This window comes from Aquimarina algicola, from assembly GCF_006443095.1.
Classification (GTDB): domain Bacteria; phylum Bacteroidota; class Bacteroidia; order Flavobacteriales; family Flavobacteriaceae; genus Aquimarina; species Aquimarina algicola.
Window position 1 is genome coordinate 461,372 of record NZ_VFWZ01000002.1, and the last position, 230,686, is coordinate 692,057.

General features: G+C 33.9%; 224 protein-coding genes and 3 tRNA genes (2 of these 227 cut by a window edge). 95 read left to right on the plus strand and 132 right to left on the minus strand.

Annotated features, from left to right (window positions below; all coding sequences use genetic code 11):
* The 26 genes from FHK87_RS05855 to FHK87_RS26105 all read right to left on the minus strand — a co-directional run.
* Positions 1–32, minus strand: partial view of a D-Ala-D-Ala carboxypeptidase family metallohydrolase gene (locus FHK87_RS05855; RefSeq protein ID WP_317133535.1) — the start only. 466 nt of this gene lie to the left of the window's left edge; 32 of the gene's 498 nt are visible here — the first part of the coding sequence; its start codon is at positions 30–32; its stop codon lies off the left edge, out of view.
* Positions 19–165, minus strand: coding sequence for a hypothetical protein (locus FHK87_RS26100; protein WP_226294112.1), 147 nt, complete (start codon positions 163–165; stop codon positions 19–21). The genes FHK87_RS05855 and FHK87_RS26100 overlap by 14 nt, the downstream gene beginning before the upstream one ends.
* Entirely contained in the window at positions 162–479 is a 318-nt protein-coding gene (locus FHK87_RS05860; RefSeq protein ID WP_140591316.1) for a hypothetical protein, read from the minus strand. The genes FHK87_RS26100 and FHK87_RS05860 overlap by 4 nt, the downstream gene beginning before the upstream one ends.
* A gap of 7 nt (positions 480–486) precedes the next feature.
* Positions 487–1,119 carry a glycoside hydrolase family 73 protein gene (locus tag FHK87_RS05865; protein WP_140591319.1) on the minus strand — a complete coding sequence of 211 codons (633 nt, stop codon included), beginning with the start codon at positions 1,117–1,119 and terminating at the stop codon, positions 487–489.
* Positions 1,120–1,130: 11 nt separating this feature from the next.
* Positions 1,131–1,916: a hypothetical protein gene (locus FHK87_RS05870; RefSeq protein ID WP_140591322.1), complete on the minus strand. Its 786-nt coding sequence runs from the start codon at positions 1,914–1,916 to the stop codon at positions 1,131–1,133.
* Positions 1,917–1,923: 7 nt separating this feature from the next.
* Positions 1,924–2,280: a hypothetical protein gene (locus FHK87_RS05875; RefSeq protein WP_226294113.1), complete on the minus strand. Its 357-nt coding sequence runs from the start codon at positions 2,278–2,280 to the stop codon at positions 1,924–1,926.
* Entirely contained in the window at positions 2,255–2,608 is a 354-nt protein-coding gene (locus FHK87_RS05880; RefSeq protein ID WP_140591331.1) for a hypothetical protein, read from the minus strand. Before FHK87_RS05880 ends, FHK87_RS05875 begins: the two co-directional genes overlap by 26 nt.
* Positions 2,605–2,949, minus strand: coding sequence for a hypothetical protein (locus tag FHK87_RS05885; RefSeq protein WP_140591334.1), 345 nt, complete (start codon positions 2,947–2,949; stop codon positions 2,605–2,607). Before FHK87_RS05885 ends, FHK87_RS05880 begins: the two co-directional genes overlap by 4 nt.
* A gap of 12 nt (positions 2,950–2,961) precedes the next feature.
* Complete coding sequence (locus FHK87_RS05890; protein ID WP_140591338.1) at positions 2,962–3,198, minus strand: hypothetical protein; 237 nt, start codon at positions 3,196–3,198, stop codon at positions 2,962–2,964.
* Positions 3,199–3,203: 5 nt separating this feature from the next.
* Positions 3,204–3,632 carry a hypothetical protein gene (locus FHK87_RS05895; protein ID WP_140591342.1) on the minus strand — a complete coding sequence of 143 codons (429 nt, stop codon included), beginning with the start codon at positions 3,630–3,632 and terminating at the stop codon, positions 3,204–3,206.
* Positions 3,629–4,150, minus strand: coding sequence for a peptidoglycan-binding domain-containing protein (locus FHK87_RS05900; RefSeq protein ID WP_140591346.1), 522 nt, complete (start codon positions 4,148–4,150; stop codon positions 3,629–3,631). The genes FHK87_RS05895 and FHK87_RS05900 overlap by 4 nt, the downstream gene beginning before the upstream one ends.
* A 41-nt stretch (positions 4,151–4,191) precedes the next feature.
* On the minus strand, positions 4,192–4,707 hold the full coding sequence (locus FHK87_RS05905) for a hypothetical protein (RefSeq protein ID WP_226294114.1): 516 nt from the start codon (positions 4,705–4,707) through the stop codon (positions 4,192–4,194).
* A gap of 16 nt (positions 4,708–4,723) precedes the next feature.
* Complete coding sequence (locus tag FHK87_RS05910; RefSeq protein ID WP_140591352.1) at positions 4,724–5,218, minus strand: hypothetical protein; 495 nt, start codon at positions 5,216–5,218, stop codon at positions 4,724–4,726.
* Complete coding sequence (locus FHK87_RS05915; protein ID WP_140591355.1) at positions 5,215–5,673, minus strand: hypothetical protein; 459 nt, start codon at positions 5,671–5,673, stop codon at positions 5,215–5,217. Before FHK87_RS05915 ends, FHK87_RS05910 begins: the two co-directional genes overlap by 4 nt.
* A 10-nt stretch (positions 5,674–5,683) precedes the next feature.
* Positions 5,684–5,872, minus strand: coding sequence for a hypothetical protein (locus tag FHK87_RS05920; RefSeq protein WP_140591358.1), 189 nt, complete (start codon positions 5,870–5,872; stop codon positions 5,684–5,686).
* A gap of 2 nt (positions 5,873–5,874) precedes the next feature.
* Positions 5,875–6,378 carry an N-acetylmuramoyl-L-alanine amidase gene (locus tag FHK87_RS05925; protein ID WP_140591361.1) on the minus strand — a complete coding sequence of 168 codons (504 nt, stop codon included), beginning with the start codon at positions 6,376–6,378 and terminating at the stop codon, positions 5,875–5,877.
* 38 nt (positions 6,379–6,416) lie between these two features.
* Positions 6,417–6,872, minus strand: a complete 456-nt coding sequence (locus FHK87_RS05930) for a TIGR02594 family protein (protein ID WP_140591364.1) — start codon at positions 6,870–6,872, stop codon at positions 6,417–6,419.
* Positions 6,869–8,599, minus strand: a complete 1,731-nt coding sequence (locus FHK87_RS05935) for a YncE family protein (protein WP_140591368.1) — start codon at positions 8,597–8,599, stop codon at positions 6,869–6,871. The genes FHK87_RS05930 and FHK87_RS05935 overlap by 4 nt, the downstream gene beginning before the upstream one ends.
* The gene (locus FHK87_RS05940; protein WP_140591372.1) at positions 8,596–9,351 is read right to left on the minus strand and encodes a hypothetical protein; all 756 of its coding nucleotides are present in this window, start codon (positions 9,349–9,351) and stop codon (positions 8,596–8,598) included. The genes FHK87_RS05935 and FHK87_RS05940 overlap by 4 nt, the downstream gene beginning before the upstream one ends.
* A gap of 5 nt (positions 9,352–9,356) precedes the next feature.
* Positions 9,357–9,845 carry a hypothetical protein gene (locus tag FHK87_RS05945; protein ID WP_140591376.1) on the minus strand — a complete coding sequence of 163 codons (489 nt, stop codon included), beginning with the start codon at positions 9,843–9,845 and terminating at the stop codon, positions 9,357–9,359.
* Positions 9,846–9,870: 25 nt separating this feature from the next.
* On the minus strand, positions 9,871–10,098 hold the full coding sequence (locus FHK87_RS05950; protein WP_140591381.1) for a hypothetical protein: 228 nt from the start codon (positions 10,096–10,098) through the stop codon (positions 9,871–9,873).
* Entirely contained in the window at positions 10,082–10,864 is a 783-nt protein-coding gene (locus tag FHK87_RS05955; protein ID WP_140591384.1) for a hypothetical protein, read from the minus strand. Before FHK87_RS05955 ends, FHK87_RS05950 begins: the two co-directional genes overlap by 17 nt.
* A gap of 25 nt (positions 10,865–10,889) precedes the next feature.
* Complete coding sequence (locus FHK87_RS05960) at positions 10,890–11,636, minus strand: hypothetical protein (RefSeq protein ID WP_140591388.1); 747 nt, start codon at positions 11,634–11,636, stop codon at positions 10,890–10,892.
* A gap of 19 nt (positions 11,637–11,655) precedes the next feature.
* Positions 11,656–12,297: a hypothetical protein gene (locus FHK87_RS05965; RefSeq protein WP_140591392.1), complete on the minus strand. Its 642-nt coding sequence runs from the start codon at positions 12,295–12,297 to the stop codon at positions 11,656–11,658.
* A gap of 97 nt (positions 12,298–12,394) precedes the next feature.
* Positions 12,395–13,297 (minus strand): hypothetical protein, encoded by a 903-nt coding sequence (locus tag FHK87_RS05970; RefSeq protein WP_140591394.1) that lies wholly within the window; start codon positions 13,295–13,297, stop codon positions 12,395–12,397.
* A gap of 104 nt (positions 13,298–13,401) precedes the next feature.
* Positions 13,402–13,572: a hypothetical protein gene (locus FHK87_RS26105; protein ID WP_226294115.1), complete on the minus strand. Its 171-nt coding sequence runs from the start codon at positions 13,570–13,572 to the stop codon at positions 13,402–13,404.
* A 303-nt stretch (positions 13,573–13,875) separates the two neighbouring features.
* Between FHK87_RS26105 and FHK87_RS05975 the strand changes: the two genes are divergently transcribed.
* From FHK87_RS05975 to FHK87_RS05985, 3 genes are all read left to right on the plus strand, one after another.
* A complete protein-coding gene (locus FHK87_RS05975) occupies positions 13,876–14,196 on the plus strand; it encodes a hypothetical protein (RefSeq protein WP_140591397.1) in 321 nt (106 codons plus the stop codon).
* 84 nt (positions 14,197–14,280) lie between these two features.
* Positions 14,281–15,099, plus strand: coding sequence for a hypothetical protein (locus FHK87_RS05980; protein WP_140591399.1), 819 nt, complete (start codon positions 14,281–14,283; stop codon positions 15,097–15,099).
* Between the two features lie 3 nt (positions 15,100–15,102).
* The gene (locus FHK87_RS05985; protein WP_140591402.1) at positions 15,103–16,257 is read left to right on the plus strand and encodes a methylamine utilization protein MauJ; all 1,155 of its coding nucleotides are present in this window, start codon (positions 15,103–15,105) and stop codon (positions 16,255–16,257) included.
* Between the two features lie 67 nt (positions 16,258–16,324).
* Here FHK87_RS05985 and FHK87_RS05990 read toward each other — a convergent pair whose 3' ends face one another.
* The 3 genes from FHK87_RS05990 to FHK87_RS06000 form a co-directional block, all read right to left on the minus strand.
* On the minus strand, positions 16,325–16,951 hold the full coding sequence (locus FHK87_RS05990; protein ID WP_140591404.1) for a hypothetical protein: 627 nt from the start codon (positions 16,949–16,951) through the stop codon (positions 16,325–16,327).
* Entirely contained in the window at positions 16,951–17,850 is a 900-nt protein-coding gene (locus FHK87_RS05995; protein WP_140591408.1) for a DNA-processing protein DprA, read from the minus strand. The genes FHK87_RS05990 and FHK87_RS05995 overlap by 1 nt, the downstream gene beginning before the upstream one ends.
* Before the next feature lie 64 nt (positions 17,851–17,914).
* Positions 17,915–18,160: a hypothetical protein gene (locus FHK87_RS06000; RefSeq protein WP_140591411.1), complete on the minus strand. Its 246-nt coding sequence runs from the start codon at positions 18,158–18,160 to the stop codon at positions 17,915–17,917.
* Between the two features lie 194 nt (positions 18,161–18,354).
* Here FHK87_RS06000 and FHK87_RS06005 point away from each other — a divergent pair, with 194 nt between their 5' ends.
* Positions 18,355–20,499 carry a UvrD-helicase domain-containing protein gene (locus tag FHK87_RS06005; RefSeq protein WP_226294116.1) on the plus strand — a complete coding sequence of 715 codons (2,145 nt, stop codon included), beginning with the start codon at positions 18,355–18,357 and terminating at the stop codon, positions 20,497–20,499.
* A gap of 15 nt (positions 20,500–20,514) precedes the next feature.
* Here FHK87_RS06005 and FHK87_RS06010 read toward each other — a convergent pair whose 3' ends face one another.
* From FHK87_RS06010 to FHK87_RS06105, 20 genes are all read right to left on the minus strand, one after another.
* Positions 20,515–20,730 carry a hypothetical protein gene (locus tag FHK87_RS06010; RefSeq protein ID WP_140591414.1) on the minus strand — a complete coding sequence of 72 codons (216 nt, stop codon included), beginning with the start codon at positions 20,728–20,730 and terminating at the stop codon, positions 20,515–20,517.
* Between the two features lie 125 nt (positions 20,731–20,855).
* Complete coding sequence (locus FHK87_RS06015) at positions 20,856–22,589, minus strand: WG repeat-containing protein (RefSeq protein WP_140591417.1); 1,734 nt, start codon at positions 22,587–22,589, stop codon at positions 20,856–20,858.
* A gap of 51 nt (positions 22,590–22,640) precedes the next feature.
* Positions 22,641–23,804, minus strand: coding sequence for a hypothetical protein (locus FHK87_RS06020; RefSeq protein WP_140591420.1), 1,164 nt, complete (start codon positions 23,802–23,804; stop codon positions 22,641–22,643).
* A gap of 308 nt (positions 23,805–24,112) precedes the next feature.
* Positions 24,113–24,931 carry an adenine nucleotide alpha hydrolase family protein gene (locus tag FHK87_RS06025; protein WP_140591423.1) on the minus strand — a complete coding sequence of 273 codons (819 nt, stop codon included), beginning with the start codon at positions 24,929–24,931 and terminating at the stop codon, positions 24,113–24,115.
* A gap of 5 nt (positions 24,932–24,936) precedes the next feature.
* A complete protein-coding gene (locus FHK87_RS06030; RefSeq protein ID WP_226294117.1) occupies positions 24,937–25,953 on the minus strand; it encodes a zonular occludens toxin domain-containing protein in 1,017 nt (338 codons plus the stop codon).
* A complete protein-coding gene (locus FHK87_RS06035; protein ID WP_140591426.1) occupies positions 25,898–26,854 on the minus strand; it encodes a hypothetical protein in 957 nt (318 codons plus the stop codon). The genes FHK87_RS06030 and FHK87_RS06035 overlap by 56 nt, the downstream gene beginning before the upstream one ends.
* 6 nt (positions 26,855–26,860) lie before the next feature.
* On the minus strand, positions 26,861–27,316 hold the full coding sequence (locus FHK87_RS06040; RefSeq protein WP_140591429.1) for a hypothetical protein: 456 nt from the start codon (positions 27,314–27,316) through the stop codon (positions 26,861–26,863).
* Between the two features lie 21 nt (positions 27,317–27,337).
* Positions 27,338–27,826: an ECF-type sigma factor family protein gene (locus FHK87_RS06045; protein ID WP_140591432.1), complete on the minus strand. Its 489-nt coding sequence runs from the start codon at positions 27,824–27,826 to the stop codon at positions 27,338–27,340.
* 27 nt (positions 27,827–27,853) lie between these two features.
* The gene (locus FHK87_RS06050; RefSeq protein ID WP_317133536.1) at positions 27,854–28,084 is read right to left on the minus strand and encodes a hypothetical protein; all 231 of its coding nucleotides are present in this window, start codon (positions 28,082–28,084) and stop codon (positions 27,854–27,856) included.
* Positions 28,085–28,127: 43 nt separating this feature from the next.
* Positions 28,128–28,781 (minus strand): hypothetical protein, encoded by a 654-nt coding sequence (locus tag FHK87_RS06055; RefSeq protein ID WP_140591436.1) that lies wholly within the window; start codon positions 28,779–28,781, stop codon positions 28,128–28,130.
* A gap of 19 nt (positions 28,782–28,800) precedes the next feature.
* A complete protein-coding gene (locus FHK87_RS06060; RefSeq protein ID WP_140591440.1) occupies positions 28,801–29,160 on the minus strand; it encodes a hypothetical protein in 360 nt (119 codons plus the stop codon).
* A 3-nt stretch (positions 29,161–29,163) separates the two neighbouring features.
* The gene (locus tag FHK87_RS06065; protein WP_140591443.1) at positions 29,164–29,508 is read right to left on the minus strand and encodes a hypothetical protein; all 345 of its coding nucleotides are present in this window, start codon (positions 29,506–29,508) and stop codon (positions 29,164–29,166) included.
* Entirely contained in the window at positions 29,505–30,524 is a 1,020-nt protein-coding gene (locus FHK87_RS06070; protein WP_140591446.1) for a DUF7192 family protein, read from the minus strand. The genes FHK87_RS06065 and FHK87_RS06070 overlap by 4 nt, the downstream gene beginning before the upstream one ends.
* Before the next feature lie 9 nt (positions 30,525–30,533).
* Entirely contained in the window at positions 30,534–31,490 is a 957-nt protein-coding gene (locus FHK87_RS06075; RefSeq protein WP_140591449.1) for an AAA family ATPase, read from the minus strand.
* A 40-nt stretch (positions 31,491–31,530) separates the two neighbouring features.
* Positions 31,531–35,811: a strawberry notch C-terminal domain-containing protein gene (locus FHK87_RS06080; RefSeq protein ID WP_140591452.1), complete on the minus strand. Its 4,281-nt coding sequence runs from the start codon at positions 35,809–35,811 to the stop codon at positions 31,531–31,533.
* A 97-nt stretch (positions 35,812–35,908) separates the two neighbouring features.
* Positions 35,909–36,331, minus strand: coding sequence for a hypothetical protein (locus FHK87_RS06085; protein ID WP_140591455.1), 423 nt, complete (start codon positions 36,329–36,331; stop codon positions 35,909–35,911).
* Complete coding sequence (locus FHK87_RS06090) at positions 36,328–40,800, minus strand: Eco57I restriction-modification methylase domain-containing protein (protein WP_140591458.1); 4,473 nt, start codon at positions 40,798–40,800, stop codon at positions 36,328–36,330. Before FHK87_RS06090 ends, FHK87_RS06085 begins: the two co-directional genes overlap by 4 nt.
* 925 nt (positions 40,801–41,725) lie before the next feature.
* Positions 41,726–41,938, minus strand: a complete 213-nt coding sequence (locus FHK87_RS06095; protein WP_140591462.1) for a hypothetical protein — start codon at positions 41,936–41,938, stop codon at positions 41,726–41,728.
* A 100-nt stretch (positions 41,939–42,038) separates the two neighbouring features.
* Complete coding sequence (locus tag FHK87_RS06100) at positions 42,039–42,335, minus strand: hypothetical protein (RefSeq protein ID WP_140591465.1); 297 nt, start codon at positions 42,333–42,335, stop codon at positions 42,039–42,041.
* Positions 42,336–42,417: 82 nt separating this feature from the next.
* The gene (locus tag FHK87_RS06105) at positions 42,418–42,999 is read right to left on the minus strand and encodes a C2H2-type zinc finger protein (RefSeq protein WP_140591468.1); all 582 of its coding nucleotides are present in this window, start codon (positions 42,997–42,999) and stop codon (positions 42,418–42,420) included.
* 384 nt (positions 43,000–43,383) lie between these two features.
* On the opposite strand from FHK87_RS06105, the gene FHK87_RS06110 reads away from it, so the two are divergent.
* Together FHK87_RS06110 and FHK87_RS06115 are read left to right on the plus strand one after the other, a co-directional pair.
* Entirely contained in the window at positions 43,384–43,947 is a 564-nt protein-coding gene (locus FHK87_RS06110; protein ID WP_140591472.1) for a GNAT family N-acetyltransferase, read from the plus strand.
* A 4-nt stretch (positions 43,948–43,951) separates the two neighbouring features.
* Positions 43,952–45,040 (plus strand): helix-turn-helix domain-containing protein, encoded by a 1,089-nt coding sequence (locus FHK87_RS06115; protein ID WP_140591476.1) that lies wholly within the window; start codon positions 43,952–43,954, stop codon positions 45,038–45,040.
* Positions 45,041–45,089: 49 nt separating this feature from the next.
* Here FHK87_RS06115 and FHK87_RS06120 read toward each other — a convergent pair whose 3' ends face one another.
* The 5 genes from FHK87_RS06120 to FHK87_RS06140 all read right to left on the minus strand — a co-directional run bounded on the left by FHK87_RS06120 (position 45,090) and on the right by FHK87_RS06140 (position 49,006).
* Positions 45,090–46,247: a glycosyltransferase gene (locus FHK87_RS06120; RefSeq protein ID WP_140591480.1), complete on the minus strand. Its 1,158-nt coding sequence runs from the start codon at positions 46,245–46,247 to the stop codon at positions 45,090–45,092.
* Between the two features lie 38 nt (positions 46,248–46,285).
* Positions 46,286–46,585 (minus strand): hypothetical protein, encoded by a 300-nt coding sequence (locus FHK87_RS06125; RefSeq protein ID WP_140591485.1) that lies wholly within the window; start codon positions 46,583–46,585, stop codon positions 46,286–46,288.
* On the minus strand, positions 46,582–47,073 hold the full coding sequence (locus FHK87_RS06130) for a hypothetical protein (RefSeq protein ID WP_140591488.1): 492 nt from the start codon (positions 47,071–47,073) through the stop codon (positions 46,582–46,584). Before FHK87_RS06130 ends, FHK87_RS06125 begins: the two co-directional genes overlap by 4 nt.
* Positions 47,074–47,093: 20 nt before the next feature.
* Positions 47,094–48,530, minus strand: a complete 1,437-nt coding sequence (locus tag FHK87_RS06135) for a hypothetical protein (RefSeq protein ID WP_140591492.1) — start codon at positions 48,528–48,530, stop codon at positions 47,094–47,096.
* A 176-nt stretch (positions 48,531–48,706) separates the two neighbouring features.
* Positions 48,707–49,006 carry a hypothetical protein gene (locus FHK87_RS06140; protein WP_140591496.1) on the minus strand — a complete coding sequence of 100 codons (300 nt, stop codon included), beginning with the start codon at positions 49,004–49,006 and terminating at the stop codon, positions 48,707–48,709.
* A gap of 249 nt (positions 49,007–49,255) precedes the next feature.
* Between FHK87_RS06140 and FHK87_RS06145 the strand changes: the two genes are divergently transcribed.
* The 4 genes from FHK87_RS06145 (at position 49,256) to FHK87_RS06160 (ending at position 52,822) form a co-directional block, all read left to right on the plus strand.
* Entirely contained in the window at positions 49,256–50,023 is a 768-nt protein-coding gene (locus FHK87_RS06145) for a hypothetical protein (protein ID WP_140591499.1), read from the plus strand.
* A gap of 167 nt (positions 50,024–50,190) precedes the next feature.
* Complete coding sequence (locus FHK87_RS06150; RefSeq protein ID WP_140591503.1) at positions 50,191–50,958, plus strand: MerR family transcriptional regulator; 768 nt, start codon at positions 50,191–50,193, stop codon at positions 50,956–50,958.
* A 97-nt stretch (positions 50,959–51,055) separates the two neighbouring features.
* Positions 51,056–51,427: a hypothetical protein gene (locus FHK87_RS06155; RefSeq protein WP_140591508.1), complete on the plus strand. Its 372-nt coding sequence runs from the start codon at positions 51,056–51,058 to the stop codon at positions 51,425–51,427.
* A 15-nt stretch (positions 51,428–51,442) separates the two neighbouring features.
* A complete protein-coding gene (locus tag FHK87_RS06160) occupies positions 51,443–52,822 on the plus strand; it encodes a site-specific integrase (protein WP_140591513.1) in 1,380 nt (459 codons plus the stop codon).
* 165 nt (positions 52,823–52,987) lie between these two features.
* On the opposite strand, the gene FHK87_RS06165 is transcribed toward FHK87_RS06160, so the two are convergent.
* The 15 genes from FHK87_RS06165 to FHK87_RS06235 form a co-directional block, all read right to left on the minus strand.
* Positions 52,988–53,060: transfer RNA gene (locus FHK87_RS06165), tRNA-Met, on the minus strand.
* Between the two features lie 169 nt (positions 53,061–53,229).
* Positions 53,230–53,412, minus strand: a complete 183-nt coding sequence (locus FHK87_RS06170) for a CPXCG motif-containing cysteine-rich protein (RefSeq protein WP_140591518.1) — start codon at positions 53,410–53,412, stop codon at positions 53,230–53,232.
* A gap of 48 nt (positions 53,413–53,460) precedes the next feature.
* Positions 53,461–54,834, minus strand: a complete 1,374-nt coding sequence (locus FHK87_RS06175) for a TolC family protein (RefSeq protein ID WP_394344916.1) — start codon at positions 54,832–54,834, stop codon at positions 53,461–53,463.
* Complete coding sequence (locus FHK87_RS06180) at positions 54,806–58,033, minus strand: efflux RND transporter permease subunit (RefSeq protein ID WP_140591522.1); 3,228 nt, start codon at positions 58,031–58,033, stop codon at positions 54,806–54,808. The genes FHK87_RS06175 and FHK87_RS06180 overlap by 29 nt, the downstream gene beginning before the upstream one ends.
* Positions 58,034–58,038: 5 nt before the next feature.
* Positions 58,039–59,199 carry an efflux RND transporter periplasmic adaptor subunit gene (locus FHK87_RS06185; RefSeq protein WP_140591526.1) on the minus strand — a complete coding sequence of 387 codons (1,161 nt, stop codon included), beginning with the start codon at positions 59,197–59,199 and terminating at the stop codon, positions 58,039–58,041.
* 170 nt (positions 59,200–59,369) lie between these two features.
* Complete coding sequence (locus FHK87_RS06190; RefSeq protein WP_140591531.1) at positions 59,370–59,828, minus strand: MarR family winged helix-turn-helix transcriptional regulator; 459 nt, start codon at positions 59,826–59,828, stop codon at positions 59,370–59,372.
* Between the two features lie 210 nt (positions 59,829–60,038).
* On the minus strand, positions 60,039–61,961 hold the full coding sequence (locus tag FHK87_RS06195; protein WP_140591536.1) for an ABC-F family ATP-binding cassette domain-containing protein: 1,923 nt from the start codon (positions 61,959–61,961) through the stop codon (positions 60,039–60,041).
* A gap of 155 nt (positions 61,962–62,116) precedes the next feature.
* Positions 62,117–63,181: an NAD(P)/FAD-dependent oxidoreductase gene (locus FHK87_RS06200; protein ID WP_140591541.1), complete on the minus strand. Its 1,065-nt coding sequence runs from the start codon at positions 63,179–63,181 to the stop codon at positions 62,117–62,119.
* A gap of 68 nt (positions 63,182–63,249) precedes the next feature.
* On the minus strand, positions 63,250–64,140 hold the full coding sequence (porN, locus tag FHK87_RS06205) for a type IX secretion system ring subunit PorN/GldN (RefSeq protein WP_140591545.1): 891 nt from the start codon (positions 64,138–64,140) through the stop codon (positions 63,250–63,252).
* Between the two features lie 18 nt (positions 64,141–64,158).
* On the minus strand, positions 64,159–65,706 hold the full coding sequence (porM, locus tag FHK87_RS06210) for a type IX secretion system motor protein PorM/GldM (protein WP_140591550.1): 1,548 nt from the start codon (positions 65,704–65,706) through the stop codon (positions 64,159–64,161).
* A 48-nt stretch (positions 65,707–65,754) separates the two neighbouring features.
* Positions 65,755–66,387 carry a type IX secretion system motor protein PorL/GldL gene (gene porL, locus FHK87_RS06215; RefSeq protein WP_140591555.1) on the minus strand — a complete coding sequence of 211 codons (633 nt, stop codon included), beginning with the start codon at positions 66,385–66,387 and terminating at the stop codon, positions 65,755–65,757.
* Between the two features lie 77 nt (positions 66,388–66,464).
* Complete coding sequence (porK, locus tag FHK87_RS06220) at positions 66,465–67,841, minus strand: T9SS ring complex lipoprotein PorK/GldK (RefSeq protein ID WP_140591559.1); 1,377 nt, start codon at positions 67,839–67,841, stop codon at positions 66,465–66,467.
* Between the two features lie 110 nt (positions 67,842–67,951).
* Positions 67,952–69,115 carry a formimidoylglutamase gene (locus tag FHK87_RS06225; protein WP_140591564.1) on the minus strand — a complete coding sequence of 388 codons (1,164 nt, stop codon included), beginning with the start codon at positions 69,113–69,115 and terminating at the stop codon, positions 67,952–67,954.
* A gap of 8 nt (positions 69,116–69,123) precedes the next feature.
* Positions 69,124–71,625: a type I DNA topoisomerase gene (gene topA / locus FHK87_RS06230; RefSeq protein WP_140591568.1), complete on the minus strand. Its 2,502-nt coding sequence runs from the start codon at positions 71,623–71,625 to the stop codon at positions 69,124–69,126.
* A gap of 108 nt (positions 71,626–71,733) precedes the next feature.
* Positions 71,734–72,513, minus strand: a complete 780-nt coding sequence (locus tag FHK87_RS06235; protein WP_140591572.1) for a hypothetical protein — start codon at positions 72,511–72,513, stop codon at positions 71,734–71,736.
* Positions 72,514–72,642: 129 nt separating this feature from the next.
* On the opposite strand from FHK87_RS06235, the gene miaB reads away from it, so the two are divergent.
* The 7 genes from miaB (at position 72,643) to groL (ending at position 79,460) form a co-directional block, all read left to right on the plus strand.
* Entirely contained in the window at positions 72,643–74,088 is a 1,446-nt protein-coding gene (gene miaB, locus FHK87_RS06240; protein ID WP_140591576.1) for a tRNA (N6-isopentenyl adenosine(37)-C2)-methylthiotransferase MiaB, read from the plus strand.
* Between the two features lie 41 nt (positions 74,089–74,129).
* Entirely contained in the window at positions 74,130–75,395 is a 1,266-nt protein-coding gene (locus tag FHK87_RS06245; RefSeq protein WP_140592712.1) for a sigma-54 interaction domain-containing protein, read from the plus strand.
* Positions 75,396–75,456: 61 nt separating this feature from the next.
* The gene (locus FHK87_RS06250) at positions 75,457–75,963 is read left to right on the plus strand and encodes an LptE family protein (RefSeq protein ID WP_140591579.1); all 507 of its coding nucleotides are present in this window, start codon (positions 75,457–75,459) and stop codon (positions 75,961–75,963) included.
* A gap of 75 nt (positions 75,964–76,038) precedes the next feature.
* Positions 76,039–76,962, plus strand: a complete 924-nt coding sequence (locus FHK87_RS06255; RefSeq protein ID WP_140591582.1) for a hypothetical protein — start codon at positions 76,039–76,041, stop codon at positions 76,960–76,962.
* Between the two features lie 7 nt (positions 76,963–76,969).
* The gene (gene secG / locus FHK87_RS06260) at positions 76,970–77,302 is read left to right on the plus strand and encodes a preprotein translocase subunit SecG (RefSeq protein ID WP_140591586.1); all 333 of its coding nucleotides are present in this window, start codon (positions 76,970–76,972) and stop codon (positions 77,300–77,302) included.
* Positions 77,303–77,459: 157 nt separating this feature from the next.
* Positions 77,460–77,735, plus strand: coding sequence for a co-chaperone GroES (locus FHK87_RS06265; RefSeq protein WP_140591589.1), 276 nt, complete (start codon positions 77,460–77,462; stop codon positions 77,733–77,735).
* An 84-nt stretch (positions 77,736–77,819) separates the two neighbouring features.
* Positions 77,820–79,460, plus strand: a complete 1,641-nt coding sequence (gene groL, locus FHK87_RS06270; RefSeq protein WP_140591592.1) for a chaperonin GroEL — start codon at positions 77,820–77,822, stop codon at positions 79,458–79,460.
* Between the two features lie 103 nt (positions 79,461–79,563).
* Here the strand turns inward: groL and FHK87_RS06275 are convergent, their stop codons facing one another.
* Positions 79,564–80,421 (minus strand): alpha/beta hydrolase, encoded by an 858-nt coding sequence (locus tag FHK87_RS06275; protein WP_140591596.1) that lies wholly within the window; start codon positions 80,419–80,421, stop codon positions 79,564–79,566.
* A gap of 21 nt (positions 80,422–80,442) precedes the next feature.
* The gene (locus FHK87_RS06280) at positions 80,443–81,924 is read right to left on the minus strand and encodes a helix-turn-helix domain-containing protein (RefSeq protein WP_140591599.1); all 1,482 of its coding nucleotides are present in this window, start codon (positions 81,922–81,924) and stop codon (positions 80,443–80,445) included.
* Positions 81,925–82,044: 120 nt separating this feature from the next.
* Between FHK87_RS06280 and aceB the strand changes: the two genes are divergently transcribed.
* Positions 82,045–83,643: a malate synthase A gene (gene aceB / locus FHK87_RS06285; RefSeq protein WP_140591603.1), complete on the plus strand. Its 1,599-nt coding sequence runs from the start codon at positions 82,045–82,047 to the stop codon at positions 83,641–83,643.
* A 167-nt stretch (positions 83,644–83,810) separates the two neighbouring features.
* Here aceB and FHK87_RS06290 read toward each other — a convergent pair whose 3' ends face one another.
* Together FHK87_RS06290 and FHK87_RS06295 are read right to left on the minus strand one after the other, a co-directional pair.
* Positions 83,811–84,578 carry a M15 family metallopeptidase gene (locus FHK87_RS06290; protein WP_226294119.1) on the minus strand — a complete coding sequence of 256 codons (768 nt, stop codon included), beginning with the start codon at positions 84,576–84,578 and terminating at the stop codon, positions 83,811–83,813.
* Positions 84,579–84,730: 152 nt separating this feature from the next.
* The gene (locus tag FHK87_RS06295; RefSeq protein WP_140591607.1) at positions 84,731–85,279 is read right to left on the minus strand and encodes a DUF3347 domain-containing protein; all 549 of its coding nucleotides are present in this window, start codon (positions 85,277–85,279) and stop codon (positions 84,731–84,733) included.
* Between the two features lie 183 nt (positions 85,280–85,462).
* Between FHK87_RS06295 and FHK87_RS06300 the strand changes: the two genes are divergently transcribed.
* Both FHK87_RS06300 and galE read left to right on the plus strand, forming a co-directional pair.
* Positions 85,463–85,918 (plus strand): GAF domain-containing protein, encoded by a 456-nt coding sequence (locus FHK87_RS06300; RefSeq protein ID WP_140591610.1) that lies wholly within the window; start codon positions 85,463–85,465, stop codon positions 85,916–85,918.
* Between the two features lie 42 nt (positions 85,919–85,960).
* Positions 85,961–86,980 (plus strand): UDP-glucose 4-epimerase GalE, encoded by a 1,020-nt coding sequence (galE, locus tag FHK87_RS06305; RefSeq protein ID WP_140591613.1) that lies wholly within the window; start codon positions 85,961–85,963, stop codon positions 86,978–86,980.
* 140 nt (positions 86,981–87,120) lie between these two features.
* Here galE and FHK87_RS06310 read toward each other — a convergent pair whose 3' ends face one another.
* The 7 genes from FHK87_RS06310 to FHK87_RS06340 all read right to left on the minus strand — a co-directional run bounded on the left by FHK87_RS06310 (position 87,121) and on the right by FHK87_RS06340 (position 94,848).
* The gene (locus tag FHK87_RS06310) at positions 87,121–89,241 is read right to left on the minus strand and encodes a peptidylprolyl isomerase (protein WP_140591616.1); all 2,121 of its coding nucleotides are present in this window, start codon (positions 89,239–89,241) and stop codon (positions 87,121–87,123) included.
* A 192-nt stretch (positions 89,242–89,433) separates the two neighbouring features.
* A complete protein-coding gene (locus FHK87_RS06315) occupies positions 89,434–90,723 on the minus strand; it encodes a hemolysin family protein (protein WP_140591620.1) in 1,290 nt (429 codons plus the stop codon).
* A gap of 3 nt (positions 90,724–90,726) precedes the next feature.
* Positions 90,727–90,921 carry a hypothetical protein gene (locus tag FHK87_RS06320; protein ID WP_317133537.1) on the minus strand — a complete coding sequence of 65 codons (195 nt, stop codon included), beginning with the start codon at positions 90,919–90,921 and terminating at the stop codon, positions 90,727–90,729.
* Between the two features lie 12 nt (positions 90,922–90,933).
* Positions 90,934–91,494 (minus strand): LPS export ABC transporter periplasmic protein LptC, encoded by a 561-nt coding sequence (gene lptC / locus FHK87_RS06325; protein ID WP_140591623.1) that lies wholly within the window; start codon positions 91,492–91,494, stop codon positions 90,934–90,936.
* Complete coding sequence (locus FHK87_RS06330; protein ID WP_140591627.1) at positions 91,494–92,864, minus strand: tetratricopeptide repeat protein; 1,371 nt, start codon at positions 92,862–92,864, stop codon at positions 91,494–91,496. The genes lptC and FHK87_RS06330 overlap by 1 nt, the downstream gene beginning before the upstream one ends.
* Before the next feature lie 20 nt (positions 92,865–92,884).
* Positions 92,885–94,120 (minus strand): porin family protein, encoded by a 1,236-nt coding sequence (locus FHK87_RS06335; protein WP_140591632.1) that lies wholly within the window; start codon positions 94,118–94,120, stop codon positions 92,885–92,887.
* On the minus strand, positions 94,117–94,848 hold the full coding sequence (locus FHK87_RS06340; RefSeq protein ID WP_140591635.1) for a type III pantothenate kinase: 732 nt from the start codon (positions 94,846–94,848) through the stop codon (positions 94,117–94,119). The genes FHK87_RS06335 and FHK87_RS06340 overlap by 4 nt, the downstream gene beginning before the upstream one ends.
* Before the next feature lie 98 nt (positions 94,849–94,946).
* Here FHK87_RS06340 and FHK87_RS06345 point away from each other — a divergent pair.
* Positions 94,947–95,019 (plus strand) — tRNA-Phe (locus tag FHK87_RS06345).
* Positions 95,020–95,125: 106 nt separating this feature from the next.
* On the opposite strand, the gene FHK87_RS06350 is transcribed toward FHK87_RS06345, so the two are convergent.
* The 6 genes from FHK87_RS06350 to FHK87_RS06375 all read right to left on the minus strand — a co-directional run bounded on the left by FHK87_RS06350 (position 95,126) and on the right by FHK87_RS06375 (position 99,077).
* Positions 95,126–95,548, minus strand: a complete 423-nt coding sequence (locus tag FHK87_RS06350) for a hypothetical protein (RefSeq protein WP_140591638.1) — start codon at positions 95,546–95,548, stop codon at positions 95,126–95,128.
* An 8-nt stretch (positions 95,549–95,556) separates the two neighbouring features.
* Positions 95,557–96,309 (minus strand): SDR family oxidoreductase, encoded by a 753-nt coding sequence (locus FHK87_RS06355; protein WP_140591642.1) that lies wholly within the window; start codon positions 96,307–96,309, stop codon positions 95,557–95,559.
* Positions 96,306–96,785 carry a DUF1097 domain-containing protein gene (locus FHK87_RS06360; protein WP_140591645.1) on the minus strand — a complete coding sequence of 160 codons (480 nt, stop codon included), beginning with the start codon at positions 96,783–96,785 and terminating at the stop codon, positions 96,306–96,308. The genes FHK87_RS06355 and FHK87_RS06360 overlap by 4 nt, the downstream gene beginning before the upstream one ends.
* Before the next feature lie 29 nt (positions 96,786–96,814).
* Positions 96,815–97,555, minus strand: coding sequence for an SDR family oxidoreductase (locus tag FHK87_RS06365; protein WP_140591649.1), 741 nt, complete (start codon positions 97,553–97,555; stop codon positions 96,815–96,817).
* A gap of 130 nt (positions 97,556–97,685) precedes the next feature.
* Positions 97,686–98,612, minus strand: coding sequence for a helix-turn-helix domain-containing protein (locus FHK87_RS06370; protein WP_140591653.1), 927 nt, complete (start codon positions 98,610–98,612; stop codon positions 97,686–97,688).
* 93 nt (positions 98,613–98,705) lie between these two features.
* A complete protein-coding gene (locus FHK87_RS06375) occupies positions 98,706–99,077 on the minus strand; it encodes a winged helix-turn-helix transcriptional regulator (protein ID WP_140591658.1) in 372 nt (123 codons plus the stop codon).
* A gap of 169 nt (positions 99,078–99,246) precedes the next feature.
* Here FHK87_RS06375 and FHK87_RS06380 point away from each other — a divergent pair, with 169 nt between their 5' ends.
* Both FHK87_RS06380 and FHK87_RS06385 read left to right on the plus strand, forming a co-directional pair.
* Positions 99,247–100,014, plus strand: a complete 768-nt coding sequence (locus FHK87_RS06380; RefSeq protein WP_140591663.1) for a nuclear transport factor 2 family protein — start codon at positions 99,247–99,249, stop codon at positions 100,012–100,014.
* A 1-nt stretch (position 100,015) separates the two neighbouring features.
* Positions 100,016–100,240: a DUF2798 domain-containing protein gene (locus FHK87_RS06385; RefSeq protein ID WP_262711244.1), complete on the plus strand. Its 225-nt coding sequence runs from the start codon at positions 100,016–100,018 to the stop codon at positions 100,238–100,240.
* A gap of 146 nt (positions 100,241–100,386) precedes the next feature.
* On the opposite strand, the gene FHK87_RS06390 is transcribed toward FHK87_RS06385, so the two are convergent.
* From FHK87_RS06390 to FHK87_RS06430, 9 genes are all read right to left on the minus strand, one after another.
* On the minus strand, positions 100,387–100,671 hold the full coding sequence (locus FHK87_RS06390) for a hypothetical protein (protein ID WP_140591669.1): 285 nt from the start codon (positions 100,669–100,671) through the stop codon (positions 100,387–100,389).
* 38 nt (positions 100,672–100,709) lie between these two features.
* Positions 100,710–101,138 (minus strand): group III truncated hemoglobin, encoded by a 429-nt coding sequence (locus tag FHK87_RS06395; RefSeq protein ID WP_140591672.1) that lies wholly within the window; start codon positions 101,136–101,138, stop codon positions 100,710–100,712.
* Positions 101,139–101,150: 12 nt separating this feature from the next.
* Positions 101,151–103,421 carry a nitric-oxide reductase large subunit gene (locus tag FHK87_RS06400; RefSeq protein WP_140591675.1) on the minus strand — a complete coding sequence of 757 codons (2,271 nt, stop codon included), beginning with the start codon at positions 103,419–103,421 and terminating at the stop codon, positions 101,151–101,153.
* Between the two features lie 5 nt (positions 103,422–103,426).
* Positions 103,427–104,146, minus strand: coding sequence for an iron-sulfur cluster repair di-iron protein (gene ric, locus FHK87_RS06405; protein ID WP_140591678.1), 720 nt, complete (start codon positions 104,144–104,146; stop codon positions 103,427–103,429).
* A complete protein-coding gene (locus FHK87_RS06410; protein WP_140591681.1) occupies positions 104,133–104,588 on the minus strand; it encodes a hypothetical protein in 456 nt (151 codons plus the stop codon). Before FHK87_RS06410 ends, ric begins: the two co-directional genes overlap by 14 nt.
* A 44-nt stretch (positions 104,589–104,632) precedes the next feature.
* Entirely contained in the window at positions 104,633–105,064 is a 432-nt protein-coding gene (locus tag FHK87_RS06415) for an RrF2 family transcriptional regulator (RefSeq protein ID WP_140591684.1), read from the minus strand.
* A 256-nt stretch (positions 105,065–105,320) separates the two neighbouring features.
* On the minus strand, positions 105,321–105,770 hold the full coding sequence (locus FHK87_RS06420; RefSeq protein WP_140591687.1) for a GNAT family N-acetyltransferase: 450 nt from the start codon (positions 105,768–105,770) through the stop codon (positions 105,321–105,323).
* A gap of 84 nt (positions 105,771–105,854) precedes the next feature.
* Positions 105,855–106,340, minus strand: coding sequence for an OsmC family protein (locus FHK87_RS06425; RefSeq protein ID WP_140591690.1), 486 nt, complete (start codon positions 106,338–106,340; stop codon positions 105,855–105,857).
* A gap of 145 nt (positions 106,341–106,485) precedes the next feature.
* On the minus strand, positions 106,486–106,899 hold the full coding sequence (locus tag FHK87_RS06430) for an amino acid-binding ACT domain-containing protein (RefSeq protein WP_140591694.1): 414 nt from the start codon (positions 106,897–106,899) through the stop codon (positions 106,486–106,488).
* Between the two features lie 210 nt (positions 106,900–107,109).
* Here FHK87_RS06430 and FHK87_RS06435 point away from each other — a divergent pair, with 210 nt between their 5' ends.
* Complete coding sequence (locus FHK87_RS06435) at positions 107,110–108,024, plus strand: LysR family transcriptional regulator (RefSeq protein WP_140591697.1); 915 nt, start codon at positions 107,110–107,112, stop codon at positions 108,022–108,024.
* A gap of 44 nt (positions 108,025–108,068) precedes the next feature.
* Here the strand turns inward: FHK87_RS06435 and FHK87_RS06440 are convergent, their stop codons facing one another.
* Positions 108,069–109,037, minus strand: coding sequence for a sodium-dependent bicarbonate transport family permease (locus FHK87_RS06440; protein WP_140591700.1), 969 nt, complete (start codon positions 109,035–109,037; stop codon positions 108,069–108,071).
* 74 nt (positions 109,038–109,111) lie between these two features.
* On the minus strand, positions 109,112–109,426 hold the full coding sequence (locus tag FHK87_RS06445; RefSeq protein ID WP_140591703.1) for a hypothetical protein: 315 nt from the start codon (positions 109,424–109,426) through the stop codon (positions 109,112–109,114).
* Positions 109,427–109,723: 297 nt separating this feature from the next.
* Between FHK87_RS06445 and FHK87_RS06450 the strand changes: the two genes are divergently transcribed.
* Positions 109,724–110,569 carry a phosphatase PAP2 family protein gene (locus FHK87_RS06450; RefSeq protein ID WP_140591706.1) on the plus strand — a complete coding sequence of 282 codons (846 nt, stop codon included), beginning with the start codon at positions 109,724–109,726 and terminating at the stop codon, positions 110,567–110,569.
* A 45-nt stretch (positions 110,570–110,614) separates the two neighbouring features.
* Here the strand turns inward: FHK87_RS06450 and FHK87_RS06455 are convergent, their stop codons facing one another.
* The gene (locus FHK87_RS06455; RefSeq protein WP_140591709.1) at positions 110,615–111,604 is read right to left on the minus strand and encodes a DUF3829 domain-containing protein; all 990 of its coding nucleotides are present in this window, start codon (positions 111,602–111,604) and stop codon (positions 110,615–110,617) included.
* A 198-nt stretch (positions 111,605–111,802) separates the two neighbouring features.
* Between FHK87_RS06455 and FHK87_RS06460 the strand changes: the two genes are divergently transcribed.
* Positions 111,803–112,273, plus strand: a complete 471-nt coding sequence (locus FHK87_RS06460; protein WP_140591711.1) for a hypothetical protein — start codon at positions 111,803–111,805, stop codon at positions 112,271–112,273.
* A 51-nt stretch (positions 112,274–112,324) separates the two neighbouring features.
* On the opposite strand, the gene FHK87_RS06465 is transcribed toward FHK87_RS06460, so the two are convergent.
* The 7 genes from FHK87_RS06465 to FHK87_RS06495 form a co-directional block, all read right to left on the minus strand.
* A complete protein-coding gene (locus tag FHK87_RS06465; protein ID WP_140591713.1) occupies positions 112,325–113,113 on the minus strand; it encodes a zinc-ribbon domain-containing protein in 789 nt (262 codons plus the stop codon).
* 144 nt (positions 113,114–113,257) lie between these two features.
* On the minus strand, positions 113,258–114,163 hold the full coding sequence (locus FHK87_RS06470; protein ID WP_140591716.1) for a hypothetical protein: 906 nt from the start codon (positions 114,161–114,163) through the stop codon (positions 113,258–113,260).
* An 11-nt stretch (positions 114,164–114,174) separates the two neighbouring features.
* A complete protein-coding gene (locus FHK87_RS06475) occupies positions 114,175–115,560 on the minus strand; it encodes a vanadium-dependent haloperoxidase (RefSeq protein ID WP_226294120.1) in 1,386 nt (461 codons plus the stop codon).
* Complete coding sequence (locus FHK87_RS06480) at positions 115,541–118,807, minus strand: VCBS repeat-containing protein (protein ID WP_140591719.1); 3,267 nt, start codon at positions 118,805–118,807, stop codon at positions 115,541–115,543. The genes FHK87_RS06475 and FHK87_RS06480 overlap by 20 nt, the downstream gene beginning before the upstream one ends.
* A gap of 27 nt (positions 118,808–118,834) precedes the next feature.
* Positions 118,835–122,164, minus strand: coding sequence for an FG-GAP-like repeat-containing protein (locus FHK87_RS06485; RefSeq protein WP_140591723.1), 3,330 nt, complete (start codon positions 122,162–122,164; stop codon positions 118,835–118,837).
* Between the two features lie 194 nt (positions 122,165–122,358).
* Entirely contained in the window at positions 122,359–123,936 is a 1,578-nt protein-coding gene (locus FHK87_RS06490) for a RagB/SusD family nutrient uptake outer membrane protein (RefSeq protein ID WP_226294121.1), read from the minus strand.
* A gap of 11 nt (positions 123,937–123,947) precedes the next feature.
* Complete coding sequence (locus FHK87_RS06495; protein ID WP_140591728.1) at positions 123,948–126,971, minus strand: SusC/RagA family TonB-linked outer membrane protein; 3,024 nt, start codon at positions 126,969–126,971, stop codon at positions 123,948–123,950.
* 735 nt (positions 126,972–127,706) lie between these two features.
* Between FHK87_RS06495 and FHK87_RS06500 the strand changes: the two genes are divergently transcribed.
* Positions 127,707–128,741: a LacI family DNA-binding transcriptional regulator gene (locus FHK87_RS06500; RefSeq protein ID WP_140591731.1), complete on the plus strand. Its 1,035-nt coding sequence runs from the start codon at positions 127,707–127,709 to the stop codon at positions 128,739–128,741.
* A gap of 242 nt (positions 128,742–128,983) precedes the next feature.
* Positions 128,984–129,811, plus strand: a complete 828-nt coding sequence (locus FHK87_RS06505) for a CPBP family intramembrane glutamic endopeptidase (protein WP_140591734.1) — start codon at positions 128,984–128,986, stop codon at positions 129,809–129,811.
* 65 nt (positions 129,812–129,876) lie between these two features.
* On the opposite strand, the gene FHK87_RS06510 is transcribed toward FHK87_RS06505, so the two are convergent.
* Positions 129,877–130,920 carry a LacI family DNA-binding transcriptional regulator gene (locus FHK87_RS06510; protein ID WP_140591737.1) on the minus strand — a complete coding sequence of 348 codons (1,044 nt, stop codon included), beginning with the start codon at positions 130,918–130,920 and terminating at the stop codon, positions 129,877–129,879.
* A gap of 268 nt (positions 130,921–131,188) precedes the next feature.
* Between FHK87_RS06510 and FHK87_RS06515 the strand changes: the two genes are divergently transcribed.
* From FHK87_RS06515 to FHK87_RS06600, 18 genes are all read left to right on the plus strand, one after another.
* A complete protein-coding gene (locus FHK87_RS06515; protein ID WP_140591740.1) occupies positions 131,189–131,524 on the plus strand; it encodes an arsenosugar biosynthesis-associated peroxidase-like protein in 336 nt (111 codons plus the stop codon).
* A 111-nt stretch (positions 131,525–131,635) separates the two neighbouring features.
* Entirely contained in the window at positions 131,636–132,703 is a 1,068-nt protein-coding gene (gene arsS / locus FHK87_RS06520) for an arsenosugar biosynthesis radical SAM (seleno)protein ArsS (protein ID WP_140591743.1), read from the plus strand.
* Between the two features lie 10 nt (positions 132,704–132,713).
* Positions 132,714–133,397, plus strand: a complete 684-nt coding sequence (locus FHK87_RS06525; protein ID WP_140591745.1) for a TIGR04282 family arsenosugar biosynthesis glycosyltransferase — start codon at positions 132,714–132,716, stop codon at positions 133,395–133,397.
* Positions 133,398–133,488: 91 nt separating this feature from the next.
* Positions 133,489–136,470 carry a TonB-dependent receptor gene (locus FHK87_RS06530; protein ID WP_140591747.1) on the plus strand — a complete coding sequence of 994 codons (2,982 nt, stop codon included), beginning with the start codon at positions 133,489–133,491 and terminating at the stop codon, positions 136,468–136,470.
* 9 nt (positions 136,471–136,479) lie between these two features.
* Positions 136,480–137,688 carry an ABC transporter substrate-binding protein gene (locus FHK87_RS06535; protein ID WP_140591750.1) on the plus strand — a complete coding sequence of 403 codons (1,209 nt, stop codon included), beginning with the start codon at positions 136,480–136,482 and terminating at the stop codon, positions 137,686–137,688.
* 41 nt (positions 137,689–137,729) lie between these two features.
* Positions 137,730–138,602 carry an ABC transporter permease subunit gene (locus FHK87_RS06540; protein ID WP_140591752.1) on the plus strand — a complete coding sequence of 291 codons (873 nt, stop codon included), beginning with the start codon at positions 137,730–137,732 and terminating at the stop codon, positions 138,600–138,602.
* Positions 138,595–139,365, plus strand: a complete 771-nt coding sequence (locus FHK87_RS06545) for an ABC transporter permease (protein WP_140591755.1) — start codon at positions 138,595–138,597, stop codon at positions 139,363–139,365. The genes FHK87_RS06540 and FHK87_RS06545 overlap by 8 nt, the downstream gene beginning before the upstream one ends.
* Positions 139,362–140,108 carry an ABC transporter ATP-binding protein gene (locus FHK87_RS06550; RefSeq protein WP_140591758.1) on the plus strand — a complete coding sequence of 249 codons (747 nt, stop codon included), beginning with the start codon at positions 139,362–139,364 and terminating at the stop codon, positions 140,106–140,108. The genes FHK87_RS06545 and FHK87_RS06550 overlap by 4 nt, the downstream gene beginning before the upstream one ends.
* The gene (locus FHK87_RS06555; RefSeq protein WP_140591761.1) at positions 140,092–141,048 is read left to right on the plus strand and encodes a radical SAM protein; all 957 of its coding nucleotides are present in this window, start codon (positions 140,092–140,094) and stop codon (positions 141,046–141,048) included. Before FHK87_RS06550 ends, FHK87_RS06555 begins: the two co-directional genes overlap by 17 nt.
* Entirely contained in the window at positions 141,045–141,539 is a 495-nt protein-coding gene (locus FHK87_RS06560; protein WP_140591765.1) for a rhodanese-like domain-containing protein, read from the plus strand. The genes FHK87_RS06555 and FHK87_RS06560 overlap by 4 nt, the downstream gene beginning before the upstream one ends.
* A 4-nt stretch (positions 141,540–141,543) precedes the next feature.
* Positions 141,544–142,143, plus strand: coding sequence for a TIGR04282 family arsenosugar biosynthesis glycosyltransferase (locus tag FHK87_RS06565; protein WP_140591769.1), 600 nt, complete (start codon positions 141,544–141,546; stop codon positions 142,141–142,143).
* Positions 142,144–142,161: 18 nt separating this feature from the next.
* Positions 142,162–142,977 (plus strand): purine-nucleoside phosphorylase, encoded by an 816-nt coding sequence (locus FHK87_RS06570; protein ID WP_140591774.1) that lies wholly within the window; start codon positions 142,162–142,164, stop codon positions 142,975–142,977.
* A 71-nt stretch (positions 142,978–143,048) separates the two neighbouring features.
* Positions 143,049–144,017: an arsenosugar biosynthesis arsenite methyltransferase ArsM gene (gene arsM / locus FHK87_RS06575; RefSeq protein ID WP_140591778.1), complete on the plus strand. Its 969-nt coding sequence runs from the start codon at positions 143,049–143,051 to the stop codon at positions 144,015–144,017.
* A gap of 164 nt (positions 144,018–144,181) precedes the next feature.
* Positions 144,182–144,892: a DUF547 domain-containing protein gene (locus FHK87_RS06580; RefSeq protein ID WP_226294122.1), complete on the plus strand. Its 711-nt coding sequence runs from the start codon at positions 144,182–144,184 to the stop codon at positions 144,890–144,892.
* 52 nt (positions 144,893–144,944) lie between these two features.
* Positions 144,945–145,832, plus strand: a complete 888-nt coding sequence (locus FHK87_RS06585; protein ID WP_140591781.1) for a sterol desaturase family protein — start codon at positions 144,945–144,947, stop codon at positions 145,830–145,832.
* A gap of 9 nt (positions 145,833–145,841) precedes the next feature.
* Positions 145,842–146,741 (plus strand): DUF547 domain-containing protein, encoded by a 900-nt coding sequence (locus FHK87_RS06590; RefSeq protein ID WP_226294123.1) that lies wholly within the window; start codon positions 145,842–145,844, stop codon positions 146,739–146,741.
* Positions 146,742–147,093: 352 nt separating this feature from the next.
* Positions 147,094–147,840: a DUF547 domain-containing protein gene (locus tag FHK87_RS06595; RefSeq protein WP_140591783.1), complete on the plus strand. Its 747-nt coding sequence runs from the start codon at positions 147,094–147,096 to the stop codon at positions 147,838–147,840.
* A gap of 73 nt (positions 147,841–147,913) precedes the next feature.
* Entirely contained in the window at positions 147,914–148,624 is a 711-nt protein-coding gene (locus FHK87_RS06600; RefSeq protein WP_140591785.1) for a TIGR04283 family arsenosugar biosynthesis glycosyltransferase, read from the plus strand.
* Here the strand turns inward: FHK87_RS06600 and FHK87_RS06605 are convergent.
* The 5 genes from FHK87_RS06605 to FHK87_RS06625 all read right to left on the minus strand — a co-directional run bounded on the left by FHK87_RS06605 (position 148,621) and on the right by FHK87_RS06625 (position 153,553).
* Positions 148,621–149,130, minus strand: coding sequence for a hypothetical protein (locus FHK87_RS06605; protein WP_140591788.1), 510 nt, complete (start codon positions 149,128–149,130; stop codon positions 148,621–148,623). The genes FHK87_RS06600 and FHK87_RS06605 overlap by 4 nt on opposite strands.
* A 328-nt stretch (positions 149,131–149,458) precedes the next feature.
* Positions 149,459–150,727, minus strand: coding sequence for an FtsQ-type POTRA domain-containing protein (locus FHK87_RS06610; protein ID WP_140591790.1), 1,269 nt, complete (start codon positions 150,725–150,727; stop codon positions 149,459–149,461).
* Positions 150,724–151,725, minus strand: coding sequence for a glycoside hydrolase family 113 (locus FHK87_RS06615; protein ID WP_140591794.1), 1,002 nt, complete (start codon positions 151,723–151,725; stop codon positions 150,724–150,726). The genes FHK87_RS06610 and FHK87_RS06615 overlap by 4 nt, the downstream gene beginning before the upstream one ends.
* 138 nt (positions 151,726–151,863) lie before the next feature.
* A complete protein-coding gene (locus FHK87_RS06620; protein WP_140591799.1) occupies positions 151,864–152,736 on the minus strand; it encodes a hypothetical protein in 873 nt (290 codons plus the stop codon).
* Positions 152,737–152,845: 109 nt separating this feature from the next.
* Complete coding sequence (locus FHK87_RS06625) at positions 152,846–153,553, minus strand: DUF547 domain-containing protein (RefSeq protein WP_140591802.1); 708 nt, start codon at positions 153,551–153,553, stop codon at positions 152,846–152,848.
* Positions 153,554–153,874: 321 nt separating this feature from the next.
* On the opposite strand from FHK87_RS06625, the gene FHK87_RS06630 reads away from it, so the two are divergent.
* From FHK87_RS06630 to FHK87_RS06660, 7 genes are all read left to right on the plus strand, one after another.
* Entirely contained in the window at positions 153,875–155,176 is a 1,302-nt protein-coding gene (locus FHK87_RS06630; protein WP_140591806.1) for an NAD(P)/FAD-dependent oxidoreductase, read from the plus strand.
* Between the two features lie 68 nt (positions 155,177–155,244).
* A complete protein-coding gene (locus tag FHK87_RS06635) occupies positions 155,245–156,885 on the plus strand; it encodes a 4Fe-4S binding protein (protein ID WP_140591809.1) in 1,641 nt (546 codons plus the stop codon).
* A gap of 317 nt (positions 156,886–157,202) precedes the next feature.
* A complete protein-coding gene (locus tag FHK87_RS06640; protein WP_140591814.1) occupies positions 157,203–158,864 on the plus strand; it encodes an alpha-amylase family glycosyl hydrolase in 1,662 nt (553 codons plus the stop codon).
* Between the two features lie 170 nt (positions 158,865–159,034).
* A complete protein-coding gene (locus FHK87_RS06645) occupies positions 159,035–159,586 on the plus strand; it encodes a toxin-antitoxin system YwqK family antitoxin (RefSeq protein WP_140591818.1) in 552 nt (183 codons plus the stop codon).
* A gap of 1 nt (position 159,587) precedes the next feature.
* The gene (locus tag FHK87_RS06650) at positions 159,588–160,280 is read left to right on the plus strand and encodes a glycosyltransferase family 2 protein (RefSeq protein ID WP_140592718.1); all 693 of its coding nucleotides are present in this window, start codon (positions 159,588–159,590) and stop codon (positions 160,278–160,280) included.
* A complete protein-coding gene (locus FHK87_RS06655; protein WP_140591821.1) occupies positions 160,280–161,752 on the plus strand; it encodes a cellulose synthase family protein in 1,473 nt (490 codons plus the stop codon). The genes FHK87_RS06650 and FHK87_RS06655 overlap by 1 nt, the downstream gene beginning before the upstream one ends.
* The gene (locus FHK87_RS06660; RefSeq protein ID WP_140591824.1) at positions 161,752–163,122 is read left to right on the plus strand and encodes a mannosyltransferase; all 1,371 of its coding nucleotides are present in this window, start codon (positions 161,752–161,754) and stop codon (positions 163,120–163,122) included. The genes FHK87_RS06655 and FHK87_RS06660 overlap by 1 nt, the downstream gene beginning before the upstream one ends.
* Positions 163,123–163,125: 3 nt before the next feature.
* Here FHK87_RS06660 and FHK87_RS06665 read toward each other — a convergent pair whose 3' ends face one another.
* On the minus strand, positions 163,126–163,965 hold the full coding sequence (locus FHK87_RS06665; protein WP_140591828.1) for a pseudouridine synthase: 840 nt from the start codon (positions 163,963–163,965) through the stop codon (positions 163,126–163,128).
* Between the two features lie 48 nt (positions 163,966–164,013).
* Positions 164,014–164,976, minus strand: a complete 963-nt coding sequence (locus FHK87_RS06670) for a carbon-nitrogen hydrolase family protein (RefSeq protein WP_140591831.1) — start codon at positions 164,974–164,976, stop codon at positions 164,014–164,016.
* Between the two features lie 391 nt (positions 164,977–165,367).
* Here FHK87_RS06670 and FHK87_RS06675 point away from each other — a divergent pair, with 391 nt between their 5' ends.
* Positions 165,368–165,715: a hypothetical protein gene (locus tag FHK87_RS06675; RefSeq protein ID WP_140591835.1), complete on the plus strand. Its 348-nt coding sequence runs from the start codon at positions 165,368–165,370 to the stop codon at positions 165,713–165,715.
* Between the two features lie 58 nt (positions 165,716–165,773).
* Here FHK87_RS06675 and FHK87_RS06680 read toward each other — a convergent pair whose 3' ends face one another.
* Genes FHK87_RS06680 through FHK87_RS06690 form a run of 3 tightly spaced genes read right to left on the minus strand, consistent with a single transcriptional unit; the run spans position 165,774 to position 168,771 of the window.
* Positions 165,774–166,682, minus strand: a complete 909-nt coding sequence (locus FHK87_RS06680; RefSeq protein WP_140591838.1) for a geranylgeranylglycerol-phosphate geranylgeranyltransferase — start codon at positions 166,680–166,682, stop codon at positions 165,774–165,776.
* Positions 166,683–166,697: 15 nt separating this feature from the next.
* Positions 166,698–167,633, minus strand: a complete 936-nt coding sequence (locus tag FHK87_RS06685; protein WP_140591841.1) for a mevalonate kinase family protein — start codon at positions 167,631–167,633, stop codon at positions 166,698–166,700.
* Between the two features lie 52 nt (positions 167,634–167,685).
* Positions 167,686–168,771 carry a diphosphomevalonate/mevalonate 3,5-bisphosphate decarboxylase family protein gene (locus FHK87_RS06690; protein ID WP_140591843.1) on the minus strand — a complete coding sequence of 362 codons (1,086 nt, stop codon included), beginning with the start codon at positions 168,769–168,771 and terminating at the stop codon, positions 167,686–167,688.
* Between the two features lie 97 nt (positions 168,772–168,868).
* On the opposite strand from FHK87_RS06690, the gene FHK87_RS06695 reads away from it, so the two are divergent.
* Both FHK87_RS06695 and FHK87_RS06700 read left to right on the plus strand, forming a co-directional pair.
* On the plus strand, positions 168,869–169,342 hold the full coding sequence (locus FHK87_RS06695) for a TspO/MBR family protein (protein ID WP_140591846.1): 474 nt from the start codon (positions 168,869–168,871) through the stop codon (positions 169,340–169,342).
* A gap of 26 nt (positions 169,343–169,368) precedes the next feature.
* Positions 169,369–169,938 carry a TetR/AcrR family transcriptional regulator gene (locus FHK87_RS06700; RefSeq protein ID WP_140591849.1) on the plus strand — a complete coding sequence of 190 codons (570 nt, stop codon included), beginning with the start codon at positions 169,369–169,371 and terminating at the stop codon, positions 169,936–169,938.
* Between the two features lie 111 nt (positions 169,939–170,049).
* On the opposite strand, the gene FHK87_RS06705 is transcribed toward FHK87_RS06700, so the two are convergent.
* The 5 genes from FHK87_RS06705 to FHK87_RS06725 all read right to left on the minus strand — a co-directional run bounded on the left by FHK87_RS06705 (position 170,050) and on the right by FHK87_RS06725 (position 176,893).
* Complete coding sequence (locus FHK87_RS06705; RefSeq protein WP_140591851.1) at positions 170,050–170,838, minus strand: hypothetical protein; 789 nt, start codon at positions 170,836–170,838, stop codon at positions 170,050–170,052.
* 80 nt (positions 170,839–170,918) lie between these two features.
* Positions 170,919–171,470 carry a DUF1697 domain-containing protein gene (locus tag FHK87_RS06710; protein ID WP_140591853.1) on the minus strand — a complete coding sequence of 184 codons (552 nt, stop codon included), beginning with the start codon at positions 171,468–171,470 and terminating at the stop codon, positions 170,919–170,921.
* A 9-nt stretch (positions 171,471–171,479) separates the two neighbouring features.
* Positions 171,480–172,691: a BaiN/RdsA family NAD(P)/FAD-dependent oxidoreductase gene (locus FHK87_RS06715; RefSeq protein ID WP_140591856.1), complete on the minus strand. Its 1,212-nt coding sequence runs from the start codon at positions 172,689–172,691 to the stop codon at positions 171,480–171,482.
* Positions 172,691–173,368, minus strand: coding sequence for a glycerophosphodiester phosphodiesterase (locus tag FHK87_RS06720; protein ID WP_140591859.1), 678 nt, complete (start codon positions 173,366–173,368; stop codon positions 172,691–172,693). The genes FHK87_RS06715 and FHK87_RS06720 overlap by 1 nt, the downstream gene beginning before the upstream one ends.
* A gap of 102 nt (positions 173,369–173,470) precedes the next feature.
* Positions 173,471–176,893, minus strand: a complete 3,423-nt coding sequence (locus FHK87_RS06725) for a CHAT domain-containing protein (RefSeq protein WP_140591861.1) — start codon at positions 176,891–176,893, stop codon at positions 173,471–173,473.
* A gap of 125 nt (positions 176,894–177,018) precedes the next feature.
* Between FHK87_RS06725 and FHK87_RS06730 the strand changes: the two genes are divergently transcribed.
* The 3 genes from FHK87_RS06730 (at position 177,019) to FHK87_RS06740 (ending at position 178,860) form a co-directional block, all read left to right on the plus strand.
* Positions 177,019–177,600 carry an RNA polymerase sigma factor gene (locus FHK87_RS06730; protein ID WP_140591864.1) on the plus strand — a complete coding sequence of 194 codons (582 nt, stop codon included), beginning with the start codon at positions 177,019–177,021 and terminating at the stop codon, positions 177,598–177,600.
* 5 nt (positions 177,601–177,605) lie between these two features.
* Positions 177,606–178,355 carry a hypothetical protein gene (locus FHK87_RS06735; protein ID WP_140591867.1) on the plus strand — a complete coding sequence of 250 codons (750 nt, stop codon included), beginning with the start codon at positions 177,606–177,608 and terminating at the stop codon, positions 178,353–178,355.
* Positions 178,356–178,599: 244 nt separating this feature from the next.
* Positions 178,600–178,860, plus strand: a complete 261-nt coding sequence (locus FHK87_RS06740) for a hypothetical protein (protein WP_140591869.1) — start codon at positions 178,600–178,602, stop codon at positions 178,858–178,860.
* A gap of 71 nt (positions 178,861–178,931) precedes the next feature.
* Here FHK87_RS06740 and FHK87_RS06745 read toward each other — a convergent pair whose 3' ends face one another.
* From FHK87_RS06745 to FHK87_RS06755, 3 genes are all read right to left on the minus strand, one after another.
* Positions 178,932–180,110 (minus strand): acyl-CoA dehydrogenase family protein, encoded by a 1,179-nt coding sequence (locus FHK87_RS06745; RefSeq protein WP_140591871.1) that lies wholly within the window; start codon positions 180,108–180,110, stop codon positions 178,932–178,934.
* 254 nt (positions 180,111–180,364) lie between these two features.
* A complete protein-coding gene (locus FHK87_RS06750; RefSeq protein ID WP_140591874.1) occupies positions 180,365–180,652 on the minus strand; it encodes a hypothetical protein in 288 nt (95 codons plus the stop codon).
* 240 nt (positions 180,653–180,892) lie between these two features.
* A complete protein-coding gene (locus FHK87_RS06755; RefSeq protein WP_226294124.1) occupies positions 180,893–182,809 on the minus strand; it encodes a T9SS type A sorting domain-containing protein in 1,917 nt (638 codons plus the stop codon).
* 606 nt (positions 182,810–183,415) lie between these two features.
* Between FHK87_RS06755 and FHK87_RS06760 the strand changes: the two genes are divergently transcribed.
* From FHK87_RS06760 to FHK87_RS06770, 3 genes are all read left to right on the plus strand, one after another.
* Entirely contained in the window at positions 183,416–183,721 is a 306-nt protein-coding gene (locus FHK87_RS06760; protein WP_140591878.1) for a hypothetical protein, read from the plus strand.
* Between the two features lie 400 nt (positions 183,722–184,121).
* Positions 184,122–184,427 (plus strand): hypothetical protein, encoded by a 306-nt coding sequence (locus FHK87_RS06765; protein WP_140591880.1) that lies wholly within the window; start codon positions 184,122–184,124, stop codon positions 184,425–184,427.
* A 338-nt stretch (positions 184,428–184,765) separates the two neighbouring features.
* A complete protein-coding gene (locus tag FHK87_RS06770) occupies positions 184,766–185,077 on the plus strand; it encodes a hypothetical protein (RefSeq protein ID WP_140591883.1) in 312 nt (103 codons plus the stop codon).
* 116 nt (positions 185,078–185,193) lie between these two features.
* On the opposite strand, the gene FHK87_RS06775 is transcribed toward FHK87_RS06770, so the two are convergent.
* Genes FHK87_RS06775 through FHK87_RS06785 form a run of 3 tightly spaced genes read right to left on the minus strand, consistent with a single transcriptional unit; the run spans position 185,194 to position 187,028 of the window.
* A complete protein-coding gene (locus tag FHK87_RS06775) occupies positions 185,194–185,916 on the minus strand; it encodes a tRNA1(Val) (adenine(37)-N6)-methyltransferase (RefSeq protein ID WP_140591885.1) in 723 nt (240 codons plus the stop codon).
* Between the two features lie 50 nt (positions 185,917–185,966).
* On the minus strand, positions 185,967–186,491 hold the full coding sequence (rimM, locus tag FHK87_RS06780; protein ID WP_140591888.1) for a ribosome maturation factor RimM: 525 nt from the start codon (positions 186,489–186,491) through the stop codon (positions 185,967–185,969).
* 18 nt (positions 186,492–186,509) lie between these two features.
* Positions 186,510–187,028 (minus strand): 30S ribosomal protein S16, encoded by a 519-nt coding sequence (locus tag FHK87_RS06785; RefSeq protein ID WP_140591890.1) that lies wholly within the window; start codon positions 187,026–187,028, stop codon positions 186,510–186,512.
* Positions 187,029–187,369: 341 nt separating this feature from the next.
* Between FHK87_RS06785 and FHK87_RS06790 the strand changes: the two genes are divergently transcribed.
* The 3 genes from FHK87_RS06790 (at position 187,370) to dnaE (ending at position 194,636) form a co-directional block, all read left to right on the plus strand.
* A complete protein-coding gene (locus FHK87_RS06790; RefSeq protein ID WP_140591892.1) occupies positions 187,370–188,218 on the plus strand; it encodes a DUF6252 family protein in 849 nt (282 codons plus the stop codon).
* A 455-nt stretch (positions 188,219–188,673) separates the two neighbouring features.
* Complete coding sequence (locus FHK87_RS06795; protein ID WP_226294125.1) at positions 188,674–190,017, plus strand: hypothetical protein; 1,344 nt, start codon at positions 188,674–188,676, stop codon at positions 190,015–190,017.
* Positions 190,018–190,250: 233 nt separating this feature from the next.
* Positions 190,251–194,636 carry a DNA polymerase III subunit alpha gene (gene dnaE / locus FHK87_RS06800; protein WP_140591895.1) on the plus strand — a complete coding sequence of 1,462 codons (4,386 nt, stop codon included), beginning with the start codon at positions 190,251–190,253 and terminating at the stop codon, positions 194,634–194,636.
* Positions 194,637–194,640: 4 nt separating this feature from the next.
* On the opposite strand, the gene FHK87_RS06805 is transcribed toward dnaE, so the two are convergent.
* On the minus strand, positions 194,641–195,003 hold the full coding sequence (locus FHK87_RS06805) for a hypothetical protein (RefSeq protein WP_140591897.1): 363 nt from the start codon (positions 195,001–195,003) through the stop codon (positions 194,641–194,643).
* A gap of 262 nt (positions 195,004–195,265) precedes the next feature.
* On the opposite strand from FHK87_RS06805, the gene trxA reads away from it, so the two are divergent.
* The 28 genes from trxA to FHK87_RS06945 all read left to right on the plus strand — a co-directional run bounded on the left by trxA (position 195,266) and on the right by FHK87_RS06945 (position 226,474).
* Positions 195,266–195,583: a thioredoxin gene (trxA, locus tag FHK87_RS06810; RefSeq protein WP_140591899.1), complete on the plus strand. Its 318-nt coding sequence runs from the start codon at positions 195,266–195,268 to the stop codon at positions 195,581–195,583.
* A gap of 163 nt (positions 195,584–195,746) precedes the next feature.
* Complete coding sequence (locus tag FHK87_RS06815; RefSeq protein WP_140591901.1) at positions 195,747–196,676, plus strand: DUF58 domain-containing protein; 930 nt, start codon at positions 195,747–195,749, stop codon at positions 196,674–196,676.
* A gap of 86 nt (positions 196,677–196,762) precedes the next feature.
* Positions 196,763–196,836: transfer RNA gene (locus FHK87_RS06820), tRNA-Asp, on the plus strand.
* Between the two features lie 230 nt (positions 196,837–197,066).
* On the plus strand, positions 197,067–198,311 hold the full coding sequence (locus FHK87_RS06825) for a site-specific integrase (RefSeq protein WP_140591903.1): 1,245 nt from the start codon (positions 197,067–197,069) through the stop codon (positions 198,309–198,311).
* A 172-nt stretch (positions 198,312–198,483) separates the two neighbouring features.
* Positions 198,484–199,728, plus strand: a complete 1,245-nt coding sequence (locus FHK87_RS06830; protein WP_140591906.1) for an SEC-C metal-binding domain-containing protein — start codon at positions 198,484–198,486, stop codon at positions 199,726–199,728.
* A gap of 118 nt (positions 199,729–199,846) precedes the next feature.
* On the plus strand, positions 199,847–200,266 hold the full coding sequence (locus FHK87_RS06835) for an HYC_CC_PP family protein (protein ID WP_140591908.1): 420 nt from the start codon (positions 199,847–199,849) through the stop codon (positions 200,264–200,266).
* A gap of 118 nt (positions 200,267–200,384) precedes the next feature.
* On the plus strand, positions 200,385–204,131 hold the full coding sequence (locus tag FHK87_RS06840) for an efflux RND transporter permease subunit (protein WP_140591910.1): 3,747 nt from the start codon (positions 200,385–200,387) through the stop codon (positions 204,129–204,131).
* Positions 204,128–205,348 carry a TolC family protein gene (locus tag FHK87_RS06845; RefSeq protein WP_140591913.1) on the plus strand — a complete coding sequence of 407 codons (1,221 nt, stop codon included), beginning with the start codon at positions 204,128–204,130 and terminating at the stop codon, positions 205,346–205,348. Before FHK87_RS06840 ends, FHK87_RS06845 begins: the two co-directional genes overlap by 4 nt.
* A 15-nt stretch (positions 205,349–205,363) precedes the next feature.
* Positions 205,364–205,879, plus strand: coding sequence for a DUF3347 domain-containing protein (locus tag FHK87_RS06850; RefSeq protein WP_140591915.1), 516 nt, complete (start codon positions 205,364–205,366; stop codon positions 205,877–205,879).
* Positions 205,880–205,885: 6 nt separating this feature from the next.
* A complete protein-coding gene (locus FHK87_RS06855) occupies positions 205,886–206,608 on the plus strand; it encodes an acetolactate decarboxylase (protein WP_140591918.1) in 723 nt (240 codons plus the stop codon).
* Positions 206,609–206,611: 3 nt separating this feature from the next.
* The gene (locus FHK87_RS06860; RefSeq protein WP_140591920.1) at positions 206,612–206,983 is read left to right on the plus strand and encodes a DUF6010 family protein; all 372 of its coding nucleotides are present in this window, start codon (positions 206,612–206,614) and stop codon (positions 206,981–206,983) included.
* A gap of 28 nt (positions 206,984–207,011) precedes the next feature.
* Positions 207,012–207,548: a helix-turn-helix domain-containing protein gene (locus FHK87_RS06865; protein ID WP_140591922.1), complete on the plus strand. Its 537-nt coding sequence runs from the start codon at positions 207,012–207,014 to the stop codon at positions 207,546–207,548.
* 77 nt (positions 207,549–207,625) lie between these two features.
* Positions 207,626–210,352 carry a heavy metal translocating P-type ATPase gene (locus FHK87_RS06870; RefSeq protein WP_140591925.1) on the plus strand — a complete coding sequence of 909 codons (2,727 nt, stop codon included), beginning with the start codon at positions 207,626–207,628 and terminating at the stop codon, positions 210,350–210,352.
* A gap of 26 nt (positions 210,353–210,378) precedes the next feature.
* Positions 210,379–210,867, plus strand: coding sequence for a DUF305 domain-containing protein (locus FHK87_RS06875; protein WP_140591927.1), 489 nt, complete (start codon positions 210,379–210,381; stop codon positions 210,865–210,867).
* A gap of 6 nt (positions 210,868–210,873) precedes the next feature.
* Positions 210,874–212,646, plus strand: a complete 1,773-nt coding sequence (locus FHK87_RS06880; protein WP_140591930.1) for an efflux RND transporter periplasmic adaptor subunit — start codon at positions 210,874–210,876, stop codon at positions 212,644–212,646.
* 44 nt (positions 212,647–212,690) lie between these two features.
* Positions 212,691–212,999, plus strand: a complete 309-nt coding sequence (locus tag FHK87_RS26570; protein WP_140591933.1) for a DUF6660 family protein — start codon at positions 212,691–212,693, stop codon at positions 212,997–212,999.
* A gap of 124 nt (positions 213,000–213,123) precedes the next feature.
* Positions 213,124–217,467 (plus strand): CusA/CzcA family heavy metal efflux RND transporter, encoded by a 4,344-nt coding sequence (locus FHK87_RS06890; protein ID WP_140591935.1) that lies wholly within the window; start codon positions 213,124–213,126, stop codon positions 217,465–217,467.
* Positions 217,467–218,666 (plus strand): efflux RND transporter periplasmic adaptor subunit, encoded by a 1,200-nt coding sequence (locus FHK87_RS06895; RefSeq protein ID WP_140591938.1) that lies wholly within the window; start codon positions 217,467–217,469, stop codon positions 218,664–218,666. Before FHK87_RS06890 ends, FHK87_RS06895 begins: the two co-directional genes overlap by 1 nt.
* Before the next feature lie 22 nt (positions 218,667–218,688).
* Complete coding sequence (locus tag FHK87_RS06900) at positions 218,689–219,105, plus strand: Fur family transcriptional regulator (protein WP_126160965.1); 417 nt, start codon at positions 218,689–218,691, stop codon at positions 219,103–219,105.
* Positions 219,106–219,162: 57 nt separating this feature from the next.
* On the plus strand, positions 219,163–219,519 hold the full coding sequence (locus tag FHK87_RS06905) for a SpoIIAA family protein (RefSeq protein ID WP_140591940.1): 357 nt from the start codon (positions 219,163–219,165) through the stop codon (positions 219,517–219,519).
* An 11-nt stretch (positions 219,520–219,530) separates the two neighbouring features.
* Positions 219,531–219,902, plus strand: a complete 372-nt coding sequence (locus FHK87_RS06910) for a DUF3703 domain-containing protein (RefSeq protein ID WP_140591943.1) — start codon at positions 219,531–219,533, stop codon at positions 219,900–219,902.
* Positions 219,902–221,866, plus strand: a complete 1,965-nt coding sequence (locus tag FHK87_RS06915) for a heavy metal translocating P-type ATPase (protein WP_140591946.1) — start codon at positions 219,902–219,904, stop codon at positions 221,864–221,866. The genes FHK87_RS06910 and FHK87_RS06915 overlap by 1 nt, the downstream gene beginning before the upstream one ends.
* A 92-nt stretch (positions 221,867–221,958) precedes the next feature.
* Positions 221,959–222,444, plus strand: a complete 486-nt coding sequence (locus tag FHK87_RS06920; protein ID WP_140591949.1) for an asparaginase domain-containing protein — start codon at positions 221,959–221,961, stop codon at positions 222,442–222,444.
* Between the two features lie 174 nt (positions 222,445–222,618).
* Positions 222,619–223,371, plus strand: a complete 753-nt coding sequence (locus FHK87_RS06925; protein ID WP_226294126.1) for a helix-turn-helix domain-containing protein — start codon at positions 222,619–222,621, stop codon at positions 223,369–223,371.
* A 259-nt stretch (positions 223,372–223,630) separates the two neighbouring features.
* Positions 223,631–224,467, plus strand: a complete 837-nt coding sequence (locus FHK87_RS06930) for an RteC domain-containing protein (protein ID WP_130962975.1) — start codon at positions 223,631–223,633, stop codon at positions 224,465–224,467.
* Positions 224,468–224,787: 320 nt separating this feature from the next.
* Complete coding sequence (locus FHK87_RS06935; RefSeq protein ID WP_140591951.1) at positions 224,788–225,072, plus strand: helix-turn-helix domain-containing protein; 285 nt, start codon at positions 224,788–224,790, stop codon at positions 225,070–225,072.
* 3 nt (positions 225,073–225,075) lie between these two features.
* Entirely contained in the window at positions 225,076–225,828 is a 753-nt protein-coding gene (locus FHK87_RS06940) for a hypothetical protein (protein ID WP_140591953.1), read from the plus strand.
* Positions 225,812–226,474, plus strand: a complete 663-nt coding sequence (locus FHK87_RS06945) for an ATPase (protein ID WP_140591956.1) — start codon at positions 225,812–225,814, stop codon at positions 226,472–226,474. The genes FHK87_RS06940 and FHK87_RS06945 overlap by 17 nt, the downstream gene beginning before the upstream one ends.
* Before the next feature lie 75 nt (positions 226,475–226,549).
* Here the strand turns inward: FHK87_RS06945 and FHK87_RS06950 are convergent, their stop codons facing one another.
* The 4 genes from FHK87_RS06950 to FHK87_RS06965 all read right to left on the minus strand — a co-directional run bounded on the left by FHK87_RS06950 (position 226,550) and on the right by FHK87_RS06965 (position 228,516).
* Positions 226,550–226,756, minus strand: coding sequence for a GDCCVxC domain-containing (seleno)protein (locus FHK87_RS06950; RefSeq protein ID WP_140591958.1), 207 nt, complete (start codon positions 226,754–226,756; stop codon positions 226,550–226,552).
* Positions 226,757–226,760: 4 nt separating this feature from the next.
* Positions 226,761–227,354: a mercuric transport protein MerTP gene (gene merTP / locus FHK87_RS06955; protein ID WP_140591961.1), complete on the minus strand. Its 594-nt coding sequence runs from the start codon at positions 227,352–227,354 to the stop codon at positions 226,761–226,763.
* Positions 227,351–227,725 (minus strand): ArsR/SmtB family transcription factor, encoded by a 375-nt coding sequence (locus FHK87_RS06960; RefSeq protein WP_140591963.1) that lies wholly within the window; start codon positions 227,723–227,725, stop codon positions 227,351–227,353. The genes merTP and FHK87_RS06960 overlap by 4 nt, the downstream gene beginning before the upstream one ends.
* Positions 227,726–227,934: 209 nt before the next feature.
* On the minus strand, positions 227,935–228,516 hold the full coding sequence (locus FHK87_RS06965; RefSeq protein ID WP_317133538.1) for an N-acetylmuramoyl-L-alanine amidase family protein: 582 nt from the start codon (positions 228,514–228,516) through the stop codon (positions 227,935–227,937).
* Between the two features lie 237 nt (positions 228,517–228,753).
* Between FHK87_RS06965 and FHK87_RS06970 the strand changes: the two genes are divergently transcribed.
* Positions 228,754–229,041 (plus strand): hypothetical protein, encoded by a 288-nt coding sequence (locus FHK87_RS06970; protein ID WP_073243663.1) that lies wholly within the window; start codon positions 228,754–228,756, stop codon positions 229,039–229,041.
* A gap of 271 nt (positions 229,042–229,312) precedes the next feature.
* Positions 229,313–230,686, plus strand: the 5' portion of a protein-coding gene (locus tag FHK87_RS06980; RefSeq protein WP_140591967.1) for a TraG family conjugative transposon ATPase. It continues 1,029 nt past the right edge of the window; 1,374 of the gene's 2,403 nt are visible here — the first part of the coding sequence; its start codon is at positions 229,313–229,315; its stop codon lies off the right edge, out of view.

The following is a 230,686-nucleotide window of genomic DNA, read 5'->3' on the forward strand; positions in this document are numbered from 1 at the left end:
CCAACCCAGATATGTGTTCTATCCTTTACCACCACAATTACACTGTTTCTTCTCTTTTACTTTTTGATTTCTATCATAAATAGCCATACCAATTCGAACCATATTTACGATCAAAAAAGCTCCAAAGATTACATTCATAGTCATATTCCCTTTATCTGCTCTCATTTTTTTTCTTGGTGTTTTTTTAATTTAAGTTCCAGTTTTTCAGTATAAACTTCAAGATCATTAATACGTTCACGTTGTTTAACTATGATAGCTTTCATCTCTTGATTATTTTTCTCCAGTTCCTGAATTCGTTCTTCCATTTTGTCAGACCATTGAATCCAGTTGCTAATTACTTTCTCATCAGCTTCAGCATTTAGGTTTCGAATTTCAGCTTTCCTTAATTTCTTTTGACTTCTGTATTGAAGAAAGTACTTCACAGTCTCGGTCAAAACCGAACTACCTAATACAACTCCTGCTAGATTTAGAAATTCCATACTTCTATTATTTCGTTTTACTTTTTAATACTGCTACTATTATTGCGATGACACTTATCCCCATAATTGCCATTGGAATGATAATGCTACCTTCTTTTTTATCTAATTTCTTCAGGACAATTACCTGTTCTATCTCCTTCATTATCCTTTTGATCTTACTGGCGTAATTAGGATCTGTAGCGTATCCAGCTTTGGCTACTTCTTCAGCGAATCGATACGGGTCTTTTTTAAACCGCATTGCATAGCTATATCTCCTATTTTTAAATAACAAACCAGCCCAATCTATAAATGAGAAAAAAGGATTAGGGTATGCCCTGAACACATCTTTTATTCTATACTTCCATTTTCCATTGGATTGTCGAATTGGATAGCCTGGATAAATAAAAGGGAAACTGCGATTCGGACTAGAACTATATTCAGTAGTAGTAATTAACTGGCTGTAACCCTGCGACCAACCTCCGTAATTTCTTCCAGATCCCTTTTTGATTCCAAACATCATATTGCCTTTCGCTGATTTGCCCCAACCAGATTCCAAAGCGCTTTGCGACAATGCAAACAAAATGGGGACTCCAGATTTCTCAGAAGCCTTCTTTGCATAAGGGTAATAACGAATTACAAATTGTTCTTTTTTTGTTGCCATTCCTCATTTCTTTATGGTACTGGTGGAACGTTAAAGACAGGATTTGCAGGGATTTCTAAAGGTAATTTTGCGATGTATGGTGGAAAAATTATTAATACTTCATCTAGTGCTGAAGTAAATTCACCTTCTATAGCTAATACTCCAAAACTACTCAACTGACAAAAGAAAAGGTTTCCTTCTGAAGAATGTGTAGTCCAAGCAATCACGCTACCAAATTCTGCCAGTGCCGGCATTTTTAAAACCGTACCGCCACTTCCTGTACCACCTGTTTGTCCTGCACCTCCAACCCTTCGAAGTCTTATATTTAATGGTGTTACTAGATTCCCATTAACTACAGAATATCTATTTCTATTACTGGTGTAAAAAACACTATCTGAATTTATGTTTTCATCCAGTACTGAAAATATTTCTTCTCGGTTTTGACTAATGCCTGTACTTACAGGAATTCCTGTAAGAACCTGAAAACAATTCCCATCGAAAACCAATTTATAAACGAGGTTCATTTTTAAATCATTAGCTACTATAGGTGTCAATGATACCCCATTGAATTTCTTTAATGGAATAGCTCCCTGCCCATCAATATTTAAAGTAGCTGCTTCGGTATTTGCACTATGAAATACGACCTCTAAAGGTAAACCCGCTTCGTAAGGTCTTGTCAATTTAGGATCTAATGATAATTCATATACATTATCGTCTGCTCCAGTAGTAACTCCATAACCTCCTATACTATTTTCCAAAGGAACGTTACCATCTCCTCTTACATCTTCTAATCTAAAATCTGATTGATATCCTCCCATTTCTTACTTATTTACTAATTATTAATGTTCCAAGTGCTACTAGACTTATCCCTAATAATATTTTATGTAGCTTACTTCTTTTGATCTTTTTCTCTTTTCGTTTGATAGTTTCCTCCAATAGTAAAATGGTTCTATCATTATTATTTACCACCATTGCGTAATTCTCTAATTGGTCTGACTGAAAAGAGATAATACTATCTTTCTTTTGGGTAACTAGTTCAAACCTTTTAATATTCAAGGATAAATTATTCACCAACGAATCATTGTATTTCCCAAGTTCCAACAACTTGGCAATCTCACGTGATTGAGCAATCGTAAAGCAATAGTGTGGAAGCTTATCAATTTCCCTTATTTTTGGTGTCAAATCTTGCGAAATACTGATAAAGCTCATCATCAGTAAAGTCATCAATAGCACTAACTTTTTCATCTTTCCTTTCCTTTAATTTTTCTATTACTTCCTGATCTACATTAATCAATACCGTTAGGCTATCCGCCATCGATTCCAAAATCTCAACCTTACTATCTAATAATTCATTAGTTTGTATAAGAGTCTTATTTTCTCGCTTCAATTCTTCAATCTCAATCTTCTGTATCTGATCGATTACATCATCCTCTGCAGGAATGATAAAAAAGAGTGCAATGACTACCCCTGCAATTGCTATAAGGGGTAGTATCCATTTATACTGTTTCATAAAAGATCATCTTTTGGAGTATCTACTTTCTTCTTTGGCATAAATCTTTCAACAACAACCTGAAGGAGAAACTTATAAAATGCAGTTGCAAAAAGAAAAGAGATAAAAAGGCATAGTACTTTTGACAGATCATATCCTCGAATAAAGAAGACAATCACGGCATATATAAATGCTATGATTAATACCTGGTATCTGTTCCTTAGTTTAATCCCTAATCCTTTACCTATAAATTCAGGTATTTTATAATAGTTTATTACATAAGTAATAAGCATAAAAGAGAAGATATATGCCCAATCAAGGGAATTCAAAAAACTTGTAAACTGTTCCAATACGATTTCCATAACTTTTTAGATTTAAAGGGTTTGTTTAATTTTTATTACTTCTTGTTCTATAGCTGCTAATTGTGTGTTTGGAAATAGGTTTTTAACCGTATTAGCCACAACAACAATGGCTACACCAGCTAACAGCATTCCTATTATGATTTTTAACAAGGTCTGATTGGTAAGTGTAATTGTCACTTCTGTTTTCAATCCATCCTTATCTACTAATGCATCTAACAGACCTCCAAGATTTCTTTTTTTGCGTACCATGTATCTTAAGCTTTAATAAGTTCGTGAATCGGAGTTCCCATTTGATGTTTATCATAAGTAACTCTATCAATGCCATCAGTCTTGAAAATCTTCTTTACCAATTCTTCAGTTTGCTGATCAAAAACTTTGGTTATAGTTCCTTTCCAACCGTGATGTCTTAATAGCCAAATCTGTAGCCGTTCTACTTCTTTGCCCTTACTTCCTTTAGTCAATAACCAAGGTTTCTTTGCTTCCTGTTTTGGTTTTATATAATTGGCTTCTGACGTTACTTTTGTAATGGGTTCAGGTTCTATGATTTCTTCTACATTTTGTCTTTTCTGTAATACAGGCGTTTCCTTTTCAGGTTTCTTTTTTTGACCTTTTATGAGGTATACCGCTAAAATGCTTACACCAATGCCAACCCCTGCTATAATCAAATCATTTGTACGTATCATCTCTTTATAGTTTTAATTGCCGTTCTCATTCCATCGATATCTTGTTTGCTAAAAGACGTTCTTTGTAAATGCTTCTTGGCTGCCTTATTGGTTTTATTTCCAAACATTCCATCAACGCCATCTCTGCTTCTTCCGGAACGTCCCAAATCTGCCTTATAAATTTTACTTAAATAGGATTGCAATATTTTTACGTCCCTATGGCAAGTACCATATTTCAGAGGATATTTGTTACTGCTACATCTAAACCTTGTTGGTCTTCTTGTTGTAGTGGATCTTCCTGTTGTAGTTGATCTTCTTGTTATAGTGGATCTTCTTGTTGTATTGTTTGCGATGGTACTTGCTATTTCCCCATCAAGATCCTCTTCTCTTGGTAACATCTCTAATTTGCTTTTGCGCTTCTTATAGTACCAAAATCCAATCCCTCCTAATGCAAGGGTGGTAACTCCGATAATGATCCAAAGTGTTTTATCATCATTATTCTTTTTTTTGACTATTGGTTTTTTATTCTTTATCTCCATAGTATTGTCCTTTATTGAAAAATTTTGTGATATATCATTTCTTAGGCTAACCTGTAATTTGGCAGTCTTCGTACAGGATCTTTTACAAGCTTTTTCATCTCGCTGTCACTTAAGAAACTTCTAAGGTGTTGCCACATATCTTTTTTACCGTGATTAAAATAAAATGCTCTGGATAGACTAGCGACCTGTGTTTTATCTTGTAAACTTCTAAATACACGCTCAACTGCTTTTTCATCATCATCGAAAAAGCTTTTGGCATTGTTCAATTCACGAGCATACTTTTTAGCAGCAGATTCAGACAATTCCTTGATACGTTTTCCTCCTAACCATTTTTTGACATCCTTGATATAATTCATATTGAAAGGCGCATTCCAATTCGGTTCTGCCACAGGGGTTGCTTTACCACCACTTGTTACCTTGATGGGTTTTCCTTTACTTCCCATTACTGTAAATGAAGTCTCTTTATTGGTTTTGTGTTTCTTTACAAAAAAGTAAATCCCAACACCCAATCCAGCTACTCCTGCACCTCCAATTACCCACCACATTGTTTTCGTCATTTCCATTGTTTTGCTTTTATACTATTCTGTATTTCGGTAACCTTGAGATAATACCTAATACTGTTTTGATTTCATCTTTGTCAAAGCGATCCTTTAACTGATCTCTAAGATTTAATTTATGCTCTCTTTGATATGCTTTAGCGACCTGCGATACCTGAACTTTATCCTTCAGGTTTCTGAACACGGCATATACATTTTCTTCTAAATCCCCTCCTAGATACCAAGGCTTAAATGCCTTGTGGATTTCATTGGCATATCGTGTTGCGGTAGATCCTTTGAGGACAACTATTTTTCCAGAAATGGAGTTAAAAACTTTCTCTACATATTTAACATCTAAGGCTGTTTCACTCTCTAATCCTTTACCGTCCGGATTCAGACTTTTACTTAATTGTGACAAAAGATTGCTAGCAAGTTTATTACGCTTTCTATTTCGTAAAGTGATATAGGTAGTACCTATCAATATCAATCCAACTGCTCCTGCGGTGACCTGTAATCCTGCTACTTTTTTCATTTGTTCAAGAATTTAATTCCTCCACCAATGGACTTACCCATTGGAGTTAGCATGGCAAGATCAGTTACATCAGCTTTCTTTGCTGTATTCCACAAAATCATTCCTATAACTGCCAATAATAATGTTAAGGTCACTGGAACAGCTATTGAAGCAACTTTTGACAAATTCTTACCTAACCCCATAAAGTTGCTACCTATTTCGGATGCATCTGCAATAGCCCTTGTAGCTGCATTTGAAACATCAATTTTGTTCTTTTTTAGCCACCTATTAAAATCTCCATTTGTTGTGCAACTGGATGATCCGTTAGTTTTCCAAGTCACCAACCAAATTGTACGAGCATTTGCAATTCCAACGGCAGTTTTTAAAGCATTGAAATAATCAACCCATAGTAAACAAGGATCGTTAGATTCTGGTACCACAAATAATTTATTCTGTATGTTGATTTCAATAGGCATATTATTCTCTTTATCTTCTTAATATGTGATTTGATTGTGACCTGACTTCTCGTTTAGAGAGCCCAAGCTCTTCTAAAGTATCCACCAATCTTCTTTTAATCTGTGCCTCTTTGAGGTCGGCTTCTTTCTTATCATAATTTTTGTAGATATGCCTACCAATAAGAAAACCCACGCCAAGTGCTAAAATGGTGTTCTTCATTGCTATTCCTTTTTGATTTTTTTAAAGATGTTAATTTCTGGTACACCTATTTCCTCTAACCAAATGGATACACTAAAAGCAGGGTTTTCTTTGCCTTTCATAGCAGGAGCTTCGTCAAGTCCTAATACCTGAATTTTTGGAAATTTGAGAACGTAAAACTTAACAATAGCTTCCAAGCTTTTTATCTGTGCCGTAGTACGGCTATCCTTTGATTTCACTTCCTTTTCCGTCCGTCCACCTACGTAGGCAATGTGCTTACAGATTCCTAGTACCCCTTCCTTCCCTTCAGAAATCCCCCATAAGTCAACAGTAGTTGGATTATCTTCTGAAACTAGAGTTTCCATTGCCCCATCAGGTTGAATTAGATAATCAATACCAGGACGATTAAATCCATAGCCACCTAGTTTTTTGTCAGTGGTATGTAGGTCTATTATATCTTCTTTAGTAACAGGAATTCCTTCTCCCGATTCTGTACTTTGAATAATTAAATAATCTACTTTCTTCATCTCTTATCATTTTAAATGTTCATTTCTGTTTTGTGTTACTATGCAGCATCCAAAATCGGTTTGAATGTTTTTTTGATGGATCTAAACCCTAATAATCTGTAAGTAGGATAGGGCTTAATGTTTACCTGATTGTTTTGGTTTCCACCTAGCACATAGATGTATTTTTTATCTTCACTATACCCGATAAAAAAGCCTACGTGACCTTTCCAACTACTTCGTTTTTCCCTCCAAAAAACAACTATATCTCCTTGTTGTGGGATCTTTACTTTTGTGCCAACTTTTAACCAAGATCTTGCATTGAGCTTACCACTTTTATGGCAACCTGCTTTAAAGGCTACCCAATTCGCAAATGCACTACACCAAGCTGTTTCATCCGTTGTTACCCACCTGTGACCAATCTCCTTAAAATAGGTCAGTATACGGGGGTTGTGGTTCTTACCAACAACCTCGGTGACTCCGTACTCTTCTAATGCTATATCTAATACATTGTTCATAGCTTTCTTTTTTTCTGATTAAGTATTGCATGCTCTAAAATTTTTTCTGTTTCAAATTGCTTGTAATAGGTTAGTATAGTGATGGTTTGTTTTCCTGCTATTTTGAATACCCATCCATTTTTACCATCTATGATAGCTCCATTCATTTCAAACACTTCTGCTACATTTCCGAAATTCTGTGGACTATTGTAGCTTGAGAAAGAAATAGGTTTTACCTTGGTACTACCTGTAACTGTTTCTTCTTCCAGCTTTAACACCTTAAATCTTTCCGTACCTGATAAAACAAATTTTACGTGTTTGACAATGGCAGGGTTAAAGGTGAAGTCTTCTCGTCTTGCCTGATACCCGTCATTGATGAGTACTTTATTACTTTCTCTACTGTAGCTAATGATGTTTATAGTACCACTAGTGCTATCACTACTATAGATCATATCACTATTAGGATCTATAGCTACTCCTGTACCTACAGCTCCTAAAAACAGCGTATCAATAGCTGTATCGGTACTATCTATAATGGAAAAGGAATTATCCTCTCTGTTCCCTACATAAAGTAACTCATTGGTAGGGTTATAGAGAATACGATACGGATCAGCTCCGACTGGAATTACTGCTCTTGTCACATTTGTGTTTAAATCAATTGGGATTATAGTATTGTCTCCAGAGGAAACGATATAAAGGCTATCATTTATAGGGTTATATGCTGCCGTTGTCAAAGTATTCCCTACATTTTCAATAGTATTTGTTACCAGATTATTAGTATCTATTACCGATATACTGTTGTCATTTGAATTGACTACATAGACCGATCCAGTCTTTGGCACAATTGCAATATTTCTTGGTGCTTTCCCTACACCAATAGTTTCTATTACTGTTTCTATAGTAGTGTCAATTACACTAATGGTATCATCAGCAATGTTAGCTATGTATACATTTGAATTAAAAGGATTGAAAGTTATACTAATGGGTCTTTTCCCCACTTGTATGGTATTTACTATTTCCAATTGTGTATTAATCACCGTTACGGTATCACCTATAATATTCGCCACGTAGACCGTACCAAAGTTTGGGGAACTAGGTTGGCTATTCACGGTCAGGTCTACGGGCGAAACCCCAAAGGGGCTGCTAGCATTAGCAGTTATAGGAATTAGGGAAACTAAAATTCCTTCAGTATTCAGTACACTAATATTATGAGATAATTGATTTGCGATATAAGTAAATCCATTAAAAGGATTGACAATAATTCCTTGTGGATATATGCCCGTTCCTAAATTAGAATTGACCGTTACCGTGCGAAAAATATGATCCGCTACGTCTCCTGGTAATGTAGGACTGAGAGGTGGCTTTTTATTGCCTGCCCACAATCGAACTTCTCTTTCTACATCAGAGGTATTTGTAATAGTCAGTTGTGTAGTTTCATACTTGTCTTGAAGCCTTTTATAAAAAGCTGCATTATCCAATTTTGTAGCACTTCTATGTAAGCCTTTAAAGGTTCTTTTTGGTAACCTTCTTGCATAAGGGCGATTTATTTTTACAAAAGAATCGTACCGATCTGAATGGATTAATTCTGCAATCATAGTATCTTCCTTTTCTTCAGAGGACACATCATCTTTCTTTTTAGTATTATCTGTTTTTGAGACTCTATTTTCATCATCATCCAATAACACCCACCAAAGCGCAGCAAGGGTAATACCCGTTGTTATCAATGCTATTTCGGTGTTTTTTTTCATTGCGCTAGTGTGTATTTATCTATAAATTGAACAATATCTTTCGTTCGTCCCACCTGTGTTTTTCCCACTAAATCGGGATATTGGCTAAAAATTTTTGTTGCTGCATATACCGCTTCTATTTTGGGGAAACCATAGTCTAAATAATGTCGAATCCCACATAAATCTGCGGTCGTTTCGCTACGGGTATTTAAAAACCAATGACAACCTTCATGTGCTAGTATAGCTACTCGCACAGGAATTGTATATGTTTTAAACAATCGTTGCGATATCTGAACTCTTGGCATTTTACGATGTATTCTTGCTGGAGTAATCAATTCCTTACCAAAAGCATCAACGATGCTAGGTAAATATTGGAATAGAAACTCATTATTTGGACTATCATAAAATCCCGAAGGGACATACCCTGCCTTTTGAGCAAACTGGATGGCAAACTCCATAAACCGTTGTTGTTCTGGAGTAGTCCAAATCTTAGGTTCGTCCATCATGATCACTTTAAAATCAAGAATATCGATACCCTCATCATCGCCTGTCTTTTTATCATAGACCTCCATCTCCAGTTCTTCAGGTGAAACAGGTAGAGAAATTTTGATGCTTCTTTTTTGTCCTCTTTCCAAGTAAGCTTTCCTACGGAAATAATGCGTGTTTGGATATAAAGGATCGTATACTTTAAATCCTACATGCATTGCCCTTTTTACTTTTACCGTAATGGCAATAGTAAACCGCTTTCTAAGAGAAGGAATTGGAATGATCATCGTTATTAACCTTGATTAATTCTTACGTACTTATTTTTCTGAGCTTGATAGGCTAATACCCCAATTCCACCAACGACAACAACTCCTAAAGCAACATATAGTATTGTCGTTGTGGTCGTATCCTTTTTAGGAGTTTCCTTAGTTCTTTCATTTCCAAATCCTACTCTGAAATCCGAAGGAGTCTCATTGTTAGGCGCTCCGTATAATTCTGGAATTTGTATAGGCGCAGGCTTACTGATAATTGTATCAACCGCCCCTCCTATAGCTGCTCCACCACCTAAATCCCTATAAGCTTGTCCTAATTGTGAAAAGAAGTTTCTTCTCTTTTGCCTTCTGGCAATTCGTTTAGGATTAGATCGCCTTTTGGCTCGCCTTGCTTTTCTAGCAGCACGTCTTTTCGCTCTTTTCTCTTTGTTCCCAAAAAATAGGAACTCATCATAGGTATCATCACCTACATGATCTGCTAACAACATTTCTGTTTCTCCTGCTATCATAGTTAAGTTTCTTAAAGTTTAGTATTTATATGATGTACATAATGTGTAGGGTTGAATCCATCGGGTCAAACGACTTGGCATTATGTGGTTTTCCAACAAAGGGATACGATTTTGCGTCACCAGCAGCAAGTGGTATTCCATTCACCATTACTGGAGAGTTCCCAATGTTTTTTACGGATGCAAATAGAAACCCTAATGGGATTTCTCCTGCATCACTAAAAACTTGTTCTATAGTTTCAGCTAGTACGTCCATTTGCTTCTATTTTAGTTTTCATTTTATACATTACAAATCCCGTTACCACAAGCCCTAAAACAGCAACTCCAATGATGTTTTGCCTCTTTCTTTTGTTACTAGTTTTTTCTGGTTTTTTCTCTTTTCCATTTCTATCCATTACTTCCATATTTGATGCGCTCATATTTTCTGCTACTATCGGTAGTTCTTCCTCCATTAGTGGGATAGTCCCCTTTGGAGTTCTTCTACGCATAATAGGTGTAGATCTACGTTTACGACTTCCATATCTTCTTTTGTACGGAATGACTATATCTCTTGATACTTTCGGTTTTTTCCTTTTATTAGGAATAGATACAGATGGTCTTGTACGCTTTCTTGGATCGCCTGGCATAATAGGAGTTCCCTTAAAAACTGGCTTTCTAATCCCTATCTTTGAGATTCCTTCTAAGTCTCTATGAATAGGGTTTCCAAATTTTATCGGTGGTCTTCTGAAAGGCTTTTTTATGGTTCTAGGTCTTGAAACCATTCTGTTTCTAAAGGGGCGACCAATAGGTCTGCGATATCGCTTATCTAGTGTTCTTACTGGACGCCTTACTGGACGGGTTCTACGCCTTCTTCTTCCGATACCTACAGCATTTAATATTCTTGCTTTAGGATGTTTACGTATTAGCCTACCTAATCTTCTTCGGTTCTTTTTTTTACGTAGCTTATGACGAATGACATGATGTAAAAAAGGATCATATTCCGAAGTCTCTAATTCGTCTATATCTATTGGGTAATCAATCATATCTTCTGTATTTTAAGTGTTAAGATTACCTATTAGATATAGGTTGCGCTGGCATATAAGGCATTGGTTGTTTTGAGCTATTAGATTTAGCCATTACCACACCAATAATTGCTAAGAGCGCAATTCCACCTCCTGCCATTAACATTGTATTAGTTTGCTTTTTCTTGGCTGCTGCTGCTTCCCTTTTAGCTGCTTCTTCTCTACGTCTGCGCTCAGCTTCTTCCCTACGTCTGCGCTCAGCTTCCTCCCTACGTCTACGTTCGGCTGCTTCTCTCATTTCCCGCATTCTACGTTCCATATCCCGTTTAGCTTGAGCAGCTTGAGCAGCAGCTCTACGTCTTGCAGCAGCAGCTTGTGATGCTGCAAGTGCAGCAGCATTTCCACTACCACCTCTACTTCGTCTACGTCTTTTCTTTTTGAAAAGCCCTCCTACAATACCAATGGCTCCTTTTGCAAGCGCTCCCCAAAATTCATCTTCATCCTCGTCTCCATCATCATAGGAACTGAAATTGCCTTGTTCCAAATCAAGCATTTCTTTACCTCGATATTGAATATGAATCGTTAGTAGTTTACCTAAATCATCTTCAAATTTTTGATTATTTGATTTTAGTAATTCCACTACTTCATTGATAAGTTGTTTTTTATTGGGCGTTCCTGTAAAGGACACTCCATATTTTGCCAATAACCCAATTACAGGTTTAGGTTTGGTTAGGATCAAATGACTGATTAGGTTAATCGAATCATTATATTTTTTTTGAAAACTCTGTTTCATCTCTTACTCTTTTAATTTGTTACGAATTGCTCATACGTGTCGCACCTACCAGATATCCTGCGATAAAAACCACACTTAATAGCACTATTTCATCTTTTCCAAATACCGATGCTTTCTGAGGTTCTGAAACAGTAGGTGTAGTTTCTTTTTCTTTTTCAATACCCTTTCTCTGGCGTATTTCATTCCAGACCATTTGTACTTCTGATGCCAATTTCTGATCTTCTGGATTGGCATTAGATTTCTTTACGATACGGTCATAATAGTTCTTAACTTCCTTGTCGCTTGCATCAGAAAATTGATCTAAGAAACTATCTTCGTCACCCGACCCATTGTAGTTTGAGTGTCCACACTCTCCACAAAAATTATCATCACTATTATAATTATTGTTGTTACAAGAGTTACAGGGCTTTTTCTTTTCCTTCTTATTAAGGGCTAGTATTGCCTTCTTATCTGGATGGTGCTTTAATACTTCTGAAATTACCGATTTACCATTTTTCTGTATCAGTTCTTTGGTTGCCTTCACAAGTGTGTGTAAATTCTCTGGAACTTCATATCCACAATCAAAAATGATCTTACGTATCGGATCAGGGTTACTAAGCACGATGTAATCAATACTATTTTGTGCTAAGCCTTTTGTTCTATGTCTTTTTGATGTTTTCATAAGCATATATTTTGTGATTAAAAAAAGATCAGCCAAAGCCTTGGAGAATATTCCTATCGCTTTGGCTGTATCACTTTTGTAAGCTTGCTTATAGCAACTATCTCAATCTACGTCTACGTAGACTTGATATTGGATATCGACGTCTTGGTCTATATCTGCGTACTGGTCTTCTACGAAATCGTCTACGTCTACGTGGACGGATTCCAAAGGCTGTCTGTCTTTTTCTTCTACGGATCAAATCGATCTGTGGCAGACCTGTGGTTCTTGGAACTCTTGATAATTCCGCTACATTGTTACCTTTTAACAGGTTACCCATGTTGGCTCTCGCTTTAATTGTAAAGGTGAAAACTGCTGTAGTTTCAGGATTGATCGTAACACGCAAGGAATCCTGTCCTGTCACGTTCAACTCGAAATTATCATCATCAATTAATTGTTGAGTAAAGTTCTGAGGACTCGTAGCATTACGTGGTTGATACACACGGATGGTATTTGATCCAGCAGCTGTCCTTTTTGTCAACTTTAATACGTTGTCAAATTGTAAGGGATTTGATACCGAATATTTCATCCCTGAAATCTTGAAAGGATTCGCTTTGGATTCCTCCCTAACTTCCTTATGGCTCGATTCCTCAACCGTAACAGTTACTCCAGCAGGCTGCGCTGCTTCCTCATTTCCTCCAAAAACAACAGCTTCGGCTTGATCACCAGAAGTGTTCTTCACTACTACCGTAAGAGTTCTATCGTTTGGATCTATTTTACCAATGGAAGTACGTGTATAATCGTCATAACCATCCTCCTCATAGTCATCTACATATTCATCTTCGTATTCTTCGTCATAGTCATCATACCCATCCTCATTTCCTTCAAAACCTGAATCAAAATCATCCTCGTCTTCGTCGTCGTAGTCATCATACCCATCATGCATATCCATATCTCCATCATAATCATCAAAACGATCTTCTGCATCGTCTTGATATCTCATTAGTTCATCGTAATCGTTCATAATAATTTGTTTGTGCTGTCATAGACAGCGTTTGACATTTTTTCCCCTCAAATCTTTTCCAACTTTTATAACAAATGGCATCGATAATGCCCCTCTCTAAAGGGTTATGCTTTCTTGTTTGTGACTTGTGGTTTTTTAGCTTGTGCTAGTTTTTTTGCTTTTCTCTTATCCAACATTGGGCGTACATAGAATGCTCCAAGTGCTGTAAAAGCTATTGCTGATACGACTATTACTGCTCCTATAGCTTTGTAGTCTAAATCTTTCTCATTTGCCATTTCTCTAGTGTATTATTTGTGAATATTTGGCTTGGTTTCTAAACCTTTGAGTGCTAAATTCAGAAGGTGTACTGGGAAAAACACGCAACTTTTTTGCTACGGGGCATCAAAAAAAAGAGGAATTCAGGAAGGGCAACACATAAGAAAGTACGAGGTGTAGTAAAACTTTTTTTTGAGATTCTTGGCTATGGGTCGATAACCAACTTATTTAACAAAACATGAAGATATTTGACCTTAGTTCCTAAACCTTATGTTTCCGGAAATATTCCTGTTTTTGTATTTTTATAGGAAATATTCCATTAAATGATCCGCAAACTAATTCAAGAGCATTTGGTTTTTACCAAAGATGTTTACGATTATTATTTTAACGATGCCTTAAAAAATGGAGTATTAGCGGTAGAAAATGATAAAGGAAAGGCAAAATTGGATATGGGTATTTATTACCTTAATGATATTCCTAAACCTAATATAAAAAATGATGAAGTCTATACAATTCTTTGGGGACTAATTCAGAAATATAAAGCTTTCAGCTATACTCCGCATCGCTTTCGTGACACCCCTAAGTATTATGAATATGAGCCAGAATCAAAGACTTGGGAAATATATAATAGACCTTCCCCTTGATGAACAAGGGAATTATTAATACATTTAAGGATTAGGATTAGCATTTTTAATAGCTATATATTCTTTAACCTTAAATAAGATTAAATGATCTTAATCTACATAATCATTGGTGCAGTAATTCTTTTTTTCATTTTTGGAATCATTGGTTCTGCTCAACTAGAAAACAAAAGTACCAAAAACACGTCAAAAACAAATAGCAGCAAATCTTTACCAAAAATTGAAACTTTGGTCTCTGAAATAAATACCATACAGGATTATAGAAAGCTCAAAGCTAAATACAACAGAGCTGAAGAAAGTTACATGACAACTCATAGTGATACTGCTGAAAAAAGGTATGAACTTTATGAGAATGCTTTCTTAGAAGCTTCAGAAAAAGTTATGTTTTATCAGTACTTTCCCGATTTGACGCTAGACGCTGAAAAGGATGAAATTGAAAATACTTGCAAAATTGTAGAACTATCAGAATATGAAAAAATACGTAAAGAAATAGGAGGTTCTGATGCTGATTGGGTAGAGATTACTTGCGGGGATTATGTTGATAAGAGTTATGAGACAAAACCAAAATACTTACCTTCTCTAGTAAAGTATCAAGCTATTATTAACTCCACGGAAATTAGTGATTTCGACAAAGCCAAAGTTGTAGAAAACCTAATAAAAAAAGATGCAGTTTTTTTTGATGAATTTTTCTATGGTTATAGCAAAGAAAGTTTTATTGAAAATTGGCTAATCAATCAGCTACGAACTAATGGTGTACCCCTAGCAGACAAGATTTATGAACTTGGTTATAAAACTATGGATGAATTAAAGAATATTAATCTTGATGAAATTAAAAACATCAATGGATTCGGAACAAAGAAAATAGAAAAACTAAAGAGTATCATTGAAAAAACGAAACAAGATTAAAGCATGGATATTGTAAAAGAGATTAAAAAATTACATAAAGATATAGTCGTAGAACTACAAAAAGATTTTTTATTGGTTGAACATCCAAAATACAAATTTGATCTTGAATTTGACCTAGAAGATGGGGATAACGAAACTCTATTAAAGATTGTTAAAGAAACCTTAGAATGTGAGTATGTATTCGGAAAATCATTTTTGAATGAAGACTGTTTTGAAATAGTGGTAAACTTGACCTATGCCAAAAATTTATTTCCAGAAGAAAACATCGATATTGATTTAGCTGAAGATATCAAAGATAAATGTATCTATGAAATCGGTGAGATTTCACCAATGTTTGCTCAATTCCTTAAAGGCACCATAAAATATGATCATTTTGATGTCGATTATTATTACAGTTTAAAAATACACAATCTACAATCTGTATTCATTCTCACAGATAAAGAAGAAATTAAACAAGCCTATAATGAAGCTTTAGACATAATTACCTTTGATTTACATCGTAAATATGATCTTAAACTAAATATTGTTGATTTTGGTAATACGGAAGAACATGATATCGATTTTTATGAAGAACCCCAATTAGATACAATTGAAGATACTTCTGTTACTTTGGATATATATGATAGTGATTTAGTGTCCTATTACAATAGGGCTTCAAATATGACAGATAGTGAGTTTAAATACCTTGCATATTTTCAAGTATTGGAATGTATTTTCGATGAAGTATATAAGGAAGAAACTATACAAGATGTAAGAGGTATCTTGCAATCAAGTAACTTTTCCAATAGAAGTAATGAAGATATTTCCAATATAATAAAAATCGTAGAGCGCTATAAACAGGAGAAGAATGATAGAAGTAAAACGGGACTTGTCCTGGATAAATATTTCAAAGGAGATTTGAGAAAAGAAGCATATAATTTAGTAAATAAAGATATTTTCGATTTACTAATCCAAATGAAACAAATCAAAGATACTTCTGATATGAATGATTTGAATAAGCTTGCAACAGTCATATATGATTTCAGAAATGAATGTACACATTCAAACAGGTCATATCCTATTAAGAATTCTACAGTCTCATCTAATGCAAATCTTCTAGATTATATATTACTAATTCAAAAGGTGGCTGAACGAATAATTTTGAATTATAAGGTATGACAAACCCAATATGATGCTGTGAAAGATTTCAATATTTTTAGTTTGCACTATAATACCTTTTTAAACTTTAGACACGAATTGTACGTGCTAAAAACAACCCAACAATTTGTTTATTTGGAAGTCGCTCCATAATAATCTGCTTACAGGCTTTAAAATGCGCTCCAGTAGTCACAACATCATCAAAGAGAATAATATTACGTCTCAAATTCTTGATTTCATTTTCGTCCAATTTCAAGTTCTGTGCTATCTGAAACTGATTTGGTCTTGGCTCTCCCTCGGCAATTGTATGTGAAGCTTGTTTACTTTCATTACAAAGAATAAGTTCACTCATTTGCCCTCCATATTCTTCACATAACTTCCGTATGGCTTGAGACATTCTATCATCATACTCAGGGTGGTCTTTTGCCTTGGATGGTGGAATAGGAACTAACGTAAAATCTTCAAATTTTAAACCATTTAACGCTTCGATAAAATTATTGGCAACTTCATTGATTGCACCATCCTTATATCCCCAATCTGCTTTTCCTTTTCGATTTAGAGGTTTTTTAAAGTTAGAAATTAATTGATTAGTAGGGCTGTGTGCATATCCAGCTCTTGCTGTATACTCTCTTAGGTAGTAACAATTATCAGAAACCGATAAATAGGAATGATCCAAACATAAAAACTCGTCTAGTTTAAGTATTTTGTATGACATTATAAACCTAGTGCGTTTTTAATATCCAAATAATCTTTAACACGAATAGCTCCTTGCTTCAAAAATCTATCCGGCCATGTAATTTTTGGGTTTTTAAAACAGCTATCTAAAATAAAAAGTTTTCTCCCTTGATGAAGTGCTGCTCTTGCCTGTATTAACGTTCCTGATGTTTCTCCTGCTTCAATTATAATGGTAGCTTCGGTCAAAGCTGACATGGTTTTATTACGTTCAGGAAAAAACAATTTGTTACCATGAAAAGTTTGTTGAGTATAACGATAAAATGGTACTTGGCTAACTAATAAATGGTTTTTTGCTATGTACTCCTGTAAACTTTTATTTTGCTTTGGATAAAAAGTATTCATTGGTGTTCCAATAACAGCTATTGTTCTAGCCTTTGCATTAATAGCGGAAGTATGAGCTTGAGTATCGATTCCTTGTGCTAAACCTGAAACAATTGTAACATCATCTTTGACCAACAATTTAACTAACTTGTCGGCACGTTTCTTTCCTTCATCACTAGGTTTTCGTGTGCCAACTATAGCAACCGAACGTGTACTTAGATAATCTAAATTACCTGAATAATATAATACTTCAACAGGTTCTTTTGCGTCTTTTAGTCTAATTGGGAAATCAAACGTTCCATTAATCAAAATATTAGTCCTGTAATCAAGTTGATTACTTTTAATCATCTCTGTAATCTTGATTTTAAAAGATTCAATTACTTCAGGATCTACAAAATCTGAAGGTCTGCTACCTGGATTACTCGCGAACCTTTCCGAAAGTGATTTGAAAGAAGTTTTTCTATCATTCCATAATGCTTCATAAGCTCCTATTTCTTTCATAGGAACAATTGCATCATCCAGTAAAAGATCATCACTTCTATCTGCGAATAAAGACATAATTAGATTTTAGGTTTAGTTTTGTTAAGGTTATACAATATAAGTAAATAAATCTATTACTCTGTTACAGTTCTATATTTTCAATAAATGGATCAAGCAACTTCCCTTCATTAAATACTTCTTTATCAATAATTCTATTCCGCTTTCGATCATAAGTTAACTGAACATAGAATTTATACAAACTATATAATATCAACTTTGAATTCGTTTTAATTATTGTATCAATATGCGTACCATCTTTCCATATCGACTTGAATTGTTCTTCTTCAGACAATTTTAAAAATTCATCAATTCTCAAAACGCAAATCATCCTTTAAATTAGAATTCAAATATAAGTAACTCACTAAAATATGCTGTTAGTTTTAATGATTTACAAGTGACTAAACTGTTAACAACTTAATAAAGTATTAGTTATACAGGTTTCCTAAGACATCTAAAATCCCTATTTTTAAGGGAAATTAACGCTTACAAAAGCAATCTATATACCAACTTAAAGAAATCTTTGTGGACATTATTAACCCAAACCTCAGTCATCTTAATCAAAAACAACAAGTTGCTGTTCTTAGTGAATCCAAACAACTCCTTGTATTAGCTGGGGCAGGATCTGGAAAAACAAAAACCCTACTTCAAAAATTGCTGTATTTGATTGAAGAGAAAGAGGTAAGTCCAAATCATATTCTCACCATTACTTTTGGAAAGGAAACTGCCAACGAGATGCTAGATAGATTACTTTTAGCAACAGACGAAACTGGTGCATATTCTAAAGTACTAACCGATCCAAGTTTAAGTAAAAAAGAAAAAGACTTAGAACGGCATTTCTTTATTAAAAAGTACAAATGGATAGATAATTTAACCCTCAAAACCTTTCATAGTTTTTGCTATCAGATTTTGAGGAACTATGGGGTAAAGGAGTTTGATAATAAGTTTAAAATCATCAATGATAACTCAAAGAAAGATGAATTCTTAACTACAAGTGCAACCGAAAGTGCTACTGACGTACTCCATAAAATAATTATAGAAGAATGTGCCAATAGTGAATATTTATTAGACCTTAAACGGTATGTATTAGATTATCTTTCTTATGATCTACGGAAAAAGAAAAATAACATCCTAAATACTTATGAGGAAAGTAAAAAATACATCTCCCTTAACGGAACCAAGGTGAGATCAAAATCTGAACAGTATATTGCTGACTGGTTATATCGTCACAATATTGTTTTCAAATACGAAAAGCCTACCAATTTAACAGGTGACTTTGATTTTAAACCTGATTTTTTTATTCCTGAAGCGGATATATATCTCGAACATGTTAGTGAGAAAAGTTATCCAAGTAAACAAAAAGAAGCACAGTATAAAAAGACAAATAGGGTATTGGAAAAGACATTTGAAAAACAAGCGCAAGATACTGCTCTCTTTAATTTAGAGCTAGATCGGATTGTTAAAGGAAGATTGCCCTCAAACTATCACTATAAAGTTTCTTTGTCATTCGAAGAAGAATTTAAAAACTTCAATAAAGAAATAAAGGATTTTATAAACTTGGCTATGTCCGTAATGCATAAGGCTAAAGTAGAAAATCAAAGCCCTGAAAAACTCTATACCAAATCTCAAACTGATCAGCACGAAAGAGTCCGTAAATTTTATCAATTGGCAATACCCATTATTGAAAAGTATCAAGAATATTGCACCAATAAATCCTATATGGATTTTGATGATCTTATTTCCAAAACTATCTCTCTTTTAAAAAATCAAAAAGACATAAAAGAAAAGTTCCAGCAACAATACAAATATATACTTGTTGATGAGTTTCAGGACGTAAATACTTTACAAGTTGAACTATTAAAACAGTTACATCATTCCGAAAACCAATTATTTTGTGTAGGTGATGATTGGCAAAGTATTTATGGGTTTAGAGGTTCCAACGTTGATTATATTGTTAATTTTTCAGACTATTTTCCAGAAGCAAAGACAATTAAATTAAATCTAAATTATAGAAGTACAGAACATATTGTTAATGCCGGAAATGAGGTAATTGCGAATAATAAATTTAAAATCGAAAAAGAAATAATTTCTTCTAAAAAATCTGACAGCAAAATTCACATCTATTCTGGCAATACAGAAGAAGATAATGTTGATTTTTTGGTGGATCAAATCCAACAATTACAACAAGAAAAGGAGTATAAAAATGACGATATACTTATTCTATATCGAAGCTCTAAAATGTATTATCCATATCAGAATCGACTAAAAAAAGAAGGGATTTTTATTTCCAGAAAATCAATACACGCATCAAAAGGACTTGAAGCTAAAGCGGTTTTCGTAATAGGAATGACTAGCGGATTGGGAGGATTTCCTGATGTAAGGATGGGAGATCGTATTTTTCAAGTCATCAAGCCATCTAATCACGATCTCCTTATGGAAGAAGAAAGACGACTTTTTTATGTCGCAATTACCAGGGCAAAAGATGAACTTTTTTTAATTACTGAGAAAGGTAATGAATCTCCTTTTTTAAAAGAGATTCCTAACAACGTTAGGCACAATATAAACAAGCCTTTAAGATTGTTAAATCCTGAAAAGAAACTGTGCCAATCTTGTAATCACCAAATTAACGAAAAGTTCTTGTTTTGTCCTCATTGTGGCGAAAATCAATAAACTTTTCAATATCGTTTATTTGGTTGCATCCAAAGTCCAATAAATAATGCTATTGAAGTTGTTTAAATCACCTTCTTCACAAAAATGGATATGTTTATTGTTGATGCAAACGGATCTAATTTCAATAATGTCTTTTGGAAAATTATCAATATACTGGATCGAATATTGCCAATCTTTACCAGTAACTTTAAAATACTCTAAAAGTGTTTCCTCAATTCCTATTCTTTTCATTTAAATGCTGATTGAAAATTGGTAACTTAAAAGAGTCTCTTTTTATTGTAGCGGTAAAAAATAGATCTTAAATTTATTTAATTGAATAGACTATACAAATTTAATTACAACGTAACTTTGAATTATCATTCTCTATAGCTTCCAAGGTAATTTCCATGTAGATCGTATAAGTATCTTTTTCTACTTTTTTCTTTACGTTGTGCAATAAATTTTTTTCCTCCGGTTTCAAACCAAATCTTATAAAACATTGGTTCAATAATTTCTTTATCATAACTATTTACTACTCCAAAAACTTCATTCTTTTTTACAATAATTCGATTCCGAAACTTTTTATTCAATAACAGATCAGTATATTTAGGATAAATCATAATATCTTTACTCACATCATAAAAACCATATTCTTGGTTTTTTTTCAATTTAACTAGCCCTATGTCCTGATTAATCTGGATTTCCTCAAATTCTTCATTACTCACTAAAGAACCATCTGACTTGGCTAATTTGGTTTTTTCACCTTTTAGTAAAATCAATATTTTTCCATTCAATTTATAGGAATCAATTTCAGCATAACTCTCTGGGTACAGATCTTCGATTGTTTTATTAAGTCTTAACAATTTCCATTCATCTAACTTCTGACAAGCAATTATAAAAGGGTTTTTATTAATAATAATAATATCTTGATAAATTGCATCATCCATAATTTGACCCTCGAAATTCAAGATTTCGTATTCAGATTCGCTCTGAACTACCAGATAAAAACCTGTTAGTAATAAATAGTCCTGAAATGCAGTGCTTTTTGGCTTTCCTTTATAATCAGAAATAAAATAATCCCCGTAAACTTCATTAATCAATAATGAATTATTTGATATTTTTTTTAGTTCATTATATTTTAGAGGAATTACAATTTTACCATTAGAATTTATAACACCTGATTTTTCATCTTTGGAAACAATAGCAAGATCCTTTTCAATAATTTTTGCATATCCATATTTGTGCGGTATTGAAAGATTAAGATCTCTATCACAAAAGCCTATTTTATTAGTTTCAAAATCCTTCAACGGATAAAAACTTAGTTCAGAGTTATTACTAAAGGCTTCTTTTACTCTTATGAAATGGTCAATTTTTTCTCTGTGATTACTTATGGCATCTTTAACTTCTTCATTTGATAAATCATATGAACCTACATACCCTAAAACTTTTGCTGACCCATTACAAACATTACATTTAACTTTTCTTGTGAAATTGATCTTTCCGGACCCTTTACATACAGAACATTTTACAGTATAAGATGTATTTTTATTCGTTCCATTAAGACCGTTAGCAAATGCTTGAACATAGTCATATTTCGTTTTTAATCCATCTCCATCACACGAATAACACTTCTTAGAATGAGATTCTTCAATTTTTCCTGATTCACACCTATAATTTGAACAACTTTCATAAGTATAATATTTAAGCGACTCTTCCTTTTCTTTTCTTACTTTCTCTATTCTTTTTTCTTCCTCTCCCTTCTTCTCAAAATACTTTTCAAGCTTAATAAAATAACTCATGGTTTCGTTTCTTAACTCTGGTGTCACGGAGTTAGAATAGTTATTTATAAATAAGTCTAAAGAAGCCTGAGCTTCCCTAAATTCACCAGAATTAAAAAGGGTTTTTACTTTTAAATTCAGTATACGACCATTAGTACTTTTTAAAGATTTTTCTGTTTTAGAAATATACTTCAATGCTTCTTCCCAATTGGTTTGGTTAAATTGTTTCTCTGCTTCTATGAAATAAAGTTTTGCTATTTCATTAGTTGATACTTGGGCATTAACACCTGCAATCAAGATTAATGATAAAAACGGGAATAATATATTTTTCATAATTGTTTTTTTAATAGAACCAATAATTAAGCAATCTTTATTTCGAGTATGTTAAAATGTAATTATAAGTAGAGTAGCTGTGTAACCAGTTTTAATATTCCATTCTTTATTGGAAATTTTCTTTCCTTTATCATCAATTATTATAAATTCGGCTGTGTTTGGAGATGATGTTCCTTCATTTAAAGCAGTAAAATCAATTCTGTTTTGTCCACTTGTCAATTTAATATCGAAAGAAAAATAACTGTCACTAAGTCTAATACTAGATTTAATAATTACCCCGTTAAGTTTTACGCTTACTCTATCCCCATCTATATTCCCATGATCTCTACATTTAACAGTAAGATATTTAGTCCCATAGCTTTCTATATCCCCAATAAACTGATTACTTTCAACAGGTTTAGTATTACTTTCAAATTGATTTTCTTCTTCTATTGTTCCTTGACCACTCCAAAAATCATCTTTTACTTTATCCTTTTTCTTATCAACATTTGATGATTCTCCAGACCAAAAATCGTCTTCCTCACGTTTCTTACAATTTTTTTTAAGATAGTTATCGATGTAAACTACATAATTATTAAGCTCCTCAAACTCTGAATAAGATTTATCTAGTCTTCGATTGTACTCCTTTAATGAGTCTTCAAACATTTTTAATAATCGATTGAGTTCCTTTTTTGATTCAGAGAACTGTTCATAATTATTTACATTTTCACGAAGGTTATTTACAAATGAGTAAACAGCTCCTAGTCTCCCTAATCTTGAAATAGCTTCATTAGCAATAATCATTTCTATATTATCTGCCGTTGCCTGATCGAGAATTTTTTTACCATCATTAATATAGTTGTATATTCTTTCTGATTTTTGACTTACATCACCCGCTTCCTTTGCTAGGTTTATTATTTGTCCAGATGGGGAAGCAACACCTACAAGATCATTAATCGCATCACATAAGGTTTTTAAAGTTATCGGTATCAATCTCCAATCAGATGCCGGTGACGAATCATCAATCAATTCCTTTCGATATCTCCTGATATCCTCTATCATTGAAGTGTTGATCATATATTTTTTCTTAGCCAATTCCCATTTTTCGCTTATTGTTTGATTTCGATAAATAAGTAATTCTTCACAAGACGTTTGTGAATAAGACAAAAAAGAAAAACTAAAAATAATAACTACCTTAAATCTTTTAATCAATTCATTTCTTTGTTTGTATTTCATAGTCTAACTATCAATTATATATTCTAACTGGAAAAAATCCGAATAACAAACAGATTATCTGATGTTATAAGAGACGTACTTAAGAACAAAAATCATTTAAAGGGTAATAGTCATAACAATATGTCAGAAAAAGAAATCACTACCAAAAAATGGTTCGGGGTAAGACAAAAGTGATTCTTTAACTATTAAGTCTTTCTAAAATTAAATATTTTTTCGAATAAAAAGAAATTTTATTTTTCTAGGATTTTACCTGTTGTAGTTACTCTTAAAGTTTACTCTTAACTAACTGAAAAATCACTTTAATCTTTTTACACGCCACAAATTCCTTCGCATTCATCAATCAACTCTGGAAATATATTAAGCTGTTTTGATGCTAATTCTTTACCTTTTTGGATATCTATTATAACCTCTTTAAGTGGTCTGCAGGAACGGTGAATAAAACATTCATCTTTAATGCCTGGATAACTTCTTATTTTTTCATCTAAGATTGTTGCTGCTTCAAAATTATCAGGCTCATTTTCGTAAATCCATAGCCAGTAATTATTGGAATGATACGGGCATACAACACAACTAGAACGAACTGGAACAGGGAGATAATGTGCTTTGAAATTATTGATACAGTCGATTCTTCTGTATCTTTTTTCGATAAGTGGAAAACGATGACTAAGCCATTTTACATCAGCTTCCTTCATGCGTTGTAACTCATCATAACTAATTCCTAACCATAAATTTACCTTACTCTTTTTCTGTACTACTTCCCTTATAAATTTGCGTACAGGTCTAATCTTATAGTCTCCTGTACATTGCCTCTTAAGCATTGATTTTTTACCCGTAGTTGGGTTCTTAATAAAAAATGGTATTCCTGAAGGTCGTTTACGATTCGATTCGAGATAATCCAACATATCTTGATACAAATTACCTCCAGTAGTCACATTTATATTAAAATTATATTCCTGATCAACAAATTTCATTAACCATTCCAAATATTTATATACTCTTTTTGGTTCATTTCCTGTATCAGAAAATATAGCAAGATCTGGTTTTTTATTAAACTCCCCCCGAAGACTACGTAAGAGCAAATCTGTAGATTGTGTTCCTGCTCCTAATGAAATGATATTATATTCCATAACTTCTAATTTAAAACAGGACTTAGAATTTTATCATCGTGATAACGTAAATAATCAGAAATCAATTTGATAATAGCTGCATTACGATCCTTATAAACAGGTTTATTATAAAAATCTCTTTCATTAAGCATCATACGTATTGTAGACTTTTCTTCCTGATCAATAAATCGTTTACAAGCTCGAATATAGGCTGCCCTAGTACAACCACTAACTTTTCGTCTACGCATATCGATATAAACAAAAAAACTACGTTGTTTTTTGTACTCCGATTCAGTTTTAAACTTACCTTCATCCATTGCTCTGGAGCATAAATCGTATTGCTCATTAACAATAAGTTGTGCTATTCTAACAATAGAATAATTAGGGATTCTTTCTTTATATTTTGTAATGGGATCTACCTGATGATGTAATCGTATCCAAGTACACGCTTGAAATTGTGTTGTAGTCACTTTTCCTAAAGATTGGTGTGAAAACAAAATATCTATTCCCTTATGCCTAACGGTAGTCAATGCCCCAATAAGTGATTGTCCCTTTGCTCCTGTCATATAACTATCCGTATCATCTAATACCACAAGACCGTTTTTAAAGTGATTTACAATCTTTTCAGCTACTTCTCTTTTTTCTATGTTACTCATAGCTTTACCACCCTTCTTGAAAGGAAGAATTCTTCTAGCAGCCACTTTTGTTAATGCCTTTATATGATTAGGACTTACAGTACGGAATGTAGGATAATCATGTCCATTCGTATCAAACGCTAAAACTTTTCTGCCTTTTTTACTTTTTTCTGGATTATCCTTCATATAATATTTGATCTCCAAATTGGTACGAAAGGTCTTTCCAACTCCCATTTCACCGATGATAAGCATCACAAATGGATCACGTTCTAAATCCTCATTGCTATATACAATGGGTTTCCTTCCCTTAGTAGACTTTTTCTTAGTTTTTGATTCCGTAGCCATACTTCCATCATTTTGGATCTTCTGCCACTTCGATAATCGTGCTTTCCATTCTTGGTTCTTCATCGTATTCTTCTTGAACAATTACAGGATCTATTACTTCTTTTTCTTTTAGTGGCACTTCTTCTTTCTTAGTTTCCGGTTTACCATTGATTTCCTCATAGGCTGTATCAAGTATATCTCTTTCATCATCATCAGCTTCCAAGTCCTGATCCGAGTATCCTTTTTCCTCTCTTACGATATCCAAAATACGCTCTACTAAAAGATCATTTTCTGCTTTGATCTCCATTACTACACGACCTTTCTTAAATAAAATTGACAATACTACTGCCATTAATTGTCTCTCTGGAGTCAGCTTTTTTGCCTTTCTTTTTAGTATTTGCACTAACAAAGGTTTTAATAGCGCCTTATCCTCCTTATCTAATTTTATTCGCTTTACATTCTTCTCGTTCTGAACCTCAATGAGTTCTATTATTTCTTCAAAATCATAGAATTCCTTGTGCTTCCTGATCTTTACAAAATATCCTCCTCCTAAATCAATTAGATTGTTAACCGTTCCAAAAATGCTATCAGCAGCTTGTTTAGCAGCATCCGTCGGTAACTCAAATTCATCCTTCTCTGCATCACTATTTGCTTGTGAATCATCATCACTTATAGTTGAACCATTCTCAAACCCTTCGTCTATTTCCTGTTCTGGTGCGTCTAAAGGTGATTTATCCCTTGTATCAAAAGTTTCCTGTTCCATTGCTTTTCCTGAATTCTTTTCTGCTTCATTAAAATCATTCTTTTGTCCTGGTCTATCTGGTTTCCATATATTCCAGTCGTCAGGTTTTGTTACACCTGCTATTTCCTTTTCAATGACCGCCTGATTTAAAGGACTCAATTCTTCATCCTGAATATCTTCAAAACCAATATCATTTGGATTTTTCAATACGTCTACCACTTCTTTCTCCAATTCTTTCTTCATATCTTCTTAGTTTATCTGTGCTATAAATTGAATAAGGTTTTCTTCTAAGGTTTCATATCGACCTACGAACGGTTTATTAAATTGTGGAATGGATAGGATCTCCTTACAATTTTTAATATGATAATAAGCTCCGAATTTCCCTTGATCGAAATACTTACCTATCTCATTGTAACTTAATCTGGTATATTGATTTATAAGATGATAACTCGCCATACGAGCTTCTTTATACTCTTTTGTAATCTTACCATTTACTTCTTTATGCTCAACTTCAAAAATTTTAAAGGCTTCAGAAATCACAAAAACAGTAATCAGCTTAAGACGTTGTGTTTTATTTTTTCGAACCTTTATCGTTCCTGATAATTGTCTTATAATATTGATGGCTTTCTGCATCCCAAACTTTCCAATCAGCTTATCGATACTTTGTTGTAAATCTGAATACTCTTTCCCTGCTATTTTTTCCATACTAAATCCCCATTTAAAAGATTACTTCATTGAAACTATGTTATATCGATAATAAAAAAACGAAGTTCTTTCAAGCATATATTTACCGATTATTGTATCGCCCCCAATCTTAGTTTTTAGCCCCATACCTCTCAATTTTGATCTCCTAAGACCTTTAGTCCTTTTCATTTTTACCAATTCATCCAAAATCATTTCATCAGTTTTCTCCTTTGTGGGAACTGTTTTTTGTGGTGATTTTTTGATAGTAACTTCTGGTTTCTTTGGAAGTTCGGTTCGCTCATTATTAGTAAGCAAATCCTCATATTCTTCTTCTATATCCTCAAGGATATCGATATCCAATTTTTCTAATTGCTCCATTAACTCCTGAAGGTTTGGTTCTTCCATAGTGTCTACCAACTCATATAATTGATCGTAGATTTCGATCATTTCCTGAATCGGCTCAGGAAGGTCTTTTTTCTTAATGTTGTTTTCTTTTAAAAACTGTTTGAATTCAATTGCCTTATTTTTCATTTCTCTTACTTTTAAAATTTCAATTCATTAAACCACCGTACCTTGTCTAGCTTCAGTATTTATAGCACTTTCAATCCCTTTCGATAACATTGCGGTAAGCACTGAAGTGACAGCAACAACAGCTAGTGTTTGATACAACTCTTTACCTCTTGGAATTCCAAATTTGAACGATTTAGTAGTAGCATTCTTTCCAAGATTATAGTACAATAGCGCTTCTCCAATTCCAATAGCTACTCCAGCTCCAGTTATAATCCACACTTTCTTATCAATCTTCTTTTTCTTTACCTGTTTCATATTGCTTTTATTTACCTTCAAGTTTTTCTTCGATTTTATCATATCGCTCCTTCAATTCTTCATTATCCTTTTGACCTCGCAATGCATTCATACCGTAAATCTTCAATAGATTACGATGGGTATTCTTTAGCAACTTTTTGGATTCTTTTTGCACTTCAAGATTGCCCTTTAGTTTTTCGGGAATCAAGTTTCCTAAAGCAATAAAATGAGCCCGTATTTTAATGTATGGAGAGGGTTTAGGTTTTGGTCCTTCTTCTTTTCTTTTTTGCTCGTTATACTTCTTTATTTTGACACGGCATTGCTTTATTTCATTAAGAACCGCGTCTAAATCTTTTTTAGTAGTTGTTCTTTTTGGAATTTCTTTTTTTTCTTTTTTGGGCGTTTTGTCTTTTTTCTTTGTGGTAACTCCCTTTTTTTGGGGAGACTTTTTTTCGGTTTTTTCTTCTTCTGGATCTCCACAGGGATTTTCTACAATGGCATCCGGAGATACTTTAGTTACCATTTGGTATATCTTATTGATACTATTTTCTTCTTCTTTCTCAAATACCTCCTTAGCTTCTATCCCATTATAGTCTTCTATAATTCCTTTTACAGATTCTTGTAAAGCTTGTGGTCGTACTTTAGAAAGGTCTAATTCTAATAAATCTTGTATTGTTGCCATTTTTCTTATTTTAAAAGGTTTATGCACTTTTGGTGTTTAATTCCAACTCTAGTTCCAGCTCCAGTAATTCTAATGCTCTGGCTCTGGCTCTTGCTTGAATTTGTATTTCTGTTGCGGAAAGTTCTTTTTTCGAAGTTTTCTTCTTCTTTGATGAAGTTCCTGAAGCACTTTTAGCATCACGATTCAATAACAGATGTAAAAGTTCATCTGCTTCCTGTGCTTTTACATTAGATGTACTGAAGCCATTTGATTCATTTTTAATAATCTCAAAAGCTTGAACTGGATCAAGTTTTCTTTTGGTTCTTTCTAGGATTTCTTCCTGATGCAGAATTTCAACTGCTTTTAATTCTTTTCGTTTTGTATCTTTTATCTTGTACATAATTTAAAGGGTATGATCGATTGAAAATTCTTGTTTATATAGTGTCGTCAAACTCATGAAAAATTCGTTTGCTTCTTCCTGATCTGAATAATGAATAGAACAGTTTTGTGGAGTACCGTCCATATCAAAACATTCGTAACGATAGCATTGTAAAGGGCGGTCAACATTACTAATATCAATGGTTGTCCACCGTAAGATTCTGGTGTCTTTATGCATTGATGATTCCATAATTCTGAAATCCCTACAATGTTCAGCACACTCTTTGTTAATCTCTATAGCTCTATTCATTATAGCATGAATGATATGCTGGGTAATATTTTGGGTATTCTTAGTGGTTTCCTTTTTCATTTCTTATTGATTTGTTGAGTGTAGTCCTTTATAATCTGTGTGACTTCATTGACGGCTGCATTTATGGAATAACTCTGTTCAAAAACAGCATAGCGCTCTTGTTTCTCCCCTATTTCTTTCACAAAGTCTTTTCCCATATTTGCTTTTAATGATCCTAAACCATCGGGTATGTTTAGACCAAAATGATCACTTAATCCTATAAGTGCTTTAAATCCTCTGTAGCGAAAGTATCTTGGGTCACTTGTCATTAGTAACAGTTGATTTTTATCTAATCTATCCTGAAACCGTTTAATCCGAATAACTCCCATAGCAACATTCCCTTTAAAAGAAGTTCCTAATAATGTATTCACTTCTACGGCTACCCCTCGTATTTCCATAAACTCAACCAATTCAGCACACGCTAAACCCACATATAAGAGTTCATCTCCCTTTACTCTTGCATTACCACCTGCCATTAAATACAAGCTCAATGCTGGATATGAAGATTTTCTATCCTTGAAATAGGCGAATACACTTTTGACCGCAGTCGTTTTATTTGAACTATCCAGTTCTATTTGAAGTTGGCTAATGGTATTTTCAATTGGGTTTTTTGATCCTGTAGGCTGTAATCGATATAATCCCATTGCTGCGCGGTCAAACGAGAAAACTCCCAAACCTCTGTCGTTATATGCCACTTTCGGTTTAGATAAAATCTGATTGCCCATTAGTTTTATATATTGCTCTAGCTTATCCTTAATCTTGGGTTGAATTGTTCGCAATAGTTCCATTCCTAGAAAGTATCTATGTTCATTCAATTCACTAACATCTTTGGGACTTGGAGATCCATACCAAGAACTACCAGCACTTATTGCTGAAGCTGTTGCTTCATTCATGTTTTTTAGTCTTTCACGATTATGAATATTCAAAGCAGTAGCTTTATTATCTACAAAGTCATTGAATGCTTGAACACTATCGAAATAAGAATAATAGGTAGTCCTCCTTCCTCGTTTTTTTGTATGTATCTTAGTTACGCCCATAATATGCTATTATCCCAACCTTTTTTTGTATTCAGTTTTGAACTCGTTCATCATTATTACTCCTTTATATGAGTTAAGAAAGCCCTCCAGATTCACTTCTAGTTTGATCTTGTTCGCTTTATCTTCATTCATCACCATAAAGTAACTTTCCAAAGCATCTTTTAATGTTTTACCATTTGGCACTTTGCGATAGGGTTTTCCGTGTTCATCCTTTAATCCAGTTGCTCTTTTCATCTCCAGTTCATAAGCTCGTTCCATATTGAGCATTGTTCTTAAAGTCATAATATCTTCAGTATCATCATCACCTATTTCTTTGCCTTCATAGGCTAATATGGCTTTACGTATTTTTATACATATATCTGCTACTGGAGCGTAGACTAACTGACGTTCTAATACTTCATTAAATCCAATCCTATAAATACATCCGCTAAAGCGGTCTAAAAGAGATGCATCCTGCTTATTGTTACCGACATAATTCCCACTCGCTCCTTTCCCTATAACATTTCCAGTTGCAATGCAGCCAAAGTCATGATGTTTTACAATCGGTTCATTAAGACCATTAAAAATGATAGCTTCAGGTTTTGAACTCTTAGCCAAGGCATCATTTAATAAGCCTGCGGTATTGGCATCCAGTTTGGGCATCTCATCAAGGATGAGTATTTTTCCATCCCTCCAAGCTTCTATAAGCGCACCTTCTTTATACCCTGAAATTGTCTGACCTCCTTTAATATCGATCGGGGATGTCCATTGATTACAGTTCACCACTACAAAAGGCAATGCTTTTTTATCATTTTCAGTTCTGCCAAATAGGGCATAGGCTACCTTTTCTCCTAGAGTGGTTTTACCTGTTCCAGCACTTCCTACCAAAAACACATTGTTCCCGCTACTCAAATCATCTAAGACTTTCATAAAATTTGGGATCTGTTTGATCTCTGGAATATCTAAGGTGTATGTTCGTCTTTTCATATCAATTCTATTCTATTAATAGTTGTTTACTAGCTACTCATTAAGCAGTTTGAAGACTATGATAAAGCCTTAACTGATCTAATACTTCATCAATAGCATTAATTTCCTCTATCATATCTTCATAGGCTGTTCTGCCTAATTCCTCCTCGTTATATCTTCCGAAAACAAACTCAGGGTTTCCATCCTCGTGCGGATTGTTAGTGATAAAGAACCCAAGCGTATCTTTGGCTTCATAAAGTGCTTGCTTTGAAGCTTCTTCCACTATATTTTCAAATTCTTTCCCTACTGGAGTACTACTAATTGCCTGCTTCCAAGCTCTGTAAGGAATCACCACATTTTTGAAAATAGGAATAAGTGAATAGTTGTATTTCTCTTTATCACTAAGAGGTCGATTGTAGGATACAGTACCAAAAGTATACTTCGTATCTCCTGGTTCTTTATATTCTTTGAATCCTGTAATTGGGTTACTTCCCTGACCATAAGGTCTACCTAATTCATACAAATACTTACCTTCAGATTCTTTAGTATTTCGATCCCAATCTTTTTGATTTTCTATTTCCCAATCCTCTAACTCTTTGGCTTTACCCAAAAATTGCAAACCATAGGTATCTAATTGCTTTAAAAAAGGCTTAAGGTTGTTTAGATGAAGAACTCCTGTCATTTCTCCTCCATTTTGAACAAAATCGGGTAATTCATCATCTGTCTGACCTTCTGCTTTTCTAATTAATTCACGTAGCTTGGGATCTATTGCCATCTTATAATTCTCCCCTTTATGAATGTATACTTGCAAATAATTTTCGCCAATGCGTTTGAAGCGAAGTTGATCCTTTTGATCTGAAAAGAATTCATCGGTAGAAAGACCATTAATAATATTAAAAGCTTCTGACATGGGTAATAGAGCTTTGTTCACACCATCTTTACCGAACTCTTTATCCATCAGAATACCATTCTTAATGACACCTGTTTTGGTATTGTATTTAACCAATTTATTTTCTCCCCCAATTGCTCCAGATGCAGCGACAATATTTTCTGTAAGAATATGTCTTTGTTCTCGTTTGGATGATGCTTTTTTTATCAGCTCATTCCATTCTATTGGAATTTGTTTATGTTCTTCTTCTGAAATATCCTTACTCTGCGTATAGATCAAACTTATATATGCGTGTTCTTCAGGTTGTAGAGAATAGGAAATAAGCCTACGGGAATCTGCAACTGCAAATCGTAATTGTATGTTACCATAGGTATATGGGTTTTTGGCAGATGTGCCTAATGAGATCCCTAAAAATATACCCCACGAAGGTTCTTTAGTAGGGTTCAGATACGGTATTTTCAATACTTCTCCGATATCAAAATATCCCACATACTTTACAATTTGCTTTTTAATATATTCCAGCTTTTGTAGGTACTCATTTACTGCGCTTAATTTTTCTTCTATCAATTCGTGCAGCCTTTCTCGGTCATTTGCTATTTTTTCATTTTCATCATCATCCTTTCCACTTCCGATATCAGGTAAATCATTCAATTCTTCTCGAAGTTTACCGATAACTGCCATTCGTTTCTCTCTACGTTCTTCAATGAGTAATGGAAATTTCTCGTTGATATCGTTTGTGAGTTCGGCTCGTACTTGCTCAGGTTTTCTTCCATCTAAAGCTTTGGTGATTCGATTTTCAACGTCTTGTTTAGTTAAGGGGCGCTTTAAATTATTGACAATGCTTACTTCCCGAACGGTATCTTTTCCAAAGGGTGTATTTCCACCATTCCCTTGTTTAAATAGGTATCTTTTTTTAATTTCAGCATCTAAGGGTAGAAATTCAGTTTCTAAATCATACGTTCCCTGTTGTTTTTCAAGCTTGATTTGATGGTCGTAGCGTTCCAATAAAACATCATATAAATTATCCTGTTCTTCCACTAATAATAATCCCGCCCTTCCTGTAAGTTGTCTTATCGCGCCTTCTTTACCATCATTCCTTTCGTAGTACTTTCTCCCTGTCTTTGAGTCGGTCATTCTGTGATACGTTGGATGACCTAATTTTTGCATCATTTCTGGATTTTCGGTAATCCATTGCCAAGCTACTTTATCGCCATACTTGTTTAAAAAATCTGCACTTTTAAGGGTATCATCATTGGTGTTTTGAGATCCGGTGGTGTTTGCATCCAAAGACTTTAATTTTGCCTTTAGCATCGTCATCAATCTTCGTTCTGTTGGGATATCACTTGTGATATAATAATACTCAGGTAAATTCACCTGACCTGTTCGATTAATACGCCCCCTTTTTTGTACTTCAATATTTATGTCCAACTCAAACTGATGAATAACCATAGAACGCTGTCGTTGATCAGCGAAATCTTCAGAAGCATGAGCAGATTGACCTGTACTTCCACTTTGATTAATTAATAACACATCATACTCACCAGAGTTGAACAATCGAAAAGACTTCTCCGAATCACTTCTAAAAGATGACACCACTACATCGTCACCGTTATAGCGTACTTTTTGATTTCTTCCAGTAACTTCCGCCACTTTGAAATACTCATCATCGTGACCTCCTAAATTGGAAGGTTTTTTTTCATTTTCTATTAACTGCACAAGTTGGTCAATAGGGGAAATACTTAGTCCTGAACTTTCTAAAAGCATTGCCTTTTTAATCCTGGTATATTCCTCTTGACCTTTTTTAGATAATTCTTCAATCGCTATTCGTTGCCTGCTTTTTTTACCATCAATATCTGTATAGCTATAGAAAAAAATACTATCCAATCCTTTTATTAAGGTTCTTACAAAATCCAATTCTTCTTTTGGTAAAACATCACCACTTGATAGATTCAGATCCTTTAAAAATGCACCCATTGTGGATTTGAAAGCGATAACTACCTTCTTGTCCTCTCTTAAAAGTGAAAGTGTTTTCTTTGCCACTTCTTCAACTTTCAAAGCGAAAAGCATTTGATCTACGATATTAAATACTCTTGAAAAATAAGGAGCTTGTTTTACACCTAAACCTCTAGGTTTATCTCCCATTCTTTCTCCTTGGGCTTTTGCATCTGCATGAATTAAGCCGAGAATTGGAGCTACATATTCTTCCTCAAATCGAACTACCTCATTCATCAATTTGATAATCCGATTTACACTTGCCCTGTTTTTACTTCGGCTTGGTTCTTCATCCAAAGTGATATACTCCACTTTAATTCCCTCACTTGAGCGTTGCCTTCTAATCAGCTGACCACTTTCTGCAAGATTAGAAGCTACAATTTCCTGAAGCGCCAATCCTCCGCTACGCATAGCCGTAACAAACGCACCGTCTTTTAATCCTGTTTCGGAAATAGCCGTTTTCTTGCCGTAAAAAGGCATTACCTCTGGATACTTTGCAAAAGTTGCACTTAAAAAACAACAAGAATGTGTTTTAGGCAGTACCCTACGCATCCAGTTTCCAATGATAGAATCAAATCCACCAGCACTATGAGATTCATCTAAAATGAACACTACTTTTTTATACCGTTTACTGCCAACAATACCACTCTCGCATATACTTTCTATCCAAGCACGTTTGTAATAACTAGCGGATTGGATCTGACTGTAGGTAGTAAATACCATATCATATCCACTTGGCAGGTAATCTATATTCTCATAGATAGTTACTGTTGGTGTGGTTTCAGGATTAGGTAGTTTTTTTCCTATCCTTTTATGCCATTCTATCGACTCTAAACTTTCCGTAGCTAAAGTCTTGGAAGTAGTAAGTAATTCCTCTTGAGCTTTACCTGATAATGGAGTAAAAATCACATTACCATCTGCATCTTTTATTTTAGCTCCTGAATCAGAACTGGAATTGACAATAAAGGGTTGGATATCTTCAAAACCAATTGCCTTTAAATCACGATACATATCCGTAAATAAACTAGGGCTTTTAGTAAAAAAAACAGGTAAATATCCTTGCATTATAGCATGACGAATAACGGCTGCTGCTTGTCTTCCTTTTCCGATTCCCGTTTGATCTCCTATGATAATCCCTTGTTGTCGCTCAAATTGTTTAAGGTATAAGGCTACTGCATCGACTTGCTCCGCAGCAAAAGCTTTCCATAAGGTTGCCGTAGATATATATTTTAATTCATTACGAACGTAGTTATCAATGTTTCCTTTTTCTTTCACAATACGGTTCAGCGCCTTTTGAACTTCGAAAGCCATATTTCTAGGAATAAGGGTATCCATTTTGAAACTTGCATTTGACTTCGGCACATAGGGAACAAGTGCAGTTTGATCTGCTGCCAGTTTTGCTACTTGGGCTGCATCCTGAGCGAACCCGTCTTGTTCTACCTGTAATTCAATATTCTCCATAATTCTCTTATTAATAGCTATCTTTTACTTTTTGTAGCGCCCAGCAAGCGACTTCTCCTTCATCATCATCACCTGCTGTGCAGCTACCTATCTATGATTACACATTTTCAAACCTTGATAGTACTTCTAAGTACCTTCGTAGAGTGGTATCCGCATATATTTGGACAGCTTCTTCCTTTTCCATCCCTCCATACATTAAGGAACTGTCAGGGACGGTATCGTCCAGTTTGCTCCAGTTTTCTTTGAGTGTCCAAATAGCAGTTTGCATTTTATCGTGGTACATCAGGAAATTTGCAATTTCTTCTACCGTTCTACTATCGGTATAGACAGTCTCCAAATATTCTTCAATAAGGGCAATAGGATCATCTCCTTCCTCCATTGACCAAGCTATTAAGTTGTGTAATCGAATAAAGATTCCTGTTTCGTGATCTTCGAAATTTTCAAAGGGTATTGGATTGCTAACCATAAATAAGGTTGCATTGCTATCCGAAGGCATTAATTGATTATTAAAAAATATCATAGTCCTAATTCTATTTTAAGTTGGGTGATAATCACCTCTAGTGTATATTCTTCTGCTTTTATATGGGAATTGATACGTTCCCATAATTCTGGAAAGCTATTCACCATTTGCTCGATTTCTGGGTTTTCACTCTTTGTGGGTGCAACACCTTCCGGTGTTTGTTTTCTTCCATTGATAAGGATCAACATCGTTTTAGTAACAGCTCCCTGTTTATTGTAAAGTTTATAGCTGTTCATATTGATAATATCATCCACACGATAATGGCGATATAACCAATTAAAAAAAGGCTTGTACTTCTCTATATATCCATCCTGACCGAAATACACATGCCCCATAATTATAATAGCTGCTTTTCCCGTATCCTTTAGCGTATGCAAAGCAAGTCCTGCCATAAAATGCTCTAAACGCATATGTTGTGCTACTCCGATTTGATTATTGAAGTATTTTTGCGTCCATCGCTCTTTGTCAAACTTTGAATCGTCCCAACTGGCAAATGGGGGATTGGTAACCATTACATCAAAAGAGTGTGTCAATTCCTCTGGAAAAGGTTCCGCAGCATTCAAATGAGTAATAGTATTGAACCTTTGTAATTCAAGAGAATATCTCCTACTCTTATCAATTTCATTTACGTGTGTTTTTTCTGGATCTGCACCAAGTACCAATAAGCCATTTCCAGCACTAGGCTCAAAAACCCATGTGGCATGAGACATTCGCGTATATTCGGCTACCATTGCTCCAATAGGACAGGGTGTGGAATATTGCTTAAATAATTCCTTACTACTATCCGAATAGGCATAGGTAGGTTGTACAGTATTCCAGAACTGGGTCATTTGAGCTAGGCGTTGTTCAAATGAAATAGGAAGGTTATATATCTGCTTATACCATAAAAGCCAACTAAGCTCAACTGCTTCCCATAAAACACCTAAATTCGGTGCGCCTGCTTCTTCCCTGATATTCTCTATTTTCTTTTTACTTAACCGTTCATTCCTGATATAGTGATCGTGCATAATTGCCACCACTTTATCCAAATAATCAGGATTCCATGATTCTTGTTCTTCTTCATTTTCCGAAGTCGCAAAGAAATCATCAATGAGAACTCTCGCCATTTTACATAAAGGTTCATCGGGATAGTTTTCTGCTATTCGACCTCCAAATAAATTGTTCAGAATAAAGTCACGAAAGTTGGCTATGTCACCCCTATCTATGACATAGCCATAATCTTTCGTCATCATTAAAAACTCAAAAAACAACTCATCACGAAATACTTTGTCCTCTTTTCCAACTAATTTGTTAAGTTCCCTTGCTTCTTTTTTTAGGGCTAAAATTCGTTCTTCTCTATGCGCTTTACTATTCTTGCTTTTTTTGTCTTCTTTTTCTCCTATCGTGTGAATTTCCTTTTCGAGAATTGAAATCCATTTATTAAATTCTTTTTCTGTCTTCTCATCCAATTTGATTTTATTAAGCTCATATCTATAGCCCAACTCAAATATTGATACATTGTCTATAAATGCTTGTTTCCCTGTGAAATCTATCGTAAAACCTTGTAAAGCAAACTTTTTTCGTATTTGATCTACTTCACTTGGTTTTATAAAAAAGAATTCTTCTAAAGATGATTTTTCAAGTTGTTCAGGTTCTTCCTCATTTTGAGCTGTTTCCTTTTTTTGCCGTTCTTCTATATACTCTTGTATTAGCTCTTTGGAATTATCAAGATCCTCAATTTTGAATTCAAGATCCCGATATAGTTCTTTGTCTTCTTTTTTGGATTTTGGCTTTCCTGTTTTTGGATTGGTATGTACTAGTTGCTGTTTCTTAAAATCGGCTTTTTCTTCTTCTATAATTCGTAGCGCCTTTTCAAAATCAGCAATAGGTCGATACATAGTAGCAGCGTGCCACCAAGATTGTCTTCCTCTTTCTTCATCTATAATACTTTGTAGCGGATAAACACTCTTGTAACCTCTATTTAGATTTACGAATAGATAATTTGGATCTGTTGGAAAACCTAATTCTTCGAACATTTCTTTACCACGTCTTTCCCATTCACGTAACATTGCAGATCTTGTTACTAAAAATCCATAGTCATTTGGATGCGCCATTTGAACCAATTCAAATAATTCTTTTGCACTCAATTCCGAAAGATTATCATCCGAAGCTTCTAACAAGTACGGAGCGATTTCCTGAATCTTTTTAGCATCCTTTATATACAATCCAGAATTAAATAGCGCTATCACTCTATGAGGAGTTAAGACATTCGGAATTGTTGTTCCGTATCGTGTAATATCTGTAGCAATAGGTTGCTTTTCTTCTTTTTGAGTTTGTCTTGCGTTTTCATCAGGAACAATCACCTTACTAGGATTTGAGACGATATATCGAATTGCCTTCTTAAGCTTGGTCATTGACATGGTACTGCCCCCATATATTACACCTTCTTTGATAGGTTTATGACTGCTTATAGCTATTCGCTTATTCTCAAGAACTTGAAAGCTAATTTCATCATGATCAGATCTGATCCCATATCCATGTGGTTCTGACTCCTCTGGATAATATTTATGTTCGATAAGATCAGGTCGGGAATTGATAAACTTTTCAAAGTCCTTAACGGTTTTAGTATCCAGTTTTGTCCAGGCTTGCTCTAATATATAACCAGAGCTGTGGGGAACTGTGAAAGGTGTGTATCCTAATGCTGCTGCATTTGAAAGGATCAAGTCTAAAAAAGTATTCCTGACAGCTTCTGGTTCTATATCATTAACCCAATCTTTTTGATCTGTAATAGTGTGTTTAACTTCATCTAAAAATGTTATCTCATTCTCAACCCGTGATGCTTCTTCCAATGCTAATCGGAAAGTCGCTATTATTGTTTCAGTATCGCCTTCAGTATCAATCTCTAAGTCGGTAAGTTTTTCAATCATTGATTGAACCGTAGTACGCTTTGAACCCGAATGTTTCGCATTAGTTTCTTCTTCTACTTCAACTGATTTGTCTTTCCCTAATTCTATTTCTTCTATTGAAAGTTCTATTCCTTGCTCCGTAGCAAACTCTTTTAGAGCTAACAAAGCAGATTGAACGGCTTTAAGCTTTTTCTTAGCCTTTATGGTGGTCGCTATAATTAATTCTGTACGTAGGTCTTTAGCAATCAATTCCAATGGACGCTGGATTGCTTCTTTTTTTGAATTGTATCTAGTACTTCCTCTTTTCGGTCTGAATTGATTATTACTTCCCGATCCAATTCGATTAAAAAATTCCAAACCATTCAAATAGTAGTCTTCTTCATCCCGAACTGTGGTAATAGATGCTTCCACTCTTACGGATTCAGGGAATGGAATTTCCAATACTTCTAATCGTTCTCCTGCGGTTTCAGATGTATATACTCCTTCCTCATCTGCGAGGGATCTTGATTCTATGGATTTAGAAAAATCATAATCATTAAATGAAATGTAGTCTAAACCTAGTTCGCCTTTAGAGTTTGTTTGTCCTTCTATCAAATTAACTAGATCTAATACTTGCTCCCTAAAACCTTCAATTCCTATAAATGATGTCTTTCCTTTACTAACCAATGGATTATTGGCTGTCACTATTTTCAAGTTATCTCCTTCCCACAAAAAACCTGACCTTCCTCCATCAACCATCACACCTTCTATAAAATTACCCGTATTACCTATTCCTTTAAGTAATTCTAAAAATGCATTGCTCGTTTTAAAATCAGTACTATCAAACCCAAACTGGAAGTCCTCGGATTTTAAAAGTTCAGGGTGGTCTTGCAAAACAGGTTCAGGAACTTTCTTACCATTTCTTAAAGCTGTTAATACTGCAATTTTATGGTCGTGTTTTTCTTCTGCTAGAAAATCTGGATCAAGTAGTTGATCGTTAGAAATAGATTTCCCCGAAACCTCAAATAGATATGTAGCTTTTGTTTTAAGCCATACAAATTCCTCTTTTGGTGTATCTGTATTTTTTACTTCTTCTTGATTACTTTCAGAAATTCCTGTGATAATTCTTCCTTCATCAAATGCGTTTCTTGCTCTTTCTTTTAAATTCCTAGCAGTAACTTTAAGCCCTTTAAATTTATCTCCTAACTGAGATTTTAAAAACCGTTTTGCAATGTCCTCGGCTGAAACCCTGAAATCTTCAAAAACAACATAATCTTTATCTTTTATATCCTGATCTTCATTTTCAATCGAAACTGTCACCAAACTAAAAAGTTTGTGATCAATGTTACCTCTTACAACTTCATAAGATGGTTCAATTTTTACGGATATAAGATCTTTACTTTCTTTGTTAGCGTTTTCTAAAACACTTGTATACTTATCAAAAGAAGGACGAACCCCACGTATATACCAAATACCTTTGTTTCGATTTGCATTTTTAAATCCAATTGAAATAAGATATTTTTTTAAATCCGTATTAGATAATTCAGGATCAAATTCAAGCTGAATTCCTTTAGGAGTTTCGTTATATGATTTTGTTATTCTCATTTACTTCTTTTCTTTTCGTTAAATGAGATTATTGAACTTCACGCTTTACTAAAAACTCACGTATCATCCCTATAGGAAATACTTGGTCATTGCTATAGTAAAAACACACGTGTCATCCTTATAGGAAATACTTAGTCATTGCTATAGTAAAAACTCACGTGTCATCCCTATAGGAAAAACCTAGTCATTGCTATAGTAAAAACTCACGTGTCATCCTTATAGGAAATACTTAGTCATTGCTATAGTAAAAACTCACGTGTCATCCCTATAGGAAAAACCTAGTCATTGCTATAGTAAAAACTCACGTATCATCCTTATAGGAAATACTTAGTCATTGCTATAGTAAAAACTCACGTGTCATCCCTATAGGAAAAACCTAGTCATTACTATAGTAAAAACACACGTGTCATCCTTATAGGAAATACTTAGTCATTGCTATAGTAAAAACTCCCGTGTCATCCTTACAGGAAATACTTAGTCATTGCTATAGTAAAAACCTAGTCATTGCTATAGTAAAAACTCACGTGTCATCCTTATAGGAAATACTTAGTTTTATAATCTCAAAATGTGTACAGAAATCTCCTTGTAGCGGGAGTAAAAATGTAGATAACGTAGTTGATCTATTCGATCATTAAAATAGTTTGGAATTCTCCTTGTAGCGGGAGTCGTTCCTATTTAGGCTTATATCAAAAAAACAAGCACTCAAAATGCCATAAATTGTATAAATCCAATGACTTATATACTCAAATATAGCGAGTCTTTTTTAATTTCTTCTTTACATAACAATGCTATCGTTGCGTAATTAAAAGTTGGAAAAACAGCATAATATAGGTTAGCCCAATAATAATGCTATTTCCCAATTTATACCCCCTATAAATTAAATTACCTAAACCGTAGTAAAAATAATTATTGGGGGTAAAAATAATTAGGCACTAATTGATCGAATCTTATTGATATCGTAACTAAAATCTCCAGCTCTAACCTTTATCGTTATAACTCCTTCTTCATCCTCATATAATTCTAGTATGGACAATATTTCAATAGGAATTACGGTTTCAAGATCGAATAATTCTCCTACTCCTGATTCGACTATTGCATCTTTTGATTCGTCTTTTACCGTATAATTATATAGTGTCATAATTCTAAAATTTCTTATTTTAAATGTTAACTTAAAGGAGTTTTAGTTCTATTTTGGTATACTTTTTTAAAGGGTACAAGAATACCTTGTGCTAAATAACTCAACCTTTATCTCCAACCAAAATATGTAGAAAAGTTGTTCCTTGGTGGTGATCCCATTTCACCATTTCAACTTCCCATCCTGTAGTATTTTCAACCCAATCAAATACATTTAATTCTATGTTGTTGTGCATAAACGTTTCATCCGATTGATAGTTTCCTCCTATGAATTTTGGAATGTTAATAGCTTCGCCTTCTCTTGGGAATCCTTCCCCATTGTTCCAATTGATAGTAAGGTCACGCTTCCCTGAGTTATAAAATCCTGTCTTACTCCAATTAATACTAAAATGTACCTTCATTTGTGATTGTGGTTTATTATGATTGTATTAGTTCCCCCCTGAAACTAAAAAGTAATAGTTCTTTTACTTGACCATTGAGTAATTACAATAGTTGTATTCTTTGATCATTTTCCAATTCCCAAGCTCCATATCTCTCAGGCTCCCATTCCTTACGAGACTTATGTGCTGAAATATGCCCGTTTAATTGTTTAGAATTCGAAAAAGGTTCATTACATTCTGGACATACATAGGGTTGCGGTTTAAAGCGCACACCCGCTTCAATAGCACGATGTATTTTTAAAGCTTCTTCAGAAAGTTGCACACCTACTTCTTCTGTTTTTTGATCGACTTTTTTCTTTTTGAAAAAGAGATGACAAAAGCTAAATAGCGTAGCAGATTGAACGATACTAAGCAATACACTACTTACTACTCCTTCTGGCATAAATTGGTACACTAGATTGTGAGCAAGTGTCGCAAAAAGATAAATAAAAGCTGTGCGTAACCACCCTTTAACCGTAAAGATTAAAATAGCGAGATCTACACCAATTGCGTAGCACCACGAAAACCAAGGATGGTCATAGTGGCTATTCGCTTCAAAAACATATAACGTATGTGCAATTTGTGGAATCAATAAGATTGCCATTGCAATGATTCCAAATAAGTCCTTTTCTATTAATTTTTTCATGCTGCGCCCCATTAGCATTAATTAATACTGATTTACTAGTTTGTGTACATAAACAAGAAAAAACAATCCTCTTTATGTTGTTGAGTGTTGGAATTAGTTAGTTGTGAATTATAGTGGGTAGGCAGTTGTAAATTTAAGTGCATTATTCACTTAAAACCAAATAGAATTTCCCGCTTTTCTTGAAAAGCGGTATCGTTTTTCAAGAAAATCGACATATTCTACGCTAAAACCATAAACTTTATATGGTTTTGTGTTAATTTTAACAATAAAATGAAACAATAATTGTTAAAACCTGTTTTCTATGGTAACATAAATATCGACCAGAACACTAATATAGTATATACGTATACACAAACTCAAATTAATCAAAATCATTACTGCTAAATGGGGCTAGCTACTAATGCTGATAAAAAAAGGATAATTGAAATTATCTTAGAATCTTTTAAAGACAATCAATCTGTAAACTACATTGTAAAACAAGACCAAAAACGGGTCAAACGAATTTCAAAATTAATAGAATATTCATTTTTTCAAGGAAGTGAATTTGGTGAAATTTTTATTTCTGAAGATCGTAATGCTGCTTGTATTGTCATCTTTCCAGATCAAAAAAAAACTACGTTCTATTCTATTTTATGGGATCTCAAATTAATGGCAGAAGTCATTGGTATCAGAAAAGTGAGAGCAGCACTAAAGCGAGAAGCTTTGCTTAAAAAAAACTATCCTAAAACACCATATGTGCATTTATGGTATATCGGGGTTGATCCACCCCATCAAAAAAAAGGCATCGGAAGTGCATTACTGGAAGAAGTAATCACTTTTTGCGGAGACAAACCTATCTATTTAGAAACCTCTGTGGTTTCAAATTTAGCCTGGTACGAAAAATTTGGTTTCGAATGTCTCAAAATATTAGACTTAGGATATATACTTTACCTGCTTAAAAAAAACTAACCATATGTTTGGAACAGAAATGCACCCTATTACTTTCGTAATATTGGTTTTGCAAGCATTTGTCTTATTTACTCAAATTATGTTTGTAGTAGCTAGACCTCATGACAAAACCAGATTACGTTTTTTAGTACTTACTATTACTTATATCTTCTATAACCTGTCTTCAGGTTTATTTCCTGATGAAAATATTCCTATAAGTATTATACTGCAAAATATCATTGCCTATGGCAGTGGTATTGTGGTAGCTGTTTATTTCATCTCCTATACCTATTGGGAATTTAATATTTACCCCTTCAAATTGTTCGGTGTAAAATCATTGCTATATACTTTGGTTATTTCGTTCATAGTATTGTTTGTACTCCCTTATTACTTTTATGGTAGTTTGGATCTCTCAAGAAAGTTATTTTTAGCTGTTCCTTTGGTTATATCCGTTGCCTTTTTCGTACAAGTAACTAAGGTTTTAAACAAAATATATAAAGATGACAGACAGAAATCTATAATTTTCAAATATAGAGTTCTTACTGGAAATGTAGGATTATTCACTTTGTCTTTAATGCCTGTTGTTGTTGCTTTTGGTGATTACCAAGCAGTCGAACAATCCATTGTAAATTTTGGCTTTATTCTAATGATGGTCGTGTACATTGTAGAATTGAATTCTGAAGCAAAAAAAGAAGCTATTGTCCTTACTCAAATTCATAAAAAAACAAACACACCAACTACCTACGAAATGCAAATAGCGGATAAACTTATTCAAGATGTACTTGAGAAGCTTCAGCAATTTGAGGATGATCGAGACTATTTAAAAGGTAAAATCACCTTAAATATGCTCGCCAAAAGATTTGACACTAATTCTAGATATCTTTCACAAATAGTCAACTCTAATAAAGGGAAATCTTTTACACAATACATTAATCATCTAAGAATAGATTATGTGAAAGTTAGATTAGAAGTAGATGAAAAATTCAGAAATTATACCTTAAAAGCAATTGCAAATGACATTGGTTATACCTCTACTGAAGCTTTTCAGAAAGCATTTTACAAAAAAGAAAATATCAAGCTATCAACATATTTAAAAAAACTAAGGGGCAATTAACAAAATTGCCCCTTATTCTTATAATCAAGTATTTACCTAATTTAGCTTTCTAAATAAAAGCATTTTTAAAATGTATAAGGTTTTTCTGAGTATACGAACGGTTTTTCCAAACCCATTTCTTAGCATTTTCACCTAATTTATTGCGAAATTCTGGTTCCTCAATTAATTGTATCAATGAAGATTCCCATTCTGGCAATTTCAAAGCTAATATCCCATTTTTTTTATGGTCTATAACTTGAGCATAAGAAGAATGTTCCAAAGCAATGACAGGAACTCCAATTGCTGCTGCTTCCAAAAATTGTATGGTATTTGAATATGCGTAATAATTTAAAGATCGCATTGGAATAAGCACCACATCGAAATGTAAATTCTTCAAGGTCTGATAATAATCCAGAAAACTTACAGATTTATGATAGGTAATATCCACCTCTTTTAAAACCTCTACTTCTTTTGCGTTCTTGCCATTCCAACCAAATATCACCAGCTCTACTTTATCTTTGTATTTTTCTTTTATTTTTTTAAACATAGGAAGAAAATACCTATAATCTGCTGCGGATTTAAGTGATCCGATTATACCAACTCTTACTATATTATCATTAGGTTTTACAACTGAAGAAATACCTTCAAACCCAATACTGGAGATCAGTGAAGGAAGCCAAAAGAATTCTATCTCTCTTTGTTCCATTTCACTTCTGTCTAACCACTCCTGGTATAATGTACATAATCGTTTTATTGGAGTGGTAATCATATCCATAAGGATCAGGTTTTGTAACAATTGATCTTGTTCTTCTTTTTTAAATACCTGATGATCCGGATGCGATTTTGGAATGTTATGAATCTGCCGTGTAATATCCATTACTAAATATATATTTGGATTCAAAACTCTGATTGCTTGAAACAAATACGTATAGTTACCCGTAAGCATTGGAAAAATGATGTAATCCGCCCATCGTATTTCTTCTTCTTGTAACGTATCCGTTCCAATTGTAAAGGTTTTTGCAAAATCCCACTTAGTAACCGAGGTTACACGGGTTTCAAAACCGTCTACAGATCCCAATTCTAAATACGGAAGGATCATTCGATAATAACCATCTGAATTTAATAATGGTGATACATACAATAGCCGTACCGTGTCTGTAGATGATTTTTCAATAGCTAAACCTTCCTTTATTTCTGACTTTTTTAATAATTCTCGAACCTTTTTCATTCTTTTTTCGCTTTTGTTTTTCAACCTTTTTTCACCTCTTAGATTTCAACAGGTTCGCCTTCAAAATACTTTTCGATCAATCTATCTGTAGTACGATCATAGATGAGTATAAAATTTGCTTTGTCTCCATATTCCTGAACTTTTTTATGTAACCCATCCAATCCTTTTTCTGGATCGAGAAATCTGGAGTACCCACTTTTCCAATCAAATGAATAGAAAGTACTGGATTCATCATCTTGGGTAGGATCTATAGCTTCTTTATCTTTAAAATATACTACCATTTTATATCTGGAGTGTTCTTTAGGATTCCACCGTTTTCTTTTTTTCCTAGTTTTCATTGTGTAAAATGTTTAATTAAAACACCCAACGGAATGTCTTTGATAAGGTCTATACCCTTATATCCTTTAACCCATACTTTGTCATGACTTGTGATTATACAAATCTGCAACTGATCAACACCAATGTTATGCGTATCAGAAAACTCTACCATAAAGGCTTCTATTCCCTGTACCACTTTAGCTTCCAGATTGAACAATCCAGAAGGTTCAGAATTTGTAAATAGGGTAATCAATTCTTTTACAGGAATCTTTTTAACTGGTCTTCCCTGATTATGGACTGCAACATTTATAATTGTTCTATCCTTAAAAATTCGTACTACTAATCTATCCTGCGGTAAGCCAGTTTCTTTGGATAGTTTTGAAAAATAATTAATGATATTTTTAGTTACTTTGGATTCATATCCAAAAACATCAACATTCAAATTTTGAACAGCTTTTTTCAATTTTTCTGCCAACCTTGGGCTTCTTCTTTTTGTTTTTTGTTCCATTTTTTCACTTTTTTATTTTATTATTCCTTCAATTTTGGGTCTAAAACAGCAGCATAAAATTTGCTCAACAGCTCTGGTATCCCCAATTTACCTATACGCTGTTCGCACTCCCTGAAGACCGTTAAACGGGGTTGTGCTTCTGTTGTATCTTTCTTTTCGTTATTCCTGAATTTTCTAATTTCTTCCCGTAAAACCTTTTTTAATTTTAATCCTTCCTTATGCCTTTTATCAGCTTGATACCAAGGCATTGTTCCTGCAAAACCACCTTCAGCTTTCGGGTCAAAGTATTCATAGGGAAGCTTGATAAAACGATGATCAGGGTCACGATCAACATAATCACGGGCAATGTGAATTCGGGATTTGTAGACATTGTGAACATAATCCATTTTTTTATCCGAAACAGGTTCATACCATTGATACAAAAGGGTTAATGCAAGGTTACATTGTCGCTTATTGAGCCAGACATCTTTGTATAAAACCTCTTTTGCTAATCCCCATAACTCTTTGACATATTTCGATAGGAAAGCGTGGCGGGATGCATCACAAGGGGATTCATATCCCTCCTTGCTTTCTCCGATCTCGATGTTTTCCGCGCTGGTTTGCCTACCCTGCGCAGTTTTTTCATCAAGCTCGGTTTTTTCCCGCCAAGCATCTTTCCTTCGTGCATCTTCTTCCAAAAGGTCTTTCCTTCGTGTTTTTTCAGTTTCTTTTTTAGCTTTTTTTTCAGTTACATCATTATCCGTGAGCGAGAGCGAACACCTTTCTTCTGTTTTTTCAGCACTTTTATGAGTCTTTTTTTCAGTCAATCCCAAATCTGAATCGAAATTCACTTCCCAACTGTTCTGAAGTTTTTCAACAGCTATTATTCTATTATTTCTTTTATTAGTTTTTTTACTAGTGTATGAATGAGGACATTTTGGAGTATTATTATTTTTAATACTCTGATTTTCAATGTTTAAATTTTGATCATTCTGTCTGTTCTGTTTTACCTTATCAACACTTCCCACCCCTTTTATCCACAGAATTTTAGGGTTTATGAACAGCTCATAACTGGAATGAGAACCATGCCATATCTTTTCGGTTAAAATGCCGCATTCTAACAAACGATCTATGTGCCTTTGGATAGTTCTCCCACTAGCTTGAGTGATCTTAGCTAGTTGCATATTATTTGTCCTTAAAGAAGGTAGGTTACACGGATCAATAGGTGTTACCTTATTTGACTTCACCAATGAAACTCCATAAATTTTAATGACTTCTTTTGCGGTAGCCAGCATTGACTGCCTAATCTTTGTACCAATGGTTTGTTGATCATTGTTGAACCGAAATACAAATTGATCCAACGCCTGAAATGAAATGGAATAATTAATAATCATAGTAATTGTTATCTTTTCAAATTGAAAATCAGGACATAAAAACTCCACAATTGCCCAAAAGCAACTGATGACCGTTGTTCCCAATTTTAATAGAATTTATAATGCTTAATCCTCCCTTTTGATAAGTACCTTTATGTAATGAACAGGTGTGGTACTTGGTCTTCTTCTTGGCTTAAATACCTGGTTTATTTTACTAAGGAGTTCTTTCCTTTGAGATTCTCGAATTGTGACTATCTTCATTGTTTTCCCTTGACTTTAAATTATGCAGATTCACTTTTCTCTATATGCTCCTCGTCAGCTAGTTCTAACTCTAACTGTATAATGCGCTTTCCTCGCTGCTGAAGGGATCTTCTTTTTTCCTGCGCTTCTTCATTCATTTTAATCACAGCTTCAATAAGCTTATCCTGATTATAAGAACGTAACGTGTTTCCTTCTAAAAATTTAGTCACCGTTGGTCTGGTCAATCCAGATCGCTCAACTAGTTTGTGAATAGGCTCTTTGTAGTAGTTGTAGAGCGTTTCCAATTGTTCTTCAAATTCTTTTTTTGTGTACATCCCCAAGTGTTTTAAAAAAATATATAAATTTTATACTAAGTTTATATAAATTTTATATACATTTGCAACTAACAACGAAATAACAAGTTGTTTTTGTTTGTTGTATATAAATTTTATACAATTATCATCAAATCTATATAATATTTATATAATAATTACTATGCAATGTAAACAACTCTAATTGATTAAAATACAACTAACTCATTATCAATATATAAAATTTATATAAATTTTATATTTTAACACTCATTTAACATGTCGCAACTCAAAATAATAGACAAACAAACCCTGAAACTAGTGGATTATCTAATAGCTTTACACAAGAAAACAGACACTAATCCCGATCTTGTAACCGACTATTCTTTTGGGGTGAAATTTTACCCTTATAATAAGTACATAGTAACTCACATGAGAGGAAAAGAGGTAGAAGGAGGTAAAGGAAAGCACGCGCCACATCCGCTTATAATTGAAATTGGAAAGCACTTTAATATAGATTTCAATTTCTTTTATGATCAGACTATTGATGTTCAAGATGCCTTCTTATCAAAAGAAAGGGTAGCCTATAACCCTAATAAAGAATTTATTGATGGAATATTTGAAGAAATTGATAAGCGTTTTGAACTTTTTACACAAGAAAACAGGCTTTTAAAGAACAAGGAAGAAAGAGAGATTTGCAAGAACACAGAAAAAGAACTATTTAACATCAAAGTTCACCTAAATAAATCCTTTTCTGGAGCTACTCTTGTTGAAAAAAGAGCAGATATTATAGAAATGTTTGACAGAATGATTTTGTTATGTCGAGAGAAAATAGAAACATCGATATCCAAGATGAGTCTCGAACAGCGTATAGCTAAACTAAATAATGAAGTAGTGCAAGGCGCAGAAGATAAAGTGATAAAACTTGAAAGTACTATTCAGAAACTAACAAGTGACTTGGCAGAATGCAGCAAAACAGCTATTGAAGCTCAGAAAGGACAGAACGAAGCTCTTAAAGAACTATTAGCTATAAAGAGTAAGAATTGATTGGAATAGATAGACCATCTAAACTTTTATTGTCTATTTAATAAAGGTCGGTAAAGGTCAAATTTGGAAAGAGTAGTGTAAACTTATGTTAATTTGAACTGTCACGTTATCGTGACGTGACGGTTTTTTTATATATTAGCTTTTATAAAATACTAAAAGTAAAAAGAATGAAATCAAATCAAGAAGATTTTACGCCCCATAGTGAAGCTTTGAATGAACTAATATTCGAGAGTAAAGCAATGGTTGGGATCAACAGAATGACTTTACACACATGGCGATTAAAGGGCATTCTGGACGACAAAAGAGATACAAACAGTACAAACAGATATAACTACTATAGTGCTTTAGATGTTATTCTCATAGGATTACTAAATGAAATGAAAAGTTTGCGATTCTCACATGCTGAAATGAAAGCTTGTAAAGAAGCCATCCTTGCTCCTATTTTAGCTAAAGATGGAAAAGAGTATCCCGCCCTTGAATATTATACATTTTTGGTATTGCTCTACAATCAACCTATATACACAATCATAACTTACAACAAAGGAATTGAAGGTGTCTGGATGCTTGATGAAAAAGATTATTTCTCAAAACTAAAGTCCGGAGAAATCGAAAACCATACGGCACTTTCATTACATAAAGCAATTAAGATCAATCTTGATCCTGTTTACAATATACCTGAATTCTGTAAGCTGGCAGGATTAACAGACGATGAATTAAAGGTTATTGAGATTATACGTATGAAAGAATACAAAACTATTCGTGTTCTCAAGAAAAATGGAAAAATGGATTGCGTTGAAGGTACAGAAAGAATTGAAGATGCAGAAAGAATAGAAAAATTGCTGAGAAATGGAGATTACCAAAACATAGAAGTAAAACAAAACAACGACAAAATTACTGTAGCTCACAGACTAGTGAGAACAGATTTTAAAAGATAATTACAATTAACGCAAGATGACCGCTACAAGTCATGCACACTTATCACTACTGTTTTGACCGACGCTACAATTGGAGAAGCAGCAATTAAGTATTAAAATGAATACAAATGAAAAGAAAGAAATGTTTATTGAAATTACTGAGTTATCAGAAATTATAAAAGCAACCGATTTAAGGGCTACAATGAAATGGTGTGAAGACTATAACCTTCCAATAATACCAGTTGGAAATAAGAAGATGACATATCGTTTTTTAGCTGAAGCTGCATTAGATAATCGTATAATTCAAGTTCTAAAAAAACTGCATCCATCAAACTGGAAAAATCTTTATAATTTATATAAAGATAATGACCTATTCGGTTACCAGATTGCAACTCAAAACGAATCAGCAGAACCCTTAACTCTTGAAACTAGAACAACAAAAAAAAACCAACCAGTATCAAAATATGCACAATTACTCGCAAAAGATTAATTAAATATAAATACTATGATTAGACGTAAAAAACTACCGCTTCAAAAACATGAAGGCTTATGCATTTATTGTTCAGACTCAGAATGCAGGAAGTATTTCTTTTCAACTCACAAAATGGAAACAAATGAAGCCGGTAAAAGAATCAAAAAAGAGTCCATTTGTAAAAAAGAAAACATCCCTTTTTCAAAATGTAATTCGTTTCATAAGCACAAATATATGGCTCGATTTCAATTGCCAAATAGTGCTGGTGTCAAAACAAGCAGAACATTTGATGTTTCACAATACGAAGAAGCAGTAACAAAAACTATCGAATTCAAACAGGAAATTCATAATCAAATTTTCAGTACAATTACTACAGATTCACAACAAGAAACAAATAGCGCCTATCTACACGATGCCCAAATTAGGTATTTAGAATTTCTAGCGAACATTAATGTTCCAGAACACGAAAAGGTTGAAAGATCAGAAAAACACATAGAAGAACAATATAAATGCATCAGGCTATTCAACCAATCATTGCAACAAAAAAAAATTAATAAAAAAGGAATTCCAATTCATAAAATCTCAGATTTACATGTTGGTTATTTCCATAAATTCTTATTAGAAGACATGGAGTATGCTAATAAAACATACAATAATAAAATCGGCTCCTTAAAAGGTTTTATGAAATGGGCAATAGACAACTATGAATTAACTATTAAAAATCCGTTTGAAAAAGTTAAACAAAGATCTACAAGAACTAATAAAACAACTATTACCAGGAATGAGTTTTTAGCCCTAATAGATCCGAATAACATGAATGCTGACAATGGTAAAATAGCAGTTGGTAAGGAAAAAAGAAAAAGAAATCTCTATCGAGATTACTTGTCCGATGGTATTGAGTTGTGTCTTCATACTGGAGGAAGAAGAGAAGAGGTTGTAGAACTCCAATGGAATATGATAAAAAAAATTAATGGAGAAATTGCTTACATAGAATTTAACAATTTAAAAGTAGAAAGAATTCTTGGTGAAGGCTTTAATGATAACGTCCAAACCAACATAATTCCAATCACAAAAGATTTAAAAAACTTATTAATAAGGCTAGGGTACAACGAACACAAAAACACCAATAGATACATAATATGTCCTGATCGTAAAAATCAATCAACACATACTATTATGGATAATCTCTCAAAAGGCTTTACACATTTTTACAAACTGCTTAATACAGGTAGAGAATTACAAATGAAATGCCTTAGAAAAACATATCTAACTTATCTGAAATTGACTCTTAAAGGAGATATGAAAAAACTAGATTCACATAGCACCGATGCAGTCTTGGAAAAACACTATATCGATGAAACAATTGTAAGTAAAGCTGTGGCTGAGATGACAATTTTCGGAAATGAAAACTAAATTTTGCGGTACGTAAGTGCGGTACGTAAGCTTAAATTCCAATCAAAAACCCTTATAAACAGATTTACCAAAACTAATCAGCTAAATAAAAAAGGTGAAATTCATATATCAATCGAAAATAAAAAATAAAAAAAATAACCCCCTGAAAATCAGAAGGTTATCTAGTAGCGGGAGCAGGACTCGAACCTGCGACCTTTGGGTTATGAGCCCAACGAGCTGCCTACTGCTCTATCCCGCGATATATATTTTTGTTAGCTTCGTCCTCAGAGTTATGAGCCCGACGAGCTGCCTACTGCTCTATCTCGCGATATTGGATGGCAAATATACAACCATTTTCTATTTATACAATATTATTTTTACAAAAAAATTAAAAAAATATTCAACCTACTGTTATTAAACCAATTAAGTTATTGCTCTATACTTATCGCTTCAAAACTTATAAGTTCTTGTTCTTCAAATCTAGGATGGATTTCTATAGGATTACAACATACTTCGCAATCCTCTACATATACTTGGTAGTTGACAGAAGGATCTAAAAGCATAGAAATCTCTTCCCAACAATATGGACATTGAAAAAAATGTTCGTACATAGTTTTTTGATTTTTTAAATCAAAAATAAGTATATCTATTTATCTATATTAAAAGTCTATATTAAGCAACTGTCCTGTAAGTTGAAGCAATTGTAGTTCCGCTATTTTAGCATCATATTTTGCTAAATTTTTATTTGTCTGAGCCGAAATAAGATTTATTTGTGCTTGGCGAAACTCAATCGAGGTAATTTGGCCTAACTTAAACCGTTCTTGAGAACGTTCAAAATTATTTTCGTTAGTAATTACATTTTGCTGTTGAATTTTATAAACCTCTAATCTATTTTGATAATTCCCCAATGCATTAGCGATATCTCTTTCTACCTCTTTTATCACTTGATTTTTTGTGATTTCCTGGTTATCTAAAGCAATCTTAGAATTTTTCACTCTAGTTATTGTACTTCCACCATCAAAAAGATTCCATGTTAGTGTGACCCCACCTCGTAAAGTATATGTATCTGCCACATTACCTGGAAAAAAAGCAGAAGGAGGATTTCTATTTTCGTTCCAACCATATGAACCTGTCAATCCAACAGTAGGCAAATAGCCCGATTTATTTACTTTAATATCATATTCGCTAATACGAATATTACTTTCATTTTGTAAAAGAGTAACATTATTCTCGTTTGATTTTTCTAAATATTGATCCAACATAAGTTTAGGGATAAAGTTAATGATGGTATCGACTTCAAATCTTTCTTCAAGGTCATTGGCCAGAATGACATTAAGGTCTCTCTTTGTATTTATTAATTGCTGTTTTGTGTTTAATAAGTTAATACTATCGTTAGCTACATCTACTTGTGCATTTAATACATTCAGTTTTGTATTCTGCCCATATTCAAATTGATAATTCGACCTCAATACACGTTCTCTAGAAATGCGCAACTGTTTATCTAAAATCCCTATGTTTTCTGAAAGTCTTGCTATTTCATAGTATACAGTAAAAAGCTGTAAAATAGTATTTTCTATAGTCTCTCTAGCTTGTAACCCTGTAAGGTTATATTGCTCTTTTAGTCGTCTATAATTATAATATCTACCTAAGCCATCAAATAAAGTATAATCTAAGCTCAGTGAAGCATTGTACCTTTGTGTTTCTGCTCCTTCTATTCTAATATCAGGCCTGGGTTCTCCAGTGTCAGGGTTTACAGCACCTTGAAACCCTGTGTTAGAAGTAGCAGATTGATACTCTGCCCCTGCATTTGTTGTTAAAGAAGGTAGGTATCCGGAGTTTAGCAAATGCTTATTATTTTTGGCTATTTCTATATTGTTGGTTGCAACTAATATTCCGAAATTATTTTCTAAAGTTAACCGGATTGCTTCATTTTTGGTCAATTTCTGGGAATACATCTGACCCGAAATAAAAAGCAGAAGCAACTGCAATGTCAATATAAAATAATTAGGCTTGCAATTCAGGTTGCTGTTCATGTTCTTCTTTTTGTTCTTTAATTGCTCTCTCTACTTCTTCTTTTGTAATCTTATTACCGGTAACTAGCCATTTTGTTCCTACTTTTATATTATTACTAAATGATAAAAACAGAGGAAGTGCTAATAATGTGAGGACAGTGGCAAAACCAATACCATATGCAATCGATATTGCCATAGGAATTAAAAATTTTGCTTGTCGACTTTCTTCAAAAATCAAAGGTGCTAAACCAGCAATAGTTGTTAGAGAAGTAAGAAAAATAGCTCTAAAACGAGATCTTCCTGCTTCATAAATAGCATCATTAAAATTCATCCCCTCTCGCAGATTACTATTAAACTTTCCTATTAGTACCAAACCATCGTTAACCATAATACCGATTAATGCTATTATACCTAGCAAAGACAATATATTTATAGGAAATCCATGTATCCAATGCCCTAAAGCAACTGCCGGAAGACTTAAAGGAATTAGTAATAACAATAATAATGGTTGACTGTAACTTCTAAATGTAAAGGCAATTGTAATATAAATCAAAGCAAGTGCTGTAAGGCCTACCGGGCCTAACGAATCTAAAAATTTACCAGCTTCTCTATTTTGTCCTTCATACGATGGGGTTACTGTAGGGTATTTAGAAATAATTTCTGGCATAATAGAATTTCTAATTTCATTAAGAATGTCTGTAGAACTTATAGTTTCAGGGTCTTTAATATCTGCAGATATTTGTACTTCTCTTCTACTATCTAAGTGATTTACTGCCACATCACCTCGTTCAATACTATAATTTGCTATTTCGTTCAAAGGTATTCTTGCTCCCCCAGAAGTAGCTATTCTCATATTATCCAAATCCAAAATTGAAGAACGATTGTCTCTGTCATAGCGAACCCAAACACGAATCTCGTCTTGCCCTCTTTGAAATCTTTGGGCCTGGACTCCAAAAAAACCTGCTCGTACCTGAGTCATAACATCTCTAAGATTGAGTCCTAACGCATAAGCATTTTCTTTTAGCTCTAAACGTATTTCTTTAATTCCTTCTGGATCATTATCTGCCACATCTTTTAATCTTGAATCATTATCAAGAATCTCCTTAAGTTCTTTTTTTGCAGCTTTAAGCTCTTGTATATTATTTCCTAGTAAAGAAACCGAGACAGGACTACCTCCAAAATTACCCCCAGAACCAAAAATTAACCGTTCTGTGCCAAAAACAGGTCCTACTTTTTCTCTAATACGATTAGCTACAAGACCTGAGCTGATAGCATTTGGACGCTCTTCTCCAGGTAAAAGATTGATCCTTAAAGAGGCATTAGAAGATGTATTGATACTTCTTATCACATTTTCAAATAATTCTTTATCCTGATACTCTTCTTGACCTTTCAAAAATTCTTCTGTCAACTCCTTATTTACGATCAATGCCTTTTCTTCTATCATAGAAATAATAGAATCTGTAACTCTTTCATTGGTACCATTAGGCATTCCTAAATCGATGGATACTACATCACTTGCAATACGAGGAAAAAAAGCAGTTCTTACTATACCACCTCCTATAGTACCTATACTCAATACAAGAAAAACTAAAAAGATTGAGAACATAAAAAACTTATTTTTTAATGCAAATCTTAAAATGGGACTATATAGATTATTTCTTAACCAAACCATAATGCGATCTCCAAAAGCATTAATATTCCTTAGTTTAGCAAATACCCGAGCAATCCCGCCTTTTGGTTTTTTATCTTGTGGTTTTAACGCTTTAGAATGTGCTAAATGAGCAGGGAGAATAATCAATGCTTCTACCAAAGAAACAACCAAAGTAAGCACTACAATTACAGATACTTCTCCAAAAAAGTCTCCTATCCGACCATCTAGAAATAAGAAAATTCCAAAAGCTAATATTGTTGTTAGAATAGCAGAAACAATAGGAGGAATTACCTCCATAGTACCATCTATCGCTGCCTGAACAGGACTTTTTCCTCTTTCATAATGTTGATATATATTTTCTGCTATTACAATTCCATCGTCTACCAAAATACCAATCACGATGATCATCCCAAATAAGGAAAGTACATTAATTGTAACATTAAAAGAGCCTGCAAAAATAAACATTCCCAAAAAGGCTACCGGTAATCCAAAAGCAACCCAAAATGCTAATCGCGTGTTTAGAAACAAAGAGAGAAAAGTAAGCACCAACAACATTCCTATAATCGCATTTTCAGTAAGCAATTTGGTACGCTGTACAAGTGTTATCGACCGATCACTAATTACATTGAGCTCAACATTATTATACTTTTGGTTGAAGGCTTCTATATACTCTTTTGCTTTTTCTGCTGAAGAAATAAGGTCTTCTGTATTGGTACTAGTAATCTCTACATTAACTGCCAAATCACCATTAAAATAGGTTGCATTTGGAGTTTCTGAAAAACGATCTCTTATTTCTGCTACATCCTTAAGTCGAATGACTCTTCCAGAAGCATCTGCCCTAATAACTAGATTTGATAATTCGTTACCGTAATAAGACCTATTATTTGCTCGAATCAAATATTCTTCTGCATCTGTTTTTATTGTTCCTCCTGTAGTGAGGATATTAGCTTGACTTACTGCTTGAGCAACCTGACTGAAACCTAGATCAAAGGCAAGTAAACTATTCTCGTTTACAGCAATCTCTATTTCTTCATCTGGATATCCACTAATGGTAATTTGCGAAATCCCATCTATACCGCGAAGGTCATTTTCTATTTGTCTAGCTATTTGTTTTAATGTTACTAAAGGAATATCTCTACCACTTACTGCAAAATTAATTGTTGGACGTATTGCCTCTTGTTTAGCCACAACAATTGGTTCCATTCCTGTCGGAAATGTAGGTACTCGATCAACAGCATTTTTCACTTCGAGTAACATAAAGTCTATGTCTTTCCCTTTTTCAATTTCGACGTTAATATTACCGCTATTTTCTCTCGAAGTCGATGTAACTCGCTCTACTCCTTCTAACCCCTTTAGGTTATCTTCTATTTTAAGGATTACACCTTCTTCTATCTCTAGTGGTGATGCTCCGGGATAGGTAACATTAATATTTATATTTTTTGAATCTGTAAGCGGAAAAAAGGAAGACTTAAGTGATAATGCTCCAAATATACCAAATGCAAAAAAAGCAATTACAACAACATTTACAGCTACATGATACCTGATAAAATAAGAAATTATCTTTCGCATATTTTTTATTTTATATTGGTACTAATACTGTTACTATCTGAAGAAGTCTTTGATTCTTTTTCTTGAAATATCTTTACCAACATTCCTGCGTAAGCTCCGGGAACAGGTTTATTAAGAATTAATTTTCCGTCAGGTATTCCTTTTATAACTACTTTTTTGTCTGAAAAATGAACAGGGCTTACGTCTACAATATCAAGAATACTATCTTTAACGATAAAGATTTTATTTCCTTCTTCCAGCAAACGTCTATCAATCTCTATAGCATTTTCTTCTTTTTTTGCATCAAGATTTGCTTCTAGATACATCCCTTCTCTTAAAGAAGATTCATTAATCTCTATAAAAGCAGTTATCGTTTGTGTAGATTGATCAACTCTTCCATTTATTCTGGTTACAACACCTGTAAATATTTTAGTTTTATCAAGGTTTGTAAGTTCTACTGATTTTCCTATTTGCAATAAATCTCCATATTCTTTTCCTACTGCCACTTCCATTTCATAGCTATCGGTATCAATAAATTCTCCTAATTTTTGACCTTGCCGTATTAGTGTTCCTTCATTTACTAAAGCTTCAGTAAGTACTCCATCAAAAGGAGCATATATAGTATACTTTGCCAAGCGTTGCTCCAAATTTTTCACATTGTAATATGATGTATAAATGTTTCTTCCTGTAATAAAGTATTTTTCTTTATCTGAAGTGGTTTCCGGAAGCTTTGGTGTTGATTTATTCATATCAAAGCTACCAAGATATGTTTGCCATTTATCATATACTTCTGGATAATCTAGACGTAAATCAGGCATGATAGCAGTAATTTGATTATATAATTCACTTTTTGCAGATTGAACACTAGCAAAATATTCTGAAGCATCTATTCTTATTAAAGACTGCCCTTTTCTATATTTTTGTCCTGTTTTAAAAAGTTTTGTCCCTCCTTGAAAAATACCTTGAACTTCAGAAAATAATTCAAGTCTTCTTTTTGCTATCAAATTTCCATTGGCTCCTATACGTATAGGTATAGTAGTGTTTTGTACAGTATCAACAAAAACAGTCTTGACCACTTTTGCAGGTCTCGGTTTTGGCCTTGTCTTACTGTCAATAATCATCTTGGCGCCAAAAATAGCACCGATAATCAATAATACTCCTAATATAGATAGTATAATATTTCTCATAAAGCAATTTTGTTTAGACCTTGGAGGAGAAAGGCTTCACAAAACTATCAACATCAATACTATGGTGGAGTTAAAGAACTCATAAAAAATAAAATAGCTCATAAGGTTACTACAAAAACAAAAAAACACCCATCATTAGGTGTTTTCTTTATCTTATATATATATCTTTTTTACTCTTCAGCTATATCGGCGATCTTCAGTTTTATCTTTTTGAGTGTTGTAATCAAGGTTTCTATTTCTTCTTCGCTAAGGCTTTCTTGTACTGCTGGTATTAGATCATACATGATTGGCTGTACCTTTTCTATTACCTCTTTTCCATAATCTGTGAGAAAAATACGATTAACTCTTCTATCATTTTCATCATTTTTACGAACCACTAGATTTTTACTCTCCATTGTATTTATTAATCTAGTCATAGATGTTTTGTCTCGGTGCGTTATAAATGCTAAATCATTTTGAGGCTGACCGTCATTTACATTTAAACGCTTTAGAACACTCCATTGTTCTTTAGATAAGTCCAATCCACTATTATGAAATGCTTTTTGTACCAAAAAACCAAAGTCATAATGAATTTTGCCAACCCACGATAATGCATGTGCGTTTAAATCTATGGCTTTTATTTCACTCATAAGTGCTATTATTTAATTTACCAAGACACAAAAATATTTATAAAAATCTAGTTGAACTTACAACAAACAATAAAAATATCACAAAAGTAACATACTGTTATTTAGGTAACTTTAAAGTAACAAAAGTAAAAATATATCTTTCTAAAAATTAACTGCTAACGATTACGAAATCTCTAATTATTTTTTATTCTATTAAGAAATATGTAAAAATTAAGTTTTGGTTAATCCGTCTATTTTTTCTTGCAGGTTTTCCCAATCTTCCATAAGAGAAGAAAGCATTTCTTTTTTAGCTTGATAGTTATCAAAAAAATTAGGTTGCGCTATGGTTTGATCATAATTTATGGCTAACTCTACATCAATCTCTTTGATTTCTCTTTCGAGTTTATTGATTTTAGATTCTATATTGCTCAGTCTATTATTAAGCGATTTCAGCTTTTTTTGATCTTCGTATGATTGTTTTGCAGTTGTTTTTGCCGTAGATGTTTCTTTGGCCTGCTGATCTCTTTTTTCTATATCTCTTAGATCACTTACTTTGCGCTGTTCAAGATAAAAATCAATATCACCGAGATATTCTTTTATGTTTTTATTTTTAAACTCATAAACTGTATTGGTGAGCCCTTGTAAAAAATCTCTATCGTGAGACACCAAAATTAAAGTCCCTTCAAAACGTTGTAAAGCTTCTTTCAATACATTTTTAGATTTTATATCTAAATGATTTGTAGGCTCATCCATAACCAAAACGTTAAAAGGTTCTAGAAGAAGTTTACACAAAGCTAATCTATTACGCTCTCCTCCAGAAAGTACTTTTACTTTTTTATCAACCTCGTCCCCTCTAAATAAGAATGCACCCAACATGTCTCTAACTTTGCTCCTATTCTTTTCGTTGGCGGCATTGATCATTGTTTCATGTATGCTTATATCGCCATCTAGATATTCTGATTGATTTTGTGCAAAGTATCCTATCTCTACGTTATGCCCTAATTTGAGATCTCCTAAATGAGAAATCTCATCAATAATAATTTTTGCTAAAGTGGTTTTACCTTGACCATTCTGACCTACAAAAGCAATTTTAGACCCGCGTTCTACTAATAGATTAATATCCTGAAGAACATCTTTTTCACCATAAGACTTTCCTACTTTGGAAGCCTCAATAACTACCTTACCGGGCTGAATACTTACTGGAAAGTTTACATTCATGACTGCATTATCATCTTCATCTACTTCGATACGGTCAATTTTATCTAATTTTTTGATCAGTGATTGCGCCATAGAAGCTTTAGAAGCCTTAGCTCTGAATTTCTCGATCAGCTTTTCGGTTTGCTCTATCTGTTTTGATTGATTTTTCTGTGCTGCAAGTTGTTGTTCTCGTATCTCTTTACGAAGCACAAGATATTTTGAATATGGTTTGTTATAATCGTATATGCGTCCTAGTGAAATCTCTATAGTTCTATTGGTTACATTATCCAAAAACATCTTATCGTGCGATACTATAACTACGGCTCCAGAATAATTTTTCAGAAACATTTCTAACCAGATAATAGACTCTATATCCAGATGGTTTGTTGGCTCATCCAACAATAAGACATCATTATTCTGTAATAATAGTTTCGCCAGTTCAATCCGCATTCTCCATCCTCCAGAGAAGGTATCTGTTACTTTTTCAAAATCTTCTCTCGCAAAACCTAATCCTTGTAAAACCCTTTCTGTCTCACCTTGATAATTATATCCTCCCAGAACTTCATAATGCTGCGTAAGATCACTTAATTGTGTTATAAGTTCGTTATAGCTTTCACTTTCATAATCTGTTCGTTCTGCAAGCTGCGCATTGATATCGTCTATTTTACGCTCTGCACTTTTAATTTCGATAAAAGCTTCATATGCTTCTTCTAGAACTGTACGTCCTTGTACAAAATCAATATCTTGTTTCAGAAAGCCAATTTTAACCTCCTTATCCATCGCTATTTGACCCGTATCCGGCTCTTGCTCTTTAGACAAAATTCTAAGCATTGTTGATTTTCCAGCACCATTTTTTCCTATTAAACCAACACGATCACCTGCATTAAGTCTAAAACTTATTTCTTCAAAAAGAAACTCTCCTCCAAAAGAAATTGACAAGTTATGTATATTCAACATATGCGTTTATTTTTTTGCAAAGATGATCAATTTTACCATTCTACAAAAGAAGCTTTTTCATTTCTTAATTATGACAAGCAAGCAAACTCTACGATAGATTATCATTATTAAAAAAGTATGTATACAGACGCTACTTTATAAGATTCAAAGAATATTTATTTATTTTCTGATAGTTCAAAAGCTTTATCAAAACGATGTAAACTCACTTCTACAGGCAGTTGATATTTTTTTTCTATGTGATTATATAATGCTCTAGCCATAACGGGTGCTGCCAGTATACCTCTGCTTCCCATCCCATTCAAAATATGAATATTTTTATAAGAAGGGTGTGTTCCTAGGATAGGTCTTCTATCCTTTACAGCAGGACGTATACCTGATACTTGATCAACAACTTCAAAAGGTACTTTTATTACTTTTTTTAATTTATTGACAAGTTCTTCTTTTGCACTATTTGTAGGGTTATCTGAAATATCCTTATTATTATAAGTAGCCCCCACTTTATAAAGGTCATCTGCAACAGGTATAATAAACACAGATGATTTAAGTATTTCTTTTAGTTGAAGTCTTTCTGATTTTATGATAATATATTCTCCCTTATTACCATAAATAGGAAGATAGTTAAAAAATGGATTTTTATGAACCCCAAAACCCTCACAAAAAACAATATGTTTTGCTTTAATATTTTTATACTCTACACATTCATTATGATGAAGTAATTTATCATGCTCAAAAGAATCTTTAATTAAATTACCTTTTTGATCGAGGTCTTCAAGATATGAAGAAAGCAGTATTGCCAAATCAATTTTTCTTGTATGCTTTACTCTTCCATAATGAAAAGGGATATCCAAAGCTTCATTAGAGTTACGAATCAATTCTGGATAAAGGAAATCATTAAGAATTGGTTTATCGCAAGCTTCAAACCATGTGTTTTGCTCTTCAACAGAATTGAACCTTCTTAAAATCGGAAGATCCAAAACTACATCTTTACCAATTTTATTTTGAATTTTTTGATAAAACGGTACAGCTATTTTCATTTGTTCATTTGCCTGCCAAGCCACTGTAAAACGTTTTAAAACCAAAGGATTACAAAGTCCTCCTGCTACTCTTGATGATTTTTGAGTAAAATCTTCAAATACTACATATGATTTGTTTTCATTGGCAATTTTATCTACAAAAGCCAATCCGGATAATCCTAGCCCAACAATGATATAATCTAACATGTTTTAAAAATAACAAAACGTCTGGGTTAGCCCAGACGTTTTATATATAATATTCTTATAAAGTTATATTAGTAACTCCACATATCCATTTCGAAGTTCCTGATACTCTCTTTTATACGTTCACTCTCGAGAAGCTGCATTAATGCATTATCTACGACATAATCTTTAATCTCCCGGTCACCTTGTATGTTATCTTCTTTATAAATAACAGAATTAAACCTTCGAGCATTAAGAATATGATCATATGTAAATGGCATAGAAGTATTTTTCCTATTGAAAGCCATAGCATTATGGAGAATTTCTCTCACATCCGGATACCAAATCCAAAATAAAGGAACCATATCTGGCTCATCATCATCGATAAAGTTAACATCTGGAGCTACAGGTGCTATACCCAAAAGTCTGTATCTTAATTCTCCTTGTCTCTTATCAAAATACCAATATCCTCTTATTCTATAAGCTGCAATATCAGCTGAAGTAATATCTCTCCTATTAATATATTGAGGATCTACTTCTTCTCCGGCATTGTACTGCTCATATCCTAAATCTGTTGTATCTATCTTAGACATTGTTGATTCAAGATCTTGAAATGTACGAGTTTCAGTAAAATATGAATCTGAATAGATATTTTTAATTTTACCGTTTTTAATATTTGACACTAATACATCATACAAAGAACGACGGTTTGCACCAATATTAAATGTATCTATTGGGTAGTACAAAGGAAAGTTGATTCTTTCATCTAGATCAATAATCTCCCATGTAGTCTTCGCCCAAAGCACATCACGTTTATCTACATAACCATATTCAAGCGGACGGTCATTGTCATTAAGAATCTGCTCTTCTGTTTTCTTTCCGATATCATCTGGATTATCAGCATTTAGAATATTAGCTTGTCCAAAGGTTATTACAGAAATCAACAGACCAAAAACGGTTAATATAAAATTTCTCAAATTCATAACTTCTAAGGTTTATTTTTAATTTGTTAGCTCAACAATTACAGGAGAAATTTTCTTTAATTTATATCCTGAATTTGTAGCTAACTGTGCTTTAATATCAATAATCTGAACAGAAGAACCTCTTTTTGCTTTCTTAAGAGCAGACTTAGCTTTAGCATTAAGTCTTCCTCCACCAACACTTACTGTAGGCTGTCCTTCTACTTTAAATTTAAATCCTGTTACTTTTAATTTTATATCAAAATCAAAGTCAGGTAATATTGCTCCAATAGAAGAAATACCTAGAGCATTTCTTGCCATTTTTATAGAACCATCCTCTCCTCGAACAGTACCTACTGGTCTTGGAATGTCTTTGATTCTAAATTTCTTACTATCACTTACAGTAGTACCGTTAGCAAGTTTTCCACTTACTTTAATACTAACTTCACGAGCTCTTACAGTAGTTACATTCATAACATATTTTCCTGCTCCACCTGATTTTCTAAGTCCAGGCGCTGAAGCATTTACATTTGGTACTCCAGGAATAGAAATAGTCATTGGGTTGTTTACACCACGATAAACCACATTCATCTTGTCTGCAGAAATTACAGCAGAATTTGGTCTTGGTATTACTGTATAAGAACTTTTGATTGGGATTTTTACAATTGAATCACCTTCCTTAAACTCAAGCTCTCCTGCCACATCTCTTTCTCCTACATTTCCAGCAGGAAAATCAAGCATGATTTGACCATTCTGAACATCCGTTTGCTCTTTACCATTAACCAATACTTTTGTTGGTTTTAAAGTAGCGTCAAAACGTCCAAGAACAATTCTTCCTTTAAAGCTCTCTCCACTAAAGAATGCTGTTTTATCAGCAACAACAATAGCTTCATAATTACTAAAAGAAAGTTCTGATGCTTGTTGACCAGCTAATAAAGCCGAAAGTACTTTACTTTCTGTAGTTTTTACATCAGCTTGCATTTGAGTCAGCTTTGTAATAGATGCTACTAAAGGAAATCCTTCAAAATTATAGTTCAACCAATTTTTGGTTACTCCTGATCTATCTTTTACATCTTTTGTATCAAAAGTAGTTTCTACATCATTTGCCACTTGACCATCTACTTCTTTTACAGAACGTATAGCAGTTACTACACCTTCTCTATAAGTAGATATTTTTTCTAAAAATTCTGTAGCCGATGCAGATAATTTTCCTCCTTCAAAGAATTTAGTATTAAGAGCATCTGGCTTATCCATAGTTTCATAATCTGTAGGATCATCAGCTGTCTCTAATAATTCTGCTTTTAATTGCTCTACATAAGCATTAAAATCATTTGAAAGCGCACTAATTTGATCTGCTTTCTCTTTTAATGGAGTATATTTTTCTGGTTGCTCGCTAACTTTTTCTGCAAGACCTGCCATAAAAGCATTATTTCTCTCTGTAGAAATAGTGTTAGACTGAGTAAGTTTTTCGTTCATCAAGCCGAAAGCTGATAAAACTTCTTTTGACATATTAAGTGCCATCATCGCGATGAAAACCAAATACATCAGGTTAATCATCTTCTGCCTTGGGGATAATTTTCCTCCTGCCATATTCTTCTTAGTTTTGGTAGTTACTAATTAATTATATAATCAAAAATGTTAACCTCTGTTCATTGCTGTTAACATACCACCATACACACCGTTAAGTGAAGAAAGGTTACTTGCTAGGCTTTCCATCTGGTCTTTCAATTTAGCAGCATTATCTGCAATAGCTTGATTAGCTTCTGCTTGACGAGCTGAAGATTCTAATTGAACTTTGTATAGACTATTTAAAGATTCTAATTGAGCAGCAGCATGTGTAAGCTCTTCGCTATATTTTTTCTGACCAGCAATCGCATCTACAGTAGGAGAAATATTTTTTGCAGCTCCTTCAAAGTTACGAATACTATCTCCTAAGCTACTCATAAGACCTGCGTCTACTCTAGCTTCTTTAAGCATTTCGTCTAATTTCTTAGACAACATACCTTCTGGATCTTTTGCTTCTTTTTCTTTTTTATCTCTTTTGCTACCTCCAGCAAGTTCTGGATATACCAAAGACCAATCTAATTCATCGTCTACTGGTTCGAATGCAGAAACTGTAAATACTAATGCTTCTGTAATAAGACCAACAATAAGCATTTCGTTACCAAATGGCCAGTGCATAATTTTAAAAAGTGCACCTAATATTACAACGGCTGCTCCTAGACCGTATACCATGTTCATTAACTTCTTGCTTGCTTTTGAATTTGCCATAATAAATTTGTTTTGTTTTTTAAATCTAAAGTTTTTAAAAAAGGGTTAGTAATTAAGTTGATAGAAAATTTTGGGACTTATTTTTGATTCTGAGTATTATCTTCTCCAGTAACATCAGTACCCATATAGTCCTGAACAGTTCTGAATCCGATATAACTTCTAGCTGAATCTGAGTATTCGTAATCTCTCGTGCTTACCTGTAGGAAATAAGCAACATCTTTCCATGAACCTCCACGCACAACTTTACGTTTATTTTCATTATCATTAACGTTAGGGTTCATTGATGATACATACTCATATGCAGCAGGATCATAAGAGGATTGTACCCACTCAGAAACGTTTCCTGCCATATTGTATAAGTTATAATCGTTTGGCTCAAATGTTTTAGCTTCTACAGTATACAAGAAGTTATCCGCAGCATAATTACCTCTTAAAGGTTTAAAGTTTGCCAAAAAGCACCCTCTATCATTTAATGCATAAGGACCACCCCAAGGATATGTAGCAGATTCGAGGCCTCCTCTTGCTGCATATTCCCATTCTGCTTCTGTAGGAAGTCTAAAATAGTTTACAAATTCTTTACTCTTTCTTTTTTGAAATGTATTTTTTTCTATAGTTCTCCAACGACAAAAGGCTTTAGCTTGTTCCCATGAAACACCTACAACAGGATAATCATCATAAGCACTATGCCAGAAATAATCGTTGTGCATTGGTTCGTTATAAGAGTAGTTAAAATCTTTAATCCATACAGTAGTATCAGGATAAACTTCGATAACTTCTTCTTTTACGAAGTCTTTTCTTCTACCTTTCTTAGCTCTAGCAGCAGATTGAATATCCATCCATGTAAATCTGAATTGATATTTACTAACATCTAGAGTACGTCTACCATTATATGATTCTTCTAAAGGAATATACATAGTATCCATCACTTCTGCATAAAACTCGTCTGGATAATCATCTACATCCCAAACGATATCTATGTCTTTATTAAGCTTTCTTCCTTCGTAACCTGTTTCTCCTGTACCGCTGTAGTTATCGTACATATACTTTTCGTAAACAGTCATATTTTCGGTATCTGCATCTAAGAATGCATATTCTCCGATTCCGTCATCACCAGGTGTTTTTCCTAGTTCATCAGCCATTATTGCTAATCTCATTCTGATTGTAGAGTCACGCACCCAATTTACAAACTGTCTGTACTCACTATTCGTGATTTCAGTCTCGTCCATATAAAAAGAACGTACTGTCACCATTCTAGTTGGTGCGTTTGCTAATGCGGCTTTATCATCATCAGACTTACCCATAATAAATGATCCTCCGGGGATAAGGGCCATTCCATAAGGTTTTTGTGGATGCCATTTCTTTCCTTTAGCTCCTACTAATTCTCCGCGGTTTCCGCTTCCACCACAACTGTAGAGCATCGCTAAAATAGCAAAGAGTGATACAAATTTCTTCATAACGTGTTTTAGGTTAAGATCTTCTAGATTTAAGGACGTAAACCTATTTATTTATTTTCAGAAAAACAATTTTTTTCCAAAAAAAACCTTAAATCCGCCTAATAAATATGTTAAACTTCGTTTTTTCGTTTAGCCTTATACCATCTTTCGGGTATTTCTTGATTACAGGCTCGCTCATAATCTTCGTATGTGCAAGGTAATAACGTATGTCTTTTTAATTTATTATTACCAGACATCACAAATGGTATTTCGATCCACCATCTGCCTGTCATTCCACTTTTATAAAAAGACAAAATCTCATCATCTATCGGCACACTATAATGCAAAGTGCTTTTTAGCTCTTTTACATCAAGTTCATGAGACCTATAATTCACTCCTTCTATAAAATACCAGAAAATTTGAGCGATTAACATCGCCGACATTTCTTCATTTTTAGAGTTCTTGAATTCATATACCCCAAAACTTTTTACCTTATCACTTATACCTGCATATCGGGAGATAGCGCAAATCTCTCTTCCATCAAATCCATTTGGAGAAATTGTAGCTCCATTCAAACTACTACTACTCATTGCTCCTAAATCCAAGGATACAATATCCGCATCTCTCATTATAGGCTCTACAATTGTGATATCAGAAATCACCTCACCTAATCGGTATGCATCAAAATATAGCTTTTCTATAAGATCGATTTCTTCTTGAGTGTTAAAATAGGTTTGATATCCAATATTACTGTAATTAAAAAGATTATAGGGTTGCTCAACAATAATCTTGCTTACAAATGAAGTATTAGTAATTGACTCTGAAGAATCACCAAGATCAAATTTGCTATCTATATTCACTAGATTTACCATACGCTCTAAAATATCAAATGATCTATATTGCGCATAAACCAAATCTTGACTCCCTCCTATAATTATGGGTATGATGTTTTTTTGCAAAAGTGTAGCTAAAACTTCTTGCAATAAGTAATACGTATCCTTTACTTCGTTTCCTGCTACTATATCTCCTATATCTACAATATTAGTACTCCAGTTGCCTGGGCATAACTCGTAAAAAGACTTACGAATCGTATCAAACTCAAGATTCTCTCCTAAAAAATCAATATCATTTCTATTCTCTCGAACTCCTAATAGAACGATATCCACTTTTTTTAAATCCGGAATCCCTCTTTCCTTCGTATGCAACTTGATTTGTTTTCCAAGAGTATGATCGGGTAAGAGTTCGGCATGAGCAGTAACCAAGTCACTTACTGGTACAAGAAATTCGAAAGACATATAACAGCTTATTTCTTTTTAGTTGTCTTTTTTGTAGTTTTCTTTTTTGCAGCAGCCTTTTTCTTTGGAGCATTTTTCTCGATTAAGTCTTTTACTTTATCAAGTGTCAACTTAGTAGCATCTACTGTCTTAGGTAATTCGATTTTGGTTTTACCTTTTATAATATTACTTCTACCCCATCTTGCTTTTTCTACACGAATACCTTCTTCTTCCCAATTATGGATAACCTTATCTATTTCTTTTTGTTTTTTATCCTCTATTAAAGTGATAATATCTTGTTCAGAAAGGTTTTCAAAATCATATTTTTTATTTACATTGATAAACATCCCGTTCCATTTGATAAAAGGACCAAATCGCCCTTTCCCTTTTTGCACAGGAAGGTTCTCATATGTATATATAGGAGCGTCTGCTTTTTCTTTGGCATCTATCAACTCTATTGCTCTATCCAAACTGGTACTCAAAGGATCTTCTCCTTTTTCTAGTGACACAAATTTTTCTCCAAAGCGTACATAAGGACCAAACCGACCATTGTTCACAATTATGGTTTCTCCTTTATATTCTCCCAGCTCTTTTGGCAATTGAAAAAGACTCATTGCTTCTTCAAAAGTAATTCCACTAAGTGTTTGACCTGGTGGCAAACTTGCAAACTTGGGTTTATCTTCGTCATCTGCTGTTCCTATCTGAACCATAGGTCCAAACTTACCAAGCCTCACACTAACTACTTTTCCTGTTGCAGGATCTTCACCGAGAATACGCTCTCCTACTTCTCTATCTGCGTTTTGAGCTACATCTTCTACTCTAGGATGAAATTCTTCATAAAATTCTTTCATCACCTCCGTCCAGTCCTCTTGACCTTCGGCTATTTCATCAAAATCCTGCTCTACTTTTGCTGTAAAATTATAATCAAGAATAGAAGAGAAATGATTTACAAGAAAATCATTAACAACCATCCCTACATCGGTAGGAATTAATTTTCCTTTATCACTTCCTACTTTTTCTGATAATTTCTTTTCATTTATACGATCGCCAGAAAGTATCATTTGCACATATGCCCTTGGCTCACCTTCTTTACTTCCTTTCTCTACATAATTCCTATTTTGAATGGTAGAAATTGTAGGAGCATATGTAGACGGCCTACCAATACCCAATTCTTCAAGTTTTTTAACCAAAGAGGCTTCTGTAAATCGACTCGGAGGTCTAGTGAATCTTTCTGTAGCAGAAATATAATTGTTGTATAATGATTCCTGAACTTTCATTGCCGGAAGAATTCCTTCTTGCTCTTCATCTTCATCATCATTTCCTTCTAAATATACTTTCAAAAAGCCTTCAAATTTGATCACTTCTCCATTAGCAGTAAATTGCTCTTTGTGAGTATTGGCTTCTATTTTCACATTAGTTCTTTCTAGCTTTGCATCACTCATTTGAGAAGCGATAGCTCTTTTCCATATCAACTCGTATAAACGCTGCTGATCTGGTTCTACATTTACTGTATGCCTCGAAAAATCTGTTGGCCGTATCGCTTCGTGAGCCTCTTGTGCTCCTTTGGATTTACCTTTATATTGCCTGGGATGACTAAATTCATTCCCATACGCTGAATCAATTTCTTTTTTAGCTCCATTTTGAGCTTCTACAGATAAGTTAACACTATCTGTTCTCATATATGTGATCAACCCTGCTTCATACAATCGCTGAGCCATATTCATCGTCTTGGCAACCGAAAAATATAATTTTCTTGATGCTTCTTGTTGTAACGTCGAAGTTGTGAATGGAGGAGCTGGTGATTTTTTCGCAGGTTTAGTAGTAAGATCTGCGACTTTGAATGCTGCCCCAACATTATCCTTCAAAAAAGATTCTGCTTCTTCTTTTGTATTAAAGTTTTTAGCAAGCTTTGCCTTAAAAGATTTTCCTGCTTCATTAGAAAATTCTGCATCAATTCTATACGAAGCTTTTGGCGTAAAATTGATGATATCTCTTTCTCTCTCTACGATTAATCGAACTGATACAGATTGTACTCTCCCGGCAGACAATCCCCCTTTTACCTTTCTCCAAAGCACAGGTGAAAGTTCATACCCTACAAGTCTATCCAAAACCCTTCTAGCTTGTTGTGCATTAACAAGATTGTAGTCAATTGTTCTAGGATTCTCAATCGCCTTTAAAATTGCATTTTTGGTGATTTCATGAAAAACAATACGCCTCGTTCTTTTTTTATCCAATTTTAATGTTTCTGCCAAATGCCATGCAATAGCCTCTCCTTCTCGATCCTCATCACTAGCTAGCCATACCATCTCTGCTTTCTTAGAAAGATCTTTAAGTTTCTTGACTACATCTTTCTTATCTTTAGAAACAATATATTTTGGTTTAAAATCTCCATCAACATCTACCCCGAGCTCTTTTGAAGGCAAATCTGCGATATGCCCAAAACTGGAGGCAACTGTATACTCTTTTCCAAGAAATTTTTCTATTGTTTTAGCCTTGGCCGGCGACTCTACAATCACTAAATTCTTAGCCATAATCCTTTTTATTTCTATAGCAAAAGTATATCAAAAAATTGATATCGAGATTTTTTATTAAAAAATTAGCACAAAAAAATACTATTGTCAATTAAATTGATAAATATTTTAGCTCAATAATTTCATCTCTTCACGCTCATCTTCTTGATCAAAACCCAAAGACTCCTTATAAATAAAATAAATAGGCATGTATATAAAGGAAGCCGTAAAAAATATTCCTATAAAACAAGCTAGTACCCCTAATTGTGCTAATGAAGAAGCAATAAGAATCAAGAGAAATGTCATCCCCCAAACTTTATTACCAAATTTAAAACTTGCTTTGACAAGATCACTAGGGTTCATCTCCGGATTAAAAGCAAAAATAACACCTAATAGATGTAGCGGCACCATAACATAAAAAAGAGGAAGGTAGCACAGCATCACTGCCACGATAGAAATTCCAAACTTGGCAAGAGATAGGATAATAACTTTCTTTAAATATTTTTTTTTGAAGAACATAAAATACGTCGAGGTTTCCTCTAGACCTAAATCAACCTGTTTGCAAACTCTGTAAAAATGAGCAGTCATTCCAAACTGAACCATTATTGCCCCAATAGATGCAAGAATAATCAAAATAATAAGTAAGCACATTACTACAAACGCCATAACACCTTCGGGACCATCAGAACTACCATACTCATAATCTTGATAACCTCCTATTCCCGCCATGAGCAACATTGGTATATACATAATAATAAAGAGAGGAAGTAATAATAATAAATTGAGTAATAAGTGCACAAATCCTTGCAACCAAACTTTTTTAAAAAGCTCTATCCCATTAGTAAAAACAGAGCCAAAATCAACTGGCTTACTGTTTTCTATTCTATCATCAAGTGTATTTTCAGTCATATTTATAGTAAATTAAAAGAAATCAAATATATATTTTTTTGAAAATAAAGTCCTGACACTTTGTCACAAACCGTATTTAAAAGTATCTTTGCATATTATTTGAACCCTGATCGATAAGGAATTATTATTATGGAGAAGATTATTGATGAAAATATACAAGGACAGCCTCTTATTTTAGATCAAAAAGAAGAAAATTCACGTAAGCTTTTTATAGAGAGTTATGGTTGCCAGATGAATTTTAGCGATAGCGAGATTGTAGCTTCTATTTTAGCCAAAGAAGGCTTTAATACTACACAAAACCTTGAAGACGCTGATCTCGTTCTGGTTAACACTTGTTCTATTCGTGAAAAAGCCGAACAAACCGTTAGAAAAAGATTAGAAAAATACAATGCTGTAAAAAAGATCAACCCATCTATGAAGGTTGGTGTTCTTGGTTGTATGGCAGAAAGACTAAAGAGTAAATTTTTAGAAGAAGAAAAAATCGTTGATCTTGTAGTAGGTCCTGATGCTTATAAAGATTTACCTAATCTTATTGAAGAAGTAGATGCCGGTCGCAATGCTGTAAATGTAATACTATCCAAAGAAGAAACGTATGGCGATATATCACCTGTTAGATTACAAAGTAATGGTGTCTCAGCATTTGTATCTATAACCAGAGGGTGTGATAATATGTGTACATTTTGCGTAGTACCTTTTACAAGAGGTAGAGAGCGTAGTCGTGACCCCCAAAGTATTCTCAAAGAAATCGATGATCTGGCAAATAAAAACTTTAAAGAAATTACACTATTAGGGCAAAATGTTGATAGCTATCTATGGTATGGTGGTGGATTAAAAAAAGATTTTGATAAAGCCAATGATTTTCAAAAAGCAACTGCTGTTAATTTTGCAAAATTATTGGATATGGTTGCAGAAAAACATCCAAAATTACGCCTTCGCTTTACTACATCAAACCCTCAAGATATGACTCTAGATGTGATAGAAGTAATGGCAAAGCATAAAAATATATGCAAATATATTCACTTACCAATACAAAGTGGTAGCGATCGCATCCTTAAGGAAATGAATAGATTACACACAAGACAAGAGTATTTTGATCTCATTGACAATATCAAACGCGTCATTCCTGAATGCGCTATATCTCAAGATATTATAACAGGCTTTCCTACAGAAACAGAAGAAGACCACAAAGACACACTTTCTCTGATGGAGTATGTAAAATATGATTACGGTTTTATGTTTGCTTATTCTGAAAGACCCGGAACTTTGGCTGCAAGAAAAATGGAAGACGATATTCCTGAAGACATAAAGAAAAGAAGACTTGCAGAGATCATAGAATTACAACGTAAGCATAGCGAGCAAAGACACCATGCTTTTATAGGAAAAACTGTAGAAGTACTGATCGAAAAATCTTCTAAAAAATCCGATGCACATTGGAGCGGAAGAACTACTCAAAATACAGTAGCTGTTTTTCCTAAAGAGAACTACAAAATTGGAGATTTTGTAATGGTTCAAATAAACGAATGTACAAGTGCTACCTTGCTTGGGGAAGCCGTAGAATATTCAAACAACAACTAAAAGAACTAAAAACTCACTATCAAACCAGTTTACTATTAATTATGGAATCAGTTCAGGCAATAAAACAACGATTTGGAATTATAGGGGACGATATTGGTCTTAATCGAGCAGTAGAAAAAGCAATACAAGTTGCTCCAACTGATATTTCAGTATTAGTAACCGGAGAAAGTGGAGTTGGTAAAGAGAGTATTCCTAAGATTATTCACTCATTATCACATCGCAAACATGGTAAATATATTGCTGTAAATTGTGGTGCAATACCCGAAGGAACAATAGACAGTGAATTATTTGGACATGAAAAAGGAGCATTTACCGGAGCAACCCAGACTCGAAATGGATATTTTGAGGTAGCAGACGGAGGAACCATATTTTTAGACGAAGTCGGAGAATTACCCCTTACTACTCAAGTACGATTATTAAGGGTTCTCGAAAACGGGGAGTTTATCAAAGTAGGTTCATCAAAGGTTCAGAAAACCAATGTAAGAATCGTAGCAGCAACAAATGTGAATATGTTTGAGGCTATTAAAAAAGGAAAATTTAGAGAAGACCTTTATTATAGACTTAGTACTGTAGAAATTTTTCTACCTCCACTTAGAGAACGCAAGGGAGATATACATTTATTGTTTAGGAAATTTGCTTCAGACTTTGCATCAAAGTACAAAATGCCAACTATACGGCTTACTGATGATGCAGTAACACTCTTAGAAAAATATCATTGGAGCGGAAATATCAGACAATTACGCAACATTGCCGAACAAATATCAGTCCTTGAACAAAATAGAACCATTACAGGGGTCACATTACATAGTTATCTCCCGAATATTGGCAGCAACTTGCCTGCTTTAGTTGAGCAAGACAAAAAAGAAAGTGATTTTAGTAACGAAAGAGAGATATTGTACAAAGTACTTTTTGATATGAAAAGTGATCTCAACGACCTAAAAAAACTGACCATGGAGCTTATGCAAAGTGGTAATACACAACAAGTACAAAAGGATAATGAGACATTAATTCAAAAAATATATCGAGATAAGGAAGAAGAAATTCGTTTTGAAGAACCACCAATACAATCAACCCCTTCTGAAGTACTCGAAATACCATCACAAGGAGCTTTAGAACCTAAAAGAGAAGACAAATATCATTTTGCAGAAGAAATCGAAGAAGAAGAAACCTTATCGCTTCATGACAAAGAACTAGAATTAATCAAAAAATCTTTAGAACGACACAAAGGAAAACGTAAAGCAGCAGCAGAAGAATTAGGTATTAGCGAAAGAACATTATACCGAAAAATAAAACAATACGATTTGTAAAATAGTCATCCAAAATTTAAAAACACTTTACAAAAGCAAATAAATAAAAGAGCTTGAATCGATGAATTATATAAAAAATATTGCAATTGGGATATGTATTCTGATACTTGTTCAAGGTTGTGGGGTTTATTCCTTTAGTGGGATATCTATCTCTCCGGACACCAAAACATTTCAAGTTAATTTTTTTCAAAACCAATCCCCAAGAATTTTTCCTGGAGTAGATCAAAATTTCACAAATCAATTACAAGATCTTATTCTTAATCAAACTAATCTAAGTTTAACAACATCTGGTGGAGATATTGTTTATGAGGGAGAAATAGTACAAGATTATGTTGCCCCTAATACTGCTACATCTGATCAGACAGCAGCACAAAACCGCCTTACTGTTGCCGTAAACGTGAGGTTTTATGATACCAAAGAACCAGATCAAGATCTAGAACAACGTTTTTCTTTTTTCTTTGACTATCCTGCTGCTACCTCAGAAAATGCAGTTAGAGATGAAGCATTACAAGTAATATTCGAAAGAATCACGCAAGATGTTTTTAATGCTACGCTTGCAAGATGGTAATCTTTTTTTGTAAAAGAGCTAAAAAATTAATCCTTAAGAAATAGTAAATGCTATTCTTTTAATTTTCAGATTAAATTGAACACTAAAGAACTTTCATACGTATTACAAAACCCAACATCCTTAAACAAGGATCAAACACATGCGTTAGAAAAACTAACAGTGGCTTTTCCTTATTTCCAAGCGATCAAAGCTTTACACTTGAAAGGACTTAAAGATTCAGACAGTTTCAAATACAATAATGAACTAAAAACTACTGCTGCATATACTACAGACAGAAGTGTTTTATTTGATTTCATTACTTCAGAATCATTTACACAACAAACAAAAGAGCAACAACCACAAAAGCAGAAAACAGATATTCAGGTCATCGATGCAGAAGAAGTAAAAGTTTTGCCTAGAATGCCCATTGACGAGGCAATACGAATGAAAATAAAGGAAGCAGAAGATGTTCTTGATCCTGCTCTTTTTTCTGTTAGAAAAGAAGATAGTACTATCAAACAAATCGAAATTGCCGAATCTGAACAAAACAAAGAACATGAAGAAGAAAAAACAGATCGCACAATTGAAGAACTCCAAATAGACAAACCATTAGAATTCGACAAAAAAGAAACACACTCTTTTTCTGAGTGGCTTAAACTAACTTCACTAACCCCTATCAACAGAGATCTTAATGAACAAGAAGAATCTACTGAGCCAGAAAAACAGAAGAATCAGTCGTTAAAACAAAAAGAAAAATTCAATCTAATAGATGAATTTATAGCCAACAATCCCAAAATCAAACCAGCTGGCAAAAACACGACGTCAAAAAACCTTGCCAAAGAAAATATTGTTCCTACAAATGAATTAATGACCGAAACTTTAGCCAGGGTTTATCTAGCTCAAAAAAATTATAAAAAAGCAATTCAGGCATATAACATATTAATTTTGAAAAATCCCGAAAAAAGTGGTTTCTTTGCAGACCAAATTCGAGCTATAAAAAAATTACAAGAAAATAAATAACAATATAATGACAACGTTCACAATTTTTTTAATCCTAATAGTTATAGTATCTTTTTTACTTGTTGTGGTAATTATGGTACAAAATCCTAAAGGAGGCGGATTATCTTCTTCTTTTGGCGGAGGCGGTACTCAACAATTAGGTGGTGTAAAGAAAACCACTGATTTTTTAGATAAAAGTACATGGACATTAGCTACTTTACTACTTCTTCTTATTCTTTTATCCAATGTAGACCTTATGGGTAATGGAACAGTACAAGAATCTAAAGTAAATACTGACAATGTTCAATTAGAAACTCCTGTTAATTCATCAGCAGATGAAGAAAACAACGATCAAGAATAGTATTTATCAAAATATTTTGTAATAAAAATGCCGACTTGTCATATAGTCGGCATTTTTTATTTCAATTTGTCAGTATCGTTCTACTGGCATAATTTCTGAAATAAGAAGCATCAGATAATTCATTTTAATTTTAAATAATAAATAAAGACGAATCATAATGGGAGTAAACATTAAACCTCTTTCAGACCGTGTGGTTATAGAGCCACTTCCTGCAGAGACTCAAACAGCATCAGGATTATATATACCTGACTCTGCTCAGGAAAAACAACAAAAAGGTAAAGTAGCTGCAGTAGGCAGTGGTAAAAAAGATCACGAAATGACTGTTAAAGTTGGTGATACTGTACTTTACGGAAAATATTCTGGTACCGAATTAAAATTAGAAGGAAAAGATTATTTAATCATGCGCGAAGATGATATCCTCGCTATCGTGTAATTAAACTCGAACTCTTTAAAAACGCAAATCAAAAATCCTGACTTTACATATTCAGGATACAATTAAAATAAACACATAGTTATTATGGCAAAAGACATAAAATTTGACATAGAAGCACGTGACGGAATCAAACGTGGTGTAGATGCATTAGCAAATGCAGTAAAAGTAACGTTAGGTCCAAAAGGTCGTAATGTAATTATTAGTAAATCATTCGGAGCTCCAACAGTAACAAAAGATGGAGTTTCTGTAGCTAAAGAAGTAGAATTAGAAGATGCTCTTGAAAATATGGGAGCTCAAATGGTTAAGGAAGTAGCTTCAAAAACTAATGATTTGGCCGGAGACGGAACAACAACTGCTACTGTTCTTGCACAAGCTATCGTAAAAGAAGGTCTTAAAAATGTTGCTGCAGGAGCCAACCCAATGGATTTAAAACGTGGTATCGACAAAGCCGTAGAGGCAATTACCGCAGATCTAGAAAAACAAACAAAAGAAGTAGGAAGCTCATCTGACAAAATTAAACAAGTAGCAGCTATCTCTGCAAATAATGATAATACTATCGGTGATTTAATCGCTCAAGCTTTTGAAAAAGTAGGTAAAGAAGGAGTTATCACTGTTGAGGAAGCTAAAGGTACAGATACTTATGTAGATGTAGTAGAAGGTATGCAATTTGACAGAGGGTACTTATCTCCATACTTTGTAACCAACAGCGAAAAAATGACAGCTGATCTTGAAAGTCCATATATCTTATTATATGACAAAAAGATTTCTGCGATGAAAGACTTACTTCCTATATTGGAGCCTGTTGCACAAACCGGGAAACCATTATTAATTATTGCAGAAGATGTAGATGGAGAAGCTTTGGCAACATTAGTAGTAAACAAACTACGTGGAGCTCTAAAAATAGCTGCTGTAAAAGCACCAGGCTTTGGAGACAGACGTAAAGCTATGCTAGAAGATATCGCAATCTTAACCGGAGGTACTGTAATTTCTGAAGAACGCGGATTCACTCTAGAAAACACTACAATCGAACACCTAGGTACAGCAGAAAAAGTAGCAATCGATAAAGATAATACTACTGTTGTAAATGGTGCCGGTGAAGAAGAAATGATCAAAAACAGAGTAAATCAAATCAAATCTCAAATTGAAACGACTACTTCTGATTATGACAAAGAGAAACTACAAGAGCGCTTAGCAAAATTAGCCGGAGGAGTTGCAGTTTTATATGTAGGTGCTGCTTCTGAAGTAGAAATGAAAGAGAAGAAAGATCGTGTAGACGATGCTCTTCATGCTACTCGTGCTGCTGTAGAAGAAGGAATAGTTGCTGGTGGTGGTGTTGCTTTAGTAAGAGCAAAAGCTGTTTTAGATAACGTAAAAACAGAAAATGTTGATGAAGCGACAGGTGTACAAATTGTAAATCGCGCCATAGAAGCTCCTTTAAGAACAATCGTTGAAAATGCAGGAGGAGAAGGTTCTGTTGTAATTTCTAAAGTATTAGAAGGAAAAGATGATTTTGGATACGATGCAAAATCAGAAGAATACGTAGATATGCTTACTGCAGGAATCATTGATCCTAAGAAAGTTACTCGTATCGCTTTAGAAAATGCAGCTTCTGTATCAGGAATGATCCTTACAACAGAATGTGCTTTAATCGATATTAAAGAAGAAGCTCCGGCTGGAGGTGCAGGAATGCCACCAATGGGCGGAGGAATGCCAGGTATGATGTAATACCAAAACATAACAAAATATAGTAATTAATAAAATGCCACTTCTAATGAAGTGGCATTTTTATTTTGATACAAAAAATATCAACGCTTGTACAAGTACACTTTTAAATAAATTCTAAAAGCTTATCTGAAATCACTTCAGAATAATCCTCTTGCAAAAAATGTGACCCTTTTGTTTTGGTAACTTTTGTGATCCCCAACACCTCTTTAAGTGGAAGACCGTATTGCTTATAAGTAAGTCCTTTATCTGTCTCTCCCCATATGATTTGCTTAGGGACATTTAATTGTATTAATGTATCCAAATACAGCTTCTCTTTTTCTTTAGTAGCTTCAAAGCCTCTCATTATCTTTAAAAATGATTTTCCTCTATTATTTCCCTTTAGAAATTTTAGATAAGTCTTAGCTTCTTTCAGTCCAAATGCTTCTTTTTTATTAATCCCTCTAAAATGCATTAGTTTTTGTAACATAAAAGCATTAGTCATTGCCACAAATATCTCTCCAATTCCATAATAAGGAAAAAACCACATTGGAAATGGTTTTTGAAACCTAGGCAAATTGACCAACATTGTATTCAATATAGTTACAGACAAAATCTGCTCAGGAATTTTTGCCATCACCTCACAAGCGATAGGACCTCCTATATCGTGAAGCACAACATGAAACTTGCCTAAATTTAATTTTTTAATTACTTCTACAGACCAATTACCTAAACCTGTCCAACTATAGTCATAATCCAATGGTCTATCTGACAACCCCATACCAATCAAGTCGAAAGAAATACCTCTAACCTTATTTGCTGCAAGACGATCAATGACTCGCCTATATAAATAAGACGATGCAGGAACGCCATGAAAACAAACTACAGGAACGCCTTCACCTTTATCAAATACAAATACCTTATGATGATTTACCTCTAAAAACTTCCCTGCACTTTTATGCTCTACTACAAAGTGATCATTCATTAGTTTAGTAAACGTAACGGATTAAGAATATTGTTTTACAATTTCGTCTACCAATGCAGACGTTTTCTTGTACTGTTGCTTAGCAAGTAATCGTTTTGGAGGAGCAACTCTAACCTCACAATCCTTAATAGAACAAGATTCGCAAGTAACCCCTACTTTTATTTTAGGAATTTTAGCATCATTTACAAAGCCAATCTTTTTTTCTAAAGCCGGTGAAATCAGAAAACCTATCCCTATACTCCTATAATAATCCTCTTTAAAAGGGTCTTTTGTTGCAGAAGTAAATACCAAATATTGTTGATTAGTATCTACATAGTCAGAAATTTGTATGTTAAAGGCATAGTCCAGATTTTCATTTGCGACACGTTGTAGCGTTTTGATTGCCATCCAACGTCTGCAATAATGTTCATTAACCTCATTGGCATGAGGCTGTTGCTGATTGGTAATATGCAATTCTTTTACCAAATTAAATTTATCCACACCCAACTTATGTGTAAATCTTAAGAAAAACACATTTTGCATCCCAAAATCCTTTGGAAGAATATTGGTTAAACGTTGATAAAATGATTCTGGAGAAACATTATAAAGACTCATGATTTTATGAAAATCTTTTTCAGAAAAACGCTTTAACTCAAAGAGTTTCTTTAATTTCTCTTTTAGGTGATTTCTTGGTATAACAAGTGCTCCTGCAAAATATGAGGCATAAAAATTATGCAATACTTCTTCAAAATGATTGTATTTTATCCAACTAAAGGTATAAGGTCTATCTACAATTTTCATATACTGATACCCTAACTCTTTAGCATAAATAAATGTTTTCTGAGCTTCATCGACACGATCTGACAATAATAACGTTTTGGTAGATGGCACAAAAACCGATCTCAAATTATCAAGTTCTTCTTGCTTAGGAATCCCGGCTTCATTTATATTATATCCATACTCTTCTTTAAGTATTTCTTCTAGCTCAACAGAAGAAATTTTACCTTCAAGATTTAATTGATAAGAATTTGCACACCGTATCGCTTTTTCCTCAAGATCTTTAAAAAAATTATTATGCGCCTCTTGATAAGATCGTAATGAAGCCAGATAAAAACCTTCTCGAGTCATATTATAATGCTGAGCAATCTCGATAATAGTACTAATAAATGCATTAACTTTTGAAGGTGCATTTGCAATAATATCAATCAAATCACTTTGCTGTATCCCAAATAACTCTAATGGAATCTCATCTAATATTCCGGATTGTAATATCTCTCCAATAGGAGCAAGGTTCTTATCCAATTTTAGAGACACCAAACTATCATAGGGAACATCAAGCGTCTCTGCTAGCTTTATAATCTTATCTGTTTTAGGGTATTTTTTTCCCTTTTCTATTTCGTTTAAGTATGATTTTGAAAGTCCACTTAATTTGGACAACCCAAATAACGATAAATCTTTATCGGTTCGTATTTGCTTGATTTTTAAACCAAAAATCAATCTAATGTATTCTTCTGCTATTGCCATAAGCTCAAAAATAACAATTCATGCGTAATTCCCCAAAGTAAAAAAAATACATTTTTAGCGAACGTTCGCTTGTTTTATAAAAAACTTTTTTATAATATTGTTCACTCAAACGATTTAGTTATGGAAACACAAACGAATATTACCCAGAAAATCAGCTTCACTAAAGAAGTAAAAAACTACCATCCGGAGATTTTGACAGATGGTGCATTAACCTTTTTAGAAGCCCTACAAGATCGTTTTAACCAAAAGCGACTAACTCTTCTAAAGAACAGAGAATATCAACAGGAGTTATTTGATCTGGGAACGAATCCTTCTTTTCCAGAAAACACTAAAGAAATTCGTAATAGCGAATGGACAGCATCTCCAATCCCTATGGATCTTCAGGATCGTAGAGTAGAAATCACAGGGCCAGTAGATAGAAAGATGGTCATCAATGCATTAAACTCAGGAGCCAAAACTTTTATGGCAGATTTTGAAGATAGTAATGCTCCACTTTGGGAAAATTGCTTACAAGGGCAAAAAAACCTAAAAGATGCCGTCAAAAAAACTATTTCGTTTTATAATCCAAAAAAAGACAAATCTTATCAGCTTAAAGAAAAAACGGCTACTTTAATTGTACGCCCAAGAGGATTACATCTTAATGAAAAACATCTTTTGATCAAAGATCAAGAAATGAGTGCATCGCTATTTGATTTTGCCTTATACTTATTTCACAATAATGAACAATTAAAAGAAAATGGAACAGGTCCATACTATTACCTTCCAAAATTAGAACATTTTACAGAAGCTATTTGGTGGAATGATGTGATAGATTTTTCTGAAGAATACTTAGGCATTCCTCACGGCACTGTAAAAGTAACTGTGTTGGTAGAGACCATTACCGCAAGTTTTCAACTTGATGAAATCATTTATGCTTTAAAAGATCATATCGTAGGACTTAATTGTGGTAGATGGGATTATATTTTTAGTTATATAAAAAAACTAAGAAATCACAATGGTTTTGTTGTTCCAGATCGTGCACAGGTAACCATGACTAGTCCATTTATGGATGCATATAGCAAACTAGTAATACAACGTTGCCACAAAAGAAACATTTTGGCGATTGGGGGTATGGCAGCACAAATCCCAATTAAAGATGACGAAGAAAAAAATACTGTCGCTTTTAATAAGGTAAAAGCTGATAAAGAGCGTGAAGTACGTAATGGTCATGACGGCACATGGGTAGCACATCCAGGCTTGGTACCATTGGCTATGAAAGTATTTGATCAACATATGCCGACTCCAAATCAGATAGATGTAAAACGCGATGATATTAATATCACCGAAGAAGATCTATTAGCCATTCCTGAAGGAACAATAACAGAGAAAGGAATAAGAGAAAATATAAATGTAGGCATCCATTACATTGCTACATGGCTTGGAGGAAATGGTGCTGTAGCGTTATATAACCTCATGGAAGATGCTGCAACCGCAGAAATTAGCCGGACACAAATATGGCAATGGCTTAAAAACACTGTAACACTCGAAGATGGAAGAACATTTGATACAGGCCTATTTCAGACTCTTTTTGATGATGAACTTGAAGTTATAAAAGAACAAACCGGTGGGACTCTTTTTGAAACCTCTCAATACAAAAATGCAATTGATATCTTTTATCAACTTGTAACATCAGATGATTTTGAGGAGTTTTTAACGACTAGAGCTTATCAATACATATAAAAGATAGTATAAAAAAACATCTTTAATATTAAAAATAGCCGACACGGTTAACTCAACTATGCAATTCTAATTTTTTCCGATTTTATAATTGTACTCCAAAATGGCACTTTGCATTATGCAGGTGCCGTTTTTATTTTTTTATGATTTAATAAAAAAAGACAGAACAACTAGTTGCACTTCCATGTAAAATCTGATATTTTATAGCTTTTACCAGATTTATAATTATAGTGCCACCACTCTGTTCTGATGGTTGTAAAACCATTTTTTTGCATGATTTCTTTTAATAGCTTTCTATGCCCTAAAACTGTTTTTGAAAGCATTGAGTACGAATGGTGTGCTTCTTTACCAAAATGATCAAAATCAGTCCCCATATCTATTGCTCCACCATCTAGTCTTACAATAGACAAATCTACAGCTGCACCTCTATTATGAACAGAACCACCCTTAGGATCCGCAACATATCCTGGGTTTGGGAATATCTTCCACATTTTTTTCTGTATGCTATGTGGCCTATAACAATCAAATAATTTGATTCTATATCCTTCTTTCATTAAATCTTTATTAGCTTGTAACAAAGCGTTAGCCACATTCTTTCTAACATAGCATTTCGCACAAGGATACACCTTTTCTTTCAAAAAATTATTTGAAGTAGCATATCTCATATCCAATACAAAATCATTAGAGAGACTTGTTATATCAACAAAATCACCATTTACAGTATTATCTTGATCAGAAGAAGGCCCATCAATAAGTAAATCTATAGAATCTTTCTTTCTGAGCATACTCTGTTCAACTCTATCACCTCTTTGCTTCAATGCTTTCGACTGCTCAAGCAATGCTAGTATCTTGTCTGAAGGTCCTGTCTCTATTTTACTCTCAGCACATGAAAAAAGCAAGATAGAGAGAATCATCAGCATTAATTCTTTCACTATCATATCTATCGTATTCCAATTAATTATATTTCTATTTTACAAAATCCAGAGTTTTCCCAAGTACCAGATTAAGTATTTTCTATTTATTATAAAGGTCAATATTTTTTAATTTTAATTTCATGACAAAACTCATTGTCTTAAAATCAATGTATTTTTTAATTTAAAACTTGTTTTACTGTTCCACAGGTAAGCATTTTATTACCGTAGTAAGGGTTTCTTATCTCTTTAGAGTCAGAGAGCCAATACCCTCCTTCTCCACCAAAAGCCATTGGACAAAATTGCTTATATACTTCTCCAGATGTTATCTCTGCATTGGCTATATGTTTTTCAATTTCACTAGTAAGCGTTACAAAAAAATCACGTTGCTTTTTGATATTTTTAGTCAGTGAAATCAATTTTGATGTAGCTTTTAGCTGTTTATCCTCTTCTGAAGAAGAAATGATCGATGCCAACTTTTTTGAAGCTTTTTGCACAGCGACACTATCAGTATTCACCATTGCAGCTTTAACTTCTAAATATTGTAAATAAATTTTTTGAGTTTTGTTATCTGAAAATTGCACTTCAGATTTTGAGTCTGTTGCATTAAGGTTAGTATATTCTTCAACCGATTCAGCATTGACCGATTTTTCTTGTTTCTTATCCTGTTTACAAGAAAGGAACACTACAGCAACGACAGCTACAAGCAGCTTTAAAAAAGAGTTCATACGGCTTAAAAATTAGGGGCAATTTATATTTATCTTTTAAATTACGACAAATTTACTTGATATGCTAAACAATTACCAATCATTTTTTGGTTTTGATCATTATTTTTTAACAAAACTATACCATATTAACTAAATTGCCATTATAAATATTTTAGATATTTTTGCTCGACAAAATTGTAAGGAATGTCACTGAATGATTTAAAACCAGAAGTTACTGCTATACTTCAAAACAACGATCTTGACACTACAGATCGTTTGCATGCTATTTGCAAATTGCTACAAGAATCAATTGATTATTATGATTGGGTAGGCTTTTATTTTAAGAATGGAGATAAAGAAGAACTAAAGTTACGTACCTATGTTGGAGAAGAGACAGATCATAAAATTATTCCATTCGGAAAAGGGATTTGTGGCCAAGTAGCACTTTCTAACGAAAACTTTGTTGTACCAGATGTACAAGCGCAAGATAATTATATTGCTTGTAGCATTAACGTAAAGTCTGAAATAGTGGTTCCTCTATTCAAAAATGGAGAAAACATCGGGCAAATAGATATTGATTCTGAAACACCTGATCCTTTTACAGAAAAGGATGAACGATTTTTGGAATTTATAAATCAAGAAGTTGCTAAAATACTATAAATATTGTTCCTTCGTGAAGTGAAATATTAAATCGCTATACACATGAAAATCTTAGTTACGGGGGGATTAGGGTTTATCGGCTCCCATACCGTTGTAGAACTTCAAAAAAAAGGATACGAAGTAGTAATTATTGATAATTGTTCTAACTCTTCTATAAAAGTTATTGATGGTATTACCGCAATAACTAGCAAAAAACCGGTTTTTGAACAATTTGATCTCAGAGAAAAAGATAAAGTTGTATCGTTTTTTGAGCGTCATCATGATATTGAAGGTGTTATTCACTTTGCGGCTTCAAAAGCAGTGGGTGAAAGTGTAGAAAAACCATTACTGTACTACGAAAACAATCTTTCGACATTAGTATATATTTTGCAACAACTTACCCAAAAAGGTGCTTCAAATTTTATTTTCAGTTCTTCTTGTACAGTATACGGACAAGCTGATAAGCTTCCAATTACAGAAGATGCACCTGTAAAAGCAGCAGAATCACCTTATGGAAACACAAAGCAAATAGGAGAAGAAATTATACAGGATACCTGTAAAGTAAATCCTTCTTTAAAAGCTATTTCTCTTCGATATTTTAACCCCGTAGGAGCACATCCTTCTGCCGAAATTGGAGAATTGCCTATCGGAGTTCCACAAAATTTAGTTCCCTTTATTACGCAAACAGGAATAGGGCTAAGAGAACAATTATCTGTATTTGGTGATGATTATCCTACTCAAGACGGCACCTGTATTAGGGATTACATTCATGTAGTAGATCTGGCTAAAGCACATGTAATTGCACTACAACGTTTATTAGAGGATAAAAATGCTTCTAATTATGAAGTTTTTAATGTAGGAACAGGAAAAGGAAGCTCTGTATTAGAAGTAATTACATCTTTTGAAAAAGTATCTGACCAAAAACTAAATTACAAAATTGTAGGCAGAAGAGAAGGAGATGTTATTGCAGCATATGCAGACACGACTAAAGCCAATAGCCAACTAGGATGGAAAGCAGAGAGCACTCTTGATGAATCTTTAAGTTCTGCTTGGAAATGGGAACAAAAAGTTAGAAATAGTTAGAGGTAAAAATCATATTAACAAAATAAAAATAGCCTCTGATATTTATAAATAAATATCAGAGGCTATTTTTATTATATAGAGTAGGTAATTACAATGACTATTATATACAATAATAAAGGTAATTAACTCTCAGTTTTTCTCTAGTAAAATCTAGATCTTTTATCTTCAATCTCTGCAGCTTCTTTAAGCGCATCAAAAACTTTACTATTCACCAGACCTGCTTGTCTTTTAGTTTCTTGAGAAACATAGCTCATGTAGTTATCTAATCCACTAGCAGGAGTATTTTTTGTTACTTCAATAACGTATACTCCATTATTTCCAACAATTGGAGAAGAAATACCACCAGGTTTTAATGAGAAGGCAGCACCAACAACTTTTGGCTCTGTACCTGCACCACTGATTGTCGGTGTTTTCATGTTTAATGCTGAGGCAACACTAACTTTTTGGTTTTGATTGCTTGCTATATCAGCTAATGTGCTTCCTGAAATCTTACTCTTAAGCTGTTCTGCTTTTTTCTCTTTAACTAATATAGGCTTAACAGTTGGACTAGCATCTTTAGCAGTCATTGCACCTTCTTTTGCAGAAGCAGTAACTTGAACTACCGCATAACCTTCTGTCGTATCAAAACGTTTTACATCACCAACTTTTGTTTCTTCATTAAAAGCCCATTGTACAATGTCTCTTTTTGTTCCAAGACCAGGGATATTCTCATCTAACTCTTTGATTTTATTTACAGGTCTTACTGTTAATTCTTTTTCTTTTGCTACCGCATCAAAGTCTTTATCTTTTGCAGCAATCTGAAATTTAGTTGTTTCAGTAAAAATAGCATTAGAAGTTTTTTCACTAGCTTCAATTTTTTGTCCAATTGTAGCTAATTTTACAGCTTTTTGCTCATTTTTTTGATCTTCTATGCTAATCACATGGTATCCAAATTGTGTCTCTACAACCCCTTGATCTCCAATTTCATTATCGAAGATAAAATCATTAAATGCAGGAACCATTCTACCCGGAGCAAAATACCCTAAATCTCCTCCTTTGTCTTTATTAGAATGATCAGCAGAGAATGTTGCCGCTAATTCTGTAAATTTTGTTTTATCTGCTTTGATTACAGTTAAAATACTATCTGCAAGTGTTTTTGCCTCTTCTTTGGTTCTTTTTGTATCTCGAGCAGTACCTAACCCTTCCCAAGACACTAAAATATGACTTGCTTTTGCAGAATCTGCTAATTGCTTATGCGCAACCATTCTAGATATCTTGAAATATTCTCCGTCTTTATAGGGGCCGTATACGTCACCTACATTAAGATTATACAAGGTATCTGCCTCTGTCGAAGGAAGCTCCTTCTTAAAAACAAATCTGTCTGCATATTTTATAGAAGAATTTTGATTTACGAACTCTTCGATATTTTCTACATTCTTAAATCCTTTTACAGAATCTTGACTCTTTGAAGCTTCATTGAATTCTACTTTATCATTCAATAGTTTTGCCAAATCTTCTTTTACCTGATTTTCATCCTCTTGACTTGCTTCTTCCTTGAACACCACATAACGAACACTCACAGAAGCATCAGCCTTATATTGCTCAGGATGTTTACTGATATAAGCTTTAATTTCTTCGTCTGTTACTTTTATGTCTTCATCTTTTATACTAGAATATGGTAACTGCACATACTTGATATCTACATTATCATTTTCCATTTTATAAGAAAGTTCCCCTTCTTTTAATGTAGCACCAACTCCTGCTTTAATCAAGTTAAGGTATGTTTCTTCTAATGCACCTTTACTTATCGAAGCTTCATAATCTATCCATTGTTGGTAAGCTTGTGGTGAAGTTGCTTTTACATTTGCAACATATTCTTGCATCTTTGCTTTGTCAAAAACTCCCGCTTCATTTTGAAATGTAGGGTTACTTGCCAAAGACTCTTCTAACAGTCTATTAATTTGATCTTCACCTGCTCTTATCCCTAACTCTTCAAATTGCTCTTCAAAAACAGCTTGACGCAACTCTTGGTTCCAAACATAATTTACTGCTTGAATACTTGAACCGCCTCCACCAAAACTTCTCGTTGCTGCTTCTACTTTTTGAGCAAAATCTGTTCTGTCAATGTCTTTTCCGTTTATGGTTGCAATTACGTTTTCTGCTCTTTGAGAAATTGCTCCTCCATTTCGTATTAAATCAGCTAATACAAAGGAAAAAAGCGCTAATGCAATGATCACAATAAGAAAAACCGAACGCTGTCTGATTTTATTTAAAACTGCCATGGTATTGTAGTTATAATTATTCTAAATATAGTGGGCGAAAATAGCATTTTATTATAATAATAACAATTAAAGATTGAATAAAAATATTTACCTTTTTCTTTGTCGCATTATTACCTTCTAGCACTGATCTAATAAGCTTTATGATAAGAGATTAAGCTTCTCTTTTTTAGATCTACTAAAATAAAATGGAAATTATTCTGCTTCAATGACTTCTAATTCTACAATCTCAATTTTGGTGTTTGAAGTTTCGATTATTTTAATTTTAAAGACTCCTATTTTTACTTCGTCTCCTTCTTCGGGGATTTCTTCGGTATGATTGACGATCATACCTCCAAGAGTTTCGTAATTTTCGTCTTCTGGCAAGTCAAGTTTGTACGATTCATTAATATAATCTACTTCTATTCGTGCAGAAAACACAAATTGAGTATCTGAAAGCTGCTGTTCTATAAGAGCAACAGAGTCATGTTCGTCTTCAATTTCTCCAAAAAGTTCTTCTACAATATCTTCTACTGTAATAATACCGCTTGTACCACCGTATTCATCAATCACAACAGCAATACTTTTTCGTTTTTTTGTTAGAAGATTAAGCACATCTTTGACAAACATTGTTTCGGGAACAAAGACTACTGGCAGCAGAATTGCTCTTAGAGATTTTGGTTTTTTAAACAATTCAAAAGAATGCAAATACCCTATAATATCGTCTATTGTACCATTATAAACAATCAATTTAGACAACCCCGTTTCAATAAACAGTTTACTTACCTCTTCTACAGATTGTGATTTTTCTACTGCTACTATTTCTGTTCTAGGTACCATAACTTCTCTGGATTTTACATCAGAAAAGTCTAGTGCATTTTGAAAAATTTGAATTTCACTATCAATCTCATCATGTTCTTCTATCGTTTCCATTCTTTCATTGATATAATCTCCTAATTCTGTTTTACTAAATGCCAACTGAACTTCGTCTCCATCGGTTTTAAAAAACCGCTTCAGTACAGAATCAGAAACCCATATTACAAATGTGGAAATCGGTGCAAAAATGATATAAAAAACATATGCCGGAAACGAAAATACTTTAAGCAAAGTATTGGAATAAATTTGAAAAAATACCTTGGGCAAAAACTCTGCTGTTATTAAAATAACAACTGTAGAAATAATTGTTTTTGTCAACAAATTAAGATCAGAAATCAAATAATCCAAAAACCAAAAATCCGAAGGAATCAATGAGTCAAAGATACTCATTAGCACCTCTCCCATATAAAATCCATAAACCACTAATGCTATATTATTGCCAACTAGCATTGTCGCAATGAATTTTGATGGTTTTTTTGTTAATCTTGAGAGAATTACAGACAAAAAACCTTCTTGCTTTTTTTCTATTTCGATATGAATCTTATTAGACGATACATATGCGATTTCCATCCCTGAAAAAAACGCTGAAAGGAGTAATGAAAAAATAATAACAATGATATGAAATTCCATGAATTAATCTCTGTTATTCGCTTCGAATCGTTTTCTAAATCGTCTTTTAAAGAAAAACATAAATATTGCAGCTACGGCAAAGAAAATATAAAGGAAGCTTCTGCCTCCTTCTTGCCCCCATTCTGTATATGCCTCATAAATAAAAAAGAGCATGATCGCCAAATACGCATACTCAAAAAATCTAAATACTTTCATCATAAAAAAGTTGAGTTACTCCTCTATAAACATTACACCATCATTAATTCTTGAATTCAAGATAGTAAAATCTTGATTAGCATCAAAACCATCTGCTTCATTAATATTACCATCAGGCAAAAAGCTTTTGTAAGGATAATCTGTAAATATCCAGTTTATTTTTTGATCCCAATATAGCTGTTCAGCCTGAAGATGTGTACTATCAGCTGTTTTAATATCCACGTTACCACGCATATCTATAATACCTGTTTGCTGATACGAAATGGCATAATCTGATGTAACCACACTTACTTTTCCTTCTTTATCAATAATATCAAGGATGATGCCTTCTGGAAATTCATGATATGCAAAAGACTTGTTTGAGTAATCCAATATTTTTGGTGTTTTAAGTACAGCTGTTAATCGACCAGAATCTGTATATTTTAAATTCACCTCAAATGCCTCCGCAATAGGAGCTTCTTTCTGTACAAGCATACCTGAAGGTTTACTTTCTTCTGACTGGCATGAAAAAAACATTGTCACAGCAATTGCTGTGACAATGTTTAATAATATATGATGTTGTTTATAATTTTGCATTACAACTTTGGAACTCTTACAGTTTCTCCAATCCAGCATCCTATAGAAACAGAACTTATTCCTGGATTATTGAAGATATCAGTTTTTGTAGGTGCTTTTGCTTTATAATTAGCAGCGTATTTATTTGCACTACTTTTTAAACTTGGATCAACTTTCCCTGCTCTTCTTGCATAATTTTCTGCTAACCAATATACTGCTCTTTTAGAGAACACATCATTACCACAGCTATTAGCACTACTTGCGATCATACTTGCAATCCTTAGATAACAAACTCCCATAGATGGTTTTTGTTGTAATGCTTTTCTGTAGTAAGATCTTGCTTTTCCTTTACTACCTTGTTTTTTCATTACTTCTCCAATTTTGAAGTATACTTTGGCCTTATCACTAGCTTTGGTTTCTAAGTCTGCAGATTGATTAAAATATTTCAATGCTGTAGATGTTTTCTTATCTTTTAAAGCAAGTATCCCTAGATAGTAAGCTGTTTTAGCAGAAGGCTCTAATTTGTGCTGAGACTCCACAAGCTTAAAAAATAATGGATCGTCTGTACATTCTTTTGAATACATTCTTCTCGAAGCACTTTTTACCCAATTAATGTCTGATTTTTTAGCTTCAAACTGACCATTATATAAAGGTATAAGGTTTTTACAATCAGCTAGCTCACCTAATTTTTGATTGATACCAGATTTTACTTTACTAAAGGCAGTCAAGTTAATTCCTGAATTTTTTAATTTTCTTTTTTCTTTAGAACTTAATGCCGTTCCTGCCTCTTCTTTTTCTGTAAGAGTAGCAATTATTTTTGCTAGTCTACTTTCTTCTGCTTCGATTTTTTCTGTTACCTCATCATACGAGTCAAAAACTTCTTGAAGTTCTTTTTTCTTCTCTCTATGTAAGTCAACTAAAAGTGAAAAGTAGGTATATAATTTCTTTGGTCTCTTAAAGTTAGCCTTATCTTCAGTATATGCTTTATTGAACTCTGCAAACTGGCTTGCTTTGTCTCCTATTTTGTTATCATACATGATCTGACCGATATCAGAATGCATGTCTCCTATTTTGGTCTTAGCTGGAAAATATTGAAAACGCTCTTTCCATAAAGTAATTTTTTCTTTTGCAATGCCAAGCTTATCTCCATCGGCTGCTTTTTTATATTTTGCTTCCAGCAATTTTTGTCCAAATTGATATGTAGCAAGACTGTAACTTGGGCAATCTTTTCTTACTTTCCATAAAGGCTCTTCAGCAGAGTCCCAATTCTTTACTTTAGCATGCTCATAAGCTATCGAAGCCGTGGTTGCGCAATCTGTAGCCTGAGCATTTGTATTTGCTATGCCAAGAACTACTCCTGCTGCTATCGTAAATAAAGTTTTAGTATTCATAGCTATAGTAATTATTGTATTTAATTATATTTTATTTTTCTAAACCATTTATCATTCAATGATAATCCTAAAGAGAAATTAAAGTATTCTTCCTTTACTAATCCAAAATCTGTTTTTCCTCTTTGACCATACTCAAATCCTAGATTAACATTTGAGAAAAGTCTTCCAACAGGTAACCCTAAACCAAAAGATATGCCAAACTCATCTATAGACTCTCCATTAATATTGAATCCTGTCTCTTCATATCTAAATCCTGCTCTATACACAACTCGACTAAGATAGCTGGTGAGCGAATTATATTTAGGTATATAATACCCCCCTACTTTATATATTGAAGCGTTTTTATATTCTACATTTCGTTGGGTTAAAAAAGTATCTTCAAAATCTTCAGTACCTCTATACCCATATTCTGCCCCTACAAACCATTTTCTTTTCTCTCCGATACCTCCACCAACTCTAAGCTCTGCCGGGAGATCAATATCTTCGTCAATATCTTCTATGCCTTGGCTTTGTATTACTACTTCACGATTAGCAGAATTTATAAGCACAGTAGCTAAGTCTCGTTCTCGTTCTGTACCAATTGAGAACGACGGTGCTCCCGATGCTGATAATGAAAGTTCAAGCTTTTCAGTTATCATAGCATTATACATCATCCCAAAAGACATAGTAAACGCAGATAAATTAATCTTATTTTGTTCCCTTGTATCAAATTGTACTCCTGACCTACTTAAGATTGCTTTATTTTCTATGTTACCAAAATTATAATTTAAATCTAAACCAACACTAATATTCTTGTTAACTTTAAATCCGGTTGATACAAAAACTTTATTTAAACCTCCTTCTCCTGTAAACCTACTCTCTCCATTGCTAGACTCTAATTCATAACCAACAGATGTAGTTGGCATCACTCCAAACCCAAAACCAAATCTACCGGCAGGAATACCTACTACTAAATAATCCAGAGAGGCATTTTCTCCTGATGAAGATTCTGTTTGATTACTAAAATTAAAGTTATTGTAAGACGCTCCTATACCATATGTGGTAAGCGCCAAACGACCATAAGCTGCAGGATTTTGAAGATTTACATGTATGCTATCTCCTATAATACTCAATCCCCCCATAGATCTGTTCTCTGCCGTCCCCTTGAATTTAGGAAGTCCTAATCCATAAAAAGAATATGGTGACGATGTTCCTTCTTGAGCACTAGATATTACGGTAACATGTACCAATATAACTACTAAAATCTTTTTTATCATTTATTTTTATTAATGGATAAAATGTGGTTTAATCCTTCCAATAAAAAATTGGAAGTGGCAAATATGCTATTTTTTAATCTTTTAGACAAAAAATGTGCATCTCCTCCGGTTAAAATAACTGTTAAATCAGGATAAATGTTGCAATATTCCTCAATTAGTCCATCAATTTCGTGCAAAACTCCAAAAATCACCCCCGAATGTATTGCTTCGTTTGTACTCTTTCCTATAAGATCTTCTGGAGATTTAATTTCTAATAAAGGTAATTTTGCAGTATAGTTATTGAGACTATGATATCGAAGTCGAATTCCCGGGGCTATCGCTCCTCCCAAATACTCTTCTTTGGTATTTTTAAAATCATATGTGATACAAGTACCTGCATCTATAACCAAAACATTTTTATTTGGATATTGATCTACTGCCGCCGCTACCAAAGCTAACCTATCTATTCCTAAAGTTTGAGGGGTTTCATATAAATTTTTGAATGGAAATGTAATTAAATGATCAACAACAAGAGTAGAGAATCTTTTTTTTACAAAATCAATATTTTCTTTTTCTAGATTAGACACAGAAGAAATAACGGCATTTGAAAGCAGTGGGTAATCATCTTTTATTTCTCGCACTACTTTCTTAAAATCAACTTGTTGAACATTAGTTTTATGTACAAGTCCTGAGTGGTTAAAAACTCCTATTTTGGTTAATGTATTCCCTACGTCTATAACAAGATTCATGCTTATTTTTGTAAGTTGTAAAAATACAAAACGATTTTTTTTATTTTTTCTTTTGATGATTAAAAAAAGCGTTCTATATTTGCATCCGCTTACAACAAGGTGCCTTAGCTCAGTTGGTAGAGCAAAGGACTGAAAATCCTTGTGTCCCTGGTTCGATTCCTGGAGGCACCACCTTAAAAGCCCAAACAAATTGTTTGGGCTTTTTTTATGTCCATCTAATGTTTTATCCTTTGTCGAATAAAGATTACAGAAAAATTTAAGTAATTCAAAACTAGATTTAATAATCTGCCTGCCCTATATCTAATCGATAAATTTTCCCTTGATCATTAATACGAAATTTAAAGTATGTCTTAAAATCCCCCCATTTTTTGGTATGAATTTTCCCATAAATAGATAAGCCATTGTCTTCGATTTTATCCAAACTGATAAACCACTCTTCTCCTATAGCATGGGTAGAAAACTTATGAAAATCCCTTAGTTTTCCATCATCATATAACCGAGCATCTTTTGTAAAAAAAGATAACCAAAGTTTCGAATTACCTCTTTGCCAAGCCTCAAATGCTTGCTTAATCGTATTATTTGTAATCATATCAACATCTGTGGATGTTGCTCCTTTACGTTCACGATTTTCTTGCTGGCCACAGGCACTAAAAAAGGATACCATCATTAATATGTATATTGAATATATTGTTGTTTTCATTATAATATTTATTGATTGGCCCCTCCATTGACAAGCAGGTGTTGTCCGTTCACAAAAGATGATAAATCACTGGCAAAAAATTCTGCCGCATTTGCGACATCCTCAACTTCGGCCAGCCTTCTCATCGGGCAGCTATCGATTAATGATTTTCTCAATTCAGAATATGCTTCGGGATCTGCAAATATACCCGCATGATCAACTGCAAAAGGAATAATAGAGTTTACAGTAATACCACGATATCCAATTTCTTTTGCAAGTACATCTACCATATATCTTGGTGTAGTTTTGCTTCCTCCATAGATTGCCATTCCTGGAACAGGGAAAGCAGTTGTACTTGATGCTATGTAGATGATTCGCCCATTGTTTTCAATATTTTTAGCAGCTTGTTGCATGGTGAAATACGCTCCTTTTGTATTTATAGAAAATAACGTGTCAAATTGTTCTTCTGTAAATTCAATAACAGGAGTCTCGACCATCTCTATTCCTGCGTTGGCTACCACAATATCAATTTTACCAAATACTTTCTTTGCCTCATCAAATAAACGATTAATATCTAGCGGTTTACTTACATCGGCTTGTATTGCTACAGCTTTGCATCCCATCGCTTCAATACTTGACAAAGTCTCTTCTGCTGATATTTTATCTTTTGAATAATTGATAACAATATTGGCTCCAAGAGCGGCATATCGTTCTGCTATTGCTTTGCCCAAACCTCTTGCAGAGCCTGTTATCAAGGCTGTTTTATTTTGTAATGTATTCATTCTTTTTTATTTTGAAATTTCTTGTTCACATATTTAAGTCCCGTATCATTGATTACCGCAAAAACCACTCCTACCATGATAGGAATCAACAATTGGAGTATTGGTATTGGTTTTAACTCAGGGTGAACTCCAAAAAAGATGATCAACCCAAGAAACCAAGCAGGGATATTATTTAAACCTTTGATTTTTGATAAATATGCCAAAGAACCAATAAGCACAAAAACTGTTGATGGAAACCCAAAAGTTCCTAATATGGGAACAAGCAAACCGGCTATAGATCTAATAAGTACTCCCATTACTATACCCATAAGTATCTGTAAAAAACTAGGAATATATGCTTTGATAGATTTCCCAAACAAATAATAACTTACCCAAGCAAGAAACATAGCCCAGGTAGGCCATTCTAAAGAGAATGAGATAAACACAGCCAATGCTCCGCATAGCCCCATAATAAGGGCTGTTAAAAATGTTTTCATAATATTCAATGATTAAATGAGTGAAATTGCTATGCCATTGCTCCGTTGGCTCCTATATTTTGAGCAGAAATCCATTTGGCTTCATCACTTGCCAGAAACACTACTATCTTTGCAATATCCTCTGGTTCTCCAATGCGGCTAAACGCTGATAAAGAAGCTAATTTATTGATCACAGTTTCTGGTTTTCCTGAGGTAAACAATTCTGTATTTGTGGGGCCTGGGGAAATTGAATTTACATTAATACCTCTATACCCAACTTCTTTTGCAAAAACTCGTGTCAACTGCTCGACAGCAGCTTTTGTAGCTACATAAGGCCCATAAGTAGGCAACATAATTCTATTAACAGAGGTTGAAAAATTGATTATACTTCCATTTTCTGCTAATCGTGTGGCTGCTTCGCGAAGCGTATTAAACACGCCTTTTATATTTACATTTAATTGTTTGTCAAAATCCTCATCTGTGGTATCTTTAATAAGCGTATTTATCATAATACCGGCGTTATTAACCAAAATGTCAACTTTTCCGTAATGCTCGATAGCAGCATCAAAAAGTTTTTTTACATCTATTGTACTACTTACATCAGCTTGCAAAGCTATAGCATCTCTACCAATAATTTTAATCTGTTCTACAACCGCTTTGGCTGCTTGTTTACTCCCTGAGTAATTGACAATCACTTTTGCTCCTGCTCTTGCAAGACAAATTGCTACTTCTGCTCCGATTCCTCTTGATGCGCCTGTTACAAGGGCTACTTTTCCTAATACATCACTCATTGTTTTATATTTTTTAAATGATACTAAATGTTTATTGAACAAAAGTAGTGTGGTAAGCAATCTTGTATGTTGCAAATTCTAAAGCATCATTTGCATATTTTAAATATAAATAAGGAAAGAGAAAATTCCATTATAGATTATTTTGCTCCTTTCTATATTGAATAGGAGAAATGTTTACATGTTTTTTGAAATAATTACTAAAATGTGCAGTTTCAGAAAACCCTAATACATACGCTATTTCTTTAATAGGCATAGATGAATTTTGTAATAAAGATTTGGCTTCTACAATAGTTTTATCAGCAATCCAAGTACTAATAGATTTTCCAGTTTTGGTCTTTACAATATTACCTAAATAGTTAGGATGTAGGTTTTGCGTATCTGCATAATCCTGAATTCTAAATACCTGTTCTGTTTTTCTTTCAATTAAATCACGATAGTGTTTTTCTAACGACTTTTTAAATGATTTAACGATTTGTGAACTTCTGTTTCCTTCATAAATTGGATTGTAATCTTCCCAAAAGTACGCTTTGATTTTGTAAAGTAAGATTGCTAAAAGGTGACCGATAATTTGATATTTATCAAGAGATTGTTCAGTATACTCTTTATGAATTTGTAAATAAATATTTTCAGTTTCATTATAAAATTGATCACTCGCAATTTTTGGACTAATTATCTCTGTAAGTAAAAAAGGAAATTCAGAATAAATATCCTGACGTATATATTGTTTTAAGAATGTTTCATCAAAAGTAATAAGATATACTTCTTCAATTTTTTCCCAACTGAATGTTCGGTAATTACTTGGATTAGTAAAGTAGATAGAATGGGGTTGAACTTCAAAAGAAGTATCATCGATAGTATATTTCCCTATGCCTTCTTTTACAAATAGAAATGAAAAATAATCCGGTCGAAATGATAATGATTCATAAGGAAGTTTAAAATTTATTGCTTTTAGATTAAGAATAGCAAACCCTTCTTTGGCTTGAATCATATCTACGGGTAACCCTAAATGAATATATAATTCATATAATGATTTTGTTTCAGGGTTTTCATTTTTCATTGTTCTAAATATTCATTTCGAAATTAAAATAACTTAAAGTAATGAACCTTTATCATCAAAAAAACAACTTTATTTATAGTTCTCTTTTAATTCCTACATCTCAGAAGACAATTTCTTTTTTTCTTCTTGTTTTTTTATAAAAAAAGTTCTGTTAGCATCTCCCCATTTCGTCATAGTTTCAATTACAGGAATCAATGACTTCCCAAAATCAGTTAAAAAATACTCTACTTTTGGAGGCAATACCGGGTAGATAACCTTTTTTACAACACCGTGTTCTTCTAATTCTTTTAATTGTAGATTAAGGACTCTTCTGCTAGCTTCAGGATGACGTCTTTGTAATTCACTAGGCCTTCTGATTTCGTTATTAATAGAATCAATAAGACAGGGTTTCCATTTCCCACCGATAACTTCGACCGTAATACTTATTCCACAATCAAAGTTCTTTGGTATCTTTTTCTCGTACATCTTTTATCATTTAAAACCACACAAATATAGTTTTTTTATAGGTACAAAAATGTTCTTATGTTATAAAACATACATATAGATAAAATTATCAGTACTAGAATATTTTTACCGTAATTGCACCCATGTACATATGCTTATACATTTGTATTGTAAATCTAAAATTAAAAAAATGGAAATTTCGATTAAGGAAAGAACGGCTGCTATTCAAAACAGTATAGAAACTGAAACTTTAGAAGAAATAGGATTTATTAATACAAAACAATACAAGCAACATAATATTAATGTGAGTGATGGTTTTGATGCTATCGTTGCTTTACATGAAACTATGCCTATGGACAAAGTTTATGTTAATGTAGTGCGAGCATTTCAGGATGGAGATATTGGTTTTGTACATGTAGATTATTTTTTATTCGAGCCAACAGTTGCTTTTGATATTCATCGTTTTGAAAATGGAAAGAGCGTTGAGCATTGGGACAATCTACAGACTAATCCCAAAAAAGTAAATAAAAGTGGTCGTACAATGGTAGATGGAAAAACCAAAGCTATAGACCATCATAAAACAGAAACCAATAAGTTGATCGTCAAAAGGTTTGTTGAAGAAGTCTTAATAAACAATAATGTAAGCATAGTTACAGATTTTTTTGAGGACGACATGTTAATTCAGCACAACCCACATATGGGAGATGGTGTGTCAGAATTTTTTAATGTCATGAACGAATGGAAAAATCAGGGAACTCCTATGGAATATACCCGAGTTCATAAAGTTTTGGGTGAAGGCAATTTTGTTTTGATTTTGAGTGAAGGCAATTTTCAAGGAAAACATTCTTCATTTTATGACTTGTATCGTATTGAAAACGATAAAATTGTTGAGCATTGGGACGTGATAGAAGAGATTCCACCTGTCGAAGATAGAAAAAACAACAATGGTAAATTTTAAAATGAAATACTACACGTACGTCAATACCTTGTTTATTGTTCTCCCCATGACTATAATAATGGCCTTGGTTGGATTATGGTTGAATGACGGATTTGTAGAACATTGGATTTATGGTTTTTTAAAATCTTGGATAATCATGGTACCAATTGCTTATTTTTCAGTACTCATTATTTTACCATTGGCAAAAAAAATAACTGATAAAATTTTTTACCCCTGTAAAGATTGAGTAGAATCAAAAAAATAAGTTTTAGTAAGTATTTTAATATTTGATGAATACTGCTAAAGTCTTATATTCAAAAAATTGATTTTATTCTTGAAGCCCAAACAAATTGTTTGGGCTTTTTTATTATAATTACCTCTCCTAAAAATGAGTTAGATAATGTTATTAATAGCGACTACAATAATGCTTACGACAATGCTTGCTATAAGCAAATCAAAACTCAACTTTGGTTTTTGTTGAGATAAAATTGCACCATTGTAAAACATACATAAGATTGTAACTATGAATAACTGAATCATTTGTAATATTGAGTTCCCATTAGCTAAAATATACATAGCTGCAGCAGATCCTAAACAACTTTGTCCTATGATAGCGATAGGTGAATAACCAATAATTCCTTTTTTATACTCTTCTAAAGAACGTTGATAAATTTTCATGATACTTATCTTTTAAAAAGCCTACCTGATTAGTTTTCTTAAATTGGCTTTTGGTTTTTATTATTAATTTCTATTTGATTCTGAGGTCTATTCTTCCAAATCATTAAATACTGACCTGTTGCCATTCTACGAGCTGCGTCTTTTGCTCTTTGTGCTATGTTTCCTTCAAAAAAACTATCAATGGTCTTAAACCAAAGCTGTAACCATATTCCAAAATGAACTTGATCAATGGTATGATTAAGATTTTGATCTACTTTTTTATGAGCTTTTCCTGGATTCCCTTTGAAACAAGCTTTTCCAAACAAAGTGGTCATCCAAAAGTCTGTTAGTTTTTCTATATGTAGAGACCATTGTTTTTCTGAAATATGATTATTGAAGATTGGGCCTAATACCGCATCTTTACGTATAGCTTTATAAAAGCTTGACACTAATAAGAAGACATCAGCTCTATTATTTATTTCTTTCATTTTTTAATTTATTTACGACATAGCCTTATAGGTTTTAGCAGTATAATCTGACTCCTGAGTAGTTTTTCCTTTTTTCCTAAAACAGTACAAGGTTTCTTGTATTGCAAACCAGCAGAAATAGAATATTCCTATAGAAAATAGAATATCACCGATAATGCGAAGCCATTTGAGAGTTTGTACAGTAGGTGAATACAATAACTCTGCATCCCTAGCAAAGGAGTATCCTTTTGTGATCGAAGTATAAGCTTGTATTACCCCTACTGGCAGCAAGCTTAGAGCAACCATTGCTATTAAGCCAATATTCAAGAACCAAAATGCTCTTTTCAATTTTGGAGAATCCCAAACTCTATTTGAATAAAGTCGAAGGCAAATAATGATAAAACCCATTCCCAGCATGCCATATACGCCAAATAAAGCAGTATGGGCATGCACAGACGTAGTATTTAATCCTTGAATATAGTATAGAGCTATAGGTGGGTTTATTAAAAAACCAAATACTCCTGCTCCTACCATATTCCAAAAAGCTACCGCGATAAAGAAGAATATAGGCCATTTGTATTTTTGCATCCACAGGTTTGATTTTAATAAATTCCAATTCTCTCGAATTTCAAATCCCATTAAAGTTAGCGGTACTACTTCTAAAGCACTAAAAGTAGCTCCAAGCGCGATAGCTTGCACCGGGGTTCCAGAATAATACAAATGATGAAGTGTACCAATAATCCCCCCTGCTAAAAATATAGTCGCTGATGCAATAGAAGCTTTACCTGCGGTTTTTGCCGAAAGCACTTTCATTCTTAAGAATATAAATGCAATGATCACTGTAGCAAAAACTTCGAAAAAACCTTCTACCCATAAATGTACCAACCACCACCTCCAGTAATTAATAACCGGTAAACTACTATTTTCTCCATACATCAAACCTGAAAAGAAGAACATACCTATGGCCATTACAGATATGAGTAATATGATTAATAAATGTTTGGCATCATCATTTTTTTTGATCCCATATAGTATATGTCTTCCAACCATAACTACCCATAATACTAAACCAATACCTAGAAATATTTGCCAAAACCTACCCAAATCCATATACTCATACCCTTGGTGACCAAAGAAAAAATTAGTAGTCAAATCAAGAAATTGGTGTACTCCCAACCATTCACCTAGCATAGATCCTAATACTATAATGAGTAAAGCGACAAAAAGAAAGTTAATTCCAAAAACCTGATATTTCATCTCTTTACCACTTATCATAGGAGCTAGAAATAAGCCCGTAGCTAACCAAGTTGCTGCAATCCAAAATACGGCTAATTGGGTATGCCAGGTTCTTGTAATTGAATACGGTAAAAAACTTGCTAAATCAAAACCAAAAAAGGCCTGACCTTCTACGGTATAATGCACGGTTAGTATACCCAAAATGATTTGTAATCCGATTAGCAATGAGACTATTATAAAATATTTCAATACTGCTTTTTGAGATTTTACAAGTATTATGTCTTTCAAAGGATCTTTTTCTGGATGTACAAGAGCTTCTCCTTTTTCATGATTTCTTATATAGTAATACACAAGTATACCTATAAACAGTAAGAGTAATATTATTGAAAATCCCGACCATATCTGAGAATCCGGTGTAATTGTATTATCTATTAGAGGTTCATAAGGCCAATTAGAAGTATATGTATACTCTTTATTTGGTCGATTGGTACTAGCAGCCCATGATGTCCAGAACAAAAAGGCATTCAATTGATTTAATTTTTGAACATCGACCAAAGCTCCCTTAGGAATAGCATATTGTTCATGACCTTGAGAAAAAATTGATGAATAATAAGATGCATTGCTCTTGAGTGCATTGTATTTGGCAAGAGATATTGTTACACTATTATCTGTTGTATTAAATGTATTAGTTTTAATATCTTTAATCAATCTTGCTTTTAAAACTGCTTTTTTCTCAACATCCAAATTTTCATATTCTTCTTGAAATTCTTTTTCGGCCCATGCATCTAGCATGAATACAGCTTCTTTATGAATCCAATCTGCGGTCCAATCCGGTGCCACATAACTCCCGTGTCCCCATATAGAACCAACTTCCATTCCTCCAATAGATTCCCAAACATTTTGCCCTTCTTGAATATCTTTTTTGGTTAATACTACTTCCTGAGTTTCTTTTACTATTACTTTATCAGGAATAGGTGGTTGTGTCTGATAAATTTCTGTTCCCACCCATATTAAAGCTATAAACGATAGTATTACTACGCTTATAAATCCGATCCAAACTTTCTTCATTTTATTTATTTTAGGCTATTTTCTGTTTCTATTGCTTTTCGGAAAAGAATATTATTTTCCAGGTGAATATGTTTGTGTAAATCTTCTTCAAACTCTTGTAACATCGAGAACGCAACTTTATAAGTTGTACAGGCATCTTCTGGTGGAGTATAATTATTACTTATACTTGAAATTATTCTGAAACGATGTCCTTCATTATCATGTTCCTCATGCATCATGGCAATTGGGTTTTCAACAGAGTTGAACGATATAGAAACATCCACCTTATTTCCTTTCTTTGCTTTAACCAGTTTTTTGAAATATGGAAAAAGAATCAATTCTTCCTTTTTCATATGTTTAGTAAGTTCATCCGCACTATCTGTAAAAAGCTCTCTAATCTTGAATAATTCAGGATGGTTTTGCCCATGGACTTTGCATAGCTTATCTAAATATTGTTTAATCTCCGGTATTTTATTTTCTACATATTTATGATGATTGTTATATATATAATCTGATAAGAAGCCAATATCCCAAGATTGATAATCATTGACATCTTTTTTCAATTCGGTATCAATATTTAATTCTTCAATAAGTTGCTCGATAATTAAATCATTATTTTGACAAACCTCAGCTATGGTACGGTTTCCATTACAACAAAAATCTATTTGATGATTCTTAAAAATAGTAGCGTACTTATAGTCTTCGGCTACGATATCACTTACTAAAGTTTCTTTACATATTTTCATTTGTATTTATTTTAAAAAGTTTTATTCCGTAAATAATTAAGGCACTCACTTTTGCTACTTCTAGTATAACATACCACAAATGCAAACGGCTTTTAGGAACTTCTGTACCTTCAATGATTAAATTGGCTCGATGATCTAGAGCTGGTAACAATCCCAAAGTTTGTATCATCAAAATGGCGAGAGGGACTAAAAGAAGAATGAGAAGTGTTTTATCTTTTCGAAGGTTTCTTGAGAAAAGAACTCCTAATAGTATCAGAATGCTAAAGGTAATTTCAACTTTATTCAACGTTCCAAATACTAATTGACCTATACCTAGTCCTATCTCTTTGGTCACACCTGGGGCTTGAAATTTCAACCAGGCCTCCATAAAACTTATAGCACCAATGAAACCTATCCAAATAAAGGTGAAACCTGTAACAGTATGCTCTTTAATATTTTTCATAAAAGATTAAAGGATCTTTTTATCCTTTTTTAAATTAAATTTTTTTATCGTTTCAATATTGTTAAATCTCCATTTAGATCATTTGCTAAAATTTGTAATGATGTACTCTCTAACATATTTCGGAGGTCATTTCTTATCTCGACAAATCTATGATGCAAGGGACAAGGAGAATTCGCATCACATTGTTTTAATCCCAAACCGCATCCCGTATAAATAGCATCTCCATCAAGTACCCTTATAACCTCACTAAGTTTTGTATTCATTTTCTCTTCTTCTATTATAAATCCTCCATAAGGTCCCTTAATTGATTTTACTAAATTATTTTTAGTAAGTTGCTGTAAAACTTTTGCAGTAAAGGCTTGTGGAGAATCTATTTCTTTGGAAATAGTATTCAAACTCACCTTATTATTTTTAGAAGTTTGTTGAGCAATAAAAATTATTGCACGAAGACCGTATTCACAAGATTTTGAAAACATACTACAAAGTTTGTAACAAAACTACGTAATATTCTTATAAAGGACAAAAATATCCTTTATAAAATAACCTTATTTTGATTCTTGATGTATGAATAATTGAACCTTAATTAGGTTCAATTATTTTATTCGTATAAACTCTATGAAGAGTAAACTTCTAATAAGTAAATAAAAATCGGATACCACTATAAATCCTAAATTGTAATGTTTAATTCTATTTCTGAAGACTTCATTATAAAAAAGTAATATCGTAAATCAGTTATATACTATTTTTGCATAATAACATCACTTTTTTATCATACATATCATTCGTATTACACCACTTTAATTTCTTTTCTATAGATTCAGGAATTGTTCCGTTTTGATACATTTCAAACCCAAATCTGGTATAAAAATTCAACAAATTTTCAAAAGGCAAACACCAAATAGTAGATTGCTCAAACGGGTTTTTGTCGATTAAACCACTTACAATATGCGCTGCAACTCCCAAGCCTCTAAAATTCGAAAAAGTATAAATCCCGCCAAGTTCTATATTTGTATCATCTATCTTTACTAGCCTTCCTAATCCGGCATTTTCATCTTCGACATTGGCTATTACAATAAATTCGTTATCATAAGTAGAGTTTACAAAATCAACTTCTCCATATTTAGCATTTACCCAATCTATTTCATGTCTTTGTGCTTGCTTGATTGTTACTTTTCTCTCCATTAGCTCTTACTTTATATCTACACATTAGTATAATCTTCTATGTATTTAATATAAATGTAATCAATTTTGGTATAGAAGTATCTCTTATAATTTTGAATCTTCTTCTACCAAACACTTAGGGTTATGTAGTATTTTGAAATTAACAGAGTTTGCAATAAAACACAAATCATTTGCTTTGTTATGCAATTCTATAGCTTTTTCTATCATAGCTGTATTTGCGACTACTACGATTGGATTAAGGTATATTGTAGAAAAACAGCCACTACCATTGTTATTTTCAATCATAGTCCCTGTAGCGCTGTCTTGATATTGAGTTACAACTATTTTAGACTCTGAACATAAATGCAAATACCATAACATATGGCAGGATGATAGGGATGCTACTAATAGTTCTTCTGGGTTATGTTTGGTTTTATCACCTCTATAAGCCGGATCAGACGAACCTAAAATATCAGGTTTATTAGCAATAGATATTGTATAATTTCTCTTAAAACTTCTATAACCAAAGGTTCCTTTCCCTCTGTTACCTGTCCATTGTATTGTTGTAGTATAATGATGTTCTTTTTTCATCTTTTACATAGTGTTTGATTATCAGTTACAACCATAAAAAACCTACTTTACTCGATAATCGAGATTTAAATGCTCCGAGGATTGCCCCGAAATTAAAAGTCATTTCTCTTTGAATGCCTCGCGAGCTTGCTTCAAGGTTCTTTATTTATATAATATAGTCATCACTATCCCACCATTTTTTCATCCATTCTTTTGAAATTTCTTTCCCTTTATTATAATCATCTACAACCATGATTAATTGATTTGAATGGTCACTATACTGCGTTAGAATATTAACATTGGCATCTGCAAGTTCACTACAAAACATGCCCAATTGCCCTGGGATATCTTGTCTAAGTTTTTGAATAATTACATCATTAATTTTCATATTTTTTATTCCGACTTTTTCTAGTTCTGTTTTTGCTTTGTCAGCTTCTTTTACTAAGAAATGAGCTATTGAATGTTTTCCATTCTCAAAAACTCCACCTCCTTCTAGACTAATTTTATTTTCTCCTAATACTTTGCCCATAAGTGCCAATTGTCCCGGCTTGTTTTGAAGTAAAATCTCTATGTCTTTCATACTTTATAATATTTAATATTGAACAAAATAAATTGAATTGATAGTCTTACATTTCATTCTAAACTGAACAATGAAAGAAGGAAGGTTTATTTCTATAGTTCTATTAATCCCTGTGCTGTATAAAAATTAGCATTCTTAAAATCTAAATAAGATGCCTTTACATCATTATACTTTCTTTATATTTATTTCAATTTACATCATATCTTTTTTATGAATTATACATTGCATCAATTGCAGATTTTTTTAAAAATCGCAGAAAAACAAAGTATTACAAAAGCGTCAGAAGAATTACATCTTACGCAACCTGCGGTATCTATACAATTAAAGAACTTTCAGGATCAGTTTCCGATTCCGCTTACCGAGGTAATAGGACGTAAACTATATATTACAGATTTTGGAAAAGAAATTGTTTCTGCGGCACAAAAAATCTTGCATGAAGTACAAGAAATCAATTATAAAACAATGGCCTATAATGGTCAATTATCGGGCGTTTTAAAAATTTCAATCGTTTCTACCGGAAAATATGTTATGCCTTATTTTTTATCTGATTTTATTAATCAACATGAGGGCATTGATTTAGTTCTTGATGTCACAAACAAAGCCAGAGTTTTAGAGAATCTAGAAGAAAATACTGTTGATTTTTCTTTGGTTTCTGTGCTTCCTAAAAACATAAAAGTAGATAAAATACAATTGATGGAAAATCAATTATACCTGGTGGGGAATACAACAAAAGCTTTCAAAAAAAAGCAATATGATACTTCTATCCTCACAGAACTTCCTCTTATTTATAGAGAACAAGGATCTGGTACTAGGCACACTATGGAGCAGTTTATCGATAAGAAAAACCTATTGGTAAGAAAAAATATGGAACTTACCTCTAACGAAGCTGTAAAACAAGCAGTAATAGCAGGATTAGGATACTCTATTATGCCATTGATAGGAATACGAAGCGAACTTGACACCGGTAAGTTACAGATTATCCCTGTAAAAGGTTTTCCTATTAAATCGCATTGGAATTTGATCTGGCTAAAGAACAAAAAGTTTTCTCTCGTCGCAGATGAATTTTTAAAATATATCGAAAACAAAAAAGATGATATCATTAAACAGAAATTTCAATCTATATAGATAGAATTGGACTCACTCTATACAGATTGAAACTAAAATGATACTTAAATAGCATAGTTTTGGATAATATATAGATATAGCGGCATCCCCAAAGTAATATTAAAAGGAAATGTTATAGCTAGTGCCATAGGTATATACAGTCCGGGATTTGCTTTTGGTGCTGCCAATCGCATCGCCGCAGGAACCGCTATATATGATGCACTGGCAGCTAATATTGCAAACAAAAATCTATTACCTACACTGTTGGTAAAACTAGAACTAATGATAGCTACTGCACAACCATTAATTACAGGAATAACAATAGAAAATAACAATGCAAACCAACCTTCTTTTAGAAATGAAGAAAGTTTTTTACCACTGGTAATCCCCATATCCAGAAGAAATACCGCCAGAAATCCTTTAAAAATATCTGTTGTGAATGGCTTTATTCCTTCTGCTTGCTGATCATTTGCCATAAAACCAATCACCAAACTACCAAGAATAAGTAATACACTACCATTTGTGAGTGAATGTTTAATCACACTAGAGAATTGTATTTTATCCTGATCGTCTTTGTTGTAAATAGAGATAAGTAGTACTCCTATGATAATAGAAGGAGCTTCCATCAACGCCATAACCGCAACCATATGACCTCCAAAATCAATTTTTTCTATTTCTAAAAAAGAGATCGCAGTTACAAAGGTTACTGCACTAACAGAACCATAGGCCGCAGCTATAGCACCTGAGTTTGGAACACTGAATTTTCTTCTTAAAATAAAATAAGTGTAAAATGGTACTACCAAGGCAAGTACAATACCAAACAAAAGAGACCATACAATCTCCATATCAAAATCACTGTGAGCAAGCTCCTGACCACCTTTGAACCCTATAGAGAGTAATAGGTAAAGTGATATAAATTTTGAAGAATTTGCCGGAATTTCTAGGTCACTTTTTAATTGAACTGCAAAAATTCCTAGAAAGAAAAATAAAAGTGCGGGATTGGTAAGATTATCAATCAATAAATGTAAATCCATAAAAGGGTAATACTAGTACCTTATTATAAAGGCAAGCTGTTAAAAAATGTAAGAAAAAAATGATATGCTATTATTTATTTTACTAATTCAATCTCTATAGTACCATTGATTTTAATCTCATAGCCCTCATCTCTAGCTTTGATAATAATATCTTTGATTTTGTTCTTCTCTTCTTTTAATTCAAGAACCCGTTGTTCTGAATGAGAGGTGTCTTCATTAAATCTTTCTTTAACACTAATGATTTGACAGTTATGATGTCTTATCTTATCAGCGATAAGTGATAGCAAAACATCTGCTGCGTCTACTGGAGAAAAAACACCCTCTACGAGTTTAATTTTCTTTTTAGTGTTTCCTAACTGATCTACTGATTTTTCGGTATCTAATTTCATGTTGTTTAAACTTTTTTTGTTTATTAGGTCATAAATACACCGCAAAAATGAGAAGACTTTTTTATATATAATAATTTATATTTATTATGATAATCATAAAAATAATTTATGATTAATCTTTTTATGGATAAGTGATTCTAGCTATTATTTCTTGATTTTCGCTTCTTGATAATTGATATCGTATCACTTACAATTTTATTTAATTCTATAAAATTATTCTAATAATGCTATTATTTTAATATAAATTCATTTGTTTTGTATGCTAAAGCTTGTAACAAATAAGGATTAACTTTTATTATGAAGCAGTCTAAAACTCTACTTGTAAGTATTCTACTATCATTTTTTACCATTTCTTTTTATTCACAATCAGATTCTATTCCAAAAGAGATGACGATCTGGCAAACCATCAAATATGATGGGGTGTCTGTTTATAAAGGTGTAAAGCATTCTTACACACAACCATTTAAATGGAAACAAAAAGACTGGGCTACTTTTGCAGGAGTAATGGCGGGTACGGCTACGCTATTGGCACTTGATGAGCCTGCTAACCAATATTTTGCAGATCAGGGAGAAGATATCCCAAGCGGAGTAAAAGAAGTAGCTTTTAGATTTGGAAAACCATTAGTTAATTATGGATTAACAACTAGTGTTTATGCTTTAGGGCTCATTACAAAAAATGAAAAAATAAGAAAAACCGGAGTATTATTAATCGCTTCTGCTACGGCTGGAGGATTGTTACAAACTGCAGGTAAGACCTTAGTAGGCAGAGCCAGGCCTTTGGAAGGAGAAGGAGCATTTAGCTTTAGGTTCTATTCTGGAGGAGATGCAGCATATCACTCTTTTCCTTCTGGTCATACTATTCTCTCTGTAACTACGGCATATGCTATAGGAAAACAGTTTAAAAATCCATTTATAAAAGGCGGGATTTACGCAGTAGGTTTATTATCTCCTGTTTCGCGTTTATGGGAAGAAGCACATTGGCTAACAGATGTAGTATTAGGAGCTGCAATTAGTGTTTTTATTGTTGAAGGTATAGATAATTACTTTAAAAAGACCGAACGTTACGCATATAATAAAAAAGATAAAATAAAATGGAGTCTTAAGGTTGGTGCCGGTCAACTTGGTGTTGTAGGTCGATTTTAAAACTCCATTTTATTTTATCCTTACATAAGGAGGTCTATTATTACATTATTTCATCCTGTTAGATTCTTTTATAAGTTCACCAAAGGCTTTTGAAAGTTTTTCGGGAGATACTTTTACATATTGTTTCCCCATTCTCCCAGCTCTTTTTACGATAAGATCAAATTCTTTTTTATCCTTTCCTACTTCAGAAATTTGTTGACTCATCTTGATATAGTCTGCTACTTTACTATTAAAAATGGATAAGAAATGTGGGTTTCTTACTTCTTTCTTTAAAATTTCTTCATTTTTAGCTAAATCATTAAACATTTTAAAAGCAGTCACAATCGTATCTGTTTTTTTATCATATACTTCAAAGTTAATTTTGTTCATTGTCGTATAATCGTATTGTGATGTGTATTGCAGATGTTCTCTCATATGCTCTATAAGCATTGTATGTGCGTATAAAACCTCTTTCCCGTTAGTTTTATAAGATTCTAATTCAAGTTTAATAAAATTTTTATCCATGATCTCTATTTGTGCATTAAACAACGAATCAACAGATGCAAATTTTTCAAATGCTTCTAGTACAGTTGGATTGAGTTTTTTAGCTTTTTCATAATTGTCTTTTTCATGATCATTGATATCATAATAGTCTATAAGCTCTCTAATAACTTTATGTAGATTTTGATATGCTTCAAGATACAATGCGGCACTTTTATCCAACCCGTCCATTTTTGGCCCTTTTACAATATAAGTTTCCATTTTCTGTAGTTCATAAGGTCGATCGGTATTCAAAAAAGGTGAAAATGTCATTCCTGCACGTAATACCCCTGTCTTTGTATCCACACATTCTACATACTTGATCTCTGCTTCTTGTGCTGCAGGAGAAACATAATTAGAGACTGCTACATAGGCATTATATTTATTTACAAGTGCTGTATCATGCAAAGGATCTTCATTCTTGTCTAAATATAAAGCTGCTTGTTCTTTATTTGTTTCTTTACAGGAAACCAAACATAATAATAGTATAATTAAAAAAGATGTAGTGCTTTTCATTTTAATAAAGTATTGATGATTTTACACTTACAAATTTGCTGTGTTTTTTGAGATAAAAACCCCCTGAAAACAGTGAAAATAAAGAACATAGAAACTAAATTACTATCAATTTTTCACTGAAAACAGGGTATTAACACATACTTATAATTCTTTATTTTGAGATTATTACACTTTTTACAAAAGTTTAATTTCAATATCATGTATATACCTTATCATACTTTATACAAAATCTTATTTCTATGTTTATGTTTCTTTATCTCATCATGTGAGATTGATTGCGATGATGATGATTATGACGATTGTTATGATTATTTCTTTGATGATTGTCATGATGATGATTATTCCGCAGTGATATCTTTTACTCCTCCAGAATGGATTTACGGTACTTGGATAATTGAAACAAACATTATGGAAATACAAAAAATTACATTTGTGGAAGATCTAATATTTTTTGATATCGAAGAGGGTAATGTTGTAGATCTAGCCGAATCTATAGAAAATTATGGCCAATACATAGAAGAAAACATGAATACACAAAGAGAATATCGATTTGCTGTTTTTACTGGATATGATCAATTTCTTTTTGAATATCAGTTTATCAGACGCTCTGAAAATTCTTTTGAATATTCAGACAGTGATGGGGTCACGGCTATTTTCGTAAAGAATTGAACATGATATCTACAATAATTTTTTGACAAGAGAATTATGATTAGGTTTATATTATTGTATAGTATCCAACATAGGGATTTGATCTACTTCTTCATCATTATAAAAAGTAATCAATTTATATTTATCCGCAAATCTTCCTTTTAGGTCTGCATCAGTAGGTGTTTTTACCAAAACTGTATTGTATTTGCCTTGTACTCCTATAAAATACTCATCAAATGTAGCCTTTGTATACTCATCCAAACAAATTTCTACCGCTTTTATAAATTCCTTACGGTAACCAGCTTTGATCTTTTTGATATCTCTAATCTTTAACAAAACCAATACCTTATTATTATTGCTTTTCGAATAATATCTAATCTTATCCATATCAACATCAGACTCAATAGTGTAAGACATACAATTACTAAGATAAGTACTAATAGAATCTGTTTGATACGTAATTGATGTATCGAGTTGCTTAAAATCTTTATCGATCCATTCTTTTCTTACATCTTCATGCTTCGTTAATTTTTTTGCCGCAGATGGATTGATCGTATGATAAATTAATGAAAAAAGAAATAGTCCGATAATAAGTACTATCGGAACAAGTGCTAATATCCCTCCTATACTATGCCACAAAGGACGTTTTACCGGTATCTTTTTATTTAGTTTTTGCAATGCTCTCAACATCTCACTTGTGAACTCACGTTCTCGAAATGTTCTTTTACAGTGTTGACACTCTGCAACCGAGGTTCTTGACACAGGAAAAAGAGGAATCCAAAATAAATGAAAGTACTTCCCAAAAGTAGTGACCATAAAGGTATCTCTATTTTTGCAAAAAGAACACTCTGCCCCATTCATGTTACGTTTTTTAAGAACAGAAGATCGAAGTCCATAAAAAAGATCATATCTTAAATATATTTTAAGTTACGAAATTAATGATTTGCATACAGTACTATTTCACTGTATTCAGTAGTTTTATATTCTCCACAATAAAATTACTTTTCACTGTACTACAGGTAAAAATATTTCTGCTTTCCACTGTAATTCGTCTCCTCCTTGCATTGGATTATTGTAGAAAATTTCGAGGGGTTCTGGTTTGACTTTTATATTATTTTTCTGTGCATATTCCAGTAAAGTAAACCATGCCTCGTCACTGGTTCTATAATTACCATAATATGTTGCTTTTAAACTTTTTTGTGATACTAGTTTCTTATAAGATATATCTGTTTCTATTGGTAATGAATCTTGATATTGTGCAGGAAATCCAAAATAAAGTTGAATACTGTCTGTTGATTTGTTCCAATGATTAATTTTTACAAAAGGGTATCCTTTTTTTTGAATTCTATACTCTAATAATTTAGGGTGAAGATAGGCATTAGACCTCATCATTTCATTGGCTTTTTTGTATCGTTTTGTTTCAGAAGAAATGATCAATCCCTCTAGGGCGGGGCTATTTTCTTCTCCTTGAATCACAACTTGAAAACGATTTGTATAATATTTAAGCCTTTTTCTAAAATCTATGATATCTTTTTTTACTGTTTTTACTATTGATGAAGAACCTGTTAATACCTCAAGACGATGTTTTATCACATTATTTCTTGCTACAATACCTACTGTAACGTTACTAATTGTATCGTGTATACTAGTAAATGTCCAATCCAACAATACTTCTTCTCCCTTTATTTTGGTAAGCTGTGTTACGTTTTTAAAAAGTATTGTGTCAATTAATCTTACATATCCCGGAGTTATTGAGTCTTTTTTTGATTTCAGACTCTTTACTTGTTGATATACACTACCCGGGGCTGCATTGGCTCTAAATGTGATCTCATAATCATATTTTTTTATCCAAAAATACCAAATCGCTGCTCCACTGATCAGAATCAAAATAGTCAATACAACCTTTCTCATATATTGGTACTTTATGGATTACCCACTACTTTTGAGTGATTCTGAGTCATTTTTAATCTATTTATGACAAAATTACCCAAATTACGCCCTTGTTCTAGTCCCAAGTCTATTGCAGAACGATAATGAATCCCTCCATAAAGTCTACTTATTGCCGCCTCATCTGCTGCTGTATTAAAAGAGGTAAAAGATCGTACTGGTAGTCCATAGGGTACTTCTGTATCATCATCAAATGCAAATTGATCTCCAAAAATTTCTGTAAGTACAGTAGACGCCGCTCCTGAAACGACAGAGTGACCACTTGTATATTCTGGAAAAGGTGGGGTTTGCAAGACGGGCTCCCAGTTTTCATCAATATGTTGATTGATCAATGTTTCGGGTCGGATTAAGTTGCTTCTGTATTTCTCATCCCAACAGCTTATAAATGCATCTGAAATTGCGATACTCGTTTTGGTATATGCATATATGGTTTTTGCAAAATCTGCATTGGCCTTTATACAGGCTATTTTACAAATTCCTATCCAATGTGCTCCCGGTGTAATTTTTTTGGTAGCAAACATAAGATGTCCTTTGTGAGTTGAAACATAAGGATTGCAATCCCAAAATTGTGCAATTTCTAATTTTTCAGAACCTTCTCCTTCTTCTTTTATTGTTTTTCCTACTTGATGGGTTTCTAGTACTTCTACATAGAAAGGAGACTCTTTTTCAAGAGAAAACTCCGGATGTTTATGAGGTGTAAATTGTGCTGCAGAGTCTATAATTGAAGGCCGAATTTTACGCCAATGTGGCTCTATACCATCCATATAATCCGGAGGTGTGGGTTGCCAACGCGAAGGATCTTCTGTATTGACCGTAAATTTTGGCATTGTACGCGTTTGCGCATAATTATCTTTAGCCAACCATTCTTTAATATGTTGCGCTACCGATAAACCATATGCTTTTGAATCCTCAAAAGTCTTCTTATTGATCGTCTGCCATGACCCGTACAAACTATCACTATAAGTTTCTATCCTATCCTCAGAAAAAACTAGCGCTTTACCTACGTCAAGATAAGCTACTATTGCAGCTACCTTATAATCAATTTGTTGTGTAGTATCAGGTTGAGGAACATGACTAAGACCATGTAATTGGCCTGATAAGGTTACATAATCTTTATTTTGATGTTTGATAACTTCATAAGCAGCAATATTGGGATAATTATAGATTCTACTCGCTACCGGAGGAGAAAAAATATCATGTACCATCACTGCTGTAAGTCGACCTACCACCGCATGATATTGATCCGTAGATATTTCTATTGTCTTTGGTTCTTGTTGACAAGAAGTAAAAACGATGAGACTAAAGCCCATTATTAGGCTTTTATACATATTTGTTCTTTTTTTATTCTCTAACCATCTCATACATTTCTGGTTTTGCATTATTTATAGTGACTAACAAATAGTCCTTATCGTCAAAATTAACAATATCTAGTCCTCGCACTAATTTCTGAGTTAAATTAATATTGAGTTGATCTCCTGTACTAATTTTTCCTCCTTTTTGTACAATAGCACCAGAAAAACCATCAAATCGACCATGATATGGTATTACCCCAAAATGATTACCTGCCACTAACATCTCAGTTGTACCATCTTTATTAAAATCATACTCTAGCATTTGTGTGATAGGTGATACTTGTAATACATCTTCAAAAGGAATAAAAGTAAAATTACCTTCATCGTTTTTGAGATATCCGGATGCTAATTGATGTACTTCAAAAAGAATAGCTTTATCCAATACCTGTTTCTCAAATATCTCATCGACTGTTTTTCCTGCAAAAGAAGCATAGGTTGTAAACTTTTTCTTCAAAAAATTCAATTGCCCTGATAGCTCATCCAATCCATGAACAGGATAGTATTTTTCTCCTTTTGGAATTGCTAATACCGTTTCTGTTTTTTTATTATTATCAAAATCCGCATACCACATTTTGAGTGGAAATTCCTGTGAAGCTTTTAACTTTGTATTCAATCCAAAATTACCCAACATATAATCTAAATCGCCATCACCATCGACGTCAAATTGATGTATTGATTGCCATAAACCATTTATTTTTTGAGTGATCATGGTCTCAGTAACATCAATAAGATTTCCTTTTGTATTTTTAAAAAAACGAGGAGACATCCACTCTCCTATAACTATTAGGTCTTTGATTTGATCTCCATCAAAATCACTCCAGATAGCATCTGTGACCATTCCGACGTTTTGCAATTCATCATTCTTTTGTACTGTAAAATTCCCGTGATCATTTATCAAAATATATGAGTTGGGGAGTTTTCCAAAATCATTAGATACGACATATCCACCAACAAAAAGATCCAGATCTCCATCTTGGTCAATATCATAAGATTTTATTACCGATTCATGCTCATATAATTCTGGAAATTGTGCTTTTTGTAAACCTGAATTAGTAGTAAGATATAACCGATCTATTAATTGTTCTGATTGTCCATAGAATTCTCCTCCAGAAGATGCAATAAGAAGATCATTTTGAGTATCGTTATTAAAATCTTCAATAATGGCAACTACATCTTCTTTGGTTTTTTCTGCTTCAAAAATGGTTAATCCTTGTTCTTCAAAACCTTTTGAGGTTTGAAAAAACAGTTGAGACCTTTTATTTTTAGCACTTCCGAAAAAAATATCATCTTTACCATCTCCATTGATATCTCCTACTACAGTGGCAGGGCCTTTATCTGAAATTTTATACGGAATCAATTTCTGACGATTAAAGTCAAGGTATGTATTCTCTTCATGCGTATATGTTAACCCCGGTAAACTATCTATCTTTTTAAACCATCCTTCATTTTTGGGGAATACATCGTTATAATCTACAGATTGTCTTTTGGGCAATACTTTAATCGTAAGTGTTTGGTTTGTTTTTATGTTTTCTGCAATTTGTATGGTTTGATCGGGCCAAATAACTTTGAGTGAGTCTACAGTTTCTACCGCTCCATAACCAAAGTGTATTATAGCTTCTGAAGAAGATTGAAATCCTTTTGCCGTAAATAGCTGTTTGTATTGTGAAATCCCATTATGATATGAAATTACCTTAGTTCCAATTCCTAAAGCATTCGGTTTTTTGTACGAAAACTTCAACTTAAGATAATTAGCTTTTTCATTGGTTGTATTGTTGTAAAAAGTAGCTGGAGCATTTATATTGTTTGTCACAATATCAATATCTCCGTCGTTATCAAAATCAGCATATGCGCTTCCGGTAGCAATTATTGTGTCATTTGGCAACCATTTTTGTGATTGATTTGTAAACTGAATCCCTTTCTCGCCCTTGAAAATGTAGTTTTGAACTGCTCCCGAGGGCATCAGGTCTAATGCTTCTTGATCTACTAATTTTGTTTTGGTTAATTTGTCTTTGATCTTATCATTAGAAATATATTTTATATAATCCAGATCATTAGGCCGTTTTGGGATTCCGTTAGAAATAAAAATATCTTGATGACCATCTTGATCATAGTCTGAAAATAAGGCAGACCAACTCCAATCACTTGCTGCCACACCACTAAGTAAGGCAGTTTCTGAAAAAAACTTCCCTGAGTGATTCACCTGAAGCATATTACGTGTAAATTGATAGTGATACCCTAATTGATGTATCCGCATATTTAACATATCTATCGTTTCATCTCCTACAGAAGCTTTGAGAACTTTTTCATCCTCCGGGCTCATATCAAGAGTTAAAATATCATAAAAACCGTCGTTATTAATATCTGCAACATCACTCCCCATAGAAAAACGGCTGGTATGTCCAAATTTATCTTTTGACTGTTCATTAAATGTACCATTCCCGTTATTGATATAGTAATAATCATCCTCATGAAAATCATTACTAATATAGATATCCGGATAACCATCATTATTAAAATCGGCTGTAGCAATGCCCAAACCATATCCATTGGCTCCTCCAAAAATACCCGCTTCTTCACTTACATCTGTAAATACATTATCGTCGTTGCGAAGAAGTTTATCTCCACTTTCATAATTTCTTTTATACCGTATTGAAGCTTTGCCAAAAGAATTCTGAGTATGTATAGCATGATTAAGTAAATACAAATCTAAATCTCCGTCATTATCATAATCAAAGAAAGCCGCTGTAGAAGAATAGTTGTCAAAGGCTAGCTTATATTGACTTGCTTGTTCTGTAAATGTACCATCTCCATTATTAATAAATAATTCATTTACTCCATCCAACCCTTGAATCCCCACTACAGCGCACACATAGATATCCAGAAACCCATCGCCGTTTACATCTGCCATAGTTACTCCTGTATTCCAATCAGAAGTCCCTTCGACTCCGGCTTTTTTGGTAATATCTTCAAAAGTAAAATCTCCTTTATTGAGATATAATTTGTTTTTTTCTTGATTTGAAGCAAAATATACGTCTACCCAACCATCATTATTGATATCGCCTACTGCTACACCAGCTCCATTATAGAAGTATAGATAATCAAGAATATTTACATCTTCTGATGGAGTGAGTGTATTTTGAAAAGTAACATTAGTCGTTTTTGATGATACGCTTTCAAATAGTTCCCCTTGCTTTATCTTTTGTTGGGTACAAGCAGCAAATACGAATACGTTTACTAAAAAAAATATTTTTTTCATGTGTGAATGCCGGGGGTGCTTTATTATTTATTTTTTCAATGTAAACAATTTAGGGCTTTTATCATTCAATCCGGCAATCAAATATCGATCTCCAGAGGTGCTTTTGATCCAATGTAGTTCCCTTAATTGCCCTTCAATAAAAAAACCTGTATTTTTCTGATCTGAATATTGTTGTGCGGCACTACTCATCAAAATAGTACCTCTATTGGCATCTAGGCGAGAAAATTGAGGTTTATATTCGTAATTATTTCCTCCTAAAATCAGATCCTGAATACCATCTTTATTAAAATCATAAACTTCTATATCATAAATACATGATAATTGTGCTGCTACAGGTAGTATTTTGATTTCAAAGTCACCTTTACCATTGTTGTACGCGATAATACTCTCAAATGTATTTACTTCTTTTACAATTGCCTTTTGTAATACGTCTGCAGAAAATAATTCATCTATTGATTTTGTTGCGTATTCTGAAAATTTTAAGTTCTGCTTTTTCAAAACATTAATTTGATTGGTAAGTTCTTTTTTTAAGTGAACAGGAACATCTTTACCATCTATTGTTTGTGTAAAAATTTGTTCGATAGTACCATTATTATCAAAATCATTGATATAAAGCTTTACCGGGTTTTCTTTATTTGCTTTATACATAGCATTAAGTCCTCGATTTCCTAATACCAAATCTATATCTCCATCATTATCCAAATCTTCGGCCTTTATGGCATTAAACCATCCAGTAACGTGATCTAATTTGCTGGCAAGGGGACTAAGTCTTCTTCCGTTATTTTTGAATATCTTGGGAGCCATCCATTCTCCTACAAGGATAAGATCTTTTTTGCCGTTACCATCTATATCTTTCCAAGTTGCATCAGTAATCATACCTACATCCTGAGCTTTAAAAGCTTTAGATTCGATCACATTTTTAAAATTGCCTTTTCCATCATTTTCTAAAAGTTGATTTTTGGGATTGATCCCATAGATTCCCGGTACACTTATATTACCTAAGAAGAAATCTATATCCCCATCCTCATCAAAGTCACATGGTGCTATAACAGCAGTATTACTGTCATTTATAATTGTTTGTCCTTTTGAGAAATTACCTTTTCCATCATTGCTATACACCCTTGTATTGAACTGCGATGATTTTGTTTGTGCGAAATTACCGCCTGAAGCGACTACCAGATCTAGATCATTGTCATTATCAATATCTATAAAAATAGCCGCTGTATCTTCATAAAGTGCTTCTTCTTCATCAGTCCAAGGGGTTTTATTCTGAGAGGTATTGACTAATTTCCCTCCTTTTTTATGAATATATAACATTCCTGCCTGCCCTTTTGCACCTCCAACATATACATCTTCTTTACCATCTCCGTTTACGTCTCCTACAGCTATCGCAGGACCTTCTTTTGATAACATTTTGGGTATCAATCCCTCATAATCAAAATCTACATATACATCTTCTTGATGAGCAACCATATCAGACTTTATTTCTTCAAAATATAGTTTTGATTTTCTTTGAGGAACATTATATATTTCAGCAGCTTCTTTTATATCAATCGATAGCGTTTGGTTTACTTGAGTTTCTTTAATTCTCTGGATTTTTTTATTAGGCCAAATGATATGTATTGAATCAATTTTTTCTGCTTTTCCCAATCCAAAAGTCATAGTGTAATCAATAGAAGATTGAAATCCTCTTGATGGAATTAATTCTTGTCTTAGGACTTCTTGATCTTTATATATTTTTACTATACTACCGATTCCAAATGTATTTTTTTCAGCTCCTTTTAATTTGATTCTTATAAAATTATTATTTGAATTATTTTGATATACGAATACTGGCATATTTACATTATTAACGATCAAATCAAGATCACCATCATTATCTAGATCGCCATATGCCGCACCATTAGAAAAACTAGGTTCTGTAAATCCAAAATCTTGAGAAGCATTAGAAAAAGTAAGGTCTTTATTGTTTTTGAATGCATAATTCACCTGAGGAACACTTGGCATCTTATTAATAATAGAGTCTTGAGCTGTTTTTACCCCGGAAATTGCCATTTTTTGATATACTTCTGCAGCAAAAAAATCCATAAAGTCCTGATTGGTAAGATCATGATAAATTCCATTGCAAACATATATATCTCGATACCCATCGTTATCCATATCAAATAATAAGGCTCCCCATGACCAGTCTGTATTACCTACCCCGCTATAAAAAGCAATTTCAGAAAATGTATCATCTCCATTGTTAAATTGAAGTGTATTCTGCATATATTGATGGTAAAAATCTTTGCGTTGTTTGAGTTGATAGACATCAAAACGTTCAAAATCACTTGTGTTTTTAAGACGCTCATCTGCTTCAGGAAGCATATCTGTTACAAACACTTCTGGTTTACCGTCATTATTCAAATCTGCCATGTCTGCTCCCATTGAAGCTAGACTGATATGAGGCATTTTATTCTTTATATCTTCCGTAAAAGTACCGTCTCCATTATTGATATATAGATAATCTCTTTCATAAAAATCATTCGAAACATAGATATCAGGTAGCAAATCATTATTTACATCTCCTATAGTTACTCCTAAGCCAAAACCAATAAGGCTTCCGTATATCCCTACTTGTTCGCTCACATCTACAAATACACCATTATCATTTCTCATTAATTTATCTCCTCCTCCTTTGAAAACTTCAGGCAAATCCCAATCCTCACTTCTAAGTTCTCTTTTATCAGAATATCCAAGACTACTTACAGGGATAAAACTATTATTCAAGATATAAGCATCTAAATCGCCATCGCCATCATAATCAAAAAAAGCTGTATGCGTTGTAAAACCACTATCAGCGAGGTTATATTTTTCTGCTTGCTCTGTAAAGGTTAGATCTCCATTATTAATGAACAGTTCATTTTTTTGGTCATCACCTTGCACATTACCAGCGTTACAAACGTAGATATCTAATAATCCATCAGCATTAATATCTACCATCACCACACCGGTAGACCATAATCGATCTCCTGATGTTGAAGAAGTATCAGAAATATCTTCAAAAGTAAAATTACCTTTATTAAGATACAGTTTATTTTTACCCATATTGGCAGTAAGATACACGTCGGCCAGACCATCATTATTGATATCTCCAATGGCTACTCCTCCGCCATTATAAAAATTACGATACTTAAAAATATTAAAATCCTTTGTGTTAGTTACTTGGTTTGTAAAATCAATGCCCGTTTTCTCGAACCCTATTTTTGAAAAAAGATTTTGTTCTAAAGTTTCTTCTGGCGACTTTGTTTCGGTTGTATTCTGTTTACATGAAACAAATATTACAATATTTAACAGCCAAAATATACGGCTCATCATAATGGATTATTTTTTTCTAAAGTTAAAACGAATGTACAAAACTCAGTATACTTGAACTTATCTATTCTTTCTTTCTACAAATAATTTTGGACCATTGTAGTCTTATTTAATGTGTCAACATCATGTAATTATGTTGAAGTGCCACGTCTATAAGTAGACGTGGCACTTTAAAACAATATTATACTATTTTTCAATTAATACCCTGAATTTTGGGTCAAATTAGGATTTGTTGCCAGTGCTTCTGCCGGAATTGGCATCAACAAAGCTCTTTCTGGCGAAGCATCTGCTTTTGCTTGCCATGTTCCTAAAAATGTATTGAAACGAATTTGATCATTTCTTCTCCAGCCTTCCCAATATAACTCACGAGAGCGTTCATCAAGAATATCAGACTCTGTAACAGCAGGTAACATAGATGCATTTCTTGAGGTTCTTAACTCATTGATAATAGCAAGAGCAGATTCTCCGTTAGTATCAGTACCTCCTCTCAAAATAGCCTCCGCTTTCATCAACCTAGCATCTGCATACCTAAAGAACACATAATCATTACCCGGAGCGTCATCATTAGAAAAAGAAATTCCATCTGCATCAGCACTAAGCTCTAAATTTGGTAAATATTTAATAACTCGAATTCCATTTCTTTCATTTGAGCTAAAAATATCTACTTCTTCTGTAAACACTAATGGATTCCCTGGGCGGTCTTCTAAATCGATGAGAGATGTAAGTGTTTTATCAGAAGGACCTTGCTGTTGTCCTACCAAAAACCCTGCATTGTACCCAAAGGCATCTGTTAAACCAGGGATGTCAGTACTTCTTCGAACATCTCCATCTTCAAATAGATTGTATAAATCTGCTGTAGCCACAAAACCATTCCAACCACTAGGTTGTTGATTATAATGCATGGTCATATGCCATCTGTTACGTATATTACCTGTTGCTCCTCCTAATTCGTTTTCTGATACAAAAATAATCTCTGTAGATGTTTCTGTATTGGTAGGAGTGAAGCTACTAAAATAATCATCTTCTAGAGAATACCCTGTGATTTCATTAAGGTGGTTTATTGCCATAGTCATATCTACAGGATCAAAAGTATAGGGTCCGGGTTGCGCGACTCCATCTTGGCCAGTTGCTTTATACACCGCTTTATTAAGGTATAATTTGGCCAAAAGCATTCTTCCTGCATTTTGTGTAGCTGTAATTGGACCATTTGCTGTAGGCATATCATTTAATACTGCTTCCATTTCACTAATAAAAACATCTATAGCTTCTGCCCTACCCAGTTGTTGTGTTGGCGGTTGTAATAAATCTTCGTTACAAGCTCTTCTAGGCACAACACCAAACAAGTCCAAAGTAAAGAAATCTGATAAGGTTCTTAAAAAAGTAGCTTCTGCAATCTCAGTAGCCGAAGCATCTCCATTGCATAGTACTAATTGTGCATTAAATGCCCTACTGTTTAAATCTCTCCATGTTTTATCAATATGTGGGTGTGTATTTGTCCATGAGTGTAGATGATGATCTCTCCAGGCTCCTGCATCATCCCAATCTGCACCTCTTGTAGGTGCAATTAATTCGTCTGAAGAATGCACATAGGACGCCAATATATCTTGCTCATGTTGTAGTTCTCTCATAGAAGAATACGCTCCTGCCAGAAGGTCTGATGCGCTAAAACCAGCAGCTTCATTAACAGAATCATTTAGCTCTTCATCAAGGTCGGTACATCCTATCATTAGGATTGCTCCAACTAATCCGATACCTATTAATTTTATATTTTTCATTTTCATTTTTTTTAAAATCTTGCATTAAACCCTAAAGAAAAAGTTCTGGCTCTTGGATATGTAGAATAATCAATTCCAAAAGAGGGAACTCCATCAACTGCTTTATTTACATTCACTTCCGGATCAAATCCATCATAAGGTGTTATTACAAATATATTTTGTCCTGTAGCATAAAAACGTAATGAATCGATCCATTTACCTATTTTATCTCCATTAAGCGTATATCCAAGAGTTAAATTATTTAACCTAAGAAAATCTCCACTTTTTAAATATTGTGTAGAAGGTTTTGGTGTTTGATTTGCTTCTCCTGAAGCTACAACTTGTTCTGTAACATTACCCCCTGCGGCAAGTGCTCCGGCAGTAAAAATAGCATTGGCAGTATTGTCATAAATTTGATGTCCATATGCTCCATTAAAAAATACACTAACATCAAGATTTTTATATCTAAAAGCTGATGATATCCCTATTGTAAAATCCGGATTTGGGTCTCCTACAAAAGCTCTATCTCCCTCTCCCGGTGCAGTAATACCACTAGAGGTATCAATCCCATCTCCATCTAAGTCAGCATAGCTAGATACTCCGTTCTCGTCAAACCCTTCCCAAATTGGTAAGTAAAAGGCATTAATCGGCTGACCGTCAAATAATAGCTGAGCACGTTGCCCTGTTAATCCTTGTCCGTTAAGTTCTCCTGTCAAGATTCCTGCAGGGAATATGCTCGATACATTATTAAGTTCATTACTTAAGAAACTTGCATTTACACCTACTTCCCAACTTATATCTTCATTATCAATGATAATTCCATTTATAGCGATATCTACACCCGAGTTTTCTACCTCAACTCCGTCTAGATTTCTCCAAATAAATACATTAGGAGCTTGTTGTCCAGCTCGAGTTCTAAATAACAAATCTTCTGTCGTCCTTTGGTAATAATCAACTGACCCCGTTATTCGGTTATCCAAAAAACCAAAATCAATACCTGCATTGATTTGTACGGTACTTTCCCATTTTAAATTTGGATTACCCACTGTAGATTGTACAATACCTCCTGATCCGTCTGGAGTAAACTGTGTTTGAGCGGAACCCGAAGGGAATTCCTGATTACCGGTAAGACCATATCCTACTCTTAGTTTAAGATCACTAAACGTATCCGGAATAAAATCTTCTTGAGAAAGTCGCCATGCCACTGCTGCAGAAGGGAAATATCCATATTGCTCATCATCTCCAAAACGACTTGAGCCATCTGCTCTTAATGTAGCTGTTATCAAGTACTTATCGTATAAGGTCACATTTGCTCTACCAAAATAAGATTGTAATTCTGTATTAGGATCAAAGAAAGAAGTGTTTCCTCCTGATAATGTATTATCAGAATTAAGAGTCGGAGCAGGTCGCTCTGATCCGAAGTTTACATTATTAATATATAGATTTTGATCATCTATAGAAAAATCTTGTACCCTTAGATTATCTCCCCTTCGTTCAAACTGCTGGTAAGAATATCCTACCACAGCGTCCAAAAATACAGCATCATTTAATTGCTTATTGTAATTAAGTGTGTGTTCAAATAACAAGTTAGACGTAAATATATTTTGTATATCTGCAATACCTCCATTAACAAAGTTGGCTTGCATTAATCTTGAAATCCCTATTCTACGTTTTGATTCTGTTCTACCGACACCAAAGTTAAATTTGTAACTAAAGGCATCTGTAAAACTATATGTCGCTGACAAATTTCCTAAAATATTAGTCGTTTCTGCCAAATCTGTATAATATTCTAAGAATGCAAGTGGATTACGTGGATTATCATTGAATTGTAAAAAACTCCCATCAGGATTAAAGAGTGAACGGGTAGGATTCCAACGTAATGCTGATATTATCAAATCTCCTTCAGCCGTTGCATTTTCAGCAAGTGCGGTAGCTTCATCTTTTATAAATGAAGTAATTAATTTTGTATCGATTTGAAGTTTTTCGTCAAAGAATTTTTCTGTAAGATTAAGTGTTCCTGTATATTTTTCCTGTCCAGTATTCTTAATAATCCCTTCTTGATCTTGTAATGATAATGAGAATCGATATCTACCTGTATCAGAACCGCCTCCGTAGCTCAAATTGTAATTTTGAGTAATTGCTGTTCTCAATATTTCATCTAAAGCATCAACATCTTGTCCAAAATCAAGACCTGGCTCTCCTATAGCATTAACCGCAGAAGAGAACCCACTTGCATCTAATAAATCATATTCATTAGCAATAGAAGATACACTTATGGCAGAAGAAAAATCTAGTTGTGGTTTTCCTGATTTTCCTTTTTTGGTAGTAATGATTACTACACCGTTTGATCCTCTTGATCCATAAATAGCGGTGGCGGATGCATCTTTCAATACGTCGATACTAGCAATGTCATTTGGATTAATAAAGTTCAAAGGGTTTCTTGCAGAAGAACGACCTGTTCCAACATCTGTTCCTGCACTGGTATTACCTCCATCCAAAGGAACTCCATCTACAACAATTAATGGATTATTACCTCCTCGAATAGAAGATGTACCCCTAATCCGTATATTATTGGCTGCACCTGGTTCTCCACTCGCAGCAGTAACTTGTACTCCGGCAACTCTACCTTGTATTAGCTGATCTGGAGAGTTTTGTACCCCTTGGTTGAAGTCTTCTGGTTTTACTGTTGCTACTGCTCCTGTAATGTCTTTTTTCCTTACTGTACCATAACCTACAACAACTACCTGCTCAAGTTCTGCAGCATCTTCTTCCATTGTCACATTAATAGTAGTTTGCCCTGCTACTGCTATTTCTTGAGCTTTGAATCCTACATAACTGAATACTAAAACAGCATCTTCAGGAACATTTTCAAGAACGTATTTTCCATCAAAATCGGAGACAGTTCCGTTTGCTGTTCCCCTCACAAGAACATTTACTCCCGGAATTGGTCCTCCTGCATCATTTACGACCCCTGAAACCGTAATCTGAGAAAACACCATACTCCCCTGTAAAAATACCAGAAGATATATGAGTTTTTTAAGTATCATACTTTTCATAATATAGAGTTTGATTTTTAATTTGAATTATTTTTAGTTACTATTTGTTTTAAATACTTTTTTTGAATTGTAATCATGGAACATCCATGCCTTCTTTATCATTTTGACTAACTCTGCAACTATATAATAAAAAACATAACAAAATCTAGCTACAAAAAATGTGAATGTCCCATAGATTACAAATACAAGAAGTCTCTTTTCAAAGAAACTCCTTTACTAACAAACAAAAATTATTTACGCTTTCTACTATAAACATATTTGTTATTCTAATCTCAACACTCATGATACATACTAAGATTTTATAAATGTATTATGAGTATTAAAATTTGATTTTTAATTAATAATTGTGTACTTCAGCATATCTAAACAAAACATCAAATCAACTAGAATATGAACCATTTCAATTGTTTTTCTAGTTATAAAACAACTTTACTTTTATTCTTACTGCATTTTAAACAACATTTGTATAGTAGATACAATATTATTTATCTTAAATTAGTGAGTTATAATACATTTTTAATAAAGTCAAATTTTAAGAAGATTTCTTTATTAAAGATATTCAATTTTGAACATATTTCATTATCAAATATTCAAAATTTACGTATAACTATTACAAATTACTAAACTATTAACAAAACCAAAAAACAATCCTTTAGTTTTAAAAAAACAAACGTTTGTATTATTGTTTTTTTACTAAAATTAAAGTTTTAATAACAATTTTTTAACTAAATTATAGTGGGATTCAAAAAAAATCGTATAAAACTTGAAGATATTGCTAATAAGCTTAATTTATCTATTGCTACTGTCTCTAGAGCTTTGGATCAAAATCCTAGAGTAAAGCAGAGTACTCGTGAAAAAGTTATTCAAACAGCTAATGATATGGGATACATGCCCAACCAAATTGCAAAAAGTCTGAGTTCTGGAAAAACTAATATCATTGGTGTTATTATACCAAGATATGATGAACCTTTTTTTATCGAAGTTTGTAGAGGCATTGATCACTATGTTAGCACACATAATTACAAGATTTTAATAAGTTCATCAAGAAATTCTTTTGATTCTGAGGTCGAAAACCTTGCTTCTTTTGAAAGAGGCTTGGTAGATGGTATTATATTATCTCCTACTCATGAAACAAAAACATTCTCGCATATCAAAAATGTAATCAATGCAGGAATACCTGTGGTATTATTCGATAATATTATAGAAGAAATGCACGGGGCTGACCATGTCCTGATTGATGATAAAAAAGCAGCATTTTCTGCTGTAGAGTTTTTTATTAAAAAAGGAAAAAAACAGATTGCCTTTATAGGAGGGGCCAAAGAGAAAAAAGTTTTCAAAGATCGTTTTGAAGGGTATAAAGAAGCACTCAATACTTATAATATCCCAATGAATCAAAATTTAATTTTACATTGTAATTCTCTAGACCGCAAATCAGACAATATCGAAATCAACTCTTTTTTTAATTCACCTCAAATTAAACCTGATGCGGTTTTTACCTGTACAGATAATTACGGTTTACTCACTATGAAAACCCTTCTTAAATTAGGATACAAAATTCCAGAAGATATTTCGGTGATAGGATTTGGAGATCTAGGCTTAGCGGATGTATTTGTCCCCTCTCTTACATGCGTAGCCCAACCAAGTTTTGAAATGGGGCAAAAAGTTGCTGAATTATTAATTAATCAGCTTAGTGAGCCTGAAAACATCAACCATCAAAAAAAAGTAATAACGCTTGACACTAAAATTATTTTAAGAGAGAGTACACCTTAAAAACCTAGCTCTTTTTGTCTACCCCAATAATAACATTCTTCTTTAGTATCACTACAGGAAAAATAGTCTCTTTCATCAAAAATTCTAGTTCAAGAATAACATTTTTTTGAAAGTTATAACTAAAACCTAAGCAGTTCTTCTCGAAAAATTCAACCTTACATATTCAACAGCGAACCGCAACTTGACAATCCGGCATTGTAACATTACCCGAGCTTAATCGTCAGAAGATAAAATTCTAGTATATGAAAAACATCTCTCCTTTTGCCATTGGTATATCTATAATACTTATCATCGGTTTAATTATGCAAATACCATTTAATCAAATTCTGACAGAAGACTATTTTTCATCATTTCAAATTGAGTATATCGCATTAACACTCAAAATGTCAATGATTTTTGTCGTTAGCTTAATAGGTATTAAAAAATTTCAGGTACGGTCTTTATCCGGTTTATCCTTTAATTATAAATGGACATCTAAACTACTTAATGTAATCCCTGCTTATCTTTTTTTAATTGGCATTTCATCTTTTATGGGCAAAAACCTAACAGTAATCCAAATACCAAACCTTTTCCTATTATTGTTAGCTTGTTTATCTGTTGGTTTTGCAGAAGAGTTCATGTTTAGAGGTCTTCTACAATCTCTTTTTATTCAAAAATATATATCTAAGAAAAATAGTCTCTTTTTTATGGTCTTATATCCTGCTATATTTTTTGGAGTTTCTCATCTTCTCAACCTAATGGTCAATCCCAATATTCCTCAAGTAATTGTGCAAGCTGTGTATGCTGTATTTATTGGGTTTTTCTTTGGTGTACTTTTGTTAAAAACAAATAAGCTAATCCCTATAGCCATTACACATGGACTTATTAATTTTTTCTTCTTATTCAACTCGCTCCCAAGCATGAATAATTCTGTAGAAATTGAGACAGAACCTCAAATACAAGCTTCTTTTGTAGAGCAGATTTTAGGATATGCGATACCTCTTCTTATGTTCGTACCGTTATTTATTATTGGTATAATAATTCTTAAAAAAATAAAAAAAGAACAGATTCAGAAAAAAATAGACAAATGATACTTGATACTAAAAATTCTTATGATCTGATCTAACTGATACTAAAAAAGTTCACAAAAGCTATTTTAATGCGTAGAATCTCTAACAATCAATGAAGTTTTAACAATCTCTGTTTTGGTAATATTACTTTCTTTTTCTAGATCGTCATCCAGCTTATCAATTAATATTTGAGCTGCTATAGCACCAAGCTCTTCTGCATGTTGAGAAACTGTTGTGAGTTTTGGATAAGAATGCTTAGAAAGAAGACCATCTGTAAATCCTATTACCGAAATATCTTCTGGAATTTTGTACCCCAATTTATGTGAGATATTAATGGCAATAGCTGCTGCGGTCTCATCCAAACCAAGAACTGCATCGATTTGATGTTCTTTTAGAAAATTTTCTATTTCATTTTCAATAGCATTAGAATTCTTTTCTACCAACTCAATAATAGTATCTTTTACAAAAAGATCTATCAAAGACACCTCAGAATTGGCATCAACGGCTTCTCTAGCTCCCTTGAGCCTCAGTTTTGCCACACTCAAATCTCCAATTGTTGTAATCACAGCTATTTTTTTACATCCTGTATCAATAAGATATTGCATTGCATTTTTTGAAGCTACTTTATCATCAACAATCACCTTATCACATTCTACTTCTTCACTCACACGATCAAACATTACAATCGGTACATTATCTCTTTTTAATACTTTAAAATGATCAAGTTTATTGTGAATCTGAGTTTCTTGGCTAAGTGCTGCAATAAAACCATCTACACTACTATAATTTAGCATTTCTACATATTCTACCTCTTTTTGATATGACTCGTTTGTAATACAGGTAACGATTTTATATCCATTTTTTGAAGCTTCTTTTTCTATACCAAATAATGCTTTTGCAAAAAAGTGATTTAAAATTTCGGGTAAAATAACACCAATAGTTTTGGTTTTATTACTTTTTAAACTTACCGCAAGTGCATTGGGTTTATAATTATAAAAATTAGCTAATTCATGTACTCTGTTAATCGTCTTTTCGCTAATCTCAGGATCATTCTTTAGTGATTTTGAGACTGTAGAAATAGAAAGGTTTAATTCTTTTGCGAGTTGTTTTAGCGTAACTTTTTTCCTCATGACTTCAATTTTAATGATTTCTTGTGTTTTTGCAAGATTTCTGCTCCTAAAATAAGCTTTTTTATAAATGTACAATCCATATCATAACCAGTTTATCTTACTTATTGTGATTATTTTTAATAAAAAAATTACTTTTTGGCAAAAAGGGTATTTTAACTTAATTATCTTTAAATTTCAAAAAATAAAACAACTCGATTGTAAGTATAACTCTATAAAGAACGACTTATGTAATCTTAAGTCTGTTATTTTAATTAAAGAATAAAACAGCATGTCAAAAACATATTACGATCCTGCAGATCTTAGAAAGTTTGGAAAAATCACAGAATGGAGCGAAGAATTAGGAAATAAATTCTTTGACTATTATGGTAAAGTGTTTGAAGAAGGAGCACTTACTGCCAGAGAGAAATCACTAATTGCATTGGCTGTTTCTCATGTTGTAAAATGTCCTTATTGTATTGATGCATATACAAAAGACGGATTGCAACGTGGTATTACCAAAGAAGAAATGATGGAAGCCGTACATGCGGGAGCTGCAATAGAAAGCGGAGCGACCCTAGTTCATGGGGTGCAAATGATGAATAAATATGATAAATTATCAATGTAACATTTTTATGATTTAAAAAAACATTTGATAGTTATCATACATATAAAATAACTATATATTAATTTCTATACCATATTGAAATTAATGACGAGAACAAATCAATAGTCAAAAATGCCTGAGATTAAATCCAAACAATCCTTACAAAAAAGAAATAATCAGCTTGCCAATGCACAAAGGCAGTTAGAGATCCTTAATAATGGAATCTTTGCAAATGGAGAGCTCCCTAAGTTTGCTGATAAAATAGCTGAAATTGATCAATATCCCTTACGGCCAAAGAAACTTGAAATTCTTCAAATCAATGTTGGCTATATGTGTAACCAAGTTTGTGAACATTGTCATGTAGATGCAGGTCCCGATCGTAAAGAGATTATGACCAAAGAAACAATGAAACAATGTTTGGAAGTAATCAAAAAAACAGGAGCACATACTCTTGACCTTACAGGAGGAGCACCAGAGATGAACCCAAATTTCAGATGGTTTGTTGAAGAAGCCAGTAAAGCAGGGATAAAAGACTTTATTGTACGTAGTAATCTTACTATTATTAGAGCGAACAAAAAATACTATGATCTCCCGGATTTTTTTGCAAAACACAATGTACATGTAGTATCATCTATGCCACATTGGACAAGAGGCAAAACAGACAAACAAAGGGGTGATGGCGTTTTTGACAAATCTATAAAGGCCCTACAAGAATTAAATGAACGAGGGTATGGTATGCCTGATAGTAATCTAAAGTTAGATTTGGTCTATAATCCGTCAGGAGCATTTTTACCTAGCGATCAGGCCGCAATGGAAAAAGATTTTAAAAAAGCACTAATAGAAGATTTCGGCATCCATTTTCATAACCTTTTTGCCATTACCAATCTACCCATTAGTAGATTTCTAGATTACCTGATTGCCTCAGAAAATTACGAGGACTATATGTACGCACTGGTAGAAGCCTATAATCCATCTGCAGTAGCAAATGTAATGTGTACCAATACCATATCGGTAAGCTGGGATGGCTGGTTATATGATTGTGATTTTAATCAGATGCTAGGACTAAAAGTAGCCAGCAAAGTAAAACACATCAGTGAGTACAACGAAGAAATATTACAAAACAGAGATATTGTAATCTCACAACATTGTTATGGATGCACTGCCGGAGCAGGAAGCAGCTGTCAAGGCACAGTAGCATAAGTAGTAACGTATGAATCAAAAAACCGCAATATTAGTTTTTGCCAATTCTTCTGAAGAAGAAATACGTCATAAACCTATTTCTGGCGGTAAACAACTTTTTTCTGCGCTTAACGCACATACGCAACATATAGTAAAGAGTACAGCTCTCCCGTATTTTGTATATACCGAAAATGAGCAACAAGGACATACATTTGGAGAGCGTTTTGTAAATGCAATACAAGATATATACGACAAAGGTTTTGAGAATGTAATTACCATAGGTAATGATACTCCTCATCTACAAAAAAAACATCTCCTAGAAACAGTAAAACAGCTCAAAAGTAATACGTTTGTACTTGGCCCCTCTACAGATGGTGGTTTCTACCTTATGGGATTACACAAATCCCAATTTAAGATTGATGTTCTCTTAAGGCTTCCTTGGCAATCAAGAGAATTATCAGATTGTATCCAAAGATGGATTCGCCAATCCAAAATTGAAGTTATTTCACTAGAGGTTTTAGAAGATATTGACACCGTCAAAGATTTAAAATCTGTTTTTGATTCTTTTAAAACACTTCCTAGAGAACTTATAACAATTATTCAAAAAATATTAAACCATAATACGCAGTGTATTAACACCTGTGCGCATTATGTATATTCTTATCATATTCTTCCATTTTTTAATAAAGGATCTCCTTTTATCACTTTCGCATAACACACGCTAACAACTGTATTGTTTCTCAAAATTTATAGAAACATTATAAGGTTGCGATCCATTATTTTTTTATTAAAATCAAACATATTAAATGAAGAATATATTGATTTGTGTACTACTATGTATCAGTACAATTGGTATTGCACAAGAAGATTTTACCGTTACTGCTATCGATTTTGAAACTAATCAACCGATAGCCAATATTACCATTACATTAACCAACATAACACAAGGAATTTCATTAGAAAACACAACAGATTTAAAAGGGAAAGCTATTTTTCGTTCAATCCCGGTACTGAACAACTATTCTGTTACTTTCAATGAAAATGATCAATATTATACCTATACAAAACAACAAATTGATGTACGGTCGAATGAAAATCCAAGCATTCAAATAGCACTATTAAAAAAAGGTGCCGAAACCACTCTCGAAGAAGTTCAGCTTTCTACTACGTCTTCTGCAAAAATCAATCGTAGGGATGCAGAAGTAGCATTTGAATTAAAAGCAAAAGAAATAGAAGAACTCCCTGTAGAAGGACGTGACATCACAAGAGTCTTATTTCGGTTACCAAATGTATCACAAGCAACTGGTTTTTTTCCTGAAGCTCCAAATGTGAGTATTAATGGTGCAAATCCATTGTTTACATCTTATCTTATTGATGGGATGGATAACAACGAACGCTTTCTTGGCGGACAACGCTTTGCAATCCCATCAGGCTTTGTAAAAGATATTACGGTACTTACCAATAACTTTTCTGCCGAATATGGGCTTACCAATAATGGTGTAGTAGATATCACGACAAAATCCGGAACCAATGAAGTGACCGGAGAGGTGTTTTTTATCACTCGCCCTGGCCCTTCGATAGATGGTCAAACGGATTTTGCACAACGAGACTTATCTGGTAACGCTGTACGAGACGGTTTTGCAAGATATCAAGCAGGTTTAGCAGTAGGAGGTCCGATAGTAAAAGACAAAACCTTCTATTACTTCAACTATGAGCATACTACCGATGTAAAAGATAATCTTCTTAACGTTACGGATCTTGGGATTAGTGAAACGATAAGAGGAAACAATACCTTTGACTATTTCTCTGCAAAAATAGATCAATTTTGGAGCAGCAATTTTCGCTCTTCACTTAGAGCAAACGTAGGATTTGTAGGTATCGAAAGACAAGGTGGAGGATTAGAAGGCGGTGTACAATTTAATTCTGCGGCAAATCAACAAGATCGTAATAGTATCAATATTGCATTCAAAAACTCATATACATTAGGTAATATCAGTGCAGAAACAAATGTTCAGTACAGCAGATTTAGATGGAATTACGCAGACCCACGTGATCCCAATAGTCCTCAGGTCATAGTACGAAACCCAGCCGAAGAAACAATTGCCATTCTTGGGCATCCGGGATTTGTATTTGATGCTTTAGAAAACACAGTTCAGTTTCAGCAAAAATTCAAACTGTATATCAAAGATCATACATTGAAAGCCGGTCTAAACTATATTAGAGGAGATCATGAATTGTTTGGAGGAGGTGTACCAAATGGAATATACACTGTAGATCTTTCTACAGACCAAGTAACTGCTCTGCGCAACCAAGGTGTAAATGGTAATCTTTCGCTAACTGATATCCCTAGTGATGTAACCGTAAGTAATTACAGTGTAGAATTACGTCCAACTGCTTTTGGAACCAATCAAGATATATTTTCTGTATATCTAGAAGACCAATGGGCTATCCATGAAAAACTAAACCTTACTTTTGGGTTGCGATATGATTATGATAATCTTTCCAAAGCTGGTAGCGATGAGGGTGACTACAATAATTTTGCTCCAAGAATTCATTTTAATTATCAATTGAACCCCAAAAACACCATCAGAGGAGGGTATGCAATTTCTTATGACAAAATCCCCTATGCCGTGTATAGTGATGCACTACAGCAGAATACAACATCAGCCGATTATCGTGCTCAAATACAAGAATTTATTGATTTAGGGATCTTACCACAAGATACAAATCTAGATCGTGTACTTTTTGATGGTAATATTGCTGCCAACGTTTCTGGAGTATCCTATTTGCAAGGTCCTACTGCAAGTGAATTGCAAGGACAAAGAGAAGGTGCTTTTTCTAATGAGCGTAGAATCCTAAACCCAAATGGTTTTGACAATCCTTTTACACATCAATTTGCTTTAGGATATCAAGTACAAATCAAAGAGGATAAATTGTTTTTTGTAGATCTTGTACATAACCGTAGTGAAAATCTTTTTAGATTACGTAATCTTAACGCTGCAGCAGAATACACAATAAACCCTGATAATGTTGTTGTACGAACTATAGAACAAGCAGATGCTTCTCGCCCGATTCCTATCGAAAATGGTACAGCAACCATCAACGGGCAAACCCGTACAGGAATCGCTAGAAATGTTGTGGTTTCAGAAACCGAAGGAAAATCGAGATATTATGCCGCAAGTTTTAATCTTCAAAAAACAAGAGGTAACGATAATTATGCATACCGAATTAACTATACCTTATCTTCTTTAGAAAACGATACCGAAGATATCAACTTCAGAGCACAGGATGCTAATAACTATGGTTCAGAATTTGGCCCATCGATCAATGATAGAACTCATAACATCAATGGGATATTTAACTATTATCCACTTAAAGGCACTACAATTACATTAGCCGCACTATTACAAAGTGGGCAACCTATTAATCGTATTCCCGATGCAGAAGTTTTTGGCACTACCGACCTCAATGGAGATGGATCGGGGTTCGGAGATGCTTATGTAGGTAATAGCGACCGTTTTCCAGGAGCATCCAGAAATAGTGACCGCTTGCCATGGAGTACTAACTTTGATGTGAGTTTGCAGCACCAATTTGCCTTAGGAAACAATAAAATAGAAGTACGAGCAGATATATTTAATGTGTTTAATACCGAAAACCTGAGTGGATATAGCAATAATGCAACACAAAGTAATCAGATTCAACAAGGTTCTGAAGCTAGTGGGCGCTTTGTACAGCGTAATGCAGGGCCACCAAGACAATTTCAATTCGGGATTAGATATCTATTTTAAACCTCAATTATGAAAAAACTATTTTGTAGCCTATTCATCGTATTATTTTTTGCCTGCGGAAAAGAAAAAAAAGAAAATGCTTTTGATATTGCTGAAGCAAGTTGGAAAGAAATTACGGCAGAGGCAAAAGGAAAAACCGTTAACCTAATGATGTGGACAGGTGATCCTAAAATAAATGCGTATATAAACACATACCTCAAACCAAGAGTAAAAGAAAAATACAATATCGATCTCATGGTAAGCAGCGGACAAGGAAACACCATCGTACAGACTTTAATGACAGAAATTCAGGCTTCTAAAACAGAGAGTGACCTTGATTTGGTTTGGATTAATGGAGAAACGTTCTACCAATTACAACAAATCAACGGACTCTATGGCCCTTGGACTTCAAAATTACCAAATGCAACATATATTGATTTTGACAATACATTTATTGGTATTGATTTTCAGCAACCGGTTGAAGGATATGAATTGCCTTGGGGTAATGTACAGATGACCCTAATTTATGATAGTGACAAAGTAAAAAAACCTCCTATGACAAGGAGTGAATTACTGGATTTTGTAAGAGAAAACCCAGGTACATTTACATGGGACAATCACTTTACAGGACTTACTTTCTTAAAAGCATTACTTATCGATATTGCAGGAGGAAAAGAAAGTTTAAATGGTGATTTTAATGAAGAAAAATATAAAAAATACAGTGCAGAGCTTTGGGCATATCTCAAAGCTCTAAAACCGTATCTCTGGAAAAAGGGAGAAGTATTTCCTGAAGCTGTAGCACCGATGCACCAGTTATTTGCCAGTGGCGAACTATGGTTTACGATGAGCAATAATGACGCTGAGGTAGATAACAAAATTGCAGAAGGCATTTTTTCTGCTTCTGCCCGAGCATATGTTCCCGACTACGGAACTATACAGAATTCTCACTATATGGGTATTCCTCAAATAGCGCCTAATAAAGCGGCTGCTATGGTAGTAGCTAATGAGATGATTTCTATAGAAGCGCAATTTCATAAACAAGACCCAACCGTATGGGGAGATGGTACAGTTCTGGACCTCAAGAAACTCCCGAATACGTGGCAAAAGAAGTTTGAAGAGCAACCAACAAGAAAGTATGCCCCGAAGAGAAGCGAAATTTCAAAAAAAGCATTACAAGAAATAGATCCTGAATATATGATTCGATTGGCAGAAGATTTTAGAAAAAACATGATTGAATAGCCTCAACCCTTTAATAGATATTAGAGAAATATAAAGAAAGTATGAAGCAAACCCGGCAGATAGCAATACTATACAAAGTCATATTCGTATGCCTTACTGTGGTTCCGGTAATGGCTGGTTTGATCTATGCTTTATTATATAGTTTCGGCATTATCGGCATCATGAATAATGGCTTTACCGGTAAATACTGGATAGCAGTATTGTTGTCCGATATGTTTTGGGTTTCTTTAGGCTATAGTCTTTACATCGCCTTAGTATCTATAACAATTAGTCTCGTATTTGCATTATCGATTTCTTTATTCATCAAGAAAAGAAATATTACTATTTCTTACTTATTTTATATTCCTTTATGTTTTCCTGCTGTGGTTATGGCTTTTTACAGTTTTCAACTTTGGTCAAAATCGGGTTGGATATCACGAATTATATATCAAATAGGGGGAATCAAAGAAATATCTTCTTTTCCCGATCTTACGAATGATACATTAGGTTTTTCGATAGTATTTACCTCTGTATTGATGATTGTACCTTTTTTTACGATTCTATTTTCTAATCTATATCATAGTGAGAAACTACATGAGCTAAAAAAAGTAGCACAAAATCTGGGAGCCTCTTCTTTTCAAATCTTAATCAAAATTACCATTCCGGTGCTGTTAAAAAGGTCTTGGTTTACCATTTGTCTATTTATCATTTTTGTAATGAGCAGTTATGAGATCCCATTACTATTGGGCAAACAAAATCCACAAATGATTTCTGTATTGACCATGCAAAAATTACAGCGATTTAATCTCAACGATATTCCGCAGGCATATACTATAGCTTCATTGTATGTAATGATTACAATTTTTGTGTTGACATTGCTATCAATAGGAGGGATTAAAAAACGTTTCATCACAAAAAGAAGGGCTTATGCTTAAGAAAGTATACATATCATTGGGGGTTTCTGTGGTGTTGTTTCCATTATTCTTATTATTGATACTTTCTTTTGGAAAGCAATGGAGTTATCCACACATTATACCAAAGGAGTTTAGTCTTGTGCATTGGATCAGTGTATTTCAATTAAATTCTACACTACCTATAACCATTTTAAAATCCCTAGTGATATCATTAAGTGTTGCTACAATAGTTACTGCTGTTTCTTTCTTTTCTGCTAAACATGTTTCTTATAGTGTTCACAGAAAAAAATGGCTCTTTTTGGCATATATCCCTTATGTGTGTTCTCCTGTTATTTTTGCAGCCACACTTCAATTTTATTTCACCTACACAGACCTTTCAGGGACAATGTTAGGAATTATCATTGCGCAATTGTTTATTACATATCCATTTGGAGTGATTATCTTTAGCAATTTCTGGAATGATAACATAAAGTCGATTGAGCAACTCAGTACAACACTTGGCAGTAGCCCTGTTCAAACATTTCAAAAAGTAGTATTCCCACTATCAAAAAGTGTTTTATTGCTTTGTTTTTTTCAAGTCTTTTTGATCTCATGGTTTGAGTACGGATTAACGACTTTGATAGGGGTGGGAAAAGTCAAAACACTAACTATAAGTGTTTTTCAATATATACAAGAAGCTAACCTCTTTCTTGCAGCATTGGCAAGTTGCCTATTGGTAATCCCTCCCATGCTTTTACTTTTTATCAATAAACGTTTTGTGTTTACCAATCAGCAAATAGGATGAACGATATTGTATTAGACATACAGAATATTAGCAAGGCTTTTCAAAAAGAAAAAGTAATTACAGAAGCATCGTTCAAAGCTTCGAGAAATGCTGTATTTAGTATTTTAGGAAAATCCGGTAGCGGAAAAACAACATTACTCAAAATCATATCCGGTCTAGAACAGCAGGATAGCGGTAGCTTATTTTTAGAACACGAAGAAATTAGCGCAATACCCGCACACAAACGCAATATTGTATATCTCTATCAAGATGCATTATTATTTCCTCACCTTGATGTGTTCGAGAATATTGCTTTTGGGTTACGATTACGAAAAATCCCAAAAAAGGATATTGTAAAACAGGTTAATAAGATGATTTTTGATCTTCAATTAGAAGAACACAGTCACAAAATGCCTACACAATTAAGTGGCGGGCAGCGACAACGAGTTGCCTTTGGCAGGGCATTGATTATAAAACCAAAGGTTTTATTACTTGATGAACCCTTTGGAGCATTAGATGTAGATACGCGTAAGCAAATGCAGCAATTATGTAAACAAACCATCCTTAACTACAAAATAACAACGGTTTTTGTAACTCATGACCTCAAAGAAGCGTTACTAATGGGTGATCAAATCGGAAAAATGGAAAATGGAGTATTGAAAACATTTATAAATCAATCAGAATTCTTAAATGACCCAACAACCGGAGCAAAAGAAGAAATAGAATTCTGGAAAAATATATACAAAAATGAAGAGCGATTTTAATCACATACAATCAATATACTGGGTTTTTACCCAACTTTGTAATGATAATTGCGATCACTGCTATAACGATTCAAGTCCTTTTGGCAAAAGAATTAGTGAAGCCGACTGCATGGCAATTATAGATAATTTACCTGATAAAATAGACCGATTAATTCTGAGCGGTGGCGAACCAGTTGCAGAAAAAAAGTTGCTATATGCAATTCTAGATCGAATTCAGGAGAAATATAATGGCGCTACACAAATCATGTTGCAAACCAATGGGGATTTGTTGAATGAAAAAATTCTAAAAATCCTTATCGAAAAAGGAGTGACCCGATTTGATATTGCAAGTATAGATCGATATCATAAAAAAGCAGGGAGCCGATTAATGGAACTGGCAGAACTTTTTGAAAGCTGTGGTGTGATAGGTACAGAAAAAGACCCATTGATAGAAGGAGGGCATTACCTTGCCCAAAACCCTTTGAGCTGGGGATATTGGGGCGCTAGTGAAGACATGTGGCTTGGAGGTAACTGGGCTCGTGGCAAAGCCTTACAAAATGATATCTGGAAAAAAGATCCTGAACATAATTTTTGTACCATTCTATCCGGTGCAAGAAATTTTTTAGGAGGTTATGACGATATCCCGCAAGAAATTAGCATACAACTCTGGCGTATCAACCCCTGTTGCCCAGGAACTCATTTTCCTATGGGTGATGCCAGAAAACAAAAAGTAGCAGACGTATTATCTCGTGCTTCAAAAAATGCCGTTTTTAAAATGCTTAATGAAGGAAAACCTCTTGAAATGGGGTTATCTCTAGGCATTTCTAAAGAAGAAGCGACACAAAAAAATAAAGAACTCAAAAACATTTGTTTGTATTGTGATCATTTCCTGAAATGTAATAAGAATGAAATTTTTGATAAAAATGGGGTCAAAGAAACCAAATTAGAGGAACAGTTATGAATAAAACATATATCATCATTTTTGCTTTTATCAGTTGCTTAAGCAGTGTAGCTCAAGAGACATTGGATGCTATTTTACAAAAGTATAACCAAGCAACAATTCCTTACATTCATGTAGAAGAGCTTCACAAAACCCATGAAGATGTAATACTGCTAGATGCAAGAGAAAAAGTAGAATACGATGTTAGTCATATTCAAAATGCAATATATGTGGGTTATGAGCAATTTCAAATGCAACATATAACTTCCCAAAACATTGATAAGAGTAAAAAAATTGTTGTGTATTGTAGTCTTGGAGTGAGATCTGAAGATATTTCAGAAAAACTTAAGAAAGCAGGGTATAAGAATGTTTATAATCTATACGGAGGCATTTTTGAATGGAAAAACAATGATTTACCTGTAGTAAACCCTAACAATAAAAAAACCGAAGAAGTCCACGTGTATTCAAAAGAATGGAGCAAGTGGCTTCGTAAAGGAAAAAAAATATATTAATTTCATGACAAAGAATTTATTGATGATATTTACCCGTAATCCCGAATTGGGTAAATGCAAAACCAGACTAGCAGCTACTATAGGAGATCAGGCTGCTTTAGATATTTATAAATTTTTACTAGAACATACCGTCTCAATCACTCAAAACCTTCAGGTAGATAAGCAAGTACATTACTCTGTAAAAGTAAGAGAACATGATATTTGGGACGCACAAACGTATATCAAAAAACAACAAAATGGTGAAGATTTAGGAATCCGTATGGAACATGCCTTTGCAGATGGTTTTACGCAAGGATATCAAAACATCATAATTATTGGTAGTGATATGTATGACCTTAGTCAAAAAGACTTACAAAACGCTTTTGAAGCCCTAGAAAACAATGATTATGTAGTAGGTCCTGCAGAAGATGGTGGGTATTATTTATTTGGAATGAAATCCTTAAATTCACACGTTTTTAAAAATAAAGAATGGGGAACAAACACAGTCCTCAAAGACACATTAGAAGATATAAAAGATTCTTCAGTAAAAATACTAGAAGAACGTAATGATGTTGATTATTATGAAGATATCAAAGACATCGAAGTGTTTCAAAAATTTTTCTAACCAATAAAAAAATATAAGATGGTAAAATACATTGAAGAAACCGCAGAATTCCTTCAGCAAAAAGGATTCACAAATCCCGAAGTAGGAATTATATTGGGTACAGGATTAGGACAGCTGATTGACGAATTAGAAATCATAAAAGAAGTTAGTTACAATCATATCCCAAATTTTCCAACTGCAACAGTAGAGTTTCATAAAGGAAAACTTATCTATGGAAAACTTGAGGGTAAAAATGTAATTGTAATGCAGGGACGTTTTCACCTTTATGAAGGATATACATTACAGGATGTTACTTATCCTGTGCGTATTATGCACAAACTAGGCATCAAAACATTATTGATCTCAAATGCATCCGGAGCAGTAAATCTTGATTTCAAAAAGGGAGAATTGATGTTGATTGATGATCATATTAATCTACAAGGAGGGTCTCCACTTGGTTTCAAAGGAGTAGAAAAACTAGGAACCCGATTTACCGATATGAGTGCTCCTTATGATCAAGAAATCAATACAAAAATCGAGACAATTGCCTCTGATCATAATATCAATTTGCACAAAGGAGTATATGCCTCTGTATTTGGCCCTCAACTTGAAACACGCGCAGAGTATCGATATCTTAAAATTATAGGTGCCGATGCAGTAGGAATGAGTACCGTACCCGAAGTTATTGTTGCGAATCACCTAGATCTAAAAGTTGCTGCAGTATCTGTACTTACAGATGAATGTGATCCTAATGATCTAAAACCAATTAACATTGACGAAATTATTGCAATGGCAGCAAAAGCAGAACCAAACATGATATTATTATTCAAAGAATTGATAAAATCTTTATCGTGAAAGTTATTTATTTTCAAATCGACTTAAAGATATAACCTTTAAGCACTTTACATTTTAAACTACAAATATTTATGAGTTATTTAGATACTACGCATGACGTTTATAAGGAAGCAGCATTAACACCAGATGTAGGATTATGCTGTACAACAAACCCTATTTGGGAGCTTCCCGGACTTAAAATCCCAAAAATAATGCAAGAAATGAATTATGGCTGTGGGAGTACCGTTAATGCAAGAGACTTAACAAATAATCCTAAAATTCTTTATGTTGGTGTAGGTGGTGGTATGGAGCTTTTACAGTTCTCATATTTTTCAAGACAAAAAAATGGAGTAATTGGTATCGATGTCGTTGAAGAAATGCTGGACGCTTCTCGCAAAAATTTCAAAATAGCAGAGCAAGAAAATGACTGGTTCAAGAGTGAATTCGTGGATTTGCGATCCGGTGATGCACTTCACCTTCCGGTAGAGGATAACAGCATAGATGTTGCTGCTCAAAATTGTCTTTTCAATATATTTAAAGAAGAAGATCTTAAAAAAGCCATTGAAGAGATGTATCGTGTACTAAAACCCCATGGAAGATTAGTAATGAGTGATCCTACTTGTGAACAACCTATGAATGAAACTCTTAGAAATGATGAACGATTAAGAGCACTTTGTCTAAGTGGTAGTTTACCTATTGCAGAATATGTAAAAGCACTGACAGATGTAGGATTTGGAACGATCGAGATAAGAGCAAGAAAACCATATCGTATCCTTGATTCTAAGCATTATGCTACTGATGAACTAATTTATATAGAGTCTATAGAAGTAGCTGCTATAAAAGATCCAATGCCAGAAGATGGACCTTGTGTATTCACAGGAAAAGCCGCTATCTATTTTGGGGATGATGATTATTTTGATGACAAAAAAGGACATGTATTATTAAAAAATCAGCCTATTGCAGTATGTGATAAAACTGCAGGTGCTTTGGCATCACTAGAGAGAGATGATATTTTCATAAGTGAATCTACCTATCATTACGATGGAGGCGGATGTTGTTAACATTTTTTTACAAAACACTTAATTTTTTAACATATAAAATATTTTAAAGTTTTTTATCCTAAATAATTGCATTTTATCGATAATTTTAATTTTTTTGTAATGAGCAGAATAAGAATAGCCTGCTAGTATTACTCAACCATATTAAAACTAGATACATCAAATCAATGAAAAAAGGTAAATTACTTTGGTTAGCCCTAATTGTAATATTTTGTTTTGTGATGAATGCGCAAACAAAACCCGATCATTCTAAGTGGGATCAACTTTTGATTCTTAATGTATCAAAAGACGGAAAGGTAAACTATGAGGGAATGATAAAAGATAGTCCTCTATTTTATGAGTATTTCAGATCATTATCAGATACTCCCCCTACAGAAGAATGGTCAAAAGAAGAAAAATTAGCCTATTGGATCAATGCATATAATGCAATTGCGCTTAAGATGATTATGGACAATTATCCGGTAAAAAGTATCAATGATTTGCATGACCCATGGAACCAAAAGTTTTTTAGGATCAAAGACAAACGCTACAGCCTTGATGAAATTGAACATCAGATTTTAAGAAAAATGAATGAGCCAAGGATTCATTTTTTGATTAATTGTGCTGCAAATTCATCTCCCAAACTATGGAATATGGCTTATACAGCAAAAAATGTAAACGAAGCTTTAGAAACAAAAACAAGAGAATTTATAAATGATCCTACAAAAAATGTGATTGAAGATGAAAAGATAAATCTCTCTCAAATTTTTGAATGGTATAAAGATGATTTTAATAAAGGTGATGTAGCAGCATTTATTAATCAATATAGTACCGTAAGAATTAATAAAGTCCCTAAAAAATCATACAAACAATATGATTGGGGATTAAATAAACAGTAGTCAGCAAGCTTATGACAACAATCTTATGATTTGCTGATTTTATTTTCTAGATATGGAAAAATACATCGAAATCATAAAAAATTCATATACAGGATATTGGTCTTATCTCAAAAATGAAATTTTACTCCAAAATCAATGGGATAATTATTTTTATGGATTAATCCTAGTATCAATTATAGTTTGGGGATTAGAAATAGTTTTCCCCTGGAGAAAAGATCAGGCAAGATTACGTAAAGATTTTTGGTTAGATGCATTTTATATGTTTTTCAACTTTTTTTTACTTAACCTTATTGTTCTAATAGCGCTATCTAACACTACAGAAGCTTTTTTTAATGATATTCTTTCATTAATAGGTTTATCATCCTCAGACGTTCAACTTTTTGATGTCGATGCATTACCTAGACCAATAGGTTTGTTGATATTTTTCTTAGTAAGTGACTTTACACAGTGGAATACCCACCGCCTACTGCATCGTGTTCCCTTTTTATGGAATTTTCATAAAGTTCATCACTCTGTAAAAGAAATGGGATTTGCTGCTCATTTGCGATATCATTGGATGGAACCTGTAGTGTATAAATCTCTACTATACATTCCAATAGCTGTAATCGGAGGTTTTGATGCACAAGATGTAGCTATCGTCCACTTCTTTGCGTTAACAATAGGACATCTTAATCACGCAAACCTAGGTTGGGATTATGGTATTTTGAAATATATATTTAACAATCCTAAAATGCATATTTGGCACCATGCTAAGAATTTACCAAAGCATACCAAATATGGTGTAAATTTTGGAATATCATTAAGTATTTGGGATTACCTGTTCAAAACAAGTCATATTCCCAGCGATGGAAAAGACATCGAACTTGGGTTTGAAGGTGATGAGCGTTTTCCCAAAGATTTTTTACAACAAGAAATATATCCTATTAAATTAAAAAGCTAGTATATTACATTGAAAACATTACTTCCTCTTATCATATCTATACTTATCCTCTCTTGTAGTGGAAGTAAAAAAGTAGTTCAAAAATCTGAGCAAGCTATAGTCAATATTCAAAAATCAGAATCGCAAGAAACAGATACGATTACCTTAAAAAAACTGGATAATATCGCTCCAAAAAAAGAAGAAACTCCAAAGCCTATTGTTGAAGAAGTTGTAAAAGCAAAAGACTCTTCTTTAACAGAAACTATACCAGCTATAAATGATACAGTCATTTTTACACATTCTATCTGGGCTGAGTTATTAACTAAATATGTCTCTGATAAAGGTATCGTAAATTATAAAGGCTTTAAGCAGGACAAAAAATCACTTAAGAAATATCTAGATCAATTAAGCAATAATCTACCAGATCAAGATTGGAACAAATCCAAAAAGCTAGCGTATTGGATGAATGCATACAATGCATTTACTGTAAAATTGATTATAGACCACTACCCTGTTCAAAGCATAAAAGATATTAAAGACCCTTGGGATGCTCGTTTTTTCAAATTAGGCAAAAAATGGTATAACCTTAATGAAATAGAGCACAAAATACTCAGAAAAATGGGGGAACCCAAAATACATTTTGGAATCAATTGTGCTTCTTATTCTTGTCCTAAACTATCCAACAAAGCATTTACCGAGCAAAATGTAAACAAAGAACTTCAAAAGCTTGCTATTCATTTTATTAATGATCCTAATAAAAACACAATCACTCCTACAAAAGTTCAGCTATCTAAAATATTTTCTTGGTTTGGCAAAGATTTTAAAACTGAGGGTACTCTAATTGACTCTCTTAACCAATATTCTGAAATTAAAATCAAACCTAATGCTATAAAGAATTTCAAAAAATACAACTGGAATCTTAATGAATAACTTAAATTTTTAAAATAAATTTATATTTTTTAGCAAAATAATGATCTAAATAAGGTTAAAATAATCTTAATCCTTCCTAGACATATCGCTTCTTAAAAAGATCTATTGCTTGCACAAAAAATCAATTCAACATACTGATTATCAAATTTTTAAATTCAAAAATACAAAATCAGATTTATTAGCTGATTATTTTCAAATCAATATGCATTACATAAAACCTTTTACTTTTTATGTAAGGAAACAAACACCTCATCTACTAATATTATAATTCAAAACTAGTTTTTTAATTTGATCATTATAAGTAAGAGAGATTGGAAATGAATTATTGATTAACCATTTAAAAATTAAGAAAATGACTATCCCTAAAATTATACTAATAGCAGTCGGAATATTATTCTTCTTACCGGCAAAAGCACAATATAAATTTGATCATTCTGTTTGGGATCAAGCCTTATTATTAAACGTTTCTGAAGACGGTCAAGTAAATTATGACGGCTTTATGAGAGACAGCTCTCAACTCTACAGATATTTTAAACAATTGTCTGAAAATCCTCCTCAAGAAGACTGGAGTAGAGAAGAAAAAATGGCATATTGGATAAACGCTTATAATGCGTATACTATAAAACTAATTATAGACAGTTACCCGCTTAAAAGTATTAAAGATTTAGAAGATCCTTGGGGTAAAAAGTTTTTCAAAATAGATGGTGAATGGCATAGTTTGGGAGAATTAGAACATAAAATTTTAAGAAAATTTGGTGACCCTAGAATACATTTTGCTATCAACTGTGCCTCTTTCTCTTGTCCTGTAGTTTGGAATAGAGCATATACAGGAGATAATCTTCATGAAGCATTAGATACCCAAACTGAAAAATTTATTAATGACCCTACTAGAAATACAATAACTGAAGATGAAGTTTCTGTATCAAAAATATTTACCTGGTACAAAAAAGACTTTAAAGTGAATGGTGGAGATGTAAAAGATTTTATTAATAGATACTCTTCTGTAAAAATTGAAAAGCAAACCAAAAAAGGGTATAAAGATTATAACTGGAAGTTAAATGAAGTAACTAAACCTAACGAGGCATTTGCTTTAGATTAATTTTAAAATTTAAGTATATTGATATTAGATAGTAAATACGTAAATTTATTTTCAAAAGATTAGTATTTCAGTTTTGAAAGTATCAATCATCATCCCAATATTAAATGAAGCAGCTACTATAAGTAAGCTGCTTTCGTATTTGGTTAAAGTTTCTTCAAAAAATGTAGTCAAAGAAATTTTGGTTGTCGATGGCGGTAGTGAAGATAATTCTCAAACATTGGTTCAAAATCTCGCGCAATCACATCGAGACATTAATATCAAACTTGTTACCTCAACAAAAGGGAGAGCAATACAATTAAATAAAGGTGCAGAAATGGCCACTGCAGAAGTTTTGTATTTTTTACATGCCGATTCTTATCCCCCTCCAAATTTTGAAGATGATATTATTAATCAGGTAAAACATGGAAATCTTGCAGGATGTTTCAGAATGAAATTTGACTCGACCCATTGGTGGCTCCGTTTTACAGGATGGTTAACTCGTTTTAACAGCAAAAAATGTAGAGGTGGAGATCAAAGTCAGTTTATTACAAAAAAACTATTTAATGATATTGGTAAATACAATGAGTCCTTTGTTGTTTATGAAGATAATGACCTGGTAGAACGTCTATTTGCAAAAAAACAATTTGTGATCATACCAAAATATATTACCACCTCTGCACGACGATATGAGGAAGTTGGCATCTGGCGTTTACAATATCACTTTTTAAACATTCATTTAAGAAAATGGATGGGCGCATCATCAGAAGATTTATATAAGTACTATAAAGAAAAAGTGACGAATTAAAATGCACCAAGTTCTTTTAAGACGTTTGTAATTTTACTCTTAAACTTCAAAATGTCTTCACTTTGATCACTTGTATCAGAAGTATCAATATTATACCTTTTCTTATCCCCATCACGAGTTTGTATCAAAAAATAAAAACCTCCTTGATCAGCACAATCAGGGCAACCGTATATTTTATCTTTTCCAATGATTAATTCTTCTGGGATTTCTTGTAGCAAGAATTTATATTGTTCAAATTGATCATTTCTATAGGTAAAAGAGCTTTTAAAGACAGCTCCTTCACTAAAAATATTCGTCATATCTCCTCTTTCTAAAGTATTGCTATCAATCTTAAAAATATCTTCACAATCTCCTAAACAAAATCCTGCATAAGATCCAAACACCAATGATTCTATTTTACCAGGACCATTATCAACCACCTCATTTTTAACATTAGGAGTATCGTCACGATTACAAGACAAAAATGTGATAATAAGAATAGCTAGTGTGGTTTTTAACATTTTCATGACATATTATATTCATTTTGCATTTATAAGACTGATTATTTACAAAATGGTTGCGTTAAAATATGTACTTTATGTTAAAATAATTAAAAATCTAAAAACAACCTTGTAATTAGGTATTGTCACTGTAAGACCTAAAACTCATTTGTTTTATATACTTTAAAAAACTGAAGTAAAACATTTATAAATTAACGGTTAAGTACAATATTCATATAAATCTATCTTTGCAAGATTCAAATATAGTAGTCAGTTTTCAATTAAAAATTAACTCAGGTTAATTTTTAATACGTTAAGATAAGTTTTATCTCTTTAAATAATTATTTCTAAATATCTAAAAGTACTGTCCAATACCAAAGACAAAACCGTTTGTTGAATCATCTGTAACCCCATATCCATAATCAATTCTAAAGATGGCATTAAAGATTTTCTTGTGTATAAAACGTAAACCTACGCCGGGATAGAGTCTAAAGTTTTGCGAGTCCCCAAAATCGCCAAAATCACCACCTGGGTTACGCCAGCTTCCACCATCTACAAAAACATTACTTTGTAAAACAAACCAGTTTTTTTCATACAAAGTTTGCCTGTATTCTGTATTAAGTACAATCACACCTGTACCCCTATCTATAGTATTCCCTACTCCTCTAATGTTTAAGTTATTATCTACAGCAAAAGGAGCAAAAGGAGTATCATCATTACTAGCCAACCCTACACGTAGTCGGTTTGCCCAATTTCCTTTTTTTCCAACTCTTTTAAAATACATAAAATCATTCCACCAAATAAAGAAGTCAGGTAAAACATCTTCTGTACTGATCACATATTGAGCATTCAAAACACTTCTAAAACCAGATACATATTGATAATCGAAGTTCAAATTATTATATTCATAAATCAACTTATATAGCAATTTATCTACATTAAAATCTTGAGGAACTTCTGGACTGGTTGCTCCTGTTTTATATTGGTAGTCTTCATTAAAATAATTTAGTCCCAATTCTATCCTATGACGAAGATTAAATTGATAAAGACCTAATAATTCGTAAGATGTGTTATTATATTTATAATCTGCTGTTCCGTTTTCTAAGAAAACAGGTTCTTCTGTAGTAAGACTTTGAAAATTAAATGCTAAACCAAATTTTTTTCCAAATAGAAAAGGCGCTCTAATTTGTGCTGCGTAAGAATTATAAATATCATTCTGATAAAAACCTCCTAAAGTGATATTACGCCCGAGTAAATTAAACTCGGATAACATAAGTCTAAAGGCAAATTCATCATCATTTGTTGTGTATACATTGGCTCCCGGTATGATCGTAAAGTTTTCTTCTACACCATATACAAGTTCGTATCCATTTTCTTTTTCTACCACTTGATAATATGCATGCGCTATAGACGGTAAACGTTTTAATCTTTTGATATCTTCTTCGATTTGTAGAGAATCTAAAACATTGCCTTCTTTCAAAGAAGTAAGTTTTTGCAACGCAGAAGTTTTTGTCTTTTTATTACCTTGTATTCGTATGGTAGAAATATTTTTTTCTTGCGAATAGCTTGATATAGAAAAGATACTGATACTTAAAATAACGAAATATAAATATTTAAAATTCATTTTTTTGTATTATAAAACGCTCTTACTAATTTTTCAGAGGGTTTGTTTTGAACTGTAAATCTATTATTATCAGTACCGCCGGATTCTTGATGATTGTGGTACCATTTCCATAAAAAACCTCCGGCAAACCATGGTTCATCCCAAAATTCTTGATATAATGCTTTTAAGGCATTTTCTTGAGCTTTCAGGTTAACTTTACCTTGTATGCGACTAGACTCCCAAGGTGTTTTGCCTGTATAATCGACACTACGATACCCGTATTCTGTAAATAGAACTGGCTTATTAATTTTTGACTGTAGCATCTTAATATTATTTTTAGAGGTTTGCCAACCTTTTCTAATTTCTTCTACTTTTGGTGTTTGACTTTGAGCTACAGGAAAATAAGCATCTATACCTATATAATCTAAGTCTTTCCAAAAATGAACTTTATTAAATTGGTCCCAATTTTCTGCATATGTAAGTTCTCCACTGTATACAGTTTTGATTTTAGCAATCAATTGGTTCCAAAAACCAGTTCTTTGTTGTACAAAAGTATGTAGCTCTGTACCAATACATAATAAGGGCACTTTCATTTCTTCAGCCAACTCTGCATACAGCATGATAAATTCTTGATAAGAATTTTCAAAAACCTTCCAGTCTTCTTCAGAATTCATTTTTATATTCCCGGTAAACTCTCCATGCCATACCCATATCTGGGGTTTCAACATTACTTTTATACCTTTCTCATTGAGAAGTTGTATTGTTTTTTTTGCTCCGTCTCTACGCTCTCCCCACCACTGTCTTTCTACATTAAATACAATTTCTGGTGTTTCTAGTTTTTTTAAAAAACCAAAAGGCATTACTGCTGCCCAATTGGCATTGACTGCTGCTACAGGAGTTATTTCTTTTAAGCTAATTTTTTGAGGTGCTCCTACAAAGCTTACCCCATTGATTTTATGATTTTGACCAGAACAAGCACAAAAAATAAAACAGATGAGTAGTAACAAAACTCTTTTCATAAACTCCTTTTTGCTCATGAAAATACAACTTTATTTACAAAGAACTTTATATCAAAAATGATATGGATCAACAGTTTGTCTACCTTACTTATTACAATTTTACACCTCTCTCTTCAGGCAGACAAACTTTATAATGATTTAAAATACGGCTCTTAAACCTATATTAAATGTTTCTCCAAGACCAGTATTATCACCATCTACAAAATTAGTGTACAGCGCTTCTATATTTAACTCTCTTGTAAGTTGATATTTTGCTCCACCGCCCAATGCTGTAAAACTTTGATCAAAATCATTTCCTAAATCAATAAGTTCTGAATGTTGTGCAAGTGCTAAAACTGTAAATTTTGAACTAGGAAAATAACTGAAAAATATTCCCGGAGTAAGCCTTAAGCTATTATTAGCAAAACTGTCTTCTTCTTCTCCAAAATTAAGTTCTGAGTTTAACTCTCCAAAAATTTGAAATTTATTCCCAGGGAAAGTATGATCATAAAAGAAACGATTTTGCCAGATATATCCATCTTGATCTAAGAAAACACCATCTTCAGTTTCATTATCTACCAGAGGAATAAAAAATGAACTTTGAATAGAAAAATTGTTTACATTTTTTAAGGGTACAAATTTTACTGACGGTGCTATAGATGTTAATCCAGACCTAGCAGTTCCACCTTCTCCATCAAATTTAAAAACGTCTAATGCATCTCTATCTGCAACTACATTTGATCTAAATTCTAAAATAGCTCCCACATTCCATCTTCTGTTATTTCCAACACCAGTATACGCTTCTAACGTTGAAGTAAAAAAGGTTTGTCTAGGTTCTTTACCATCTGTAAAGGTACTTTCTGTTTGTGTATAAAGGTTATTAAACCATTTGATATCATATTGACCTTTTCCTATTAATTTTGAAGGTGTAAGTGTTTGTATAACCGAACCTTGATCTTCTTCATCTTGTGCTATACCAGCTACTGAAAGACATAAACCTATGGCTAATGCAAATACTACTTTTGTTTTCATTTCTTTGATTTATTAGCATAAGAGTCCTTGTTCAAAGCATATTTTATATCGAAACTTTGAAAAAATATCTCCTATAAAAAGTTATTAATTAATTGTTTTTAAGACTATTTTAAATTTGATTCAAATTCCAGTTGTAGGTATAGTAAGATACTTTAGCTTTAGCTGGAATTTTTTCTTTTCTGAACTTATTAATAAAATCTACTTCAGATCCATTACGAGTGAAATCTTCCTTATACCATTCAAAAATTTGGGATATCTGTACTTTATTTCCTTTTACTTTTATAAAAGAAGAGTTGTTAAGAGCTTTAACTGTTTGTCTCTGTAATTGAGCTTCTAATGTTGAAGGTTTGTATGCTGTATTAATAATCGGTGGGCAACCTAAACCAGCACACACCAATACAAAGTGAAATCTTGCTTCATTAGGAAAGTTTTTTCTCAATATCTTATTCTCAAGATCATTAAGTGTGGTTTTAACACCTCCTAATGTATATGTAGTTTTATCAAAAAAGCCTTTGACGTTAAGTGGTGATTTGGTAGGATAATTATCCACTATTCCTTTGATTACTGCCAAATTATAAGCGTTAATATAAAACGCTTGATACGTACTCACTTTACTTTTTGAAACCTTTATGCCAGCCGCCATATCAATTAAAGCTTCAAGACTTGCAGGATCTTTTTTGATTTCTTTATATTTTACTTTTCCATTTGCAACATAAGTCTTAAAAAAGACATCTGCTTTACTAAAAAAATCAGTAGTGCTTTGAGAAAAACCAAACTGAATTGACACTAATAATAGAAATACTGTTACTTTTTTCATTTCTTTTCTTTTTGTCAGCTTATTAATATAAAGCTGAATATATATTATGATTAAAAACTAATGAAGTTTATCATGATAACCAGGCAGTCAGTCGAAGGGTAAATATTCAACTTACAAATATTTTTAGATTTATTTAAGGCATTAGAAACAAATCTTTTTGTATTGCTTCATGTACGTTAAACATAACATTTCCTTACAAAAGCCGTCTTTTTTTAGATTGATTCTAAATTAAACCAGCTTCATAAGTTCTTATATTTATGTTCGACTTAAAAGACTCAGGTATTTGCCTCTTAACTAATATTGACAATTAACAATCATTTTATGGAACACATTGTAATTATAGGAAATGGAATTTCGGGGGTTACCGCTGCAAGACATATCCGAAAAATGTCTGACAAAAAAATAACTATTGTCTCTTCTGAAACAGACTATTTCTTTTCTCGTACAGCTTTGATGTATATTTACATGGGACATATGAAATTTGAACATACTCAACCTTACGAAAATTGGTTTTGGAAAAAAAATAGAATTCAGCTTAAAAAAGGTTTTGTATCAAAGGTTAACCATGAGTCTAACGAGTTGATTTTTAGCAACGAAGAAACATTATCATATGACAAACTTATCATAGCAACTGGATCAAAACCTAATAAATTTGGTTGGCCGGGACAGGATCTGGAAGGTGTAATGGGTATGTATCACAAACAAGATCTAGAAAATTTAGAAAAATACGCCCCTAATAGTAAAGTTTGTAAACATGCCGTAATTGTAGGAGGTGGATTAATCGGGATCGAATTGGCAGAAATGTTACACTCTCGTAATATACCGGTTACCTTTTTGGTTCGAGAAGATAGCTTTTGGAATGGCGTATTACCCGCAGGAGAAAGTGGTATGATCAATCGACATATCAAAAATCATCATATTGATCTGAGATTAGGAGTTAATCTCAAAGAAATTATCTCTGATGATCATGGCAAAGCAAAAGCAGTAGTAATACAAGAAACAGGCGAAGTTATAGATTGTGACGTCGTAGGACTTACCGCGGGAGTTTCTCCAAATATAGACTTCTTAAAAGATTCTGGAATAGAATTAGGAAGAGGAGTAAAAGTAAACAGATATTTAGAAACTAATATTCCTAATATTTATGCTATAGGAGACTGTGCCGAGCAACACGAAGCCATTGGCAATCGCAGACCTATAGAAGCCGTTTGGTATACCGGACGGATGATGGGAGAAACTGTCGCACAAACCATATGCGACAATAGAATCGAATATAAACCGGGACATTGGTTCAATAGTGCAAAATTTTTAGATATCGAATATCAAACGTATGGTTGGGTATTTGGACAACCAAAAGAATATGAACAACAGTTCCATTGGATACATGAAGACGACACAAAATGTATAACTGTTTCTTACCATAAAGATTCTAAAGAATTTTTAGGAATTAACACCTTCGGAATCAGAATGCGTCATGAAGTTTTCGATCGATGGCTAACTGAGAAAAAAGATGTTGACTTTGTGATGCAGAATTTATCAACAGCCAATTTTGATCCAGAATTCTACCAGAAATACGAAAAAGAGGTCCTTTCTGCCTATAAAAATTCACAACTTCAAACGGTTTAAAACAAAAACAACAAATCTCTAAAGGTAATCTAGACAAAACTTTTAGAAGATAATCAAAACATAAGAAAATGAGTAATAAACTAAATCATAGCATGTCGCTTGCTAACCCCGACGCAAAAGGCATTTCTGTAAAGCAAAAAGTAGCATTAGCAACCGGTTTTATAGGGTTCTTTATTCTAATATTAGCTCTTTTTAATACTAATTTACCAAATAAAGGAGTATTCTTAACAATAGCATTAGGATTAATAACAGCAGGAACTATTCTATTTGCCAACAATGCATATCTAACAAAATTAGAAGGAATCAAAAATGATGGTGTATGGTTCAAATCTCTCTCGTCGAGAGGTGTACTTGGTTGGTTAACTGGTGTTGGACTCACTACATTTTATATTATACTATATTTTTATGCAGAACTATTGGGCCTTGGCACTAATGGTGAAGCAAATACGGGCTTAATTGCTCTTTTTGACCCTCTAAGTAAATTACTAAGTGGTAATCCTGCTAGTCAATGGTTTGTGTATGGTACTTTGTATACCATTGCAATTATAGCATTTGGATATAAATTTATTTTAAAGTACAGACACAACAAATATCAACAAATACGTACCGTCTCTGTCATTTTCTTTCAAACAGCATTTGCCTTTATCATTCCTGAATTAATGGCTCGCCTTAACACAGAAAATTTCTCACTTCCATATAATGATTTAAAAAATATGTGGCCATTAAATTATTATGCGTTTGATGGCTGGAGAGTTGATCAATTTATAAATGCCCAAACAGTTGGTTTAGCATTTCTTATTTTTGGAATACTTCTAGTGTTTGTTATTTCTCCAATACTAACATACAAATATGGAAAACGTTGGTATTGCAGTTGGGTTTGTGGATGTGGAGGCCTAGCCGAAACTGCTGGAGATGCATTCCGCCAATTAAGTGACAAAAGAGTGAGTGCCTGGAAATTTGAGCGATGGATGATCAATACCGTTCTTGTCTTTGCAGTAGTAATGACTGTAGCTGTAATCAGTACATATTTAGGATATGATGCAAACAAATATTGGTTTACAAAAAATGTATTCCTTATCAGTGTCGTTGTATTTTTGACGGCATTACTGGCAGGTGTGATATTTTTTAAGAGAGATCAATTAAACAAGACAGCATTGGTAGGAGCTTTTGCAGGGTATTCAATCACTATAGGTTTTATTGCTCTTATATATTTCTTTGATATTAATCAGGTAAAAGTAAATGCAGCTTATTTTTCTTTCGGATTAAACACCAAAGTATATAACCTAGATGCTGCCTTGAGATCCTTTTATGGCTTTGGTATTGGTTCTATTTTTTCAGGAGTGATAGGAACAGGATTTTATCCTATTCTGGGGAACAGAGTATGGTGCCGTATGGGATGCCCCATGGCAGGAATATTAGGAATCCAACAAAGGTTGTTCTCAAAATTCAGAATCACAACCAATGGAGGACAGTGTATTTCTTGTGGTAACTGTTCTACATATTGCGAAATGGGTATCGATGTGCGTTCATATGCTCAAAAAGGACAAAACATTGTAAGATCGAGTTGTGTAGGTTGTGGTATTTGTTCAGCAGTTTGCCCAAGAGGGGTATTAAAACTAGAAAATGATTCTTTACAAGGACGCATCAACTCAAACGAAGTTCTATTAGGTAACGATGTAGATCTTATGGATTATGTGAATAAAAATTAAGAATAAGACACATCCAATACTTCAAATACGATATTACAAGTCCAAAATGATACTTCTTCATTCTGGACTTGTTTTTTATATCAAAATCATAATTATTTAACATTAAAAATAATTATTTATCAACACGAAAACGTTTTCGTAAAAATCATTGCTTCACTACACACCTTTAATTCCGTATATTTAATATAAGTAACTGATTTTAAGAACCTAACAATTAATCTCGCAAAATATTAACCAACTTTTTAGAAAGTCTTGCAATACCTATTTGGGTTTAAGTACTCTACAATCTTGTAATCTAACTATTAAATATATTTCACATGAAAAAACTCACACCAATCAGTTTATTGCTATTTCTACTTATAGTAATTTTCGCATGCCAAAAAGAAGATCTCGACAATTCTTTAAACGAAATTGAAACCGAATCCACAATAGATTCAAAGTCAAGAGCAAATCTACCTAATAATGCAGAACAAGGAGCCATGCTGCATACACACACATGGCCTTTTAGTGGTATCGAACAAGCTATTCCGGATATTGCTGCGGCCGGATTTAACTCAGTTCAGGTTTCTCCGATCAATAAAACAAAGGGAAGTTCTCCCTGGTGGATATTATACCAACCTTGTGATCTTAACATTGGTAATGTAGTTCTAGGCACAGAGGCAGAATTTAGGCAACTATGTCAGACTGCCGAAAATTATGGTGTCAAAATAATTGTAGACGCTGTTCTTAATCATGTAGGAGATAATGGTACATCAAATAATTGGGCCAATGAGTTAGATCCTGCTTTGAAAAGAAGAGAATATTATCATTGGAACGGAAGTATCAACAATTATCAAGATCGCTGGCAACTAACCCAACAAGATCTTTTGGGATTGCCTGATTGGAACACTCAAAGTTCTCAAGTACAACAATTACATATAGACTTCTTGAATAAATGTATTGATGCCGGAGCAGATGGTTTTCGTTTTGATGCTGCAAAACACATGGAAACTAGCGGAGGCGAAGATGGAAACTGGCAAGGAAACTACTGGGAAAATGTTTTAGGAGGACTAAATAACAGGGGAAACTTATATCTTTTTGGAGAAGTCTTACCTGATAGAGCAGATAATGATGAGCAGTACATGAGGTATTATGACATTACTGCACATGGATATGGAGGTACCCTACGTAGTGCAGTACGCAACTATGATGTCACTAATATTCAAAATATCTGGCACGGAGATCATACCATAAGTCCCGATAGAGCATTGGTATATATCGAAAATCATGATGATTATGAGCACGATGACGATGGGTCTCGATCATTAAATCCTTGGCAACGTAAAATGGGGTACGCCATTGCTGCTGCAAGGGCCGGCGTAACACCTCGTTTACTTGACAGGCCGGGTTTTGAAGATGTTTGGAAAGACCCTGATGTAGCAAACATAAATCATTTTCACAATGCCATGGTTGGGCAAAATGAGTATCTAAGGTATCCAAGAAAAGAAACTCTGGTTGTAGATAGAGGAAATAAGGGTACAGCAATCATAAATCTAGGAGGAGACTATACCATCAATACTCAAACAAATTTAAGCTCTGGCAATTACGGTTCTTTCAATGTTTCAGGAGGACGATTAACCGGAAACGTAAAAGGCGGTGCTATCGTAACCTTGTATAATGGCAACGGCAATGGTAATGGAGGAGACAATGGCGGCGGCGGAAATCCCGATGGAGGCAATACAAAAACAGTAGTATATGTACACTATAATGCAGGATGGGGCAACTCTATGTCTATTCGTGGTGATACAAATCCTTTGAACTGGAATTCTGGAACTCAAATGACAAATGTAAATGAAAACACCTGGAAATGGGAAACAAGCAATATCCCGCAAGGGCAAAAATTTGAGTGTAAAGTATTGATTAATGACAATCAATGGGCAACAAATAGTAATTGGTGGGTATATGGTGGTGAAACGATAGATATCTATCCTAATTTTTAAGAGTGCAATTACAACAAAGAAAAACGTTCCATTTGGAACGTTTTTTTTTTAAACAATATATTTATTCTCTAAAAAAAGAAGTAGTATTTTTTATTTCACGACTACAATTAAAAAAAATGTTAGCATCTACGGTCTTTTTCGTCTAAGAATTCATATTAAATCTTAGAACTATGCCTAAAGTATATATTCTCGCTATCATCGTTGTATTTTCAATACATAAATCCCTGGCTCAGAAGCAATATCATTATGAGTATTATACTGATGGGAGTCTAAAATCAGAGGGCTGGAAACTAGATGATAACAAAGTCGATTTTTGGTATTATTACTATCCTAATGGTAAAATAGCGCAAGAAGGGCATTATAAAGGCAATAAAAAAGATGGATTTTGGTATTTTTATTCTGAAAATGGAATAAAATTAAAAGAAGGGCACTTTAATGAGGATAAAAAAACCGGATATTGGTATTTTTACTCAAAAAACAAGGACCTGTTAAAAGAAGGACATTTTATCAATGATAAAGCAGAAAAATGGTGGGTTACTTATGACCTTTCAACAGGTATTGTTAGAAAATATCAATATAAGAACAATAAAAAAGAAGGATATTGCTTACTTTATAAGAAAAATAAGATTTTTAAAGCAGAACGATATATTAACAATAAAAAAACGGGTGAGTGGACAGATCTCTTCAGCTTTAAAAGAGACAACCCAAACGCTTCTCTATAAAATGATTCCCAAAATTAATGTTATCATACCGGCTTTTAATGAAGAAGATTCTATAGCCCATGTGATTAAAGAAATTCCTGATATCGTTTCAGAAGTTATCGTAGTGAGTAATAATTCTACAGATAATACGGAAAGTGTGGCTAGAAACGCCGGTGCAACCGTACTAAAAGAAATACAGAAAGGATACGGGTATGCATGTCTAAAAGGCATGGAATACATCTCAAAAAAGACAGAAAAACCTGATATTATCGTATTTCTAGATGGTGATTACAGTGATTACCCAGAAGAACTTACAAAAATTGTTGCTCCTATTATAGAAAATAATATAGATCTTGTTATTGGTTCTAGAGTAAAACGACTAAGAGAATCTGGTTCTATGACATTTCCACAAATTTTTGGCAATTGGCTAGCAACCAACTTGATGAAACTTTTTTTTAGTGCTAAATTTACAGACTTAGGTCCTTTTAGAGCTATTAAATACAAAAAGTTACTTGATTTAGAAATGATTGATAAAACATATGGTTGGACAGTCGAAATGCAATTAAAAGCATTAAAAAAGAGTTATACGTATACAGAAATACCTGTACGTTACAAAAAGAGAATTGGTGTCTCAAAAGTTTCCGGAACCATAAAAGGTGCTATATTTGCAGGCATTAAGATTTTAAGTTGGATTTTTAAATATAGCTTTACATAATGGATATTGCTATCATCATCACCTATACATTGGCCTTACTAATTATATTTATGTATAGTTTGGCTCAATTAAATCTTCTTGTAAATTATTTAAAAGCTCGAAAGCGACCTGACCAGTCCCCAACTTTCGATTTTTCAAATGCAAACGAAATTCCTAATGTAACTGTGCAACTTCCGGTATTCAACGAATTGTACGTTATGGATCGCTTATTAGATAATATAGCACAATTAGAATACCCAAAAGATAAATTAGAAATTCAGGTATTGGATGACTCAACTGACGAATCTGTAATTTCTACAGCAGCACATATCGAGAAGTTACAGCAAACAGGACTTGATATCAAACATATATGTCGTAAAGACAGAACTGGTTTTAAAGCCGGTGCATTGAAAGAAGGCCTTAAAATTGCTAAAGGTGACTTTATTGCCATTTTTGATGCTGACTTTTTACCCGGTAAAAATTGGTTACAGCAAACCATTCCTTATTTTAAGGATGAAAATATAGGTGTCGTTCAAACGCGATGGGGCCATATCAATAGAAATTATTCTTTATTAACCAAAATTCAGGCTTTTGCCCTTGATTTTCATTTTACAATGGAACAAGTTGGGCGTAATTATAAAGATCATTTTATCAATTTTAATGGTACTGCTGGAGTATGGAGAAAAACCTGTATAGAAGACGCAGGAAACTGGCAAGGTGATACATTGACAGAAGATTTGGACTTAAGTTATCGTGCTCAGCTCAAAAAATGGAAGTTTAAATATCTTGAAGAAGTAGAAACCCCTGCAGAATTACCGGTTGTAATTAGTGCTGCAAGATCGCAACAATTTAGATGGAATAAAGGTGCTGCAGAAAACTTTCAGAAATTATATTGGAAACTTTTAAAAGATAAAACTGTTCCTTTTAAGACAAAGTTCCACAGTTTTTTTCATTTACTGAATAGTAGCATGTTTTTGTTGGTATTACTAGTTGCTGTACTAAGTGTACCAGTTATGTATATCAAAAACAATAATCCTATGTTTAGTTGGTATTTTAATGTAATTGCTTTTTTTGCATTGAGTACTTTTATATTTTTCTTTTGCTATTGGCATACCTTCAAAAAAATACATGGAAAAGGTTTCTGGAATTTTATGGAATATGTAAAAATGTTTTTTACTTTTTTCTCTATAGCAATGGGATTCTCTGTACATAATTCTATGGCAGTTCTAGAAGGTCATTTTGGAAAAAAGAGTGAGTTTGTGAGAACCCCAAAATTCAATATCAATACGTTGAAAGACTCTTGGAAAGGCAATAAATACATTAGTAAAAACATTTCAGGAAATACCGTTATAGAAGCATTATTGATGGGGTATTTTGGATTTGCCCTATACAGCGCATTCAAACTTCAGGATTTTGGTTTATTTCTATTTCATATTATGTTATTTCTAGGGTTTGGATTTGTATTTTTCAAGTCTGTAACTTCTAAAGCATAGTGCTCCAACTATCAAAATATCAAAAGATTACTGTAGGGCTTACCATTATTTGTGCAGTACTGTATGGTGTATTTGCTTACACAATAGAACGCACAAACCTACTAGCGGTTATTAGCATTTGGATAGCATTATTCTTTTTATCATACAAGATCATTCAAATCAACAATAATAACTGGAAAACATTAGCTATAATAGGTCTGTTATTTCGAGTAATTTTTATTGTTGCTGTTCCAAACTTATCTCAAGATTTTTATCGTTTTATTTGGGATGGGCGAATGCTTTTTGAAGGTTTTAACCCTTATCTTTCTTTACCAGAAGTATGGATAGCACAAGGTAATGCTCCTATTGCTCAGGCACAGGAGCTGTATATTGGTATGGGACAACTTAATGGAAGCCATTACACCAATTACCCTCCCATCAGCCAGCTTTGTTATTTTATAGCTGCCATCTTCGCTCATAAAAGCATTCTGGGTTCTGCCATAGTATTGAGAACACTTATTATACTTGCAGACATCGGTACCTTTTTCTTTGGGAAAAAATTATTAGAAGCCTTATCTCTACCTAAAAAACAGATCTTTTGGTATATACTGAACCCGTTTATAATCATTGAACTCACCGGAAACTTACATTTTGAAGCTGTAATGGTATTTTTTATCATTTGGTCATTATATCTATTGCACAAGGGATATTGGTATTGGGCTGCCATTGCTCTGGCATTATCTGTTTCTGTGAAATTGATCCCTTTACTATTTTTACCATTATTCTTTCAGAAATTTATACGAAATGAACACAAAGGATTTGATATAAAAACGGGATTACCCAGATTAATTGGGTTTTACAGTATTGTTATCACAACAGTATTGATCACTTTTGCTCCATTTTTGTCTGAAGCTTTTTTTGCAAATTTTAAACGGACCATTACACTTTGGTTTCAAACCTTTGAGTTTAATGCAAGTATCTTTTTTATTATCCGTTGGATAGGATATCAAATTGTCGGTTGGAATGTGATCGAAACCGCTGGTAAAATCCTACCGTTAGTCACTATTACAATTCTTTTAGCACTTACTTTTTTGCGAAAAAACATTTCTACTGTTCAGTTAATTTCTGCTATGGTTATTGGGATTTGCTGTTATTATTTTTTATCTACCACTGTACATCCGTGGTATATTGCAGTACCATTATCACTGTGTGTGTTCACCATGTATAGATTTCCTATTGCATGGTCTCTTGTTGTAATATTGAGTTATACAGCATATCTAGACCCAAATTTCAAAGAAAATCTCTGGATGGTAGGTTTAGAATACCTCGTTGTTTTCTCAATGTTTACAATAGAAATTTTTAGACGCAAGGCACAACCTTTATTCACCTAAGGATTACATCATCTTTAGATTAATCACTTCTTGCTCGGTAAGTTTACGCCAATGACCTCTTGGCAAATCTTTCTTGGTAAGCCCTCCAAAAATAACACGATCTAGCTTGATGACATCATAATTGAGATGTTCAAAAAGCTTATGTATGATATTATTTTTCGCAGATTTTAACTGTACTCCTACTTCATTTTTGGTAGCTCCTTCTATATATGATATTTCATCAACTTGAATAAATCCTTCTTGCAACTTGACTCCTTTTCGTATTTTTTCAATATCCTCAAATTTCAAATTACGATCCAGCTCTACATGAAAAATCTTACGCACACTACTGTTATGATGTGTCAATTTTTTTTCTAAATCTACATCATTGGTAAACAACAGTAGACCTGTGGTGTTACGTTCTAACCTTCCTACTGGTTTTAGCTTTGCTTTAGAGGCATTTGCCACTAACTGCATTACTGTTTTTGTTTTTTCAGGGCTTGTTGTTGTAATAAATCCTTTGGGTTTATTAAGGAGTACGTATTCTTTTTTCTCCGGTGTAATAAGGCGACCGTCAAATTTAACCTCATCGGTTAATTTAACTTTATATCCCATTTCTGTAATAGGCTTACCATTTACCCATACACTACCTGTTTGAATGTATAAATCTGCTTCTCTTCTTGAACAGACTCCAGAATTTGCTACAAATTTATTAAGTCGTATTTCGTCTGTATCATTCACTTTTTTGGGGTTACTGCCAGACTTTTTTGCTGGAGTTTTATCATATCCGGCTGGTTTTGCTCTGAACTTATTACCTTGTTTTCCACTACCTTTTCCTCTGCGGGAATTATCTCCACGACTCATATTTACTATTTTGTGCAAAGATAACTGATTACAGTAAACATTTAACAATTATTCTACATCAAACCTCACTGTGCTTTGTCTTTTTCTATCCACATGCAACTGCGTAACATCTGGTCTGGCATAATGTCCTACAGGGTCAAAGTTTTGGCGTTCTTGTAATACTCGATGATAGTCTAATGTTTCTATCAAAAGTCCTTCTTTATTCAATACGGGCTCTAATACCCATTCACCATCGGGTCCTGCGATACAAGAACCTCCATTACCTAAAATATCCGGTGCTTTTTTAAGAATTTCATCCACGTGAGGAGTGTTTTCAGGAAAATCTTCTTTCCTCATTAAACTTGATACCGAAATCACATAAGAACGAGATTCTCTAGCAATAAATCTGGTAATATCTTTTGTATTATAATCACTCCCCGGCCAAACCGCAACATGAAGGTTTTCACCTTGTCCATACAAAGCAGCCCTAGGCAGAGGCATCCAATTCTCCCAACAATTTAATCCCCCAACAGTAAATGCTTTCAGTGGATGCACTTGTAATCCATTACCATCTCCAGGAGCCCATGTAAGGCGTTCTTCATAGGTAGGTTGTAATTTACGATGTACTGATTTAATTTGTCCTTCTTGATTAATATATACCAATGATGCATAGAGGCTATGCCCTCCCCTATCCATAGGTCTTTCTATAATTCCTAAGTATACAGAAATTTGATGTGCTTTGGCTAATGAGCATATACTATCTAAATCTCCATTTTCTATAACAATTGCATTTTGAGCATAATGTGAATGGATTTCTTTTTGAATTTTACTGTCAAATTTTGCACCATCTGTTAATGAAACCCAAAAAGGATATCCCGGTAATAAGGTTTCTCCAAAAACAATAAGTTCTGCCTTTTCGGTACTTGCTTCAATAATTGAAGCTTCTATTTTTTGTATTGTTCCTTTTTTATCCAACCAAACCGGTGAAATCTGGGCAAGTGCAACTGTAAGAAATTGGTGTTCTTTACTCATATTTTAGTTTCATTACTATTTTTTAAAGCTATCGAAAAATACTTTAACTAAATCAATCATTTTTAGAAAATCTGAATCTATATTTGAATAGGTTTTAACGCTAAAGTAACATTATATGAGTAGTAAAAATGATAAAATCATTACTTTTTTGAGTTAAATATTAAGAATTATCTACACAAATAGGCAATCAACTTTAATCCTTAGGAAATTAAATAACAAAAGATATATTTCTTTCAACGTTTACTCTAGGTTAACTGTAATGACTATTAACCTAATCATAATTAGAGATATACATTCTAATAAGATCAGATATTAAAAAAAATAAAGTTTAGCCTTTACTTTTAAGTCAAGATTAGTAATCAACAGAAAATAAACTCAAAAACCTAAAATCATGAAAAAGTTATTTGCTATTTTGATACTGCTCATTATGAATTCGATATCTGTTTTTGCTACAGATAACACACCAATAGTCTCTCAAAAACAACTAAGAGCTCAAATTGAACAACTATTGAAAGACCCAGATATTTTTGTAGAAAACGAAGAACTTAATGCAAAAATAGAATTCACTTTAAATACGAAAGGTCAAATTGTAGTATTATCAGTAGATGCGGAAGAAAGCAATGTGGAAGAATACATTAAATCAAGATTAAACTACAAAAAAATCAATCCTAAAATTTCTAGTTTAGGAAGTAATATCTATAAAATTTCATTGAGAATATTGAAGCCGGAAGAAGCCTAAACTCAATACGTATAATTAAGTGTAAAAGATAACAGTTGCAATTTTGCAGCTGTTATTTTTATCTAAAAACCTTATCTAAAATTACATTAACATCAATCAATACAATACAAAATGCTCCGGTCAAAATAATTAACTTTAGAATATTATGTAACCAGACATAATGTATTTTTCCATTAGACATGTACAGTCCAATTAAAAAAAGTAACAATAGAAATACACAGGCATAAAAATATAGGTACATATATCCAACTTCGTACTTAAATAATAGCAGATAAATGGGTACTAGTGATGCAATAATGAGAATACTTATAATTGTTTTTGAAGTTTTTTCTCCATATACAATAGGAATTGTTTTATAATTTTGAGCAAGATCTCCTCTCAAATTTCCTAAGTCTTTGATCATTTCTCTCATAATCAACATCAAAAACAAAAATGTCGCATGTACAAAAATGACTTCATCAAAGTTTTTATAATAAATAAATACTGCAAAAAATGGAGTTATCGATAATAAAGCTGCAGTAATATTACCAATAATCGGGAATTTTTTGAGCTTATGAGAGTAGAACCATATTCCAAAAATATATAACGAGAAAAAAACTACTGCTCGAAAAGAAACATAGCTTGCAAATACTACAGATAGAAAGTTCGTTACAAAGTATCCGGTAAGTTTGGTGCGTTGACTTACCAGTCGGTCTAACATTGTTTTTTGAGGCCTATTGATTAAGTCTTTTTCTCTATCATAAAAGTTATTGATAATGTATCCTGCTGCTATAACACCCGAAGAGGCCAAAACAATAACAAACAAATTTGGGTCAAAAAAGACTTCTCTTACACTTTTGTCTGGCGCCAAAATAAATATAGAAGTAAAATATTGCGCTAGAACAATGACTAGGATGTTATATCCTCTTACAACAGAAAATAAACTCAGTAATTTTAAAAAAAAGAGTTTATTTTTTCTGGTAAGCATAGTAAGAATGCTTATTTAGAAATTATAAACTACTTCTAGTTTGTAATCTTTGAGAGACGCTTTTGCTTTATCAAAATCTTGTGTAAATCCAAGAATATAGCCTCCGCCTCCAGAACCACAAAGTTTTAGATAGTAATCATTGGTTTCTATCCCATTACGCCAAAGATTATGAAACTCTTGCGGAATCATCGGCTTAAAGTTATCAAGAACAACGTGAGAAAGTTGTTTTATATTAGAAAATAATGATTTTACATCTCCTTTTAAGAAATCATCAACACAAGCATCTGTATATTTAACAAACTGGTTCTTCAGCATGTTACGGAAACCTTCTTGTTTCATGTTTTCCATAAAAATACTAACCATAGGAGCAGTTTCTCCTACAATACCACTATCTAATAAAAATACAGCTCCTTTTTTATGTTCTATGCTTTGTGAAGGAATTCCAGCGGGTTCAATATTATCTTTAGAATGTATTAAAATAGGTAAACTAAGGTAACTATTCAAAGGATCTAAGCCAGAACTACTGCCATGAAAAAACGATTCCATCAAACCAAAAATTTCTTTAAGCTTTAATAGTTTATCACGGGTAAGATTTTCTAGTATTGTAATTTTATCTTCAGCATACTTGTCGTAAATAGCAGCAACTAGTGCACCACTACTTCCTACTCCATATCCTTGTGGAATACTGCTATCAAAATACATCCCGGATTCTATATCAGCACGAAGTTTTTCAAAATCAAAAGACACAATTCCTTTGTCTTGAACATCTTCTAGATACACAACAAAATCTTTAAGATGTTTGTTGGATTCTATTGCATCCTGGTTTGGGTTCTCAGATACTTTGAGTGCACCTTTGAAAAAATTATAGGGTATAGAAAGACCTTTGGAGTCTTTGATAATACCGTATTCACCAAACAGAAGTATTTTTGAATAAAATAATGGTCCCTTCATTATTTCTTTTTATTAGCTTTTTTTATTATTCGTATTCCTTTATAGAATAAAGTTACAACAATTTTGCTCCTAATCCTATTTTATCACAAATATACTGCCCATTTTGACAATATGCAACTAACTCATTATTAATGAATTCTAAAACCTCATTTTTTTCTGAATTTGGGTACAGCATATGTACATTTGCTCCTGCATCTAGTGTAAAACAAAGCTTAGACCCTGTCTGTTCTCTATACTTCCAAATTTTTTGAATGACAGATAGCGTATTAGGTTTCATCAAAATAAAATAGGGTAAAGAAGTCATCATCATGGCATGCAAAGTCAATGCTTCGCTTTCTACAATTTTGATAAAAGCATCGAGATCTCCAGATATCAAAATATCTTTTAGTATAGCAATATTATTTGACGCCTGCGCAAATCGTTCCTTTGCAAAAGGATGACCGTGCATCAAATTATGCCCTACAGTACTGCTTACTTGCTTTTCTCCTTTGTCTATCAACAAAATAGTATCCTGATATTCTTCAAAATTTTGATGTAAATCAAAAGGAAATGGTATCGCAAATGCATCACTGCTTTGCGCTATATCTGCATGTTCACCCCATACGGTTACAGGGCCTTCTATACTTCTACAAGCACTACCTGATCCTAATCGAGCCAAAAATGAGGTTTTTTTGAGCAATAATGATGTCTCAATTTGAGGATGCATTATTTTTTCTATTTGCATGAAACAATATGCAAGAGCACTCATACCACTAGCAGAAGAAGCAATACCACTACTATGCGGAAATGTATTTGTCGTTTCGATAGTAAAGGTATAATGCTTTAAAAAGGGAAGATATTCTTGAACTCTTTTTAAAAAATCTTGAATTTTTGGTTTAAAATCCGGCTTTAATTCTCCATCAAAATACAATTCGAAGTCAAAGTCCTCACTTGCGTTTGCTTTTTTCTTATACGAAACGCTTGTTTTGGTATAACAAGACGTCAATGTGAAACTTATAGAAGGGTTCTCTGGTAATTGCACCGGTCGTTTACCCCAATATTTTACCAAAGCAATATTACTGGGAGCTGTGGATGTAATGATTCCTTCTTCTGGTAATTCTTTGGCCAGTGGTAAAACAAATTCAGGATAATCTGCCATGATATAAAAATTTAGACAAATATAACTGCTGTATTATATTTAAGCACACACCTAGTGAAAATAAATTGCTATTTTAGTGCAATGCTAACGTGTGCAGATGAAAAAAAAATTAATTCGTATTGGTATTGCGGTATTGTTATGTGTATTTGTTGGTTTTTTAAGTAGTATAGCAACCAAATCCTCTATAGATACTTGGTATACAACTTTAAATAAACCTTCTTTTACTCCACCAAATTGGGTCTTTGGACCTGTTTGGGCAATCCTATATATCATGATGGGAATTGCAGCAGGAATTGTATGGAACAAAGGTTTTTATCATAAATGGGTAAAAGTTGCGTTATATCACTTTGGGTTTCAATTGCTCCTTAATGTTGCATGGTCTATTTTTTTCTTTGGATTACGAAACCCGTTTATTGCATTATTGGATATTATTGCCCTATTTATCCTATTATTGTTTACCATAAAATGGTTTACAGTCGTAAATTCTACCGCGGCCTACCTACTTATCCCCTACGTTGTTTGGGTTGCTTTTGCAACCGCGCTCAATTTTGCGGTATGGCAACTAAATTAAAAAAGGAATAAGGAATCAAATTTTTTATGAGTAAAAAAGCAATAGTCTTACAGACTACTCTGGAATTAATTACAAAACAAGGCATTAATGCAACCTCTCTCTCTCAAATCATTAAAGAATCCGGTGTTGCTAATGGTACAGTTTACCATCATTTTAAAAATAAAGAAGAAATTATTACAGAATTATATTTAATGCTTACACAAGATTTTGGTACAGTAGTCATGCGTAATGTACCAGAAGATGATATTAAAAAGCAGTTTACCGTGATGTGGCTCAATTTATTCTACTATTTTGTGAATAACCCACTCGCTTTTATTTTTTCTGAACAGATTGCTCGTTCTCCAGAAATCCCTCAAGAATTAAAAGATAAAGCAAGGAAATATTATGCTGAAATTGAAGATTTTTTTAGAACCGGTATCAAACAAAAAATATTTAAGTCTTACAATACCTTAGTCATGGAAGAATTATTTTTTGGTAATGTTGTATCTCTGGTTAAAATACATGAAAATGAACAAGTAAAACTACAAGAAAAACACATTAATCAAGCTATAGAAATTTCCTGGAAAGGGTTCTTAAAAGATAATACTGTTATGTAAATATCTCTTTTGTTTAAAAAACGGATAACCTTACAAAAACGATATATGATAAGATAACGAGAACAAATATTTAAAAATACTTGTTCTCGTTATTTCTATTGTCTGTATTTTTTAATTAAAAGTAATATTGATACAAGAATCTTTATAAAGGTCTTTGAGCACAAATTCTACTGCTTTCCTAGAATTTTCGGCTCTTCCGATTTGCGTTCCTTTAAAACTTACCTTACCGGTATCTCTACTCCAGTAAAACTCATTACTATTTGATTTTATAATACGTTTATTGTTTTTTGTAGTGACTTGAAAAGCGTCAAACTCCTGACTGTATTCTAAACCGGAAGGATAATACACTTCGGTAACAAATTTTGTCGTTCCTTTTTCATAAAGATAGCAAACACATTCCCCTATATCTTTAGCTTCAGAAACTCTTACCATATTATTTTGTACAATTTTCCATCCGCCATTAACCTGAATTGCCACAATATCCATTAGCATAGTACCTTTTTCTGCCGATTTTTTATTGATCAACGATTCAAAATTAACTACAGCCGAGATGGTTCCTGCTCTTTCTTTCTGACTTTGAAAAACAACTTTGTCAAGCATTAACTTAAATTGATAATTATCATCATCGATAATATCATCCAGTTGACTCGAAATATCTTTTTTTTCATAATTTTTCCTTACTAAAGCTCCAGAAAGGTTCACATATACTGTATTGCCGCTGTATTTATCATCAAAGAGATTGAGAACATCTGCTTTTTTGGTTCCTTGATTAAGCGCATTCATCTTATTAATATATTCTACTAATAGCTTTTTGACAGGGTCTTTATCATTAAATGCTTTTACAGGGTAGAATACACCAATTGAGAATAAGAATATAAGGGTTATGGTAATTTTTTTCATAGCACGGGAGGTATTAATTAAACTTCTTTAATATACAAAAATCAATACAAAATCCCTAGTGCTTTCACTTCAATTTAACCTTACAATTTACTCAATTTCATTAGCTTAACAACTGTTTTTAGGTTTCTTGTCGTAGCACTGGACTTCAATTTTTTCTCAAAAAAGTTATTATTCAGTTTTGTTTTACCATAACCATTTGCTGCATAAAAATAAACGACATTTTCTGTAATCAGAAACTCTTCTTCTCCATAAGAAGTACCAGAAAGTTCTTGTGCTGCTATTGTATCCGGAGCATTTTTTAATAACGTAAAAAACATTTTGTTTTCGGCTATTTCGCCTTTGGCAATTCTATCTAGAAAAGGATTTTTTTTATAAATAGAATTTAATGTTTGCGGAGTAATAACAAGTACAGGAACATCAAAACCAAAATGAGCATCTATTTTATCATGAATACGTTTTGATAGCTCATCATGATGGGTTTTGACATATTTAAAAACAATATTTCCGCTTTGGATATATGTTGTAACTTCTGTAAAACCGAGTTGTTCTAAAGCTATTTTAAGATCAGCCATTTTGATCTTCTTTTGTCCACTCACATTAATCCCTCTCAATAACGCTATGTATGTATTCATTTTGAAAAATTAGTTAGAAGTTATTGCATTGGCTGCTATAAAAGCCCCTGTCCATGCATTCTGAAAATTAAACCCTCCGGTAATAGCATCTATGTTTAATACTTCGCCCGCAAAATACAGGTTTTTATGCTTTTTACTTTCAAAGGTTTTAAAGTTAACATCTTTAAGGTCGACTCCTCCCGCTGTTACAAATTCTTCTTTAAAAGTACTTTTTCCTGTTACCGAAAAAGTAGCTTGAGTGAGCTGTTCTGATAATTCTTTGAGTTGTTGCTTGCTTATATCTGCCCAACGCATATCATTCTCTATCGCTGAAGCCTCTACAAGATTCTGCCAAAGCCTTTTGGGTAAATTAAATTGTGCATACGTTTTTGGTTGTTGCTTAGGAGTATTGTTTTTTATGGCAATAAGCTCTTCAAAAACTTCTTGTTGCGAATAATCCGGTAACCAATTGACTAGAATTTCAAATTGATATTGCAATGCATTAAGTACAATGGCTCCCCAAGCTGATAATTTTAAAATCGCCGGGCCACTCATTCCCCAATGTGTGATCAACAACGGGCCTATATTCGACAGCTTGGTATTTTTAACTTTTACCTGAGCTTGTGTAGCTACACCAGGCAAATTTTTGATTCTCTCATCTTTGATATTAAATGTAAATAAGGATGGTACCGCAGCTATGATTTGGTATCCTAATTGTTCTAGCAATTTCCATATTTTGGTATTGCTGCCGGTTGCTATCATCAATTTTTCTGCAGTAAAATCACCTTTATTGGTTTCTACGAGCCACTTGCCATCATTTTGAGTGAAATTTTGCACCACATGACTTTTTAAAATGTCTATGTTTAGTTTTTGAGCCGTAGACAAAAAACAATTAATAATGGTTTGAGAGGTATCTGAAACCGGAAATATTCTTCCGTCTTCTTCTATTTTGAGGGCAACTCCTCTGCTTTCGAACCAATCCATAGTATCGCCTGTCATAAAATTATGAAAAGGCCCTTTTAGTTCTTTTTCTCCTCTGGGGTAATTTTTGCTTAACTCGTTGGGGATAAATTCTGCATGGGTCACGTTACAACGCCCTCCCCCAGAAATACGGACTTTGGATAAGACCTCTTTACCACGTTCGAGAATTGCTATTTTTATATTAGGTGAATTTTCGGCAGCATTGATAGCAGTAAAAAAACCTGCAGCACCGCCTCCAACAATAATTACATCATAATTCATTAGACAAAATTCGGAAAATCTGTGATGATTCCATCAATATTCCAGGATTTTGACTGATCTATTATAAATTTGTCGTTTACTGTCCAGACATAAATACGGTATCCTAGTTTTTTTGCTCGCTCCACTTCATCTCTAACCAACGAAGAAACAGGGGGATGAATTGAGTATGCTTTTAATCGATGAGCAATAGGCAAAACAGATTTTACATTTTCTTCGGTTAAGACTCCTAATTTAAATCTTGAATTTGCTTCTTTGATCTGAAAAAGCTGAGAATGGTCAAAACTTGAAATAATAAAATGTTCGTAATCCCAATCTGTATTTTTAATATATTCATTAAGTAATCGTATCGTTGGCATTGCTGTATTTTTGCCTTTTAGCTCAATATTAAGTTTACATTGTGCATTGATTACATTAAGAATTTCTTTTAGATTAGGGATTACATATCCTTCTTGAGTTTTAAACTGTCTTAACTCGTGTAATGTATAATCTGATACATTACCTTTGCCATTAGTGGTCCGATCCAATGTGTCATCATGAATTGCAACCAAATCTCCTGTTTTGCAAAGATGTACATCTATCTCTATACCATCCACATGATGTCTTAAGGCTTCTTCTACTGATTCTACTGTGTTTTCGGCTACCAAACCGGCTGCACCACGATGCCCAAATGTTTCCATACTACATGATTTTGTACTACAGTAAATTACATAAATTATATCGGCTGTGGCTCCCTATAAATCTAAATGTTTGGTTAAATTTACAGGTAATTTCTTAACTTATTAAGAACTATATTGTTGTTTCTTCCTTTTTTGATACCAAACAAGAAGCAAAAAGAGAATACCAAGTATCAAAACACCAAAAATCCATGTGGATATATTCTTTTCAAATGGAATCGGACTTACATCACCGATGAGATAAAAACCTCCCCAATAAAAAGGAGCTATACGATTGATATCGGCTGTTTCTAAATAAGAAAGCTTTGCCTGTTGCAAGGCTTGAGATTTACGCATCCCTTTTTTTAAGTTTTCATAAAAATACTGCATTATTTCTGGCGTGGTACGATCAGACACTGCCCAATTGGTAAGCAATACACTTTTGGTCCCTGCATATTGAAAAGCACTCCCAAGACTCATAATCCCCTCGCCATTCGCTATTTTTCCGCTTCCGGTATTACAAGCACTAAGTACTGTAAGATCAGCAGGGATGCTCATAGAGAACAATTCATGACTATATAATATATTATCTTGTACAGTGTCCTTGTTTTTAGAAAAATATAACCGGGAATTCTCAGGATGCTCACTATCGATATCCCCATGCAATGCCAAATGCAGTATATTATATTGATCCGAAAGCTTTTTAAAATTATCTTCTCCTGCCTGGGTTCCATAATAATATTGTCCATCGATAATATTAGAAATGGCTTTGATTTCTCTACGTGTACCGGGTAAATCAATGGTACTATTTCTTAAAGCAGCTAGAGTGACACTTTCATTTTCATAAAGCTGTGTCGTATCTGAATACGAAAAAGCAAGACATTCTTCTCTTTTTAATGCAGTGGACTGCTCTACCTTATCCGCAAATAGTACCGTAGCAGCATTGCTATATGAGATTGCATATTTTTTTAGTACATATGATACTTCTGCTGGATTATTTGAATCATCTTGTTGCATAAGCAATAAATCAAAATTACAATGCCACAGTGCCCCATCAGGAATAATAATAAGATTACGACCCTCAAAAGTATCTGATACCGGCAACATGAGTTCGTTATATAGTGTATGTCCTAATTTTTTATACTCCTGAAAATCTTGTGTTACCAAAACTTCTTTGAATCGCTCAACCTTATTTGTTAATGATGTAACAGGTAATTCTTTAATGCTAAACTTATGCTTAGTGATCACAAAAGCGTATGTAATACTTTCGCTGGTAAAAAATTCTAATACCGTGGTATCTTCATCTATCTTCTCCTGAATATCTTTTACGCTTATTATGGTGTTATCATATCTAAGCTTGTAATATTCGGGATAGTTGCTTCTTAACACTTTTTGTAACGAATCTTGTCTTCTTTTTATACGAAACAATGTATTCTCATATCCCACAATTTTTGTAGTATCAGATTTTTCTTTGGCTCTTTCTTGACTGATCCGAGATAAATAAAAAGAAGTATTGGTTTTTAATTCTTTTTCTAGGATTGTAATCGTTTTAGGAAGACCTACAAATTGTTTAGCATTAGAAGCGTTAAGGATTTCTTTGAGTGTATTGGCTTTACTTTTTTCTGCATATGCAAACGCCTGAAACAAGTGTTGTTCATCTTGGTCTATTTCAAACAATTGTAATTGTGTTTGTATCGCACCTTGATATACTTCTTTTACTTGCTGCGCAAAAGCAACTTTATCCTGATAATTTGTATACGTCTCTCGGATGGTCTGGATGAGAAGATCTGCTTTTTGATAGCTAATGACAGTAAGATCTAAATCGTCTTTGGCACAGCTTTGTACATATCGATTGGTATATGCTTGTGCTTGATCTGCCAACGTTTGTAGCAATACTCGATGATCCATATATTGATTTGGGTCAAAAGACTTTGCTGCATTATTTCGTATATTTTTAACCTGATTTGCAAATAGCGCTTTTTGATAGTAGCCCAAGGCTTGATTATAATCTTGTTGTATAGTATATACTTTTGCAATATGACGATATGACAACGCGACTTTAGGATGATGTGTACCTAATAGTTCTAATCGTATTGCCCGTGCTTTTTGATGGTATATTAAAGACTGAGAATACTCTTGTTGATCAAAGAATAGTTTAGCGATTGATGTATATGAATCCGCTACATACATATTATTTTCTTCATATACATGCTTTCTTATTTTTAGTGCTTTATTATAATAAAATGTTGCCGAATCATATTGTTGTGTCGCTATATATAATTCTCCTATATCATTGTAAGAATCTGCTAGATCAGAATGATTTGGTGCTAGTGTTTTTTCTCTAATACGTAATGCTTTAAAATAATATTTTAAAGCGATATTATACTCTTTTCTTAATCTAAAAGTGTTTGCCAAATTATTATGATAAAGAGCTACAGATGAAGGGTGTTCATATCTTCTAATTTTAGTATTTTCTTTAAGTGCCTTTCTAAAATAGAATAATGCTTTATCGTATTCTCCTTTATATTTATATACAACTCCTATATTATTATAAACACTTGAACCATAATTTCTTCCCTCTTCTTTTATAATCTTATTATTGATATTAATAGCTTTAGAATAATATTTTAGTGCTTCATCATATTCTCCTTTATCTTTATAACAAATACCTGTTAAATTAAGGTTTTTAAACAATAAATAGTTTTTAGGTGTTCTTAACGATTGTAATACCTTAAAATTCTTTTCTAAAAAAGAAATAACTTTATCTGAATCCCCTCTTCTTCGATAAATCTTGGCCTGAGCTTCATTAGCTTTGATTCTATTTGTTAAACTACTTCTAACCGATATACTTTTAGATAAAAACTTAAGTGATTTATCGTAATCCTGTTTTCTGTAATAAGCAAGGCCTATACCTAAATAAGAGGCAGCCGTTCTTTTATGATCAATTCCTAACTTTCTTTTTCTAATATCCAAAGATTTCTGATAATACTCTAATGCTATGTCATATTCTCTTTGGAAAAAATATAAATTTCCTAAAGCATGATAAGAATCCGAAATTCCTATTGTATCTTCTGTAAACTCTCTAATCTTTAAAGCTCTTTCTAGGTATTGCAAAGAAACTTTAAATTTATTAGGCTTTTGACTATTAATAATACCCATATTTTCATAAGCAAAAGCTGCTTCTCTGTGATTTTTAGAAAGTTTTTTTTGGCAAATTTCTAATGCTTTTTGTGCACTATACAAAGATTCTTGCCTATTACCATTTTCTAATTGAGAATCAGAAATCTTATTATAGCATCTAGTTACGCGTTCCCAAGCCTTTGCTGTCGCATAGATCGGTATTGCCTTATTAAAATGCACTAAAGATTGCTCATAATATCCTTGAGACGATAGTGAATCTGCAATCCTGTAGTTTCTATAGGCGATCAAGGTATCATGAGTTACTTGCCCATAGCCTTTGGAGAGCACAGAAAATATAAATAAAATAAACCAAATAAAGAATATTACTTGTCTTTTTTGTTGGGTGATTATAGTAAAATTTACATACATTCCTTATCTTTCTTGACTTTTAAGGTTACATTATCTTAATAGCAAAGAAACCAAAATTGTTACTCTTTTAGCATTTTTTTAACACACTAACCCAGTAACAATTTGCCGTTTTGATACATAGACAAATGAGTACGACTGAAGAACGACAAATCCTAGAGGGGATCCTAAATGGTGATGAAAAGATACTAAAGGCATTTTATAGAGATAATATGCCGTATATAAAAAAGTATATTCTCAAGAATGCCGGTAATCATGAAGATGTTGAAGATGTATTTCAGGATGCAATGGTATTTATATACCAAAAAATGAAGACTGATTCTATCCACTTAGAATCTTCTTTGCGTACTTATTTTTATGGTGTTTGTAAAAATATATGGAGAAATCGTTTACGAAGAAATAAAAAAATGGTTATTACAGATGATCTTATCGATGAAAAAGAACATACAGAAAACTCTATTGTAGATGAGATTATAAATAAAGAACAAGAATATTTATACAGAAAACATTTTTCAAAGCTTGGTACCACTTGTCAGCAATTATTAACATTACTGTTTAAAGGAAAGAGCATGAGAGAGATTTCTAAAGTCATAGGATATTCTGAAGGATATACTCGTAAAAAAAAATTTGGCTGTAAACAGCATTTAATAGAAATGATAGAACAAGACCCCGCCTACCAAGAATTAAAGTTGCCTGCCAAAAAGAACTAAACTTTATGAAACGAACCCAGCAACTATTTGACAAAATCGAAGCATATCTTGCTCGTACATTACCTTTGGAAGAGCGAGAAGCTTTTGAAAAAGAAATGGATGAAAATCCGGAACTTCAACTTGAAGTTGAAAAACACAGAGAATTACATGCTGTTTTTGCTGATGAAGATACTATGGCATTCAAACAGCAACTTATCGAAATTAGTAGATCAATTCGAGAAGAAGAAGAAGCGGCAGCAGCATCAACCTCTAAAACTACATCTCGATTCTTGAAAATAGCAGCATCAATTGCATTGATTATTGGTATTGGATCTGCAATCTGGTACACCTATACTATTCAAGATCAAAATAATGATTTGTACGCAGCATATTATTCTCGCTATCCGGTAGAGGATGTTACCCGAGGAGATAAAGACAATGTGCTAAAAAACATTTTGAAAGACTATGCCTCTGGAGCCTATAAAAATGTCATTGATTCGCTAGAAAACAGTAATTTAAAAGAATCTAATCAAAGACTAAAAATTTATTTGGGTAACAGTTATCTCCAAACTGAAAACCCCAAAGATGCTATTACTCAATTTGCTTCTATTACGCCCTCTAGTAGATATTATGAAATAGCGCAATGGTATTTATCTCTGGCACACCTCAAAAAAAATCAACCAAAACAATCTATCAAAACTCTTAAAAATATTATTGAATTTAATGGTTCTTACAAAAGAAAAGCCGAGCGCTTATTACAAGAACTTTCTGAATAATTTTTTATGATCTATATTAACAATAACGGGCCAGACAAAAGATTTTTGGTTTTAATACTGTTACGTGCAATAGATCTTAAAATGCCTCTCTCCTTAAAATCTTAACATTTACAAAATTTTACGAAAATTAACATAATTTCTGGTAACATATCTGTGACATAGGACATTAATACATATACCCCCAAATTAAACTTGTATTAACGTAATTCAGTCTCTCAGTAAAGAAATAATTATGAATGTTATCATGAAACAAATTAAGTTAATGGAACGCATTGATCAGCTCACGCGTTTGGAAGCCACAGGAACTCCTTTAGAATTAGCATTACGTCTCGGGATTTCTAAAACAAAGTTGTATCGTATTATTAATGTAATGAAAGATCTCGATGCTCCTTTGGAATATGATATTAATTTGCAGAGTTATATTTATGCAAAAGATGTAGGTTTTAAGTTTGGTTTTTTTACAGATAATACAACCTCAGACACATTACACCCCCATGCTGGATAACTTTATCATTATCCTACTATAACAATGCCAGATCGACAATCAGTTGATCTGGCTTAATTATTTTATAACCTCTATTTGAAAGAAGAATGCCCGGTAATATCAAAGCCGGTAATCAATAAGTGGATATCATGAGTCCCCTCATATGTGATAACACTTTCTAAGTTCATCATATGACGCATAATGCTATACTCTCCTGTAATTCCCATACCACCCAGTACTTGTCTAGCTTCTCTGGCAATTTTTATCGCCATTTCTACATTATTGCGTTTTGCCATAGAGATTTGCGCACTTGTTGCTCTTCCTTCGTTACGTAATACTCCCAAACGCCAAGCTAGTAATTGCGCTTTTGTGATTTCGGTAATCATTTCTGCAAGTTTCTTTTGCTGTAATTGTGTAGCTGCAATAGGTTTATCAAACTGCACTCGTTCTTTTGCATATCGTAACGCAGTATCATAGCAATCCATTGCTGCCCCAATAGCTCCCCATGCAATGCCGTATCTGGCAGAATCAAGACACCCCAGGGGTCCTCCTAGTCCGCTTTTGCCCGGTAAAAGATTTTCTTTAGGAATTTTTACGTTATCAAAAATGAGCTCTCCAGTAGCAGAAGCTCTCAGTGACCATTTGTTATGTGTCTCGGGAGTAGTAAATCCTTCCATGCCACGCTCTACTATAAGCCCATGGATTCGACCTTCTTCATTTTTTGCCCATACAACGGCAATATCGGCAAACGGAGCATTGGATATCCAAAGTTTTGCTCCATTTAATACATAATGATCTCCTTTATCTTTAAAATTAGTTGTCATTCCTCCCGGATTTGATCCATGGTCGGGTTCTGTGAGTCCAAAACACCCCATAAATTCTCCAGAAGCTAATTTGGGTAAGTATTTTTTACGCTGTTCTTCTGTTCCATATTTCCATATCGGGTACATTACCAAAGAAGATTGTACCGATGATGTAGAACGCACACCAGAATCTCCTCTTTCGATTTCTTGCATGATTAAACCATAACTTATCTGGTCTAAACCTGCTCCTCCATACTCTTCAGGAATATAAGGACCAAATGCCCCTATTTCTGCCAGTCCTTTTATAATTTGATTCGGAAACTCTGCTCGTTGTGCATATTCTTCAATAATAGGAGACACTTCTCTCTTTACCCAACTACGGGCTGCATCTCTTACTAATTTATGCTCATCTGTAAGTAATTCATCAAGTTGATAATAATCTGGAGCTTCAAAAAGGTCTGGTTTCATAATATTAATTTGTTTTATTATGATATTTGTAAAAAATACCGCTATATACCACTAACAAATGTAATTAATGAAAAAAGAGCTTGCAATTTTTTTAGAACTTTTAAAAATTGTCTAAGAATTTGAATATTAAAAAATGCCCTAATTAAAAAATTAGGGCATTTTTTTAGAGCAACTCAACAAACTCTGTTTGTTTATCGAGTTCTAAAAGCATTATAAAAATAAATAGTAGTTATATCTTCATAGCACTATTCATTTTATTTTATGGTTATACAACCGTCTTTGATTTCAATCTTATCGTCATCACTCAATGTAATCCATCCGCAATCTGTTTTAATTTCGGCTTTTTCACTTCCTCCTTGTATCGTTACCGAAGAAGTTCTGCTACTTCCGAATTCAACAGTTTTTGTAGATCCTGCAATTTTCACTTCAAACTTGTGTGTTTTAGAATCTTTGTTGTAATACCTTAAATATACATTGGCATGTATAGAAAATGTAGCTAACAAAAGAAAAACAAAGGATACAATACGTTTTTTACAATTCATCTTTTCTTAAATTTATTTGTTAAAGTTATTTTTACTTGCAGAAATATATAAAATATTTCTTTTTTTCTCAAAAGTCTTAAAATTAAGCTTGTATCTAATTTTTAAAAAATAAGACTGCCCGAAAGTTTTAACTATTCGTCTTAATATGATTGAATTTAAAATACCCGTATTTTTCAAAACAAGATATTAAAAATATACTTCCAGGCAGCCTCCTCTCTCTATCTAAAAATCAGCCTTTAATCAATTCACAACTAATTTATTGCTGTTTGTTTTGTCACCTTTGATGGTCTTTACAAAGTAAATTCCTTTTTGTAATGACCTAGGCAATATCACTTGTTGATTTACACTCTCTATAATACCTTCTGCTATTACAATACCCGAAAAAGAAATCACTTGATAAGGTGTGTTCTTTTGTCCATTTTTGATAAAGAACTCTTGTCCATTAGAAGGTATCGGATAAATTTTGGTTGCTACATCTGACGAAATATCTGTGAGGTTTTGTAAGGATTTACTCGAGCAATCTGCAATAATATCATTAGCACTACTTGTATTACTACTATTATTTGATATTGAAATCTCTCCTTTTACAGCTCCGGGGGTTGTTAATAATGGTAAAACTCCACAAGCGTTTTGAAGATTAGGATTATTAATCAATATAAGCCTACCTCTTATTAATGCCAGATTTGACAATCCATCCAAATTTTCTAGAGATGCATTGTTTGATACAACTACATCTGCAGGAGAGGTATTTGGATTAGGGTTAAAACCTGCTATCCCGTTTATATTTCTGAGCGCATTATTTGATGAAATACGTATCACTATACTATTGATTGTAGCGCCTGATAAACCGTTTATATTATCCAATAATGGATTTATTGATAAAAAGATATTACCTATGTTTTTTAGATTTTGTAACGCATCTATATTGGTAATTTTAGTTCTATTCAAGTTCAAGTCTCCTCTTATGTTTTCTAAGCTATTTAAGTTTGGAAGTTCTGAAATGTTAGCGTTAAATATTTTAAAGTCTTTTAATATATTTATCTTAGAAAGCCCCTCTATACGTTCTACTTTTGGATTTTGAGAAAGTAGAAAACCATTAAGGGCTGTTAGGCTATTAAATCCTCTAACACTTAAAAGTTCTGGATTGTTTTTTATATTTATTTCTAATATTGATGGAACTTGTTCAAATCCTACAATTTGAGTCAAATTTGAGTTTCCTTCTATAGTAAGACTACCTCCTAATGTTTCTAAAATTGATAAATTCGTAAGATCAGTAATATCTCCTGCAACAGCCTCTTTTATCGTAAGATTACCTGTAATCTCGCAAAAATTAAAATTGTCTATTTGTGATTGTGAAGTAATTATAAGATTACCGTCTAATGTCTCGCAACAATTTTTGAAAACATCTTCGACTGAACTTGCTTTGGAACCGTTATTTTCTATTAAAGGCTCTAATCCTGTAGGAACAGCAACTTCTATATAAGATTTAAGTGCTACTACAATCCCACAAGCATCTTGTAGATTAATATTGTCTTGTAATATTAAATTATCAACTTCTGTAAATGCATAGTATAATATATTAGCCAACCCATCTAAGTTTTCTAGTATTTGATTTCCCTCTATCCATAGATTTTGAGAAACTACTGTAATACCAGAAAGACCATTTATATTTTGTAGTAATTGATTATCTTTTATAATTATTGAAGTTCCGATAGACTCTTCGTTTGTTGTTATGCCAGATAAACCATCAATATTTTGCAATTGAGAATTATTAATAACTCGCAAATCTTGTCCCTCTGCTTTTAGATTAGACAATCCATCTAGATTAACCAAAGAAGAATTGTCTTTTATTACTAAATTTAATTCAACAAAATCACTGGATAAACCAGTTATATTAGAAAGTCCATTGATATTAGTTAAAGCTGTATTATTTTCGATAGTAATATCAAAAACAGAAGTAAGTATTGACAAATTATCGATATTAGTGATTGCCCCCGGAGAAGCCTCTTTAATAACAAGTTTCCCATTTATTTTTGTAAAATTGAACGCGTCAACTTCAGCTTGTGTAGTAAGTGTTATATTTCCATTACTTACTTGTGCCATCCCAAGGTAAGTAGCAAATAATAGCATAAAATAAAAAAGTCTGTGTTTTTTCATTGTAATAGTTTTAAGATCCACAAATTCAATAATAAACTTGTTTGAGTTGATGTAATACATTAATAGATAGACAAATAGAGCCTCTCTTCAAAGGAAGAATTATGTGATAAAATAGTGCAATCTAAATTTGATCTCATATAATTTTAACTTCAAAAGAGTGGATCAAAAGTAGGAGTAGCTTGCAAATCATTACTTGTCAAAAAATCATTTTTTTTGATGACTTTCCGAAAGTACAATAACAGTTTATGAAAGCACTTTTTAGCTTGATGAACAAAACAAGCAAAAAGGTATTCTTATATAAGGAGTAGCTATATCATCTATTCTCATACAAGCGAAATTTGAACAAGTACGAGTAAATACCCTAAAATTTAATTGTACTATGATTTCAAATTATTCTTCTGAAGATAAATACGTGTACAAATTCCTCATTTCTCACTTTTTATCCACATAAAAAAGACTGTATTTATACTTTGATACAGAATCAAAAAAAATCATAAACTTCTAAAATACAGCACTTTAAACTCTTTAATCACTCTTTTTAATTCGATGGCATAATTATTCTATACTAGTAAATAAGATTAAGAATTATATTAAAACTCAAAAAAGATGAAAAATTTATTTGTATTACCAGCTTTAGCATTCGGACTATTAATAGGAACTCAAAACAGTACAGCACAAGATGTTGCAATCAACGATACAGAGACCATAGCCCCTGTGCAAGAAAAGTATGTTGAAATCGCAACAGAAAATTTACCAAAACCAGTTTTAGATGCTATTGCTGCGAATATGCCTGATGCAACCGTAGAAAAAGCAGAAGCTACAGAAGATGCATCAGAATTCAAAATAACTGTTAGACAAGGAGACAAAGTTTCTGAAGTAGTTTTTGATGCAGAAGGAAACTTCAAAGGATAAACTTTGAAAAACGATAAAGAAATTTAGCCAAGTATACTTATTTATACTTTGTTAAACTTCGTAGAGTGATTGAATTTTGGAAAGGAAAGCATAATAGCTTTCCTTTTTTTGTTACGTCTTGGTCTACACACATCAATATAAATTAATGGTTTTCAATTTATTATATTTTAAATAAGACATAGAAAGCCATTACATTATTGTGTATAAATTCCTCATTCTCTACTATTTATCCACATAAAATGTTTCATGTCTATATTCAAAGATACAATCAAAAAAGAATCTAAGATAATGAAAATCAAGCATTTAATCACAAAAAAACAAACACTTTAATCATATGGCACAATTATTCTATACTAGTAAATAAGATTAAGAATTATAAAATATTTAAAACTCAAAAAAGATGAAAAATTTATTTGTATTACCAGCTTTAGCATTCGGATTATTAATAGGAACTCAAAACAGTACAGCACAAGATGTAGCAATCAATGATACAGAAACTGTTACCTCTACTGTACAGGAGTATATCGAAATTGCTCCAGAAAATTTACCTAAACCAGTTTTAGATGCTGTTGCTGCGAATATGCCTGATGCAACTATAGAAAAAGCAGAAGCTACTCAAGATGCTTCTGAGTTCAAATTAACTGTAAAACAAGGTGAGAAAGTTTCTGAGGTAGTTTTTGATGCAGAAGGAAACATCAAAGGATAAGCCTAATGGCTATAAAAATTAACCTGATCGATTATTAGGTTAAATCTCGTAGAGTGATTGAATTTTGGAAAGGAAAGCTATAATAGCTTTCCTTTTTTTGTATTACACAATCTAGCTTTTATTTTCTAACTCTAATTCCGTGTATTAATTCCGCAGTAGCAATACGTTTTCTACATAAAAAAGACAGATTTCTTGCTACTCAATTTAAACCAAACACAAACAAACAACTGCTAATCAAGTTTTTATATAAAAAATATAGTAATCCAAATCCTATGGCATAATTCTTCTATATAAGAATATAAGATTAAGAATTATAAAATATTAAAACTCAAAAAAAGATGAAAAATTTATTTGTATTACCAGCTTTAGCATTCGGATTATTAATAGGAACTCAAAATAGTTCAGCTCAAGAGTTAGCTAGTAATGATACTACTGAAGCTGTTGCCCCAATTCAAGATAAATATGTAGAATTAGCTATAGAAAACTTGCCACAAAAAATAATTGATGCTGTTGCAAAAGATTATGCAGGATCAACTATTGAAAAAGCAGGTGCAAAAGAAGATGCTTCTGAGTTTATGCTAATCTTAAAACAGGGAGAAAAAACTATGGAAGTGTTTTGTGATGCAGATGGAAATTGGATTTCTAAATAATCCAACACTAAAACAAAGAAAAAGACTTTAATTTATAGTACTATAAATTAAAATTTCATAGAGTGATTGAATTTTGAAAAGAGAAGGTGTATAGCCTTCTCTTTTTATTTAATATCTTACATTTTTAAATAGTAAGACTTGGTAAGTTCTATGTATTCTTCTGTATAATCATGTCTAGAATTCTCGATAATTAATTCATCAACACTACACTCTTGCTCATCTTTAGAAAACAAAAACAAACTTCTCTTAATGTCAGAAGAAGGAGTACCTTTCACCCTGGTGATTTTTTTAGGATACAAAGATACTTTTGCTGCTATAGTGATTATATTCTTTTCTTCTGTATATGGTGCAATAATTGCAAATTGTCCCTGGTCGGATAATAATATTGATGCTCCATAAAAAAGATGCGTAAAGGGTAATGCATCTTCGAATCTAGCTAAATCCCTCTTATTATCTTTTGTTTTGTAATCTTCTTTATAAAAAGGAGGATTACTAATCAACATATCGTATTGATCATCAATTTCTTCAAAAAACTCTTGAAATGAAGCATGGTAACAAAATAACCGGTCTCCCCAATCAGAAGATTCAAAATTTTCTACAGCTTGTTCATAAGCATCAGCATCTATCTCTAAAGCATCTATTACTGCTGCCGAAGAACGTTGTGCAGCCATCAAAGCAATTACACCGGTTCCGGTTCCAACATCCAATATTGACGTTATAGATTCATCTAAAGGAACCCATGCACCAAGAAGCACTCCATCTGTGCCGATTTTCATAGCACATCGATCTTGCTTTACTGTAAATTGCTTAAATACAAAAGGAGGTGTTTTGGTATTCATAATTCTCTTCCAAAAAAAATCATCAGATTAGATAAAACAGTATTTGTTTTTTAAAGATAGAGATCAATTAATCCTTCGGGAGTATTCACATAAATCACTTTAGCTTCTCTATCAACTTTATCTATAAATTCATCATTCATAGGAATAAGGATTTCAGTCCCATTACGGTCAATTTCAAATAATGCTTGTGCCGTAGTATCATTGATCGAAGTTATTATACCTACTTCACCAAAAATATTATCTACAATTTGAAAACCAATAATCTCATGATAATAAAACTGGTCTCCTTCAAGTTTGGGCAGTAATGTAAGCGGAAGGTATATTTCTGCCTTCATCAGGTCATCAGCGTCTTCTTCACTGTCTATATCTTCAAATTTAACCCTAAGTAAATCACTTTTATGAAGAGCACTTTTTTCAATAAAAAATGGAACCAGATTATTGTTATAATCAATAAATACTGATTCCATCTTTGAATACGTTTCAGGCTCATCAGTATCTAATTTAATCAATACTTCGCCTTTAAAACTGAATTTACTTACGATTTTACCGAGATAGAAGCATTCTTCTTTCTTCATCGTTAATAATGCAACAATTTATTCTTCTTCGTTGCCAGCTTCGTTTGATGCTTCACCTTCAGATGCTTCTGCATTAGCTTCAGCTTCGGCTTGTACTGCTTCTGCTTCACGTTTTGCATTTACTTCTTTCTCAGCTTCTAAAATTTTAGCTTTAGCATCAGCATCTTCTTTTGCTAATGCTTCTTTTTTAGCATTTACAGAACCTTCTTTTTCAGATAACCAAGCTTGGAATTTCTCTTCTGCTTGCTCTTCTGTCAATGCTCCTTTACGTACTCCCCCAGCCAAATGGTTTTTTAACATCACACCTTTATAAGATAATATTGCTCTTGCCGTATCAGTTGGTTGTGCACCGTTTTGTAACCATTTTACAGCACCATCAATGTTTACATCAATTGCTGCCGGGTTTACATTTGGATTATAGGTTCCTAATTTTTCAAGAAATCTACCATCTCTCTTTGATCTAGCGTCTGCCGCTACGATCCAGTAAAAAGGCTTCCCTTTTTTACCGTGTCTCTGTAATCTAATTTTAACAGGCATATGAATTAATTTTTGGGTACTCGACCCTATTTATAATTAAGGGCGCAAAGATAACTATTTTAACTCAATAAAAGTCAGTATTTTGTAAAGTTTATTGTCTTTTAAATATTAATCATAGATTTAAAAGAGTCTCAGTAATTTAAATCATAGGTTTTTTACAAGTTCAAAATTACATACTACACCTACTTATTTTATCTAAAAAAATCTTATTTGTGTATTTCATCGATAAAATATGTTTTTTTTCGATAAAAAAATTGTTTTCAAAGAATTTTCACCGTATGTTTGTATCAGTAATAAATTACGGTTAGTCCGTAAAGCATAACCATAAAAGCCCCAAGCCTATGATTAGAACTATTACTCTATCTTTATTATTATATTGTTTAATTTTTACCTCTTGTACAACAGACGTTGAGATCAATGACCCTGCATTACAAGCAAAAATCGGAAATGATTTATTTAGATCCTCGGTAAAAAAAGCAATTCTTTACGACGACGGAACCCTTGTGATTTCTGGTAGTGATGGCGAACAAACTATTAGTTTTACAACCAATTCTCTTAATACGGGAACATATAAAACCAGTAAACAAAGTAAAAAAAGTATCAGTAAAATAAATTATCAAAAACAAGAGAAAACTTACATTTCTAAAGATGGTGAGTCTGATGGACAAGTTATTATTACAGATATTATAGATGGTGAGATTTCTGGTAACTTTTATTTTGATAACCTCAAAGATGAAAATGGCAATGCGATCAATTTCAGAAGTGGATGGTTCTATAGACTTCCTGTTGAAAATGGAACTATAGAAGAAGAGGAAGTTCAGGAAATTAATCCTTGCTTACTTAATGCATCTTTGACTGCAATGGCTGATGGCTCAGAAATGATTACAGATGATCATAGTGCAAATTTATTTGGTGTAGACAATGTATCAATTTTGATTACGGCAGCAAACGAAACTCAGGAGATTACAATTGTATTTCCTTCTGATGCAAAACCAGGAGAATATGCCTTATCAGGATCAGGTGACTATAGTGCAACATATGCTTATGAAAAAGATAAGTCCTCTGCTTTTACAGGAAGATTAATTATAACCGAGCATAATATAGAAACAAAGTGTATTAGTGGAACTTTTGAATTCGAAACCAGAAGTGACTCCACAATATCTGAAGGCCGTTTTGACTTTGGATACTAGTTTCAATTTTTTTAAAATTATCCCCCAATCTTAAAATTACCCCTACTTAAATTTGAAAAAAGCGCTCATAATATGAGCGCTTTTCAAATTTATATATTCATTATTAACTCCCTATAAAATATTAGATCTGATTAAAAAAAATGTTAGCTATAAAACATTAAAAAAAATTACCATTTTTCAACAAAACCTTAAAAAAAGTTAAGTAAATATTAAAAAAAACTATAATCCTACAAAGCATTAACATTTTTTCAAAAAATATAAAATACTTAAAATCAATATATTATTAATTTTAAATATTAAAAAAATCATAAAATCTATTTTCTATATAAAATTCGTTGTGTAAGCGAGAAATGTTGCTGTCGTCTGAACAAATGATCAAATCTTAAATATTGAATTTTCGATATTATAAACAATTGGCCAATTGTTTTTTATACACAAATTAAAAAAATAGAATAATGAAAAATTTTAAAACCGTACTCTTAAGCTTATTTGTTGTCGTATTGTTTTCTTCTTGTAGTAATGACGACAATCAATTATCAGAAAGCGCATCAACAACAGATGATTCAAAATCTTTTAAATCCTTAAAAGCACTAAAAGAAGCTAAACTATTATTAAGCAGTATAAAACGTGATGGTGGAATCCCTTTTAACGCAAGTAACCCTGCACTATCATTTACATCAGAACAAAATGTTTTTCTACCTAGTGTTTTAGGAATCGATTTTAGAATAGACAGATCAGTAGTTCCTGCTGGGCCTACAGCAAGATTTCCAATGTTTCGAGGTTTAGAAACTACTCCAAATGGACTTCGTAGATGTTATTATGTGATTACAGAAGCATCCGACAAAAAAATGGCAAAAAAGTTGGGTGTTATTTTTTCTCCAAGAATGGCAGCTGCAATAGGCTCAGGTGGAGAACAAAATGCGTATTTTAACCGCAGAGGAAGACTTGTATTTGAGGGGTCTGTAGATTTCTCACCAAAAAGATCTTTAGTACCTGGTCCAACATCAGAAGACGGATTATTATTTGGATTTCCTCCAGCACAAGTAAATCCTGGTGCAATAGCAAGTCCAGAGTGGTCTTCTTATGTAGTGTTACCTAGTGGAGTTGTGATAAATGCACAAATGGTAGCCAACAGTACCGGTCTACATGACAGAATCCCTAATCCGGATGGTAACGGACCTGAGCAAGAAGATGATCTAAACAATCCAAACTTTGCTCCTGATCAAGCATCTGTTGTGATGCAGCTATTAGATGGATGGCATGACGGACAACCATATTATTTTCATATCGTAACAGATACTTCTGACCCGGGACCAGCTACAATAGAATTGGGAGTGTTTGCACCAAGACTAGCAAACCTACCAACATTTGGGTTATTTCCCGGTGGTTCTATGTTGCCTTTTAGTCCAACTGCAAATGGTAGAACTACAGATACCGATGGTTTTGGAGTTCAGGGCCTCAATACGGCTTCTTTAAGCGATAGACAAGTACAAGATCCTACAAATACGTTTCCTATTGATCCTAGTGACCAAAGATATGCACCTATGTGGGACGCTCACATTACAGAATTTACAATTCCAGAATCAGAACGCCCAATCTTAAGAAGTTTTGACCAAATTAACCAGTTATTAGCAGACGGTACTTTAATTCCTTTTAGAGGTAATGCTAATCCAAGTCCATTGGCAAACTCATTGTCTGATTTGCTAACCGCTACAGGAGCAATTATAAACTGCCCGGTTATTACGCAGCCAAGCGAAAGTGTAATAGGCACTCAAATTGGCTCTCCGCGTAATAGATAATTTTATTCCATAAGCAGATCTATAGTCATAAACCTAGTTGCAAGTAATTGCAGCTAGGTTATTTTCATAATGGCCATTGTATTTTGAGAATTTAATCTAAAACAATAATCCACAATTTATAAGATCTCAAAATAGTTAATAATTCTGAATAACTTTTCATAAGCAGAAGCCATGATTTTCTGTATTTTTGAAAGTCTGAAGTAAGGCTTTATTATTTTCGAAATACCTTTTTTATGTACTTAATTTTTGATACGGAAACTACAGGGCTTCCTAAAAGATGGGATGCGCCTATAAGCGACACAGATAATTGGCCAAGGTGTATCCAAATTGCCTGGCAATTACATGATGCTATGGGTAATTGCATTGAACATCAGGATTACCTTGTAAAACCAGAAGGTTTTAATATCCCGTATGATGCAGAAAAGATACATGGTATTTCTACAGAACTTGCTCAACAAGATGGTATCACATTACAGGAAGTGCTAGACAAATTTAATGTAGCTCTTTCTAAAACCAAGTTTGTCGTAGGTCAAAATGTAGGTTTTGATGTAAACATCATGGGCGCAGAATTTTATCGCCTTGACATAGAAAACAACCTTCAAGAATTACCTGTTTTAGATACCTGTACTGAAACTACAGCAGCACTTTGTCAAATTCCCGGTGGTCGTGGAGGCAAGTTTAAACTCCCAACACTTACTGAACTTCATCAATATCTCTTTGAAGTAGGTTTTAACGAAGCTCATAATGCAACTGCAGATGTTGAAGCTACAACACGTTGTTTTTTAGAACTGATCCGAAAGCAAGTTTTTACAGCAGAAGAACTCGATGTTTCTCCTAACTATTTTGATCAATTTAAAGAAGTTAATTCAGCCCCTATACAACTTATAGGACTACAACATATTAACCTCAAACAAGCTTCTCAAAAAATAAGAGAGGCTCTAGAAAAACAAATTGGATCAGATTTATCTCAAAAAGAGATAGAAGAAAATATTGCTGCTCTTGATCAGGCTAATTTTATCCATTTACACAACCATACACAATTTTCGGTTTTACAATCCACAACAAGTATCCCTGATTTGGTAAAAGTTGCCGCTAAACATAAAATGAATGCAGTAGCTATGACAGATCATGCGAATATGATGGGAGCTTTTCATTTTGTACAAGCAGTTACCAATCATAATAAAAGTGTAAAAGCTGCAAATGAAGAAGCAATTGAAAATGGCGAAGAACCATCAGGTGTAGAAATAAAACCAATAGTAGGATGTGAGTTTTTTGTTTGTGAAAATCATACAGATAAATCAAGAAAGGATAATGGATATCAAATTGTGATGATAGCCAAAAACAAAAATGGATATCACAACCTTGCCAAAATGTCTTCTATCGGATTTGTAGATGGTTTTTATTATGTTCCAAGGATAGACAAAGAAATCATAAGTCAATATAAAGAAGATATTATTGTACTTACAGGAAACTTATATGGTGAAGTTCCTAGTAAAGTATTAAATATTGGAGAAAAACAAGCCGAAGAAGCTTTATTATGGTGGAAAGAACAATTTGGAGACGATCTGTATATCGAAATCATGCGCCATAATCAAGAAGATGAAAATAGGGTAAATCAAGTGTTGATCAATTTTGCCAAAAAACATGACGTAAAAATGATCGCTTCTAACAATACCTATTATTGCGAGAAAGAAGATGCTAATGCTCATGATATTTTATTATGTGTAAAAGACGGCGAAAAACAAGCAACTCCAATTGGTAGAGGACGTGGCTATAGATATGGGCTACCCAATCAGGAATACTACTTTAAGTCTTCAGAAGAAATGAAAGACTTATTTAAAGATCTTCCAGAAGCCATCATCAATATCAATGAAATTGTAGACAAAATAGAGCCTTTTATTCTGGCCCGAGATGTATTATTGCCGGCATTTGATATTCCAGAAAAATTTCAATTCGAAGAAGACAAACATGATGGTGGAAAAAGAGGAGAAAATGCATATTTAAGACATATCACCTACGAAGGCGCTAAGATTCGCTATGAAGAAATTACTCCCGAAATTGACGAAAGACTTGATTTTGAATTAAAAGTAATAGAAAAAACAGGATATCCGGGGTATTTTTTGATTGTAGAAGATTTCATCCGTGCCGCCAGAGAAATGGGAGTTTCTGTAGGTCCGGGACGTGGATCAGCAGCAGGATCTGCCGTAGCTTATTGTCTATGGATCACCAACCTAGACCCTATTAAGTATGATTTACTTTTTGAGAGATTTTTGAATCCTGATCGTGTAAGTATGCCCGATATCGATATCGATTTTGATGACGAAGGTCGAGGACGTGTAATGGACTATGTAATCGAAAAATATGGTGCAAATCAAGTAGCACAAATCATTACATATGGTACAATGGCTGCCAAATCATCAATAAGAGATACTGCTAGAGTACTAGACTTGCCTCTTGGGGACGCAGACCGTATCGCCAAGCTCATTCCTAATATGTCAAAACTTGGTAAAATCTTTGGTGTTGACGAAGCTACACTGAAGAAAAAATTCAGAAGTGATGAGCTCGAAAAAGTTAATGAACTCCTTAATATAGCAGAAGGCTCAGACCTCGAAGCAGAAACCTTAAATCAGGCTAGAGTACTAGAAGGGTCTGTAAGAAATACTGGAATACATGCGTGTGGAGTAATTATTACTCCAGACGATATTACAAAATTTGTCCCTGTTGCACTAGCAAAAGACTCTGACATGTATTGCACACAGTTTGACAACTCTGTCGTAGAAAGTGCAGGATTGCTTAAAATGGATTTCTTAGGTCTTAAAACACTAACCTTAATTAAGGATACCGTAAAAATTGTCAAAGCAAAACATGGCGTAGAACTCGATCCCGAGAATTTTCCATTAGACGATGAAGAAACCTACGCACTTTTCCAAAGAGGTGAAACCGTAGGGATATTCCAATACGAATCACCGGGGATGCAAAAATACATGAAAGAACTAAAACCGACTGTTTTTGCAGACCTTATAGCCATGAACGCTTTATATAGACCCGGTCCTCTTGAATATATTCCTAGTTTTATTAATAGAAAACATGGAAAAGAAGAAATTATTTACGACTTGGAAGCTTGCGAAGAGTATTTACAAGAAACCTACGGGATCACAGTATATCAGGAGCAAGTGATGCTTTTATCACAGAAACTAGCTGATTTTACCAAAGGTGAAGCAGATGTTTTACGAAAAGCAATGGGTAAAAAGCAAAAAGCAGTGCTTGACAAGATGAAACCAAAATTCATTGAGCAAGCTGCTGCCAAAGGACATGCAGAAGATAAGTTGGAAAAAATATGGAAAGATTGGGAAGCTTTTGCAGCATATGCTTTCAACAAATCTCACTCTACCTGCTATGCGTGGATCGCCTACCAAACAGCTTATTTAAAAGCGCATTACCCTGCAGAATATATGGCTGCTGTACTTTCTAATAACATGAACGATATTAAACAGGTTACATTTTTTATGGAAGAATGTAAACGTATGAAATTAGAAGTACTTGGACCAGATGTAAACGAATCTTATCATAAATTCTCGGTAAACAAAGACGGAGCAGTACGTTTTGGGATGGGCGCTATAAAAGGTGTAGGTACAGGAGCGGTGGCAACCATAGTAGAAAACAGAAAAGAAGATGGCCCTTATCGATCCATCTTTGATCTTGCCAAGCGCATAGACCTAAGAGCAGCAAACAAAAAAGCTTTTGAAAGCTTAGCATTGGCAGGAGGATTTGATTCTTTCTCAGAAACCCACAGAGGGCAGTATTTTCATGAAGAAGGAGATGGTATTACTTTTCTAGAAAAAGCAGTGAAGTATGGAGCAAAACTTCAAGAAAGTGAAAACTCCTCTCAGGTAAGTTTATTTGGAGAAGCCAGTGAAGTTCAAATTCCTGAACCTGTTGTACCACCTTGTGAAGAATGGGGTACAATGGAAAAATTAGCACGAGAAAAAGAAGTTGTAGGCATCTATCTTTCAGGACATCCACTCGATGATTTTAAATATGAAATGAAATATTTTTGCAATGGTACATTATTGAACTTTGCAGACCTAGAAAGTAATATCAATCGCGAGATCTCTTTTGGTGGAGTTATCACCAATGTAGAACATCGTACTTCTAAAAATGGTAAAGGATGGGCAACTTTTACTATGGAAGATTACAACACAGCACACGAGTTTAGAGTTTTTGGAGAAGACTACCTCAAACATCGCGCATTTCTTGTAAAAAGTACATTTGTCTATACCAAAGCCTTTATTAAAGAAGGTTGGGTAAATAGAGATACAGGCAAAAAAGGAGATCCAAGAATACAATTCAATAGTTTTCAGTTATTGCACGATGTAATGGAAAGCTACGCTAGAAAACTGACCATTCAGTTAGATATCAATGATATTTCTGATGATAGAATTGTTAGTTTAAAAGAATTGCTAGGTCATCATAGTGGCAGTCATACCTTGAATTTTGTAATTTATGAAATGGCAGAGCAATTAAAATTACATATGCCCAGTAGAAAACAAAAAGTAAATATCTCTCAAGAACTATTAACAGCATTAGAAAACGAATCTATATACTATAAACTGAACTAAAGAACTAATCAAAGAAGCTACTTGCCCAGTTTTCTGCTTCTTCTAATGTTTTAAAAAAAGTAAAGGCCTCGTTCCAAAGAGATTGTTCTACCATTGCTCTTTCCATCTCTTCGGGATTGTCAGAAACAATGGCGTAACCGATCATATTTTTTAAGATTCTTCCTTTATAAACATTGAGATCAATATCATGAGGGAATCTTCTATGCGAAATCAGTATAAAGTTTTTTCCTTTATAAAAATCTTCCATCATAGATGTAATTTCTTCTGAAATTTCCATCGTAACAGTAGAACCTTCTTTCATCACCAAAATAGCATGTGATGCTTTGAATTTAATATAATAAGAGGGTAATTGAATTTCTTTCATCATTATCAACACATGATAAAACAAATATAATGCTAATTTTATTTTTAATATACTACTTCTATAACTAGAATTTTATCCTTACTATTGTTATTGCAAAATACATATTGATTATACAATAGGTACTTGGTTAATTTTGATACAATTATCAGAAAATCTGATGCCCTCATAATCAAAACAAATATTATGGTTGTAAGCTTTCGCAGAATTATTGACTAATTTTGTGAAATGATAAATAAGTAAGAATTTTTTAAAATTATAAATAATTATGGCACTAGAAATAACAGATGCTACTTTTGATGAAGTAGTACTTAAAAGTGACAAACCTGTATTAGTAGATTTTTGGGCTGCTTGGTGTGGTCCTTGTAGAATGGTAGGTCCTATTATAGAACAAATAAGCGATGAATATGAAGGCAAAGCTGTTGTTGGAAAAGTAGATGTTGATGCAAATCAAGAGTTTGCTGCCAAATATGGTGTAAGAAACATCCCTACAGTATTAGTTTTTCAAAATGGTGAAGTAGTAGGTCGCCAAGTAGGAGTTTCTCCTAAAAATGTATATGCTGAAGCTTTGGATTCTTTGTTATAAAAGTAATATACAAATTGAATAATATAGAAGCTTGACGTTTGTCAAGCTTTTTTTGTATTCAAAAACAATTGAGCTGAGCTAACCCTATAATTAAGTTTAAATAGTATTCATCATAATAATTTTGTAATATGCAGGTAAGTAGACTTACTAAATAATATTAATTATGGATTTTCAAAAAGAAATTAATAAAACTACAGGATTTACAAACTTGGAGTTATTGGCAAAACAAGTTGTCGAAGGTTTTATTTCTGGCATCCATAAAAGTCCTTTTCATGGTTTCTCTGCAGAGTTTGCAGAACATAAAGTGTATAATTCTGGCGAAAGCACAAAACACATTGATTGGAAACTTTTTGCAAAAACCGATAAGCTTTTCACAAAACGATATGAAGAAGAAACAAATCTAAGATGCCATATCATTATTGACAATTCTTCTTCAATGCATTATCCCAAAGTTAAAGAACACCATCTGGAATCTTTAAATAAAATAAGTTTTTCTGTGTTGGCTACTGCATGCTTAATGAATGTTTTAAAAAAACAAAGAGATGCAGTAGGTTTGAGCATATATAGTGATCAATATGAATATTACACTCCAGAAAAAGGCAGTGAACGGCATCATCAAATGCTTTTAAACAGACTTAATGAAACGATTACAAGCATTCCAAGCAATAAAAACACAGATACTTTTAAGTATTTACACCTTATTGCCGAAAAAATACGCAGAAGATCATTAATATTTTTGTTTACCGATATGCTACAAGCATCATCGCAACCTAATAAACTATTTGAAGCGCTTAGACATCTTAAATACAACAAACACGAGGTTGTTCTTTTTCACACATATGACAGCATAAAAGAGCTAAATTTTGATTTTAAAAATTTACCCACTCGATTTGTTGATGTTGAAACAGGCGATCACATCAATTTGTATGCTGATAATATTAAGGATAATTACAGAAAAGCGATTTCATCATATTTTTATGATTTAAAAATGAAATGTACCCAATATGGGATTAAATATGTTGAGGCAGATACCACAAAAAGTTTCAATAAAATATTGATGACATATTTTACTGAAAGACAAAAGTTTGCGTAAACACTTTTATTTAATCGAAAAAAAAGTTGGAAAAATATTTGTGAGTAACAAAATGAGGTGTATATTTGCATCCGCAATAAGGTACTGGTCTGGTAGTTCAGTTGGTTAGAATACCTGCCTGTCACGCAGGGGGTCGCGGGTTCGAGTCCCGTCCAGACCGCTTAAAGGGTTAACAAAACCCCTCAAAACCTTGTAAATCCTATGATTTACAAGGTTTTCTTTTTTTAGAGCAATCATATAATTTGATATCATTTGCATCTAAAAGGTCACAAATCGTCAACATATCTTCTTTATCAAAATTATGTTGACAGAATAACGTAACTTACTCGTAGTTAATATAGTTGATTTGACTTTCGTCCAGTAATGTTTAACCATTAAAAGACGACAACTATGCGAACTTCATCAACATTTTCAGTACTGTTTTGGGTGTACGGTAAACGTGCTGTAAACAACAAGGCAAACATCTACGTTCGACTTACCCAAAATGGTAAGCGCGTGAACATTAGCCTTAAAAAGAAAATTGAAATTACCACTTGGGATGAGAAAACCCAAAGGGCTAATGGAACCGGTAAAGATTCACGTATTCTCAATCTTTATTTGAACGAGGTGCAATCAAAGATTTATCGAATATACGAGGACTTCAAAAAGGCAGAAAAACCATTTACTTCCCAAATGGTCAAGGCTAGATTTTTGGGCGAAGACAAAAAGCGCTTTTCTTTTCAAAACCTTATTGATTATTACAATGAAAAAATGCAGCATAAACTGCATAAAAATACGATGGGTCAATATAAAACTAGCCAAAGATATATGCTAGAGTATATCTTAAAAGAGTATGAGGAAACTGATATTTTTATTTCTGAACTAGATTATAGTTTTGTTATTGGCTTTGAGGATTTTCTACGCTCTTATGTTCCCAAACCAGGACAAAGTAAAATCGGCAACAATACAGCTATGAAACATATAAAACGTCTTCGTAGAATGGTAACCCTTGCCTATCGAATGGAATGGTTGGATAGAGACCCTTTTATTAATTTTAAAATGAAGATTGAAAAGAAAGAGCGTGAGTTTTTGACTAGTGAAGAGTTGCAGAGTATCGAAGACTTGAACTCTTCGATTGAGCGTCTTCTGGTTGTCAAAGATTTGTTCGTTTTTAGCTGTTATACCGGTATCTCATATAGTGATATTATAGAGTTGACTAGCGACAATATTGTAATTGGTATAGATGGTAATCCGTGGATAATGGCAGATAGGATTAAAACAGGCACACCATTTAAAATTCCATTATTAAATCAAGCACAAGTTTTAGTCGATAAGTACAAAGACCACCTTAGAACCCATAATAGTAGTAACCTTCTTCCGAAACTTTCAAACCAAAAACTAAATAGCTATTTAAAGGAAATAGCTGACCTGTGTGGCATCAAAAAGAACCTAACCTTCCATATGGCAAGACATACGTTTGCAACAACTGTTACTTTAAGTAATGGTGTTCCTATCGAAACTGTTTCAAAATTGTTAGGTCATACCAAATTATCCACCACTCAAATTTATGCAAGAGTTGTAGAAAAAAAGGTTAGTGATGATATGGCGCTTTTAAGGGATAAAATGGGTCAGCGAAAAATGGAAAGAGCTGTTTGAAGAAATTTAACAATATCGTCATTGTAAACGTGCCTTATTTAGATAAAGAATTGTTTTCTAAATACCATTAATACTTGTCCTAGAATTATGCATTTGATTTAATAGATATTGTAACATTAATTTTAACTATTTTGAACACAATTAAATTGTGTATAAAAATGAGATTATAATTATGTCAATACCTATAGTACTGGATAAATCAACATTTCAAGGCCTCAATTATGATGATATAGTTGAACTTCATAAATATTATATTGTGAACATCACACCTCTACTGGTTTCAGAAATTCTGGGTGACCTTGCAAAAGAAGAAAAAGAAGGAAAGAAACCACCTAAAGACCAAGTTACAGATTTAGCAAAAAAAATGTTTCCATATAACGCCTATGTTAATATGGATTATAAATTGCTAGTTGAAAAATCTTTAACTGGTGAATTTACAACTGCCCATAACAGACCATTTCTAAGCGCTCAAAAATCTATTAATACTCCTACGAAAAAAGGGATGACTTTCGTTGAGACAGAAGAAGAACTATCTATAAAGCGTTGGAAAAGAGGTGAGTTCGACACTATGGATGAAATTATTGCCAATGTATGGCGAACAGAATCCAAGGATGAAGCCGTGGTGAAAACATTCAAAGAAAAATTTGACCATCTTAAAGACATAAAAATAAGAGACCATAAACCTTCAAATGAAGAAAAGTTTTCAAGCTTGAAGGAAAGGCTGAAAGAACGCCTTTACATCGAAATTGAGCCAGTTGATACTTTAAATCTTGTGATGGAATATTTTGACATAAATCCTGATTTAAAAAATTCTATTGAATCCAGATGGAAAAATGAATCGCATCCAGATTTACAGAGTTTGGCAGAATATGCAATCTATTGTTATGAAGTGGTCAGTCTATACTATATTGGAATTAATAATTCGTTATGCGGTGAGAGATTGACAAATCTTTTGGATTTGGGATACTTGTTTTATGCGCCATTTGCAAGAGTATTTAGTACCAACGACAGATTTCTAAGAAATTTGTTTTTTGCGGTAGACCCTAATGATACATTCTTTGTCACATTACCAGAATTAAAAGAAGATTTCAAAAAATTTCAAACCTTAAATAAGGAAGGGGAAGTATTTAATGAACCACCAAACAAAGATTCAGAAACATATCGAATTTGGGATAGTGTTTTCAATATGGAACTTACCCGAAGACTTAAACCTTCCGCAGCGGAAATAAAAAGAAAAGAAGCTGAGTTAGAAGAAATTCTCAATATTGCCGAAACCGGAAAGGAAGGTGATTTTGAGGGGGAACCAGATTTTGTTACAAAAGAAACTTTTATATCTCCAGATGACCCTTGTCCTTGTAAAAGCGGTATTGCTTTCAAAGATTGTCACTTAGCTAAGGCTCAAAACAGGACCAACTAATTGTGAATAATATTGATAGAATTATTTAGATATAAGGCTTGGAAAAGCTGTGTTTTCAAAATTAAAATTCTGTTAATCCCAATAAAAATTGTTAAATTTTTGTAACTTTGCCCTCTAAATGAAACAGATTTTCCATAAAATATTATCCGTTTTGATGGCTTTTGTAGTCTTATTTACTACAATGTCATTTACTGTTGATATGCATTATTGTGGGGATTCTTTAGTTGATTTTTCGGTTTTTACCAAAGCGGAAAGTTGTGGTATGGAAAAAGCACAGCCAGTAAAAAGTTGTGAAAATCCAACAATGACTGAAAAAGATTGCTGTACTGACCAGCAATTTGTTAAGGAAGGTAACGAAGACTTAAAAACATCTTTCGATAAACTTACATTCGAGCAACAAATTTTTGTTGCAACATTTTTCTACACATACATAAATCGCTTTAAAGGTCTAGACGAGAACATCGTTCCTTTCAAGCATTATTCGCCCCCCTTTGTCGAGCGCGACATTCAAACGCTCTACGAGACATACTTAATTTGATTTTTAGACAGTAAATATCTCGCCCTGCGGTCTTCCGTTTGGGCTCGTTTTGTTGTGTTCTTTTTTCAGAAACACATCAAGACCAACTTTTTGTATAACTGTCTAATTATCATTCTATATGCTCAATAAAAGCATAAAATTTTTAATCGAGAACAAACTCGTAGCGGTACTGATGCTCGCTCTATTTGTGGGTTGGGGTATTGTAAATGCGCCCTTTGGTTGGGAAACTGGCATACTGCCTAGTAACCCCGTTGCCGTGGATGCCATACCTGATATTGGCGAAAATCAGCAAATCGTCTTTACCAAATGGCAAGGACGTTCGCCACAGGATATTGAAGACCAAATTACCTATCCACTCACTACTTCATTATTGGGAATACCTGGGGTGAAAACCATTAGAAGTTCCTCAATGTTCGGGTTTTCAAGCATCTATATCATTTTTGAAGAGGATATAGAATTCTATTGGTCACGAAGTCGAATCCTTGAAAAACTCAACTCACTTCCTAGTGGATTACTACCTGATGGTGTAAACCCAGCTTTAGGGCCTGATGCCACGGGATTAGGACAAATTTTCTGGTACACATTAGAAGGGCGAGATACCGATGGTAATGTTACAGGCGGATGGGATTTACAGGAACTTCGCAGTATTCAAGACTATTACGTGAAATATGCGTTATCCTCTGCAAGCGGTGTTTCAGAAGTGGCTTCTATTGGTGGTTATGTTCAGGAATATCAAGTGGACGTAAATCCTGAATTGATGCGCCAGTATAACATTGGGCTGACTGATATTGTAAAAGCTGTTAAACACAGTAATCAAGACATCGGTGCTCAAACGTTAGAAATGAATCAAGCAGAATATCTCGTCCGTGGATTGGGCTATGTGAAGTCTATTGAGGATATAGAAAATGCTGTTGTTACTTCTGAAAATTTCACTTCTTTAAGAATAAAAGACGTTGGTAAAGTTCATTTAGGGCCAGCTACAAGACGTGGCATTCTTGATAAAGAAGGTGCGGAAGTTGTCGGCGGTGTGGTTGTGGCTCGATATGGTGCAAATCCTATGGAAGTCATTAACAATGTTAAAGACCAAATCAACGATTTAAGTGCCGGACTACCTTCTAAAGAATTGGCCGATGGTCGCACTTCGCAAGTTACCATAGTTCCGTTTTATGACCGTACCGAACTCATTCAAGAAACATTAGGCACGCTGAATGAAGCCTTAACGCTAGAAATTTTAATTACAATTCTAGTTATCATCATAATGGTCTTTAACCTTAGAGCGTCTGTTCTGATTTCCGGACTATTACCTGTTGCGGTATTGATGGTTTTTATTGCGATGAAACTTTTCAATGTAGATGCGAACATTGTAGCACTTTCTGGAATCGCCATTGCCATAGGTACAATGGTCGATGTAGGTGTAATTCTGTCCGAAAATATTATTAGGCATTTGGATATGGAAAACACCGATTCTGAAGGAAATAAGCTGCCTATAAATACAGTCGTTTATAATGCGACCACAGAAGTTTCAGGTGCAATTCTTACGGCTGTACTAACCACCATTATTAGCTTTGTTCCAGTCTTTACAATGGTAGGTGCTGAAGGGAAATTATTCCGCCCGTTAGCCTTTACCAAGACAATGGCACTTACAGCGTCTATTATTGTCGCTCTATTTTTAATCCCACCATTTGCAGCTTTTTTATTCCGAAAGAAAAGCCTCAAAAACCCATTCAAATACATACTTAATATTTCTTTGATAATTGCGGGGATAATCGCAATGATATATGGGTTCTGGTTAGGTCTTATATTGATTGCCTTTGGTGCTTCTGGAATTGCTGGATTACAAGGAAAGTTGACCGAACAGAAAGCAAATTTGGTCAACATCATCATTTCATCGGTAGCCATTGTTTTCTTATTGGCTGAATACTGGCGACCCTTAGGTTTTGACCGAAGCATTGCAATGAACCTCATTTTTGTAAGTATCGTTTGCTTTGGATTGCTAGGTACATTTTGGGTCTTTCGCAAATACTATACAAGAATTTTAAGATGGGCTTTACGGAATAAATTTCTATTCCTTTCTATGCCAACGGCTATAGTCATATTCGGTGTTCTCATTATGCAGAATACTGGTAAGGAATTTATGCCTTCACTAAACGAGGGTTCATTCCTGTTGATGCCAACATCTTTACCGCACGCAGGGGTTGAAGAAAATAAACGGATTTTACAGCAATTGGATATGGCCGTCGCCACTATCCCTGAAATAAAAACGGTGGTCGGTAAATCTGGACGAACCGAGTCTGCGCTTGACCCTGCACCGCTTTCGATGTACGAAAATGTTATTCAGTACAAGTCTGAATATATGATGAATCTGGAAGGAAAACGAGAGCGATACAGAGTCAATGATGACGGGCTTTTTGTTCTAAAAAATAACAAATTGGTCATCAACCCTAATAATGAAGTTGAAAATGATGCAAACTATGAAGCATCACAACTACAAACTACTGTTACAAGAAATGAATTGATTGTTGATGATGACGGTGAATACTATCGAAATTGGCGTCCTGAAATTGAAAGTCCAGATGATATTTGGAATGAAATTGTAAGAGTCACAAAGCTGCCTGGCATTACTTCAGCACCAAAATTACAGCCGATTGAAACGAGGTTGGTAATGTTGCAAACAGGAATGCGTGCGCCAATGGGCATTAAAGTCAAAGGCCAGAATTTAAGTGAAATCGAAGATTTTGGTCTTCAGCTTGAAGCTGTTCTAAAGCAGGCTGAAGGGGTTAAAGAGCAAGCTGTTTTTGCAGACCGTATCGTAGGTAAACCCTACTTGCTTATTGATATTGACAGAGAGCAACTTGCACGATATGGCATTTCAATAATGAAGGTTCAGGAAATTTTGCAAGTAGCTGTAGGCGGAATGCCTCTCACGCAAACTGTGGAAGGGCGAGAACGCTATGCGGTTCGTGTACGTTATCCTCGTGAACTAAGAGAAAACCCAACGGACTTAAAGAATATTTATGTACCCGTAGAAAAAGGAAATCCTGTGCCTCTGGGTGAGTTGGTAGATATTCGTTACGAACAAGGACCACAAGTCATAAAAAGTGAGGACACTTTTTTAGTAGGCTATGTCCTTTTTGATAAACTGGATGGTTTTGCTGAAGTGGACGTGGTAGAAAATGCCCAAGCGTTAATTAAAGAGAAAATCGATAACGGTGAATTGACCGTTCCAAAAGGTATCAACTATCAATTTACAGGAACGTATGAAAATCAATTACGGGCAGAGAAAACATTGTCTGTTGTTGTTCCATTGGCACTCATCATTATCTTTTTGATTCTTTATTTCCAGTTCCGTTCAGTCGCTACTTCGCTAATGGTATTTACAGGAATTGCGGTTGCCTTTGCAGGTGGTTTCCTAATGATATGGTTTTATGGTCAAGACTGGTTCTTGAACTTCAATTTCTTTGGCGAAAACTTGCGGGAATTGTTCCAGATGCACACTATAAATCTAAGTGTAGCAGTATGGGTCGGATTCATTGCGCTGTTCGGTATTGCTACCGATGATGGTGTTGTAATGGCGACCTACCTCACACAAACATTTGACCGAAATACACCGGAAAACAAAAATGAAATTCGTGATTCGATAGTAGAAGCTGGCGAAAAGCGAATTCGTCCTTGCTTGATGACAACAGCAACAACCATACTAGCACTATTGCCCATTTTGACATCAACTGGTCGAGGAAGCGATATAATGATACCGATGGCCATACCAAGTTTCGGTGGGATGCTTATAGCATTGATTACGCTGTTTGTTGTTCCTGTGCTATTCAGTATGAAAAAAGAATTTCAATTAAAACGAGCGAGCAAATGAAAAATATAATAATCATAGTATGTCTTTTGCTTGTTTCCGCTCTCGCGAAAGCACAAGAATTACAGTCTTACATTCAGGAAGCAGAGGCAAACAATCCAGAAATTCAAGCCTATGAATTGCGGTATAATATTGCCCAAGAAAGGATAAATGAGGTTAACACATTGCCAAACACTACCGTTAGTGCAGGCTACTTTGTGAGCGAACCAGAAACGAGAACAGGTGCTCAGCGTGCACGATTTTCAATATCTCAAATGTTGCCTTGGTTCGGAACAATTACAGCAAGGGAAAATTATGCCAGTTCAATGGCTGAAACCGAATTTGTGGAAATTGCTATTGCCAAACGAAAATTGGCGCTTTCCGTCGCCCAATCGTATTACACTTTGTATGCCAATAAGGCGAAACAAAATGTACTGGACGATAATATTCAATTATTGAAAACCTACGAGCGTTTGGCATTGACATCTGTTGAAGTTGGAAAAGCCTCGGCTGTGGATGTCCTACGTTTACAAATCCGTCAGAATGAACTGCAACAACAAAAGGAAGTTTTGCAGGAAGAATATCTCGCAGAACAAACCGTGTTCAATAATCTGCTGAATCGTGAGGAAGATATTGTCGTTGATGTTGTTCCAGAAATGATGATTCCATCGGAAGACCCTGTTTTTAGTGATGAAGGATTATCCCTCAATCCTGAACTGCTTAAATACGACAAGCTCTACAAATCCGTAGAGCAATCAGAACTTTTGAATCAAAAAGAAAGTGCGCCAAATCTAGGATTTGGGCTAGACTATGTTCCCGTGGCAGAGCGACCAGCGATGAACTTTAACGATAACGGAAAGGATATAGTGATGCCAATGGTTACAATTTCCATACCTATTTTCAATAATAAGTATAGCTCTGTTTCCAAGCAAAACAAGTTGCGACAACAGGAAATAGAATCTCAAAAAAATGAGCGATTGAACACGTTGGAAACTGCTTTCGCAAAGGCAAAATCACAACGTAATCAAGCACGGATAAAATTCAATACTCAGGAAAAAAATCTAAAACAGGCAAAGGATGCTGAAGAAATTCTGATAAAGAATTACGAAACGGGTACCATAGATTTTAACGATGTGCTAGACATACAGGAATTACAACTAAAATTTCAAATTAATCAAATCGTGTCGGTGCAAATGTACTATGTGCAATCTGCCGTCATCAATTATTTAATAAATCAATAATCTAAAATTATAACAATGAAAACACTATTTAAGACAACAGTATTAATGCTTGCTATCGCAAGTTTGGTTTCGTGTAAAAATGAAATAAAAAATGACAACAAAAATTCAGATTCAGTTACTGAGACTGCCAAGTCAGCTGAATTAACCTTTAATGATAATAAGGTTGGAAAACAATTTCAACACTACATTCATTTAAAAACCGCATTGGTAAACTCAGATTTCAATGAGGCTCAATCCGGGGCAAAAATGTTAATGGGAAACACGGATGATGCAGATTTAAAAGGTATGCTCTCTAAAATTTCAGAAACAAATGATATCGAAGTACAACGTACCATATTTTCCGATGTTACGGAAAAGATGACTGATGTGGTAGCTGAATCACTTTCTAGTGGTGAGGTCTATAAACAATTTTGCCCAATGGCCTTTAACAACAAAGGCGGTTACTGGCTCTCTAAAGAAGAGGAAATCCGCAATCCATACTTCGGGAATAAGATGTTGAAATGTGGTAAAGTCACAGAAACTTTGAAGTAATCAACTATGGGTCGTTTATCAGAACAAATTCTTGTCTTAGTGTCATTTGCTTTATTAGTGGTTGGTTGTAATTCAGGCAATCAGAATACGGAAGTAAAATACTCAGGTGCATTGCGCTCAATGATGTCTGGTAATTTACAAGCGACTGCTTATTTGGACTCGCTTTCAAAAAAGCCTCATTTATATGCATTGGGTGCTTTTGAAAATTTGAAAGGTGAGATTCAAATTTTTGACGGCAAGGCATTTAACTCAACTGTGCAATCTGGAAATCTTGTCTTTGATAAAACCTTTGATAAAAGGGCTTCACTCATTGTTTATGCTGAAATAGCGAATTGGCAGAATATTGAAATTCCTAGTGCAATTAATTCTTCAAAGAAATTAGAAATATTCATTGAGGAACAGGCGAAACAGTTAGGCATTGATACCGAAAAGCCCATCCCTTTTTTAATTGAAGGAAAATCACAATCACTAAGCTGGCACGTCATCAATTGGAAAGATGGCGATACTGAACACACCCATCAAAAGCATAAGGAATCTGGTTTAAATGGTGTTGAGGAAAATAAGGAAGTTGAAATTATTGGTTTCTTTTCCAAATCGCATCAAGCGGTATTTACTCATCATACTACCTTTTTGCATATGCATTTTAAAAGTCAAAATGAAGAATTGGCCGGACACGTTGATGACTTAAAATTAGGTAGTAATATGATTTTAAAATTACCAAAACCGTAAAGTATGAATCAAATAGTTCTTGCGGTCATATCGGCACTTGTCATTATTGCAGGGATTGAGGCATTAAAACTTAATCGCCGTAAAATGGGTGCGCTTATTTTAACAGGTATTGCCTTTATATACATTGGCTTTACCCCAACTGAATTTCCAGAAGTAGTATTTGAATCATTGCACGCCATTGCCTTTTTGTTGATAGCGTATTACGGATTGACTGTAGATAAGAATTTGATATGGATAGGATTGGTGCTTCACGCGCTATGGGATGCCGGGCATCTTTACTATCAAGTAGATTATCCACCTCAAGGTTATGAGGTATTCTGTATTGAAGTAGACTTGATTTTGGCCATCTACTTTTATATAAGAATGAAAAGATGAAACAACGATGAAGCTAAAATTAAAAAATATGGTTTGTGACCGTTGTAAAACGGTCTTAAAGCAAGAACTGGATAAGGCAGGAATAAAGGTGCTTTCAATTGAGCTTGGGGAATTAATCGTAATGGATGAGACCTCGGTTAGTCAGGATGTTCTAAAAGAAATTATTGAAAGTAACGGTTTTGAAATCATTGACGACCAAAACTCAATTTTAGTAGAGAATGTCAAATTGTTTTTGATTGAAAGTGTAGAATCCTTGAAAGGATTGCAGGAAAATCTATCGGTAATTCTATCCAAGGAATTAAAGACGGAATATTCTATAATCAGTAAATCTTTTAGTGCTTCTGCTGGAATTACCATTGAAAAATATCTCATTCGTTTGAAGGTCGAAAAAGCCAAAGAACTCTTGCAAATGGACAATATGACTTTCTCTGAGATTGCTTATTCATTGGATTACAGTAGTGGAAGCCATCTAGCAAAGCAGTTCAAAAATAGCACTGGTATGTCGATGACAGAATATAAAAAATTACAAAAATGGAATAGAAAAACCCTAGACAAAATTGTATAAGCATTAACCTGAATTATCAAAGCCTTTGACATTGAATCTGAATATTTTGCTCAGTTCAATTCTAAATATTATTAAAAATGAAACACACATATCAAATTCAAGGAATGACCTGTAAAGGTTGTATGAGAACCGTTAAAATGGCTTTGACGGATGTGCCTAATGTTACAGGTGTTGAGATAGACTTTGATTCTACTACTGCGGTTATAGAAATGTCAGAACATATACCCATAGAAAAATTTGAAGCGGCTTTACAAGAGAAGAAAAACAAATACCATATTCATCCAATCAAGTCAAATGGTATTATAACAAGAACATTTCCGGTAAACGGAATGACCTGCAACGGTTGTAAGTCACACGTTGAGGATACACTTTCTAAAGTAAATAAGGTTGAAAATGTTTCTGTGAATTTGGAAAAAGCGGAAGCCACAATCGATATGGAAACCGAAATACCGATTGAGGAATTTCAAGATATTTTGAAAAAAGACGGTAGTACTTACAGTATTTATGAAGCAGGTCAGCGTCCAGAATCTACCGAGAAGAAAAATCAAAAGTCAAAAGGCCTAGGAACTGGAAAGTTCTATTGCCCGATGCATTGCGAAGGCGACAAAACCTATGACAAGCCAGGTGATTGTCCTGTTTGTGGAATGGATTTGGTCGAAGAACAAAATCTATCCAATTCTTCAGCTACTCAATATACGTGTCCTATGCATCCCGAAATCGTAAAAGATGAAGCTGGAAGCTGTCCAATTTGCGGGATGGATTTAGTACCTATGGAACCCGACCTCTCAGCTGAGGAAAAGACTTATAGAAAGCTGCTTAAAAAATTCTGGATTGCAGTTGCATTTACATTGCCCATCTTTTTGATTGCAATGTCCGAAATGCTGACCAATAATCCATTATATGATATTCTGGAATTGAAGTATTGGAATTGGATTCAGTTTGTGCTTTCCATTCCTGTCGTATTTTATGCTACTTGGATGTTCTTTGAACGTGCCTACCGCAGTATTAAAACTTGGAATCTCAATATGTTTACGCTCATTGGAATAGGTGCTGGTGTAGCTTGGTTATTTAGTGTAATAGGTATGCTTACACCTGACTTTTTCCCAGACCAATTTAAGACCGAAGCAGGTACGGTTCACGTCTATTTTGAAGCTGCTACTGTAATCCTCACTTTAGTCCTTTTGGGGCAGTTACTTGAAGCTCGTGCTCACAGCAAGACCAATTCCGCAGTAAAAGAGCTATTGAAGCTAGCACCTAATAAAGCTATTAAAATAGTCAATGGCGAAGAGAAAGAAGTAAGTATCGATGATATTGAATTAGGCGACATTATAAGAGTTAAGCCAGGCGATAAGATTCCTGTGGATGGTGTTTTGACCGAAGGGGAAACTTCCGTTGACGAATCGATGATTACAGGCGAACCGATTCCCGTAAACAAAATCGTAGACGATAAGGTCAGTAGCGGAACAATCAATGGAAATCAGTCCTTTTTAATGAAAGCTGAAAAAGTTGGTTCAGACACGCTATTATCCCAAATCATCCATATGGTAAACGATGCTAGTCGCAGCCGTGCGCCCATCCAGAATTTGGCAGATAAGGTTTCGGGATATTTTGTACCAGTTGTGGTCATAATTGCCCTGATAACCTTTGCGGTCTGGGCAATATGGGGACCAGAGCCAGCCTATGTTTATGCCTTGGTCAATGCCATCGCTGTATTAATAATCGCTTGTCCTTGTGCTTTAGGTCTTGCAACACCAATGTCCGTAATGGTAGGTGTTGGTAAAGGTGCACAAAATGGGGTGCTTATCAAAAACGCTGAAGCCCTCGAAAAGATGGACAAGGTAGATACACTCATAGTTGACAAAACGGGAACAATTACGGAAGGTAAACCGACAGTTGAAAAAGTTGGGGCTTTTGATAATGGCTTTACTGAAAATGAAGTACTACAATATATCGTTTCCCTGAACAGCCAAAGTGAGCATCCACTCGCTGAAGCAACAGTTAAATACGGAAAGGAACAACAAACTGAATTTCTAAAAGCGACTGGTTTCAATGCTGTAACTGGTAAGGGTGTTGAAGGAAAGGTCAATGGAAAAGAACTGTCTTTGGGCAATACTAAAATGATGGAAGTAGCAAATGCGAAACTTTCAGAGGCTATGGAAAATGAGGCACTAACCTATCAAAAGCAAGGCAAGACGGTTTCTTATCTGGCTATTGATGGTAAGACTGTTGGATATGTTGTAATAGGTGATAAAATCAAGAAAACAAGTGCCAAAGCTATCAAAGCATTACAGGACAAAAATATTGACGTCATAATGCTAACTGGCGACAATCACGATACAGCACAAGCCGTGGCAAAAGAGCTCAACCTAGCTGATTTCAAGGCAGGAATGTTACCTGAAAATAAATTACAGGAAGTTGAAAAATTGCAGAATAATGGTCACGTAGTCGCAATGGCGGGTGATGGTATCAATGATGCCCCTGCATTGGCAAAGAGTGATATTGGAATAGCAATGGGAACAGGAACAGATGTAGCTATTGAAAGTGCGGCACTCACATTGGTAAAAGGCGACTTGCAAGGGATTGTGAAAGCCAGAAATTTGAGTGATGTTGTTATGCGGAACATCAAGCAGAATCTGTTCTTTGCCCTCATCTATAATACGTTGGGTATACCGATAGCAGCCGGTTTACTCTACCCATTTTTCGGAATCCTTTTATCCCCAATGATTGCCGCTTTAGCAATGAGTTTCAGTTCCGTATCGGTTATTGCTAACGCACTAAGATTAAGAACAAAATCAATTAAATAATTCTTTAACTATAAAAACCAAAATTTATGAATTCACAAGAACACAAAAACGAGAACAATGGATTAAGTAAGTACACTAAATTTTACTTGATGCTCGGTTGCTCATTCATTGCTATGTACATCACAATGTACTTAAACACATATTCTTTAGACCACGTATTTTTTAGCTTGACCCGGTTTTATATGGTATGTCTTGGCATAGCGACTATGGCCGTAATAATGTGGTTTTTTATGCGGAATATGTATACCGATAAAAAGAAGAATATTGCCATTTTGGTAGGCAGCCTAATCCTATTTGTTGGGGCTTTGACTTTAGTAAGAGAACAAAAGACAACAGTTGGGGACGTTCTCTGGATGAAAGCTATGATTCCCCATCACTCTATTGCGATTTTAACGAGTGAACGTGCTGATATTAAAGACCCTGAAGTGAAGAAACTGGCACAGGATATCATCAAGGCACAAAAGAAGGAAATTGAAGAAATGAAGCAGATGATTGAACGATTAGAAAATAAATAATTTGATATGAACAAAAACATTTTATACATCGGTATCGCAGCTGTGATAGGACTTTTAGGTGGGTGGCTCATTTTTGGTGGCAATTCTACCGAAAAAGACGAGGCGGCAATGACCGAAACGCACGACCATTCTGCCGAAAGTGCTGAACAAATGTGGACGTGCTCTATGCATCCACAAATTATGCAACCAGAACCAGGCGACTGTCCTATATGCGGTATGGATTTAATTCCGGCAGAATCTAGTGCTGATGGCCTTGCAATGAATGAAATAAAGATGACCAAAAATGCAATGGCTTTGGCAAACATTCAAACTAGTGTTGTCGGCAATGCATCGGCAGACAGCGAAAATATGATTTCGCTTTCAGGAAAAATCAAAATGAATGAAGAGGAAAACGCCATTCAGGCGAGTTATTTTGATGGTAGGATTGAACGGCTCAATGTCAACTTTGAGGGTCAGGAAGTAAGGAAAGGACAACTTTTGGCAACCATTTATGCGCCAAATTTAGTAGCGGCTCAGCAAGAATTGATAACCGCAGCTTCCCTTAAAGCATCGCAACCAGAATTATATAAAGCGGTACGCAATAAACTTAAACTTTGGAAGCTATCGGAAAGCCAAATTAATAGTATCGAAGAATCAGGGAAGGTTAGAGAAAACTTTCCCATACACGCAACGGTTAGCGGTACGGTATCTGAAAAGATGGCTTCTGAAGGCGATTACGTAAAGCAAGGGCAACCCATCGTAAAGGTGAGCAATCTAAATTCGGTATGGGCTGAATTTGATGCTTATGAAAACCAGATTTCAGAATTTAAGAAAGGCCAAAAAATCAAGGTTACAACCAATGCTTATCCCAACGAGGTATTTGATGCCAAGGTTTCATTTATAGACCCTGTTCTGAATACTCAAACGAGAACGGTCGTAGTTCGGGCCAATTTGAAAAACAATAAAGGCCTTTTTAAGCCTGGGATGTTTGTCACAGGTAGAATAAAAAGTAAATCGAATAGCTCAGAAGCACAACTTAGTATCCCAGCGAGTGCGGTATTGTGGACGGGCGAACGCTCATTAATTTACATCAAGACAAATCCAAATGAACCCATTTTTGAAATGCGGGAAGTAACGCTCGGCAATCGAGTTGGTGATATTTTTATGGTTGCATCCGGATTACAAGAAGGCGATGAAATAGTAACTAATGGGACTTTCACGGTGGATGCAGCTGCTCAATTGCAGGGCAAGAAATCAATGATGAATAAATCAGGTGGAAAAACAATGGCAGGACACGAAGGACACTTAGGTATGCAGAATACAGATAACGAAACCACTAGTAGTTCAACAATGAGAATGGAACTTCCAGAAACAGTTCAAGCTGCATTTCAGTCTGCTTTAATACCTTATCTTAGAATGAAAGATGCCTTTGTGGCTAGTGATGCTGAACAAGTCTCTACTTTTTCAAAGGAAACTTTAGAGGTATTAAAATCTATTTCTGATTCAGATTTGGGTAGAATGGAACAAGCCCACATTTCCAAAATAAAAAAAATGTTGAAGTCAATAAACGAAAGTGATAACATCGAAAATCAGCGTAGCCATTTTGTGGTTTTGAACCAAAATTTTATACCGATTGTAAAGACTATAAAAGGGTTGAACCCAAAGGTATATATTCAGAAATGCCCAATGGCAAATAACAACAGAGGGGCGTTTTGGATAAGTAAAGATAAATTCATCAGTAACCCTTATTATGGCGAACAGATGCTTACTTGTGGAAGTGTAGTTGATTCATTGAAATAATACTTTGCAACACAGTTGCACGAAAATCTTTTTATCTTTATAGCTTGAAATACTTTACACTCATATTAGCAATTTACTTCTTAGCACTTAATGGTGTGCCCTGCAGCGATACAGGAAACATTAATGAAGATTCCCAAGTAGTTTCCTTAATTGACTATGATGGTGAGCACGACCAAGATTGTGAATTATGTTCGCCCTTTTGCCATTGTCATTGTTGCCACGTTCACACTATAGATTTTGGCATAACTTCATTCGAACCATATCAACCTAAGATTTCACAAGAGTACTTCGACCATTTCGATGGTTTTGAAAACAACTTTTTTCATTCCCTTTTACAGCCCCCACAGGTATAAATCAGTTTTCATAGGATAGCTATATCCTGTTTTGACGTGTCCTTATTTTGGATATGTCAAAATAGTGCATTGCATTTCTGTAATGCGCCCACAGAGAATTTAAACTGAATTAACACCCATATCTATGATTAATAAAATCATTGATTTTTCAATCAATAACAAATTTATTATTGGTCTGCTCACACTTGCATTAATTGGTGCAGGTATCTATAGTATGACCCAAGTTCCTATTGATGCCGTGCCAGATATTACCAATAATCAGGTACAGGTCATTACACAATCGCCCAATCTGGGGACAGAGGATATTGAGCAATTTGTAACCTATCCTGTCGAGGTGGCAATGAGCAACCTACCCAATGTCAAGGAAATTCGTTCGATTTCCCGCTTCGGACTCTCCGTAGTGACCATCGTCTTTGATGACGGTGTCGGAACGTATCTTCCCAGACAGCTTGTAGCAGAAAAACTGACAGAAGTACAAGAACAAATCCCTATGGGTTTTGGTGAGCCTTCTATGGGTCCCATTTCTACAGGGCTAGGCGAAATCTATCAATACACCCTAGAGGTTGAAGCCGAATACCAAAGTGAATATTCATCTACAGAACTGCGAACAATTCAAGATTGGATAGTACGTAGACAAATGGCAATGGTTCCTGGCGTCGTGGAAGTAAATGCCTTTGGTGGCAATAAAAAACAATATGAAGTTGCAGTAGACCCAAACGAACTTCGAGCTATTGGTATCACAATTTCCGAAGTGTTCTCAGCTTTGGAAAACAACAATCAGAATACGGGCGGTGCTTATATCGAGCGTAATCATCAAGCTAATTTTATACGTGGCGAGGGTCTTGCAAGAACTGTATCGGATATAGAAAATATGGTCGTCAAGACGGTCAATGGTATTCCTATCAAGATTAAAGATGTTGGTAAGGTGAGTATAGGAAGTGCCGTCCGTTACGGTGCGCTGACCAAAGATGGCAAAGGCGAAGCTGTTGGCGGAATGATTTTGATGCTTAAAGGGGCTAATTCCAACGAAGTTATCGAAAACGTGACCCAACGTATGGAACAGATTCAGCAATCACTTCCTAAAGGTGTTAGTATAAAACCATTTCTTGACCGAAGTGAATTGATTGCGGAAACAACGGGAACGGTAACTGGAAACCTTTTGGAAGGTGGGCTTATCGTAATCTTTGTTTTGGTTTTGCTCTTGGGAAATTGGCGTGGTGGTCTTATAGTAGCATCCACTATTCCGCTATCGCTTTTGTTTGCATTCATACTAATGAACGTTTTTGACGTATGGGCGAACCTGATGAGTTTGGGGGCGATTGACTTTGGAATCATCGTGGACGGTGCGGTCATCATCGTAGAAAGTACTGTTTTCTTAATGTATTCTTATGTAGTTAAAAAGAAGACCGTGAGTTCTGAAACGAGGGACGAAATCGCTGCAAAGGCTTCTAAAAAGATGATGAACGCCGCCTTCTTCGGCCAGCTTATAATTCTTATTGTCTTCCTACCCATTTTAGCTTTGGAAGGTGTCGAAGGCAAGATGTTTCAGCCTATGGCGCTGACCTTCATCTTTGCGATGATTGGTGCAATGTTGCTTTGTCTGACCTATGTTCCAATGATTTCAGCGTTATTCTTAAGACCGCCAAAATCCGAAAAAAAGTCTTACGGCGATAAGTTTGTCCATTGGATTGAAAGAAAATACGAGCCGCTGTTGACCAAATCGCTTACTAAAGGGAAGATGGTTATAGGTATCGCTATTGCTCTTTTTGCAGTTGCCATTTTTGCCTTTACCAGAATGGGCGGCGAATTTATCCCACAGTTGGATGAAGGCGATATTGCGTTTCACGCCATCCTAAAACCCGGAAGTTCCCTCTCAGAAACCATAGAAACAACCACAAAAATAGAGCAAATAGTTAAGGCGGAATTTCCAGAGGTGGAAACTATCATCAGCCGTATCGGTGTGGCCGATGTACCTACTGACCCGATGCCGATGGACATTGCCGATGTCTTCGTCATCCTTAAACCAAGTGATGAATGGACATCCGCCGAAAGCAAAGATGAACTGGTCGAAAAAATGAAGGATGCCATAAGCATCGTACCCGGGGTCAATTATGAATTTACCCAGCCTATAGAAATGCGTTTTAACGAACTACTTACGGGTGTACGTGAAGATGTTGCTATTAAACTGTTTGGGGAAGATTTGGACATACTGGCAAGCAAAGCGGAAGAAATGGGTAAAATCATTGCAACTGTTCCGGGTGTTGCGGATATGAAAGTAGAGGCTACCGATGGCCTTCCGCAAATTACGGTTAACTATAATCGTAACAAGCTCGCGCAATACGGTCTTGAAATCAACCAACTCAATAGTGTGTTACAAGCTGCATTTGCAGGTGGAAAAGCAGGCGTAATTTTCGAGGGGGAAAAGCGGTTCGATTTGGTAGTTCGCCTACAAAAAGAGAATCGGGAAAGCATTGCTGACATTAAAAACCTGTTCATAAACCTTCCAAATGGTTCACAAATTCCGCTACGTGAAATTGCAGAAGTGAGTTATGAGCCTGGTCCAATGCAAATAAGTAGAGACAATACAAATAGACGAACGTATGTAGGTATCAATATTCGTGACCGTGATGTTAAATCTGTAGTAGAAGAAATTCAGGATAAATTAGATGCCCAATTTGAATTACCACCTGGATATTACATTCGTTATGGTGGGGCTTTTGAAAACCTCGAACGTGCCAGCAGTAGGTTACAGACTGTTGTGCCAATAGCTTTATTGCTCATATTCATTCTGATTTACTTTGCCCTAAAATCCTTTCCGCAAACCTTGATGATTTATGTAGCAATACCTATGGCGACCATAGGTGGCGTGTTCGCTCTATGGCTTCGGGATATGCCTTTTAGTATTTCGGCAGGGGTCGGTTTTATTGTGCTCTTTGGGGTAGCTGTACTGAATGGATTGGTAATGATAAGCGGTCTGAATGAACTGAAGGAAGAAGGCGTAACAAACTTAAAAGACAGGATTGTGGAAGGCACAAAACGTAGGATACGCCCGATTATGCTTACTGCCTTTACCGATATTCTTGGTTTTTTGCCTATGGCTATTTCAGCGTCTGCAGGGGCGGAAGTGCAACGACCCTTGGCTACCGTGGTTATTGGTGGATTGATAACTTCAACCCTTTTAACGCTGTTTATTCTGCCCATTTTTTATCAATGGGTCGAGAAACGTTCTGAACGAAAGGCAAAATTGAATCCAAAATTTGCTACCGCTATGGCAGTAGTTTGTTTGCTATTTACTTCTGCTTTCGTAAAAGCGCAGCAAGTTCCACAGAATGATTCGCTGCCGGTAATATTATTGGAAAAAGCGGTAGAAGTTTCTAAAGAAAATTATCCGCTCTTGAAAACGAAACAGTTGGAAATTCAAAGACAAACTGCATTAAAGGGGACTGCTTACGACTTTGGCAACACCCAAGTGTTTACGGGTGGCGAGGAAATATCGGATGGTCAGGGTATTTATACATTGGTTGGCTTAGGGCAACAGAATATCAACTTATTCGGCATAGGTGCGAAAAAGCGTCTGCAAAAGCAACGTATCGCTTTGGCCGAAACAGCTCTTGACCTTTCTGAACTTCAAATAGAACAGGAAGTTAAAAAAGCTTGGTCGCAAGCCTATCAGCAAAGGCAAAAATTTGAACTGTACCAAGAACTGGATTCTATCTATTCACAATTTGAAAAAGCCATTGCGCTCAATTATGAGGTAGAAGCCATTTCACGCTTGGAATATTCATCAGCTACCAATCAAGCCTTGCAAATCCGCAACAAATTGCAACAGGCCGAAAGCGATTACGCCATTGCCCTTCAAAAACTAAACCTATGGTTAGTTTCAGACACTTTCTATACTGTACCTAAATCGCTTGACGAAAGTGAATTTGCCGTATTGGGCATACCCACAACAGTGGAAAATCATCCCAAACTGAAACTTTCGCAAAAGCAAATTGATGAAGCTGAGGCAAATTATGACGCAGCTCGTGCTGACTTGCTTCCCAAGTTTAATCTTCAGGGCGGACTTCAAACAGTGAACGGCAATAGCGGGTTTTACACTTATCAGGCCGGTATTTCCATTCCTTTATTTTCTGGTACGGAACGTAGCCAAGCCAAGGCCGCTAAAATTGACGGCGAAATTGCAAGAACTAATGCCGATTATACACAACGCCAATTGCAATCCGAATATCAGCAGTCCTTACAGTCCTATCAAAAGTGGGAAACATCTTGGCAATTTTATAAAAATAAAGCCTTACCCCTTGCCGAAGAGCAACGCAGAGGCGCACTACTTGCCTACAAGGAAGGTGCAGTGGACTATGCAGCATTTACACAAATAATAAGGGATGCCATAAATACCGAAATGGATGCGCTGGATGCGCTCGACAATTATCTAAAATCAGTTTTCGAACTACAATATTTTAAACAATAATGAAAAATCTATCTAAATATACAGTCATCGGTTTATTGGTTATGCTCTTAGGGTTAACCTCTTGTGGTGATTCTAAATCAGAGTCAGCTGAAAACAATAAAGGAAATTCTGAAACGGAAGAAGCCCACACAGAAGGCGAAGCTGAGGAAGTGATGCTCACAGCAAAACAGTTCGATGCATTACAAATGAAAATCGACACCTTACAAATGCGAAATATGAGCGGGTATGTGGAAGCGAACGGTCAACTGGAAGTCCCGCCCCAGAACGAGGCCACCATAACAACAGTTGTAGGTGCAAACGTGGTTTCCATCGAGGTTATCGAGGGTGATAAGGTCAATAAAGGGCAAACAGTCGCTTACCTCTCGCATCCCAACATCATTCAGAAACAGACAGACTACTTAAATGCTTTTAGTAACAGTCAGTTTCTGAAAAAGGAATATGAACGACAAAAAACCCTTTACGATGCGGGTGTAGGAAGCGGTGCCAATTTCCAAAAGGCAGAAGCTGAATACCAAGCATCCCGAAGTATGGCAAAAGGTCTTGAAGCCCAACTGCAACAACTTAACGTTAGTGCATCGGGCGTAAGAAACGGAACGATTTACCAGCGTGTGGCGCTCAGAAGTCCCATCGAAGGATTTGTACAAAAGGTAGAAGTCAAAACAGGGCAGTATGTAGAACCCCAGACCGACCTAATGGAAATCGTGGACACCCACCACGTGCACGCCGATTTGATGGTCTTTGAAAAGGATGTCTATAGGGTAAAGGAAGGTCAAAAAGTAACGTTTAATGTCCAATCCAATCAAGGGCAGGAACTGACCGCGGAAATCTATTCCGTAGGCAAAACTTTTGAGCAGAACCCGAAAGCGATACACGTTCACGCAGAAATTGAGAACAAGGAAGGCAACCTGATACCCGGAATGTACATTCAGGGACGTATACAAACGGATAACAATAAGACGTTGGCTATACCCGAAAGTGCCCTAGCCGCTGATGGTAACCGATTTTTTGTGTTTTTAGCTGAAAAGGAAGGTAACGATTGGGCTTTTACACCTAATGAAATAACAAAGGGGGCTAAAGACGGGGAATGGATTCCTATTGATTTTCTAACGGAACAAAAATCGAATGCCAAATATGCCTTAAACAACGGTTACTATTTAATGGCAGAAATGAAAAAAGGCGAAGCAGAACACTCACATTAAAATTGATTAATAACATCATTAGATGAAAGAAATAGAAAAAACATTGGAAAACAAAAGTGTGCGACCTACGGCAATGCGCATTTTGATTTATAAGTATATGGCCGAGAAAGAAATTGCTGTTGCATTAACAGACATTGAGAACGCTTTCGCGAAAGCGGACAGAACTACGCTCTATCGAACCTTAAAAACTTTTGAAGAAAAAGGAATCGTGCACCAAATAGACGATGGCACTAATATTTCAAAATATGCGCTTTGTGAACCTGGGTGCAATTGTGAAATCGAACAAGATTTACACCTGCATTTTCATTGCAACAACTGCGATGAAACCGTATGTCTTACAGAACATAAGATACCGCAGGTTAATCTACCAGATGGATATGTGGCTGAGGATGCTAACTTGGTTATAAAAGGTATTTGCGAAAAGTGTAGCGGGCAATAAATGCACTTCCGTTGCACGGTTTAAACCTGTACTTTGAACGCTGAAAAATAAGAACTTATGATACAGTTTATAGATACGAAAAAAGAGAACCTAATTGCCGCAAAGCTTTCGGGTAAATTGAACGAAGAAAATTTAAAAACCATTCACAAACAAATCCATCGAATCATCGACAAGGGTCACAAAGTGGACTTCTATTTTGAAATGGAAGATTTTGAAGGCTATACTATTAAAGGGTTTTGGGAAGACATCAAGACTGATGTAGCACATATCAAGGATTACGGGAAAATAGCATTCGTTGGAAATGAAAAATGGCAAGAATGGGCAGCAAAGGCAACCGATTTCTTTACCGGAAGCGAAGCCAAATATTTTGAAGCCAAAAATAAGGAACAGGCTATGACTTGGATTAATTTATAAAAACTTGTTAGATGAAATTTAATACCAACATCCCTAAAGGCTTAAAAGAACACTATGATAAGGAATTGAATCTATATCGTAACGCATTGAATCGGAAAGATTATGGAATTGCTTGGAAGCATCTTGAACGCTCTCACATACTTGGGCAGTCCTATCCTTACGAACATACCTATTCCCATTGGCTAATGCTCAAATTTGGCTTTAGACAAAAAAACATAAAAGAGATTTTAGGTCAAGTTGTTCGATTGGTCGTTGGCGGGTGGAAATCATTTATTGACTACGTGCCCGTAGGAAATACGGGTGGTGCTAACGTTCCACCTCTTAAGAGAATGGAACTTCCTCACGACTTGGAAATTATCTTAAACCAATACAGACCAACCTAATGAAAAAGAAAAAAGTAAACTTACGTGATTTAGACCCTAAAGAACATAAGGGCGAGCACAGCCACGATGACGGACACAATCACAGCAGTCCGGAAGAATTGTCAAACTTCAGAACTTATTTACCTGCCATTTTTAGCTTTGTGATGCTGATAGTTGGCATTGCCATTGATTATTTTGATACCTTCCCCTTCTTTAAAGGTTGGATTCGCGTTGTCTGGTATACGGTAGCTTATATCCCAGTTGGGTTTCCTGTCATACGGGAAGGATGGAACAGTATCTTAAAAGGCGATTTCTTTACAGAATTTTTCTTGATGTCCATCGCCACTTTGGGGGCATTTGCCATAGGCGAATATCCCGAAGGTGTGGCGGTTATGCTTTTCTATGCCGTAGGCGAACTGTTTCAAAACGCAGCGGTCAACCGTGCCAAAAGAAACATTAAAGCACTACTCGATGTACGCCCTAATGAAGCCTTGGTCCATCGTGATGATGATTTTGTCTCTGTCAATCCTGAAACCGTTGAGATTGGCGAGAAAATTCAGGTTCGGGTGGGTGAAAAAGTACCACTCGATGGTATTTTACTTTCAGATAAAGGGTCCTTTAATACAGCAGCTTTGACAGGTGAAAGCAAGCCCGATACCATTGCGAAAGGCGAAAAGGTTTTTGCGGGAAGCATCAATCTCGATGGTGTCATCGAAATTGAAACCACTAAAGAGTTTAAGGACAGTTCCATTGCCCGTATTCTCGATATGGTGCAGAATGCCACCGCCCGTAAATCAAAGACTGAACTGTTCATCAGAAAGTTTGCACGGATTTACACACCTATCGTTGTATTTCTAGCTATTGGTCTGACTTTTCTTCCTTATTTCTTTGTTGATGATTACGTGTTTCGTGATTGGTTGTACAGAGCATTAATTTTCTTAGTTATTTCCTGTCCCTGTGCATTGGTTATTTCCATTCCTTTGGGCTATTTCGGTGGTCTGGGTGCAGCATCACGTAACGGTATTTTATTCAAGGGCGCATCCTTTTTGGATGCAATGACCAAAGTGAATACCGTGGTAATGGACAAAACGGGAACTATTACCAAAGGGGTCTTTAAGATTAAGGAAGTGGTCAATACATCCGCTTTCGCGGAAGCGGAATTTATGCAATACTTGATGGCGATGGAAGAACAATCTACTCATCCAATCGCAAAGGCAATATTGGAATATAAAGCTGACGGTGTTGACTTGGAAGCAACTGAAGTTTCTGAAGTTGCTGGAAAAGGCTTAAAAGGAACGGTCAATGGAAGAACCGTTTTGGTCGGTAACAAAGCATTAATGACTTCGAACAGTATCGAAGTACCCTCTGAAACCGATAGCATTGTAGAATCAATAGTAATGGTTGCCATTGATGGAAAGTTTGCAGGTTATGTAACCATTGCCGATGAACTGAAGGAAGATGCCCACCAAGCTATTAAGCAAATAAGGGAAGCTGGAATTTCAAAAATCATAATGCTTTCTGGCGATAAAGATTCCATTACGCAACAGGTTTCCAAAGAATTAAATATTGATTGGGCAAAAGGTGGTTTACTACCGGAAGATAAGTTGAACGAGGTTGAAGGGCTCAAAAAACAACCTGAAACGAAAGTAGCCTTTATAGGCGATGGTATTAATGACGCGCCCGTATTGGCAGCAAGTGGTGTAGGTATCGCAATGGGTGGCTTGGGTAGTGATGTTGCCATTGAGACGGCAGATGTCATCATCCAGACCGACCAACCAAGTAAAATTGCAAGAGCAATTAAAATTGGGCGTTCTACCCGAAAAATTGTTTGGCAGAATATTGGTTTGGCATTTGGTGTAAAGGCTATCGTACTTATTCTTGGTGCTGGTGGACTGGCAACAATGTGGGAAGCTGTATTTGCCGATGTGGGTGTGGCATTGTTGGCTATTTTAAATGCGGTACGATTGCAGAAAATGAAGTGGTAAGAATCATAGAATTTTTCCCATTGAAGTTACCAGAATGAAAATTGATTACCAATAATAACCGTTATATTGTAGGTCACAACAAGTCCTATTTTATGATACATATAATCACAACAGGCGGTACAATTGAGGGGTTGGACTATAGCGAAAAAAATAGCCAGAACCAAGAAAGCAAAATCTCTATTGAGAACTTTTTTAGGCCGGCGAATGTCTCATTTTCCTATACCATTGAAAGTGTTTTGAATAAAGACAGCCGCTCTATAACAGATGAAGACCGCCAGCTATTGGTAGATAAAATTAAAGCTACAAGCGCAGAAAAAATAGTATTAACCCACGGTACTTTCACTATGGAAGATACCGCAAAATATATCGGAAACCTTAACCTAAATAAAACGATTGTCTTGGTTGGCTCATTTGTTTTAGGCACATCCAATGGTACAGACGCCCCTTTTAATTTAGGTTATGCAATATGCTCAGTTCAATTTCTAAAAGCAGATGTATATGTGGCAATGAATGGCACTATATTTCATTGGAAGAATGTGACAAAAAATTTAGAAACCAACAAATTTGAGCAGCGATGAAAAAGATAAATGTTTGGTACATCAATACATTGGACGACTTTTTTCTATCTTTTATTAGATACGGTCATTGTATTGTTCACACTCTACTATTCAACTCGAAAAGATTCAAGTGGTTATAAGCGATTTTTATCTTTGGGTATTTTATTTATTACCTATAATTTAACAGGTGGATTTTTGCCAATTAAGAATTTTCCTGGTCCTCTCATTCTTCAGTACATCATAACTTACGGCGTTGCCATAACTCTATGCGTTTATATAGTTTACTACCTCTATAAAGAATATGATATCATTGTATTAAAGTACAATTCTTCTATTAGAAATTTAGCGATTTTGTCTTCTGGAAGTTTTATTATACTATTTTTAATCCCATACTTTTTTACCTATTCCTTAGACGCTTCAAGGTTACTTTTTACCATACCTATTTCTGTTCTTGCCTTTGTGTTTTTAGGTATGTTTTATGAAAGAATTTCCCATCCAAACAATCCAAATGAATACATCCTACGTCGTAATAGGTTATCAATGATTAGCGTGACAAGTATTGCGTTGTTACCTATACTAACCTTAATTGGGGATTTTCAATGGTTGACTTTTACTGTTATGAACGCGGCTTTTTATGCCATAACGATTATTGAAATAGACCGACATTTATATTTTTTGGAAAACAAGACCAAAATGTATGAAGTATTTGCAATGAGTAAGGAACAGGCAATTAACTCAGCAGAAACAAAAATAATCTACGAAAACTTGACACGAAGGGAAATAGAAATTACTTTATCTATTCTGAGCAATCTTAGTTACAAACAAATAGCCAAAGATTTATTCATTGCCGAAAGTACTGTCTCTAAACACGCTTCTAATATCTATAAAAAAACTGGTGTAAAAAATAGAAGGCAATTCATTAGTCGATATCGAAAAAAGGCGAAGTAGCGTTGTTCCTGATACCATAGCAATTACCGTAGGAAAATACGGTTTATTCCGTACATATCTACGGAATAAAATACCCTTCTTTCAAAATTATGTTATTACATTTCAGTTGTTCTTTGGCCGCCCTTTGTCGTAAAAACTTCTACTTTCAAGTACCTGTCCCACACATTCGCAACTAAAGAATTCTAACAACCACTAACAACCCATCCAAACTAAGACCACCCGCAGTAATGTCGGTGTTTAACTGTATTTATGGCTATAAATGGATTTAGAATCACTAGGCGAAAATCTTCTCGTAGAATTAGACGGGATAAGGCTCGAAAATCTTCCGATTTTGGAACTATCCTATCGTTCCATCGAGTTAAGTAGAAATTTGCTTACCGTTTTTAAAAGAAATATTTTGGCTAATGATTTTAAAAGCGTTGATGATGAAATTGATTTCTTTAAAAAAATAAAACAAGTACCATTAATTAAACTTATATACTTCTCAGAGATTCATTCTTTTGAAATTCAATTTCCTAAAGCTGATAGAGCTGCCCAACTAAAATTTGTAAAAAAGAAGATTGGTAAACTAAATCGCTTTTTTCTTTATAATCTTGACTTTGGCCAATATGTAAAATCTGGGGCAACCCATTTTGATAAGACATATTACACAAGAGACCATCTCGATAAGTATCACATCACTACTTCTAAATTCTATTTTCAAGACCCTGATTTTTGTACGCCAAGAGATATGCTTTTAGGAAAGTTCAAGGCCTATACTTCCCTTATTAATTATATGGACCAAAAGAAACATTCTATTAAAAATAGATTGAATGGTTTTAGTGTGAATATAAAACCTACTGAAAAAATTATTTGGCCATTTACAAATACAGATTGGGTTGAGCTGCTCTACGCACTATGCGCAAAAGGTCTCGGGAAGCAGGACAATAAAAGTATTATGCAACTTTCTAGAAAGTTGCAACAGATATTTGATTTTGAACCCAAAGACATCTACAAAACCTTTCAAGACATCAAAAATCGTAAAAACAGCCGAACATTGTTCCTTGACCAGCTGATTGCTTCCCTTCTTTCAGAAATGGATAAAAGCGAGGAATAGTCGCTAACCATTCTCATTTACCTATCCTTTTATCTGCTAAAATAAGACCGTACTACGGTTGACCTACGGTAATTAGATTCTCATCCTCTTTTCCATAAATTTTGGTACAATTTAAAGTTCAATTAATAGTGCAAACACCTCAAAACACCCTAAAACTAATCAAATTTCAAAATGTTAAATTTTGACCGTAGTACGGTCGTACTGGGGAATAAAATCCATTAAAGCTGTTCAAATTTGTAGAACGAAAGTCAAATCAGGTCAGAGGCTATCAAATTAGTTGATAGCGATGCGATAGCCTCTTTCTTTAAAACCGTTCTATTATGCCGACAAGTATTATTACCACAGACGACCTTCGAGATTTCAAAATGGAATTACTCGATGACATCAAAAAACTATTATCCAAACAAGCTACTGGAAAACTGAAACGGTATCTCAAATCTTCTGAGGTTATGGACTTGTTACAAGTCAGTCCAGGCACTTTGCAAAATCTTCGTATCAATGGCACTTTGCCCTATACCAAAGTAGGCGGTATTATCTACTACGATGCCGAGGAAATTCAAAATATAATGACCGCCAACCGTGTACAGCACGGTTCAAATTCTTAAGTAATGAACTATATAAAGCTACTTAATGCGGCTTTTGAAAAGTTCTATTTTGATGACCGCCTAAATCCTACCCATATCAGTCTGTATATGGCGCTGTTCCAAGAATGGAACAGTAGTCGCTTTGCGGATGAATTTTATGTAAACCGTAGAGATTTGATGCGTTGTGCTAAAATAGGCTCAAAATCCACTTACCATCGTTGTGTTACTGATTTGGACTCGTGGCTTTATCTATCCTATTTCCCATCTAATAATCCATACAAGGGCAGTAAAATCAAGATGTCCATTATTGGGACAAGTGATGAACCAGATGTGAGACGGTACAATCCCACATTAGAACTGCTTGCGGAACAGTACTATCCCATACGTGAACCAGTTGTGGGACAGTACCATCCCATAAATGGACAGGTTGTAGACCCACACCGTCCCATAGGTGGACAAGCATTGGTATCTACTACAAACAATATCAAACAAGAAAACTGTACTAAACAACCAAAGGGCTGGCAGGCCGTAATTGATTTTTTTATTGAAAAAGGTTTTAATGCCGATGAAGGAAAAAAATTCTACGAGCATTATGAAACTAGGAACTGGCAAACTAGCGATGGTCAACAAATTCGTGATTGGCGAGCTTTGGCCACAAACTGGATGGATAGAACTGAGCTTTTCGAAGAAGAAAACAAAGCAAACAAAAACCAAGCGTCCCAAATCAAGGACAACTTGCGAACCACTAAAAACAAAGATTATGGACAACCCCTCTAAAATTATTGAAGGTGGCGTAGAATATTCACTGGGAAAATTTGACGGCAAAAGCGTTGTCTATGACTTTCCAAAAATTTTGATTTACCTGAATGCAAAAGGAAAACTATTGTTTGGCAAGAAATTCAGAATCTATGAAGAAGACAAAAACATACTGCTTAAACTTTGTTCATACTTTATTAAGGATAAAGAGAACTGTTCTACTTACGGGATTGACATTGACAAAGGTATTTTACTTTCTGGACCTGTTGGATGTGGCAAAACCAGCCTTATGAAATTACTACGTCACATAGTTCCGTTGCAGCGCCCTTACGAAATGATTCCTTGCCGGAATGTAACTTTTGGTTTTAACCACCTTGGCTTTAAAACTGTTGAAGAATACGGCAATACTAAATTCTATTGCTTTGATGATTTGGGCGTTGAACCGGCTGGACGATTTTATGGGAAAGATTTGAACGTAATGGGCGAAGTACTCTTATCCAGATATGAACTCTATCTCGATACCAAACACAAAATCAAAACTCACGCTACCACAAACCTAAATGCTGAAGAATTGGAAGAACGCTATGGAAATCGTGTTCGTAGCAGAATGCGAGAACTGTTTAATTTAATTGCCTTTGATAAAGGTGCTGGTGATAAAAGGAAATGATTAATGTGCTTTTTTATGAATACGTTGCACAAACGGTTATTAAATATATTGACTTAAAGTCTAGTTGGAAAATTTTCAACAACAACTTTTATTTTCCTGAATAGGTGGACAGGCTACAGTTCCGAATGAGCAATAAACGCAACAATCGCCTTCATTTGGTTTCAAAACCATTTTACAATTCTCACATTCGTAAAAGAATCGACAAGCATTTGTCGGCATATCTTCTAATTTTTGATATCCACAGTTCGGACAGGTAATCTCTGATTTTAACTGAACTTCCATTAGTTTATTTTTTATCGGTCACTTTATAACCTGTTGAGCTAATTGCTTTCTCAATTTCCGTTTCATTAGTTTTGGTTTTGTCAAATTCAATGATTGCATTTCCTTTTTCATAGGATACTTTTGAGGTTACAATTCCGTCCAGTTTATTTACTTCGTGGTTGACGTGTTCCTCACAACCTGTGCAGGTCATTCCGCTGATTTTGAATTCAGTCGTTTTAATATCTGATTTGTTAACTACGATAATTTGCTTTTCTGTATTTGCGTAAAAAATTCTTGAATAGTATGGGAATGCCAACATCACGAATGCAAAAACAGTTATCATTCCTAAGAACTTTTTTGACTGAATAAATTTTGGTTTTTCCTCCATTTCACATTCGCAATCAATTTCTTTTTGAGGCTTTAGTTTTAGATACCAAGCAAAACAAAGAACTAAAATCGTAAGCCCGATTAGGTAAGGTCTAAAAGGTTCTATCCAAGAGAATGTTGAAGCAATTCCGCTTGTACCGGCGACTAGAGCCAAAACAGGCGTAATACAGCATAAGGAAGCTGTAATTGCTGTGAGTAAACCTGCTCCAATTAATTTGTTTTCACTTTTCATATCGCTTCTAAAACTTTGTTCTTATCAAGTATTTCAAAAAACGGATTGAGTAGTTTTTCATATCCAGAGGTTAATGAGTAATAAATTGTTTGGGCTTCCCTTTCTGTTTCCAAAAGACCTCGGTCTTTCATTTTTCTTAAATGTTGGGAAATGGCAGAAATGTTCATTCCAAGAATATCACTTAAATCACAAACGCAAAGTCTCTCTTCTTCAAAGAGCAGGTATAGTATTTTAAGTCTTACGCTATTCCCAACCAATGAAAGTCCATTCGCTAAATAATCAAAAGATTCGCTTAGTTCTGAAACTGTGTTTTTACAACGATTTATTTGTTCTAAATCAGCCTGTTGTCTTATACAAGAATTATTTTCCATAAAACAAAGTTACATTAATTTATTATTTAAGCAAATGCTTAAATATAAAATATAATCACAGAGGAATCTTTGAATATAGCTGCTTACGATAAGCGGAAGTAATCTAGCTTTTGAAGGATTTATACAATAAAATCACTTCAGAAATAAATTGTACCACAACGGCTTTTAAACTTTTGGTTATCTCTAAAAATAAATCTTTCATAATCGTATTAGTTTTGTATCGATGATAAAATAGTGCTGGCAATGAATTGGACATTGGTAGCATCTGAAATATAGCTTCCTTCATCTTTATTTGATAAGAACCCAAGTTCCAACAGAATGGAAGCACAATAGCCTATGGTGTCTTTTAATACCAGAAAGTTTGCAAACTTTATACCTCTACTTTCATATCCTATTATCTTGCAAATCTCTTTTTCGATTTGATATCCTAAATACACAGATTTTTTTGAATGATTCGTTTGTTTTAGTGAAGCATAGACTTCAATTCCTCTAGCATCAGGATTATCTGAATGGTTACAATGTAAAGAGACAAACAAATTTGGTTTAAGAGCTTTGGCCAGCTTGGTTCTATCCGATAGCGAAATAAGTGTATCACTATACCTGGTCAAATAAATATCTAGAGGCTTGTCCAGTTCATTATTTAGCTTCAAAATGGTATTAGCAATATTAAGTACAACATCCTTTTCTTGGATATTATTAATGCCTATCGCACCAGCATCTTTTCCACCGTGTCCGACGTCAATTATAATTCGTTTTTGAGTGCTGGTTTCTTGTCCAAAAACGATGCACATTTTTAAAAGCAAAACCACAAAACTGACGTTTTTGAGCACTTTTTTCATTTTCAATTTTCAGGTTATCAACAAATTCCTTTCAAAAACCCATAGAATTTGATGCCAAATAATAGCAATTAAATTCAATTGATTTCAAATAATATTTTTTACACAAATAATTGATTTTCAGTTATTTATAAACAAATATATGTAAATTTCAGAAAGAGAAAATGAATAAAAAATCTAAACAGTTTTATTATGAAAAAATCAATCTACTTAGCAACTTTTTTATCGTTGCTCTCAACATCGCTTTTTGCTCAAATTGGGGGAATTGAAGATTCCGTTAATGATGTGGGCGATACCATACGAACCATATTTCCAATTTTATTGGGTGTTATTTTCCTAGTTGGCTTTCTATTTAATGCAGGTCATTTCTTTGGGGAAAACGCAGACCTTAAAAAAGGAATTACTAGAGTACTCGTGTTTGTTTTAATTGCTGGGGCAGTTGTCGGCATCTTCACATACTTAATAGGCATCGTAGTATAAATGAAACGTTTCGAGGTCTATAAAAACATTAGGAAACGGGCGGTCATTTTTGGGCTGCCTATTTCCCTATTTGCACTAATGATGGTGTCCATTTTAGCTTCGCTGCTCATTATCATCTTCTCTTTCAGTTTCGGGATTATAATTGGTGTTCTCGTTTTTAATGCTGCCCTATACGTAGCCTTAACGAGAATAACACATAACCCACAACTATTTCAAATGGCTAAAGCCTTCCCGAGAATTATTAGTAACAAAAGAAATTCTGGTTTCGATTATGAACAAGATTAATCTTTCGGCATATCAACCTATTGCGGATATTCAAGACAATATCATTTTTGCCAATAATGGCAACGTTGTCCTATGCTATGAAGGAACATTGCCAGAAATCTATTCCTTATCGGAAAAAGACTTTGAAGATATACACGGTGCTTGGTTTCAGGCTTTGAAATCATTGCCAATTGGTACGGTAGTGCAAAAGCAGGATATCTACCTTAAAAAGTTATATACTTCAGAAGCACTTCCGAATACAACGTTTTTAGAAAAAGCGACCCACGACCACTTCAAAGGGCGCGACTATATGGAACATCGTTGTTTTCTATTCTTCACGCTTACTAAGAACAAAACTCTAAATAATTCAAAATATGTCAACCCTTTTCGTAAAGTTTCAAAAGGCACTGTTCAACAATTAGATGACAACCTTAAGAGCTTCATCGGTTCGGTTAGTGATTCTGTTTCCTTTATAAATAATAGTCGAAAAATGACCTTTGTTTCGCTAAAAGCGAAAGAAATACAGCAGTTAACCAATGGTTATTTCAATGGCTTTAACGAAGGGTTTGACACCGATATCATATTGGATAAAAAAAGCGTCAATATTGGCGAAAACTATTTTGATGCCCTGGCTATCAATAGCGAACTGTGCTTTGGCGAAAGTGTACAGAGTAGCAAGACCAATGAGAAATTCACTTCTGACGATTTCGTATTTCATCAAGGGTTTATTGATGGCTTAGGGCTTACGCTTAATGAGAATCATATTGTTAATCAAATCCTGTATTTGGATGACAAACAGAAGTGGCGCAAGCTACTCGATAAAAAAGTTGAGGAACTCAACAAAAGTTCAAACTTCGGTTCACAGAATAAGGTAGTACTTGGAAAAATTCAGCACATACTAGACCAAATCAACGCTGATGACAATGCACGTATTATTCGTGGTCATCTCAACATTGTCTATTGGGACAAGAACCCAGAAAATTTAAGTCGAATCGGTTCAAAAATCAAAACCGAGTTTAAGGAACTGGATATCATTCCATACTATCCACGAGGCGAAGAACGAAAGAATTACATCCTAAATAGTTATTGCTGTTTTTCATCCAACTTCTCAAATAACGATTTATATGTAACGGATTTGAAACACGCTTTATGTCTGTTTATCAATAACACCAATTACAATTCAGATGCTACTGGAATTATCTTCAATGATAGAGAGCATAATGTTCCCGTTTTAAAAGATGTCTGGGACGAACGTAAGAAACGTATCAAAGCACGCAACTTTGCCATTTTTGCCCCCACAGGCGAAGGCAAATCCTTTTTGGCCAATAATATTCTGCGCCAATATTTTGAAAGTGGTGTACGGCTGGTCATTATCGATTTG

Excerpts from the sequence above, each read along its gene's own strand:
- FHK87_RS26100 (WP_226294112.1), bottom strand. The coding sequence starts at position 165 with ATGAGAGCAGATAAAGGGAATATGACTATGAATGTAATCTTTGGAGCT.
- FHK87_RS05860 (WP_140591316.1), bottom strand. The coding sequence starts at position 479 with ATGGAATTTCTAAATCTAGCAGGAGTTGTATTAGGTAGTTCGGTTTTG.
- FHK87_RS05865 (WP_140591319.1), bottom strand. The coding sequence starts at position 1,119 with ATGGCAACAAAAAAAGAACAATTTGTAATTCGTTATTACCCTTATGCA.
- FHK87_RS05870 (WP_140591322.1), bottom strand. The coding sequence starts at position 1,916 with ATGGGAGGATATCAATCAGATTTTAGATTAGAAGATGTAAGAGGAGAT.
- FHK87_RS05880 (WP_140591331.1), bottom strand. The coding sequence starts at position 2,608 with ATGAAACAGTATAAATGGATACTACCCCTTATAGCAATTGCAGGGGTA.
- FHK87_RS05885 (WP_140591334.1), bottom strand. The coding sequence starts at position 2,949 with ATGGAAATCGTATTGGAACAGTTTACAAGTTTTTTGAATTCCCTTGAT.
- FHK87_RS05890 (WP_140591338.1), bottom strand. The coding sequence starts at position 3,198 with ATGGTACGCAAAAAAAGAAATCTTGGAGGTCTGTTAGATGCATTAGTA.
- FHK87_RS05895 (WP_140591342.1), bottom strand. The coding sequence starts at position 3,632 with ATGATACGTACAAATGATTTGATTATAGCAGGGGTTGGCATTGGTGTA.
- FHK87_RS05900 (WP_140591346.1), bottom strand. The coding sequence starts at position 4,150 with ATGGAGATAAAGAATAAAAAACCAATAGTCAAAAAAAAGAATAATGAT.
- FHK87_RS05905 (WP_226294114.1), bottom strand. The coding sequence starts at position 4,707 with ATGACGAAAACAATGTGGTGGGTAATTGGAGGTGCAGGAGTAGCTGGA.
- FHK87_RS05910 (WP_140591352.1), bottom strand. The coding sequence starts at position 5,218 with ATGAAAAAAGTAGCAGGATTACAGGTCACCGCAGGAGCAGTTGGATTG.
- FHK87_RS05915 (WP_140591355.1), bottom strand. The coding sequence starts at position 5,673 with ATGCCTATTGAAATCAACATACAGAATAAATTATTTGTGGTACCAGAA.
- FHK87_RS05920 (WP_140591358.1), bottom strand. The coding sequence starts at position 5,872 with ATGAAGAACACCATTTTAGCACTTGGCGTGGGTTTTCTTATTGGTAGG.
- FHK87_RS05925 (WP_140591361.1), bottom strand. The coding sequence starts at position 6,378 with ATGAAGAAAGTAGATTATTTAATTATTCAAAGTACAGAATCGGGAGAA.
- FHK87_RS05930 (WP_140591364.1), bottom strand. The coding sequence starts at position 6,872 with ATGAACAATGTATTAGATATAGCATTAGAAGAGTACGGAGTCACCGAG.
- FHK87_RS05935 (WP_140591368.1), bottom strand. The coding sequence starts at position 8,599 with ATGAAAAAAAACACCGAAATAGCATTGATAACAACGGGTATTACCCTT.
- FHK87_RS05940 (WP_140591372.1), bottom strand. The coding sequence starts at position 9,351 with ATGATCATTCCAATTCCTTCTCTTAGAAAGCGGTTTACTATTGCCATT.
- FHK87_RS05945 (WP_140591376.1), bottom strand. The coding sequence starts at position 9,845 with ATGATAGCAGGAGAAACAGAAATGTTGTTAGCAGATCATGTAGGTGAT.
- FHK87_RS05950 (WP_140591381.1), bottom strand. The coding sequence starts at position 10,098 with ATGGACGTACTAGCTGAAACTATAGAACAAGTTTTTAGTGATGCAGGA.
- FHK87_RS05955 (WP_140591384.1), bottom strand. The coding sequence starts at position 10,864 with ATGATTGATTACCCAATAGATATAGACGAATTAGAGACTTCGGAATAT.
- FHK87_RS05960 (WP_140591388.1), bottom strand. The coding sequence starts at position 11,636 with ATGAAACAGAGTTTTCAAAAAAAATATAATGATTCGATTAACCTAATC.
- FHK87_RS05965 (WP_140591392.1), bottom strand. The coding sequence starts at position 12,297 with ATGAAAACATCAAAAAGACATAGAACAAAAGGCTTAGCACAAAATAGT.
- FHK87_RS05970 (WP_140591394.1), bottom strand. The coding sequence starts at position 13,297 with ATGAACGATTACGATGAACTAATGAGATATCAAGACGATGCAGAAGAT.
- FHK87_RS26105 (WP_226294115.1), bottom strand. The coding sequence starts at position 13,572 with ATGGCAAATGAGAAAGATTTAGACTACAAAGCTATAGGAGCAGTAATA.
- FHK87_RS05975 (WP_140591397.1), top strand. The coding sequence starts at position 13,876 with ATGATCCGCAAACTAATTCAAGAGCATTTGGTTTTTACCAAAGATGTT.
- FHK87_RS05980 (WP_140591399.1), top strand. The coding sequence starts at position 14,281 with ATGATCTTAATCTACATAATCATTGGTGCAGTAATTCTTTTTTTCATT.
- FHK87_RS05985 (WP_140591402.1), top strand. The coding sequence starts at position 15,103 with ATGGATATTGTAAAAGAGATTAAAAAATTACATAAAGATATAGTCGTA.
- FHK87_RS05990 (WP_140591404.1), bottom strand. The coding sequence starts at position 16,951 with ATGTCATACAAAATACTTAAACTAGACGAGTTTTTATGTTTGGATCAT.
- FHK87_RS05995 (WP_140591408.1), bottom strand. The coding sequence starts at position 17,850 with ATGTCTTTATTCGCAGATAGAAGTGATGATCTTTTACTGGATGATGCA.
- FHK87_RS06000 (WP_140591411.1), bottom strand. The coding sequence starts at position 18,160 with ATGATTTGCGTTTTGAGAATTGATGAATTTTTAAAATTGTCTGAAGAA.
- FHK87_RS06010 (WP_140591414.1), bottom strand. The coding sequence starts at position 20,730 with ATGAAAAGAATAGGAATTGAGGAAACACTTTTAGAGTATTTTAAAGTT.
- FHK87_RS06015 (WP_140591417.1), bottom strand. The coding sequence starts at position 22,589 with ATGAAAAATATATTATTCCCGTTTTTATCATTAATCTTGATTGCAGGT.
- FHK87_RS06020 (WP_140591420.1), bottom strand. The coding sequence starts at position 23,804 with ATGAAATACAAACAAAGAAATGAATTGATTAAAAGATTTAAGGTAGTT.
- FHK87_RS06025 (WP_140591423.1), bottom strand. The coding sequence starts at position 24,931 with ATGGAATATAATATCATTTCATTAGGAGCAGGAACACAATCTACAGAT.
- FHK87_RS06030 (WP_226294117.1), bottom strand. The coding sequence starts at position 25,953 with ATGAAGAACCAAGAATGGAAAGCACGATTATCGAAGTGGCAGAAGATC.
- FHK87_RS06035 (WP_140591426.1), bottom strand. The coding sequence starts at position 26,854 with ATGAAGAAAGAATTGGAGAAAGAAGTGGTAGACGTATTGAAAAATCCA.
- FHK87_RS06040 (WP_140591429.1), bottom strand. The coding sequence starts at position 27,316 with ATGGAAAAAATAGCAGGGAAAGAGTATTCAGATTTACAACAAAGTATC.
- FHK87_RS06045 (WP_140591432.1), bottom strand. The coding sequence starts at position 27,826 with ATGAAAAATAAGGCAATTGAATTCAAACAGTTTTTAAAAGAAAACAAC.
- FHK87_RS06055 (WP_140591436.1), bottom strand. The coding sequence starts at position 28,781 with ATGGCAACAATACAAGATTTATTAGAATTAGACCTTTCTAAAGTACGA.
- FHK87_RS06060 (WP_140591440.1), bottom strand. The coding sequence starts at position 29,160 with ATGTACAAGATAAAAGATACAAAACGAAAAGAATTAAAAGCAGTTGAA.
- FHK87_RS06065 (WP_140591443.1), bottom strand. The coding sequence starts at position 29,508 with ATGAAAAAGGAAACCACTAAGAATACCCAAAATATTACCCAGCATATC.
- FHK87_RS06070 (WP_140591446.1), bottom strand. The coding sequence starts at position 30,524 with ATGGGCGTAACTAAGATACATACAAAAAAACGAGGAAGGAGGACTACC.
- FHK87_RS06075 (WP_140591449.1), bottom strand. The coding sequence starts at position 31,490 with ATGAAAAGACGAACATACACCTTAGATATTCCAGAGATCAAACAGATC.
- FHK87_RS06080 (WP_140591452.1), bottom strand. The coding sequence starts at position 35,811 with ATGGAGAATATTGAATTACAGGTAGAACAAGACGGGTTCGCTCAGGAT.
- FHK87_RS06085 (WP_140591455.1), bottom strand. The coding sequence starts at position 36,331 with ATGATATTTTTTAATAATCAATTAATGCCTTCGGATAGCAATGCAACC.
- FHK87_RS06090 (WP_140591458.1), bottom strand. The coding sequence starts at position 40,800 with ATGAGAATAACAAAATCATATAACGAAACTCCTAAAGGAATTCAGCTT.
- FHK87_RS06095 (WP_140591462.1), bottom strand. The coding sequence starts at position 41,938 with ATGACACTATATAATTATACGGTAAAAGACGAATCAAAAGATGCAATA.
- FHK87_RS06100 (WP_140591465.1), bottom strand. The coding sequence starts at position 42,335 with ATGAAGGTACATTTTAGTATTAATTGGAGTAAGACAGGATTTTATAAC.
- FHK87_RS06105 (WP_140591468.1), bottom strand. The coding sequence starts at position 42,999 with ATGAAAAAATTAATAGAAAAGGACTTATTTGGAATCATTGCAATGGCA.
- FHK87_RS06110 (WP_140591472.1), top strand. The coding sequence starts at position 43,384 with ATGGGGCTAGCTACTAATGCTGATAAAAAAAGGATAATTGAAATTATC.
- FHK87_RS06115 (WP_140591476.1), top strand. The coding sequence starts at position 43,952 with ATGTTTGGAACAGAAATGCACCCTATTACTTTCGTAATATTGGTTTTG.
- FHK87_RS06120 (WP_140591480.1), bottom strand. The coding sequence starts at position 46,247 with ATGAAAAAGGTTCGAGAATTATTAAAAAAGTCAGAAATAAAGGAAGGT.
- FHK87_RS06125 (WP_140591485.1), bottom strand. The coding sequence starts at position 46,585 with ATGAAAACTAGGAAAAAAAGAAAACGGTGGAATCCTAAAGAACACTCC.
- FHK87_RS06130 (WP_140591488.1), bottom strand. The coding sequence starts at position 47,073 with ATGGAACAAAAAACAAAAAGAAGAAGCCCAAGGTTGGCAGAAAAATTG.
- FHK87_RS06145 (WP_140591499.1), top strand. The coding sequence starts at position 49,256 with ATGTCGCAACTCAAAATAATAGACAAACAAACCCTGAAACTAGTGGAT.
- FHK87_RS06150 (WP_140591503.1), top strand. The coding sequence starts at position 50,191 with ATGAAATCAAATCAAGAAGATTTTACGCCCCATAGTGAAGCTTTGAAT.
- FHK87_RS06155 (WP_140591508.1), top strand. The coding sequence starts at position 51,056 with ATGAATACAAATGAAAAGAAAGAAATGTTTATTGAAATTACTGAGTTA.
- FHK87_RS06160 (WP_140591513.1), top strand. The coding sequence starts at position 51,443 with ATGATTAGACGTAAAAAACTACCGCTTCAAAAACATGAAGGCTTATGC.
- FHK87_RS06170 (WP_140591518.1), bottom strand. The coding sequence starts at position 53,412 with ATGTACGAACATTTTTTTCAATGTCCATATTGTTGGGAAGAGATTTCT.
- FHK87_RS06175 (WP_394344916.1), bottom strand. The coding sequence starts at position 54,834 with ATGAACAGCAACCTGAATTGCAAGCCTAATTATTTTATATTGACATTG.
- FHK87_RS06180 (WP_140591522.1), bottom strand. The coding sequence starts at position 58,033 with ATGCGAAAGATAATTTCTTATTTTATCAGGTATCATGTAGCTGTAAAT.
- FHK87_RS06185 (WP_140591526.1), bottom strand. The coding sequence starts at position 59,199 with ATGAGAAATATTATACTATCTATATTAGGAGTATTATTGATTATCGGT.
- FHK87_RS06190 (WP_140591531.1), bottom strand. The coding sequence starts at position 59,828 with ATGAGTGAAATAAAAGCCATAGATTTAAACGCACATGCATTATCGTGG.
- FHK87_RS06195 (WP_140591536.1), bottom strand. The coding sequence starts at position 61,961 with ATGTTGAATATACATAACTTGTCAATTTCTTTTGGAGGAGAGTTTCTT.
- FHK87_RS06200 (WP_140591541.1), bottom strand. The coding sequence starts at position 63,181 with ATGTTAGATTATATCATTGTTGGGCTAGGATTATCCGGATTGGCTTTT.
- porN (WP_140591545.1), bottom strand. The coding sequence starts at position 64,140 with ATGAATTTGAGAAATTTTATATTAACCGTTTTTGGTCTGTTGATTTCT.
- porM (WP_140591550.1), bottom strand. The coding sequence starts at position 65,706 with ATGGCAGGAGGAAAATTATCCCCAAGGCAGAAGATGATTAACCTGATG.
- porL (WP_140591555.1), bottom strand. The coding sequence starts at position 66,387 with ATGGCAAATTCAAAAGCAAGCAAGAAGTTAATGAACATGGTATACGGT.
- porK (WP_140591559.1), bottom strand. The coding sequence starts at position 67,841 with ATGAAGAAATTTGTATCACTCTTTGCTATTTTAGCGATGCTCTACAGT.
- FHK87_RS06225 (WP_140591564.1), bottom strand. The coding sequence starts at position 69,115 with ATGTCTTTCGAATTTCTTGTACCAGTAAGTGACTTGGTTACTGCTCAT.
- topA (WP_140591568.1), bottom strand. The coding sequence starts at position 71,625 with ATGGCTAAGAATTTAGTGATTGTAGAGTCGCCGGCCAAGGCTAAAACA.
- FHK87_RS06235 (WP_140591572.1), bottom strand. The coding sequence starts at position 72,513 with ATGACTGAAAATACACTTGATGATAGAATAGAAAACAGTAAGCCAGTT.
- miaB (WP_140591576.1), top strand. The coding sequence starts at position 72,643 with ATGGAGAAGATTATTGATGAAAATATACAAGGACAGCCTCTTATTTTA.
- FHK87_RS06245 (WP_140592712.1), top strand. The coding sequence starts at position 74,130 with ATGGAATCAGTTCAGGCAATAAAACAACGATTTGGAATTATAGGGGAC.
- FHK87_RS06250 (WP_140591579.1), top strand. The coding sequence starts at position 75,457 with ATGAATTATATAAAAAATATTGCAATTGGGATATGTATTCTGATACTT.
- secG (WP_140591586.1), top strand. The coding sequence starts at position 76,970 with ATGACAACGTTCACAATTTTTTTAATCCTAATAGTTATAGTATCTTTT.
- FHK87_RS06265 (WP_140591589.1), top strand. The coding sequence starts at position 77,460 with ATGGGAGTAAACATTAAACCTCTTTCAGACCGTGTGGTTATAGAGCCA.
- groL (WP_140591592.1), top strand. The coding sequence starts at position 77,820 with ATGGCAAAAGACATAAAATTTGACATAGAAGCACGTGACGGAATCAAA.
- FHK87_RS06275 (WP_140591596.1), bottom strand. The coding sequence starts at position 80,421 with ATGAATGATCACTTTGTAGTAGAGCATAAAAGTGCAGGGAAGTTTTTA.
- FHK87_RS06280 (WP_140591599.1), bottom strand. The coding sequence starts at position 81,924 with ATGGCAATAGCAGAAGAATACATTAGATTGATTTTTGGTTTAAAAATC.
- aceB (WP_140591603.1), top strand. The coding sequence starts at position 82,045 with ATGGAAACACAAACGAATATTACCCAGAAAATCAGCTTCACTAAAGAA.
- FHK87_RS06290 (WP_226294119.1), bottom strand. The coding sequence starts at position 84,578 with ATGATAGTGAAAGAATTAATGCTGATGATTCTCTCTATCTTGCTTTTT.
- FHK87_RS06295 (WP_140591607.1), bottom strand. The coding sequence starts at position 85,279 with ATGAACTCTTTTTTAAAGCTGCTTGTAGCTGTCGTTGCTGTAGTGTTC.
- FHK87_RS06300 (WP_140591610.1), top strand. The coding sequence starts at position 85,463 with ATGTCACTGAATGATTTAAAACCAGAAGTTACTGCTATACTTCAAAAC.
- galE (WP_140591613.1), top strand. The coding sequence starts at position 85,961 with ATGAAAATCTTAGTTACGGGGGGATTAGGGTTTATCGGCTCCCATACC.
- FHK87_RS06310 (WP_140591616.1), bottom strand. The coding sequence starts at position 89,241 with ATGGCAGTTTTAAATAAAATCAGACAGCGTTCGGTTTTTCTTATTGTG.
- FHK87_RS06315 (WP_140591620.1), bottom strand. The coding sequence starts at position 90,723 with ATGGAATTTCATATCATTGTTATTATTTTTTCATTACTCCTTTCAGCG.
- FHK87_RS06320 (WP_317133537.1), bottom strand. The coding sequence starts at position 90,921 with ATGATGAAAGTATTTAGATTTTTTGAGTATGCGTATTTGGCGATCATG.
- lptC (WP_140591623.1), bottom strand. The coding sequence starts at position 91,494 with ATGCAAAATTATAAACAACATCATATATTATTAAACATTGTCACAGCA.
- FHK87_RS06330 (WP_140591627.1), bottom strand. The coding sequence starts at position 92,864 with ATGAATACTAAAACTTTATTTACGATAGCAGCAGGAGTAGTTCTTGGC.
- FHK87_RS06335 (WP_140591632.1), bottom strand. The coding sequence starts at position 94,120 with ATGATAAAAAAGATTTTAGTAGTTATATTGGTACATGTTACCGTAATA.
- FHK87_RS06340 (WP_140591635.1), bottom strand. The coding sequence starts at position 94,848 with ATGAATCTTGTTATAGACGTAGGGAATACATTAACCAAAATAGGAGTT.
- FHK87_RS06350 (WP_140591638.1), bottom strand. The coding sequence starts at position 95,548 with ATGAAAACAACAATATATTCAATATACATATTAATGATGGTATCCTTT.
- FHK87_RS06355 (WP_140591642.1), bottom strand. The coding sequence starts at position 96,309 with ATGAATACATTACAAAATAAAACAGCCTTGATAACAGGCTCTGCAAGA.
- FHK87_RS06360 (WP_140591645.1), bottom strand. The coding sequence starts at position 96,785 with ATGAAAACATTTTTAACAGCCCTTATTATGGGGCTATGCGGAGCATTG.
- FHK87_RS06365 (WP_140591649.1), bottom strand. The coding sequence starts at position 97,555 with ATGAGTGATGTATTAGGAAAAGTAGCCCTTGTAACAGGCGCATCAAGA.
- FHK87_RS06370 (WP_140591653.1), bottom strand. The coding sequence starts at position 98,612 with ATGAAAAATGAAAACCCTGAAACAAAATCATTATATGAATTATATATT.
- FHK87_RS06375 (WP_140591658.1), bottom strand. The coding sequence starts at position 99,077 with ATGTACGAGAAAAAGATACCAAAGAACTTTGATTGTGGAATAAGTATT.
- FHK87_RS06380 (WP_140591663.1), top strand. The coding sequence starts at position 99,247 with ATGGAAATTTCGATTAAGGAAAGAACGGCTGCTATTCAAAACAGTATA.
- FHK87_RS06385 (WP_262711244.1), top strand. The coding sequence starts at position 100,016 with ATGAAATACTACACGTACGTCAATACCTTGTTTATTGTTCTCCCCATG.
- FHK87_RS06390 (WP_140591669.1), bottom strand. The coding sequence starts at position 100,671 with ATGAAAATTTATCAACGTTCTTTAGAAGAGTATAAAAAAGGAATTATT.
- FHK87_RS06395 (WP_140591672.1), bottom strand. The coding sequence starts at position 101,138 with ATGAAAGAAATAAATAATAGAGCTGATGTCTTCTTATTAGTGTCAAGC.
- FHK87_RS06400 (WP_140591675.1), bottom strand. The coding sequence starts at position 103,421 with ATGAAGAAAGTTTGGATCGGATTTATAAGCGTAGTAATACTATCGTTT.
- ric (WP_140591678.1), bottom strand. The coding sequence starts at position 104,146 with ATGAAAATATGTAAAGAAACTTTAGTAAGTGATATCGTAGCCGAAGAC.
- FHK87_RS06410 (WP_140591681.1), bottom strand. The coding sequence starts at position 104,588 with ATGAAAAATATTAAAGAGCATACTGTTACAGGTTTCACCTTTATTTGG.
- FHK87_RS06415 (WP_140591684.1), bottom strand. The coding sequence starts at position 105,064 with ATGTTTTCAAAATCTTGTGAATACGGTCTTCGTGCAATAATTTTTATT.
- FHK87_RS06420 (WP_140591687.1), bottom strand. The coding sequence starts at position 105,770 with ATGGAGAGAAAAGTAACAATCAAGCAAGCACAAAGACATGAAATAGAT.
- FHK87_RS06425 (WP_140591690.1), bottom strand. The coding sequence starts at position 106,340 with ATGAAAAAAGAACATCATTATACTACAACAATACAATGGACAGGTAAC.
- FHK87_RS06430 (WP_140591694.1), bottom strand. The coding sequence starts at position 106,899 with ATGAAAGACATAGAGATTTTACTTCAAAACAAGCCGGGACAATTGGCA.
- FHK87_RS06435 (WP_140591697.1), top strand. The coding sequence starts at position 107,110 with ATGAATTATACATTGCATCAATTGCAGATTTTTTTAAAAATCGCAGAA.
- FHK87_RS06440 (WP_140591700.1), bottom strand. The coding sequence starts at position 109,037 with ATGGATTTACATTTATTGATTGATAATCTTACCAATCCCGCACTTTTA.
- FHK87_RS06445 (WP_140591703.1), bottom strand. The coding sequence starts at position 109,426 with ATGAAATTAGATACCGAAAAATCAGTAGATCAGTTAGGAAACACTAAA.
- FHK87_RS06450 (WP_140591706.1), top strand. The coding sequence starts at position 109,724 with ATGAAGCAGTCTAAAACTCTACTTGTAAGTATTCTACTATCATTTTTT.
- FHK87_RS06455 (WP_140591709.1), bottom strand. The coding sequence starts at position 111,604 with ATGAAAAGCACTACATCTTTTTTAATTATACTATTATTATGTTTGGTT.
- FHK87_RS06460 (WP_140591711.1), top strand. The coding sequence starts at position 111,803 with ATGTATATACCTTATCATACTTTATACAAAATCTTATTTCTATGTTTA.
- FHK87_RS06465 (WP_140591713.1), bottom strand. The coding sequence starts at position 113,113 with ATGAATGGGGCAGAGTGTTCTTTTTGCAAAAATAGAGATACCTTTATG.
- FHK87_RS06470 (WP_140591716.1), bottom strand. The coding sequence starts at position 114,163 with ATGAGAAAGGTTGTATTGACTATTTTGATTCTGATCAGTGGAGCAGCG.
- FHK87_RS06475 (WP_226294120.1), bottom strand. The coding sequence starts at position 115,560 with ATGAGATGGTTAGAGAATAAAAAAAGAACAAATATGTATAAAAGCCTA.
- FHK87_RS06480 (WP_140591719.1), bottom strand. The coding sequence starts at position 118,807 with ATGAAAAAAATATTTTTTTTAGTAAACGTATTCGTATTTGCTGCTTGT.
- FHK87_RS06485 (WP_140591723.1), bottom strand. The coding sequence starts at position 122,164 with ATGATGAGCCGTATATTTTGGCTGTTAAATATTGTAATATTTGTTTCA.
- FHK87_RS06490 (WP_226294121.1), bottom strand. The coding sequence starts at position 123,936 with ATGAAAAATATAAAATTAATAGGTATCGGATTAGTTGGAGCAATCCTA.
- FHK87_RS06495 (WP_140591728.1), bottom strand. The coding sequence starts at position 126,971 with ATGAAAAGTATGATACTTAAAAAACTCATATATCTTCTGGTATTTTTA.
- FHK87_RS06505 (WP_140591734.1), top strand. The coding sequence starts at position 128,984 with ATGAAAAACATCTCTCCTTTTGCCATTGGTATATCTATAATACTTATC.
- FHK87_RS06510 (WP_140591737.1), bottom strand. The coding sequence starts at position 130,920 with ATGAGGAAAAAAGTTACGCTAAAACAACTCGCAAAAGAATTAAACCTT.
- FHK87_RS06515 (WP_140591740.1), top strand. The coding sequence starts at position 131,189 with ATGTCAAAAACATATTACGATCCTGCAGATCTTAGAAAGTTTGGAAAA.
- arsS (WP_140591743.1), top strand. The coding sequence starts at position 131,636 with ATGCCTGAGATTAAATCCAAACAATCCTTACAAAAAAGAAATAATCAG.
- FHK87_RS06525 (WP_140591745.1), top strand. The coding sequence starts at position 132,714 with ATGAATCAAAAAACCGCAATATTAGTTTTTGCCAATTCTTCTGAAGAA.
- FHK87_RS06530 (WP_140591747.1), top strand. The coding sequence starts at position 133,489 with ATGAAGAATATATTGATTTGTGTACTACTATGTATCAGTACAATTGGT.
- FHK87_RS06535 (WP_140591750.1), top strand. The coding sequence starts at position 136,480 with ATGAAAAAACTATTTTGTAGCCTATTCATCGTATTATTTTTTGCCTGC.
- FHK87_RS06540 (WP_140591752.1), top strand. The coding sequence starts at position 137,730 with ATGAAGCAAACCCGGCAGATAGCAATACTATACAAAGTCATATTCGTA.
- FHK87_RS06545 (WP_140591755.1), top strand. The coding sequence starts at position 138,595 with ATGCTTAAGAAAGTATACATATCATTGGGGGTTTCTGTGGTGTTGTTT.
- FHK87_RS06550 (WP_140591758.1), top strand. The coding sequence starts at position 139,362 with ATGAACGATATTGTATTAGACATACAGAATATTAGCAAGGCTTTTCAA.
- FHK87_RS06555 (WP_140591761.1), top strand. The coding sequence starts at position 140,092 with ATGAAGAGCGATTTTAATCACATACAATCAATATACTGGGTTTTTACC.
- FHK87_RS06560 (WP_140591765.1), top strand. The coding sequence starts at position 141,045 with ATGAATAAAACATATATCATCATTTTTGCTTTTATCAGTTGCTTAAGC.
- FHK87_RS06565 (WP_140591769.1), top strand. The coding sequence starts at position 141,544 with ATGACAAAGAATTTATTGATGATATTTACCCGTAATCCCGAATTGGGT.
- FHK87_RS06570 (WP_140591774.1), top strand. The coding sequence starts at position 142,162 with ATGGTAAAATACATTGAAGAAACCGCAGAATTCCTTCAGCAAAAAGGA.
- arsM (WP_140591778.1), top strand. The coding sequence starts at position 143,049 with ATGAGTTATTTAGATACTACGCATGACGTTTATAAGGAAGCAGCATTA.
- FHK87_RS06580 (WP_226294122.1), top strand. The coding sequence starts at position 144,182 with ATGAAAAAAGGTAAATTACTTTGGTTAGCCCTAATTGTAATATTTTGT.
- FHK87_RS06585 (WP_140591781.1), top strand. The coding sequence starts at position 144,945 with ATGGAAAAATACATCGAAATCATAAAAAATTCATATACAGGATATTGG.
- FHK87_RS06595 (WP_140591783.1), top strand. The coding sequence starts at position 147,094 with ATGACTATCCCTAAAATTATACTAATAGCAGTCGGAATATTATTCTTC.
- FHK87_RS06605 (WP_140591788.1), bottom strand. The coding sequence starts at position 149,130 with ATGAAAATGTTAAAAACCACACTAGCTATTCTTATTATCACATTTTTG.
- FHK87_RS06610 (WP_140591790.1), bottom strand. The coding sequence starts at position 150,727 with ATGAATTTTAAATATTTATATTTCGTTATTTTAAGTATCAGTATCTTT.
- FHK87_RS06615 (WP_140591794.1), bottom strand. The coding sequence starts at position 151,725 with ATGAAAAGAGTTTTGTTACTACTCATCTGTTTTATTTTTTGTGCTTGT.
- FHK87_RS06620 (WP_140591799.1), bottom strand. The coding sequence starts at position 152,736 with ATGAAAACAAAAGTAGTATTTGCATTAGCCATAGGTTTATGTCTTTCA.
- FHK87_RS06625 (WP_140591802.1), bottom strand. The coding sequence starts at position 153,553 with ATGAAAAAAGTAACAGTATTTCTATTATTAGTGTCAATTCAGTTTGGT.
- FHK87_RS06630 (WP_140591806.1), top strand. The coding sequence starts at position 153,875 with ATGGAACACATTGTAATTATAGGAAATGGAATTTCGGGGGTTACCGCT.
- FHK87_RS06635 (WP_140591809.1), top strand. The coding sequence starts at position 155,245 with ATGAGTAATAAACTAAATCATAGCATGTCGCTTGCTAACCCCGACGCA.
- FHK87_RS06640 (WP_140591814.1), top strand. The coding sequence starts at position 157,203 with ATGAAAAAACTCACACCAATCAGTTTATTGCTATTTCTACTTATAGTA.
- FHK87_RS06645 (WP_140591818.1), top strand. The coding sequence starts at position 159,035 with ATGCCTAAAGTATATATTCTCGCTATCATCGTTGTATTTTCAATACAT.
- FHK87_RS06650 (WP_140592718.1), top strand. The coding sequence starts at position 159,588 with ATGATTCCCAAAATTAATGTTATCATACCGGCTTTTAATGAAGAAGAT.
- FHK87_RS06655 (WP_140591821.1), top strand. The coding sequence starts at position 160,280 with ATGGATATTGCTATCATCATCACCTATACATTGGCCTTACTAATTATA.
- FHK87_RS06665 (WP_140591828.1), bottom strand. The coding sequence starts at position 163,965 with ATGAGTCGTGGAGATAATTCCCGCAGAGGAAAAGGTAGTGGAAAACAA.
- FHK87_RS06670 (WP_140591831.1), bottom strand. The coding sequence starts at position 164,976 with ATGAGTAAAGAACACCAATTTCTTACAGTTGCACTTGCCCAGATTTCA.
- FHK87_RS06675 (WP_140591835.1), top strand. The coding sequence starts at position 165,368 with ATGAAAAAGTTATTTGCTATTTTGATACTGCTCATTATGAATTCGATA.
- FHK87_RS06680 (WP_140591838.1), bottom strand. The coding sequence starts at position 166,682 with ATGCTTACCAGAAAAAATAAACTCTTTTTTTTAAAATTACTGAGTTTA.
- FHK87_RS06685 (WP_140591841.1), bottom strand. The coding sequence starts at position 167,633 with ATGAAGGGACCATTATTTTATTCAAAAATACTTCTGTTTGGTGAATAC.
- FHK87_RS06690 (WP_140591843.1), bottom strand. The coding sequence starts at position 168,771 with ATGGCAGATTATCCTGAATTTGTTTTACCACTGGCCAAAGAATTACCA.
- FHK87_RS06695 (WP_140591846.1), top strand. The coding sequence starts at position 168,869 with ATGAAAAAAAAATTAATTCGTATTGGTATTGCGGTATTGTTATGTGTA.
- FHK87_RS06700 (WP_140591849.1), top strand. The coding sequence starts at position 169,369 with ATGAGTAAAAAAGCAATAGTCTTACAGACTACTCTGGAATTAATTACA.
- FHK87_RS06705 (WP_140591851.1), bottom strand. The coding sequence starts at position 170,838 with ATGAAAAAAATTACCATAACCCTTATATTCTTATTCTCAATTGGTGTA.
- FHK87_RS06710 (WP_140591853.1), bottom strand. The coding sequence starts at position 171,470 with ATGAATACATACATAGCGTTATTGAGAGGGATTAATGTGAGTGGACAA.
- FHK87_RS06715 (WP_140591856.1), bottom strand. The coding sequence starts at position 172,691 with ATGAATTATGATGTAATTATTGTTGGAGGCGGTGCTGCAGGTTTTTTT.
- FHK87_RS06720 (WP_140591859.1), bottom strand. The coding sequence starts at position 173,368 with ATGGAAACATTTGGGCATCGTGGTGCAGCCGGTTTGGTAGCCGAAAAC.
- FHK87_RS06725 (WP_140591861.1), bottom strand. The coding sequence starts at position 176,893 with ATGTATGTAAATTTTACTATAATCACCCAACAAAAAAGACAAGTAATA.
- FHK87_RS06730 (WP_140591864.1), top strand. The coding sequence starts at position 177,019 with ATGAGTACGACTGAAGAACGACAAATCCTAGAGGGGATCCTAAATGGT.
- FHK87_RS06735 (WP_140591867.1), top strand. The coding sequence starts at position 177,606 with ATGAAACGAACCCAGCAACTATTTGACAAAATCGAAGCATATCTTGCT.
- FHK87_RS06740 (WP_140591869.1), top strand. The coding sequence starts at position 178,600 with ATGAAACAAATTAAGTTAATGGAACGCATTGATCAGCTCACGCGTTTG.
- FHK87_RS06745 (WP_140591871.1), bottom strand. The coding sequence starts at position 180,110 with ATGAAACCAGACCTTTTTGAAGCTCCAGATTATTATCAACTTGATGAA.
- FHK87_RS06750 (WP_140591874.1), bottom strand. The coding sequence starts at position 180,652 with ATGAATTGTAAAAAACGTATTGTATCCTTTGTTTTTCTTTTGTTAGCT.
- FHK87_RS06755 (WP_226294124.1), bottom strand. The coding sequence starts at position 182,809 with ATGAAAAAACACAGACTTTTTTATTTTATGCTATTATTTGCTACTTAC.
- FHK87_RS06760 (WP_140591878.1), top strand. The coding sequence starts at position 183,416 with ATGAAAAATTTATTTGTATTACCAGCTTTAGCATTCGGACTATTAATA.
- FHK87_RS06765 (WP_140591880.1), top strand. The coding sequence starts at position 184,122 with ATGAAAAATTTATTTGTATTACCAGCTTTAGCATTCGGATTATTAATA.
- FHK87_RS06770 (WP_140591883.1), top strand. The coding sequence starts at position 184,766 with ATGAAAAATTTATTTGTATTACCAGCTTTAGCATTCGGATTATTAATA.
- FHK87_RS06775 (WP_140591885.1), bottom strand. The coding sequence starts at position 185,916 with ATGAATACCAAAACACCTCCTTTTGTATTTAAGCAATTTACAGTAAAG.
- rimM (WP_140591888.1), bottom strand. The coding sequence starts at position 186,491 with ATGAAGAAAGAAGAATGCTTCTATCTCGGTAAAATCGTAAGTAAATTC.
- FHK87_RS06785 (WP_140591890.1), bottom strand. The coding sequence starts at position 187,028 with ATGCCTGTTAAAATTAGATTACAGAGACACGGTAAAAAAGGGAAGCCT.
- FHK87_RS06790 (WP_140591892.1), top strand. The coding sequence starts at position 187,370 with ATGATTAGAACTATTACTCTATCTTTATTATTATATTGTTTAATTTTT.
- FHK87_RS06795 (WP_226294125.1), top strand. The coding sequence starts at position 188,674 with ATGAAAAATTTTAAAACCGTACTCTTAAGCTTATTTGTTGTCGTATTG.
- dnaE (WP_140591895.1), top strand. The coding sequence starts at position 190,251 with ATGTACTTAATTTTTGATACGGAAACTACAGGGCTTCCTAAAAGATGG.
- FHK87_RS06805 (WP_140591897.1), bottom strand. The coding sequence starts at position 195,003 with ATGATGAAAGAAATTCAATTACCCTCTTATTATATTAAATTCAAAGCA.
- trxA (WP_140591899.1), top strand. The coding sequence starts at position 195,266 with ATGGCACTAGAAATAACAGATGCTACTTTTGATGAAGTAGTACTTAAA.
- FHK87_RS06815 (WP_140591901.1), top strand. The coding sequence starts at position 195,747 with ATGGATTTTCAAAAAGAAATTAATAAAACTACAGGATTTACAAACTTG.
- FHK87_RS06825 (WP_140591903.1), top strand. The coding sequence starts at position 197,067 with ATGCGAACTTCATCAACATTTTCAGTACTGTTTTGGGTGTACGGTAAA.
- FHK87_RS06830 (WP_140591906.1), top strand. The coding sequence starts at position 198,484 with ATGTCAATACCTATAGTACTGGATAAATCAACATTTCAAGGCCTCAAT.
- FHK87_RS06835 (WP_140591908.1), top strand. The coding sequence starts at position 199,847 with ATGAAACAGATTTTCCATAAAATATTATCCGTTTTGATGGCTTTTGTA.
- FHK87_RS06840 (WP_140591910.1), top strand. The coding sequence starts at position 200,385 with ATGCTCAATAAAAGCATAAAATTTTTAATCGAGAACAAACTCGTAGCG.
- FHK87_RS06845 (WP_140591913.1), top strand. The coding sequence starts at position 204,128 with ATGAAAAATATAATAATCATAGTATGTCTTTTGCTTGTTTCCGCTCTC.
- FHK87_RS06850 (WP_140591915.1), top strand. The coding sequence starts at position 205,364 with ATGAAAACACTATTTAAGACAACAGTATTAATGCTTGCTATCGCAAGT.
- FHK87_RS06855 (WP_140591918.1), top strand. The coding sequence starts at position 205,886 with ATGGGTCGTTTATCAGAACAAATTCTTGTCTTAGTGTCATTTGCTTTA.
- FHK87_RS06860 (WP_140591920.1), top strand. The coding sequence starts at position 206,612 with ATGAATCAAATAGTTCTTGCGGTCATATCGGCACTTGTCATTATTGCA.
- FHK87_RS06865 (WP_140591922.1), top strand. The coding sequence starts at position 207,012 with ATGGTTTGTGACCGTTGTAAAACGGTCTTAAAGCAAGAACTGGATAAG.
- FHK87_RS06870 (WP_140591925.1), top strand. The coding sequence starts at position 207,626 with ATGAAACACACATATCAAATTCAAGGAATGACCTGTAAAGGTTGTATG.
- FHK87_RS06875 (WP_140591927.1), top strand. The coding sequence starts at position 210,379 with ATGAATTCACAAGAACACAAAAACGAGAACAATGGATTAAGTAAGTAC.
- FHK87_RS06880 (WP_140591930.1), top strand. The coding sequence starts at position 210,874 with ATGAACAAAAACATTTTATACATCGGTATCGCAGCTGTGATAGGACTT.
- FHK87_RS06890 (WP_140591935.1), top strand. The coding sequence starts at position 213,124 with ATGATTAATAAAATCATTGATTTTTCAATCAATAACAAATTTATTATT.
- FHK87_RS06895 (WP_140591938.1), top strand. The coding sequence starts at position 217,467 with ATGAAAAATCTATCTAAATATACAGTCATCGGTTTATTGGTTATGCTC.
- FHK87_RS06900 (WP_126160965.1), top strand. The coding sequence starts at position 218,689 with ATGAAAGAAATAGAAAAAACATTGGAAAACAAAAGTGTGCGACCTACG.
- FHK87_RS06905 (WP_140591940.1), top strand. The coding sequence starts at position 219,163 with ATGATACAGTTTATAGATACGAAAAAAGAGAACCTAATTGCCGCAAAG.
- FHK87_RS06910 (WP_140591943.1), top strand. The coding sequence starts at position 219,531 with ATGAAATTTAATACCAACATCCCTAAAGGCTTAAAAGAACACTATGAT.
- FHK87_RS06915 (WP_140591946.1), top strand. The coding sequence starts at position 219,902 with ATGAAAAAGAAAAAAGTAAACTTACGTGATTTAGACCCTAAAGAACAT.
- FHK87_RS06920 (WP_140591949.1), top strand. The coding sequence starts at position 221,959 with ATGATACATATAATCACAACAGGCGGTACAATTGAGGGGTTGGACTAT.
- FHK87_RS06930 (WP_130962975.1), top strand. The coding sequence starts at position 223,631 with ATGGATTTAGAATCACTAGGCGAAAATCTTCTCGTAGAATTAGACGGG.
- FHK87_RS06935 (WP_140591951.1), top strand. The coding sequence starts at position 224,788 with ATGCCGACAAGTATTATTACCACAGACGACCTTCGAGATTTCAAAATG.
- FHK87_RS06940 (WP_140591953.1), top strand. The coding sequence starts at position 225,076 with ATGAACTATATAAAGCTACTTAATGCGGCTTTTGAAAAGTTCTATTTT.
- FHK87_RS06945 (WP_140591956.1), top strand. The coding sequence starts at position 225,812 with ATGGACAACCCCTCTAAAATTATTGAAGGTGGCGTAGAATATTCACTG.
- FHK87_RS06950 (WP_140591958.1), bottom strand. The coding sequence starts at position 226,756 with ATGGAAGTTCAGTTAAAATCAGAGATTACCTGTCCGAACTGTGGATAT.
- merTP (WP_140591961.1), bottom strand. The coding sequence starts at position 227,354 with ATGAAAAGTGAAAACAAATTAATTGGAGCAGGTTTACTCACAGCAATT.
- FHK87_RS06960 (WP_140591963.1), bottom strand. The coding sequence starts at position 227,725 with ATGGAAAATAATTCTTGTATAAGACAACAGGCTGATTTAGAACAAATA.
- FHK87_RS06965 (WP_317133538.1), bottom strand. The coding sequence starts at position 228,516 with ATGTGCATCGTTTTTGGACAAGAAACCAGCACTCAAAAACGAATTATA.
- FHK87_RS06970 (WP_073243663.1), top strand. The coding sequence starts at position 228,754 with ATGAAAAAATCAATCTACTTAGCAACTTTTTTATCGTTGCTCTCAACA.